This window comes from Ruegeria sp. BK1 (assembly GCF_056535645.1).
On the sequence record NZ_JBQFIS010000001.1, the window covers coordinates 113,790 to 340,932 of the forward strand.

The 227,143-nt window shown below is 58.4% G+C and carries 215 protein-coding genes and 2 tRNA genes (2 of these 217 only partly in view); 119 read left to right on the forward strand and 98 right to left on the reverse strand.

Annotation, left to right across the window (positions count from 1 at the left end):
* The 8 genes in view from ACR3E7_RS00570 to ACR3E7_RS00605 are tightly spaced (at most 17 nt apart) and all read left to right on the forward strand, a layout consistent with a single transcriptional unit that may run on beyond the window.
* Positions 1–391 carry the 3' end of an HAD family hydrolase gene (locus ACR3E7_RS00570; RefSeq protein WP_480505597.1) on the forward strand. The gene continues 581 nt to the left of window position 1, outside the view, so 391 of the gene's 972 nt are visible here — the last part of the coding sequence; its start codon lies off the left edge, out of view; it ends in the stop codon at positions 389–391.
* Positions 379–1,377, forward strand: a complete 999-nt coding sequence (locus ACR3E7_RS00575; protein WP_480505599.1) for an AAA family ATPase — start codon at positions 379–381, stop codon at positions 1,375–1,377. Before ACR3E7_RS00570 ends, ACR3E7_RS00575 begins: the two co-directional genes overlap by 13 nt.
* A gap of 10 nt (positions 1,378–1,387) precedes the next feature.
* Positions 1,388–2,362, forward strand: a complete 975-nt coding sequence (locus ACR3E7_RS00580) for a DUF58 domain-containing protein (RefSeq protein ID WP_480505601.1) — start codon at positions 1,388–1,390, stop codon at positions 2,360–2,362.
* Positions 2,359–2,838, forward strand: a complete 480-nt coding sequence (locus ACR3E7_RS00585; RefSeq protein ID WP_170787217.1) for a DUF4381 domain-containing protein — start codon at positions 2,359–2,361, stop codon at positions 2,836–2,838. The genes ACR3E7_RS00580 and ACR3E7_RS00585 overlap by 4 nt, the downstream gene beginning before the upstream one ends.
* Positions 2,835–3,821, forward strand: coding sequence for a VWA domain-containing protein (locus ACR3E7_RS00590; protein WP_480505603.1), 987 nt, complete (start codon positions 2,835–2,837; stop codon positions 3,819–3,821). Before ACR3E7_RS00585 ends, ACR3E7_RS00590 begins: the two co-directional genes overlap by 4 nt.
* Positions 3,818–5,347: a VWA domain-containing protein gene (locus tag ACR3E7_RS00595; protein WP_480505605.1), complete on the forward strand. Its 1,530-nt coding sequence runs from the start codon at positions 3,818–3,820 to the stop codon at positions 5,345–5,347. The genes ACR3E7_RS00590 and ACR3E7_RS00595 overlap by 4 nt, the downstream gene beginning before the upstream one ends.
* Entirely contained in the window at positions 5,344–6,672 is a 1,329-nt protein-coding gene (locus tag ACR3E7_RS00600) for a hypothetical protein (protein ID WP_480505606.1), read from the forward strand. Before ACR3E7_RS00595 ends, ACR3E7_RS00600 begins: the two co-directional genes overlap by 4 nt.
* A 17-nt stretch (positions 6,673–6,689) precedes the next feature.
* Positions 6,690–8,639, forward strand: a complete 1,950-nt coding sequence (locus tag ACR3E7_RS00605) for a multiheme c-type cytochrome (RefSeq protein ID WP_480505608.1) — start codon at positions 6,690–6,692, stop codon at positions 8,637–8,639.
* Between the two features lie 169 nt (positions 8,640–8,808).
* On the opposite strand, the gene ACR3E7_RS00610 is transcribed toward ACR3E7_RS00605, so the two are convergent.
* A complete protein-coding gene (locus tag ACR3E7_RS00610; RefSeq protein ID WP_480505610.1) occupies positions 8,809–9,789 on the reverse strand; it encodes a helix-turn-helix domain-containing protein in 981 nt (326 codons plus the stop codon).
* Between the two features lie 307 nt (positions 9,790–10,096).
* Here ACR3E7_RS00610 and ACR3E7_RS00615 point away from each other — a divergent pair, with 307 nt between their 5' ends.
* From ACR3E7_RS00615 to ACR3E7_RS00630, 4 genes are all read left to right on the forward strand, one after another.
* Entirely contained in the window at positions 10,097–11,713 is a 1,617-nt protein-coding gene (locus tag ACR3E7_RS00615; protein ID WP_480505612.1) for a sulfatase-like hydrolase/transferase, read from the forward strand.
* Positions 11,714–11,785: 72 nt separating this feature from the next.
* Positions 11,786–12,538 carry a porin family protein gene (locus tag ACR3E7_RS00620; RefSeq protein ID WP_480505614.1) on the forward strand — a complete coding sequence of 251 codons (753 nt, stop codon included), beginning with the start codon at positions 11,786–11,788 and terminating at the stop codon, positions 12,536–12,538.
* 88 nt (positions 12,539–12,626) lie between these two features.
* A complete protein-coding gene (locus ACR3E7_RS00625; protein ID WP_480505615.1) occupies positions 12,627–13,487 on the forward strand; it encodes a tyrosine-protein phosphatase in 861 nt (286 codons plus the stop codon).
* Between the two features lie 57 nt (positions 13,488–13,544).
* Entirely contained in the window at positions 13,545–14,219 is a 675-nt protein-coding gene (locus ACR3E7_RS00630; protein ID WP_480505617.1) for a lipid-binding SYLF domain-containing protein, read from the forward strand.
* Between the two features lie 250 nt (positions 14,220–14,469).
* Here ACR3E7_RS00630 and ACR3E7_RS00635 read toward each other — a convergent pair whose 3' ends face one another.
* Positions 14,470–15,768 carry a tetratricopeptide repeat protein gene (locus ACR3E7_RS00635; RefSeq protein ID WP_480505619.1) on the reverse strand — a complete coding sequence of 433 codons (1,299 nt, stop codon included), beginning with the start codon at positions 15,766–15,768 and terminating at the stop codon, positions 14,470–14,472.
* Between the two features lie 173 nt (positions 15,769–15,941).
* Between ACR3E7_RS00635 and ACR3E7_RS00640 the strand changes: the two genes are divergently transcribed.
* From ACR3E7_RS00640 to ACR3E7_RS00665, 6 genes are all read left to right on the forward strand, one after another.
* Positions 15,942–17,639 (forward strand): sulfatase-like hydrolase/transferase, encoded by a 1,698-nt coding sequence (locus ACR3E7_RS00640; RefSeq protein WP_170791502.1) that lies wholly within the window; start codon positions 15,942–15,944, stop codon positions 17,637–17,639.
* A 49-nt stretch (positions 17,640–17,688) separates the two neighbouring features.
* Entirely contained in the window at positions 17,689–18,171 is a 483-nt protein-coding gene (locus ACR3E7_RS00645; RefSeq protein ID WP_480505621.1) for a hypothetical protein, read from the forward strand.
* 63 nt (positions 18,172–18,234) lie between these two features.
* Entirely contained in the window at positions 18,235–19,335 is a 1,101-nt protein-coding gene (locus ACR3E7_RS00650) for an alpha/beta hydrolase (RefSeq protein WP_170775043.1), read from the forward strand.
* A 72-nt stretch (positions 19,336–19,407) separates the two neighbouring features.
* Positions 19,408–19,881, forward strand: a complete 474-nt coding sequence (locus tag ACR3E7_RS00655; RefSeq protein ID WP_480505623.1) for a DUF3300 domain-containing protein — start codon at positions 19,408–19,410, stop codon at positions 19,879–19,881.
* Positions 19,882–19,895: 14 nt separating this feature from the next.
* Positions 19,896–20,705 carry a hypothetical protein gene (locus tag ACR3E7_RS00660; protein ID WP_480505625.1) on the forward strand — a complete coding sequence of 270 codons (810 nt, stop codon included), beginning with the start codon at positions 19,896–19,898 and terminating at the stop codon, positions 20,703–20,705.
* A gap of 52 nt (positions 20,706–20,757) precedes the next feature.
* A complete protein-coding gene (locus ACR3E7_RS00665; protein ID WP_480505627.1) occupies positions 20,758–22,029 on the forward strand; it encodes an MFS transporter in 1,272 nt (423 codons plus the stop codon).
* A 146-nt stretch (positions 22,030–22,175) separates the two neighbouring features.
* Here ACR3E7_RS00665 and ACR3E7_RS00670 read toward each other — a convergent pair whose 3' ends face one another.
* The gene (locus ACR3E7_RS00670; RefSeq protein ID WP_170775035.1) at positions 22,176–22,970 is read right to left on the reverse strand and encodes an IclR family transcriptional regulator; all 795 of its coding nucleotides are present in this window, start codon (positions 22,968–22,970) and stop codon (positions 22,176–22,178) included.
* Between the two features lie 264 nt (positions 22,971–23,234).
* Between ACR3E7_RS00670 and ACR3E7_RS00675 the strand changes: the two genes are divergently transcribed.
* The 4 genes from ACR3E7_RS00675 (at position 23,235) to ACR3E7_RS00690 (ending at position 26,555) form a co-directional block, all read left to right on the forward strand.
* Positions 23,235–23,999 carry an SDR family oxidoreductase gene (locus ACR3E7_RS00675; protein ID WP_480505629.1) on the forward strand — a complete coding sequence of 255 codons (765 nt, stop codon included), beginning with the start codon at positions 23,235–23,237 and terminating at the stop codon, positions 23,997–23,999.
* Positions 24,000–24,015: 16 nt separating this feature from the next.
* Positions 24,016–24,861, forward strand: a complete 846-nt coding sequence (locus ACR3E7_RS00680) for a fumarylacetoacetate hydrolase family protein (protein WP_480719387.1) — start codon at positions 24,016–24,018, stop codon at positions 24,859–24,861.
* On the forward strand, positions 24,858–26,147 hold the full coding sequence (locus ACR3E7_RS00685) for an L-fuconate dehydratase (protein WP_480503360.1): 1,290 nt from the start codon (positions 24,858–24,860) through the stop codon (positions 26,145–26,147). Before ACR3E7_RS00680 ends, ACR3E7_RS00685 begins: the two co-directional genes overlap by 4 nt.
* Positions 26,148–26,297: 150 nt before the next feature.
* Entirely contained in the window at positions 26,298–26,555 is a 258-nt protein-coding gene (locus tag ACR3E7_RS00690; protein WP_480503368.1) for a hypothetical protein, read from the forward strand.
* 461 nt (positions 26,556–27,016) lie between these two features.
* Here the strand turns inward: ACR3E7_RS00690 and ACR3E7_RS00695 are convergent, their stop codons facing one another.
* Together ACR3E7_RS00695 and ACR3E7_RS00700 are read right to left on the reverse strand one after the other, a co-directional pair.
* Entirely contained in the window at positions 27,017–28,399 is a 1,383-nt protein-coding gene (locus ACR3E7_RS00695) for a sensor histidine kinase (RefSeq protein ID WP_480503359.1), read from the reverse strand.
* Positions 28,396–29,064: a response regulator transcription factor gene (locus ACR3E7_RS00700; RefSeq protein ID WP_480503358.1), complete on the reverse strand. Its 669-nt coding sequence runs from the start codon at positions 29,062–29,064 to the stop codon at positions 28,396–28,398. Before ACR3E7_RS00700 ends, ACR3E7_RS00695 begins: the two co-directional genes overlap by 4 nt.
* Positions 29,065–29,203: 139 nt before the next feature.
* Between ACR3E7_RS00700 and ACR3E7_RS00705 the strand changes: the two genes are divergently transcribed.
* The 5 genes from ACR3E7_RS00705 (at position 29,204) to ACR3E7_RS00725 (ending at position 34,844) form a co-directional block, all read left to right on the forward strand.
* Positions 29,204–30,292, forward strand: coding sequence for a tricarboxylate transporter (locus tag ACR3E7_RS00705; RefSeq protein ID WP_480503357.1), 1,089 nt, complete (start codon positions 29,204–29,206; stop codon positions 30,290–30,292).
* A 79-nt stretch (positions 30,293–30,371) separates the two neighbouring features.
* Positions 30,372–32,402, forward strand: coding sequence for a tripartite tricarboxylate transporter permease (locus ACR3E7_RS00710; RefSeq protein ID WP_170791706.1), 2,031 nt, complete (start codon positions 30,372–30,374; stop codon positions 32,400–32,402).
* Positions 32,403–32,490: 88 nt separating this feature from the next.
* Entirely contained in the window at positions 32,491–33,579 is a 1,089-nt protein-coding gene (locus tag ACR3E7_RS00715; RefSeq protein ID WP_480503356.1) for a 4-oxalomesaconate tautomerase, read from the forward strand.
* 51 nt (positions 33,580–33,630) lie between these two features.
* Positions 33,631–33,849 carry a hypothetical protein gene (locus tag ACR3E7_RS00720; protein WP_480503355.1) on the forward strand — a complete coding sequence of 73 codons (219 nt, stop codon included), beginning with the start codon at positions 33,631–33,633 and terminating at the stop codon, positions 33,847–33,849.
* A gap of 14 nt (positions 33,850–33,863) precedes the next feature.
* Positions 33,864–34,844: a D-2-hydroxyacid dehydrogenase family protein gene (locus tag ACR3E7_RS00725; protein WP_480503354.1), complete on the forward strand. Its 981-nt coding sequence runs from the start codon at positions 33,864–33,866 to the stop codon at positions 34,842–34,844.
* Here the strand turns inward: ACR3E7_RS00725 and ACR3E7_RS00730 are convergent.
* A complete protein-coding gene (locus ACR3E7_RS00730; RefSeq protein WP_331252783.1) occupies positions 34,813–35,832 on the reverse strand; it encodes an AbrB family transcriptional regulator in 1,020 nt (339 codons plus the stop codon). The two genes, ACR3E7_RS00725 and ACR3E7_RS00730, sit on opposite strands and share 32 nt — an antisense overlap.
* Before the next feature lie 123 nt (positions 35,833–35,955).
* On the opposite strand from ACR3E7_RS00730, the gene ACR3E7_RS00735 reads away from it, so the two are divergent.
* From ACR3E7_RS00735 to tcuB, 3 genes are read left to right on the forward strand one after another with little or no spacing between them, the layout of a single operon-like run.
* Entirely contained in the window at positions 35,956–36,636 is a 681-nt protein-coding gene (locus ACR3E7_RS00735) for a GntR family transcriptional regulator (RefSeq protein WP_170356258.1), read from the forward strand.
* Between the two features lie 11 nt (positions 36,637–36,647).
* A complete protein-coding gene (gene tcuA, locus ACR3E7_RS00740) occupies positions 36,648–38,042 on the forward strand; it encodes an FAD-dependent tricarballylate dehydrogenase TcuA (RefSeq protein WP_480503353.1) in 1,395 nt (464 codons plus the stop codon).
* Positions 38,032–39,111: a tricarballylate utilization 4Fe-4S protein TcuB gene (gene tcuB, locus ACR3E7_RS00745; RefSeq protein ID WP_480503352.1), complete on the forward strand. Its 1,080-nt coding sequence runs from the start codon at positions 38,032–38,034 to the stop codon at positions 39,109–39,111. The genes tcuA and tcuB overlap by 11 nt, the downstream gene beginning before the upstream one ends.
* Positions 39,112–39,181: 70 nt before the next feature.
* Here tcuB and ACR3E7_RS00750 read toward each other — a convergent pair whose 3' ends face one another.
* Complete coding sequence (locus ACR3E7_RS00750; protein ID WP_480503351.1) at positions 39,182–39,442, reverse strand: hypothetical protein; 261 nt, start codon at positions 39,440–39,442, stop codon at positions 39,182–39,184.
* Positions 39,443–40,125: 683 nt separating this feature from the next.
* Between ACR3E7_RS00750 and ACR3E7_RS00755 the strand changes: the two genes are divergently transcribed.
* Positions 40,126–40,467 (forward strand): 5-carboxymethyl-2-hydroxymuconate Delta-isomerase, encoded by a 342-nt coding sequence (locus ACR3E7_RS00755; RefSeq protein WP_480503350.1) that lies wholly within the window; start codon positions 40,126–40,128, stop codon positions 40,465–40,467.
* A gap of 156 nt (positions 40,468–40,623) precedes the next feature.
* Here ACR3E7_RS00755 and ACR3E7_RS00760 read toward each other — a convergent pair whose 3' ends face one another.
* The 3 genes from ACR3E7_RS00760 to gntH form a co-directional block, all read right to left on the reverse strand.
* A complete protein-coding gene (locus ACR3E7_RS00760; protein WP_480503349.1) occupies positions 40,624–41,883 on the reverse strand; it encodes a HupE/UreJ family protein in 1,260 nt (419 codons plus the stop codon).
* 4 nt (positions 41,884–41,887) lie between these two features.
* Positions 41,888–43,789 (reverse strand): hypothetical protein, encoded by a 1,902-nt coding sequence (locus ACR3E7_RS00765; RefSeq protein ID WP_480506586.1) that lies wholly within the window; start codon positions 43,787–43,789, stop codon positions 41,888–41,890.
* A gap of 692 nt (positions 43,790–44,481) precedes the next feature.
* Positions 44,482–45,813 carry a guanitoxin biosynthesis MBL fold metallo-hydrolase GntH gene (gntH, locus tag ACR3E7_RS00770; RefSeq protein WP_170791716.1) on the reverse strand — a complete coding sequence of 444 codons (1,332 nt, stop codon included), beginning with the start codon at positions 45,811–45,813 and terminating at the stop codon, positions 44,482–44,484.
* 165 nt (positions 45,814–45,978) lie between these two features.
* Here gntH and ACR3E7_RS00775 point away from each other — a divergent pair, with 165 nt between their 5' ends.
* From ACR3E7_RS00775 to ACR3E7_RS00800, 6 genes are all read left to right on the forward strand, one after another.
* A complete protein-coding gene (locus ACR3E7_RS00775; protein ID WP_480503345.1) occupies positions 45,979–47,313 on the forward strand; it encodes a tetratricopeptide repeat protein in 1,335 nt (444 codons plus the stop codon).
* Positions 47,314–48,516: 1,203 nt separating this feature from the next.
* A complete protein-coding gene (locus tag ACR3E7_RS00780) occupies positions 48,517–50,616 on the forward strand; it encodes a hydantoinase/oxoprolinase family protein (protein WP_480503344.1) in 2,100 nt (699 codons plus the stop codon).
* Positions 50,613–52,265 carry a hydantoinase B/oxoprolinase family protein gene (locus ACR3E7_RS00785; protein WP_480503343.1) on the forward strand — a complete coding sequence of 551 codons (1,653 nt, stop codon included), beginning with the start codon at positions 50,613–50,615 and terminating at the stop codon, positions 52,263–52,265. The genes ACR3E7_RS00780 and ACR3E7_RS00785 overlap by 4 nt, the downstream gene beginning before the upstream one ends.
* Positions 52,262–53,329 (forward strand): pyridoxal phosphate-dependent aminotransferase, encoded by a 1,068-nt coding sequence (locus ACR3E7_RS00790; protein ID WP_480503341.1) that lies wholly within the window; start codon positions 52,262–52,264, stop codon positions 53,327–53,329. The genes ACR3E7_RS00785 and ACR3E7_RS00790 overlap by 4 nt, the downstream gene beginning before the upstream one ends.
* On the forward strand, positions 53,326–54,066 hold the full coding sequence (locus ACR3E7_RS00795; protein WP_170775625.1) for a maleate cis-trans isomerase family protein: 741 nt from the start codon (positions 53,326–53,328) through the stop codon (positions 54,064–54,066). Before ACR3E7_RS00790 ends, ACR3E7_RS00795 begins: the two co-directional genes overlap by 4 nt.
* Positions 54,067–55,023: 957 nt before the next feature.
* The gene (locus ACR3E7_RS00800) at positions 55,024–55,983 is read left to right on the forward strand and encodes a tyrosine-type recombinase/integrase (protein ID WP_480503340.1); all 960 of its coding nucleotides are present in this window, start codon (positions 55,024–55,026) and stop codon (positions 55,981–55,983) included.
* Positions 55,984–56,395: 412 nt separating this feature from the next.
* Here ACR3E7_RS00800 and ACR3E7_RS00805 read toward each other — a convergent pair whose 3' ends face one another.
* Entirely contained in the window at positions 56,396–57,628 is a 1,233-nt protein-coding gene (locus ACR3E7_RS00805; protein ID WP_480503339.1) for a tetratricopeptide repeat protein, read from the reverse strand.
* A gap of 144 nt (positions 57,629–57,772) precedes the next feature.
* Positions 57,773–58,660: a transferrin-binding protein-like solute binding protein gene (locus ACR3E7_RS00810; protein WP_480503338.1), complete on the reverse strand. Its 888-nt coding sequence runs from the start codon at positions 58,658–58,660 to the stop codon at positions 57,773–57,775.
* 132 nt (positions 58,661–58,792) lie between these two features.
* Here ACR3E7_RS00810 and ACR3E7_RS00815 point away from each other — a divergent pair, with 132 nt between their 5' ends.
* The gene (locus tag ACR3E7_RS00815; RefSeq protein WP_480503337.1) at positions 58,793–59,182 is read left to right on the forward strand and encodes a hypothetical protein; all 390 of its coding nucleotides are present in this window, start codon (positions 58,793–58,795) and stop codon (positions 59,180–59,182) included.
* A 454-nt stretch (positions 59,183–59,636) separates the two neighbouring features.
* Here ACR3E7_RS00815 and ACR3E7_RS00820 read toward each other — a convergent pair whose 3' ends face one another.
* The gene (locus ACR3E7_RS00820) at positions 59,637–60,548 is read right to left on the reverse strand and encodes a hypothetical protein (protein ID WP_480503335.1); all 912 of its coding nucleotides are present in this window, start codon (positions 60,546–60,548) and stop codon (positions 59,637–59,639) included.
* Positions 60,549–60,936: 388 nt separating this feature from the next.
* Positions 60,937–61,011, reverse strand: a tRNA-Gln gene (locus ACR3E7_RS00825).
* 302 nt (positions 61,012–61,313) lie between these two features.
* On the opposite strand from ACR3E7_RS00825, the gene ACR3E7_RS00830 reads away from it, so the two are divergent.
* Positions 61,314–62,222 carry a haloalkane dehalogenase gene (locus ACR3E7_RS00830; protein ID WP_480503334.1) on the forward strand — a complete coding sequence of 303 codons (909 nt, stop codon included), beginning with the start codon at positions 61,314–61,316 and terminating at the stop codon, positions 62,220–62,222.
* Positions 62,223–62,224: 2 nt separating this feature from the next.
* Here the strand turns inward: ACR3E7_RS00830 and ACR3E7_RS00835 are convergent, their stop codons facing one another.
* On the reverse strand, positions 62,225–62,704 hold the full coding sequence (locus ACR3E7_RS00835; protein ID WP_237217912.1) for an SH3 domain-containing protein: 480 nt from the start codon (positions 62,702–62,704) through the stop codon (positions 62,225–62,227).
* Positions 62,705–62,883: 179 nt separating this feature from the next.
* Here ACR3E7_RS00835 and ACR3E7_RS00840 point away from each other — a divergent pair, with 179 nt between their 5' ends.
* From ACR3E7_RS00840 to ACR3E7_RS00855, 4 genes are all read left to right on the forward strand, one after another.
* Positions 62,884–63,870 carry a 2-hydroxyacid dehydrogenase gene (locus ACR3E7_RS00840; RefSeq protein WP_170787414.1) on the forward strand — a complete coding sequence of 329 codons (987 nt, stop codon included), beginning with the start codon at positions 62,884–62,886 and terminating at the stop codon, positions 63,868–63,870.
* Positions 63,871–63,915: 45 nt separating this feature from the next.
* A complete protein-coding gene (ggt, locus tag ACR3E7_RS00845) occupies positions 63,916–65,709 on the forward strand; it encodes a gamma-glutamyltransferase (protein WP_480503333.1) in 1,794 nt (597 codons plus the stop codon).
* 27 nt (positions 65,710–65,736) lie between these two features.
* Complete coding sequence (locus ACR3E7_RS00850) at positions 65,737–67,134, forward strand: FAD-binding oxidoreductase (RefSeq protein WP_170788135.1); 1,398 nt, start codon at positions 65,737–65,739, stop codon at positions 67,132–67,134.
* Positions 67,135–67,271: 137 nt separating this feature from the next.
* Positions 67,272–69,779, forward strand: a complete 2,508-nt coding sequence (locus tag ACR3E7_RS00855; protein WP_170768963.1) for a GcvT family protein — start codon at positions 67,272–67,274, stop codon at positions 69,777–69,779.
* A 351-nt stretch (positions 69,780–70,130) separates the two neighbouring features.
* Here ACR3E7_RS00855 and ACR3E7_RS00860 read toward each other — a convergent pair whose 3' ends face one another.
* Positions 70,131–70,784 carry a DUF938 domain-containing protein gene (locus ACR3E7_RS00860; RefSeq protein ID WP_480503332.1) on the reverse strand — a complete coding sequence of 218 codons (654 nt, stop codon included), beginning with the start codon at positions 70,782–70,784 and terminating at the stop codon, positions 70,131–70,133.
* Positions 70,781–71,854: an NAD(P)/FAD-dependent oxidoreductase gene (locus tag ACR3E7_RS00865; protein ID WP_480503331.1), complete on the reverse strand. Its 1,074-nt coding sequence runs from the start codon at positions 71,852–71,854 to the stop codon at positions 70,781–70,783. Before ACR3E7_RS00865 ends, ACR3E7_RS00860 begins: the two co-directional genes overlap by 4 nt.
* 142 nt (positions 71,855–71,996) lie before the next feature.
* Here ACR3E7_RS00865 and ACR3E7_RS00870 point away from each other — a divergent pair, with 142 nt between their 5' ends.
* Entirely contained in the window at positions 71,997–72,365 is a 369-nt protein-coding gene (locus ACR3E7_RS00870) for a hypothetical protein (protein ID WP_170769817.1), read from the forward strand.
* A gap of 3 nt (positions 72,366–72,368) precedes the next feature.
* The gene (locus tag ACR3E7_RS00875) at positions 72,369–73,601 is read left to right on the forward strand and encodes an HlyD family secretion protein (protein ID WP_480503329.1); all 1,233 of its coding nucleotides are present in this window, start codon (positions 72,369–72,371) and stop codon (positions 73,599–73,601) included.
* A gap of 27 nt (positions 73,602–73,628) precedes the next feature.
* Here ACR3E7_RS00875 and ACR3E7_RS00880 read toward each other — a convergent pair whose 3' ends face one another.
* From ACR3E7_RS00880 to xdhA, 8 genes are all read right to left on the reverse strand, one after another.
* Positions 73,629–75,383, reverse strand: a complete 1,755-nt coding sequence (locus ACR3E7_RS00880; protein ID WP_480503327.1) for an adenylate/guanylate cyclase domain-containing protein — start codon at positions 75,381–75,383, stop codon at positions 73,629–73,631.
* Positions 75,384–75,500: 117 nt separating this feature from the next.
* On the reverse strand, positions 75,501–76,574 hold the full coding sequence (locus ACR3E7_RS00885) for a BMP family ABC transporter substrate-binding protein (protein WP_170768968.1): 1,074 nt from the start codon (positions 76,572–76,574) through the stop codon (positions 75,501–75,503).
* 32 nt (positions 76,575–76,606) lie between these two features.
* On the reverse strand, positions 76,607–77,527 hold the full coding sequence (locus ACR3E7_RS00890; RefSeq protein WP_170788141.1) for an ABC transporter permease: 921 nt from the start codon (positions 77,525–77,527) through the stop codon (positions 76,607–76,609).
* A 1-nt stretch (position 77,528) separates the two neighbouring features.
* Positions 77,529–78,611 carry an ABC transporter permease gene (locus ACR3E7_RS00895; RefSeq protein ID WP_170768970.1) on the reverse strand — a complete coding sequence of 361 codons (1,083 nt, stop codon included), beginning with the start codon at positions 78,609–78,611 and terminating at the stop codon, positions 77,529–77,531.
* 62 nt (positions 78,612–78,673) lie between these two features.
* On the reverse strand, positions 78,674–80,191 hold the full coding sequence (locus tag ACR3E7_RS00900; RefSeq protein ID WP_170768971.1) for an ABC transporter ATP-binding protein: 1,518 nt from the start codon (positions 80,189–80,191) through the stop codon (positions 78,674–78,676).
* Complete coding sequence (gene xdhC, locus ACR3E7_RS00905) at positions 80,188–81,123, reverse strand: xanthine dehydrogenase accessory protein XdhC (RefSeq protein ID WP_480503326.1); 936 nt, start codon at positions 81,121–81,123, stop codon at positions 80,188–80,190. Before xdhC ends, ACR3E7_RS00900 begins: the two co-directional genes overlap by 4 nt.
* Positions 81,123–83,525, reverse strand: coding sequence for a xanthine dehydrogenase molybdopterin binding subunit (gene xdhB / locus ACR3E7_RS00910; protein ID WP_480503325.1), 2,403 nt, complete (start codon positions 83,523–83,525; stop codon positions 81,123–81,125). Before xdhB ends, xdhC begins: the two co-directional genes overlap by 1 nt.
* Complete coding sequence (xdhA, locus tag ACR3E7_RS00915; RefSeq protein WP_480503324.1) at positions 83,522–84,919, reverse strand: xanthine dehydrogenase small subunit; 1,398 nt, start codon at positions 84,917–84,919, stop codon at positions 83,522–83,524. Before xdhA ends, xdhB begins: the two co-directional genes overlap by 4 nt.
* 344 nt (positions 84,920–85,263) lie before the next feature.
* On the opposite strand from xdhA, the gene dnaE reads away from it, so the two are divergent.
* Positions 85,264–88,764 carry a DNA polymerase III subunit alpha gene (gene dnaE / locus ACR3E7_RS00920; protein WP_480503323.1) on the forward strand — a complete coding sequence of 1,167 codons (3,501 nt, stop codon included), beginning with the start codon at positions 85,264–85,266 and terminating at the stop codon, positions 88,762–88,764.
* Between the two features lie 210 nt (positions 88,765–88,974).
* Here the strand turns inward: dnaE and ACR3E7_RS00925 are convergent, their stop codons facing one another.
* Positions 88,975–89,169 (reverse strand): SlyX family protein, encoded by a 195-nt coding sequence (locus ACR3E7_RS00925; RefSeq protein WP_170352274.1) that lies wholly within the window; start codon positions 89,167–89,169, stop codon positions 88,975–88,977.
* Between the two features lie 124 nt (positions 89,170–89,293).
* Between ACR3E7_RS00925 and hisS the strand changes: the two genes are divergently transcribed.
* Genes hisS through hisG form a run of 3 tightly spaced genes read left to right on the forward strand, consistent with a single transcriptional unit; the run spans position 89,294 to position 92,559 of the window.
* The gene (gene hisS / locus ACR3E7_RS00930) at positions 89,294–90,781 is read left to right on the forward strand and encodes a histidine--tRNA ligase (RefSeq protein WP_480503321.1); all 1,488 of its coding nucleotides are present in this window, start codon (positions 89,294–89,296) and stop codon (positions 90,779–90,781) included.
* 3 nt (positions 90,782–90,784) lie between these two features.
* Positions 90,785–91,873 carry an ATP phosphoribosyltransferase regulatory subunit gene (locus ACR3E7_RS00935; protein WP_480503320.1) on the forward strand — a complete coding sequence of 363 codons (1,089 nt, stop codon included), beginning with the start codon at positions 90,785–90,787 and terminating at the stop codon, positions 91,871–91,873.
* A complete protein-coding gene (hisG, locus tag ACR3E7_RS00940; protein ID WP_480503318.1) occupies positions 91,870–92,559 on the forward strand; it encodes an ATP phosphoribosyltransferase in 690 nt (229 codons plus the stop codon). Before ACR3E7_RS00935 ends, hisG begins: the two co-directional genes overlap by 4 nt.
* Here hisG and ACR3E7_RS00945 read toward each other — a convergent pair.
* Entirely contained in the window at positions 92,556–92,987 is a 432-nt protein-coding gene (locus tag ACR3E7_RS00945; RefSeq protein ID WP_480503317.1) for a DUF1489 family protein, read from the reverse strand. The genes hisG and ACR3E7_RS00945 overlap by 4 nt on opposite strands.
* Before the next feature lie 129 nt (positions 92,988–93,116).
* Here ACR3E7_RS00945 and ACR3E7_RS00950 point away from each other — a divergent pair, with 129 nt between their 5' ends.
* From ACR3E7_RS00950 to ACR3E7_RS00965, 4 genes are all read left to right on the forward strand, one after another.
* Positions 93,117–95,399, forward strand: a complete 2,283-nt coding sequence (locus ACR3E7_RS00950) for an adenosylcobalamin-dependent ribonucleoside-diphosphate reductase (RefSeq protein WP_480503316.1) — start codon at positions 93,117–93,119, stop codon at positions 95,397–95,399.
* A 179-nt stretch (positions 95,400–95,578) separates the two neighbouring features.
* Positions 95,579–96,073, forward strand: coding sequence for a hypothetical protein (locus ACR3E7_RS00955; protein WP_480503315.1), 495 nt, complete (start codon positions 95,579–95,581; stop codon positions 96,071–96,073).
* A gap of 200 nt (positions 96,074–96,273) precedes the next feature.
* Entirely contained in the window at positions 96,274–96,894 is a 621-nt protein-coding gene (gene rpsD / locus ACR3E7_RS00960; RefSeq protein ID WP_170325974.1) for a 30S ribosomal protein S4, read from the forward strand.
* Positions 96,895–97,040: 146 nt separating this feature from the next.
* On the forward strand, positions 97,041–97,529 hold the full coding sequence (locus tag ACR3E7_RS00965) for a hypothetical protein (RefSeq protein WP_170768982.1): 489 nt from the start codon (positions 97,041–97,043) through the stop codon (positions 97,527–97,529).
* A gap of 5 nt (positions 97,530–97,534) precedes the next feature.
* On the opposite strand, the gene ACR3E7_RS00970 is transcribed toward ACR3E7_RS00965, so the two are convergent.
* Entirely contained in the window at positions 97,535–97,996 is a 462-nt protein-coding gene (locus ACR3E7_RS00970; protein ID WP_170788153.1) for an Lrp/AsnC family transcriptional regulator, read from the reverse strand.
* Positions 97,997–98,098: 102 nt separating this feature from the next.
* On the opposite strand from ACR3E7_RS00970, the gene ACR3E7_RS00975 reads away from it, so the two are divergent.
* The 4 genes from ACR3E7_RS00975 to ACR3E7_RS00990 all read left to right on the forward strand — a co-directional run bounded on the left by ACR3E7_RS00975 (position 98,099) and on the right by ACR3E7_RS00990 (position 102,388).
* Positions 98,099–99,514 carry an aminotransferase class V-fold PLP-dependent enzyme gene (locus tag ACR3E7_RS00975; RefSeq protein ID WP_480503313.1) on the forward strand — a complete coding sequence of 472 codons (1,416 nt, stop codon included), beginning with the start codon at positions 98,099–98,101 and terminating at the stop codon, positions 99,512–99,514.
* Between the two features lie 65 nt (positions 99,515–99,579).
* A complete protein-coding gene (gene hisC, locus ACR3E7_RS00980; RefSeq protein ID WP_170768985.1) occupies positions 99,580–100,665 on the forward strand; it encodes a histidinol-phosphate transaminase in 1,086 nt (361 codons plus the stop codon).
* A complete protein-coding gene (locus ACR3E7_RS00985) occupies positions 100,662–101,576 on the forward strand; it encodes a prephenate/arogenate dehydrogenase family protein (protein WP_170768986.1) in 915 nt (304 codons plus the stop codon). Before hisC ends, ACR3E7_RS00985 begins: the two co-directional genes overlap by 4 nt.
* Positions 101,577–101,578: 2 nt before the next feature.
* The gene (locus ACR3E7_RS00990) at positions 101,579–102,388 is read left to right on the forward strand and encodes an extensin-like domain-containing protein (protein WP_170768987.1); all 810 of its coding nucleotides are present in this window, start codon (positions 101,579–101,581) and stop codon (positions 102,386–102,388) included.
* Here ACR3E7_RS00990 and ACR3E7_RS00995 read toward each other — a convergent pair.
* Positions 102,385–103,386: a DUF2125 domain-containing protein gene (locus ACR3E7_RS00995; RefSeq protein ID WP_480503312.1), complete on the reverse strand. Its 1,002-nt coding sequence runs from the start codon at positions 103,384–103,386 to the stop codon at positions 102,385–102,387. The two genes, ACR3E7_RS00990 and ACR3E7_RS00995, sit on opposite strands and share 4 nt — an antisense overlap.
* 67 nt (positions 103,387–103,453) lie before the next feature.
* Between ACR3E7_RS00995 and ACR3E7_RS01000 the strand changes: the two genes are divergently transcribed.
* From ACR3E7_RS01000 to ACR3E7_RS01010, 3 genes are all read left to right on the forward strand, one after another.
* A complete protein-coding gene (locus ACR3E7_RS01000) occupies positions 103,454–103,984 on the forward strand; it encodes a gamma-glutamylcyclotransferase (RefSeq protein ID WP_170768989.1) in 531 nt (176 codons plus the stop codon).
* A gap of 70 nt (positions 103,985–104,054) precedes the next feature.
* Positions 104,055–105,236: a biopolymer transporter ExbB gene (locus ACR3E7_RS01005; RefSeq protein WP_170768990.1), complete on the forward strand. Its 1,182-nt coding sequence runs from the start codon at positions 104,055–104,057 to the stop codon at positions 105,234–105,236.
* A gap of 3 nt (positions 105,237–105,239) precedes the next feature.
* Positions 105,240–106,961 (forward strand): peptidoglycan -binding protein, encoded by a 1,722-nt coding sequence (locus ACR3E7_RS01010; protein WP_480503311.1) that lies wholly within the window; start codon positions 105,240–105,242, stop codon positions 106,959–106,961.
* A 19-nt stretch (positions 106,962–106,980) separates the two neighbouring features.
* Here the strand turns inward: ACR3E7_RS01010 and ACR3E7_RS01015 are convergent, their stop codons facing one another.
* The 3 genes from ACR3E7_RS01015 to gloB all read right to left on the reverse strand — a co-directional run bounded on the left by ACR3E7_RS01015 (position 106,981) and on the right by gloB (position 111,294).
* A complete protein-coding gene (locus ACR3E7_RS01015; protein ID WP_480503310.1) occupies positions 106,981–107,823 on the reverse strand; it encodes a YHYH protein in 843 nt (280 codons plus the stop codon).
* 203 nt (positions 107,824–108,026) lie between these two features.
* The gene (gene clpA, locus ACR3E7_RS01020) at positions 108,027–110,351 is read right to left on the reverse strand and encodes an ATP-dependent Clp protease ATP-binding subunit ClpA (RefSeq protein ID WP_170783775.1); all 2,325 of its coding nucleotides are present in this window, start codon (positions 110,349–110,351) and stop codon (positions 108,027–108,029) included.
* 175 nt (positions 110,352–110,526) lie between these two features.
* The gene (gene gloB, locus ACR3E7_RS01025) at positions 110,527–111,294 is read right to left on the reverse strand and encodes a hydroxyacylglutathione hydrolase (protein ID WP_170768994.1); all 768 of its coding nucleotides are present in this window, start codon (positions 111,292–111,294) and stop codon (positions 110,527–110,529) included.
* Positions 111,295–111,356: 62 nt separating this feature from the next.
* Here gloB and ACR3E7_RS01030 point away from each other — a divergent pair, with 62 nt between their 5' ends.
* The 7 genes from ACR3E7_RS01030 (at position 111,357) to ACR3E7_RS01060 (ending at position 117,729) form a co-directional block, all read left to right on the forward strand.
* Positions 111,357–112,091: a class I SAM-dependent methyltransferase gene (locus ACR3E7_RS01030; protein ID WP_170768995.1), complete on the forward strand. Its 735-nt coding sequence runs from the start codon at positions 111,357–111,359 to the stop codon at positions 112,089–112,091.
* Positions 112,092–112,402: 311 nt separating this feature from the next.
* Positions 112,403–112,963, forward strand: a complete 561-nt coding sequence (locus ACR3E7_RS01035) for a F0F1 ATP synthase subunit delta (protein ID WP_170352320.1) — start codon at positions 112,403–112,405, stop codon at positions 112,961–112,963.
* Positions 112,964–114,502 carry a F0F1 ATP synthase subunit alpha gene (gene atpA / locus ACR3E7_RS01040; protein WP_170788158.1) on the forward strand — a complete coding sequence of 513 codons (1,539 nt, stop codon included), beginning with the start codon at positions 112,964–112,966 and terminating at the stop codon, positions 114,500–114,502. It abuts the gene before it with no gap.
* 12 nt (positions 114,503–114,514) lie between these two features.
* Positions 114,515–115,393, forward strand: a complete 879-nt coding sequence (locus ACR3E7_RS01045; protein WP_480503308.1) for a F0F1 ATP synthase subunit gamma — start codon at positions 114,515–114,517, stop codon at positions 115,391–115,393.
* A gap of 20 nt (positions 115,394–115,413) precedes the next feature.
* A complete protein-coding gene (atpD, locus tag ACR3E7_RS01050) occupies positions 115,414–116,838 on the forward strand; it encodes a F0F1 ATP synthase subunit beta (protein ID WP_170783779.1) in 1,425 nt (474 codons plus the stop codon).
* 12 nt (positions 116,839–116,850) lie between these two features.
* Positions 116,851–117,261, forward strand: a complete 411-nt coding sequence (locus ACR3E7_RS01055; RefSeq protein ID WP_170768998.1) for a F0F1 ATP synthase subunit epsilon — start codon at positions 116,851–116,853, stop codon at positions 117,259–117,261.
* 117 nt (positions 117,262–117,378) lie between these two features.
* Positions 117,379–117,729, forward strand: a complete 351-nt coding sequence (locus ACR3E7_RS01060) for an H-type lectin domain-containing protein (protein ID WP_170768999.1) — start codon at positions 117,379–117,381, stop codon at positions 117,727–117,729.
* Between the two features lie 12 nt (positions 117,730–117,741).
* On the opposite strand, the gene rpiB is transcribed toward ACR3E7_RS01060, so the two are convergent.
* Both rpiB and ACR3E7_RS01070 read right to left on the reverse strand, forming a co-directional pair.
* Entirely contained in the window at positions 117,742–118,182 is a 441-nt protein-coding gene (rpiB, locus tag ACR3E7_RS01065) for a ribose 5-phosphate isomerase B (RefSeq protein ID WP_170769000.1), read from the reverse strand.
* Between the two features lie 60 nt (positions 118,183–118,242).
* Positions 118,243–119,262, reverse strand: coding sequence for a ribose-phosphate pyrophosphokinase (locus tag ACR3E7_RS01070; protein WP_170753405.1), 1,020 nt, complete (start codon positions 119,260–119,262; stop codon positions 118,243–118,245).
* 108 nt (positions 119,263–119,370) lie between these two features.
* Here ACR3E7_RS01070 and ACR3E7_RS01075 point away from each other — a divergent pair, with 108 nt between their 5' ends.
* Together ACR3E7_RS01075 and ACR3E7_RS01080 are read left to right on the forward strand one after the other, a co-directional pair.
* On the forward strand, positions 119,371–119,973 hold the full coding sequence (locus ACR3E7_RS01075) for a DsbA family protein (protein WP_480503307.1): 603 nt from the start codon (positions 119,371–119,373) through the stop codon (positions 119,971–119,973).
* A 59-nt stretch (positions 119,974–120,032) separates the two neighbouring features.
* A complete protein-coding gene (locus tag ACR3E7_RS01080; protein WP_480719455.1) occupies positions 120,033–120,794 on the forward strand; it encodes an alpha/beta fold hydrolase in 762 nt (253 codons plus the stop codon).
* A 40-nt stretch (positions 120,795–120,834) separates the two neighbouring features.
* Here ACR3E7_RS01080 and ACR3E7_RS01085 read toward each other — a convergent pair whose 3' ends face one another.
* The 8 genes from ACR3E7_RS01085 to ACR3E7_RS01120 form a co-directional block, all read right to left on the reverse strand.
* Complete coding sequence (locus tag ACR3E7_RS01085; RefSeq protein WP_170788163.1) at positions 120,835–121,869, reverse strand: threonine aldolase family protein; 1,035 nt, start codon at positions 121,867–121,869, stop codon at positions 120,835–120,837.
* Complete coding sequence (locus tag ACR3E7_RS01090) at positions 121,869–122,342, reverse strand: YcgN family cysteine cluster protein (RefSeq protein ID WP_170783791.1); 474 nt, start codon at positions 122,340–122,342, stop codon at positions 121,869–121,871. The genes ACR3E7_RS01085 and ACR3E7_RS01090 overlap by 1 nt, the downstream gene beginning before the upstream one ends.
* A complete protein-coding gene (locus tag ACR3E7_RS01095; RefSeq protein ID WP_480503304.1) occupies positions 122,339–123,271 on the reverse strand; it encodes a bifunctional riboflavin kinase/FAD synthetase in 933 nt (310 codons plus the stop codon). Before ACR3E7_RS01095 ends, ACR3E7_RS01090 begins: the two co-directional genes overlap by 4 nt.
* 47 nt (positions 123,272–123,318) lie before the next feature.
* Positions 123,319–123,762: a MaoC family dehydratase gene (locus ACR3E7_RS01100; RefSeq protein WP_170352332.1), complete on the reverse strand. Its 444-nt coding sequence runs from the start codon at positions 123,760–123,762 to the stop codon at positions 123,319–123,321.
* A gap of 100 nt (positions 123,763–123,862) precedes the next feature.
* Positions 123,863–124,738, reverse strand: a complete 876-nt coding sequence (locus ACR3E7_RS01105) for a TIGR01459 family HAD-type hydrolase (RefSeq protein WP_480503303.1) — start codon at positions 124,736–124,738, stop codon at positions 123,863–123,865.
* A 107-nt stretch (positions 124,739–124,845) separates the two neighbouring features.
* A complete protein-coding gene (locus tag ACR3E7_RS01110) occupies positions 124,846–125,922 on the reverse strand; it encodes a DUF389 domain-containing protein (protein WP_170788167.1) in 1,077 nt (358 codons plus the stop codon).
* A 130-nt stretch (positions 125,923–126,052) separates the two neighbouring features.
* Positions 126,053–126,973 carry a manganese-dependent inorganic pyrophosphatase gene (locus ACR3E7_RS01115; protein WP_170769022.1) on the reverse strand — a complete coding sequence of 307 codons (921 nt, stop codon included), beginning with the start codon at positions 126,971–126,973 and terminating at the stop codon, positions 126,053–126,055.
* Positions 126,974–127,072: 99 nt separating this feature from the next.
* Positions 127,073–128,053: a TraB/GumN family protein gene (locus ACR3E7_RS01120; protein ID WP_480503302.1), complete on the reverse strand. Its 981-nt coding sequence runs from the start codon at positions 128,051–128,053 to the stop codon at positions 127,073–127,075.
* Between the two features lie 139 nt (positions 128,054–128,192).
* On the opposite strand from ACR3E7_RS01120, the gene ACR3E7_RS01125 reads away from it, so the two are divergent.
* The 6 genes from ACR3E7_RS01125 (at position 128,193) to ACR3E7_RS01150 (ending at position 133,984) form a co-directional block, all read left to right on the forward strand.
* Entirely contained in the window at positions 128,193–128,867 is a 675-nt protein-coding gene (locus ACR3E7_RS01125) for a DUF2161 domain-containing phosphodiesterase (protein ID WP_480503300.1), read from the forward strand.
* Between the two features lie 152 nt (positions 128,868–129,019).
* A complete protein-coding gene (gene groES, locus ACR3E7_RS01130; protein WP_170352338.1) occupies positions 129,020–129,307 on the forward strand; it encodes a co-chaperone GroES in 288 nt (95 codons plus the stop codon).
* A gap of 55 nt (positions 129,308–129,362) precedes the next feature.
* Positions 129,363–131,003, forward strand: a complete 1,641-nt coding sequence (groL, locus tag ACR3E7_RS01135; protein WP_170440794.1) for a chaperonin GroEL — start codon at positions 129,363–129,365, stop codon at positions 131,001–131,003.
* Positions 131,004–131,181: 178 nt separating this feature from the next.
* On the forward strand, positions 131,182–132,024 hold the full coding sequence (locus ACR3E7_RS01140; RefSeq protein WP_480503299.1) for a DMT family transporter: 843 nt from the start codon (positions 131,182–131,184) through the stop codon (positions 132,022–132,024).
* 38 nt (positions 132,025–132,062) lie between these two features.
* Positions 132,063–132,836, forward strand: a complete 774-nt coding sequence (locus tag ACR3E7_RS01145) for an alpha/beta fold hydrolase (RefSeq protein ID WP_170769026.1) — start codon at positions 132,063–132,065, stop codon at positions 132,834–132,836.
* On the forward strand, positions 132,833–133,984 hold the full coding sequence (locus ACR3E7_RS01150; protein WP_480503297.1) for an alpha-D-ribose 1-methylphosphonate 5-triphosphate diphosphatase: 1,152 nt from the start codon (positions 132,833–132,835) through the stop codon (positions 133,982–133,984). The genes ACR3E7_RS01145 and ACR3E7_RS01150 overlap by 4 nt, the downstream gene beginning before the upstream one ends.
* 62 nt (positions 133,985–134,046) lie before the next feature.
* Here ACR3E7_RS01150 and ACR3E7_RS01155 read toward each other — a convergent pair whose 3' ends face one another.
* The 4 genes from ACR3E7_RS01155 to ACR3E7_RS01170 all read right to left on the reverse strand — a co-directional run bounded on the left by ACR3E7_RS01155 (position 134,047) and on the right by ACR3E7_RS01170 (position 136,646).
* Positions 134,047–135,114: a 5-(carboxyamino)imidazole ribonucleotide synthase gene (locus ACR3E7_RS01155; protein ID WP_480503296.1), complete on the reverse strand. Its 1,068-nt coding sequence runs from the start codon at positions 135,112–135,114 to the stop codon at positions 134,047–134,049.
* Positions 135,115–135,117: 3 nt separating this feature from the next.
* Complete coding sequence (locus ACR3E7_RS01160; protein ID WP_480503295.1) at positions 135,118–135,873, reverse strand: NAD(P)-binding domain-containing protein; 756 nt, start codon at positions 135,871–135,873, stop codon at positions 135,118–135,120.
* Positions 135,870–136,355: a 5-(carboxyamino)imidazole ribonucleotide mutase gene (gene purE / locus ACR3E7_RS01165; RefSeq protein ID WP_480503294.1), complete on the reverse strand. Its 486-nt coding sequence runs from the start codon at positions 136,353–136,355 to the stop codon at positions 135,870–135,872. Before purE ends, ACR3E7_RS01160 begins: the two co-directional genes overlap by 4 nt.
* Positions 136,356–136,421: 66 nt before the next feature.
* Positions 136,422–136,646: a YdcH family protein gene (locus ACR3E7_RS01170; protein WP_170736696.1), complete on the reverse strand. Its 225-nt coding sequence runs from the start codon at positions 136,644–136,646 to the stop codon at positions 136,422–136,424.
* Positions 136,647–136,809: 163 nt separating this feature from the next.
* On the opposite strand from ACR3E7_RS01170, the gene ACR3E7_RS01175 reads away from it, so the two are divergent.
* The 4 genes from ACR3E7_RS01175 (at position 136,810) to ACR3E7_RS01190 (ending at position 139,286) form a co-directional block, all read left to right on the forward strand.
* Entirely contained in the window at positions 136,810–137,223 is a 414-nt protein-coding gene (locus ACR3E7_RS01175) for an Hsp20 family protein (protein ID WP_170769031.1), read from the forward strand.
* Between the two features lie 5 nt (positions 137,224–137,228).
* The gene (locus tag ACR3E7_RS01180; protein WP_170769032.1) at positions 137,229–137,453 is read left to right on the forward strand and encodes a DUF1150 family protein; all 225 of its coding nucleotides are present in this window, start codon (positions 137,229–137,231) and stop codon (positions 137,451–137,453) included.
* An 82-nt stretch (positions 137,454–137,535) separates the two neighbouring features.
* Positions 137,536–138,420, forward strand: a complete 885-nt coding sequence (locus ACR3E7_RS01185) for a PhzF family phenazine biosynthesis protein (protein WP_480503293.1) — start codon at positions 137,536–137,538, stop codon at positions 138,418–138,420.
* The gene (locus ACR3E7_RS01190; protein WP_480503292.1) at positions 138,420–139,286 is read left to right on the forward strand and encodes a glycosyltransferase family 10 fucosyltransferase; all 867 of its coding nucleotides are present in this window, start codon (positions 138,420–138,422) and stop codon (positions 139,284–139,286) included. Before ACR3E7_RS01185 ends, ACR3E7_RS01190 begins: the two co-directional genes overlap by 1 nt.
* Before the next feature lie 46 nt (positions 139,287–139,332).
* Here the strand turns inward: ACR3E7_RS01190 and ACR3E7_RS01195 are convergent, their stop codons facing one another.
* The 4 genes from ACR3E7_RS01195 to trxB form a co-directional block, all read right to left on the reverse strand.
* A complete protein-coding gene (locus ACR3E7_RS01195) occupies positions 139,333–141,051 on the reverse strand; it encodes a bifunctional sulfate adenylyltransferase/adenylylsulfate kinase (protein WP_170788177.1) in 1,719 nt (572 codons plus the stop codon).
* A gap of 218 nt (positions 141,052–141,269) precedes the next feature.
* On the reverse strand, positions 141,270–142,940 hold the full coding sequence (locus ACR3E7_RS01200; RefSeq protein WP_480503291.1) for an adenylate/guanylate cyclase domain-containing protein: 1,671 nt from the start codon (positions 142,938–142,940) through the stop codon (positions 141,270–141,272).
* 58 nt (positions 142,941–142,998) lie between these two features.
* Positions 142,999–143,448: an RES family NAD+ phosphorylase gene (locus ACR3E7_RS01205; protein ID WP_480503290.1), complete on the reverse strand. Its 450-nt coding sequence runs from the start codon at positions 143,446–143,448 to the stop codon at positions 142,999–143,001.
* Between the two features lie 4 nt (positions 143,449–143,452).
* A complete protein-coding gene (gene trxB, locus ACR3E7_RS01210; RefSeq protein ID WP_170769038.1) occupies positions 143,453–144,394 on the reverse strand; it encodes a thioredoxin-disulfide reductase in 942 nt (313 codons plus the stop codon).
* Between the two features lie 214 nt (positions 144,395–144,608).
* Between trxB and ACR3E7_RS01215 the strand changes: the two genes are divergently transcribed.
* A complete protein-coding gene (locus ACR3E7_RS01215) occupies positions 144,609–145,109 on the forward strand; it encodes an Lrp/AsnC family transcriptional regulator (protein WP_170783827.1) in 501 nt (166 codons plus the stop codon).
* Between the two features lie 116 nt (positions 145,110–145,225).
* Here ACR3E7_RS01215 and ACR3E7_RS01220 read toward each other — a convergent pair whose 3' ends face one another.
* The 5 genes from ACR3E7_RS01220 to lgt all read right to left on the reverse strand — a co-directional run bounded on the left by ACR3E7_RS01220 (position 145,226) and on the right by lgt (position 149,446).
* Positions 145,226–146,008, reverse strand: coding sequence for a Hint domain-containing protein (locus ACR3E7_RS01220; RefSeq protein WP_170783829.1), 783 nt, complete (start codon positions 146,006–146,008; stop codon positions 145,226–145,228).
* A gap of 333 nt (positions 146,009–146,341) precedes the next feature.
* Positions 146,342–146,470: a hypothetical protein gene (locus ACR3E7_RS01225; protein WP_269149749.1), complete on the reverse strand. Its 129-nt coding sequence runs from the start codon at positions 146,468–146,470 to the stop codon at positions 146,342–146,344.
* A 263-nt stretch (positions 146,471–146,733) separates the two neighbouring features.
* On the reverse strand, positions 146,734–147,498 hold the full coding sequence (gene pgeF / locus ACR3E7_RS01230) for a peptidoglycan editing factor PgeF (RefSeq protein WP_480503289.1): 765 nt from the start codon (positions 147,496–147,498) through the stop codon (positions 146,734–146,736).
* Positions 147,495–148,562, reverse strand: a complete 1,068-nt coding sequence (locus tag ACR3E7_RS01235; protein WP_480503288.1) for a class I SAM-dependent methyltransferase — start codon at positions 148,560–148,562, stop codon at positions 147,495–147,497. Before ACR3E7_RS01235 ends, pgeF begins: the two co-directional genes overlap by 4 nt.
* Positions 148,559–149,446: a prolipoprotein diacylglyceryl transferase gene (gene lgt, locus ACR3E7_RS01240; RefSeq protein WP_480503287.1), complete on the reverse strand. Its 888-nt coding sequence runs from the start codon at positions 149,444–149,446 to the stop codon at positions 148,559–148,561. Before lgt ends, ACR3E7_RS01235 begins: the two co-directional genes overlap by 4 nt.
* Before the next feature lie 97 nt (positions 149,447–149,543).
* Here lgt and ACR3E7_RS01245 point away from each other — a divergent pair, with 97 nt between their 5' ends.
* The 5 genes from ACR3E7_RS01245 (at position 149,544) to ACR3E7_RS01265 (ending at position 152,738) form a co-directional block, all read left to right on the forward strand.
* Entirely contained in the window at positions 149,544–149,792 is a 249-nt protein-coding gene (locus ACR3E7_RS01245) for an accessory factor UbiK family protein (RefSeq protein WP_170352360.1), read from the forward strand.
* Between the two features lie 311 nt (positions 149,793–150,103).
* Positions 150,104–150,604 carry a type III secretion system chaperone family protein gene (locus ACR3E7_RS01250; RefSeq protein ID WP_170352361.1) on the forward strand — a complete coding sequence of 167 codons (501 nt, stop codon included), beginning with the start codon at positions 150,104–150,106 and terminating at the stop codon, positions 150,602–150,604.
* A 37-nt stretch (positions 150,605–150,641) separates the two neighbouring features.
* Complete coding sequence (gene proC / locus ACR3E7_RS01255; protein ID WP_170788184.1) at positions 150,642–151,457, forward strand: pyrroline-5-carboxylate reductase; 816 nt, start codon at positions 150,642–150,644, stop codon at positions 151,455–151,457.
* Positions 151,450–151,788 carry a tRNA-binding protein gene (locus ACR3E7_RS01260; RefSeq protein ID WP_170769045.1) on the forward strand — a complete coding sequence of 113 codons (339 nt, stop codon included), beginning with the start codon at positions 151,450–151,452 and terminating at the stop codon, positions 151,786–151,788. Before proC ends, ACR3E7_RS01260 begins: the two co-directional genes overlap by 8 nt.
* A complete protein-coding gene (locus ACR3E7_RS01265; RefSeq protein ID WP_480503286.1) occupies positions 151,788–152,738 on the forward strand; it encodes a 2-hydroxyacid dehydrogenase in 951 nt (316 codons plus the stop codon). The genes ACR3E7_RS01260 and ACR3E7_RS01265 overlap by 1 nt, the downstream gene beginning before the upstream one ends.
* Here the strand turns inward: ACR3E7_RS01265 and ACR3E7_RS01270 are convergent.
* Positions 152,735–153,313: a thymidine kinase gene (locus ACR3E7_RS01270; protein WP_170783844.1), complete on the reverse strand. Its 579-nt coding sequence runs from the start codon at positions 153,311–153,313 to the stop codon at positions 152,735–152,737. The genes ACR3E7_RS01265 and ACR3E7_RS01270 overlap by 4 nt on opposite strands.
* 357 nt (positions 153,314–153,670) lie before the next feature.
* Here ACR3E7_RS01270 and ACR3E7_RS01275 point away from each other — a divergent pair, with 357 nt between their 5' ends.
* Complete coding sequence (locus ACR3E7_RS01275) at positions 153,671–154,132, forward strand: hypothetical protein (RefSeq protein ID WP_170769047.1); 462 nt, start codon at positions 153,671–153,673, stop codon at positions 154,130–154,132.
* Positions 154,133–154,202: 70 nt separating this feature from the next.
* Here ACR3E7_RS01275 and ACR3E7_RS01280 read toward each other — a convergent pair whose 3' ends face one another.
* Together ACR3E7_RS01280 and ACR3E7_RS01285 are read right to left on the reverse strand one after the other, a co-directional pair.
* Positions 154,203–154,853: an immunity protein Imm33 domain-containing protein gene (locus tag ACR3E7_RS01280; RefSeq protein ID WP_480503285.1), complete on the reverse strand. Its 651-nt coding sequence runs from the start codon at positions 154,851–154,853 to the stop codon at positions 154,203–154,205.
* Between the two features lie 121 nt (positions 154,854–154,974).
* On the reverse strand, positions 154,975–156,099 hold the full coding sequence (locus ACR3E7_RS01285; RefSeq protein WP_480503284.1) for a beta-ketoacyl-ACP synthase III: 1,125 nt from the start codon (positions 156,097–156,099) through the stop codon (positions 154,975–154,977).
* A 169-nt stretch (positions 156,100–156,268) separates the two neighbouring features.
* Here ACR3E7_RS01285 and ACR3E7_RS01290 point away from each other — a divergent pair, with 169 nt between their 5' ends.
* From ACR3E7_RS01290 to ACR3E7_RS01300, 3 genes are read left to right on the forward strand one after another with little or no spacing between them, the layout of a single operon-like run.
* Complete coding sequence (locus ACR3E7_RS01290) at positions 156,269–156,736, forward strand: MarR family winged helix-turn-helix transcriptional regulator (RefSeq protein ID WP_480503283.1); 468 nt, start codon at positions 156,269–156,271, stop codon at positions 156,734–156,736.
* Entirely contained in the window at positions 156,733–157,770 is a 1,038-nt protein-coding gene (locus tag ACR3E7_RS01295; RefSeq protein WP_170783852.1) for an efflux RND transporter periplasmic adaptor subunit, read from the forward strand. The genes ACR3E7_RS01290 and ACR3E7_RS01295 overlap by 4 nt, the downstream gene beginning before the upstream one ends.
* A gap of 13 nt (positions 157,771–157,783) precedes the next feature.
* Positions 157,784–160,834 (forward strand): efflux RND transporter permease subunit, encoded by a 3,051-nt coding sequence (locus ACR3E7_RS01300; protein ID WP_480503282.1) that lies wholly within the window; start codon positions 157,784–157,786, stop codon positions 160,832–160,834.
* Between the two features lie 60 nt (positions 160,835–160,894).
* Here the strand turns inward: ACR3E7_RS01300 and carB are convergent, their stop codons facing one another.
* A complete protein-coding gene (carB, locus tag ACR3E7_RS01305; protein WP_480503281.1) occupies positions 160,895–164,239 on the reverse strand; it encodes a carbamoyl-phosphate synthase large subunit in 3,345 nt (1,114 codons plus the stop codon).
* Positions 164,240–164,415: 176 nt separating this feature from the next.
* On the opposite strand from carB, the gene ACR3E7_RS01310 reads away from it, so the two are divergent.
* The 4 genes from ACR3E7_RS01310 (at position 164,416) to aspS (ending at position 168,668) form a co-directional block, all read left to right on the forward strand.
* Positions 164,416–165,543: an aminodeoxychorismate synthase component I gene (locus ACR3E7_RS01310; protein ID WP_480503280.1), complete on the forward strand. Its 1,128-nt coding sequence runs from the start codon at positions 164,416–164,418 to the stop codon at positions 165,541–165,543.
* Positions 165,498–166,145, forward strand: a complete 648-nt coding sequence (locus ACR3E7_RS01315; RefSeq protein WP_480503279.1) for an aminotransferase class IV family protein — start codon at positions 165,498–165,500, stop codon at positions 166,143–166,145. The genes ACR3E7_RS01310 and ACR3E7_RS01315 overlap by 46 nt, the downstream gene beginning before the upstream one ends.
* Positions 166,142–166,813, forward strand: a complete 672-nt coding sequence (locus ACR3E7_RS01320) for a CPBP family intramembrane glutamic endopeptidase (protein WP_480503278.1) — start codon at positions 166,142–166,144, stop codon at positions 166,811–166,813. Before ACR3E7_RS01315 ends, ACR3E7_RS01320 begins: the two co-directional genes overlap by 4 nt.
* Before the next feature lie 79 nt (positions 166,814–166,892).
* Entirely contained in the window at positions 166,893–168,668 is a 1,776-nt protein-coding gene (gene aspS, locus ACR3E7_RS01325) for an aspartate--tRNA ligase (protein ID WP_170769056.1), read from the forward strand.
* Between the two features lie 63 nt (positions 168,669–168,731).
* Here aspS and ACR3E7_RS01330 read toward each other — a convergent pair whose 3' ends face one another.
* Complete coding sequence (locus ACR3E7_RS01330) at positions 168,732–168,866, reverse strand: hypothetical protein (protein ID WP_269149750.1); 135 nt, start codon at positions 168,864–168,866, stop codon at positions 168,732–168,734.
* A 1-nt stretch (position 168,867) separates the two neighbouring features.
* Positions 168,868–169,584 carry a response regulator gene (locus tag ACR3E7_RS01335; RefSeq protein WP_170769057.1) on the reverse strand — a complete coding sequence of 239 codons (717 nt, stop codon included), beginning with the start codon at positions 169,582–169,584 and terminating at the stop codon, positions 168,868–168,870.
* 134 nt (positions 169,585–169,718) lie between these two features.
* Here ACR3E7_RS01335 and mce point away from each other — a divergent pair, with 134 nt between their 5' ends.
* Both mce and ACR3E7_RS01345 read left to right on the forward strand, forming a co-directional pair.
* Positions 169,719–170,123, forward strand: a complete 405-nt coding sequence (gene mce, locus ACR3E7_RS01340) for a methylmalonyl-CoA epimerase (protein ID WP_170352375.1) — start codon at positions 169,719–169,721, stop codon at positions 170,121–170,123.
* A gap of 16 nt (positions 170,124–170,139) precedes the next feature.
* On the forward strand, positions 170,140–170,415 hold the full coding sequence (locus tag ACR3E7_RS01345) for a DUF1467 family protein (protein WP_170769058.1): 276 nt from the start codon (positions 170,140–170,142) through the stop codon (positions 170,413–170,415).
* Positions 170,416–170,418: 3 nt separating this feature from the next.
* Here ACR3E7_RS01345 and ACR3E7_RS01350 read toward each other — a convergent pair whose 3' ends face one another.
* Both ACR3E7_RS01350 and ACR3E7_RS01355 read right to left on the reverse strand, forming a co-directional pair.
* Complete coding sequence (locus tag ACR3E7_RS01350) at positions 170,419–171,108, reverse strand: EI24 domain-containing protein (protein WP_480503276.1); 690 nt, start codon at positions 171,106–171,108, stop codon at positions 170,419–170,421.
* Positions 171,105–171,683: a nitroreductase family protein gene (locus ACR3E7_RS01355; RefSeq protein WP_480503274.1), complete on the reverse strand. Its 579-nt coding sequence runs from the start codon at positions 171,681–171,683 to the stop codon at positions 171,105–171,107. Before ACR3E7_RS01355 ends, ACR3E7_RS01350 begins: the two co-directional genes overlap by 4 nt.
* Positions 171,684–171,819: 136 nt before the next feature.
* Between ACR3E7_RS01355 and ACR3E7_RS01360 the strand changes: the two genes are divergently transcribed.
* Positions 171,820–172,095, forward strand: a complete 276-nt coding sequence (locus ACR3E7_RS01360) for a DUF167 domain-containing protein (protein ID WP_480503273.1) — start codon at positions 171,820–171,822, stop codon at positions 172,093–172,095.
* On the opposite strand, the gene ACR3E7_RS01365 is transcribed toward ACR3E7_RS01360, so the two are convergent.
* Positions 172,092–172,331 (reverse strand): hypothetical protein, encoded by a 240-nt coding sequence (locus tag ACR3E7_RS01365; RefSeq protein WP_170769820.1) that lies wholly within the window; start codon positions 172,329–172,331, stop codon positions 172,092–172,094. The genes ACR3E7_RS01360 and ACR3E7_RS01365 overlap by 4 nt on opposite strands.
* A gap of 122 nt (positions 172,332–172,453) precedes the next feature.
* Here ACR3E7_RS01365 and ACR3E7_RS01370 point away from each other — a divergent pair, with 122 nt between their 5' ends.
* The 5 genes from ACR3E7_RS01370 (at position 172,454) to ACR3E7_RS01390 (ending at position 174,387) form a co-directional block, all read left to right on the forward strand.
* Positions 172,454–173,161, forward strand: coding sequence for a M48 family metallopeptidase (locus tag ACR3E7_RS01370; RefSeq protein ID WP_170788198.1), 708 nt, complete (start codon positions 172,454–172,456; stop codon positions 173,159–173,161).
* On the forward strand, positions 173,158–173,526 hold the full coding sequence (locus ACR3E7_RS01375) for a YigZ family protein (RefSeq protein ID WP_170783879.1): 369 nt from the start codon (positions 173,158–173,160) through the stop codon (positions 173,524–173,526). The genes ACR3E7_RS01370 and ACR3E7_RS01375 overlap by 4 nt, the downstream gene beginning before the upstream one ends.
* A gap of 68 nt (positions 173,527–173,594) precedes the next feature.
* A complete protein-coding gene (locus ACR3E7_RS01380) occupies positions 173,595–173,858 on the forward strand; it encodes a DUF6455 family protein (protein ID WP_480503272.1) in 264 nt (87 codons plus the stop codon).
* Positions 173,858–174,127, forward strand: a complete 270-nt coding sequence (locus tag ACR3E7_RS01385) for a DUF6455 family protein (RefSeq protein WP_269149751.1) — start codon at positions 173,858–173,860, stop codon at positions 174,125–174,127. Before ACR3E7_RS01380 ends, ACR3E7_RS01385 begins: the two co-directional genes overlap by 1 nt.
* A gap of 2 nt (positions 174,128–174,129) precedes the next feature.
* Positions 174,130–174,387 (forward strand): DUF6455 family protein, encoded by a 258-nt coding sequence (locus tag ACR3E7_RS01390; RefSeq protein WP_480503271.1) that lies wholly within the window; start codon positions 174,130–174,132, stop codon positions 174,385–174,387.
* Here ACR3E7_RS01390 and ACR3E7_RS01395 read toward each other — a convergent pair.
* Positions 174,384–174,626, reverse strand: coding sequence for a CDGSH iron-sulfur domain-containing protein (locus ACR3E7_RS01395; protein WP_170769066.1), 243 nt, complete (start codon positions 174,624–174,626; stop codon positions 174,384–174,386). The genes ACR3E7_RS01390 and ACR3E7_RS01395 overlap by 4 nt on opposite strands.
* Positions 174,627–174,824: 198 nt before the next feature.
* Between ACR3E7_RS01395 and ACR3E7_RS01400 the strand changes: the two genes are divergently transcribed.
* Positions 174,825–175,013 carry a hypothetical protein gene (locus tag ACR3E7_RS01400; RefSeq protein ID WP_170769067.1) on the forward strand — a complete coding sequence of 63 codons (189 nt, stop codon included), beginning with the start codon at positions 174,825–174,827 and terminating at the stop codon, positions 175,011–175,013.
* Positions 175,014–175,139: 126 nt separating this feature from the next.
* The gene (locus tag ACR3E7_RS01405) at positions 175,140–175,496 is read left to right on the forward strand and encodes a diacylglycerol kinase (RefSeq protein ID WP_170769068.1); all 357 of its coding nucleotides are present in this window, start codon (positions 175,140–175,142) and stop codon (positions 175,494–175,496) included.
* A 9-nt stretch (positions 175,497–175,505) separates the two neighbouring features.
* Here the strand turns inward: ACR3E7_RS01405 and ACR3E7_RS01410 are convergent, their stop codons facing one another.
* The gene (locus ACR3E7_RS01410; RefSeq protein ID WP_480503270.1) at positions 175,506–175,910 is read right to left on the reverse strand and encodes a hypothetical protein; all 405 of its coding nucleotides are present in this window, start codon (positions 175,908–175,910) and stop codon (positions 175,506–175,508) included.
* Between the two features lie 109 nt (positions 175,911–176,019).
* A complete protein-coding gene (rimO, locus tag ACR3E7_RS01415) occupies positions 176,020–177,408 on the reverse strand; it encodes a 30S ribosomal protein S12 methylthiotransferase RimO (protein ID WP_480503269.1) in 1,389 nt (462 codons plus the stop codon).
* A 95-nt stretch (positions 177,409–177,503) separates the two neighbouring features.
* Between rimO and ACR3E7_RS01420 the strand changes: the two genes are divergently transcribed.
* Positions 177,504–179,462, forward strand: coding sequence for an AsmA family protein (locus tag ACR3E7_RS01420; RefSeq protein WP_480503268.1), 1,959 nt, complete (start codon positions 177,504–177,506; stop codon positions 179,460–179,462).
* 31 nt (positions 179,463–179,493) lie between these two features.
* Here the strand turns inward: ACR3E7_RS01420 and ACR3E7_RS01425 are convergent, their stop codons facing one another.
* Genes ACR3E7_RS01425 through ACR3E7_RS01440 form a run of 4 tightly spaced genes read right to left on the reverse strand, consistent with a single transcriptional unit; the run spans position 179,494 to position 184,053 of the window.
* A complete protein-coding gene (locus ACR3E7_RS01425) occupies positions 179,494–180,990 on the reverse strand; it encodes a phosphomannomutase/phosphoglucomutase (protein ID WP_480503267.1) in 1,497 nt (498 codons plus the stop codon).
* 15 nt (positions 180,991–181,005) lie between these two features.
* Positions 181,006–181,839: a 3-deoxy-8-phosphooctulonate synthase gene (kdsA, locus tag ACR3E7_RS01430; RefSeq protein ID WP_170788204.1), complete on the reverse strand. Its 834-nt coding sequence runs from the start codon at positions 181,837–181,839 to the stop codon at positions 181,006–181,008.
* Positions 181,840–181,844: 5 nt separating this feature from the next.
* Entirely contained in the window at positions 181,845–183,416 is a 1,572-nt protein-coding gene (locus ACR3E7_RS01435) for a KpsE/RkpR family capsule polysaccharide export protein (protein ID WP_480503265.1), read from the reverse strand.
* Positions 183,394–184,053, reverse strand: coding sequence for an ABC transporter ATP-binding protein (locus tag ACR3E7_RS01440; RefSeq protein ID WP_480503264.1), 660 nt, complete (start codon positions 184,051–184,053; stop codon positions 183,394–183,396). Before ACR3E7_RS01440 ends, ACR3E7_RS01435 begins: the two co-directional genes overlap by 23 nt.
* A 223-nt stretch (positions 184,054–184,276) precedes the next feature.
* Here ACR3E7_RS01440 and ACR3E7_RS01445 point away from each other — a divergent pair, with 223 nt between their 5' ends.
* Entirely contained in the window at positions 184,277–184,864 is a 588-nt protein-coding gene (locus ACR3E7_RS01445) for a uracil-DNA glycosylase family protein (protein ID WP_480503263.1), read from the forward strand.
* On the forward strand, positions 184,857–185,645 hold the full coding sequence (locus ACR3E7_RS01450; protein ID WP_480503262.1) for an SseB family protein: 789 nt from the start codon (positions 184,857–184,859) through the stop codon (positions 185,643–185,645). Before ACR3E7_RS01445 ends, ACR3E7_RS01450 begins: the two co-directional genes overlap by 8 nt.
* 37 nt (positions 185,646–185,682) lie before the next feature.
* On the opposite strand, the gene yghU is transcribed toward ACR3E7_RS01450, so the two are convergent.
* Positions 185,683–186,561, reverse strand: a complete 879-nt coding sequence (yghU, locus tag ACR3E7_RS01455) for a glutathione-dependent disulfide-bond oxidoreductase (RefSeq protein ID WP_480503261.1) — start codon at positions 186,559–186,561, stop codon at positions 185,683–185,685.
* 247 nt (positions 186,562–186,808) lie between these two features.
* On the opposite strand from yghU, the gene ACR3E7_RS01460 reads away from it, so the two are divergent.
* A complete protein-coding gene (locus ACR3E7_RS01460; protein ID WP_170783904.1) occupies positions 186,809–187,327 on the forward strand; it encodes a YHS domain-containing (seleno)protein in 519 nt (172 codons plus the stop codon).
* Positions 187,328–187,381: 54 nt separating this feature from the next.
* Here the strand turns inward: ACR3E7_RS01460 and ACR3E7_RS01465 are convergent, their stop codons facing one another.
* Positions 187,382–188,035 carry a J domain-containing protein gene (locus ACR3E7_RS01465; RefSeq protein WP_480503259.1) on the reverse strand — a complete coding sequence of 218 codons (654 nt, stop codon included), beginning with the start codon at positions 188,033–188,035 and terminating at the stop codon, positions 187,382–187,384.
* Positions 188,036–188,192: 157 nt separating this feature from the next.
* Complete coding sequence (gene metF, locus ACR3E7_RS01470) at positions 188,193–189,059, reverse strand: methylenetetrahydrofolate reductase [NAD(P)H] (protein WP_170769821.1); 867 nt, start codon at positions 189,057–189,059, stop codon at positions 188,193–188,195.
* A 93-nt stretch (positions 189,060–189,152) separates the two neighbouring features.
* On the opposite strand from metF, the gene ACR3E7_RS01475 reads away from it, so the two are divergent.
* Together ACR3E7_RS01475 and ACR3E7_RS01480 are read left to right on the forward strand one after the other, a co-directional pair.
* Complete coding sequence (locus ACR3E7_RS01475; protein ID WP_480503258.1) at positions 189,153–190,058, forward strand: LysR family transcriptional regulator; 906 nt, start codon at positions 189,153–189,155, stop codon at positions 190,056–190,058.
* Between the two features lie 96 nt (positions 190,059–190,154).
* Positions 190,155–190,940 carry an inositol monophosphatase family protein gene (locus tag ACR3E7_RS01480; protein ID WP_170788212.1) on the forward strand — a complete coding sequence of 262 codons (786 nt, stop codon included), beginning with the start codon at positions 190,155–190,157 and terminating at the stop codon, positions 190,938–190,940.
* A 105-nt stretch (positions 190,941–191,045) separates the two neighbouring features.
* On the opposite strand, the gene ACR3E7_RS01485 is transcribed toward ACR3E7_RS01480, so the two are convergent.
* A complete protein-coding gene (locus ACR3E7_RS01485; RefSeq protein ID WP_480503257.1) occupies positions 191,046–191,789 on the reverse strand; it encodes a rhomboid family intramembrane serine protease in 744 nt (247 codons plus the stop codon).
* A gap of 135 nt (positions 191,790–191,924) precedes the next feature.
* Between ACR3E7_RS01485 and ACR3E7_RS01490 the strand changes: the two genes are divergently transcribed.
* The gene (locus tag ACR3E7_RS01490) at positions 191,925–192,491 is read left to right on the forward strand and encodes a tetratricopeptide repeat protein (protein WP_170783913.1); all 567 of its coding nucleotides are present in this window, start codon (positions 191,925–191,927) and stop codon (positions 192,489–192,491) included.
* Positions 192,492–192,539: 48 nt separating this feature from the next.
* On the opposite strand, the gene ACR3E7_RS01495 is transcribed toward ACR3E7_RS01490, so the two are convergent.
* The 7 genes from ACR3E7_RS01495 to ACR3E7_RS01525 all read right to left on the reverse strand — a co-directional run bounded on the left by ACR3E7_RS01495 (position 192,540) and on the right by ACR3E7_RS01525 (position 200,652).
* On the reverse strand, positions 192,540–194,429 hold the full coding sequence (locus ACR3E7_RS01495; protein ID WP_480503256.1) for a PhoX family protein: 1,890 nt from the start codon (positions 194,427–194,429) through the stop codon (positions 192,540–192,542).
* Between the two features lie 207 nt (positions 194,430–194,636).
* Positions 194,637–195,629, reverse strand: a complete 993-nt coding sequence (locus ACR3E7_RS01500; protein WP_480503255.1) for an ABC transporter ATP-binding protein — start codon at positions 195,627–195,629, stop codon at positions 194,637–194,639.
* Positions 195,626–196,660, reverse strand: a complete 1,035-nt coding sequence (locus ACR3E7_RS01505; RefSeq protein ID WP_480503254.1) for a Gfo/Idh/MocA family protein — start codon at positions 196,658–196,660, stop codon at positions 195,626–195,628. Before ACR3E7_RS01505 ends, ACR3E7_RS01500 begins: the two co-directional genes overlap by 4 nt.
* On the reverse strand, positions 196,657–197,496 hold the full coding sequence (locus ACR3E7_RS01510; RefSeq protein WP_170352414.1) for a carbohydrate ABC transporter permease: 840 nt from the start codon (positions 197,494–197,496) through the stop codon (positions 196,657–196,659). Before ACR3E7_RS01510 ends, ACR3E7_RS01505 begins: the two co-directional genes overlap by 4 nt.
* Before the next feature lie 10 nt (positions 197,497–197,506).
* Positions 197,507–198,421, reverse strand: a complete 915-nt coding sequence (locus tag ACR3E7_RS01515) for a carbohydrate ABC transporter permease (protein WP_170352415.1) — start codon at positions 198,419–198,421, stop codon at positions 197,507–197,509.
* 66 nt (positions 198,422–198,487) lie between these two features.
* On the reverse strand, positions 198,488–199,741 hold the full coding sequence (locus ACR3E7_RS01520; RefSeq protein ID WP_480503253.1) for an ABC transporter substrate-binding protein: 1,254 nt from the start codon (positions 199,739–199,741) through the stop codon (positions 198,488–198,490).
* A gap of 17 nt (positions 199,742–199,758) precedes the next feature.
* The gene (locus ACR3E7_RS01525; RefSeq protein WP_480503252.1) at positions 199,759–200,652 is read right to left on the reverse strand and encodes an N-acetylmuramic acid 6-phosphate etherase; all 894 of its coding nucleotides are present in this window, start codon (positions 200,650–200,652) and stop codon (positions 199,759–199,761) included.
* 167 nt (positions 200,653–200,819) lie between these two features.
* Between ACR3E7_RS01525 and ACR3E7_RS01530 the strand changes: the two genes are divergently transcribed.
* From ACR3E7_RS01530 to ACR3E7_RS01565, 8 genes are all read left to right on the forward strand, one after another.
* Positions 200,820–201,695 (forward strand): glucosamine kinase nucleotide-binding domain-containing protein, encoded by an 876-nt coding sequence (locus ACR3E7_RS01530; protein ID WP_480503251.1) that lies wholly within the window; start codon positions 200,820–200,822, stop codon positions 201,693–201,695.
* Positions 201,682–202,431 carry a GntR family transcriptional regulator gene (locus tag ACR3E7_RS01535; RefSeq protein ID WP_170769091.1) on the forward strand — a complete coding sequence of 250 codons (750 nt, stop codon included), beginning with the start codon at positions 201,682–201,684 and terminating at the stop codon, positions 202,429–202,431. The genes ACR3E7_RS01530 and ACR3E7_RS01535 overlap by 14 nt, the downstream gene beginning before the upstream one ends.
* Positions 202,432–202,450: 19 nt before the next feature.
* A complete protein-coding gene (locus ACR3E7_RS01540; RefSeq protein ID WP_170769092.1) occupies positions 202,451–203,479 on the forward strand; it encodes an SIS domain-containing protein in 1,029 nt (342 codons plus the stop codon).
* Positions 203,476–204,597 (forward strand): N-acetylglucosamine-6-phosphate deacetylase, encoded by a 1,122-nt coding sequence (nagA, locus tag ACR3E7_RS01545; RefSeq protein ID WP_480503250.1) that lies wholly within the window; start codon positions 203,476–203,478, stop codon positions 204,595–204,597. Before ACR3E7_RS01540 ends, nagA begins: the two co-directional genes overlap by 4 nt.
* A gap of 121 nt (positions 204,598–204,718) precedes the next feature.
* A tRNA-Gly gene (locus ACR3E7_RS01550) sits at positions 204,719–204,793 on the forward strand.
* Between the two features lie 127 nt (positions 204,794–204,920).
* Positions 204,921–206,741, forward strand: a complete 1,821-nt coding sequence (locus tag ACR3E7_RS01555) for an ABC transporter transmembrane domain-containing protein (RefSeq protein WP_170788223.1) — start codon at positions 204,921–204,923, stop codon at positions 206,739–206,741.
* Between the two features lie 151 nt (positions 206,742–206,892).
* On the forward strand, positions 206,893–208,782 hold the full coding sequence (locus tag ACR3E7_RS01560) for an acyl-CoA synthetase (protein ID WP_170769095.1): 1,890 nt from the start codon (positions 206,893–206,895) through the stop codon (positions 208,780–208,782).
* Positions 208,783–208,795: 13 nt separating this feature from the next.
* Entirely contained in the window at positions 208,796–209,719 is a 924-nt protein-coding gene (locus ACR3E7_RS01565) for an alpha/beta hydrolase (RefSeq protein WP_480503249.1), read from the forward strand.
* Here ACR3E7_RS01565 and ACR3E7_RS01570 read toward each other — a convergent pair whose 3' ends face one another.
* From ACR3E7_RS01570 to ACR3E7_RS01640, 15 genes are all read right to left on the reverse strand, one after another.
* On the reverse strand, positions 209,720–210,556 hold the full coding sequence (locus tag ACR3E7_RS01570) for an alkaline phosphatase family protein (protein WP_480503248.1): 837 nt from the start codon (positions 210,554–210,556) through the stop codon (positions 209,720–209,722).
* A 138-nt stretch (positions 210,557–210,694) separates the two neighbouring features.
* Complete coding sequence (locus tag ACR3E7_RS01575; RefSeq protein ID WP_170783936.1) at positions 210,695–212,332, reverse strand: ABC transporter ATP-binding protein; 1,638 nt, start codon at positions 212,330–212,332, stop codon at positions 210,695–210,697.
* On the reverse strand, positions 212,329–213,144 hold the full coding sequence (locus ACR3E7_RS01580; RefSeq protein ID WP_480503367.1) for an ABC transporter permease: 816 nt from the start codon (positions 213,142–213,144) through the stop codon (positions 212,329–212,331). Before ACR3E7_RS01580 ends, ACR3E7_RS01575 begins: the two co-directional genes overlap by 4 nt.
* Complete coding sequence (locus tag ACR3E7_RS01585) at positions 213,144–214,100, reverse strand: ABC transporter permease (RefSeq protein WP_480503247.1); 957 nt, start codon at positions 214,098–214,100, stop codon at positions 213,144–213,146. Before ACR3E7_RS01585 ends, ACR3E7_RS01580 begins: the two co-directional genes overlap by 1 nt.
* Positions 214,101–214,115: 15 nt before the next feature.
* Positions 214,116–215,702: an ABC transporter substrate-binding protein gene (locus tag ACR3E7_RS01590; protein WP_480503246.1), complete on the reverse strand. Its 1,587-nt coding sequence runs from the start codon at positions 215,700–215,702 to the stop codon at positions 214,116–214,118.
* Between the two features lie 118 nt (positions 215,703–215,820).
* Complete coding sequence (locus ACR3E7_RS01595; RefSeq protein WP_480503245.1) at positions 215,821–217,812, reverse strand: CocE/NonD family hydrolase; 1,992 nt, start codon at positions 217,810–217,812, stop codon at positions 215,821–215,823.
* Positions 217,813–217,863: 51 nt separating this feature from the next.
* Entirely contained in the window at positions 217,864–218,967 is a 1,104-nt protein-coding gene (locus tag ACR3E7_RS01600; protein ID WP_480503244.1) for a glycerate kinase type-2 family protein, read from the reverse strand.
* Positions 218,967–219,404: a D-aminoacyl-tRNA deacylase gene (gene dtd, locus ACR3E7_RS01605; protein ID WP_480503243.1), complete on the reverse strand. Its 438-nt coding sequence runs from the start codon at positions 219,402–219,404 to the stop codon at positions 218,967–218,969. The genes ACR3E7_RS01600 and dtd overlap by 1 nt, the downstream gene beginning before the upstream one ends.
* 30 nt (positions 219,405–219,434) lie before the next feature.
* Positions 219,435–220,103, reverse strand: coding sequence for a nitroreductase (locus ACR3E7_RS01610; RefSeq protein ID WP_480503241.1), 669 nt, complete (start codon positions 220,101–220,103; stop codon positions 219,435–219,437).
* Between the two features lie 88 nt (positions 220,104–220,191).
* Positions 220,192–221,280 carry a TFIIB-type zinc finger domain-containing protein gene (locus ACR3E7_RS01615; protein WP_480503240.1) on the reverse strand — a complete coding sequence of 363 codons (1,089 nt, stop codon included), beginning with the start codon at positions 221,278–221,280 and terminating at the stop codon, positions 220,192–220,194.
* Between the two features lie 20 nt (positions 221,281–221,300).
* Complete coding sequence (locus ACR3E7_RS01620) at positions 221,301–222,449, reverse strand: SPFH domain-containing protein (protein ID WP_480503239.1); 1,149 nt, start codon at positions 222,447–222,449, stop codon at positions 221,301–221,303.
* Between the two features lie 21 nt (positions 222,450–222,470).
* Complete coding sequence (locus ACR3E7_RS01625) at positions 222,471–223,433, reverse strand: DUF2927 domain-containing protein (protein ID WP_408015510.1); 963 nt, start codon at positions 223,431–223,433, stop codon at positions 222,471–222,473.
* Positions 223,433–224,623 carry a toxic anion resistance protein gene (locus tag ACR3E7_RS01630; RefSeq protein ID WP_480503238.1) on the reverse strand — a complete coding sequence of 397 codons (1,191 nt, stop codon included), beginning with the start codon at positions 224,621–224,623 and terminating at the stop codon, positions 223,433–223,435. The genes ACR3E7_RS01625 and ACR3E7_RS01630 overlap by 1 nt, the downstream gene beginning before the upstream one ends.
* A 30-nt stretch (positions 224,624–224,653) precedes the next feature.
* Positions 224,654–225,562 carry a 5-bromo-4-chloroindolyl phosphate hydrolysis family protein gene (locus tag ACR3E7_RS01635; protein WP_480503237.1) on the reverse strand — a complete coding sequence of 303 codons (909 nt, stop codon included), beginning with the start codon at positions 225,560–225,562 and terminating at the stop codon, positions 224,654–224,656.
* 174 nt (positions 225,563–225,736) lie between these two features.
* Positions 225,737–226,609 (reverse strand): pseudouridine synthase, encoded by an 873-nt coding sequence (locus ACR3E7_RS01640; protein WP_170783955.1) that lies wholly within the window; start codon positions 226,607–226,609, stop codon positions 225,737–225,739.
* Here ACR3E7_RS01640 and ACR3E7_RS01645 point away from each other — a divergent pair.
* The gene (locus ACR3E7_RS01645) at positions 226,608–227,066 is read left to right on the forward strand and encodes a nucleoside deaminase (protein WP_480503236.1); all 459 of its coding nucleotides are present in this window, start codon (positions 226,608–226,610) and stop codon (positions 227,064–227,066) included. The two genes, ACR3E7_RS01640 and ACR3E7_RS01645, sit on opposite strands and share 2 nt — an antisense overlap.
* On the opposite strand, the gene ACR3E7_RS01650 is transcribed toward ACR3E7_RS01645, so the two are convergent.
* Positions 227,056–227,143 carry the final stretch of a metal-dependent hydrolase gene (locus ACR3E7_RS01650; RefSeq protein ID WP_480503235.1) on the reverse strand. It continues 605 nt past the right edge of the window, so 88 of the gene's 693 nt are visible here — the last part of the coding sequence; the start codon falls outside the window, past its right edge; its stop codon occupies positions 227,056–227,058. The two genes, ACR3E7_RS01645 and ACR3E7_RS01650, sit on opposite strands and share 11 nt — an antisense overlap.

The window sequence follows — 227,143 nt, forward strand, 5'->3', positions numbered from 1 at the left end:
CTACGGAATCCCGATCAACCGGATCGTAGGCTCGGTCACGCCGACCAGCTATGAGGTAGTAGAAGGTGTGCCCAAAATTATCAAGGGCCCCGGAATTGCTTTTGTGGATGACAAGGAAGGCAAGCCTGTTGGGATCGACTCGCATATCGGGCAGCGTCCGATCTTTGTGGGTGGCAACTCGGACGGTGATTTCCAAATGCTGGAATATGCCACCGCTGGCGACAGACCTGCCCTAGGCGTGATCGTTCATCACACCGATGCCGACCGCGAATACGCCTACGACCGCGACAGCCACATCGGTAGGCTGGTCCGCGGATTGGATGAGGCCGACGCACGTGGATGGGTGATCATCGACATGAAAGAGGATTGGGCGAAGGTATGGCCGGAATGAGCGACACTCCCAACCCCCGCGCGCATATCGACGCCCTGCGCGAACGCATGGGTCAGGCCATAATTGGTCAGCGCGACGTCATCGAGCGCCTGTTGATTGGTTTGCTGGCCAATGGCAATCTGCTGGTCGAAGGTTTGCCGGGGCTTGCCAAGACCCGCGCGATCAAGGCGATGGCGAAGAACCTGGAAAGCGATTTCAGTCGCATCCAGTTCACACCCGATCTGTTGCCCTCGGACGTGACTGGCACGGATGTCTACTACCAGACCGAAAAGGGCGGCGAATTCCGGTTCGAGGCCGGGCCTATCTTTGCCAATATCGTGCTGGCCGACGAGATCAACCGTGCCCCTGCCAAGGTGCAGGCCGCCTTGCTTGAGGCAATGGAGGAACGGCAAGTCACGGTGGGCGGGACCACGCACAAGATGGCCCCATTGTTCATGGTCATGGCGACCCAGAACCCGGTGGAGCAGGAAGGCACCTATGCCCTGCCTGAGGCGCAATTGGACCGGTTTTTGATGCATGTGCTCATCACTTACCCTCCGGTCGAGGATGAGGTTGAGGTCGTGCGGCTGGTCCGCGCAGAAGAGATCGCCGCCCAGAGCAAAGCAAAAGGCGAAAAACCCGCCCCAATCCCGCAACAGGCGATCTTTGACGCCCGGTCCCAGATCGGCGGAATCCATGTCTCGGACGCTATCGACCGCTATTTCGCCGATCTGGTGCAGGCTACCCGCACGCCCGAGGCCTATAGCGACGATCTGCGCCGCTGGATCGAGGTGGGCGCTAGCCCGCGCGCTTCGATCGCGCTGGATAAATGCAGCCGCACCCATGCCTGGCTAAACGGGCGCGACTATGTCGACCCTGAGGATGTCCGCGCCATTTCCCCCGATGTGCTGCGGCACCGGTTGGGGTTGAGCTATGAGGCCCATGGCGAAGGCATCAGCGCAGATCAAGTGATCGCCGAAATCCTGATGCAGGTCGCCCTGCCGTGAGGCGTAGATGATGAACCGAAACGCCTCCCTTCGGCTGGGGCGCGTCAAGCCCCCGCCCGCCGCAACCGATGACCCGCGCGTGCGGGTTGATATCGCGCATTTGCGGGCGCTTGAGACACGTGCCAAGGCGCTGCGGTTTTTACCGCGCCAGCCTGTGCACTCGGTGCTGAATGGCCGCCATGCCTCGCGTCTGCGCGGGCGTGGGCTGAATTTCGAAGAGCTGCGCGGATACCTGCCTGGAGACGATATCCGCGTGATTGACTGGAAAGTAACCGCCCGCGCCGGTGAGCCCTATATCCGGGTCATGACCGAGGAACGCGACCGCCCGACACTGATCGTGGTGGATCAGCGCATGTCGATGTTCTTTGGCTCGGTCCTGAACATGAAATCGATCACTGCGGCCGAGGCGGCGGCCCTGTCCGCCTACCGGATTTTCGATCAGGGCGACCGTGTGGGCGGTATCGTCTTCACCGACGACAAAATCGCCGAGATTAAGCCGGCGCGCAGTCGGGCCACGCTGTCGCGCTTTGTCGCCATTCTGGCTGAGGCAAATGCACAACTGCACGCCGAGGCCCCTAAAACCAATCCAATCCGCCTGACCGATGTGTTGCGCGCTGTTGCCCGGATCGCCCCCCGCGATCATCTGATTGTGGTGCTTAGTGATTTCGATGTGATTGATGCAGAAACCGAACGGTTGGTCTCAGGCCTGTCACGGCGCAACGACCTGATCTTGGGACTGATTACGGATCCCTTCGCCAAGGACCTGCCTCGCGATCTGTCACTGATCATCTCGGACGGAGCGTTGCAGGCTGAAATCAAAACATCCGACTCAATACAACATGCGGCGCTGAGAGAATTCGCCAGCGCCCGCGTGGCGCAGGTTCTGGATTGGCAGCGCAGGTTCGGCGTGCCCGTTCTGCCGCTGACAGCGGCCGAGGAAACCCTGCCGCAGATCCGGCATCTGATGGGGCTGGGACCGAAATGAACGAAACGGAAATCCCCACCGGCACTTCGCTGGTCGACCTGCTGGATCAACTGGTTGTGCCAGATCCGCCGCCGCCCGTGTCGATGATGCCGCAAACGGTCGGCTGGGCCGTTGTGGGCGCGCTTCTAGCAGCGATGGCGGTACTTGTGCTGTGGCGCATGATTACCCGGTACCGCGTCAACGCCTATCGCCGCGCAGCGCTGGCAGAGCTGGCGCAGGCCGCGGATGACCCCGCGCAGGTCGCCGAAATCCTGCGTCGCACGGCGCTGGTGGCATATGACCGGCGCTTGGTAGCCGGATTACAGGGAATGGACTGGATCGCCTTTCTGGAACGCACCGAGGGTGCATCGTGGAATGACGCTCTGCGCCCGCTTTTGCTTGATGCACCCTATCACGGCAACACCGGAGCCTCGCCGGATCTGACCGCGCGCGTCGCCCGCTGGATCAAGGCACATAAGCGCGAGGTGGCCTCATGATCCAACTGGCGTTTCCATGGGCTATTCTGCTTCTGCCACTGCCCTGGTTGATCTGGCGTTTCGCGCCACCGCACAGAGAACGCGTGACGGCGCTGCGGGTGCCCTTCTTCCGTCAGGTCTCGCATGCGCTGGGGCAGGAACCACGCACCGGATCTGTGGTGTTGGCCCGAACGCGGATACAGATGATCACGGCAGCGTTCTGCTGGGGGTTGATCGTGATCGCACTGGCCGGGCCAGAACGGGTCGGTCGCCCCATCGAGATCGAAAAATCAGCCCGCGACATGATCCTTGCCATCGACGTGTCTGGCTCGATGGACACTGTGGATTTCACGGATGCACAAGGCGAGAAACGGCAGCGTTTCTCGGCTGTTCAGGATGTTGTACGCGCTTTTGTGCAGGGGCGAGAGGGCGACCGGGTGGCGCTGATCGTATTTGGGTCCAAGGCGTATTTGCAGGCGCCGCTGACCGAGGATTTGCAGACGATCACCGATCTTTTGGACCGCACGCAGGTTGGCATGGCCGGACCCCAAACGGCGCTTGGCGATGCTATCGGGCTGGCGATCCATACCTTCGAAGCCAGTGAGATTGACGAACGCGTCTTGATCCTGCTGTCCGACGGCAGCGACACCTCCAGCCGGATGGACCCGGTGAACGCAGCCGAGATTGCCAAAGACAACCGCGTGACCCTCATGACCATCGGCGTTGGCGATCCCGAAGCTTCGGGCGAGGACAAGGTGGATGTCAAAACGCTTGAAGACATCGCTCGCCGCACCGGTGGTCAGTACTTCTTTGCCGCCGACCAGTCCGCCCTGACCGCCATCTATGCCCGAATCGACGAACAAAGCCCGCGTCAGGTCGAAACCCTGTCCTATCGCCCGCGCCGGTCTTTGGCGTGGATACCACTGGGGTTGGCTGCGCTGCTGGGTTGCGCCGCGATGGGATGGTTGTCGTTGGGCCACCGTAGTGGGAGGGCGCAGGCATGAGCGATCTGCTACTGGCCATGTCGGTGTTCCATTTCCTACGGCCGCTCTGGCTGCTGCTGGTGCCAGTGATCGTCGGATTATGGTGGCTCACCCGACGACGTCGGTCCGGGCGTAACACCCTGTCTCAGGGCATCGCACCGCATCTGCAAGCTGCGATGGAAGTCGGACGCAATCAGGCGCACCGCATTCGGCCCATAGATGGGGTTGCGCTGACTTTGTTGTTGCTCGCCGCGGCGGCTGCAGGACCGACTTGGTCACGGCAACCCAACCCTCTGGTGGCGCAATCCGCGCCGGTGGCAGTGGTTCTGAAAGTCACCAAATCGATGGACGCCATCGATATTGCACCCAGCCGTCTGGAACGCGGCAAGCAAAAGATCCGCGATTTTCTAGACCTGAGGGCAGGGGGGCGATCGGGATTGGTGGCCTATGCAGGCAGCGCGCATGTGGTGGTTCCAATGACCGAGGATGCCTCGATCATCCTGCCTTATCTCGAAGGGCTTTCGCCAGACGTGATGCCCAAGGAGGGCGCGGATTTTGCACAAGCCCTGAGCCGCGCTCAAGCCCTGATCGAGGACGAAGGCGGTGGTGCGTTGTTGCTGGTTGCCGATGGTCTTGATCCGGCGGATGTGAGTGCGGTCGAAACCGCCCCGATGCCGGTTGCGGTTCTGTCCATGCTGCCCGAAGGCACGCGCGACCGAGGGCTTGATGCGCTCGGCAATCGGGTGATCGCTGTGCAGCCCGATGGCAGCGATATCCGGCGTCTGGACCGGACGCTGAATGCCTCATACCGGCAAAGTCTGCTGGAAAACTCTGATGACCCATGGCTGGATCGTGGGCCGCTGCTGGCGTGGCCTGCGGCACTGTTGCTGCTTTTGTGGTTTCGGCGGGGCTGGACTATGCATTGGGGTGCCGCGGTCTTTGCACTTATGCTGATGGCGCCCGGGCAGGCGCGCGCCGACGGCCTGGCTGACTGGTTCTGGACGCCTGACCAGCAGGGGCAGCGTGCCTATGATCGCAAGGATTATACGCGCGCCTCTGAACTGTTCGGTGACCCGCTGTGGCGCGGATGGGCCATGTACCGGGCGGGCCGCTATGCCGAAGCCGTGCAGGTGCTGGACCGTGTGGATACCGCACAGGCTGCCATGATCCAGGGTCTGTCAAACATCCGAAATCGGGCTTACCGTGACGGGGTTCGGTCGTTCGAAACCGCTCTGACGCGCGACCCGGACTATCCGGGTGCTGCTGAAAATCTGGAGATCGCAAAACAGATCGTCGCGTATGTCGAAGCCGCGCAAGAGGCGCAGGATACGCAGGACCAGACCGAGCTGCGCGCCGATGACGTGACCTATGACAACGAGGAAAACAAAGGTCAGGAGCTTCAGGTCGACCTGCCGCAAGAGGACGCCGCTGTCGGGCTGCAGAGCGCCGAACAATGGATGAACTCTGTTGATACCGAGACTGGGGATTTCCTGAAAAGTCGCTTCTTGCTGGAAGCGACGCAGGCGGCTACGGAGGGCGAGCAATGAAACTCTGGCCTGTCTTAGCAGCTCTTTGCACATCAATTGTACCCGATGTCGCGGCGGCGCAAGACCCGTTTCCAGGTTTCAAATCCAACGCCGAGATCAAGGCCGAAGAAGACGCCCGCGACGGCAGTGAAGCCGCCACGCCAACCGAGCCCGTCGCGCGGGTCGAAATGTCGGCCATGGACGTCGTGCCCGGTCAGGCGCTGGATATGCGGGTGACCGTTTTGGTGCCGACCTACATGCCCAGCCCTCCGGTGTTTCCGACCTTTGATCAGCCGAACCTGATGATCTCGTTGCCTGAAGGCGGGTCGGGCCCCGTGACTGAGCGTGTGGGCGCCAGCAACTGGTCGGGTGTTAGCAGACGCTACAAGGTGACGCCGATGGTGGCGGGAAATTTTGGGATTCCGTCGCTGGAGATCACGGTTACATGGGCCGACCCCGAGACCAACGCGCCTGTTGAAACGACGCTCTCCCTGGCTGCACAGAGCTTCACCGCCACGGTGCCGGACGGGTCCGAGTCGCTTGACCCTTTCATCGCCGCTGAAACGCTGAGCCTGACGCAAACCGTCGAGGGATCAGCCGAGGCTCTGGAACCCGGCGATACTCTGACCCGCAATATCACTGCTGAAATTACGGGAAGCAGCGCTATTCTGCTGCCCGCGCTTGCGCCCACGGGCGCTTTGCCCGGTTTGGCGGCCTATCCTGACAGCCCGACGGTGCAGGACCGGGAGAATCGGGGAAAGACCGTCGGTACTCGCTCAGAACGCACGGTTTATTTGGCGGAAAGCGGCGCTCAAAGCAGCCTGCCTGTCATCAAGCTGCGTTGGTTCAACACAAACACGGGACAGATCGAGACCACGTCGGTCGAGGCCATCCCCTATAACGTCGATGGCCCGATCCTGCCGCGCGTGGCCGATGCCGACCGGGCGACTCTGATCTATATGGGTTTCGCCGTGCTTCTGGGAACGCTGGCTGCCATCGGGTTGATCCGCCACAGAGCCCGCAAGCGCGACACGTCCCCACCACCCCCGACCGAGGCCAGCCTGTTCCGCGACCTGATGCACACCGTCAAGGCACGGGATCTTCACACCCTCTATGGCGCATTGGACCGATGGGCGGCGATGACACAGGGTGCCGACCCGCGTCGACACACAGACGTCCAGCTTGCCCTGACCAATATCGGTGCCGCCGCCTATGGCCCGCAAGACAGCGAGCCGGGGGCAGCCTGGGCTGCGCTTGCAAGGGCCTTGTCCGCCGCCCGGCACTCGGGCACTCTGACCCGCGCGGCACAGCCTTTGCCCGCGCTGAATCCCACGGGCTCTGCCTGACCGACCGAAGGACTCTGATGCGCCTGCTCATTTCTGCCCTGTTCATCCTTACTGGCCCTGCTGTGCCGGCTATCGCCCAAAGCGCAGATTATGTCGGCTCGGACGCCTGCACCGAATGCCACCGCGCCGAGGCTGATGCCTGGAAAGGCTCGCACCACGCGGGGGCCTGGACTGAGGCCGTACACGACAACATCCGCGCGGATTTCGACGGGACAACTTTCACGTTGGGCGACATGACCGCGCGGTTTCGTATTGAAGCAGACGGCACCCACCACGTTACGGTGACTGAGCGCGACGGTGTGCCAACCGACTACCCGGTGCATTCAGTTGTCGGTGTCGAACCTCTGCAGCAATACTTGCTGGAAACCGAGCCCGGCCGGTTGCAGAGCTTCGACGTGGTCTGGGATACGGAAAAGTCCGAATGGTTCCACCTTTACCCGGATCAGAACGTGCCACCCTCGGACGCACTGCACTGGACGGGGCCGTACAAAAGCTGGAACGCGCGCTGTGGTGTCTGCCATGCCACCGGGTACGACACCGGATACGACCCGGCCTCGGATACATATCAGACCACTCAGGCCGAGATTGGCGTCGGCTGTGAGGCCTGCCATGGCCCCGGTCGTGATCATGTGGGATGGGCCCAGGGCGCTGGCGAGCCCCCCTTGAACTTTGGATTCTCGGCTGACCTGTCGACACCGCAAGGGCTGATCCAACAATGCGCGGGATGTCATTCCCGACGCGAGGCGTTCTTTGACGGCAACCCTGAACCGGGCACCGCCTATCACGACGCCTACAACCTATCGCTGCTGCGGCCCGGCCTCTATTACCCCGATGGTCAGATCCGGGATGAGGTCTATGTATACGGGTCGTTCCTGCAATCGAAAATGCATGAAAAGGGCGTCACCTGTTCCAATTGCCACGATGCCCATAGCGCCGAAGTCATAGCTGATGGCAACGCCGTCTGCGCACAGTGTCATAACCCCGATGGCAACCCGCGCTTTCCCAGCCTGCCGCTGGCCGAATTCGACAGCCCCGCCCATCATCACCACCCGGAAGGCAGCGCCGGGGCGCAATGTAGGTCCTGTCACATGACAGAGCAGGTCTATATGGGCAATGACTGGCGGGCCGATCATTCCTTCCGCATCCCCCGCCCGGATCTGAGCGCCGAGACTGGCGCGCCGGATGCCTGCACCAGCTGCCACACCGATCAGACCCCGGACTGGGCCGCAGCACGGCTGCGCGACTGGTTCCCAGACAGTTCCAACCGCGGGCCGCATTTCGGGCAGGTATTGGCGCGGGCACAGATCAATCCCACATTGGCCTCGGACGATCTGGTGGACCTGGCCCTTAGTGCCCGCAGCCCGGCACTGATCCGGGCGACTGCCATCTGGCTGATCGGCCAGACCGGCGACCCCAAACAGATCGGGCGCATTTCGGATATGGTCAACGCGGCAGACCCCGTGATCCGATCTGCCGCTGTCGAAGCCATGCACAGCCTGCCCGGTCATGAGCGGGTACAGCGAGTGTTGCCCATGCTGGATGATCCCAGCCGCAATGTCCGGATCGCGGCGGCGCGTGGGCTCTATAATGCACCCATCGCGCATTTGCCTGACAAGATTGCGGCCGCGTTCCGTTCGGCGATAGGCGAGTGGCAAAGCGCGATGGCTGCGCGGCTGGACTTTCCCGAAACCCATTTGCAACTGGGTGGCTTTGCGTTGACCACCCGCAACCTTCCCGCCGCCGATCAGGCCTTTGCCCGCGCCGTTGAAATGGACCCCATGCTGGTCGACGCCTGGATCATGCGTATCCGCATCGCAGCGGTTTCCGGGCAGCAGGAAAAGGTCGAAGAACTCATCGCGGCTGCCAGTCGCGCCAATCCAGGCGACTTTGCTCTTGAAAGCCTGATCGCCCAACTGACCGGAACCGAGATGAACCTGTTGCCCCCACCCGCCGAGCCGGACGAATAAGTTGACAGGTTCAAAGCGCACAGAATTCCCCTGTTGGTGCTTGCCACCGGAAACATGTTCATGGTGTCCCTTTTAGGGCGTCGCGGGCTGGATGTCGGGTGGTGGGTATCGCCGGGCCCGTGTGTTCAAGCTCTAACCGCAAAATTTATGCCGAGGCGCTTGAAGACCGTCACGCACTGCGTCTCATCTGCGTCTCCGATGGCAATTCGCCAAAAAACAGCCGATAGTCTCGGGCGAATTGCCCCATGTGCCAAAACCCATGTTTGTTGGCTATATCGGCAATTGATTTCGCTCCAGCCCCGTTCAGTAGATCTTCGCGAACACCGTCCAATCGCAGTCGCATATAATATGCTTTTGGACCATACCCGAAGCGTTCGTTGAAAGCGCGGTTCAGGGTGCGCAATGACGCGCCGGTTGCTGCGCACAGGTCTTCGATGGAAACGGGCTCCAGCGCATTGTCGTTCATCATCTCCAAAGCCCGGTTAAGGGCGCGGCGTCTGGTTTGGGCTGAACTCTTGTCTTGATGAATTGCGCTGCTGGTCAGGATGGCTAACACTTTGATCATCAGAGCTTCTTCAACATCTTCGCTCCACGGCTTATCCGAGTGTTTCAACAGATTTGCGATTTCTCGTTCCAGCCAATCCATTCTGCGCGCATTAACATCGGAAATCTGTATTCGCAGCGCCGGGCCTTCGCTTGCGATAGAATATCCGCAACACTGAGCGAGATTCTGGAACCGCCGGGTGTTGAAAGAAACGACATTGCCAAAGAAACGTCCCGTAGACACGCCGTCGAAGCCATCTTTGTTTCCAAAAGTCAGAAAGGCGTCGTCGTCAAGCGCACATCCTTGCCAGGAGTCTATTGTACCTCTGCGGGAAATGCCGAATGTGCTCCACCCGTCGGGTGAGACGCCGCGTTGGTGAACCGCACCGCTGAGCGAGATGTTCAAAACAGAACATGCCGGGCTAGAGCGCACCGCGATTTGTGTGCACAAAGGGCCGGGGTCAAGCTGGCGAAAGTCCATTTCCCAGGGCGTCATCGCGGCAAGATCATTGGGATGCATCAGGTCAAGCATGATCGCAGAAGGGGCCGCTTCAGCGGCGCTGGCATCGAATTCCTGCGGATCTGGCCGATTTTTGATGTGGTCCATTTCAGCATCCTGACAGTTTACCGGTAAAGAAAACAAACTGGAGGGGGGCCAAGTCAAGTGTCGCGTCAAGCTTCCAAGTCGCGCATGGGCAGACCACGCTTGCCAAATGCCGACGCCCGTTCCAAAAGGGTTGTGACCTTTGTCACCCCGCCCGAGTACCGACGCCTAACAGAGCTGGCACATCAGTCCGATCAATCATTATCGGCCCAATGCCACGACCTTCTTGTGGCGGCGTTGCAAGACGTAACCACCAACTGGAGAGCCTGCAGTGACGATTAGTTTGAGATATATGGCGTTGGCCACAACCATGTTTACATTCCTAACCGGGGGGCAGGTTGTTGCGCAAAGCGACCCCATTGTACACGACGGCGAATTCAGCTTTTTGCGTGCTCAGTTTGGAGAGGAGTGGGACGCGCAGGATCTCGAGATCGACGCCAAACTTGCTGAAATTCGTGAGGCCAACGGGGGTAAGCCTCCGAATTTTTTGTATATTCTGATTGACGACATCAGCTTCGGCCAGATGGGCGAGCGAAAGATGAACTATGTGATGGGGATCGAGACACCCAATATCAACGGTTTTGCCCGCGAAGGCATGTCGCTGATGCGGATGTACACTGAACCGTCCTGCACACCGACACGTACAGCTATGTTGACCGGTCGGCATCCGATCCGGGCCGGGGTTGAAGAGGTCAAGGTCGCTCTGGTTGGTGAGGGTTTGCCTGCCAGCGAAGTGACGCTTCCCGAGATTCTGAAAGAGGTGGGGTATAACACATCTCACGTTGGCAAGTGGCATCAGGGCGATATCGAAGAGGCCTATCCCCACAATCAGGGTTTCGACTACGCAGCCTTTCCGCTGCACCAACAGGTGCAGCTAAGTCTGATGACCCGCGAGGCAATGCAGGCCAACAATATGTTGGGATACCATGCCTCGGGTCAGAACAACCAATTTTTGCTGGACGAGCGCTTTAAACCCTACGGCTTGGTGACAGGGGTTGAGGCCGAAGCAGGCGGGCCCGCGCGCGAGGTTGAAATGGCCCCGGGCGAAGAGTGGACACAGGCCAAATATGAAGAGATGAATGAGCGCTATCAGGTGCAAGCGATGGAGCAGCTTGAGCGCGTTGCGGCGCTGGATGAGCCATTCTTTCTGCAATACTGGCCTCTTTACCCGTTGAACTTTGTCTACCCAGATCAAGTCCTCTCGCGCAACGGCGGGTTTCATGCGGACAAGTTGCAGCTTTTGGACGAATGGATCGGAGACGTTCTGGCCAAGCTAGAGGAGACAGGTGAGGCCGACAATACCATCGTCATGATCATGGCCGACAATGGCCTGATGTATCACTACGAAGGAACCTCTGGCCTGAACCAATTGATCTATCGCGGCGGCAAAACTCAGCATCTGGAAGGCGGGGTGCGCACGGATGCGTTTATTCGCTGGCCCGGTGTGATCGAAGCTGACAGCGCTGCAGGGGACATTTTCCACGTCTCGGATATTTACACCACGATCGCGCGCATTGCCGGGGCGACAGAATTCATTCCGCGCGACCGAGTAATTGACGGGGTCGACCAAACAGCGTTGCTGCTGGAGGGTGAAGGTAATGGGCGGCGTGATTATGTTTACGTCTACGAAGGCCCCGTGCTGCGGTCGATCGTCAAACAGGAATTCAAGATGCATCTGCCTGCGCCGGGTGCTCCGGGGGCTGCTGCGCCGACCTACAATGTCTATAGGGACCCGCGCGAAGAACATCCGCTAGTTGGGTATTCTCTTTGGGCCGGCGCCTCGTTCCAGGACATGGTCAAGCGACATCAAAAGATGATGGCCAAATATCCCAACTCGGAAATTGGTAAAGACATTCCCTACGGCGGTATTGAGAACTTGCGTCCTGAAAGTGAGGAAACACGCGACGTGTTCATGAGCTGGCAATAAACCACTCAGCCGGGCGCAGAGCTTGCACCTCTGCGCCCCTCCGCACTTAGAAATTTCACAAAGGCCCTGAAAATGAACAGTACCTTTTTCGCCGGAAAGAGATGGCGCTTGTCTGCGATTGCCTGCGCGTTTTGGGCCGGATTTGCTCTGCCCGCGAAGGCAGATAACCCGACCTGGGATTTTACCGCCTACCTGTATCTCTGGGCGCCCGCATTAAGCGGTGAAACAACCACTGGGAACAGCATCGATGTAAGTTTCAGCGACATTCTGGACAATCTCGACTTCGGGTTGATGGGCGCTGTCGAAGCGCGACGCGCAAAGCTTTCGGTCTTTGTCGATGCCCTGTATCTCAACCTGAGCAACGATCAAAATAGTGCCGTCGGTCCGGGTATCCCTGCCTCTTCGGATGTCGATGTCGAAGGGACCGTATTTACGGGCTCGGTTGGATACGATTTGGTTGATGCGCCAGGCACCCTTTTCACAGTTTTAGGCGGGGTAAGAAGCCTGAACCTAGACAATACCGTTGACATCGAAGTCTCCGGCGGCTCGCAACGTGTGTCGGGTAAGATCAACAACTGGGACGTTGTGGTCGGTCTGCGTGGAACACGCCAGTTCAGTGATCGTTGGGGGATGTCCTACTATGCGGATATCGGTGCCGGAGAAAGTGACCTGACAACTCAGCTTAGCTTGGCTGCAAATTACAAGATCAACAATTGGGACCTGGTGCTGGGCTATCGGTATCTCGATTGGAACATCGGTAATTCGCAGGCGATTTCGGATTTGACCTTTGACGGTCCCTTCGTCGGCGCTCGGTTTGATTTCTAAGGTCGAAACGTGACCCAAACCTGAGGTTCACCAAACCCTTGACGGTCATTCCCATCATCACCCTAAGACCACCCGGAAGGAGAAACAAATGACCATTGTACGCGCGGCAATCGTAGCTCTCGCCTTATGCGGGTTGGGGGATGCTGAGCAAACGCAAGCCTCCGAGGATCGCGCCATCCCGATTGAAGGCGTGGCCAATACCAGGGACTTAGGCGGATTGCAGACCAAAGACGGGCGCAGCATTCGAACCGGGCAACTTATTCGTTCCGGTGAAATTGATCGTATGGGTGCCGACGGAATGGCTCTTGTCGAGGATCTGGGGGTTACTTCCATAGTGGATCTAAGAACCACGTTGGAATCGACCGCTGACCCTGTTTTGTGGCCGGATGGACAAGGGCCTGAACGCTACAATTTCCCGGTCATGGAACAAGAGGCTCAGATGATCGAAGACATGCGTGCAAGCATCAAGTCAGGGACGGCGACCGAGACGCAAACGGACACTCTCTTTTTCGAGGCCTTCGGATATATCGCCACTGACTACACAAAAGAATTTCGTGCTTTGTTTGACGTCCTGATCGAGCAACCGGAGGGGGAGGCTGTGCTGTATCACTGCTCGGGTGGAAAAGACAGAACCGGTGTTGCCACCGCCTTGGTGTTGAGCGCGTTGGGCGTCACACAAGAAGACATCGAGGCAGATTTCATGATGAGCAACGTTCTCAAGGATGCCCGCAACGCATCCGTGAAAATTGCTTATCAAGTGAACGCTGAACGCGGCACGAGCATGACCCCTGAAGCGGTCTGGCCCTCGTTGGGTGTTCGAATGGAGTATTTGAATAACTTCTATAGCAGTGTGAACGAGACTTACGGTTCGGTCGACAATTACCTGCATGAGGGCCTTGGGCTGACAGATCAGGATCTGGAAAAGCTGCGCAATAGATACTTGAACTAATCCGAAGTCAGCTGTGCTATCTGTGACAGCATGTGCTTTTTTGCCAAGTCACTTCGGATGAACATGGAGGATAAGATGTTGCGTTTCATATTTTTCGCCGCATTTTTGTTTGTTGGCATTTTAGGGTTTCCCACCGAGCAATCCGCATATGCGGAAAACCTTCTGGACAAGGTGACGAAAGGCGTTTCCGACGCGGCCAAAAAGGCAGGTGATGTCGCTGAAACTGCAAGCGAGGCTGTTTTGGACACGACCAGTGGTTTGACCGCGTCCGAAATCGACAATGGGGCAAGTGCCGCACTTGATCAATTGTACAGCAACTCATCCGAAGCCAGAGACTTGTCCGAAGAAGCGATAGCCATTTTGATTTTTCCGAAAGTCACTGCAGGTGGCTTGGTCGTCGGAGGTCAATTCGGTGAAGGCGCCATGCGAGAGAATGGGGTCACAACGGGCTACTACAATATTGCGGGTGCCTCATACGGGTTTCAGGCGGGTGTTCAGCAATTCTCATATGCAATGTTCTTCATGAACGACGCTGCCCTTGAATATTTTCGCAACAACAATGGCTGGGAGGCAGGCACCGGACCGACACTGGTTGGTGGTGATCAAGGCTGGTCTGCTTCCATGGGCACCAATGACCTTCAAGGAGATATCGTTCCAATAGTGTTCGGTCAGGAAGGTTTGATGGCGGGAACTAGTCTTAAGGGGACAAAGATCAGCAAGATCGATAAGTAAAGGCGGAGTTAAACCTTTGGGTTTGCAGCGGATGCTGGTTGTTCTACCGATCTCGGTCATCCCTTTTGTTCTTCGGCAAAAAAGTGTGCCCGCTGTTGCCTATGTGAAGCCCAAACCATGTTTGCGCGATCGACACAGCTCCGAAGCATGTAGGCGCAGTCCGAGTGATCGGAACTGAGCGCGACCCATCTCCGCTCGCTAGCTCAACCCACGCAATCAAAAAAGAAAACAATACTACAATCGAATGGACTTATCGCGAGACCGGATCGATCCATCCAGCAGCCGCCAATTGTCGCAAAACACGTTCGGCATCGGCTATGTCCTCGAACAAGGCTTTTAGGACCTGCGAAACACGGCTTTCCGGCCACGACGTTTGAAACGCAACAACCATTTCCCTAGCTTTTTCATGCTGTCCAGATGCCTGATAGGCAGCGATAAGATGGGCGGTGTTGATCTCGCTTATTGGACCTCCAGAACGGACCGCTTGCGTCAGGTGAGTGATCGACTTTTGGTATTCACCCGCGTGGAAATACGCATTCCCCAATGTGTTGCGCCAAGGCAGCCCCCGCCCGGGGCGATGTTGATGAAGTTTTGGGTTTGCGTTGGCTATCGCCCGTTCGAAATCGCCCGAAAACACCGAAATTATGGCATCGATTTCAAGCGCGTATAGGTCATCGGGCTCAAGCTCTAAGGCACGGCGACTGGAGGTTTGCGCTGAAGCAAAATCGCGACGTACCATTTGCGAAAAGGCCCTGGCGGAATGGCTCCATGATTTGGTCGAATCCAGTTCGAGCGCGCGTTCCGCCAATTCATTAGCTGATTGCATATAGGCCTGACGCATCTCCGCGTTGGGGGACAGCCCGGCAAGTATGGTCGACGCCTGCGAAGCCCCCGCGTAGCTGCCATAGTAGTTCGGGTCCAGTCGCATTGCCTCTTCGAACATGTCCAGCGCTGCTGAAACGCGTACCAGTTCGGGCGCAGGAAACAGCAAGCCCCGCGCCTCTTGGGTCATGTTTCTGGCCAAAAGGTTGGTGGGATTATTTTCGAACAACGCGGATCGTGCTTCAGGCGATAGCGCCTCAGGGGTTGTGTCCGTGCGCAAGAAGCTGAAATAGACCGCTGCCGCAAGCCCTGCAACAAGAGTGCCTCCCAGAACCCATTTTACCCGAAATGCGGGACGAGCCCGAGGGGCCGGCTCGGTCGTCTTAGACCTCAGTTCAAAACGAGGGGTGTAGCCCCCCTTGTCGATATAAATACGCACCGGGTCCTCTCGACCTTCGGTGCCATAGTAAAGATCCAACCTTTGGCGCAATCTGGTGGCATCGACCCTGACCACGTTTTCTGGCGCACCATCGGCACATGGGCCTTTGTGGTACACCTCTTCCAGGATCCTTTTTCCCAAAATCATGTCTGGTCGCCCGGCCAGTTCCTGTTCGACTACGTAGGTCAGGAAAGCCCTCAGGCGTTCGGCCCCGCCGAATTCGTCGCTTTCAACAACGCGACGCAGAGCGGCTTGCTTTTCCTCTCTGTCAATTTCGGTCTCAGCCATAGGCGGGTCGCCTCACAGACAATCTGTAACGGTTACACGCCCCAAGTTACATTGTTCGGTGGCGTTTTGCATCATCCAATTGTCTGCACAACCATCTGATGGTTCAGGCTGTTTCGGAAGTTTCCGACCCGCAGGGCGATCAGGGTTCTTGGATCAGAAAACGGGATGATAGCATGACAGAGCCGCGCAATAGCCACACCCTCGCAACCGCGCTGATCGCAGGTATTTCGGTGTTGACCGGCACGCAAGTCGGCGCGCAGAGCGGGCCGATCGTCAGGGACGCCGAATACTACATTCTCGAAGCGCAGAACGGCGAAGAATGGGCGCGCGAAGATCAGGAAATCGACGCAGCACTGGCCCAATTTCAGGACGCTAATGACGGCAAGCCACCGAATGTTCTGTATATCTTGATTGACGATATCGGCTTTGGCGATCTGGGCAGTGAAACCCTGAACATGATCCGTGGCTACAAGACCCCCGCGATCAATCAATTCGCCGCCGAAGGTATGCGGCTGGCGCGGATGTATACGGAACCTTCCTGCACACCAACCCGCGTGGCTTTTATGACCGGCCGACAGCCGCATCGGAATGGGATGGGCAACACGCAGGTCGAGTTAGCGGGCTTCGGCCTAGCTGAAGATGAGGTGACACTGGCCGAACTGCTGTCAGATGCCGGATACAACACCGCCCATATCGGAAAGTGGCACATGGGCGATATCCGCGAGTCCTGGCCAAATTACCAAGGTTTCGATTTTGCGGCTTTTCCGATCCATCAGCAGGGTCAGTTGACGATCTATCACGACGATGCAGCCGACGAGGAGGTCTCGATTGGGATCGGCGACAACAACTATGACGATCTCTATACGATGGATCGTTGGTTGCGCACTGACGCTTCGCGTTTGGCCACTGGAGTGGAAGGCGTGCGCAACGAGGACGTGCGCGAGGTCCATATGGAACCGGGCGAACGTTGGAACGAAGCCAAGTACCATGAAATGAACGTGCGATATCAAGAGCAGGCAATGGAACAGCTACGTAGCCTTGCCGCCAAGGACGAGCCGTTCTTCTTGCAATACTGGCCGCTTTATCCGTTAACCGGACCGCGCACGACAACCAGCGAATACACGACGCCCAATGGCGGTCACTATGTCGAGAAAATGAAGCTGGTGGACAGCTGGATCGGCGACCTTTTGGCCGAGATGGAGACGTTGGGCGTCGCCGACAACACCATCGTCATCATCATGGGCGATAACGGCCATTTCACAAAATACGCGCCTCAGTCAGGCTACACGCCCATGATCTTCCGGGGCGGCAAGGGTGCCACGACCGAGGGTGGCGTTCGCGTGGACGCCTTTGTTCGCTGGCCCGAGATGATCCAGGCCGGATCGGTTGTTGGCGATATGGTCCATGTCACCGATCTGTTCACAACGCTAGCGCGTGTGGCTGGGGCCACTGATGCCATCCCGCGCGATCGGGTCATCGACGGTATTGACCAGACATCTCTGCTGCTGAAGGGCGAGGCGCATGGCCGCCGGGACTATGTGTTCCTCTACAACATCGACAAGTTGGAGGCTGTGGTTAAAGAGCAATACAAGCTGGCGATCCCCGGCGGAAACATCGAAAACGCGATCCTCGCGGATTTCTACGACCTGTTTCGCGACCCACAGGAAAAATATCCCGTCTCGACCGAGATCGGTGCCTGGGGCAGCGCGAAATTCGTCAACATGATCCAGCGGCATTTCCTACGCAAACAGAAATACCCCGATACGCCTCCGGGCACCGGTGTCCCTTATGACGGGATCGTCAACCTACGTCCCGAAACCAAGGCTGTTGTCGAGGAGTTCTTCTTCATGCGGCAAACACCCGAACAATAAGTCCCCCGAGACACATCCTTTGAAACCCTAATCCGAGTAGGAGACCGCAATGATCCCGTTTATTTCTAAGAAAACAGCACTCAATACCGTTGCCATCCTGGCGCTTTCCTTTACTCAGATACCTGCGGCCACAGCGCAGACGGCCAATGCCCCCTGCGGAGAAAACCTGCCGCTTTCCGGAAAGATCACCTTTGACGGCCAAAGCTTCTCGATCCTTGTTGGGGTTCGATGGGGCAAAGGTGTTCTGACCTTGAATGACGGGCAAGAGATCCCCTTCTCGGCCAACGGCGTGAAGGCCTTGGAGTCGGGTGCTCGCGTGGGCGAGATTGAGGGTGAGGTATATGGTCTGACCGACCCGCTGGATTTTGTTGGGCAATATTTCGGAGTGGCCGGTGGTGTTGTCCCGGTTCAATCGGCTGGTGATATTACGCTGGTCAACGCTGCGTGCGTAGTGATCGTTGCGCGCCATAAATCCACGGGTGTAAAGCTGTCGGCCCCGGTCGAACAATCCATAAAGATTCAGTTCCAATGACGCCTCCGGGGGGCGCCCAATATAGCGGCCCCACTCGACAGACCTGTAACAGGACTGGTTTCAATGCGCTTTTTGATCGTCATGCTGCTAAGTGTTTGCGCGGGGTGCGGCGGGCCCCAAAACCTTGTGGGCGTCGAAACCGCAATACCGGTTTCCAGCGTTCCGGAACTCACCCGCCATAGGATCTACATTGCGACGCCGCGCGCTCTGTCTGACGACCCATCCGAGTTCTTTTCAGGCGACCGCGCCTCTGACATGAGCTTTGCTGCTGTCGACGTCACCATCCCCCCGGATCATCAGAAAGGGAATATTGAACGACCGTCATCCCTGCCTGCCGACCCACGCAAGCATTTCGTGATCACAGCACCGCAGTTGTTCAGTGACGGAACCCAATTCAGGCAAGAAGTCAGCCGTTCGGTGCGAGCTTTGCCCCGCAATGATCACGAAGTGCTGTTGTTCGTGCATGGCTATAACACGAACCTGACCAGCGCGGTTTTGCAAATGGCCCAATTCGTCGAAGATTCCGGATACAAGGGGGTCCCGATCTTGTTCACCTGGGCTTCAAGCGGGCAGACCGTCAAATATGTCTACGACATAAACAGCGCCCTGATCGCTCGAGATCACCTGGTCAGCATGTTTTCCGTCATGGAAAGCAGCAACATTGAAGGATACGATCTAGTGGCTCATTCGATGGGCACATTCCTGGTCATGGAGGCCGGGCGGCAGATTTCAATGACGACCGGGCTGAACCCGACGGGGAAGGCCCAAAACGTCGTTCTGGCCGCACCCGATATAGATATCGATCTGTTTCTGACGCAAATTCGCAGGTTTCCGGAACAGTATCGACGGTTCGTCGTGCTTGTGTCTCAGGATGACAAGGCGCTCAGGGCCAGCCAACGGGTCGCCGGCGGTGTCTCGCGTCTGGGGCAGATCCCAGCCGAGGATTTGGCCGAACTGGGCGTCAATGCAATCGACCTGAGCGCAGTCAAAAATACGGGCTCATTGGCACATTCGAAATTCAAGGACTCGCCCGAAATCGCGCAGTTGATCGGCACTGCCCTGAGTGAAAACTCAAGTTTTGAATCGGATGTCAGTTTCCCTGTGGGTCGCAAAATTGGCACCGGCATCGACGGGCTGCTGCAAGTTGTGAGGGTGGGCGGATGAATAGACCATCCAGTCGCGCCAGTAACTGCCTTGTCCTCGGCTTCAGCGAATTTCGGAAAAGGAATCCCTGAGATGCGCACAAGATCGACCGTTTTTTTGGCATTTCTATGGATCGCTGCCGTGTTGGTTGCACCCGTCGGAGCAACGGCGCAGAACACAACGACCGAGCAAGCGGCGGAAACAGCGGACGAGGCCCAGTTTACGGCGGAAGAGCTTCAGAAACTTACCACTCCGGTTGCGCTTTATCCGGGTACGCTGCTGATTCAGATGCTTGTCGCGGCGACCTACCCGCTTGAAGTGTCCAAGGCAGATCAGTTTGTTCAGGATAACGCGGGCCAACAGCCGGACGCCCGCAAGACGCTGATCGAAGAACAGGGTTGGGATGGCAACGTGACAGTGTTGGCCACCGCATTTCCGGAAACACTGAAGAAAATGGCCGCACATACCGAGTGGACCGAAACGATCGGGGCCACAACCCCGGCCAACGCGTGGTGCAGACGACCCGCGGCGCAGATAGTCCGTCACATGCAAAATGACGCTGGTTGAGGAGAAATTGAAACATGCATCGGAAAAATTTGTCCGAAACACACCGGAGTAGCCATCAGGGAAAACGTACCCAGATCGCAGCATGGAAACCTGCAGTCGCCTTGGCGCTGACTTTTGCACCTCTTTCCGGACAGGCTCAGGAGGCGGCATCCGAGTGGGATTTCGGACTGACCCCATATCTTTGGATGCCCAGTCTGAATGGCGACGTATCTCCGGGGCCGAGAGCGCCGACATTGGGTGTCGATGCGTCATTCAGTGACTTGCTGGACGAGCTGGAAATCGGTTTCATGATTGCTGGATCAGCAACAAAGGACAGGTTCGGTATTTTCGGTGATCTTCAATATTTCGATTTCGACTCGGACGCTTCAACACCTGGCCCGGCATTTAGCTCAGCCGTTATCGACACGGATATTCTGATCGCAACGCTTGGCACAGAATACGTGGCACTAGCAACTCAAACATCCGAATTGAAACTGGTTGTTGGCTTTCGGTATTATGACGTATCCATTGACGGCTCGCTAAGGGCTGGAACCGTTCCGGGCCGTGAGGTCAGCGGAGGGGACGAATGGCTTGACGGTATCTTTGGCCTTCGCGGTCGATCGAGTGTTTCAGAAGACTGGTATGTGACGGGTTGGGCATTCGTTGGTGGCGGGGGGTCGGATTTTACCTCGGATGTGTTCGGCGGTTTCGGCTATCGGGTGAGTGACACCGTGGATGTGGTCGGTGGCTACCGGTACTTCTCTGTCGATCGCGAGGATGGAGACGGGTTCGTCTATGACGTTGAACAGCACGGTTTGCTCATCGGCGTGAAATTCAAGCTGTAGACAACGATAACTGTCGTCGGGTCCGTAGCTTGCAAACCAATATGAGGCTGAAATGACGATATCCATTGTGTCTCTGCGTTCGTTGTTTGTGTCCATTGGAATGATCCACCTGTCGACGGCGGCTTTGGGCACCTTGGTGTCGTTGCGCATTGCGGATGCCGGTGGCAGCCAAGAGGCAGCGTCTTTCGTCGCTGCAAGCTATTCTCTGGGTTTCTTGCTTGGGTGTTTTTTTGTCTTTCGGCCTTTGGCCCGGATTGGTCACATACGGGCATTTGCAGCCTCGGCGGCATTGTGCTGCCTGTGTGCCCTGTTGTTGTCGATCTCAGAAAACACCTTTGTCCTGATTGCTGCGCGATTTGCGACCGGATTGGCTACGGCCAGTCTGTATTCCATTGGGGATGCGTGGATCAACGACTCTGCACCCGCAAATAGCAGAGGGCGCATCCTGTCCATCTACTACATCGTTTTGGGTGTGACGTCTGTCGCAAGCCAGGCCTTTATCATACTGTTCTCGGGCGATTTGTCCGAAGCGTTTGTGATGATGTCCGCACTTTATTCGATTGCGATCATCGTTCTGGTGCCGACTCGAACCTCTCCCCCCAGTGTACCTGCGCACGCGCAGTTGCGCCTTATCGCGTCCTTCCGGGAATCCCCAACCGCGTTCATCGGAGTGTTTGTGAACGGCTTCGTATTGGCGCTGCTGCTGACTGTTTTGCCTTATCAGGCTTCGGTCGCAGGGATGAGCGCAAATATGATCGCGTTTGTCGTGGCAGCCTTCTACTTGGGACGTATTCTGTTTCAGTTCCCAATCGGCCACGCATCAGATCGAATGGACCGCCGCTATATGATCGCAGCGATGTCACTGAGCGCCGCCTTGACCGTCATGATCCTGTCAATTGCCTCACGCAACGAGGGGTTTACAATCGCCGGGGAAAGCGGGCTCGTGCTGCAAGTTGTCATGATAATCGGCTCTGTGTTTCTGGGAGGCCTGATCATGCCGCTCTATTCGGTCCTTGTTGCGCATGCCATGGACCGTACAGTTCCTGTTTATGTAGGCGCCACAGCTGTCACCTTGTTGTTTGTTTACACCGTCGGCAGCGTGGTCGGGCCAATTTTTGGGGGTATCGGATCTCTTCTTGGCAGTGACAGAGCGGTCCAATGGATGTGTTGGGTGCTGATGCTGGTCGCTGGTATGTTCACCGTTGTCCGCCTCAAAATGCGCGAGAGCGTCCCCCACGCTGAAGCAGCCAGTGGGGTAGCCGCGTCTCCGACGTCGGTGTCCATATCCCCAGAAACAAAAAGGCCCGAGCATTCGCGTTTCTAAGCGATTTCTGAAGGAAACTTTGCGTCGGTTTAAGCCGGTAACAAGTCAACGGCAGTCGGCCGAGGGCTGCCGCAATTACTGCACCGGGTACCCTGCGTCCGTTGTTGGGTCAGCGGAGCTTCAATGGGGTCACATAACCTTTCCCGTCAATGCTCGGTCAGTAAACTGCTTTCGCCAGAGTAGAAATTGGTAAGCTCGTCGGCCAAAGACTGATACAACAGATGTACTTCATCCAACGATGGCACGTCTAACTTGTCGATACGCTCGACATAGGGGCAGTTCACGACACAAATTGGCACACGTTCACGGTCGAAGACGGGAAAGGCAAGGTTCGTGACGCCCACTGCTGTTGCAGATGGCATACGCTCGTAACCAACTTCCCTAATACGGCTCACATGCTCTAGGAACTCACTGCGGTCGATTTCCGGTTCTCCCTGTGCCAACCGATGCATATCCAGAAGTTCCTCGATCTGCTGGTCGCTTCGAAACGCAGCCAAAACGCGGCCAGTACCTGTGTTGCTTAGGCCAATGACAGTGCCTACGCGCAACGAAAACACCCAATTTCCTGGGGCCGAAACCGAAGCAACGACGACGATGTCTCCATTGCTTTCCATACCAAGGTGACAAGACTGCCAGGCAAGTCTGGTGACTGCGCGCATTTTGGGGGAGGCAACCTCCATCAGGCGTTCAATTGGTGGATGCCCCTGGGACACTGCGAACATTTTCAGGCTTAGGGAGTAAAGATCACCGTCCTTCGATCGAACGACATACCCCCGCCGCACCAATGTGGATAGCATTCGGTAAATTTCGCTTTGCGAACGTTGCAAGGCTCGCGCAATTTCACCTTGTGATATTCCGTCGCCGTGAAGGGCAAGAAGCTCAATAATATCAAGTCCTTTTTCTAACGCTGGAGCGCGGTATTTCTCGGACGAATTTGCCACTTTGCCCTCCTGGTCAGGCCGATGAGTCTGAGCGTTCGATCATCGCTTGGGTCGTAGTCAGAAGTCAATGTTGATTTATAAATGAAAGTATGATTTGCATTTAAATATAGTGGGGAGGAATCATGGTAGAAAAGACCGCCCAAGCCAAATTCCAGAGCGCTGACGCATTGCTGGTCTGAGCGAGGCTGAAGTCCAATGTAAAACTCAGGCTAAAGACGGCTGGCTTTGATCGCTCACATCGGCCAACACATAACATCTGAACCAATGATCGAGATCGATATGAACCCAACTCAGGGCCGAATGGCCGGAAAAAAAGCTTTGGTTACCGCTGCGGGGCAAGGCATCGGACGCGCCAGCGTCGAGAGGTACGTGGCCGAGGGCGCTCAGGTGATAGCTTGCGACATCAACGACGACACCTTGGCTGAACTGGCCGAACTCGAAGGTGTCACCGCGTTGAAGCTGGATGTCACAGACGCGGATGCAGTGACAGAAGCGGTGGAGCAAACCGGTCCTCTGGATGTTCTGTTCAACTGCGCAGGCTTTGTGGGCGCGGGCTCGATCTTGGATTGTGACGAGGGCCAGTGGGATTTCAGTTTTGATCTGAACGTCAAGGCAATGTACCGGCTGGCCAAGCTGGTGCTGCCGGGCATGTTGGAGGCCGGCGGGGGGTCGATCATCAACATGTCCTCGGTTGCGTCATCGATTAAGGGTGTGCCGAACCGGTTCTCTTATTGCACGTCCAAGGCTGCGGTGATCGGGCTGACAAAGTCAATTGCAGCGGATTTCGTAACACAGGGCATTCGCTGCAACGCAATTTGCCCCGGAACCGTAGACAGCCCCAGTTTGCATGACCGTTTGCGGGCAACTGGTGACTACGATCAGGCACTGAAAGACTTTATCGCGCGGCAACCGATGGGGCGGATTGGCCACACAGACGAGATTGCAGCGCTGGCGACCTATCTGGCCAGCGATGAAAGTGGATTTACCACTGGACAGACTTTCGCCATCGACGGCGGCTGGACCGTGTAAGCAAGGAGAGACTTAGATGAAACTGCTGCGTTATGGCCTGGCTGGTCAGGAAAAGCCGGGGCTGCTGGATGGAAACGGCGCGATCCGTGATTTGTCGGGCACGATTGGAGACATCTCGGGCGAGGTGTTGTCCGATGCCGGTCTTGATGCTTTGCGAGCTATCGACACGGCAACCTTGCCGTTAGTCGAGGGCAACCCGCGCATTGGGGCCTGTGTGGGCCAGGTGGGCAAGTTCATCTGCATCGGCCTGAACTATGCCGACCACGCCGCCGAAAGCGGCATGGAGCTGCCCGCCGAACCAGTCATCTTCTTCAAAGCCACATCCGCAATCATCGGTCCCAATGACACGGTCGAAATCCCCCGCAACTCGGTCAAAAGCGACTGGGAGGTCGAGCTGGGCGTGGTGATCGGGAAAGAGGCGAAATACGTCTCGGAAGAGGACGCGCTGGATCATGTCGCGGGCTATTGCGTAGTCAATGATCTGTCCGAGCGAGACTTTCAGCTGCACCGCTCGGGCCAGTGGGTCAAGGGCAAGTCTGCCGACACGTTTGGCCCAATCGGCCCCTGGCTGGTTACGCGCGATGAGGTGCCGGATCCACAAAACCTGCCGATGTATCTTGAGGTCAACGGGCATCGCTATCAGGACGGCTCGACCAAGACGATGCATTTCGGCGTTGCCACGGTGATCTCGCACCTGTCGCAATTCATGTCGCTGCAGCCGGGGGATGTGATCTCGACCGGGACGCCTCCGGGTGTTGGGATGGGACAGAACCCGCAAACCTATCTGAAGCCCGGCGACAAGATGGAGTTGGGGATCGAAGGACTGGGCGTGCAACGGCAGGATGTAAAGGCCAGCGCATGACCAGCATCACCGGCATTCGAACCGAAGACTTGCGCTTTCCGACCTCGGACAGTCTGGACGGATCGGATGCGATGAACCCCGATCCCGACTATTCCGCCGCGTATGTGGTGCTGGAAACCGATGGTGCGCATGAGGGCCACGGCCTCACGTTCACCATTGGGCGCGGCAATGAGATCTGCGTGGCCGCGATCAAAGCGCTTGGCGCTTTGGTCAAGGGTTTGGAATTAGAATGGATCACCGAAGATATGGGCCGCTTCTGGCGTTATATCACCGGAGACAGCCAGTTGCGCTGGATCGGGCCGGACAAGGGTGCGATCCATCTGGCTACGGGCGCGGTGGTGAATGCGGCGTGGGACTTGTGGGCGAAAGAGGCGGGGAAACCCGTCTGGCAATTGGTGGGTGACATGTCCCCCGAAGATATCGTGCGCCTGATCGACTTTCGCTATCTGACCGATGCGATCACCCCGGACGAAGCGCTGGCCATGCTGCGCGCCGCCGCGCCGGGCAAAGACAACCGCATCACCAAGCTGAAAGCCGAAGGCTACCCGTGTTACACAACCTCGGCCGGGTGGCTGGGCTATCCCGACGACAAGCTGCGCCGCCTGTGTCAGGAGGCCAAGGACGCAGGCTTTACCCACACCAAATTCAAGGTGGGCCGCGACCTTGACGATGACATCCGTCGTCTGACCATCGCCCGCGAGGTTCTAGGCGAAGACATAAACATCATGATCGACGCCAATCAGGTATGGGAAGTGGATCAGGCCATCGACTGGGTCAAGGCCCTGTCCTTTGCAAGCCCGTACTTCATCGAAGAACCCACCAGCCCCGATGACGTGTTTGGCCACAAGGAAATCCGCGAAGGGGTTGCGCCGGTCAAAGTGGCGACGGGTGAGATGTGCCAGAACCGGATCATGTTCAAACAATTCATCAAAGAAGGCGCGATCGACATCGTTCAGATCGACAGCTGTCGGATGGGAGGATTGAACGAGGTTCTGGCCGTCATGCTGATGGCCGCGAAATACAACTTGCCCGTCTGGCCCCATGCCGGGGGCGTGGGTCTGTGCGAATATGTCCAACATATGTCGATGATCGATTACATCGCGATCTCGGGCGAGAAAGACAGCAAGCGGATCGAATATGTCGATCACCTGCACGAGCACTTCGTCGATCCCTGTGTGGTGAGAAACGGGGCCTATATGGCGCCGGAAAAGCCAGGGTTCTCGATCGAAATAAAACCCGAAACCATCGAAGATTTCCGTTTTTCAGCGGAACTGGCGGCGGAATAAATGCAAAGGTCTGAACAATTTCGGTAGACCGGCGAAGGTCTTCAAGCAACCCGAAGGAATTGCTCCTAAGGATGAAATTTAAAAAAAACCGCCTTTGGGATCGCCCGTGTTCTTGCACTCGGAGAAAAGGCTGGTCTGGTAAAGTAGACTCTGCGTTTTGGCCGTGTCCACGGGGCTTCAACACCATATCTTACAGCGGCTGTGCGTGTCGCCGAGCTTTTGCAAGAAAAGACCATCGATCGTTTCATGTTGAAGGTCTGCCCGCCCTCGCAATTGAGCGAAGAGGCTGCGCTGAATGAGGCGCTGTCGCTGGGTACGGTTGACACGCCATTTGCCGGTGCTGCGTTCCTGGGTCAGTCTTTAGGCCCGGTTAGCATCTCGGGTTACCTGTCTACTCTGCGGCCTTAGGGTCGCTGGAAAGCCCATGTGAACTTGGATCTGTTCAATAAGATGGCGGCTGAATACAAAAACATATCGGTCGATTCCGTATCAACGATCTCTGAGGACGCACCCTAAACACCCGAAACCACTGTGGTATAAACCGGGGCATTTCTCGGAAGGTTCAACCCCAAGAGCTGAGTGTCGTTCCATGTTCCGATGAACTGGTCGGGGTGGTAGGATTCCTTGCCGACCAATGATTAGACTCAGCTTTTCAGCGAAGCCCGAGAAATTGGGGCGAATTCGGGGGTATTTTAACCGCTAGAGAGGTGGTTAATGGGCGCGGCCTAGACAGCCAGATCGACAGCCCACTGGTGCTGAAACGTCCGCTGACGCGTCGTTCCGGAGGGCTGATGTGGGTCGCTGATGCTGGCGGGTTGGGGGCGCGTTTGGGCCAAGTGCAGCGAAGGACTGGTTAGAGCCCGACGCGGTCAATCGAAAGAACGGTCCAGGACTATGGGGAGCTCAAGCGTAATGCTCGCTCCTCTTTCGACTAGGTTGATTTCGACCATTCCTCCGTGGCGCCGCGCCACTGCAGAGACGATTGACAACCCCAATCCGCTGCCCTCGGAGTACTCCAACTGAGAAAACCGATTGAATGCCGCTTCGCTTTGGTCTGGTGAAAGGCCAGCACCATCGTCGGTCACAGTTAGGTTGACGCATTTGCCGTCACACCGCAGCACAACTGAGATTTGGCTCAACTTTGGGCCACCATGTTTGACCGCGTTATCCAGCAGGTTCTTTAGAGCCTCAATCAGAAAGACACGGTCGCCGAACACCGTGACCGCCGTCTCAGGCATCGTGACATCGAACTCGATGCCCTTTGCAAGGATATTAACTCCCATCTCAGCGCAGGCTTCTTCCACGACCGAGCGAAAGTCAATTTCAACCATTTGATTTTCGTGCGTCGGCTGCCTGAGCCTTTCAAGCGATAACAGCTGTTCCGCCACCGTCGCTGAGTTTTTTGCAGCCGCAACAAGCTCTGAGATGCGTTTTTCTCGGTCGTCATCCGTTTTCGCGTCCTGTAGCGCTTCGGCCATTGACTGCACGGCTGCCGCCGGATTTCGCAGCTGATGTGCTGCTTCGGAAATAAACACTTGATGGGCGCTGATACTATTTTCCATCTGTTCAAAAAGCCGGTTCAGGGTTCTGACAACTCCTTGAACTTCGACTGGGACAGCGCGCTTGATCTCACTGAGGTCATCTGGTGAACGCAGGTCAATTGCGTCCTGCAAATCCAACAACGGCCTAAGGCCACGAGCGACGCCGAACCACACCACAATAGCGAGGGTGGCCAACAGAACGCCCATCAGAATTCCTGCGCGGATAGACAATTCATTCGCAAACGCATTGCGATCCGCCATGCGTTGCCAAACTGTAACTGTCGCATCTCCGATTAGATTGTCTATGGTCACGCGTTCCGTCATCTTAAGAACGCGCACTGGTTCTTGGCGGTAGAGCGCTTCGAAAAACTGCGGTTTGTACACCTCTTGAGCAGATGGGTTTGTGGCGGCCGGAGGGTACGCGTAGCCAGTCACATAGATGCCGCCGGGGCCTGTTACGTGGTAAAAAATCTCTCCGCCGGACGCGTCGCGGATCATGCTGCGTGTCGTTGGTGACAGCGCATCACCCCCCGAAATCGCAACATCTCGCGATATGGCTAGGCCAGCAGATAACAGGCTGTCGTCGAACAATTCCTGCGCCGTATTCTGTGCAATCATAAAGCGCCAAAGACCAAGCAAGGCTGCAATTAGTACCAAAGGGGTTAGGATAAGAATGAAAAGTCTTAACCTGAGCGAGCCGTGATTGATCACTTCTGCACCTCAAGCAGATATCCCAGACCACGGGCTGTCTTTATTCTAATACCGAGATCCTGAAGACGTTTTCTCAGCCGAGATACATGAGGCTCAACGGCAGAGGCCTCGACATCGGCACCTACGCCATAGACGTAGTCTGTTAGTTGGCTTTTGGGAACAATTCTGCCCCTGCGCTCCAACAGGCATTCAAGCACCGCGATTTCCCGCCGCGGTATATCCATAACTTCGCCTCGGACACTGACCTGACGTGCGGCACGGTCGAACTCTAGGCCTCCGATGCTCTCTTTAGCTCCGTAGTCGAGATCTTTGCGTCGAGAAAGCGCCCGGATGCGTGCTTCCAACTCGTCCATTTCGAACGGCTTAACCAGATAATCATCTGCACCCATATCCAAACCTGAAACCCGGTCGCTTGTTTCGGCACGGGCCGTAAGCAAGATCACCGGTACGCCGTCACCACGATTGCGAAGAGATTTCAGGATCTCCAGCCCAGATTGTCCGGGCAAATTGATATCCAGAACAACCAAGTCTGCGCCTTCTTGCGCAAGATACAAGTCAGCCTCGTTGCCGTCCGCAAGCACTTCTGCCGCATGACCGCGGTCACGCAGACGATAGGCAATAGCGTTGGCGAGGGTCTCGTTGTCTTCGACGATGACGATCCGCATCAGGGCTCCTGCAAGTTTCGCGCAAGGTTGGCGCTCCATGATTGCCAGATGGGAGGGGGAATCAACCCCACAGTTCTATTTGCGATCACGGTGGTGCAGAGGGCGCTGGCGTGGTTGTCTGGTCAACAGGGAGGAACCAATGACCATTTCCAACTTCACCCGTCGCGCCGTCGTTGGGCTGATCGCCGCCGCCGGTATCACCGCACCTGCCGCTGCCGAGGTCGATTTCTCCGGCAAGACCGTTGAATGGGTTATCCCGTTCTCGGAAACGGGCGGGTCTGCCAAATGGGCCAACTTCTTTGCGCCGCTCCTGTCCGAAGCTCTACCGGGTCAACCGACAGTTGTCGTGAAATTTATGCCGGGCGCTGGTTCGACCAAAGGCGCAAACTGGTTTCAGGAGCAGAGCCATGACGACGGGACGCTGCTGTTTGGCACCTCCGGTTCAACTCAATTCCCATATCTGCTGAGCGATCCTCGCGTGCGCTACGAGTACAACGATTGGATCCCGGTTATGGCGTCAGGAACCGGTGGTGTTGCCTATCTGAACGCCGAAGACGGAGCAAAGTTTGATGGCTCTGCGAACGCGCTGAAAGACACAAACTTTATTTACGGTTCGCAGGGCGCGACACGCCTTGACCTTGTACCGCTGCTGGCGTGGCAAATGCTGGGCATGAATGTTGAGCCTGTTTTTGGCATCAAAGGCCGTGGCGATGGTCGCCTGATGTTCGAGCGGGGTGAAGCCAACATCGATTATCAGACCTCGTCCGGCTATCTGGGTGGATCGGCACCTCTGGTTGAATCCGGTCAGGCTGTGCCGATGATGACTTGGGGTGCTCTGGATGCGGACGGCAACATCGTGCGCGACCCGACCTTCCCGGACATCCCGACATTCAAAGAAGTATGCGAAGCGACCGATGGCTGTGAAACCAGCGGTGAGGCATGGGATGCGTGGAAAGCGTTCTTTGTGGCCGGTTTCCCGGTTCAGAAGCTGGCCTTCCTGCCGGGTGACACGCCTCAGGAAGTGGTCGACGCCTACACCGCAGCGTTCCAAGCTGTGACCGAGCGAGGCGACTTTGCCGACATCTCCTCGAAGCGCGTGGGCAAATATCCTGTGTTTGTTGGTGACGGCTCCAAGTCGGCGCTGCAAACTGCGACAAACGTCGACGACAACGCCAAGGCCTATGTCCTGAACTGGCTCAAAGAAGCCTATGGTGTCGAGCTGAACTAAGCCCAAACACCACTGCGCGTGCCCCAATGTCGGGCGCGCGCTTTTCCAAACACAAGACAATTTATGAAAGGCGGCCGCTATGGAGGTTTTCGCCACCGCTCTTCCTGCGCTCAGTGATGCGTGGGGTCTGATCCTGCAACCAATTGTTCTGGGGTACCTTGTTCTCGGTGTCGTTATGGGACTGGCAGTAGGTGTTTTCCCGGGGCTTGGCGGTATTGCTGGTCTGTCCCTATTGCTTCCTTTCATGTTCGGCATGGACCCTATTCTTGGGTTGGCGCTGATGATCGGGATGGTCGCCGTTGTTCCGACCTCTGACACCTTTGCCTCGGTTCTTATGGGCATCCCCGGCAGTTCCGCCTCACAGGCGACAGTGTTGGACGGTTTCCCGATGGCGAAAAAGGGCGAGGCCGCGCGGGCATTGTCAGCGGCCTTTGCGTCATCGCTGTTTGGCGGTTTGGTCGGCGCAACATTTCTGACCATGTTTATCCTGATCGCGCGGCCCATCGTTCTGGCATTCGGTCTGCCCGAGATGCTGATGATCACCATTCTTGGCTTGTCGATGGTCGCTATCCTCGCCGGGCGTGTTCCGCTGAAGGGTGTCGCCGCCGCAGGGTTGGGCCTGATGGTCGGTACGATTGGCGAGGCGGACGCAGGCGGTTCGCTGCGTATGGCGACGTATGACATTCCTTACCTGACCGATGGTCTGAAGTTGGTCATCGTTGGCTTGGGTATCTTTGCGGTGCCCGAAATCGTCTCGCTGCTACGACAAGACCGATCCATTGCCAAGGGCGCTTCGCTAGGGGCCGGTTGGCTGGATGGCGTCAAAGACTGGGCCGCGAACATTTGGCTGTCGGTCCGCTGTTCGATCATTGGCGTGGTCGTTGGTGTTATTCCCGGCCTCGGAGGCTCGGTTGTTGACTGGATCGCTTATGGCCATTCGGTTCAATCGACAAAAGACAAAAGCAACTTCGGAAAGGGCGAAGTGCGAGGCGTCATCGGGCCGGAAAGCTCGAACAACGCCAAGGAGGGCGGGGGGCTGGTTCCAACGCTGCTGTTTGGTATCCCTGGTTCGGGTTCAATGGCGATTTTTATCGGCGCTGTCGCACTGTTGGGATCTGGCGATATCGAGGTCGGGCCTAGCATGCTCAAGGATAATCTCGACATCACTTATTCGATTGTCTGGTTGCTGGCTCTTGCCAACGTGGTGGGCACCATCCTGTGTATCGCGGCTTCGGGCGGGATCGCCAAACTGACAACAATTCGCTTCACTTATCTTGCGCCGTTTCTGTTCATGCTGATCAGCTTCGCGGCATTCCAGTCCGGTCAGAATTTCGAAGACCTGCTGGCTCTGTTCGTCATCGGTCTGATCGGCATTTTCCTGCGCCGTTTCGACTGGTCGCGCCCGGCCTTTCTGATTGGGTTCGTGTTGTCCAACCCGGTTGAGAAGTTCACCAACCAGGCGTTCCAGATCGCCTCTTTCCGCTTCCGCAAAAGCTTTGGTGAGGGGATGGAGTATGTCTTCAGCCCGATCGTTATTGTCCTGATCGTGGTCACCGTGGTTTCGGTCATTCTGGGCATTCGCCAAGCCAAGATGATCATGGCCGAAGGCGAGGTCAAATCCGGTAGTAAGCGCGCGCCGCTGATCTTCCTGCTGGTGATCATGGCTTACCTGATCGTGGCGTTGATCAATGCCAACATGATCCCTGACTATAACATGACCGATAAGATCATCCCGCTGGTGATCGGCAGCGTGTCGCTGTTTTGCTGCGTCATCCTGTTGATCCAAATGATGCGGCGTCCCGAGGGCGATTCGATCTTTGCTGACAAAGAACTCGCCGGTGAGGATGCGAGCGCGCCGCATGGACTTTGGTCGACCCTCGCATGGTTTGCAGGTCTGATCGCGGCCACATGGGTTGTAGGATTCATCCTCGCTCTGATCGGGTTTCTGATCGCATTCTTCCGCATTCGCGCCGGGTCCAGCTGGCAGATGACGCTGCTCCTGACGGCCTGCGGCATTGGTTTCATGTGCTTCATGGCCGGTGCTTTGAACCGCGATTTCCCGCCGGGTCTACTGCAAGACATGGTGAACCTGCCATGGCCGCTCAAGTAGGCACTCCACGGCTGCCCGGCCTGCCAATTTGGCGGGCCAGGCGGGGCTGAAATCAGAAACTTCAACGGTTTGTAAAGGAGGGTTCGCAATGACCCAGACAGCAATCCCATATGTTTTCATGCGCGGTGGCACGTCCCGAGGGCCATATTTTCGGCGCTCTGATCTGCCCGAAAATTTGGACACTTTGGCCGATGTTCTTGTCGCTGCCCTCGGGGCTGGACAAGCACTCAATATCGATGGGATCGGTGGTGGAAACGCAGTGACGACCAAAGTGGCGATGTTATCCGTCAGCGAAGACGACTGGGCGGATATCGACTATTTCTTCGCGCAGGTTTCTGTTGATGAGAAGCTGGTTGATTTCAAACCTACTTGCGGAAACATCCTCTCAGGAGTCGGTCCAGCTGCGATCGAAATGGGTTTGTTTCAGCCCACCGGCGACGTGACCGAGATCCGCATTCGCGCAGTTAATACAGGCGCCCGTGTCGTTGCCAAAGTGCAAACCCCGGGCGGTGAGTTGGTCTACGAGGGCGATGCGGAAATCGCCGGAGTTCCCGGTCATTCTGCACCGGTACAACTGAGTTTCATGGGCGTTGTGGGTTCGGCAACAGGTGCATTTCTGCCCACTGGAAATTTGCGCGACACAGTGCAGGGGATCGAGCTGACGTGCATGGATGTCGCTATGCCGATGGTGATAGCCCGGGCGGCCGATTTTGGACTGACAGGATATGAAAGCGCCGAAGAGCTGGATGCCAACCTTGCTTTCTTTGATCGGATGGAGGCCGTGCGGATCGAAGCCGGGGAACGGATGGGTATGGGGGACTTATCGAAATCGGTTACTCCGAAATTCGGCCTGATGGCACCCGCCAGAGAAGGTGGAACCCTTGCGGTTCGGTATTTCATGCCATGGAAAACTCACCCGACAATGGCCGTTACGGGCGCGCAATGCATGGCATCTTGCGCTTTGACGCCCGGAACCGTCGCCGACGGGTTGCTTGATCGCCCGGATTCAAGCCCGGCAGACGTTGTGTTGGAGCATGCCTCAGGCAAGATCGACGTTCTGGTGGACTTCTCGAATGATGGGGAGTTCAACGTAATTTCTGCCGGTTTGGTGAGGACTGCGCGTAAATTGGCGGATGGGCATGTTTATGTTCCGGAATCCGCGTGGAACGGTAGTTGAAGTGGGAGCCTCTAATTGGTATACAATAGTATACATAATGAGGATATCACGATGGACGACTATTCGGAATGCCTTGATATCGCGCGTCAGGAACTCAGGCTGGCGCAGTCGGCTTTGCGAAAGGATATCGCGGAATACCCAACGCCAATTGCCGGGTGCGATGAGCAATTCAACCATCTGCTGGATCAACGCGAACGCGTTCGCAATGCGCTTGAAGCACTCGACAAACTTAATTTTGTGCCGACGCCAAGAAAACTGAGCGCCGAGTAGGCTATAGGAAGTCGATGAAAGTTCATATTCTGGATGATTGGTTTGACACACTGCAGGGCCTTCCTTGCTTCGGAAAACTGTCCGACCATAATGTGAAGGTCTGGAAAGATCATGTCGAAGATACCAGCGAGTTGGCCACACGCTTGCAGGAGGCTGAGGCGCTGGTTTTGTTTCGCGAGCGCACCAAGATAACCCGCGATCTGATTGAAAATCTTCCAAACCTGAAAGTGATCAGCCAGCGCAGCGTGTATCCGCACGTCGATGTGCAGGCATGCTCGGATAACGGAGTGCTGCTGTGTTCGAACATGCATGGCGGGACGCCCTCATATGCCGCAGCCGAACTGACATGGGCACTAATCATGGCCGGGTTGCGAGACTTGCCTGCGCAGATGGCATCAGTCAAAGCGGGGCATTGGCAGGCCGGGGTTGGCAAGACCCTGAGAGGGCGGCAGTTGGGGCTGTATGGATATGGCCGTATCGCCCGCGCTGTTGCTGGCTATGCCGAGGCATTCGGGATGAATGTTGTCTGGTGGTCTTCGGATGAAGGCCGGGCACGCGCGCAGGCCGACGGCGTGCAGATTGCCACAAGCCGCGAAGCGTTCTTTGCCAACTGCGATGTTGTCTCAGTCCACGTCCGCCTGAAGCCCAACACGAACGGTATCATCACAGCGTCAGATTTTTCGCAGATGCAACCGGGCGCGATGTTTGTGAACACCTCCCGGGCCGGGCTGATCGCTCCGGGTGCTTTGTTGGATGCGCTGAACGCCGGTCGCCCGGGGAAGGCCGCAATTGATGTCTTCGATACCGAGCCGCTCACCGACCCGAATGACCCTTTGCTATCGCACCCGAACCTGATTGCGACACCGCATATAGGTTTTGTGACTGAGGACGAATTCGACCTGCAATTCGCAGATATTTTCGATCAGGTGAACGCCTATGCTGAAGGTGCCCCTATTCACATGATCAACCCCGAGGTTTGGAGCAGCGCAGGATAAGATTGGCCGCTATAGGCGCGCCGATGATAACCAGCACGATCCTTGTCAGATGGTGGGTGATCACAAAGCCCAGATCCGCACCCGAAACGATGGCCAGCACTGTCATCTCGGCCTGTCCGCCGGGGGCAAAGGCCAAGAAAGCCTCGACCGGTTGACCGAAGCCCAGCGTGGTGACAACAGCAGTGAAAGCGGCTGCGAGGATCGCAAGGACGATGACATAGGCGACGCCCGCTGCAACCACCCGGCGGAGTTCGACCCAAGTGACGCCCACGAACTTCACGCCTATCCCACAGCCAATAAAGAATTGCGCTGCAAGGATGGCCTCGCGCGGTGGTCGGGTATGAATGAAATCCCCCAGTGATAGGGCTGCTGTCAGGATCATTGGGCCGAGAATAGATGCACCGAACAGGCCGATCCGCTCACCGCCTTTCCAGCCTATAAGAGCGGCCAGTACCATCAGTGCCAGCTCATGTATTGGCAGGTCGCGCGCGGGCTCTCCGATTGGGTTGGTGAGCTGGGCATCGTAGAACACTGTCAGCAACAGGGGGGCCAGCGTTACAATGATCAGCACGCGCGTTCCGTGGATCAGGGAAAGTGTTCGCGGGTTGGCGCCTGCTTCGGCGCCAAAGATGATCATGTCCTGCAATCCGCCTGGCATGGCAGCGTAAAACGCGGTCGTGGAGTCAAACCCCCAGAACTTGCGAAAGAAAGGCACTCCGACCAACGCGATCAGCAGGATGAAGAACGGGACCAGTGCGATAGACGCTGCCATCTTTGGCAATTCAACAAACAGCGCAGGGGTTATCGAAGCCCCAACTGCAACGCCGAGTATGGTGCGCGCTGCAACCGAGACCTGACCAAAACCTTCCATTGGGGCATGCGCCAGGGCGGCTATGAGACACGCGCTCATTGGGCCGAACAGAAAGGGCAGCGGCAGATTCAACGCCCAAAATACTCCGGTGCCCAGTAGTGCAAGGGCCAGTGTCACGGCCCGCTTTGTCAGGAGAGAAGGTGTTTTGTTTTGGGTGGGCAAAGCGCGGTTTCCGACAATATTGACTCGGTGTGTATCCAAATGTATACAACTGGACGCAAGAAGACAAGTGAGCGTTCGATGACCATTCAAGACGACCCTTTACAGCCTGGTCCGCAAGGCAATTCAGCGTATCAACGCCTGCTGGATGAGATTCGCGAGGGCACACTGCTACCTGGCGAACGCTTGCGTGAGATTGAGCTGTCAGAACGATTAGGGGTCAGCCGCACACCGGTGCGGGAGGCTATCCGTCAGTTGGAGGCCGACGGGCTAGTCACTCATGTGCCCCGGCAGGGCGCAACCGTACGCAGCCTCGATTACGCCGAAGTAATGGAACTCTATGAGATGCGCGCGGTGCTCGAGGGAACTGCGGCCCGTTTAGCAGCGCGTGCTGCGTCGGATGTCGAATTGGACGAGTTGGGCGTTTTGAACGATCGCTTGGCCGAGGCAGGCACCGGCTCGGAGGCGGCTCGGATCAACCGGATTTTTCACGCCACACTTTTGGATGCGGCAAAGAATCGGTTTCTTGCCAAGTCTATGCTGTCTTTGCAAAAAGCGCTGTTGATCCTTGGGCCATCGCAATTGCTGGACGGTGATCGGGCCGAGACAGCAGTGGCAGAGCATAAGCGCGTCATGGCTGCCTTAAAGGCTCGCGATGGTGCAGCGGCTGAAACAGAAATGCGCGCGCATATTCAGGCCGCACAACGGATGCGTATTCGGGCGTTGCAAGAACGCGACCGGACAACCGACGAAAATCAATAGGTAGACAGGATATGGCCACCCAAAAGGAAGCTTATGATATCGCTGTGATCGGCGGTGGGAATGCTGCCCTTTGCGCGGCGATGACTGCTGCCGAGGCAGGCGCCCGTGTTCTGATCCTCGAAACGGCACCAAAACCCTATCGTGGGGGGAACTCACGCCATACGCGCAATTTTCGTTGTATGCATGGTGCTCCTCTGGGCCCTCTAATCGAAGAATATAGTGAAGATGAGTATCTTGAAGATCTGCTCAAGGTCACTGGCGGCAAAACCGACGAACATCTTGCTCGCCTCGCGATCCGAACCTCCGAGGAATGCCTGCCGTGGATGGAAGAACACGGCGTGCGGTTCCAACCCTCTCTGTCCGGGACATTGTCGCTGGCGCGGACCAACGCGTTTTTTATGGGGGGCGGGAAGTCTCTGGTGAACGCCTACTACCGCACAGCGGCAGCTTTGGGCGTGGATGTTCTTTACGAAGCTGCCGTGACGCATCTTGAGCTGAACGGCGACCAGATTGAATGGGTCGACTACACCTATGAAGGCCAATCTCATCACATCACGCCCAAGGCCGTCATCGTTGCCTCGGGCGGGTTTCAGGGCGACACGGATTGGCTCACCCGTGCATGGGGCGAGCCAGCAAAGAACTTCCTGATCCGGGGGACGCCCTATAACCGGGGGGTTGTGCTGGCTGATCTGTTGGATCAAGGCGTCGAGAGCGTTGGCGATCCAACCCAATGCCACGCCGTCGCCATTGACGGGCGGGCGCCGAAGTTCGACGGCGGCATCGTCACCCGTTTAGACTGCGTGCCGTTTTCAATCGTCGTGAACAAGAATGCCGAGCGGTTCTATGACGAGGGCGAAGACGTCTGGCCCAAACGCTATGCGATTTGGGGGCGTCTGGTTGCCGCGCAACCGGATCAGGTAGGCTATGTGATCATCGATGCGAAGTCGTTGAACCTGTTCATGCCCTCGGTGTTCCCTCCGCTAAAGGCGGACACCTTGGAAGAGCTGGCTGGAATGATGGACCTGCCCGCCGACAAGCTGAAGGCGACCGTTGCTGAATTCAACGATGCATGCGGCGACACCAGTGGATTTCACCCAACTGAGTTGGACGGGGTCACAACCTCGGGTCTGACGCCACCCAAGACCAACTGGGCTCGTCCGATCATCGAGCCTCCATTTTATGGCTACTCGCTACGCACCGGTGTGACCTTCACCTATCTGGGCCTGAAGGTCGACGATACGGCTCAGTGTTCGACTCCCAGCGGCAAGATCAAAAACCTATGGGCCGCGGGCGAGACGATGGCGGGTTCGATCCTGGGGCAGGGGTATCTGGCCGGCTTCGGCATGACCATCGGAACCGTTTTTGGACGTATCGCAGGACGTGAGGCTGCAGCCTATGCAAACTGATCTTATTCAAGAAGCCCGCCGTCAGGCAGAGATCTGCAACGCCTGTCGCTACTGCGAGGGTTATTGTTCGGTCTTCCCGTCGCTGCACGCGGAACGCGCGTTCTCGGATGGGGACATCACGCAACTGGCCAACCTGTGCCACAACTGCAGGGGGTGCTACTACGCCTGTCAGTACATAGCTCCGCACGAGTTTGACCTGAACCTGCCGAAAGCTCTGGCCGAAGTGCGGCGGGACAGCTGGGAAAGCTTCGCTTGGCCGCAGCCTCTGGCGCGCCGGTTTCACACACACAGCGGGGCCATAGCCTTGGCGCTTGTAATCGGATTTGCCCTGTTGTTCTGGGCAATTCGTGCCATCGGATCAAGCGGAGGAGAGGGGTTCTATACCGTCCTGTCCCACAATGCGATGGTCGCAATCTTTGCGCCCGCATTCCTTTTGCCACTCTTTAGCTTGGCTATCAGCCTGAGGCGCTATTGGACGGAGGTTGGTGGCAAACCTATCCAAATGTCTGATCTGATAGCTGCGTTCAAACGCGCTGGCAAGATGCAGGACTTGGCTGCAGGCCACGGCGAGGGTTGCAATTTCGAGGACGAAGACCGGTTCAGTCAGGCCCGACGCCACATTCACCAAGCCATCATGTACGGCTTCCTGCTGTGCTTTGCGTCGACCTCGGTGGCGACGATTATGCACTACGGGTTTGGGTTGCACGCGCCCTACGGGTTTTGGTCGTTGCCAAAACTGTTCGGGATTTCGGGCGGTGTGTTGCTGACAGTGGGTTGTGGAGCGATGGCTCTGCTTAAGCAAAAGTCGGATCGCGAGCTTGGCGACCCGTATGCATGGGGTGGGGACATCGGTTTTATCCTGTTACTCGGTTTTGTCGGCCTCAGCGGGCTGGTCCTCTACGCCCTTGGTTCGACTATTCTGATGCCCGCGCTGCTTGCGATCCACCTTGGATCGGTTCTGACATTCTTCCTGCTGACGCCCTACACTAAGATGGCTCATGGCTTCTATCGGCTCGCGGCTTTGGTCAGAGACGCGCAGCGGAAGAGAGAGTTGTCAGGTGTTTGCTAGTAAATTTCTAGCGCTAAAGGAGAAAAAGAAGTCGCAATTGAAGCGCATTTCGATGCGATCGCAGGTTGGCTCAACCCGTTTGGGCGATCAATTCTCTGATGGTGCTCATGACGTCGGCAACGTGATCTATGTCCAGTGCTGCGGCATGCGGGTTTACGAAAGCGCCACTGTCATTGTCGAAATAGGCCCCTGATGGGTCAGCAAGCCGCGCGCCCAGGGCGGCCTCGATCAGGATATCCGCACCGATGTTCATGCCATTCCCGGCAACGCCAAAGCCTTCTTGCACCATTTTCGAGGCCAAAAGTGATCCGGGATTTACCGCGACCATCACAGGCGCATCAGCTTGGGATTTGGCTCATTCCCGGGTCGCCAGCTTGCTCTGAGAATAGACTTCCATGTCCGCCAGCGGCACATTGCCCTGCATGACCCTGATGTTCACCGGTGCTTGTGCGGCAGATGAGAGGTTCACGACACGCCTGTTTGCCGGAATAATCGGCTGCAGAAAATCGGTCAGCAGGTACGGTGCAAGAGTGTTTACGACACAGCGGATGTGCAGTTCGACTTGATCGAGGGAAGCTATGATCCGGCACTCAGGAAGCCTCCTTGGGAAGCATAAGCTAAATTAGGGCTTGGGGAATTTAGATATCCCAACGCCAAGGTCGAAGACAGGCGCTAAGCGGTCACGCCTTGTGCAGTCGCGAAAGTCTAATGTGTCCCGCAACTTGATCTTTGGCCTCCAAATTTCTCAGCACCGCCTACGAACGGCGGATATCTTCGTCGCGTTGCAGTACCGAAGACAGCGCACTTGCAGCGATTTTCGTGCTGCGAACGCGCTCAGCGAGAAATTGGCAAGTCGGCTGGGGGCTCAGGGCGGTCGTTCGTCGAAACTTCGTGAGCAGCCACTTTGCGGACTTTGCGGACGTTTCTGATGTCATAGTGCAATCTGTCAGGGTAAACGTATTTCTGCGGTCAAGCTGACTCTACAGATGGTCGTTCATAGCAAAAGGACTCTTCATGCCTCACGTTTCGATGGAATTTTCTAAAGGTCTTGAAAAAAATTATGATATTCAGTCGGTGTGCGACCAATTGTATGACGTCCTCGCTGATCAGGATGTATTTGATCCACCAACAATAAAAATTCGAGCAACTTCAGTGGAGTTCTTCCGTATTGGGACCGAACCTCAGACGTTCGTTCATGCAACTCTCTTACTTATGGACGGTCGCGACGAATTGACCCGAGCACAACTCAACACAACAATTGCCGATTTACTGAGGAAGGTTCTCCCTGATGTTGGGAGCATAACGGTTCAAGACGTCGAAATGACTCTTGCCTCGTATGCTAAGCGCTTACTGTAAACCCTGGCTGATGCCGAAGCTTTGCAGCAATGGGCTCGGTGCAGACGTTCGGCAGAATTCAGTGAATGTCTGCTGCGCGAACGAAGTTGACGTTCAACAAATCTAAGTGAAGGTCCGCATACTGTTCAAAGCCGCACAACATACTCATACTAGTGGTCAGAGAAAAAACTCTGCCCGTTCTACTACCCAAACCATTGCGACCAGACTTGCGCAGGCGGCAACGGTGGCGCGAGAGCCAGCCCAAATTCGACCTGGTTGTTTGCGCAGCAACAACACCAATGGCCAGACCAATAGAACGATCATGACTTGTCCAGCCTCAACGCCAACATTGAAGGCCAGCAAGCTGTGCCAAACGTTCGGAGCATCAACACGTAGAATCTGGTGCAACATGAAGGAGAACCCAAACCCGTGCAGCAAACCAATACCTGAAGTGATGGCAAAAGCCTTCAGGTCGCCATGTCCTTTCTCAGGTGGCCAAACCGCCATTGCAGCTGCGTAGATTATTGAAAGAGCTATTGCCAATTCGACAGTTGGGATGAACCACGCTCCGCTCGGCGCGAAGCCAAAAAAACCCAAAATCAGTGTTACCGTGTGACCCAAGGTAAAGCCTGTGACTCGGGCGAGAAGGCTGTGCAAATTCAAGGCACCGATGATCATGCAAAGCACAAAGAGAACATGATCGGGGCCTTCCAAAATATGCCGAATTCCCTCAACAAAGAAGGTCGAAGCGGCTGCGGTTGCTGATCCGGAAACATCGACCGGGGTATGCATTAGGCCCCGCGCACGGTATGTCCGAACATCTTGCCCGTTATAATCGAGGATCAGGTTCGCCGTTTCTTCTTGTCCAGGAAGCCCCGGGTCTGACGTGTAGGATATACTGTATGCTTCAACCTCTCCCGTCAAAAAGCGCAGATGCACGTCCACCATCACCTCGCCAACATAAATCTCCTCGGTTGTTGGAAAAACATCTCTTGGTGCAAGTGCAGCGCGTGCCTCATTGAGCGTGGCAAATCCGGGCTCTTGCCCCAATGGATGCAGTCTTATCGAAACGATTTCTGCTTTTTGTCGGTGACCGTCGACAGATAGCACAAAGCCGTTTTCAGCAATACGAGCCAAGCCGGTTGGATCTTTGTGCAACGCGGCCTGATCCAAGTAGTGCATGAGCACGCCATCTTCGATCTGATTGTATGTGTACGGAGCCGGTACAGGCATACCGTCCGGGCCATTGGGACCGACGAGCTGCGCAACCAAATAGGGCATCGGAAGGCGTAAATAGACATCAAGGCCATCTTCCGAGTGGGACACATGGTGAATGCGAACATTCTGGTTTAGATTGAAATGCGCTTCTGCTCTGCCCGCGCACAAAAGGATCGTGGCAAACAAGAACGAGGCAAAAAACAACCTGGCGACAACCACTGAATTACCCTCCTGTTTTGGCGCTGATAATCGTCAGGTCGTCAAGCATCCATTGGTCGCCATGCCGCGAAACGTCGAGCAAGCCACGATAAGAAACCGCTTGCCTATGCAGGTGCCCCCAATGACCTCCGCTTACGCGAGCTGTCCAACTGGCCAGGGCCTGATGCCGATTTCTTTCTTCGCCGGGCGTGAAACTCTCGACATTCAGGTCTGAAATCGCTTCGACGCGAGCCATGGCGCCAGAGGGTAACGTAACTGACAAACCACGACGCATTTCTGCTTGAACCTTGACGCGATTAGTTGCTTCGACATATGTCTCCATCGCCGCTAAGGCACTATCATCCCGCGTCTCAAGCATCGTGGTTCCGATATTGGCCACCAGCCCTTCCACGATTTGACGCGATGCGATTTCATCCGACTCAGGCGCTGACGACGGGTTGTTCAGCGAGTATGTGACAATCGCGGCGGCACCGAATGCCCCGCTCAGGCCAAGCAAGATCAGACGCTGGCCGTTTGTGCGCTGCAACGAGAAATAGGCGCATATCAAACACAGAAAACTCAAGCCGAACGCAAGCGAGGGCACCTGTGTTGCAGCCGCGACTTTGACGACGACTGGGCTTGTCTTTGGGTTGGTCCAAGTTGTCAGGTAATTGTTCCAACTTACAACGGGATCGGATGCATAAATCTGCGAGGGGACCGCCCCTGCCGGATCTGAAAGGGTGATCGGAATAACATCCAAACCAACTGGGAAAAGCTCCCATGCCAGATCAACTCGGTTCGGCAAAGTCGAAACCGGATAGGAAAGGACGACGCCCAGTAACATCGTCTTTCGGTTTGCCTCGGCTTGATCCGGAAGAACACGCAAACCTTCGGCACCAACTTTGATTCGCGAGACCTGCACTGTTTCCGGTTTCATCGGCTTGCCGTCGACGGCGAGAGGGTTTCTAGTCTCAAAAAAGTCCGACACGCTAGACTTGATCCTGACGACATCATCTGTGGTCAGTCGGTCAGCATCGCCAAAGCCCAAGTCCACCCAAGTCTCAAGGTCTTTCAAACGCAATATGACCTCGTGCCGGACGACACGCGGTTCCATGGCAAGAAAAGACATCATCGGGGATTTGTGGTGGCGAGTGAGGTTTGGATTCTCAAACTTGCTGAACCAAGGGTCTTCCCAATCTGGCAGCATCGTCTCAGCCTGAGAAAGGTAACGATAGTCTGTCACTGGAACGCCCATATGCTCGGCCACGACGCCAAGTGAAGCCAAGGGAATCCCGTCTGGACTTAGGGGGGGAATGAACGTGATCTGTTCCGGCTTGCCGTTGAACGGAAACTCCATGTCCACGTAGACGACATTTTCGCTACGCGGTCGCGGTCGATACAGAGCGCTCGCTGCCGTTTGCCGAGAAATTCTGGGGCGCACATCAATCGTATTCGTTGTGCTGATCAGTTTCTCTTCGTCTGCCCAGATCTGAAGGTTTTGCCCCGTACGCCCAGCCAGTGACGTTCCCGAACCATCATCTGGAATGACGAATATGGGATAGTCGTTCAAATCGACCTCAAGGAGAACCCGCACATGATCAGGCTGCACCGAAAGCTCAACAAAGTTCGGCGCCGTTTCCCCGCCATAGGGGGACACGAGATCCGCAATCGATTGGCTTGCGCCAAACGCAATACTCGCAAGCGACGAGCCCACCCAAACCCATGTTTTGCTGCGTTCGCCAATCTTAGAAATGAAACGCGACGGCAGCATAGATACCATTCTGGTCCACATCATAGGCAAACTCCCCATCCGAACGGTCGGTGGAAAAGTCGATTCCATAGAACTGATAGCCAAACCGCAGGGACGTGTTTTCCCAGCCTTTCCAGTCAAACCCAGCCACAACCAGGTATTGCAGGTCATCGCCATTCACACCGAAACCACTCAGTTCAGCCCGGCTGGCGAAATTCCATTTGTCGTTGATTTCCGAGATATATCGAATTGCGATCATTGGCTCGAGCCATTCTTCTGTCCCACCCAACGTCATACCTGGGCCGGGGCCTGCTAAGTCGATTTCCTGTTTGATCCGGTTCCACTGAACACCAATTGCGGCATCCGCGGCATAGCGTTGGCCCGAGGCATTAACCCCGTTCGCAAACCGGTAAGCGCCCTGCACGTTGGCAAAGGTCTGCCGGACATCAACATCAACGTCCACCCTGCCACCGGGTAGAGTTCCATCTCCGCCAAGCTTTACGTAGTAAACTTCAGAAATGATCCCGAAGTCGCCGTTCCAGCCCTCGTAACGTACTGAAGCTGCGCCTTGCAACACATCCAGCACCTCGCTCAGGTTCAAGTCGAAATCGACGCTGGTTCCATCTATAGTTGATGTGCCCGTCGTGCTGAGCGGAAGAAACAAATAGGGCGTGATTGAGTGTCGCCAACCGCCGTCATCATCTTCAGAACGTGCAAGTGACTGGGCGTTTGCTGCGTTGGATATAGCGACAAGCGACCATCCAACGCAGACCAAATAGCGAGTAATCAATGAGGTATGTTGCATAGAGATTTCCGATCAGAATTAAAAGAACCGGCGCGTTATTAAGACGCGCCGGTCAAATTTGACTTTATTCATCGCCCGGATACAAGAACTCTTGGCCTAACGCTTCCGAAGCTTCTTCGTAGATGGGTCGCAAAACGTCGTCTACGTCGTCAAAACCACCCTTTGTGAACTCTGAGAACTCCATTACTTCTGGAGAAAGTCCAACCTTTTCCGCATAAGCGGTCTTGTCAGCAGGGTTTGGCGGCTCAGCTGGTGCAGCGAGAGGCGGTGCCCAAGTGTGCTCTTCCGTTGCTGCCATCCGAACCGTAATCGCGTCTTTCGTGACATTCCAAACCATGAAGTCATCTGCCAGACTTAGCGGACCATCATAAGTGCTGCGTATGCGCTCGAATACATTGTTAGAAGTGTCGAAGTCATTGAAGAAATGATAGGCGACCGCCATTCGTGGTTCGATATCGCTCATGACTTTTCCGAAGGCTTCGGGCGCCGTATGTACTTGAGTTCCAACCAATAAAGCGGACTCGGGTGTGAAACCCATCTTTGCTACAAGGTCGGGAACCGCTACGAAGCATTCATGGATGGCGAGGTCTGCGTTCTTAGCGTACTCCTTGAACCACTTGTTCGGATAAGTGTCTGAGCTAAAAACAAATTTTAAACCATTCCATTCCAGTGCGTAGCTGATTGCACCATCAATTGAATGGATGGCTGGAAAAGTACGAATTTGGACGCCATTTTCTTCGTAAATTACCTCGTTCTCTAACCTGTAATCGAACTCATTAACCTCCATTGAATAACCGCGGAAATCAGTGACTCCTGCACGGCCTGCTAGGTCCCATGTGAGCATCTTTTGCATATGATCTAGTGCATAAGCAGTGCCAAGTTCTTCTGATGGTCCACTTGGGCCCCAAACCCGTAGCGGAATATTCCGCCCCATCAATGCGCCACCGATGAACAGGTCATGCAACGCGCCGAAATGGTCGGTATGAAGATGGCCGATGAAGACCTTGTCCAAATAATTATACGGGATTTGCAGGGAAGAAATTCGCTCGGCCGATCCCGAGCCAATATCGAACAAGAACTTGTCTCCGTTGCCCAATTCCACAAGGAAACACGCAGCAGCCTGAGCAGCCCGCGTAGTAGGCATTCCGGTTCCACACGCGATGACCCGCATCTCGTCTTCAGCGAGATCTTCGGTATTGGGGTAGTACACATCGCGAGGGCGATCACGCACCATCGTAGGAGAAACTTCTTCTGTTTCCTGCGCGTATACAGCCGAAGGCGCAATTAACTCCATGACTGCTTCAGTGACAGCTTGTGGAGAAACAGCCCAAGCGCCAATTATCGCTCCACATACGAAGTGCTTGCCGAGACTTCTGTAGTTCATACGTTTGGCCATGTGTCATCCTCCAGTCGCTTAGTAGATTGGCAAGCTGGGAATGCGGAGTTTCGCGCTCCGGCTCGCTGTTTTGGTTAAAAGTTTAGGGTTTAGGGGACTTTCACGTAAGTGACTCACGGTGAATAACGGGGTGACTCACATGCCAATAAATGCAAAAATACGAATGTGGTACGGCAATCTGACAACATCTCGGACGGCGAGAAGCGCGCTGCCCTCGGCAGGTTGATTGCTGACGCTCATCTGGATGGATCCGATAGGCTTCAGGCGTTCCTGACGTACATCGTCGAAGAAGATCTCGCTGGTCGGGGAGATCAAATTCGCAGCAAGACTATCGCCCAAGATGTTTATGACCGCGATACCTCAGAGGGGACCGACCCGGAAAATATCGTTCGCGTCGATGCACGTCGACTTCGTCAGTTCTTGGAACTGCATTACGAGGGTATCGGTAGGGATGATCCGGTAAGACTGTGTGTAGACAGCGGCGGATATAGGCCGCGGTTCGAAACTGTCTCAGAAACCAGTTCAGTATCAATCTCAACAAAAACCAAACGCATTGGACTACCCTTAGGGGCGTTCGCCATAGGGGCCGTCGTTGGCGCGTTGGTCGCAGTTGGTCTTGCCCAAGATGGACAGGAAACTGCTTTTGCTGAAGTGAGTGGTTCATCAGAAACTGACACGGACGCATACTTGCAGCGCGCGGCAATTTACGAGAAATCCCCAGCCGCGTTACAAGCATTCAATTTGGCGCAACAAGCGCGGACAATGATATTTCCGATCTTCGACCGACAGCGGCAGCTACTTGTTCTGTCTGTGTTTGAGGGCGTGATCGAGATCGACCCAGAATATTTCGCTGGATATGCCGGTGCAGCGCAGGCACTCGCGTCACTTGCGGTGATAACTCCGCCATCCGATGCCAAGACCGAATACGCTGAAGCCGCTATGAAGCTGGCGAACCAGGCGGTAAGCCTTGCCCCAGATCAAGCCTGGAGCCAGTCTGCTAAAAGCTGGGCCAGTTTTGCCAATCGCGATTATGAGGCTGCGCTGCAACTCAGTAGACGCGCATCAAAACTTGATCCGAATGATGGAGCAGTCCTCGACTTTCTTGGCGCGGTGGCCATGTTTTCAGGCGAATTCGAAGAAGCTATTGAAACAGCAGACAGGCTATCTCTGCTGGATTCCAGCAACCAAAGATTTGCAAATCGAAACATTTCCGGCGCGACGTATTTTCATCTGGGTGAATATCAAACAACGGTAGAGCGCTTTGAAGAGGCAAAGCAACTTGGCGATCCACTCAGCGCTCCTTCACTAGCTTATGTAACGGCAGCGTTGTCAGCTATGGGGCAAGACTATGCGGCTAAAGCCAAACTGGCTGAACTTGAGCGCGCATGGCCGGAAGCACCGATAGATGCGATGCTCAAAAGTATCCACAAAGATGTCGAGAACGCAGAGGCCGTGCTACGCGAGTTACGAAAACAAGGCTGGGTTAGCCCAATGCGATAGAATCGCGCACAACAGCGGGGCGGAATACGAAGGTCGAAAAAATCTCCGCTGGCGCAGGTCCTCCGGTCAAAATTCCTAAAACCAGCGCGAAGTTGAGATCGATAGTGGGAAGCAAGGTAAGCGACGTCTTCTCAGATTGCGTAAAATTTGCTTTCTTGCGCAATGCCGTCGCCAGTGCGGACTGCAGAAACCGGTATCTTTGGGCTCTCAACAGCCATTCGCTGCACTAGGAATGAAAGATCGCTCCGCCTTAGCCTTTAAACAGCACCCCCGCCAGTACCAGCGACCACCCGTCAGAGCCCGGAACGACTAGTCGGTGACCGAGCCAGAGCCTGTGAACGGGTCTCTAGTGGTCTCGAAAGGTGTCCTACAACCCCAGCCAGTTCAATCATACATGGAACGGCGGCATGCCACAGGGGCTCAACTCTCCGAGAAATGCCCGTTTATGCCTCGGCTGTTCTGGCACCCTCTGACCTCTCGTCTTTAATGAATTTTTTAGCAGGGGTCCTATGGGGGCGGGGAATAGGTATTTGTAGTGAACAGAAACCGAAGAATAGAGAAGCCCGAGTATCCTCGTTTCTGATCCACATTGTATAGAGGGAGGAGGAGGTTGTAGGGGAGATTGAGGACCCATAGCACTCGCAGCCAACCGACGTTCACTGCTGGTTAAATCACGTAGCGGTGAATTCATGATTGGGTTTTCAATTGATCAAGACCTGAAGTCATTCACCGTTCAGCCACGAGACCGTCGACAATCAAAAGTTTGCGACAGAATCGAAGCTGAATTCCGAAGCGAAAAAAGCTGGTCAATGATGACGGCGGTGTGCTTGTCCCGATGATTGCCAACCACATCATGAGTGTCAGCAGCACTCTGACGCAGGGCAGTATCGCCGCAAATAGGGAAATGGATGTTGCCAAAGCTCACGAGCGTTGTTGGTTTGCCTAATAGCGTATTTCCCGTCCGACGGTCTGACACCGGTAGATTTCTTGGCCTGCAGCGATGATTCTTGTCGCTTGCAGGCCTTTTTGTCGCGAACGCGCTTGTCTCTTGTCGAAAGCTGGGCAAGCTCGAAAAATGAACCGGAATCGTACTACAAAACGTCTGGACCGCCGTGCCACCGGCTGTAACCTTGTGCCGCAACGGATGTGATCACCCGAAAGGGCGCTCTATCTGCACGAACTCAGGCGAATTTGGAATACCACGTGACCGCTCAACGCTTGCGCTTAGCCATTGATACTGGTGGCACATTTACGGATACGGTGCTTGTATCCGGCGACGAGACCATTGTTGCCTCGACCAAGACTTTGACCACCCACCAAAACCCCGCAGATGGGGCGATGGAAGGCGCGCAGCGCGTCATTACCCAGTCCGGGCGCGCGTTGAGCGATGTGACAGGCTTCATCCACGGCACAACGCTGGCAACCAATGCGTTGATTGAACGACGCGGCGCGGTTGTGGTGACAGTGACGACTGAAGGTTTCCGGGACATCCTGGAGATCGCGTACGAGCGGCGCTATTCGCAGTATGACATCAACTTGGAAAAGCCCGATCTGCTAGTACCACGCGAACGGGCACTGACCGTTCGGGAACGTATGGCGGCAGACGGCAGCGTCCTGATCCCTCTCGAAGACGACGCGATTGATGCGCTGATGGCTGATCTATACGTCAGCGGTGCCGAGGCGGTCGCGATCTGCCTGATGCATGCCTATGCCAATCCCGAGCACGAGCGCCGCCTGCGTGACATTCTGGCCGAAAGACGCCCGGACCTGACGGTCTCAATCTCGTCCGAAGTAAGTCCCGAGGCGCGCGAGTTCGACCGACTCTGCACCACTGTTGCCAATGCCTATATTCAGCCGCTGATGGAAAGCTATATTAACCGGTTCGTCACCCGGTTCGAAGCCGAGGGCGTGACATGCCCGATCCTGATGATGACCGCCGGAGGCGGCATGTGCACCGAGCGGACTGCCACCCGATTCCCGATCCGGCTGGTGGAAAGCGGTCCTGCAGGGGGTGCTATCCTTGCCGCGCGCATAGCGGCGCGGGCCGGGATTGGCGATGTGCTGTCCTTTGACATGGGCGGCACGACCGCCAAGCTGTGCCTGATCGACAATGCCCGGCCCCAGACCTCGCGCCAGTTCGAGATCGCGCGGGCGGAACGTTTCATCAAGGGATCAGGCATGCCGGTGCGCATCCCGGTGGTCGAGATGATCGAGATCGGCGCAGGCGGCGGATCCATCGCCGGTGTCGACCGTCTGGGCCGTCTGACTGTCGGCCCGAAATCCGCCGGATCGGAACCCGGCCCGGTCGCCTTTGGCCGGGGCGGCACTGAGCCGACCGTGACTGACAGCGACATTACGTTAGGCTATATCGCGCCAAATACATTCGCCGAAGGGCAAATCCAGCTTGATCCGGATGCCTCCAAGGCTGCCCTGACCCGAGTGATCGGTGAAAGGTTGGAGTTGGATGCCGTAGGCTCGGCAGATGGGGTCAGTCGCATCGTAGACGAAAGCATGGCTAGCGCCGGGCGCATGCATGCGGTGGAATCGGGCAAGGATCTGGGCCCGCGTACTATGATCGCATTCGGTGGCAACGGTCCGCTGCATGCCAGTCGCGTTGCACGCTCTGCCGGTGTGTCGCGCATCGTGATCCCGCCTAACCCGGGCGTTGGGTCCGCAGTTGGTTTCCTGTTCGCACCTGTGTCGTTTGAGATCGTCCGCTCACGCTACTCCCAGCTCAACAGCATGGATATAGATGGCGTGAACGACCTTTTCGAAACAATGATTGCCGAGGCAAAGGAGGTCGTGGCCCAGGGTGCCAGCGGTAGGGCGGCCGAAACCCGGCGGACCGCCTTCATGCGCTATAGTGGTCAGGGGCACGAGATAGAAATCACGCTCCCAGACCGTGCATTGGGGGCGGATGACATCATCCGCCTAACCGCCGCGTTCGAGGATGAATATCGCAAACAATTCTCGCGCCCTGTGCCGGGAATGGCGATCGAGATTCTCAACTGGGCCGTTCGGGTCGCAACCCCAAACAGCGATGTGCCTCCGATGCCGGAAACACCTGATCGCCGTGCCTTTAACGTGGCCGAATGGCGACTCATTACCTGCGATGTTGACGGTGTTTTGAAAGACGCAGCCTTTGTTGCGCGCGCGGATCTGAAACCTGGTGATTTCGTTCCCGGCCCCGCACTGATCTATGAACCGCAAACCACCACGCTGGTCTCGGCTGATTTCTCGGCGCATGTAGACGCAATTGGGAATCTTGTCCTGATCCATGACCAGACAGGAGGCGCTTTATGACTGCTGATCTTTCTCCGGCCCACCTGCAAGTGATGTGGAACCGACTGCTGGCGGTGGTCGAAGAACAGGGGCAGACCCTGATCCGAGCGGCGTTTTCGCCAATCGTACGCGAGTGCGGCGACATTTCTGCCGGGATTTTCGACGAGCAGGGCCGGATGCTGGCGCAGGCCGTCACCGGCACACCGGGACATATCAACACCATGGCTGCGGCGGTTATGCATCTGCGTGAGCATTTCCCGGAGCAGACCATGAGACCCGGCGACATCTACATGACCAATGATCCCTGGCTTGCCTCGGGGCATCTGAACGACTTTCTGCTGATGATGCCGGCGTTCAAGAACGGCAAGGTCGTGGGCTATACCTCGTGCACCTCGCATCTGGTCGATCTGGGTGGTCTTGGAATGGGGCCCGAAGGGTCGGATATCTATGACGAGGGGCTTCTGATCCCCCCTTGCAAACTGGTCGAAGAAGGCACTCCAAACGCCCTGCTGTTAAATATCATTCGCGCCAACAGCCGCGAGCCGATTGCAAACGAAGGCGACATCTATGCGCTGATCGCTTGTTGCGAGACCGGCGTGACCCGGCTGGTCGAGATGATGGACGAGTTTGGCATCGACGATCTGGACCGCTTGGGCAGCTATATCATCGACACGTCGCGCCATGGCACGCTTGAGGCAATCGCCGAGGTGCCGGAAGGCGTATACAAGAACGTCCTGAAGATGGACGGCTACGAAAATGAGCTGGTGATGCAAGCGACACTCACCGTCAGCAAGTCGGGCATGCATGTGGATTTCACCGGCACTTCAGGCTGTTCGCGCAAAGGCATAAACGTGCCGCTCAACTATGCCACCGCCTATACCGTATTCGCGCTGCGCTGCATCGTTGGTCCGGATATCCCCAATAATGCCGGGTCGCTGGAACCGTTTACCGTGGACGGCCCTAAGGGTTGCATTCTAAACGCCCAACGTCCGGTTCCAGTGGCGATGCGGCACACGCTGGGTCAGGTCACCCCCGATCTTGTGCTGGGTTGTCTGCATCAGGCCTTACCCGACGCGGTCCCGGCTGAGGGTGCAAGCTGCATGTTTGACCTGCCCATGCGTCACGCTCCCGAAGTTGCCCGCGACGGTGGACGCGAGTTTGCGATTGAGCCGGTTCATAATGGCGGCACCGGCGCGCGGCCTCATGCGGATGGGCTGTCAGCCACCGCCTACCCCTCGGGGGTGTTTGGCAGTCAAGTCGAGATTACCGAGAGTGTGGCACCGGTGACCATCTGGCGACGTGAACTGCGCCCCGATTCTGGCGGCGCGGGCAAGTATCGCGGCGGTCTCGGGCAGCGGATCGAGATGACCTCGTCCAATGACGCGCCGTTCATCGTATTCCTATCGGTTGAACGGCTGAAGTTTCCCGCCCTTGGCCGCATGGGCGGGCAGCCCGGCGCGCCAGGACGCATCCGTTTCCGCGACGGCGACAACGACCTCCCGGGCAAGGGAGAGCTACGCGTCGAAGGCGGCGATTACCTGATCTTCGACACCCCCGGCGGTGGCGGGTTCGGCGCCCCTACTGACCGTGACCCCGATGCGCTGGCGCTGGACCTCAAACGCGGTCTGGTCACCGCTGAGGGTGCCAAAGCCTATGGAGGTGACGCATGATCCGCCCGGTTCCCCATGTGGATGCGATGACGGCCTATGCGCTGGCTGATCTGGGTGGCGCGGGCGTCATCTCACTGGCCCAGAACGAAAGCGCCTTTGCCGCAAGCCCTAACGCAATCGCAGCTGGGCAAGCGGCAATGACCGATCTGCCGCTATATCCCGACCCGGAATGGCCCGATCTGCGTGCTGCAATTGCAGATGTGCACGGGCTGGACCCGGCACGGATACTGTGCGGCGCAGGCTCGATGGAGTTAATCGGTTGCCTGATCCGGGCCTATGTAGGCCTCGGTGACCAGGTACTGGGCACAGATTTCGGATACGCGTTTGTGTCCACGGCAGCGGCGCAGGTGCAGGCTGATTACGTCAAGGCCCGCGAGCTCGACTTGACCGTCTCCGTCGACGGCATCCTGGCCACGGTGATGCCCGAGACCCGGATCGTCTTTATTTGCAATCCCGGCAACCCGACCGGCACTTTGATCCCCAATTCCGAGGTTCTGCGACTGCGGGACGGATTGCCTAAAGATATTCTGCTGGTCGTGGATCAGGCCTATGCCGAGTTTTCCGATGATGCCCATGACCCCACCGAAATATTCGCCCTGACAAACCGCGGCGATACCGTGGTCATGCGTACATTCTCCAAGGCCTACGGTATGGCAGGCGCGCGCGTTGGATGGGGCTACTTCCCAACCGAAATCTCGGGTGTGATGCGCAAGCTTCTAAATCCCAACAACATCTCGATTGCCTCACAGACCGCCGCCGCCGCCGCCATGCGGGATCAGGCGCATATGCAAAATGTGGTCAAACGGACCGCCGAAATCCGCGACAAGTTTACTGAAGACTGCCGCGCAATGGGCCTGAACGTCCCGGAAAGTAACACCAACTTTGTTCTGCTGCGCTTTGCCTCGGATGAAGAGGCGCAACGTGCGGATGCGGCCCTGCGGGCCGAAAATCTGATGATGCGCGGCATGGGTGGCTATGGCCTCAACGACTGCCTACGCGCCACGATCTGTGAGGTATCGGTCATGGATCGCTGCCTGAAGGTGCTGAAAGGGGTGTTATCATGAGCTACGAAACCCGCCGGCGGGCCAAAATCGGCGTCCTGGTGCCTTTCACCAACACCAATCTGGAACCGGATATGGAGTTGATGCGGTCGCCGGATACTACCATCCATTTTCAACGCATAGGCGGCTATGACGTGGATCAGATCCCCGGCACGGAACAAATGGCTGGGCTGGGTGCTTCGGATATCAGCCATGATCTGCGAATGATCTCAGGCGTGCGCCCCGATGTTGTGCTTTATGGCTGCACCTCGGCCACTTTGACCCATGGACCATCCTTTGACGCCGACTTGGCACGCGAAATCAAAGAGGTATCGGGTGCCTTGTCCTTCACGGCGGCAGGGGCACTTGTGGCCGCGATTCAGGCGCTTGGTGTTACCAAGATCGGTTTCTCTTCGCCCTATCTGGGCGAGATCAACTTGCAGGCAGTGGAGTTTCTAGCGCAAAACCAGATCGCAACCGTCAAATGTGCCGATGTAGGTCGCGAGCTGGGCAACTATGGGCAAGGCGAGCTGACCCCGGACGAAGTGTTCGATCTGGCCTGTCAGGCCGATCACCCCGATGCGCGTGCAATCGTTCTCAGCTGCACCGACATGCGATCAGTCGAAGCTGTTGAACGCATCGAGGTTGCGCTGGATAAACCAGTAGTCACCTCAAATCAGGCGATGATATTTTCGGTGATGCGTGCGTTGAAACTGCCGCGTCGAGGCAACGAGCCGGGCCGGTTGTTTGATCTGCTGTAGGTTGGCATGGACACAGAGTTACGCTCGCTAGGTGGAGGCGCCACTTTGGCTCTGTTACAAGCCTTAGGCCATTGACCATTGCGGCGTCAGCGCCGGTGCGGCGAACGGAAAAATCCAGTTGCAAATTGGTTCGTGACTTCTTCCCGATCACGATAAGACACGTCGTAAGTCAATTTCCTACCTCCATAGAACCTCCGCTAGAGGAGAGATCGGAGTGCGTCCGAATACCCGAAACCACTGGGGCATTTCTTGGAGGGATTAGTCCTAAGTGCCTAGTCTCGTTCCATGTCCTGATGAACTGGCTGGGGTGTTAGGAATCCTTGCCGTCCGATGAAACCTAAGAGCTTTTCCAACCGGTGGCTGAAACTGGGGCGATTGCGGGGGCATTTTGTCTGCTAGAAAGGCAGTTCACGAGTGCCGACGAGTGCTGACGAGACCGCTAAAGAACCGTTCTGGACCGCTGACGACTGGTTTCGGGGGCTGAAGGCTGGTCGCTGGTGTTGGCGGTTTGGGGGGCTGGTGTGGGTGTCCTTGATAGGAACATCAGGTGTTCTATGCGTTGCTCATTGTAAGTCTTCTTGAGTGAAAATAGCCTTGCTGCGACTATTAGAATTCACGAGGGGAAATCGTGCCGTATATCTGAAGGGCCATACGTGGCTGTTCAGACGCAACTATCCCGTTGATGTGGCCCTCGCGCTAGGCGCTCAGGCGCTGAAGTAGAGCCTCAAGACCAGTGACCGCAACATTGCCCGCGTCCGAGTCGCTGAGGTTAATGCGCGGTTCGAGACGCTGATGGAACGAGTTCGGTCGCAGGCAGAAGTAGCCCTGTCTGCCCCGGTGAGCACCGCTGACGTTCCTGATTGGGTTGCCCAGCCAGAGTCGTCTCTCGTCCGTCTCCGGGCCACTCTCGAGGACTCTGGATGCAGTCTGGAGCGGTCCAGCTTTGCCGGACCATCCGTGCTGGTGAAAGTGCCGGTTCGTGACTTGAGCCGGGCCTATCTGAACAAGCGCAGTAACGAGCTTCGCCCCAGCGGGTTCAAATCGGTCCGATACTCTGTCGGGTTATTCACTAGTCGCTTTGCTGATCGTTCAGTTTGCAGTTTGACCAGAGCAGACGGGCGGGAGTTCCTGTCAGCAATAGCCCAACTGTCTCCAATGATCGGCAAGTCAGAGCGGACCCGTGGGTTAACCCTGGACCAACTGGTCGCGTTCTCGTCTCGGGGGTCGGTGACCATAACAGCCAGAACCCAGCGACGTATCTGGTCACAGGTCAATCACTTCCTCGACTGGGTGGTCTATGAGGGGCATCTGGAACAGAACCCGTTTCGGACTGTTCTCTTCGATCGCAAGGTGCGCCCAGCGCCTTATGCCGTCCCGACTGACAATGAAGTCGTGCGCTTGCTCCAAGCCAAGGACCGGGAGTTACATCCGGTTCTGCTGACCTGCCTGCTGTCAGGAATGCGAGCAGGAGAAGCTGTTGGGCTGCTCCGGGAAGACCTCGTGGCCAAGGGCAACCTTGGTTGCTTCGTTCATGTCCAACCCAATAAGTTAAGACTGTTGAAGACGGACGCGGCGGAGAGACTAGTTCCGGTCCACCCGGTGCTGGACGGGACGTTCCAACAACTGCCTAGCCATGGCCCTCTGTTTCCTGATCTGACCGTGGCGCATGTCACCAAGGGGTTTGCGAGACTGAGGCGGCGGTTGGGACTGGAGCGACCGAGGCTGGTGTTTCACTCGACCCGCAAGTGGTTTGTGACCCAGTGCGAGCGAACAGGTGTTCCTGAACACTTCACTGCTTCTCTGGTTGGTCACCAATCAGCACGGTCGGAGAACGGGATCACCTACGGGATTTACTCGGCGGGCATTAGTGATGAGCAGCGTCGGTCCATCGTTGACCAGATAAGACTTCCGGCATGAGCTTCCCGGACATAGACGCGTACGAGGAACGAGCTGCTATCGCTGAATACGATGGCGGTTGCACCCGTAAAGCGGCGGAAGATCTGGCTGCTCGAGCTCAAGGGTTTCGTGATGCGGAATCCTACTGGCAATGGCTGGCTGACTACGTCGTCAACCGAAGACCACCCTGACAACTATCCCTCGGCGACCCTTAGCGGGTTGCCGGGGGATCTGCGCTTTGCTTTCTCTTTGCTTAAATGGGCATTTTTCGGAGCTGTCGGAACAACCACGTTAGGTGACGGAATAGAATGCCGAAAAAAATATCAGTTCAGTAGGCACTTAAAGGGCTAAATTAGGTGATCGGCATGGTCTCTGCTTACAGAGCTTCTTATGAAACACAATATTATTGATTTAGTTCAGTAAATCTCCCTAACTAGAATTCGTTGGTCAACCCTACTTCAATCGTAGTTTCATCATAACTGAATGCGTCAATTCCACTTTTCACCCGATTGTAACTGCCCTCAACGTACGGGATCAGCCCGTTCCCTAATATTGTGTCACGCTTTTCAATTCTGAGACGCAGGCCATACTGATCTTCGTCAGGATTGCCGAAGAAAAGTGGGTTGGTCTCAGAGAACGATTTGACCGCAAAATAGACCTGAGGTTCAATGACAAATCCAGCACCGGCGTCAAACGAGCCAAAAGCCTCCAGACCTGCGATGTCAAAAGTATCAATGTCGCGATCGGTTGATTTGGTTTCAGCAAAGATTGCAATTCCAACAGTGTTTCGCCCCAAAAATGAACGCCGTACCCCAAATCTCGCATTCACTGTGTGCCCACTGAAGGTATCATCGAATTTATTGTTCAATTTAAACCCTGAAATCGAACCAAACACCGAAACGGCTTGCGAGTTTCTGGTCTCGAACGCAGTCTCTAAACCCAACCTGTCCTCAAAGTGTTCATCGGCAATGAAGCGTGTCGAGACTACTGGGCTAAAAACAACTGTTGTACGTGGAAAAACCAAGCGGGCTCCGCCTCGCGCACCCAAAGTCACGTCGCGAAACGATTTCTCATTTGAAATATCTCCAAATGAGAACACCTCTGCGAAGCCAATTACCCGACGATCTTTTGTTGAAAGCCTGTTCAGACTTTTGCGCCACAACGCTGATACAGAATATCCGACACCATATGTAGTCTTGCTGGAGCGATCTAAAGTTGCTGGTATAGGTATCCCGAAGAAGTCTAATTCAATCTGGTCTGTGTCGTAGTTTCGCGTAGAACCCAATTTTTTTAACCCAAACTCAAAATCCAACTCAAACCCTCGCCGCGCATCAATTTCTGCAATAAAATTTAGAACTTTTTGTCGAACAGGCTCCGGAATATCACCCGACAGCACCTTAAAAAACTCGGACCGCGAACGGTTCCATTGTTCGCTTAGGAAATAAGCCAGCGCCAACTCCAAGCGCACACGTGTAAGGTTAGGATCTTCCGCAAGAATGCTAAGGTATATTGCAATTGCTGTACTGTAGTCACCGCGGCTAGTGGCGGCGAGCCCCGATTTGAACCTGGCATCGGTGGCGGCCGGATCGGTGGTTGATGCATTCGCTCCACTGGGAACCACGCAAAAGGTTAGAAAAAAGACTACGATCAACCGCAAAAAAGTCATCGCGACCCCACTGGATTATTGTTTTCTTCTGCGATCTGAATGACTCTGTGCACGCCTTTTGGGAACGGTGCGTGAAGTGTCACATATGCCTAATGACTATTCGCAACGGAGTAGTATTGCGTTGGCCGCAATTCAGCTCTTTGCTCAATTTCCGCCGAACGCTCCCATATGCCAGACTCCACCCGGACCGGAAGTTGAATACGTGCCTCCAACTTCGTTGGCAGACGGACCATAAAACTGCCCTTGTGCAGAGCCAGATGTACCCGTTCCCGTCACAATTGCCGTGAACCCTGAGCCGCTAACCGTGCCTGAACCGCTAAAATCCAGTTCCGGTGCACTGCTCGTTGCGGCTGTGTTGAGATTTACAGCTGCCGTATTCGCACTATCGATGCTTGCAGTGTTGAAATCCGTGGATACTGTGACCGTGGATACTGTTTGGTATGGCTGGCCATCTGCACGACGAGCCACTCCCAATCCGACGCCCTGATATGTTGCGCTGACTCCAACAGGAACGTCAGTAGCTTCTGTTTTAAGCCCATAACTTCCTGCACCAACGGTTCCTGCGCCTGTGCCGGCCCCTGTCACCCATGCACCATAGGTCTGGTATTCATAACCAGCTTGTCCGGGATTGATAAACGTCGCGGAATCTTGACCATCAGCTGTTACATAGCCTGTAACAAATGGAGCATCGATCCTGGTGTCGCCGTTTCTCGTATCAAATGATACGGACGATCCAGGTGCGCTAGCTGTCAATGCAACTGGCGTTCCGTTTCTGGTGACTACGCGGGTGGTGCTTTGTGACGGTCCAGATGGGTTAGTTATTACCACTTCCCCAGTAGTGGGGTCGGCAACGTAGTTCGCCGTAACAGCCTGACCGTCTATGTCAGTCGTTCCATTATCGGGAATGTTTGAAAAACCGTTAAACGGCTTAACGGTTGCCCCTGAGTCAATGCTTTCGCTGCCCAAACAAGCCGTCAAGGCCGTGCAAGCCAATGCTCCAGAAATAGTGCGAAATATGAATAGATCAGCCATCTCTTCCTCCCAAAAGAAATTCCGAAAGTACCTCAATATATATTTTTATTCGAATGTATCGTTGACATAGATCAAGGGGGGTAGCTGCATCTCACGGTGCGATGAGAAAAGAACTTGGTGGGGGGAAAGCAAATGAAGACAACTACTTTGAAGTTGATTGCAGCGTTGAGTTTAGCTGCGTTGCTTGGCGCTTGCTCAAGCACGTGGGAAGAAGATGGGATCAACAACTCTGGAATCACGGCGGCAGCGGGTGCGACTAGAACAGCGGACCAGATAGAGTTGTTTAGCGGCAAAACGGCCTCTCAGGAATATACCGTGATCCAAGAAATAAAAGTGGCAGTAAATAAAACTACAGTGTTCAATGAAGATCCGACCGTCACGCAAGTTGAGGCTCGGCTGCGACAGAGCGCGGCTGAGTTGGGCGGGGATGCAGTTGTCAATGTAGTCATATCTCAAGTCAAAGTACGTGCAATGAGTTGGGGAGGTCGCATCGGCGAAGGTACTGTTGTTAAGTACAAATAACTTTGTGTTGTGTCGGTTCACCTATCATGGGGTTGTGCTTATACCGCAGTCAGAAACGCCCTGTACTCACCCTCGAAATGCCCCCGAAACCGCCCCAATTCTGGTCATCGCTTGGAAAAGCCTATTGGTTTCATCGGACGGCAAGGATTCCTACCACCCCAGCCAGTTCATCAAGACATTGAACGACAGCAGATACTTGGGGCTAAACCCTCCGAGAAATGCCCCCGTTTATGCCCCAGTGGTTACGGGGGTTGAGGGTGGGCCCTCATAGGCCGTTGAAGGCCCATGCCACAGGTCATGGCAGGTCGCGATCGACCCCGTTCGCCCAGAAGTCCCAGTCGTCGCGCTTGTTATCCGCCGCCGACCCCTCAATCAGACGAATCCGCAAATCCTCGGATGCACGTAAGTTTCCAATTGCGCTCTGAACGCTCGAGACGATGTCAATCCAAACATATCATTCGGCGCACCTCAGTCTTGTCCAACTTGATTCACCCCAATCAGCTTCCGCAGATCTAAGAAATAGAGGCAATTCCACGGCAAAATCATACAGCGTTGACTGAAGAGACGTTGTCATGGGCTGACCGTTGTTTTCTGCTAACTCAAACAAGTTACCAGCGAAATTCGTATATCTGAGCGAAATACACTCCGGCTGCAGGACACCCTTAGGTTCGGCAGTCAAAAGCGTCTGAACAATAAAGTCCAAATTTCCAGAACCTGCACCAGAGTCGGCCGGAACTAGGTTAAACGAGGTGCGAATAACAAGATTGGAAGTTTGTGCACCTTGTGGGCAGCTTGATCTGCTTGAACTGGTTGTGAAACACGGCGGCACGCCATCGAAAAGTCCAGTACTCAAAGAATTGGAAAGTGTCGCTTCGAATGCTCGTTCAAACTTTGATGGTTGGTATGCCCGGTTCAGTGTATCTAATGCACGTACAATTTCCTCACGCGATCGCGACGTTCCACTCGCGGCACCATAGATTCCTCCTGCAGTGGCAAACACAGGAACTAATGCGACACCGAGAGCCAGTCCGAATGGGTCTGCTGAGGAAAGCCCCGCCTCCAAAGCACCTCCGGCGCCTGCGCCAATACCAGAAACAGCACCTTCGCCTCGCGTATAAGCGGTGCTACGGACATCTCCGTCTACGATCCGCACGGACAAGTTTATCGTTGAACGCGATGCTAAATTGGCAGTGTTTATGTCAGGAAGGGAGGGCGCGCACGCAGAGAGAAGCGAGCAAGTAGCTACGCACAGCGCTTTAAGTCTTTTTCTGTCGCTTCTCTTCATCTCAACTGGTGTATCGATCTGCAAGTTTCCGTGGGCCTCATGGGCAGCAGACAACGGTCCAATTTCACCAATGCGGAGCATTGAAACTTCAGCCCCTTCCTTTTTGCAGAACTCCGAAAGTGCTTAAATATATCTCAAAATCAGAATGTAACTTTTGATTTGCATCAAGAGGAAGTGCATAATTGAACTCATTCGGAGTAAATTCTCCAGCGCTCGCGGGATGGAGTACACCGTATGCGCCCGGATAGTCTGATTGAGGGGTCAGCGGCGGATAACAAGCGCGACGACTGGGACTTCTGGGCGAACGGGGTCGATCGCGACCTGCTATGACCTGTGGCATGGGCCTTCAACGACCTATGAGGGCCCACCCTCAACACCCGTAACACCTGAAACCACTGGGGCATAAACGGGGGCATTTCTCGGAGGGTTTAGCCCCAAGCGCCTGCTGTCGTTCCATGTTCTGATGATCTGGCTGGGGTGGTAGGATTCGAACCTACGATACACGGTACCAAAAACCGCTGCCTTACCACTTGGCTACACCCCAACGGTGAGGCGCTATCTACGATTGTTGTTTGGGGGGTTCAAGCCCTTTCCCGCAAAAATATGAACGCAGTCAAAAAAAAATTTGCCAAGATATGTAACCGCTGGAAACATAGCTTTGAGTTGCTTTTCCGTGCCGGTCATTTCGCGGTTTACCAAGAAAACGTCGGCGGCGCAGGTTGCTTGTTTCAAGTAGATGTCGTCGGTTCGATTCTGCGGTAAGTTTCCCAGGGGGTATTGGCGCGCCGGGATCGCGAAGACTGGCACTCGGCCAGGCCAGTGAAATTGCAAAAGGATAGACCGGAAATGAAGTTTCTACGCACGCCGGACGAGCGGTTCCAATCTCTGGAAGGTTACGATTTCGAACCGCATTATTCGATGGTCGATGATACCGAAGGCGGAGAACTTCGGGTCCACCATGTGGACGAAGGTCCAGCGGACGCCAACCCTGTTCTGATGATGCATGGCGAACCAAGCTGGTCTTTCCTCTATCGTCACATGATCAAGGGCTTTGTCGCGCGCGGACATCGGGCGATTGCGCCGGATTTGGTCGGGTTTGGTCGGTCTGACAAACCGACCGAGCGCTCGGATTACACCTATGCGCGCCACGTGTCGTGGATGGGGGACTGGCTGCGCGGGGTGGATCTGACGAATATCACTCTGGTCTGTCAGGATTGGGGCGGGTTGATCGGATTGCGCCTTTGGGCCGAGATGCCGGACCGCTTTGCCCGTATCGTGGTTGCCAACACGGCCCTGCCTACCGGCGATCAGCCGATGGGAGAGGCATTCGAAAACTGGCGTATATTCAGCCAGGAGGTTCCCGTGTTCCCGGCGGGGGGGATCTTGAAAGGCGGTACGCAAAAGCCGATGTCAGACGACACGATTGCCGCCTATGACGCGCCATTCCCGGACGAAAGCTATAAGGCCGGGGCGCGGCAGTTCCCGATGTTGGTGCCAGCATCGCAGGACGATCCTGAGGCTGAGCCAAACAGAAAAGCCTGGGCTCTTATCCGCACTTTGCAGACCCCGGTGTTGACGGCTTTTGGGGCGGATGACAAGGTCATGGCTGGGATAGATACGGTGTTTCAGCGGCTCTGTCCGGGGGCCAAGGGGCAGCCCCACACAATCCTGCCGGACGCCGGTCATTTTCTGCAGGAAGATGTCGGGGCGGAACTGGTCGATCTGACCTGCGATTTCATCGCCCGAACGTCCTGACGCTATTCCCGAACTTCTTCGGGGTCGACGCCCCAGAGGTTGGATTTCTGCGTCCAGCCACGGTGTCCTCCGGCCGAGACATGGCACCAGTCCAATGTGCAGCTGCCCAGGCGCGCAACTACGCCGGATTCGAATTGCGCGCTGATCTGAGCGCTGGAACTGGGGTTGGCATAGACCGGCAACATATCCGTTTCGATCAGAACGGTGCGCGCACCGGACAACAGGGCGTAGTGCACCCAGCCTCCAGCGCCGTCACGGTCCTGGACCCTGCGCCAGTTGCCATATTCGGCGGTGATTTGCAGCGGCATGCCGCGCCGCTTGAACACCCAGTCGATTCGATGAGTCAGGGAGGGCCCGCGCCGCACATTGCCCTCGGCCGCCTTCATCGAGACATAGCGTGGCAGCGGCAGATTCGTGACCGGACCGCGCTTGTCCTGCGCGCTGGCGGCCAGACCTCCGGTCCAGATCAGAAAAACGCTCAACACCGACGCTAAACGGCGCTTTTGGGGTAGAAAACCTCTCACGGACTGCCTGCTCTTGTGCCTGTTGATCTTGTTGCGAAAAAAGCTTGGTTCAATGCCATGGGGTTCTTGTGCCCCGCCTTTTCCTGCGCCACGATGACATGGCGCGCGCAGGTTTGCAAAGCAGTGGGAGTGCACAGGTGCCAAGAGAACGTCTGAGTGTTGTCGTAACGCGACGGTTGCCCGAGGCGGTGGAAACGCGGTTGAGCGAATTGTTCGATGTAAAGCTGCGCGACGATGACGCCCCAATGACGCGAGATGAGCTGGTCGCAGCGGTCAAAACGGCGGATGTGCTGGTTCCCACCGTTACCGATACGATTGATGGCGGGGTGCTGGGGCAGGCGGGTGAAAACCTGCGGCTGATCGCGAACTATGGCGCTGGCGTCGATAATATTGATGTGGCCACCGCGCGTCAGCGGGGCATTCTTGTCTCCAACACGCCCGGTGTGCTGACCGATGACACGGCGGATATGACGATGGCGCTGATCCTCGCCGTGACCCGTCGTATCCCCGAAGGCCTGACAACCATGCAAAAGGGCGAGTGGGAAGGCTGGGCTCCGACCGCCTTACTGGGTGGCCGGATCGGCGGACGTCGGCTGGGTATTCTTGGCATGGGCCGGATCGGTCAGGCCGTGGCGCGTCGCGCCAGCGCTTTTGGAATGCAGGTGCATTATCACAATCGCCGCAGGCTGCGCGCTGAGACGGAACAGGCGCTTGAGGCGACCTATTGGGAAAGCCTGGACCAGATGGTTGCGCGTATGGACGTGATTTCGATCAACTGTCCGTCCACGCCCTCGACTTTTCACCTGATGAACGCGCGGCGGCTGAAGTTGATGAAACCCTCGGCCGTGATCGTGAATACCTCGCGGGGCGAGGTGATAGACGAAAACGCGCTGACCCGGCAGATCCGCGCTGGTGAGATCGCAGGGGCAGGTCTGGACGTCTACGAACACGGCACCGACGTGAACCCGCGATTGCGACAGTTGCCCAACGTGGTTCTGTTGCCCCATATGGGGTCCGCCACGCTGGAGGGTCGGATCGAGATGGGCGAAAAAGTTATCATTAATATCAAAACATTCGAAGATGGGCACCGCCCACCGGATCAGGTGGTTCCTGCCATGCTTTAATCGGCACGGCCGACTGGCCGGGTATCAATTTTTCAGGAGGATACTATGAAACGACGTCTGATTTCCGGCTTGTTCCTGTCGGCTTTGGCCTTTGCGTCACCGGCTTTCGCGCAGGAGGCTGCCGACGCGGTTTCGCCCGAAGGCGGGGCCGAAGGCCAGGTTCAAGGTCTGACCGCCGAGGTCATTGCCGCGCTTGAGGCGAAGATGGAGGGCAAGCCGGTCACTGCGCAGAACTGGATGGTTGCAGCGGCCAACCCGTTGGCGGTTGAGGCCGGGGCCAAGGTGCTGCGGGCAGGGGGGTCGGCTGCGGATGCGATGGTCGCGGTTCAGGTGGTGCTAGGCCTGGTCGAGCCGCAATCCTCTGGTCTGGGCGGTGGCGCGTTTTTGGTCTGGTATGATGCCGCGACTGGCAAGATGACCACGCTGGACGGGCGCGAGACAGCCCCGCTTGAGGCCACTCACCGGCTGTTCCACGACGAAAATGGCGAACCCCTGAAATTCTTCGATGCTGTAGTCGGGGGACTGTCCGTTGGAACACCGGGAACGCCAGCCCTGTTAGAAGAGGCGCATCGCCGCTGGGGTCGAAGCCCGTGGCCCAGCCTGTTTGCGGATGGGATTGCGCTGGCCGAGGACGGATTTCTGGTTTCTCCACGACTGGCGGGGCTGGTCGAAAAGGACGCCGAACGGTTGTCACGCTTCCCTGTGACGGCGGAATATTTCCTGCCGGATGGCAAGCCGATAGAGCAGGGTCAGCGCCTGATGAACCCCGACTATGCGGAAACACTGCGCACTTTGGCCAGCGAAGGCGCGGCAGGGTTCTACGGTGGCGAGATCGCAGCGGGGATCGTCAGCACGGTGCGTGGGGCGGAAGGAAACCCCGGTGTGCTATCGGGCATTGACCTGGCCCTGTATCAGGTGATCGAGCGCGAGCCGGTCTGTGCCGCCTATCGTGCCTACGAGATCTGCGGCATGGGGCCGCCCTCTTCGGGCGCGCTGACAGTTGGGCAGATTTTGGGCATGCTGGATGGTTATGATCTGGCGGCCATGGGACCGGAAGATGTTCAAAGCTGGCGGCTGATCGGCGATGCCTCGCGCTTGGCTTTTGCCGACCGGGGGCGGTACATGGCTGATCACGACTTTGTCCCGATGCCGACCAACGGGCTTGTTGACCCGTCTTATCTGTCCGAGCGTGGCGGTCTGTTGAATGAGAGCGAAGCCTTGATCGACGTGGCGCCGGGCAACCCGGCCTTCGATCATGCATCAAACTGGGCGGATGATGAATCTTTGGAATTGCCGTCGACCTCGCATATCTCGATTGTCGATCAATTTGGCAACGTCCTTTCCATGACGACCACGATCGAGAACGGCTTTGGCTCTCGATTGATGACCAACGGGTTTCTGCTGAACAACGAATTGACCGATTTCTCGTTCAAGACGCATCGCGATGGCGTGCCAATTGCCAACCGGTTGGAACCCGGCAAGCGCCCGCGTTCGTCGATGAGCCCGACAATCGTGATGCAGGACGGCGCGCCTGTTCTGGCTATTGGCTCTCCGGGCGGCAGCCGGATCATTGGCTATGTGGCCAAGTCGATCATCGCGTGGGCGGATTGGGATATGGACGTGCAGCAGGCCCTGTCCCTGCCGCATCTGGTCAACCGGTTCGGGACTTATGATGTTGAGCTGGGAACAGCGGCCGAAGGGTATGCAGATCAGTTGACTGCGCTTGGGTATGAGGTCAATCCACGGGATCTGACCTCGGGCCTGCACGCGATTGAGATCGGGGATGTCCTGATCGGCGGCGCAGATCCACGTCGCGAAGGAATTGCGCTGGGCGAATAGCCCGGCGATCAGGGGGGGAGGAACAGTATGGTGCAGGCAGTCGCTTTGCCTCGGAACGAGGCTGGGATCGAAACGGTCATAGGCGTTCTAAAGCAGAAATTCGGCGACCGCCTGCAAACCGGCCAGGCCATTCGGGAACAGCATGGGCACACGACGACCTGGATTGAAAACCAGTCCCCGGATGCTGTGGTGTTTCCTCAGACCACTGCAGAAGTATCCGAGATTGTCAAAACCTGCGCCACGCATAAAGTGCCGGTGATCGCTTTTGGCACCGGCACCTCGCTCGAGGGGCATGTCAATGCGCCAGCCGGAGGTATCTCGGTCGACCTGACCCAGATGAACAAGGTTCTGACCGTGAATGCCAGTGATCTGGACTGTGTCGTGCAGCCCGGCGTCACGCGTGAGGATCTGAACACGCATCTTCGCGATCAGGGGTTGTTCTTCCCCATCGACCCCGGCGCCAATGCCTCATTGGGGGGGATGGCGTCAACGCGGGCTTCAGGGACGAATGCAGTGCGCTATGGCACGATGAAGGACAATGTCCTCAGCCTCGAGGCGGTGATGCCGGACGGGCGGATCATTCGCACCGGGCAACGGGCCAAGAAATCCTCGGCCGGGTACGACCTAACGCGGTTGTTGATTGGGGCCGAGGGGACGCTAGGGGTCATCACGGAAATCACTTTGCGGCTGCAAGGCATCCCCGAGGCGATTTCTTCGGCGCGCTGTTCCTTTCCAACCGTGGATGCGGCTTGCCAGGCGGTGATGATGACCATCCAATACGGCGTTCCCGTGGCCCGGATCGAGTTGCTGGACGAAATGTCGGTAAAGGCGGCCAATGCCTATTCCAATCTGACATTGCCCGAAACGCCACTTCTTTTGCTCGAATTCCACGGCTCGGAAAACGGCGCGATCGAGCAGGCAGAAACCTTCGGTCAGATTGCCGAAGAATTCGGCGGTACCGATTTTGCGGCAACCTCGACCACTGAGGAACGCAGTAAGCTGTGGCAGGCGCGGCACGACATCTATTGGGCTTGTCTGCAGCTGCGTCCGGGTGCACGCGGAATTTCAACCGATGTTTGCGTGCCCATTTCGCGTTTGGCCGAATGTGTCACCGCCACACAAAACAAGGCAGAGGAACTTGGGTTGATCGCGCCTATGGTCGGCCATGTCGGGGACGGGAATTTCCATACCTTGTTGCTGATCGATATGGAAAACGCCGACGAGGTGGCCAATGCCGATCAGTTTGTCGGCTGGTTGAATGAATTGGCCATTTCGATGGACGGCACCTGCACCGGCGAGCATGGAATAGGGCAGGGCAAACGCCCCTATCTGATCAAGGAGCTGGGGGACGCAACCCGCTATATGGCGGCGATCAAGGTGGCGCTCGACCCGGACAATATCATGAACCCCGGCAAGATCCTGTAGCGGCTTTCACTGCCATTTGAGCGATTGCTGACGCCAAAAGTCGGTTTTGCACTTTTTTGCGTCGGCTGGACTTGGCGCTTAGGCCTCGGGCTTGGGCATAAACCTTGCAAATTAGACTCAATCCGGAGAACGGGCGAATGAAAACCCAAGTCAAAGCACTGGTCGTTGGCGGTGGTGCCGTCGGGACCTCGATTGCATACCACCTTGCCAAGGCAGGCTGGGACGATGTGATGCTGATCGAACGTGACGAGCTGACCTCGGGCTCCACTTGGCACGCGGCTGGCCTGCTGCCACTGTTCAACATGTCCTACGCGACAACCCACATCCACAAATACTCGGTCGATTTCTACAAGACACTTGAGGAAGAGACTGGCTTGAATGCTGGCTTTGCCGTAGTTGGCAACCTGCGCATGGCGCAGACGCAAGAGCGTATGGACGAATACATGCTTTATGCCTCGACCGCCGAGACCTGCGATGTGGCCTATGAGTGGCTCACACCCGAGCAGATCAAGGAACGCTGGCCGCTGATCGAAACCGGCGATCTGAAAGGTGCGATTTATCACACCGAAGATGGCTACATTAACCCGGCCGACGTGACACAAGCGATGGCCAAAGGTGCCCGTCAGCGCGGTGTTGATATTGTGCGCAAGATGCAGGCTGACGCGTTCCACTGGAACGGCACTCATTGGGAAGTCACCTGCACCAAGATGGTCGAAAAGGGCGGCAACCTGGTGCCGTCGGACGAGCAGGTTGTCATCACAGCCGAGCATGTCGTGACCGCCTCGGGCAACCACGCACAGCGCACCGCCAAAATGCTGGGTATCAAGATGCCCGCCATCCCGGTCGAGCACACCTTCATCGTCATGGACAAAGATCCCGAACTGGTCAAATGGCGCGAAGCAGGCAACCCCGAGCATCCCGTCGTCCGTGACGCCGACAACGAGTCTTATGCGCGCGAGGAACGTGGCGGCTGGATTCTGGGCATCTACGAACACGGCGCGCCCGCACAGTTCGAATATGGTGTGCCGGACAGCTTCCGCGCGGACCTGTTCCCGCTGGATATCGACCGGATTGCCGACCAGTACATGGCGATGGCCGAGCGTGTACCCTCTTGCGCCGAATCCGGCCTGAAAGACGATTTCAACGGCCCGATCTGCTATACGCCTGATGGCAACCCGCTGGTTGGCCCCGCTCCGGGCCTGCGCAACATGTGGCTGGCCGAGGGCTTCTCGTTCGGGATCACTGCCGCAGGCGGCACCGGCTATTATCTGGCGCAGATGATGGTTGACGGTGAAGCCGAGATCGACATGGCCTCGCTGGACCCCAAACGGTATTCGTCGAACTGGATGACCACCGAATTCGCGGCGCGCAAGAACGAAGAATGCTACGAGCACGTCTACATCCTGCACCACCCCGACGAAGAGCGCGAAGCCTGCCGTCCGCTGCGTACTGTTCCGGCCTATGACCGCCAGAAAGCGCGTGGCGCACAATTCGGCTGGGTGAACGGCTGGGAACGTCCGAACTATTTTGGGCCCGTCGATGCGCCGGATAATTTCGACAAGGAAAGCCGCAGCTTCCGTCGCGGTGGTTGGTGGAAACACGCTGTGGAAGAGGCCAAAGCGATCCGCGAAGGCGTTGGCCTGATCGACGCGTCGGCCTTCACCAAGCATGTCGTCAAAGGCCCCGGCGCGACCCAGTTTCTGGATTGGTTCACCTGTAACAAGCTGCCCAAGGTCGGTCGCATCAACCTGACCTACGCGCTGACCTCGCATGGGACCACCCGCACTGAATACACCATCGTCCGCAATGGCGAGAATCACTACTACATCGTCTCCGCAGGTGCCTGGACCGAGTATGACGCGGACTATCTGCGAAAAGCGGCCGAGGACAAGATGGAGGAGTTTGGGTATATCGAGATACAGGATGTGACCACTCAGTGGGGTGTCTTCGCCATCGCCGGACCCAAGTCGCGTGATGTCCTGAAAGCGGTCATCAAAGACGCCGATCCGGAAACCGCACTGTCCAACAAGCGCTTCCCATGGCTGTCGGCCCGTCAGATCGAACTGGGCATGTGCCCCGTGAACGCCATCCGTGTGGCCTATACCGGTGAGCTGGGTTGGGAACTGCACCACCCGATCGAAATGCAGAACTATTTGTTCGATCTGTTGGAAAAGGCTGGTGAGAAACACGGTATGAAGCTGGTTGGTGCCCGCGCGCAGAACTGGCTGCGTCAGGAGAAATCCTATCGCGCCTTCGGCACCGAACTGGGCCGCGACGCGACCCCCCTCGAGGCCGATCTGCCGCGCTTTGTTGACCTGTCGAAAGACTTCTACGGCAAAACCAAGCTGGAAGAGACCGGTGTGCGCGTAAAGTGCTGCACACTGCTGATCGATGGACCAGACGATGCTGACCCGTGGGGTCGCGAAGCGCTCTATACACCGGAAGGCGCGCGCGTGGGTCGTTTGACCTCGGGCGGGTATTCGGTGGCCTTCGAGAAATCGATCGGCATGGGCTATGTGCCCCCCGAGCTGGCAGTTGAAGGCACCAAGCTACAAGTCAAAATTCAGGACAAGCTTTGGGATGCGGTTGTGACTTGTGACAGCCCCTATGATCCTAAGAACGAAACGATCCGTAAAGACGGTTGATTCTGAGCTTAGCTTTAGGCGGGGCTCCAAAATGGGCCGCCTAAGGCGGCCCATGCCTCCGGCGGAGGTATTTTCAAACAGAAGAAGCGGGGGCTGGTGACATGATCCAGCCCCCCTGCTTTTGGCTAGGGGGGCCTTCTCCTGTTACGGCCAACGGCGCCTCCGCCTGTACCGCAAAATCACTATTGCTCATCAGAGTTAACGACCCGTTACTTCTTCTGTTCAAAAATACCTCCGCCGGAGGCAAACCTGCTTAAGCAGGTTTTCGTGGCGCATCTCCGGGGAGAAATATTACGTGGTTTCCGAAGATGGATTGGATAGGGCCCATCCTTGGCAGAGAACTTATTCTCATCAAGTGCCCGAGTTTTCCGCAATGAAAGCGATATTGTTTGCGGGCATCTCTGATATTTTGAGAATCGTTAGACCTCGGGCCTGCAAATACGCGGCAATTTCGGAGTCATTCTTATAGCCGATCTCGGGGTCTTGTTGGACCAGGGCCTGGTGAAACCGTTGATCACCATCGCTGGTCAATTTGCCCGCGCGCATGAAAGGACCGTATAGGATAAATCGCCCTTTAGGCTCCAGCGCCTTTGAAACCTCAGTTAGAATCGTGCAGGTTTCAACCCAGCTGATAAGATGGGTCAGATTAATCAGGACGATAAGATCCTTGCCGCCAAATTCTCGATGCCATCCCTCCGCCGTGGCGTCCAGAGTGGCGGCGACTTTGATGTTCTCTTGCTCGACCGTGTATGTATTGATGCTGGCGCGGCGGTCGGGGTCGATCTCAGTCGGGTGCCAGGTCAGGCCGGGCAGGCGCTGGGCAAAGGCGCTCACATGCTGGCCTGTCCCGCTGGCAATTTCCAATGCGTTCCCGCTGTCAGGGGCCCATTGCGCCAGCAGATCGCAGAGCACATCTGCATTGCGGGTCGCAGCAGGCGCGACCATTCGGGCGCCCTCGACCTGAGTTGCAACGCTGGCGTTAGGAGGAAGGGTTCGTTTGCTCATTGTCGCAGCCTGTCGGGTTTAAGGGCGTTCACAATTTCCGCGTCCAGTTCCGGCGGTGCGCCGATTGCCAAGTCGGCAACTAATTTAGACGCGGCCGCCGCCGTTTGAAACCCGTAGCCACCCTGGCCAGCCGACCAGATAAAATTGGGTTCGATCGGGTCCGGTCCCAGAACCAGCGTCCCATCAGGCGCAAAACTGCGTAGCCCCGCCCAGTTTGTCTCGACCCGCGTGACGGCTTCGGTCACCATTTCTTCATAGCGCGCAAGCCCTTCCGCCAAGACCAAGTCGTCGGCATAAGCGTCTTGCGGTGGTACCGGGTCAGCCTCGGATGGCGAGACGATCAATTTCCCAGCATCGGGCTTTGCGTACCAGCTTTCCCCAGCACCCAGCAGCATTGGCCAATCTCGCAAATCATGACCGCCCGGCGCGGGAAGACGCGCCATCGATCGACGTAGTGGAGATATCCCGATCGGTTCGATCCCTGCCAATGCCGCGACCTGGTCCACCCACGGCCCGGCTGCGTTGACAATTACGCGAGCTTCAAAGCTGCCGTTGGCCTCGACAATCCAGTTTCGATCCCGGCGCAGCGCGGTGACGCGGGATTTCGTCAGAATGTCTCCGCCATTGCGTCGGATCGCTTGTGCAAAGCTCTGCATAAGACCGTCGGTATCGATGTCGAACGCGGCGTCGCTGATCGCTGCAAAGCGAACGGCGTCAGCGTTGAGGATTGGGATTCGATTCACAGCTTCGGCAATTGATATGGGATGCATGTTCAAGGATGCGGTATCATTGGACATTTGCAGGGCTTGATCTGCTCGACCGACCAGCATTAGGCCACGCGGTGTCAGATAACCACCCTTGTCGGTCTTCAGAAAGTTGGCGCTGGCCCGGTTCAAGGCAACGACAGTCTCTGGGCCGTAATTTTCTTCAAATAGTGCAGCTGAACGCCCCGACGCGTGATAGCCCAGGGCGTCTTCGGCCTCCAAAACCACAACCCGTCCATGGGCTGACAGGCGCGCGCCAGCGCTGAGCCCGGCGATACCGCCACCGATGACTAGGAAATCTATCATATCCCTCTCTTCGCAGAGTGCGGGGCGAAGTACACAAGGTTTGCTGCCGATCTACAAGCAGGGTTGAAATTGCACCTCAACCCATACAAAGAATGCCCCATTGATATAGGAGGATAGGGTGACTGGCGATAACTTACACCCGATGGCCACGGGACATATACCGTCCTACGTGACCCAGGCCGATGGCAGCGACTTTCTTTTAACGTTTATGTTCATTTTCACGGTTGGAGTGATCATTTTGATTGGCGTGGGATATTTCACCCTGCATTCGATCCCAGAAAAAATCGCACATGAATCCAACCACCCCCAGTTCCAACTGGTTGGTATTCTAGCGCTTCTTGCGCTGTTTACTCATAATGGTCTGTTTTGGATTGCTGCCATTCTGGTTGCCGGATTCCAGTTCCCTGACATTGGTGCCCCTTTGCGGGCCATCGCAGATGCGATCCGATCGTTGGGTCCGCAAGCGCAAGACCCAGCCACGCCTCCTCGGGCGGAACATCAGGAGCAATAAGGCATGCTTGAAACACTGATGTGTGCACTGATCACGGTGCTGCCTGATTTTCTGTTCCGTCGTTACGTGCAGGGCAAACGGATAGGCCATGAAATTACGCTGTTCACCATGTGGTACGAGCTGCGCTGGGGGCTGACGACCTGTGCCATTCTGGCACTGACGGTGATCACGACGCTGTTTTACTTTCACCCGGCCAGCCGGACGGCAGCGTCCTATTTCCGCACCGTGACGATCCTGCCGCAGCTGGGAGGGCGCGTGTCCGAGGTCTATGTGTCCAACAACCAGCAGGTGGTCGCAGGTCAGCCGATCTTCCGAATGGAGGATTTTACCCAAACGGCGATGGTCGAGGCTGCTCATGCGCAGATCGCACAGGTTCAGGCCTCGTTGAAGGTGGCCGAGACAGACCTGGCCGAAGCAACCGCCGGGATTGCGGGTGCCAAAGCCTCATTGGATCAGGCGATTGAAGACCTTGAGCGCAACACCACGCTTCGCGACGAGGGATCCAGCGCCGTGCGTCTGGCCGAGATCGACCGGCTGGAAAACATCGTCGCCGAACGCGAAGCCAAGCTGGTGGCGGCCGAGGCGCAACGGGCTGCGGTTGTGCAACAGATCGAAGAGCTGATCCCGGCGCAGCTGGCCAGTGCAAATGCGCAACTGGACGCCGCCCTGACCGAGCTGGACAAGACAGTGGTTGCCGCGGGCGTGACGGGCCGGATCGAACAATTCGGCCTGCAAGTTGGCGATTTTGTCAGCCCTTTGCTGCGGCCTGCGGGAATTCTGGTGCCGTCGCATTCGGGGCATGACCGGTTTCAGGCGGCGTTCAACCAGATGGCGGCCCAGGTAATCAAGCCGGGCATGGTAGGCGAACTGGGCTGCATGACCAAGCCTTTTACGGTCATTCCTATGGTTGTGGTCGATGTGCAGGACGTGATCCCATCAGGGCAACTCCGCCCTTCGGATGAACTGCGCGATGTGCAGACCAATACAAATCCGGGGTCCATTCTGGTCTATATGGAGCCGTTGTATAAAGGGATGGCTGACGACATTCCTCCGGGCAGCAACTGTTTGGCGAATGTCTATACCAGCAATCATGAACTGCTGGAACATGAGGATCTCGGCTTCTGGCACGCGGCGTTCTTGCACGTGGTTGATACAATTGGAGTGGTTCATGCGGCGGGCTTGCGCCTGCGGTTGATCCTGATGCCGGTGAATACGTTGGTGCTGAGCGGGCACTGATTTCAACTTGGTCTGGCCGGGTGCACGTTATCCGGCCAGACCGTTGCGGTGCAGCCCCGCAAAAACCTTGTCGTTACGGGCGTCGTCGTAGGGCCGCCAGTCCCGCATCCGGTCGACATAGCCCTCGGACAGGCCTTCGCAAGCGGCCAGAGCCTCCTGTGCTTCATCCACGCGGTCCAAGGCGGCAAGGCAGATGGCGCGGCGATACAGCATGTTGGGATCGTTGGGGCGCACATTGACGGCGCGATCTGCCCAGTCCAACGCTTCGATATTTTCACCCGCAACCAAATACATCCGGGCAATTGCCCAGAAATAGAACCCCCGGTCCGGTTCCCGCGGAGACAAGGCCAAAGCCTTGCGGATTTCCTCGGCTGCCTGGGGGCCGATACTGGGATCGGCAAGTTCGGACCGGTTGAAATAGGCCAGTTTAGCGCGTGTAAAAAAGGGGTTCAGGCGGATCGCGTATTCCAATTCCTTCAGGCTTAACGCCTTCTCTCCCTGCCAGACATAGGCTGTCGACATCACATAGTGCGCAAATGGAGATTTATTGGCTAGCTCCAACCCCTTTTGCGCAGCGGCCACACCCTTGGCCAACACGTCCTTTGAACGCTCGGACGCTCCAAACCCATATTCCTTTAGATAGGCCCATCCCATCCCCGCCCAGGCATCACCATAGTCTTCATCCAGTGCCACGGCGGCCTGAAACTCAACCTGTGCCGCTTGCAAATCTTCCAGCCCCGGCTTTCTAAGTCCCGACATCCCCCGCAGGTACCTTTCCCACGCCCCCAGATGGTCGGGGCGTTTACGGCGAATGCGGTCGATCTCTCCCTCGACTAGCTCGGTGTCCAATGCGGTGACGACACGCAAGGTGATGTCGTCCTGAATCTCGAACACATCTTCGAACGGCCGGTCGTATTTCTCGGACCAGAGGGCAAGCCCGGTTGTTCCCTCGATATATTCCACCGTCACCCGCACCCGAGGGCCCGACCGGCGCAATGTTCCAGTCACAAGATACTGCGCCCCCAAAACCCGTGCGGCGTCTTCGACGCTCAGTTCTGGGTTCAGGGACAGGCTGGACGCGCCCGAGACAACCGGCACCCGGCCCATCTGTTGCAGGCCTGAGATGATGTCTTCGGCCAGCCCTTCGGCGAAAAAGGCATGTTCAGGATCGGGGGAGTGGTTCTGGAAAGGCAAGACCGCAAGGGTCGGTGGACCTGTTCGGATTACGGGTTGGGACAGCGCGGGCGACGTCCCCTCGGCCTGCCAGCGAAACACGGTCAGAGGGCGCGAAATGTTCTTGAGCTGATGTTGGCCATCATGTGTCAGGTCTTTTGTTTTGCCCTGCGGCAGCGCATCGACAAATGCCTGCGAGGCGGCCAGCCCCCCGGCGTGGCAAAGGCCTTCCAATCGGGCGGCAATATTGACGCCGTCGCCCAGAATGTCCTGATCGTCAACGAACACATCCCCAAGATGCGCCCCAATGCGCAGCAGGATGCGCGCGTCTGGCGGCTGCTGCCGAGCCTGCGCTGCGGCCTCGGTCTGAATCCGCATCGCAGCGGTCAGCGCGGTGTCAGGCTCCGGGAATTCGGCCAGAAATCCGTCGCCCATCGTTTTGACCAATCGTCCCTGATTTTGTTCCAGCGCGGGCGAGATGATCGTGTTCCGCAGATGGCGTACAGCGCGCAGGGTTCCGACCTCATCGGTTTCGGTCAGATGGGCGTAGCCCAGCACATCCATGGCCAGAATGGCGGCACGTCGTTTGCCGTCCAGAAAATCCTCCATCGCGGTCCCTCGCAAGCCGTGCCTTGGGCAATCTTACGCGGTTTGCGCCATGAATGCATGACAAGAAAAAAGCCCGCCAAACGAGGCGGGCTTTGTCTAATGCTATTCACGCGTGGCTTACTGCGGGATCTCGCCGTCCAGCCCTTCGACGTAGAAGTTCATGCCCGCCAGCGTACCGTCATCAGCGGTTTCGCCATCCGCCAGCCAGTCGCTGCCGTCCTGCTTCTTTAGCGGGCCGGTGAAGGGGTGGTATTCGCCTGCGGCCATCGCGGCTTTCAAGGCCAGCGCCTCTTCCTTTACGTCGGCAGGTACGGCGTCGGAAATCTCACCGATCTCAACCATGCCTTCTTTGATGCCGTCCCAAGTGCTTACGGTCTCCCACGAGCCATCCATGACGGCCTGCGTGCGGGCGATATAGTAAGGTGCCCAGTTGTCGATGATCGACGAAACACGCGGGAAGGGGGCGTATTCGCTCATGTCCGAGGCTTGGCCAAAAGTGACAACATTACCTGCCTCTTGCGCGGCCGCCTGCGGCGCGGTCGAGTCGGTGTGTTGCAGGATCACGTCGGCACCCTGTTCGATCAGAACGGTGGCGGCATCAGCCTCTTTCGCCGGGTCGAACCAAGTGTAGGCCCAGACGATCTTGAATTCGACATCCGGGTTCACCTTCTTGGCGTGGATATAGGCCGAGTTGATGCCACGGATCACTTCGGGGATTGGGTAGGACCCGATATAGCCGATGATGTTCGACTTGGTCATTTTGCCCGCGATGTGACCCTGCACCGCGCGGCCCTCATAGAAACGTGCCGAATATGCCGAGACGTTCGGGGCGGTCTTATAACCGGTCGCGTGTTCGAACTTCACGTTCGGGAATTTCTTGGCCACGTTGATGGTGGGGTCCATGTAGCCGAACGAGGTGGTAAAGATCAGATCTGCGCCTTCCAGCGCCATCTGGGTCATCACACGTTCAGCATCCGGGCCTTCGGGGACGGATTCAACGAACACGGTCTCGACCTTGTCGCCAAAGTGCTTTTCGACCGCCTGACGGCCTTTGTCATGCTCATATGTCCAGCCGCCATCGCCGACGGGGCCGACATAGACAAAGCCGACCTTGGTTTTGTCTTCGGCCATGGCCCCCGTGGCCAGACCCAGCGCCACGGCGGCGCTTGTCAGTAGAGTGGTGAATTTCATGTGTTACTCTCCAAGTTGGTTTTAGTTGGCCCCTAGTGCGAGGCATGGAAGGTTCGGCCCAATGCGGCAGGTGCGCTGCTCTTGTCGGCCGAAAGGATCACAAGCACAAGGATCGTGATGATGTAGGGCGACATTGCCAGATACTCGACCGGAATGGCAACGCCCGCTGCCTGCAAATTCAGCTGCAACACGGTGATACCGCCAAACAAATAGGCGCCCATCAAGGCGCGCCATGGCTTCCAACTGGCGAAGACCACCAGCGCAAGCGCAATCCAGCCGACACCGGCAGTCATGCCCTCGGTCCATTGCGGCACGCGGATCAGGCTGATGTAGGCTCCGCCCAGCCCGGCACAGGCCCCGCCGAACAGGATCGCCATAATGCGGATCTTGATGACTTTGTAGCCAAGCGCATGCGCCGCATCGTGGTTCTCGCCCACGGCGCGCAGAATTAGGCCGACGCGCGTGTATTTCAGCGTGGCCCAGACGGCGGCCGTGAGTGCGATGCCTACATAAAGGATCGGGTCATGCTGGAACAGGATCGGGCCGATCACCGGAATATCGCTGATCACCGGGATATGAATGTCGCCCATGCTGGGGGGCTTGATCCCCACATAGCTTTGTCCCAACAGGGCGCTGAAGCCCAGACCAAACAGCGTCAGAGCCAAGCCGCTGGCCACCTGATTGGCCAGTGCTACCTGCGTCAGCAGAACGAATAGCAGCGACAGCACCGCGCCGCCGATAGCGGATGCGATGAACCCCAGCCAAGGTGAGCCGGTCTCGACCGAAATCGCAAAGCCGCTGATCGCGCCGACGATCATCATGCCCTCGACGCCAAGGTTCAGAACTCCTGCTTTTTCAACGACCAGTTCTCCGATCGCGGCCAGCAGCAGGGGGGTTGCGGCCACCATTAGCGAGGCGACCAAAAGGACGGGATTGATTTCACCAAGGTCCATATCACGCTACCTCGCTACGGGCCGCACGGATGCGGAAGTTTGTTAGAAGATCAAAGGCCAGCAGGAAGAACAAAAGCATCCCCTGAAACACCTGGATGGCAGCGGCAGGCAAGCCCAGTTGGGATTGCGCGATTTCACCACCGATATAGGTCAGCGCCATCAGGAAGCCGGCCAGCAGAATGCCCACGGGATGCAGGCGGCCAAGGAAGGCCACGATGATGGCGGTAAAGCCATAGCCCACGTTAAAGTCGATGCTGACCTGACCGGCAGGGCCGGACACCTCGAACATACCCGCCAACCCGGCCAACATGCCCGACAGACCCAGGCAGAACAGGATCAGCCGTGCCGGATTGACGCCTGCGAATTTAGCTGCACGCGGGGCCTCGCCCGTCAGGCGGATATGAAAGCCCAGCATGTGTCGGTTCAACAGAACATAGGCAAAGATCACTGCAATCAGCGCCGTCACCACGCCCCAATGCATCCCCGATCCGGCAATCAGCTCGGCATTGTGGGCGCTGTCATAGGACTGCAGGTTGCGCGAGCCGGGAAAGCCGAATCCTTCGGGGTTCTTTAGCAATCCAAGCGAGACCGAGGCCAGCATCTGTTCGGCCACATAGACCAGCATCAGCGACACGAGGATTTCATTGGTGCCAAAACGTACCTTCAGAAAGGCCGGGATCATCGCCCACAGCCAGCCCCCGAACGCGCCCGCAATCACCATGATAGGAAAGATGTAGAACGCCTCCAGCGGGTAAAAGGCCAAACCCGCACCGGCGCCAAAGATGGCGCCCATGATGTACTGACCCTCGGCCCCAATGTTCCAGATCCCTGCCCGAAACCCCAGCGACAAACCGATGGCGATCAACACCAAAGGCGCGCCCTTCACCAGCAATTGCGGGCGGTAGTAGAATGCGAACTCTCCGAACAGAGGCTCCCAGAATATGGTGCCGATGGCTTCGACCGGGTTCTTGCCCAGCAGGGCGAACAGCAAACCGCCAAACACCATCGTTGCCACCACCGCGACCAGAGGGGTCGCATATGACCACGCTTTCGACGGCTGAGGCCGTTTCTCCAACACAATCATCTGCTCAAACCCCCAGGTCTTCTTCTCGTTCCAAATACGGCCGCCGGAGACGGTTCCACGGCTTACACATGCGCCACCTCCATGCCATGAGCACCGCCCATCATCAGGCCGATCTCATCGACCGTCAGACCGGTGGTTTTTCGCGGCGCACTCAGGCGGCCTTCGTTCAGCGCCGCAAAGCTGTCGGAGATCTCCATCAACTCGTCCAGATCCTGCGAAATGCAGATCACCGCTGTCCCCTTTGCCGCCAAATCCAGAATGGCCTGCCGGATGGAGGCTGCGGCGGCGGCATCCACGCCCCATGTGGGCTGGTTCACCACCAGCACATCGGGGTTTTGCAACACCTCACGCCCAATTACGAATTTCTGCAGGTTCCCACCCGACAAAGACCGCGCCGCGTTCTCGGGGCCAGGCGTGCGGACGTCAAAGGCGCTGATGATTTTCTCGGCAAAGCTTTTGGTCTCGGCCCATTTCAGGAAGCCATTATTTTCCAACCCTTCGCGGACGGATCCTGTCAGCAAGGCGTTTTCCGTCAGGCTCATATCAGGCGCTGCGGCGTGGCCCAGCCGCTCCTCGGGCGCGGTCAGCACACCGAGCTTGCGCCGCGCGGTGGGGCCCAGCTTGCCAATCGGCTGGCCGTTGAACTTGATCGCATCGGCGGCAGTCGGGATTTCGCCCGACAGCACCCCCAGCAATTCATCCTGCCCGTTGCCTGCGACGCCGCCGATGCCCAGAACCTCGCCCTTGCGGACGGTCATGTGAACATTGCGCAGCGCGGTACCGAATTCCGACGGAGACGGTACCGACAGCCCGCTGACATCCAGAGCAACTTCGCCAAAATCCCGCCCTGACCGTTCCGGTGTTTGCAGGGTCGAACCCACCATCATCTCGGCCATGTCCCGCGCCGAGGTCTCAGAGGGAACACACTCGCCCACGTTCTTGCCCAGACGCAGGATTGTCGCGTGGTCGCACAGCGTGCGGATCTCTTCCAGCTTATGCGAGATATACAGGATCGAGGTACCTTCGGCGCGTAATTTGTTCAGTGTTTCAAACAAGATATCGACCTCTTGTGGGGTCAAAACCGATGTTGGCTCGTCCATGATCAGCAGTTTGGGGTCCTGCAGCAGGCAACGGATGATCTCGACCCGCTGGCGTTCGCCTGCGGACAGGTCGCCCACCGTGCGATACGGGTCCAGCGGCAGGCCATAGGTTTCGGACACTTCGCGGATACGTGCGGCCAGATCGCCCATGGGCGGCGGGTTCTCCATTCCCAATGCGATATTCTCGGCCACGTTCAACGCGTCAAACAACGAGAAATGCTGGAACACCATCGCGATCCCATCGGCGCGGGCCGCGCGCGGTTCGGGCGGGGCGAACGGCTGGCCGCGCAGCAGCATCGTGCCGCTATCGGGTTTCACCAGCCCATAGATCATTTTTACCAGTGTGGACTTGCCTGCGCCGTTTTCGCCCAGCAGGGCGTGTACTTCGCCTTCGCCGATATCGAAGGACACCTGATCATTGGCCACGACGCCAGGATAAGCCTTGGTTAGCCCTTGCAGACTTAATAGTGGAGTGGTCACGCGCTCAGGTCCTTCTTCAACTCGGTTTGTCGGGCAGGGCGCAGAAGCTGCGCGGCGACGCCGACGGCGATCATCTGCGGGTGTTTGCCCAAGGCGGGGTCGCCGATTGGGCAAGTGATCCGACTGATCCGTTCGGGGGAATGTCCGAGGGCCGCCAGCCGCGACCGGAATCGCGCCCATTTCGTAGCGGAGCCAATCAAGCCAGCAAACCCAAAACCACGCGTCAACAGTCGATTGCACAGCTCAAGGTCCAGATTGTGCGAATATGTCAGCACAAGATGTTCAGCGTCCTGCGGGGCGTGGCGGACAAGCTCGGCAGGTTTGGCTGCTGGAACTGGTGTGACGCTCGCAGGAATATTGTCGGGAAATCGCTCAGGCCCCGTATCGACCCATGTGATCGCCAGATCGGGCAGGGGGGCCAAAACGTCGACCAGCGCCCGCCCGACATGACCCGCACCCCAAATCCAGAAGTTGCGGGTTGGTTGATGAACCGGCTCGACCATCCAGCCGTCCAGCAGTTGTGGCTCGGGCGCAATGCCCTGACCGCGCGCCTCGGCCAGCAGCCGTTTGACCGACAACGGCATGTCGCTGCCGGTCGGAGATCGCGCGATGACGGTATCGTCCAGTGCATTTACCGCTTTGTGATCATAGACTTCACTGAGCAGCGAAACCGCGCCGCCACAGCATTGACCCATGTCAGGACCCAGCGCGTGATGGGTCAGCCGCGCCGGCGTGGCCTGCGACCTTGCCGCCTCCGCAGCCTGATATTCCAACGTGCCGCCACCGATTGTGCCGCTTTGTCCGCCTTCCCAGACCAGCATGGCGGCACCGACCTCACGCGGGGACGAGCCCTTGATCACGGTGATGACCACCCGGACCACGCGTCCGTGGGTATTGACCGCCTCCCTCAAAGCCTCAAGATCAAATCCCATTAGATGCCCCCTTTCATCCGCTGGACGCCGTGCCAGACCTCTTCGGCAGTGGCGGGCGCATCCAAAGCGGGGTAAGCGTCACCGCAGGCTGCCACCGCATTCGACAGGGCCAGCCAAGCCGAGATACCCAGCATGAAGGGCGGCTCTCCCACCGCTTTCGAGCGATAGATCGTGTCCTCGCGGTTCTCGCCATCCCAGAGCGCGACATTGAAGATATCGGGCCGGTCTGAGCAGGCTGGGATTTTGTAGGTCGAGGGCGCATGCGTGCGCAGGTTACCATTTCCGTCCCAGACCAGTTCCTCGGTCGTCAGCCAGCCCGCGCCCTGGACATAGCCACCTTCTACCTGCCCGATATCCAGCGCCGGGTTCAGAGAGGCCCCCGCATCATGCAGTATATCGGTACGCAGAATACGGTTTTCGCCGGTCAGCGTGTCCACCGCGACTTCAGTGACGGACGCGCCATAGGCGAAGTAGAAGAACGGCCGCCCCCGGCCTGCGATCCGGTCCCACTCGATCTTGGGCGTTTTATAGAAGCCAGTCGCCGACAGGCTTATGCGGCCCTGATAGGCCAGAGCAGCGGCTTCGGCGAAGGTATAGCGTTCCTTGCTCACACTCACGTGGCCGTCCGCGAAGGATACGGTTGTGGGATCAGCCTGGTGCCGTTCGGCCAGATAATCGGCCATGCGGTCACGGATCGTGTCGCAGGCGGCCTTTACAGCCATCCCGTTTAGATCGCTGCCCGAGGACGCAGCTGTGGCTGACGTGTTCGGCACTTTGGCCGTGTCAGTGGCGGTGATCTTGACCATCTCAAGGGGAATACCGAACCGCGACGCGGCCACCTGCGCGACTTTCTGGAACAGGCCCTGTCCCATCTCGGTGCCGCCATGGTTCAGGTGAACCGAGCCGTCCTGATACACATGCACCAGCGCGCCCGCCTGATTGAGGTGGGTCAGCGTGAAGGAAATCCCGAATTTGACCGGCGAGAAGGCGATACCCTTCTTTATCACGCCGTTCTTCGCGTTCCACTCGGCGATGGCGGCCTTACGGGCGGCATAGTCGCTGGATGTCAGAAGTGCTTCGGTCATGCCGTGCAGTTCGAAATCGCTGACCTCCATACCGTAAGGTGTGGTGTTGCCGTCGGCGGGTAGGGGGCGAACGGGGGCATTCCCGGTTTCCACAGCACCTCGGCTGGTCAGGTCTTCGTGTGGGTCGGGGTGGCCCAGCAGTTTCGCGTGCAGCGGTTGATCGGCCACCTTATGCGCAGGCTCATAATAGTTACGGCGACGCAGTTCGACCGGGTCCAGCCCAAGCACGTGCGCGGCGTGATCCATCACGCGTTCGATCCCGACCATGCCCTGAGGGCCGCCGAACCCGCGATAGGCTGTGGCGGATTGGGTGTTGGTTTTCAGTCGATGGCTTTCAATCCGGGCATTCGGCAGCAGATAGGCATTGTCGGAATGCAGCATCGCGCGGTCAGCGACGGGCAGCGACAGGTCCTGCGCCCAGCCACAGATGACGTAATGGTGGAAGGAGACACCCTGAACATGGCCGTTCTCATCAAACCCAGCCTTGTAGGCAATGCGGAAGGCGTGGCGCTTGCCGGTGATGATCATGTCATCATCGCGGTCATAACGCATCTTGCAGGCTTTGCCGGTGGCGCGGGCGGCGATGGCGCAGGCGACGGCCAGAGCGTTGCCCTGACTTTCCTTGCCGCCGAACCCTCCGCCCATGCGGCGAGTTTCAACCCGTACGGCGTGCATGGGCACACCCAAGGCATCGGCTACTTTATGCTGAATCTCGGTCGGGTGTTGGGTCGAGCTGTGGACCAGCATGTCCGCGCCTTCATTCGGCAAGGCCAGAGCGGCCTGGCCTTCCAAATAGAAATGTTCCTGCCCGCCGAGTTCAAAGGAACCTTCGATCACGTGGGGGGCCGACGCGATCGCCACGTCCGCATCGCCCTTGGCATAGATGCGGGGGCCGTCCTCGAACCGGCTGTCAGCGGCCAGAGCCTGTTCGATGGTCAGGATCGGGGTGTCTTCGGCATAGTCAATCTTGCCCAGCCGTGCAGCCTTGCGAGCGGCCAGATGGCTGGTCGCCACCACCAGAAACACGGGCTGGCCGATATAATGAACCGTGCCGTCCGACAGCAGCGGCTCATCATGGATCGAGGGCGAGACATCATTGGCAAAAGGCAGATCATCCGCCGTCATCACTTGCACCACACCCTTGGCGGCTTTTACTGCCGACAGGTCCATCGTGGTGATCGTGCCTTTGGCAATCGGGCTGAGGCCAAAGGCCAGATGCAGCGTGCCCCTGGGCGTTGGGATGTCATCCACATAGCGCGCGGCACCTGCGACATGCAGTGGGGCTGCGTCATGGGGGAGGGGTTTAGTCACGCTCATGCCGTCACCTTGAGTACGTCGGTCACTTCGCCCTGATCTTCAAGGAAATACCGCTCCAGCATCGCTTTGGCGGTTTCCAGACGATAGGTGGCCGAGGCGCGCATATCCGTGAGTGGTTGGTAATCGTCAGCAAAGGCGGGCAGCGCGGCCTGAATGGTCGCAGCGGTCCAGGGTTTGCCGATCAATGCGGCCTCGACATGGGTGGCCCGCTTCGGAGTGCCCGCCATGCCGCCAAACGCGATCCGCGCCTGGGTGACGGTGTCGTCTGTGACGGTGATGTTGAAACAGCCGCAGACGGCTGAAATGTCCTGATCGAACCGTTTGCTGAGTTTGTAGGTTTTCAGCCGGTCCGGTTGGCGGGGGAAGCTGACGGCTTCGACGAATTCTCCGGGCGCGCGGTCTTGTTTGCCGTAGTCGATGAAGAAATCTTCCAACGGGATCTGACGGCGAGTGTCGCCTTTGCGCAGATGCAGGGTTGCACCCAATGCGATCAGGGCGGGCGGGTTGTCTCCGATCGGTGAGCCATTGGCGATATTGCCGCCCACGGTTGCGGCGTGGCGGACCTGAACGCTGGCATAACGCCGGATCATCTCGGTGTAAGAGGGATGGAGGTCTGTCAACGTGTCGCACATGCGGTTCATGTCGACCATGGCGCCGATGTGGACTTCGTCATTGGTGATGGCGATGTTTTTCAGGTCGTCGCAGCGGCTCAGGAAGATGACCGGATCCAGGTCGCGCAGTTGTTTTGTGACCCAGAGGCCCACATCGGTTGCGCCCGCGATGAGCGTGGCGTTGGGATTTTGTGCATAGATCGCGGCCAGTTCGTCGGATGAGGTGGGGAGCAAGGGGGGCTCCGCCCCCCGGCCTGCGGCCTCCCCCCGAGGTATTTTTGAACAAGAGAAGGATTGGTCGTCATTAACCCATGCTGGGACTGGCTGGGATTCGGCGGCTTGGGCCGCGCGGATGATGGGGGCGTAGCCAGTGCAACGGCAGAGATTACCCGCAAGCTGGGTGTCGTGGTCGGTGATGCCATTGGTGTGGCCCGCGACCATCGACATGACAAAGCCGGGGGTGCAAAAGCCACATTGTGAACCGTGTAGGTCGATCATGGCCTGTTGCACGGGGTGAGCCTGCTGGTCGGGGCCGTTTGCGCCCTCGATGGTGCGGATGGCTTTGCCGTGTAGTTGTGGCAGGAATAGGATGCAGGCATTCAGTGCTTTGCTGGAACCTTCATCCGTGACCATGACGGTGCAGGCCCCGCAGTCACCTTCGTTGCAGCCTTCCTTAGTGCCGGTCAGGCCGCGATCCTCGCGCAGCCAGTCCAGCAGAGTTGCCGTCGGATTGACGTCCGCCAGCTCCACTGTCTCTCCGTTCAGAAGAAACGTGATGTTCATTCGAGAAACCCGTCGCCTTACCCGGTTGCGCCCTTCGGTGCCCTTCTTCGATGCGACGTAGAAAAAGGGGCGGGCAGAGTGCTTGCCGTCAGATGTTAGAAACAGCGCGCCTTATCTGGCAAGAAAAACTGATTATGTGATGCACCATTGGACCTGAACGATCTGCGATTTTCGCCGTTGTCTAGACATCAGTTGTCTGTAAATAAAGCGCTTTTTGCAGATCGGGTCCAATTGCGGCCGAAGCACCTTCTGAAAAATCCGAATAATAGGTGTTGATTTTTTAGGCATCTCAAAGCGGCGGTTCCTGCTTTTGCCGCGTCGCTGGCTGGGATAGCGTAGCGGGTATGAGCAGTATTCCTCGATTCATTCACCTACGTGTTCACACCGAATATTCTCTGCTGGAAGGCGCTGTGCGGCTGAAGAAGCTGCCCGCTTTGTGCGAGAATATGGACATGCCCGCTGTTGCGGTGACGGACACCAATTCTATGTTCTCGGCTTTGGAGTTTTCCGTGACTGCCAGCGGCGCTGGGGTGCAGCCGATCATGGGGTGTCAGGTTGATCTGACCTATGTGCAGCCGCAGCCAGGCGAGAAGCCCAAAGCTCCTGCGCCGCTGGTGCTGCTGGCGCAGTCCGAGGCGGGGTATGAGAACCTGATGAAGCTGAGTTCCTGCCTCTATGTGGACAAGGGCGGACAGTTGCCGCAGGTCACGTTGGACGAATTGGCCGAGCGCTCGGACGGGTTGATCTGTCTGACCGGCGGGCCGGATGGGCCCGTGGGGATGCTGTTGCAGCAAGGCCAGCGTCCGTCGGCGGAGGCTCTGGTGGATCGCCTGGCTGGGATGTTCCCGGACCGCCTGTATATCGAATTGCAGCGCCATCCGGGCGAAGGGGGCCAGCCCGAGGCAGAGCGTCTAACCGAACGTGGGCATGTCGAGATGGCCTATGCCAAGAATCTGCCTCTGGTCGCCACCAATGATGTCTATTTCCCGACCACCGACATGTATGAGGCGCATGATGCGCTGATCTGTATCGCCGAGGGCGCGTATGTCGACCAACAGGACGGCCGCCGCCGCCTGACCGCGCAGCATTATTTCAAGTCGCAGCAGGAAATGGTGACGCTGTTTGCCGACTTGCCTGAAGCGATTGAGAATACCGTCGAGATCGCGCGCCGGTGCGCTTTCATGGCGTATCGCCGAGATCCGATCCTGCCGAAATTTGCCGATGATGAGGTCGCCGAGCTGCGGCGTATCGCCAATGAGGGCTTGCAGAAACGTCTGACGGTGATCCCGCATGCGGTGACGCCCGAGGAATACCAGGAACGGCTGGATTTCGAACTCGGCATCATCGAGGGCATGGGCTTTCCCGGCTATTTCCTGATCGTTGCCGACTTTATCCAATGGGCCAAGGATCACGACATTCCGGTGGGGCCGGGGCGGGGGTCTGGTGCGGGCTCGCTCGTGGCCTATGCGCTGACGATCACCGACCTTGACCCGCTGCGCTATTCGCTGCTGTTTGAGCGGTTCCTGAACCCCGAGCGGGTCTCGATGCCGGACTTTGATATCGACTTCTGCATGGATCGTCGGGAAGAGGTGATCCGTTACGTTCAGCAGAAATACGGGCGCGACAAGGTGGGGCAGATCATCACCTTTGGTGCTCTGTTGTCGAAGGCCGCCGTGCGCGATATTGGGCGGGTGTTGCAGATGCCCTATGGGCAGGTGGACCGCCTGTCCAAGATGATCCCGGTGGAGGGGGTCAAGCCTGTCTCCATCGAAAAGGCCCTGAAAGACGAACCCCGCCTTCGCGAAGAGGCACGCAGCGAAGAGGTTGTGGACCGGCTTCTGACCTATGGCCAGCAGGTTGAGGGGCTGTTGCGGAATGCCTCGACCCACGCGGCGGGGGTGGTGATCGGTGATCGACCTCTGGATGCGCTGGTGCCGATCTATCAGGACCCTCGGTCCGATATGCCCGCGACCCAGTTCAACATGAAATGGGTGGAACAGGCCGGGCTGGTCAAGTTCGACTTTCTAGGTCTGAAGACTTTGACTGTGATCCAGAACGCGATGGATTTGATCTTCAAATCCGGGCGCGAACTTCATATCGCACCCGATGGCACCGAGTTGTATGAACCCGCCGAAGGCGCGGTGAATGAGATCAACGCCATCCCGCTGGATGATGAGGCGACGTACAAGCTTTATTCGGCGGCCAAAACGGTTGCGGTGTTTCAGGTGGAATCCTCGGGCATGATGGATGCGCTCAAGCGCATGAAGCCGGACTGTATCGAGGATATTATTGCCCTTGTGGCGCTCTACCGTCCGGGTCCGATGGAGAACATTCCCAAGTTCTGCGAGGTTAAGAACGGGCTCAGTAAGCGGGACAAGCTGCACCCGTCCATCGACCACATCCTGGACGAGACGCAGGGCATCATCGTCTATCAGGAACAGGTGATGCAGATCGCGCAGGAAATGGCCGGTTACAGCCTTGGCGGCGCGGACCTGTTGCGCCGCGCGATGGGTAAGAAGATTCAGGAGGCGATGGACGCTGAGCGGCCCAAGTTCCTCAAAGGGGCTGCCGAAAATGATGTCGATGAGACCAAAGCGACCGAGGTCTGGAACCTGTTGGACAAGTTTGCCAACTACGGCTTCAACAAATCCCACGCTGCGGCTTATGCGGTGGTCAGCTACCAGACCGGCTGGCTGAAGGCGAACCACCCGGTAGAGTTCATGGCGGGTGTCATGAATTGCGATATCCACCTGACCGACAAACTAGCCGTTTACTTCGAAGAGGTCCGCAAAGGGCTTGAGTTGCCCTATGTGCCCCCTTGCGTGAACCGATCTCAAGCTACCTTCGATGTGGTGAACGGAGAGCTTGTCTATGCGCTGGGCGCCTTGAAAAACGTGGGCGTTGAGGCGATGAACCTGGTGGTCGATGGTCGCGCGGAAAAGCCCTTTGTGAACCTGTTCGATTTGGCCCGCCGGGTTGATCTGAAGAAGGTCGGTAAACGCCCGCTGGAGATGATGGCGCGGGCGGGTGCGTTTGATCAGTTGGATAAGAACCGCCGCCGCGTGTTCGAAAGCCTTGATCCGCTTGTGCAGTATTCGGCGGCTATCCACGAACAAAAGAACTCGAACCAGGTGTCGCTCTTTGGTGAGGCGGGTGACGACCTGCCGGAACCGCGCCTGTCGCCCACGTCCGATTGGCTGCCTGCCGAGCGGTTGAGCGAGGAATTCAAGGCCATCGGGTTTTACCTGTCAGGCCATCCGCTGGACGACTATATGCCCGCGCTGAAACGTAAACAGGTAATGACGCTGGATGAGGTGACGGAAAAGGCGCGCTCGGGGCCCTTCATCGCGAAGATGGCCGGTGTTGTTGCTGGTCGGCAGGAACGGAAATCGGCGCGCGGCAACCGGTTTGCCTTTGCGCAGCTTTCGGACCCCAGCGGCGCGTATGAGGTCACGCTGTTTTCGGAAACGCTGGAGAAATCGCGCGAATATCTTGAAACCGGTGCGCAAGTTGTACTAACCGCCGAGGCGACGATGGAAGCTGATCAGCTGAAGCTGCTTGGCCGGTCTGTCGGCCCGGTGGATACGGTCGTGGCCGAGGCGGGTGCAACCGGCCTGCGCATCTTTGTGGATGAGGAACAGGCGCTGCCTACTGTGGCTAAAGTGCTGGAGGATGCCGCCAGCGCAGCCAAGAACGCCGCGCGCGGGCCTATCCAATTGTTGCTGATGGCCCCCGGATTGCCGGGTGAGGTCGAGATGGACTTGGGTCAGAATTTCCCGATCAACCCCCAGATCAAGGGCGCGATCAAATCGCTGGAAGGCGTGATGTCGGTCGAGGAGTTTTGAGCCCAACCCGATGGTGCCACACAGCTGTGTTGAATGCGCTTAGCTTCATGCGGTTGGAAAGCCTTTTTGCGACCATATCCTCTCTTGGACACGGATGGGCCGCGATCTCGGGGGTGACAATGCTGGCACCAGTTGCTGCCTAACCGCTGACAAAGTTACTCCGCCGGCGTAGCAGATCTTGCGGTGAAACGAGCGCTAAGGTTTCAGCCCTTAATAATGCGGTGGGCGTTCGTCGCCGAACACAACCCCGCCGGAACCTTCCTGCGCCCGTTCAGCCTCGCGCTGCAACAGCATCTCGACGCGCCGGGTCAGGCGGTCGATCTCGCTCTGTTGGGTTGTAACGACTGTGTTCAACTCTTCGACCGTGCGGGTCAGGTGGGCGATCTGCTCTTCCAGATGCTGCATGGGGCTCTCCTTTGGGCGTGGTCATAGCGGCGCTTTGACCACAACACCAGCGAAAGCGCGCCTTGCCCCGATGCGGGCCATGGGATAGACCGCGCGCGGAACATGAACCGCAAGGACGCCCCACATGGCTAAGCCCAAGAAACAGCCCCGCCCCAAGGCCGTCACGCCGAAAGGGTTCCGCGACTATTTCGGCCAGGAAGTCTCGCAGCGCACCGAGATGCTGCGGACGATTGCGGATGTCTATCATCGGTACGGGTTTGACGCTCTGGAAAGCAGCGCGGTTGAGACGGTCGAGGCGCTGGGCAAGTTCCTGCCCGACGTGGACCGCCCGAATGAGGGCGTGTTTGCGTGGCAGGAATTCGACGAAGGCGGTAATGGCGACTGGATGGCTCTGCGCTATGACCTGACCGCGCCTCTGGCCCGCGTCTACGCGCAGCACCGCAATGATCTGCCGACGCCTTATCGCCGCTATGCGATGGGTCCGGTCTGGCGCAATGAAAAGCCGGGGCCGGGGCGGTATCGTCAGTTTTATCAATGCGATGCGGATACGGTGGGCACGGCCTCGATGGCGGCAGATGCCGAGATTTGTGCGATGCTGTCGGATACGCTGGAGACCGTCGGCATTCCGCGCGGCGACTATCTGGTGCGGGTGAATAACCGCAAGGTTTTGAACGGTGTGCTGGAGGCGATGGGTCTGGGCGAAGACGCCGCCGCCCGCGACAATGTCCTGCGCACCATCGACAAGTTCGACAAGGTGGGCGAGGCCGGCGTGCGCGAGCTGCTGACCAAGGGCCGTCTGGATGCCTCGGGCGCGTTTATCGACGGTGTGGGGCTGAGCGACGATCAGGCCGAGCCGGTAATTGCCTTCCTGACCTCGAAGGCTGCGGATACCGCAGGAACACTGGCCAACCTGCGTGCTGCCGTGGGCGACAGCAAGATCGGCGCGGATGGGATTGCCGAATTGGAACATATCGGCGCTCTGCTCGATGCGGGCGGCTATGGCTCGGACCGGATCGAGATTGACCCGTCGGTCGTACGAGGCCTCGGGTACTATACCGGACCGGTTTATGAGGCCGAGTTGACCTTTGAGATTTTCGACGAGAAAGGCCGTAAGCGGCAGTTCGGTTCGGTCTCGGGCGGTGGGCGTTATGACGACCTGGTCAAGCGGTTCACAGGGCAGGAAGTGCCTGCGACCGGCGTGTCTATCGGTGTCGACCGGCTGCTGGCCGCCCTGCGCGAAAAGGGCCGGATCGCGGCGCAAGCCACAGGCCCCGTGGTTGTGACCGTGATGGACCGCGACCGTATGGCCGACTATCAGGCGATGGTGGCCGAGCTGCGTAATGCAGGTATCCGGGCCGAGGTCTATCTGGGTAACCCCAAGAACTTTGGCAATCAGCTGAAATACGCAGACAAGCGGAACTCTCCCATCGCAGTGATCGAGGGGGGCGATGAAAAAGTAAATGGGATCGTGCAGATCAAAGACCTGATCCTTGGGGCCAAGATCGCCGAAAGCGCCACGCTTGAGGAATGGAAAGAACGCCCCAGCCAGTTCGAAGTGCCGCGTGGCGATCTGGTCGCCAAGGTGCGTGAAATTCTGGACAGTCAGGACTGACCCATGCCGAACCGTTCCCAGATAAAAGCCCGCGCTGCCATGATGCGCGTGAGGTTCGAGGCCGCAGGCGCACAGGTCGTGGACCCTCCGCTGCTGCAACCGGCCGACACGCTGCTGGACCTTTATGGCGAGGATATTCGCGCGCGCGCCTACGTGACCTCGGACGCGCTGCGGGGCGAGCAGATGCTGCGCCCGGATTTCACCCTGCCCGTGGTGCAGATGCATATGTCCGACGGGGCCGAGCCCGCGCGCTATACCTATTCCGGCGAGGTCTTCCGTCGGCAAGAACATGACCCGGATCGCTCGAATGAATACATTCAGGTCGGATACGAAGTATTCGACCGCAATGATCCCGCAGGCGCGGATGCAGAAGTCTTCTCGCTGCTCGCGTTGCAATTGCGAGGGCTGCCTTTGCGCGCGGCGACCGGGGATATCGGCATCCTGACTGCCGCTGTCGAGGGCCTTAAGACCACAGACCGGCGCAAGGCGGCGCTGATGCGGCACTTGTGGCGGCCTCGTCGATTCCGGGTGCTGCTGGACCGCTTTGCCGGTCGCAAACCGGGACCTGAAGGGCGCGACAGCCTGTTGGATGCAGAAAATCCGCTGGATACGGACATCCCGATGATCAGCAAGCGCCGTGCCTCCGAGATCGAAGCGCGGATCGCTGCCTTGCGCGAAGATCGCGACACACCGCCTATCTCCGACAACGAACTGGTTGGGCTGGAAACCCTGCTGAACGTGCGTGAGACCATGCCCTTTGCGTTGGAACAGCTGCGCGACGTGGCGGTGGATCTGCCGCAGATCACTCCGGCGCTGGACCGGCTTGAGGCGCGGATTGCCTCGCTACAGGCGCGTGGCGTGGATGTGGAACGTCTGGACTTCGAGGCCGCCTATGGCCGCACCTCGATGGAATATTATGACGGGTTTGTCTTTGGCTTCTACGCTGAGGGTCGCCCCGATCTACCCCCCATCGCCACTGGCGGGCGCTATGACGCGCTGACGCGGCAGTTGGGGAACGGGGCCGAAATTCCGGCGGTGGGCGGTGTCATCCGCCCCGACCTGATGCTGGAGATCGAGGAGGACGCGCAATGAGCCTGAAACTGGGCGTGCCCTCGAAGGGCCGTTTGATGGACAAGACCTTTGGTTGGTTCGAAAAGCGCGGCATCACCCTGTCGCGTAGCGGATCGGATCGGGAATATGCTGGCAAGGTCGAGGGCATCGACGGGGTCTCTCTGATCCTGCTGTCTGCCGGGGAAATCCCGCGCGAACTGGTCGCCGGGCGCATTCATCTGGGCGTCACCGGCATTGATCTGGTGCATGAGAAACTGCCCCGCTGGGAACAACAGGTCGAGGAGATCTCGCAGCTTGGGTTTGGCAAGGCCGACCTGATCATCGCGACACCTGCTTGCTGGGTTGATGTAGACACGCTGGATGATCTGGACGCGGCTGCAGCAGCGTTTCGCAAGACCCACGGGCATCGGCTACGGATTGCCACCAAATACCACCGGTTGGTGCGCGAGTTCCTGACCGATGCGGGAGTTGCCGATTACACTCTGGTCGATAGCCAGGGCGCGACCGAGGGCACGGTGATGAATGAGACCGCCGAGGCGATTGCCGATATCACGTCTACCGGCGAGACGCTGCGGGCGAACCACCTCAAAATCCTGACCGACGGGCTGATCCTGCAATCGCAGGCGACCCTGTGGCGTAGTCGGGTGGCGAAATGTGACCCCGAGACAAAGGCCACACTGAACGCATTGCTGGATCGCCTGCGTTAAAGCACGCCGATCTCGGCAAGCGCGCGATTCAGATCGTCGGGCAAGGCATCGTCCTGTTCTCGCCCTTCCGGCAGGTCGGCAGGGGTGTCCTCGGTTTTGAGATAGCGCCAGCCTTGGAATGGGCGTTTGAGCGCGGTCTGGGTGCGATGGACCTGCGGGTCCAGAACGATGGCGCAGCGGCGAATGCCGTCTTCGCCCCGCACCTCATCCAGACGCAGGATGCGCTGACGGCATTGGATTACGCCCTTGATCACCCAATAGATTGATCCGCCATTCAAAATCTCAGCCTCGCGCTTGGGCCACATGCGGGTGACATGGCGCGGGCAGCCGTCCGCGTAAAGCGGTCTGCGACTGTCCTGCCACGCCATCAGCGTATCAACGCTTTCCGATCCGACGGACAGTTTGATGAGGTTTACGTACTTATCCACAGCTTTCCCACAGAGTCGTCCCAAGGCCCACCTTTATATTGTAGCTCGCAATGCGACGTCATCAAGGTGTTGTGGTTTGGATGTGAATTGCGGTAATCTGGATACCTCTTTCAAAACAGGGAATCACCAATGAGCCGCTTTGCCGCCCCCATCGCCGAGCAGATCTGGGACATGAAATACCGCTTTAAAGAAGCGGATGGCACGCCCATCGACCAGACGGTCGAGGACAGCTGGCGGCGCATCGCCCGTGATCTGGCGCGGGTCGAGGATGACGCGGCCCATTGGGAAGATAAGTTCTATGAGGCGTTGGAAGATTTCAAATATCTGCCCGCTGGTCGCATCACTGCGGGTGCAGGTACGGCGCGTCAGGTGACCCTGTTCAACTGTTTCGTCATGGGCACCGTGCCCGACAGCATGGGCGGTATCTTCGACATGCTGAAAGAAGCCGCGCTGACCATGCAGCAGGGTGGCGGGATCGGGTATGATTTCTCGACCATCCGTCCACGTGGGGCCGATGTGAAAGGCGTGGCTGCGGATGCTTCTGGCCCGCTTTCCTTCATGGATGTGTGGGACGCGATGTGCCGCACGATCATGTCTGCGGGCTCGCGCCGTGGGGCGATGATGGCGACCATGCGCTGCGATCACCCTGATATCGAACAGTTCATCACCGCGAAATCTGACCCGGCCCGCCTGCGCATGTTCAACATGTCGGTCCTGGTGACGGATCCGTTCATGGAGGCCGTCAAGGCCGATGGTCCGTGGGAGTTGCAGTTCGACGGCAAGGTCTATCATACCGTTCAGGCGCGTGATCTGTGGAACAAGATCATGCAGGCCACCTATGATTACGCCGAGCCTGGAGTAATCTTCATTGACCGCATCAATGAGGCCAACAACCTCAGATATGTGGAAACCATCGCCGCGACCAACCCCTGCGGCGAGCAACCCTTGCCACCCTATGGTGCGTGCCTTTTGGGCTCGATCAACTTGGCGCGGTTGGTGACAGATCCGTTCGAGGACGCGGCGCGCCTGGATGAGGCCGCTTTGCAAGAATTGGTCGCGACCGCTGTGCGCATGATGGACAACGTAGTAGACGCGTCGAAATTCCCGCTGGCGGAGCAGGAAGCCGAAGCACAAGACAAGCGCCGGATTGGGCTGGGCGTGACCGGGTTGGCCGATGCGCTTTTGATGTTGGGTTTGCGCTATGGGTCCGACGAAGCGGCGCGTCAAACCGAACGCTGGTTGCACGCGATCGCCCGCGCCGCCTATCTGGCCTCGGTCGATTTGGCGAAGGAGAAGGGCGCTTTCCCATTGTTTGACGCCGAGAAATACTTGGCCAGCGGCAACATGCAGCAAATGGATGATGACGTGCGTGACGCGATCCGCGAACATGGTATCCGCAACGCCCTGCTGACCTCGATCGCGCCGACTGGGACGATTTCGCTCTATGCAGGGAACGTGTCGTCGGGGATCGAGCCGGTCTTTGCCTACGCCTACACGCGCAAAGTGCTGCAGAAGGATGGCTCGCGCACCGAGGAAGAAGTCGTGGACTATGCCGTGCAGATGTGGCGCGACAAGTTCGGCGATGTTGCCTTGCCAGACTATTTCGTGAACGCGCAGACGCTTTCCCCGTCTGATCACGTCAAGATGCAGGCCGCCGCGCAGAAATGGATCGACAGTTCGATTTCCAAGACGATCAACTGTCCCGAAGATATCAGCTTTGACGCCTTCAAGGACGTTTACATGCAGGCTTGGGATCAGGGCTGCAAAGGCTGCACGACCTATCGCCCGAATGACGTGACCGGCTCGGTCCTGACAGTGTCCGAAAGCGCCGACAAAGCCCCCGGCGAAAGCGCGGATGCCCCGCATCAGGTGGATGGCGGTGAGGTTGTCTATATGTCCGAACCGCTGGACCGTCCGCAATCGCTGGAGGGGTCGACCTACAAGTTGAAATGGCCCGACAGTGAACACGCGATTTATCTGACCATCAACGATATCGTCATTGGTGGCCGCCGTCGTCCGTTCGAGGTGTTCATCAATTCAAAGAACATGGAGCACTACGCCTGGACGCTGGCGCTGACCCGCATGATTTCTGCCGTATTTCGACGGGGCGGGGATGTGTCCTTTGTCGTTGAAGAACTAAAGGCCGTGTTCGATCCGCGTGGCGGGGCCTGGGTGCAGGGGAAATACATCCCATCGATCCTGGCCGCGATTGGCGGCGTGATCGAGCAGCATATGGTCAATATCGGCTTTCTTGAAGGCGAAGGAATGGGTCTGAAATCCGACCCGCAGGCGCAGGTGGTCAATATGGACGCACCCCGCGGCAAAGCCTGCCCATCCTGTGGTCAGTTCGATATGGCGATGATCGAGGGCTGCATGACCTGCCGAAGCTGCGGTCATTCTAAGTGCGGCTGACGCAGATCGCAGACAATTGCTGTGGCGCTGGCGGGATCGTTTCCCGCCAGAAGCCAGAAGCTGAATCTCTTTAGCAACATTTTTATGAACGATATGTTAACGTCTCTTTTCTGCCAGAATTTGCCCTGATAAGAACGCCTGCGTAAGCAGTGATACGTTGAAAGGTGCGGGCGGGTATAATGAGAGCCGGGCAAAACGGTCGTATAGCCATTTTATGGAAACAGACGGAACTGGATGGGCTTGAGGCGGCGCCTCTGTCCTTTTTGAATGTTGGGGCTGCGTGGTCCTGGCGCGGGCATGCCGCCTTTGTGGACGGTTCTTTGACGCACGGCCGAGAGGTCCCGCTGAATGTTCTGCATCATTTCATCTCGGAAGACGAATTGGGCAACGGTGCGCAGGGTGTTGTTATCCTGACCAACGGGGCACAGCAATTCTCGGCCCTGTTATATGTTTCGGCGACGCAGGCTGAACCTCTTTTGGTATTCGAAGAAGGATGTCCTGCACGCGAACAGGACTTTTGGGTCGATGAGTTTGTCGAAATCCGTCAGGCTGGCGGCGAATCGGCCAGCCACGCGAATACGGTGGTCTCGTTCCCGACTCGTCCACGCATGGACCCTAATCTTCACGCAGTGCCGCGCCTGCCTGCGGCGAATGCGGGACCGTTGGTGGATTGATCCGTTTCAACGGACCGGATTTTTTCAGGACCTGTTGACTCTGACGGAACTGCAGATATAAGCGCGGCTTCATTGGTGTTGGTGGCCCCCGCAAGGGGATGCCTGTCATGGGGGAAACCCCAAGAGGACAACGCCCTTCATAGTAGGCGCCTACTCTTGTAGCAGAGCAGCGCCTTCGAACATAAAGAAGGAGATCAGCCGTGACGAAACGCACGTCTGCCAAGTACAAAATCGACCGCCGGATGGGCGAAAACATCTGGGGTCGTCCGAAATCCCCGATCAACCGTCGTGAATACGGCCCAGGCCAGCACGGTCAACGCCGCAAGGGCAAACTGTCGGATTTCGGTCTGCAACTGCGCGCCAAGCAGAAGCTGAAAGGCTACTATGGCGACCTGACCGAGAAGCAGTTCCGCCGCATCTACGCCGAAGCCGAGCGTGTCAAAGGCGACACCGGTGAAAACCTGATCGGTCTGCTGGAGCGTCGTCTGGACGCTGTTGTTTACCGCGCCAAGTTCGTGCCAACCGTGTTTGCTGCACGTCAGTTCGTGAACCACGGCCACGTCAAAGTGAACGGAAAGCGAGTGAACATCCCCAGCTACCGCGTCAAAGAAGGCGACGTGATCGAAGTACGCGACAAGTCCAAGCAACTGGCCGTTGTTCTGGAAGCTGTTGCGCTGGCCGAGCGTGATGTGCCTGACTATATCGACGCCGACCACTCGAAAATGACCGCAACCTTCGTGCGCGCACCGGGCCTGAGCGATGTGCCTTACCCGGTCATGATGGAGCCGAACTTGGTCGTCGAATTCTACGCGAAGAACTAATCTTCGCCGATCTGGAAAGTTTCGAAGACCGCGCCATCCGGCGCGGTTTTTTCGTTTACACAGTTCTGTTGCCATCGCGCTGAAATTCCAACATTTTGGTCCGTGACCAAGCGCATATGAGACAACACAGTGAATTTGAGACCGCTATGACAGCACGTTTTCAGAAAATCCTGACCGCAGCAGGGCTGGCTGTTCTACTTGTCGGTTGCTCCGACGCCACCAGACCGCTGACATCAAGTGGGCTGCGGTCCGAGGACCCGCTTTTGACTGGCATCCTGCAAAGTTTTCAACATGGATGTATCGAGACCGCCCCGACATTCGAAGAATCGCGGGTTCGTGCCGGGTTCAATGCCAATGAGCCGAGACTTGAGCGGGGGATGGAATTCCTTGGGGGCAGTACCAGAGATCGGTCCTGTGAGGTTATCGTGCGTGGATATGGCACGACCCGGCCGGTGCCGACGGTTGGCGATATCAACCGGTTGGCGCGTGCCTTCGCGTCGAACACGCGGTTGGCCTATACCCCTGCGATCCCGGGTGAATCTACGCGGGCTTGGGTTTCGTCCGGAAATCGCAATTTCTTCGTGACCGGTTTTGTGACCGGAGACGGGGATTTGCAGCTGATTGTTGGTGAGTGATCCAGTCAGATCGGCAGCGGTCGCCCCTCGGCGATCGCTTCCATAGCGAAATAGGACGTGACGCTGTCCAGTTCGACCTTTTCGATCAGGCGTTGGTACACCTTGTCATAGGATGCCATGTCCTGCGTCACGACCTTGAGCTGATAGTCATAATCGCCCCCGATCCGGTGAAAATCCACAACCTCGGGGATGGTCAGTACATGGCGGCGAAACGCCTGCAGCCACTCGGCCGAGTGATGCCGGGTTCGTAGCATCACAAATACCACAAGGCTGAGGCCCAGTTTCTCGCGCGCGATCTTGGCGGTCGACCCGGTGACGACGCCGCTTTCGTTCAGCGCCTTCAGCCTACGCCAGCACGCGTTCTGAGACAGGCCGACCCGATCCGCCAGTTCTCGCTGTGACAGGGTCGCGTCTTTTTGCAGTTCACGCAGTATGCCTTGATCAATTTGATCTATTCTTTCGGTCATATCAGATCATATGACACAAAAAATGAAAAAACTACTCAAACAAATGTGAAGTTTATCCAAAAAATAACAATCATATTGTCAGGGTAATACGGAGCCTGAGCCATGACCCTGAACCAATTCCGCGCGTCCATCCAATCCGCCGATTGCATAACCCCCTTTCGTGATGGGCTGATCGGAGAAGGCGTAATGATTCCGGGTCTGCGCTGGGACGTGCCGCTTGTGTATGCGGATTACGTTGCCTCGGGCCGCGCGTTGCGGCAGGTCGAGGATTTTGTGGCTGCGCATGTGTTGCCGTTTTATGCCAACAGCCACACCGAGGCTTCGTATTGCGGCGCGTATATGACGCGCCTGCGCGGAGAGGCTCGCGCAGAGATTGCCCGCATCGTTGGCGCCCAGGAAGAGGATTCGGTGATCTTCACCGGCTCTGGCGCCACTGCGGGTCTCAACCGGCTGGTCAGCCTGATGGGTGTTAACGAGGCGGACCGGCCGGTTGTTTTGTTGGGGCCGTATGAGCATCACTCGAACATTTTGCCGTGGCGCGAAAGCAAGGCGCGGGTGATCGAAATCCCCGAAGCATCGGACGGGGGTGTCGATCTGCAAGTGCTCGAACGTATATTGGTCGATCATTCTGCGTCCGATCTTATCATCGGGTCGTTTTCAGCGGCCTCGAACGTGACCGGCATCATCACCGACCCCGATCCGGTGACACGCTTGCTGAAAGCGCATGGTGCGCTGGCAGTTTGGGATTATGCCGGGGGTGGGCCTTACCTGCCGATGGATATAGGGGAAGGCGATACACGTAAGGACGCAATAGTTGTCTCTCCGCATAAATTTCCAGGCGGTCCGGGGGCTTCGGGCGTGTTGGTTGTCAACACGGAGGCCGTGCGTCGGACCTGTCCCAGTTGGCCCGGTGGCGGGACAGTCAGCTTTGTGTCGCCATGGCGGCATGACTACAGCGCTAACCTGTCCGCGCGCGAAGAAGCCGGAACACCCAACGTTATCGGCGATATCCGCGCGGCGCTGGCTTTTATCGTCAAGGATGTAGTTGGCGTAAAGGCGATCGCCAAACGCGAGGTACAGTATAACCAAATGGCGTTGAAAGGATGGGGGGACAACCCGAACCTCACGCTGCTGGGCGTGGATAATCCACATCGCCTGCCGATTTTCTCCTTCCTCGTGCGCGACAACGCGGGGCACCCGGTGCATCAGCAACTGTTCACCCGTATGCTCAGCGATATCTACGGCATTCAGGCGCGGGGCGGCTGTGCCTGTGCTGGGCCCTATGCGCATCGCCTGTTGGGCATCGACAGGGACACGTCCGAGGCGTTGCACGCCGCGCTGTCTGCCGGAGAAGAGATGAAGAAGCCCGGTTGGGTGCGGTTGAACTTCTCATATTTGATGAGCGAACAGACGGTGCAGTTCGTGATCGACAGCGTCAATGACTTGTCGCGCCGCACCGCTGAATTCGCACCATTCTACACGGCCGACCCGGCGACCGCCCGCTTCAAAGCGGCGTGACGGAATTGCCGCTTTTCTCAACGCCTTGAGACAGGTATGAGAGGCTCCAATCAACGGAGCCTCTTATGACCAAGATCACCCCGCAACCCGGCATTATGGACATCGCGCTGTATCAGGGCGGCCAGTCGCATGTGGCCGGGGTTTCGCATGTGATCAAGCTGAGTTCCAACGAAAACCCGTTTGGTCCCAGCCCCAAGGCGATCGAGGCTGTGCGCGACAGTGCCGCCAACCTGCATCGCTATCCCAGTACCGACCACGCGCCCCTGCGCGACGCAATCGGTGTACGGCACGGGCTGGACCCAGCGCGGATCATCTGTGGTGTCGGCAGCGATGAGGTGCTGCAATTCGTGGCGCAAGCCTATGCCGGGCCGGGGGACGAGGTCATCTATACCGAGCACGGCTTTTCCATGTACCCGATCATCGCGCGGATGGCGGGGGCAACGCCGGTGATGGTGCCTGAAAAGGACCGCCGCGTGGATGTTGACAACATCCTTGCCGCTGTGACTGATCAGACGCGGATCGTGTTTGTGACCAATCCGGGTAACCCGACCTCGACCATGATCCCTGAAAGTGAGCTTGTGCGCCTAGCCGAGGCTCTGCCCGACAGTTGCCTGATGGTGATCGACGGGGCCTATGCCGAGTTCGTCGATGATTTTGATGGTGGGGCATCCATCGTGGGTCGGTTCGACAACGTGATCATGACCCGGACGTTCTCGAAAGTGTACGGCCTGGGTGGGATGCGCGTGGGCTGGGGCTATGCCGTGCAGTCGATCATTGATGTGCTCAACCGAGTGCGTCAGCCGTTTAACTTATCACTGACAGCTTTGGCGGCGGCCGAAGCTGCGGTTAAGGACGAAGAGTTCTTGTCTCATTGTCAGGCCGAAAACACGCGGCTGCGGGTGTGGTTGTCCGACGAACTGGCCAAGATCGGGGTGCCTTCGGATGCGTCCTGTACCAATTTCATTCTCGCCCGGTTCACCGATCAGGCCGAGGCTGAGGCTTGCGACGACTATTTGAAAACCCAAGGTTTGATCGTGCGGCGTGTGGCGGGATACAACTTGCCAAATGCGCTGCGCATCACCGTGGGCGATGAAGACGCCTGCCGCCGGGTCGTTGCGGCAATCTCCGCATTCAAAGAGGGCGCAGCATGAGCCAGATCTACGACCGTGTTGCACTGATCGGGCTGGGGCTGATCGCCTCGTCCATGTTCTGGGCCATCAAACGCGCCGGGCTAGCGGGTGAAGTGACGGGATACGCGCGGTCCAAGGCGACGCGCGACACCGCGCGCAAGATCGGTCTTTGCGACCGGGTGTGCGATACCGCCCAAGATGCGGCGGAGGGCGCCGATCTTGTCGTTCTCTGTGTTCCGGTCGGCGCGATGGGTGCGGTGGCCGCAGATATCGCACCAATGCTGAAACCGGGCGCGACGGTGTCTGACGTGGGTTCGGTCAAACGTCATGTGATCGAGGCGGTGTCGCCACATATCCCCGAGGGCGTGCATTTCATCCCCGCGCACCCGCTGGCCGGGACGGAACACTCGGGCCCAGAATCCGGTTTTGCCGAATTGTTCGACAATCGTTGGAGTCTTTTGGTGCCGGTTGAAGGCACCGACCCCGCCGCCGTCGCGCGCTTGCGTGCGCTTTGGGAGGGGATGGGATCGAACGTTGATGAGATGGACGCCGACCACCACGATCTGGTGCTAGCCGTTACTTCCCACGCACCGCATCTGATCGCTTACACGATGGTCGGTGTGGCCGATGACCTGCGCCGGGTGACGGATAGCGAGGTTATCAAATATTCGGCTGCCGGGTTCCGGGATTTCACGCGGATCGCGGCCTCGGACCCGACCATGTGGCGCGACGTGTTTCTGACTAACAAGGACGCGACTTTGGAAATTCTTGGCCGGTTCACAGAGGAACTGTTCGCCTTACAGCGTGCCATCCGAACCGGAGATGGTGAGCAGCTGTTCGACTATTTCACACGCACCCGTGCGATCCGGCGTGGGATCATCGACGCAGGCCAGGATACGGATGCGCCGGATTTCGGCCGGGGGAAATCCTAGCCATGAGGGCGATCCGGCGGACCATTGCTTTTGCGCTTGTTGGGGCCTTGGCTTCAACAGCGCAGGCAGCGCCGGAACAGTCATTGATTCCCGTGGCGCGGCCATCGGTCGAGCAGGTTGTTGGCCCCACAAAGCTTCGCCCCGTGTTGCGTCCTGTTTCAGCACAGGTTCTGGCCGTCGCTGCGCGCCCGACAGCGCTGCCGTTCCTGGGGCCGGACACATCCTTGATGCCTTATCTGCGCCCGAAAGCTCTGGAACAGGAGGCGCTGTTCAAGAAACGCAAGCTGCGCAAGGGTTCGGTCTGCGGGGATATCGACATTCAAGGCAAACCGGTGGGGCAGGTTCCGGGCAAGATCAAGGCCTGCGGGATCCAGGACGCGGTGCAGATTACTTCGGTCGCCGGTGTCAAACTCAGCCGCCCGTCTACGATGGATTGCGGAACTGCCATTGCGCTAAACAAATGGGTCGATAAATCGGTCAAGCCAACCTTCAAACGCCGCGGTCCGGTGGTCGAACTACAAGTCGCCGCCCACTATGCCTGCAGAACACGAAACAATCAGAAAGGCGCGCGGATATCCGAGCATGGCAAGGGGCGCGCGATAGATATCTCGGGTTTTCGAATGGCGGACGGAGAGCTGGTGACGGTTCTAAACGGCTGGCGCAAGAACCCGTCGAAGAAACAACTGACCAAAATCTGGCGCGGCGCGTGCGGGCCGTTTGGTACGGTGTTGGGGCCAAACTCGGACCGCTATCACCGTGATCATTTCCATCTGGATACGGCACGCCACAGACGGGGTCCGTATTGCCGTTAACGTAGAATTAGCCGCGGGGCTGGGCCAAGGGGCAGGGGGCCGACCGCAACGAAGCCGTCTCGGAAATTCAACTGCAAATCCAACGCATTGGGGTTTCCGCCTAGTCCGGCCATGAAGTTCAGCGCGCGCGTCACCGGGTCGACGGCTTGATCAGGCAATGCGCCAGCCGCGTTGGCCATGGCGATCATATCGCGCCAGTTCTCGGCTTTGATCGCGATCTCTCCGTTGGGGATGCCTTGCGCGTCCACGTCTAGTTCTCCGGCCGCAAAAAGACGAAGGGCCCCCCATTTCATCTCGGCCAGCCGCAGATCAATTCTGGTGGGTTGCGGGCGACCCTGTTCCAGCGCGGACCGGTCCCATGGCTTGTCGAACACGGTCGTCATGTCCAGTTCGAGCGTCTCAAAGGATTGCGGCAGAGTGGTGGCCGAGCGCATGAGCTCGCGCAAGTCGTCACCGGGGGTGAAACCGTCAATCCGGGCGCTGATGGCATAGGTCTCAGGGCTTGCTGTCTGCGCCATGATCAGCTGCAGCGTCTCGCCCGCCGCTTGCGCTTCTCCGTCGTCAGCGATTGACCACGACCCGGAAGTCAGCGCCATCTTCTCAAGCACCAGCGCAATACCGGGTTGCAGTTGCAACTCTGCCACCAAATCCGCCGCCGTGATGGTCGAGGTTTGGTCGAAATACGATAACCGCTGCGGCGTGTCGGCAAATCGCAGCATTTGCTGGCCGGGCCAGATGGCGGGGCTTTGGAATTCGATCCAATCCGCGCTCCAGGCGGTGCCGTTAACCGGATCGGCCAGCGCGGGATTGTCCAGACGGGTGACATGGTTGAACGGATACCCTGCGGTGGCGACCTGCGAATACTCAGCCTGCCAACCCCGGTCCTGTTGTCCGTCGAACCACGCAGTGATGGCATTGCGCAAGCCAAAACCGGCGACAAACCAATATGCGCTCCAGATCACAGTTATGACAATGACTAGCCGTATCAGCCCGCGCATGGCAGTTCGCCCTTTTTCCCGCACCTGAATTGATGTTTATAGGCGCAAACGGGCAAGGACCAGTGCTATGACGATGTGGGTATTCGGATATGGATCGCTGTTGTGGAATCCGGGGTTTCCCGTGGCCCGCAGCGCGCGTGCGACGTTGCACGGATATGCCCGATCCTTCTGCATGAGCTCGATCCACCATCGCGGGACCGAGGATCATCCCGGCCTTGTGCTGGCTTTGGACGAACAGGACAGCGCCCAATGCAAGGGTCTGGCCCTGTCGGTCGAGCCCGGTCACGAAGACCGCACCCTGCACGAGTTGCGCGAGCGTGAGCTCATTTCGTCAGCCTACGTTGAGAAGATGCTGGACGTGCATCTGGAAAGCGGCGAAACGGTCGAGGCTGTCACCTATGTGATCGAAAAAGACCACGTGCAATATTGCGGTGGAATGCCGCTTGAGGAACAGGCTCAGATCATCGCCCACGCCGTGGGCGGGCGCGGGCCGAACACCGAATACCTCTATAACACCGCCGAACATCTGGCCGAGATTGGCCTGCGCGACCCTGATCTTGAGTGGTTGGCGCAACGGGTGCGTAGCATTACCGCATAAACCCTTGGCGTCACCGGCGGATTTTCGCTAGATTCACTGTCAGAGCAGGTAAGAACCGGGAACCACGCGCATGGCGCAGGCACATCAGGGCGCGAGACCGCATTTCTCGCAACCCATTCGTCAGATCGTAACGATGCTGATCGCTATAGGTCTGGCGGGGGCGGGCGTGTTTATGGCGCTGCCCTATGTCTTGCCGGTCTTCTATGCCAACCCGTATCTCAATGGGTTTATCCTGCTGGTCTTTGCGATCGGTGTTCTGGCCTGTTTTCTTCAGGTAACACAGTTAATCGGCTCGGTCCGCTGGATCGAAGCTTTTGTCGGTGGCGTCGTCCGCGAAGATGCGCGCACCCCGCAATTGCTGGCGCCGCTGGCCTCGTTGCTGCGTGAACGTGGCGCGCGGTCTCAGATCAGTTCCAGTTCAACCAGGTCCATTCTGGACTCGGTGGCCGAGCGGATCGAGGAAGAACGTGAGATCACGCGATATATCACCAACGTCCTGATTTACTTAGGCCTTCTGGGTACATTCTTCGGCCTCGCCACCACGGTCCCGGCCATTGTCGACACGATCCGCAGCCTTAACCCGCAAGAGGGCGAAGAGGGGCTGGCCGTGTTCAATCGCTTGATGGTTGGGCTTGAGGCGCAGTTGCAGGGCATGGGCGTGGCCTTTGGGTCCTCGTTGCTGGGTCTGGCCGGGTCGTTGATAGTCGGCTTGCTGGAGCTGTTTGCGGGCCATGGTCAGAACCGGTTCTACCGCGAGATGGAGGAATGGCTGTCCTCGATCACACGGGTCGGCTTTGCGCTGGGTGATGAAGGCAGCAGCGCAGAACTGGCCGTACTGTCCCCGGTGTTGGATACGATGTCAGAACAGATGGACGCCTTGCAGGACCTGTTCTCGGCACAGGAGGGGGATCGGGCCGAGCTGTCCGCCAAGCTGGGTCAGTTGGTGGACGTGATCACCGATATGAACCTGCGCCAATCCGACAACGAAGGCGTCACCGCCGCGCTGGAACGCGTGGCGCTGGGACAGGATGCCCTGCTGGATCATATGCGCGAACAGGGCACCGGCGACGGGATCGACGCCGAAAGCCGGATGCGCCTGCGGTCGATGGATGTGCAACTGTTGCGCATCCTCGAAGAAATCTCGGCCGGTCGCCAGGAAAGCATGAGCGAGATGCGCAAGGATATCGAGCTGCTGGTCAAGGCCCTGACATTGCCGCGCGGTGCTGTACGCACGACGCCGGGCGGAGAATAAAAGATGGCCCTGTCCCGTCGCACAGGTCAACGGTTTCAGGGCTCGGTCTGGCCCGGCTTCGTGGATGCGATCACCGGGCTTTTGATGGTTTTGACCTTCGTTCTGACGATCTTCATGGTGGTTCAGTTCGTCCTGCGGGAAACGATTTCGGGGCAGGAAGACGAGCTGACAGCGCTGTCTGACGAAGTTGCCGCGTTGGCCGGCGCGCTGGGGTTGGAAGAACGCGAAAACAGCCGACTTGAAGCTCGGCTTGGGGCGCTGAACGCGACATTGTCTGAAACCGAAGATGAGTTGGCTCAGGCCGAAGATAGCCTTTCGGAGGCGCAATCGCGGATCACGGGTTTTGAGGCGCAGGTTGCGGCATTGCTGGCCGATCAGGATCGCGCGCAAGATGTCATAGCCTCGCTTGAAGCGGAACGGCAGGGGTTACAGGACCAACAGGAACAGTTGCTATCGGATCAGGATGCGTTGAATCTTGCGCTTGCTCAAAGTCGCGCGGAGATTGACGCGCAAGCCGAGGCTGCACGGTTGGCTGCGGCCCGCCGCGAAGCACTGGAAGCTCTGGTTGCCGATTTGGAGCAAAGCGAAACTGCCCAGGCGGCGCTGATCACGGAACTTGAAGATCAACTTAACGCTGAAGAGGCCGCGCGACTGGCTGAGGCGGCGGCGGCTGAAAACCTGCGCGACCGATTGCAGAACGCCGATGCCGAACTGACTGCGATGACACTGGCGTTGGAAGCGCAGCGCAAAGAGGCCGAGGAAACGCTGACCCTTTTGGCTGCCGCCCAAGCCGCTCGTGCCGAGCTTGAGCGTCAATTTGGAGAGCTGAATACCGAAGAGCTTGAGGCGCAGTTGCAGGCTGCCCTTGCCGCACAAACTCAGGCGCAGACGGATGCACAGGAACAACGCACATTGGCCGAGGAGCGCGCTGCCCTGCTGGCCGTGGCCCGCGAAGCGATTTCGACTGAAAAAGAAGTATCTGAGCAGGCGCAGCGTCAAACCGCTTTGTTGAACCAGCAACTCGCTGCGCTGCGTCAACAATTGGGCGGGTTGCAGGCGCTGCTGGACGATTATGAAGAACGCAACGCCGCCGCCGATATCCGCATCCAAACGCTGGGGCAGGATCTTAACGCGGCTTTGGCCCGCGCGGCCTCGGAAGAACGTCGCCGCCGCCTGCTGGAAGAGGCCGAACGCGCCCGTCTGGAAGCTGAAGCCGAAGCTCTGTCAGGCCAGAATGAGGAACTGGCTGCGCAGGCCGAGGACTTGCAGCGTTACCGCTCGGAATTCTTCGGCAGATTACGCGATGTTCTGGGGGATCAAGACGGGGTGCGGATCGAAGGGGATCGGTTCGTCTTTTCGTCCGAGGTTCTGTTTGACACCGGCTCGGCCGTGCTGTCGCCCGAAGGCCAACTCGAGGTCGCCAAAGTGGCCAACATCCTACGCACCGTGGCCGCTGAAATCCCCGAAGGGCTGAACTGGGTCATTCGTGTCGACGGCCACACGGACAATGTCCCCCTCGCGGGGTCGGGGCGCTATCGCGACAACTGGGAACTGAGCCAGGGTCGCGCCCTGTCGGTGGTTCTGTATATGGTTGAGGCGCTGGGTATTCCGCCCAGCCGGCTTGCGGCAAACGGCTTTGGAGAGTTCCAGCCCGTCAATCCGGCCGACACACCCGAAGCACGGGCCCAGAACCGGCGCATCGAGCTGAAGCTGACGGAACGATAACTAGCGCTTTGCCTTGTGCTCAGCGACGCCCAAAGCGAAAGCTGTCGTCTGGCGTACCAGTGAAACACCGTGGGATGACCGGGTAGTTTTCAGTTAGGAAATAGGCGTATGTTCCAGACGGATATTCGGGTGAGACCGTGATGCCTCCGTTGCATTCGTCCAGATTTCCGGTTCCTGCGCGGTAAACATAGTCCTCATTGAAGGTGCCATCAAAGTTTCCGTCTGGTGCGCTGCCTCCGGGTCGATTGCCGTTCTTCAGTTGGTAGGATGAGGACATTTGCGTCACGTTCCCATCCACAATACCAGTCATCGCATAGATCGGGAAACCATCTGCGGCATATCCGACCAGAGGCGAATGTCGGGTCGGCGTGTATTCCAATAGTTCGATCAAGCCGGTCGGGATACCGTGATAGTGGTACTTTCCTCCGGGGAGAACATGGGCGTGGTTTTCATCAAGACCCAGCGAAATTGCACCGCCAAGTGCGTTGTAAGACCAACCCGATCTTGGATCTCCATTCCAGTATTCTGCCGCCAGCGGATCAAACACCACACCGTCTATCGACACGCCGAAATTCCAACCCAGCTCCAGAGGCTTAGGCATGCGACTTGGTTTTGGGCGCGCGGGTACGCTGAGATTGACTCGTTGCTCGGAAAGGCCGTGCGGGTTGCCTCGGTTTGGAAAGCGACCGACCAGATGGTCCGGTATTCCATTTGCGGAAACGCTTACGCGATTTTTGGCTTCGGTGAGATCAACGTAACTGACCCCCGGATCAATCGTGGCCGGTTGCAGAATTAGTGGCCGCGTTGTCGTTTCATCTTGATAGCGAAACCTGTGTCGTGCGGTCGTTATTGTGGCGATCACGGCAAAGGTTAAGGAAGAGCCCCAAAGGACGGCGGGTTTAAGCAGTCGACTCTCCAATTCGCTTCAACGGTGATTGTGAAACGTGCGCGAGAAGTCGTTCCGTCGAAAAACGCGCCCACGGGCGCGCAATCGTCTGGCGTTGATGCAAAATCGCCCGGATGCAGGTGCAACCGGGCGATCAATGTTTCTAAACGCTTGTGCAATCAGTCTGCTGTTAGCAGCGGCGGCTTGTCGCCCGGAATGCGGGGCTGATCGGGGCCCAGAATTTCCAGGTTCAGATCGCCCTTCTTAACCGAAACGCGAACCACACCACCCTTGGCCAACTTACCGAACAATAGCTCTTCAGCCAGAGGCTTCTTGATGTGTTCCTGGATCACCCGGCCCAGAGGGCGTGCGCCCATCTTGTCGTCATACCCTTTGTCCGCCAGCCATTCGGCGGCCTTGGGTGTCAGGTCAAAGGTCACATTGCGGTCCATCAACTGTGCTTCCAGTTGCAGGACGAATTTCTCTACCACTTGCAGGATGACCTCTTTCGGCAGCGGTGCGAAGGAAATCACCGCGTCCAGACGGTTGCGGAATTCAGGTGTAAAGGTCCGCTCAATCGCAGCCGTATCTTCACCTTCGCGGCGATCACGGCCAAAGCCGATCGCGGCCTTGGCCTGTTCCTGTGCACCCGCGTTCGAAGTCATGATCAGCACCACGTTGCGGAAATTCACCGTGCGACCGTTGTGATCGGTCAGCTCACCATGGTCCATCACCTGCAACAGGATGTTAAACACATCCGGGTGCGCCTTCTCGATCTCGTCCAGCAGCAGCACGCAATGCGGATGCTGGTCAACGCCGTCGGTCAACAGACCACCCTGATCGAACCCAACATAACCCGGAGGCGCACCGATCAGGCGAGAGACCGCGTGCTTCTCCATGTATTCCGACATGTCAAAGCGCAGCAGTTCAACACCCAGCGTATCGGCCAGCTGTTTCGCCACTTCGGTTTTGCCCACACCGGTCGGACCTGCGAACAGGTAATTGCCGATGGGCTTTTCAGGCTCACGCAGGCCAGCCCGCGCCAGTTTGATCGCGCTGGAAAGCGCGACAATGGCGTCGTCCTGACCGAAAACCACCCGTTTTAGCGAGGTCTCAAGGTCTTTGAGAACCTCGGCATCGTCCTTGGTGACGTTCTTGGGCGGGATGCGGGCGATCTTGGCAACCACGGCCTCGATCTCTTTCACGCCAATGGTTTTTCGGCGCTTGCTTTCCGCAACCAGATGCTGAGCTGCTCCAGCTTCGTCAATCACGTCGATGGCCTTGTCAGGCAGCTTGCGGTCATTGATATAGCGTGCCGACAGTTCCACCGCCGTTTTGATCGCGTCCGCGGTATATTTGATCGCGTGATGTTCTTCGAAATAAGGTTTGAGGCCGCGCAGGATTTTCACGCTGTCTTCCACCGAAGGCTCATTCACATCAATTTTCTGGAACCTGCGGCTGAGCGCGCGGTCTTTTTCGAAGTGCTGACGGAACTCCTTGTATGTGGTCGAACCCATGGTGCGTAGCTTGCCACCCTGCAGTGCAGGTTTCAGCAAGTTCGACGCATCCATCGCGCCTCCCGATGTGGCGCCTGCGCCGATGACCGTGTGAATTTCGTCAATGAAAAGCACCGCATCGGGATGCTCTTCCAACTCGGTCACAACCGCCTTCAGCCGTTCCTCGAAATCACCGCGATAGCGCGTACCGGCCAGCAGCGCGCCCATATCCAGCGAATAAATCGTTGTCTCGGACAGCACATCGGGGGCTTCGCCCGCGACGATTTTGTGCGCAAGTCCTTCGGCAATAGCCGTTTTGCCCACGCCCGGATCGCCAACCAGCAACGGATTGTTTTTGCGGCGGCGGCAAAGCACCTGGATACAGCGTTCAACCTCGTCCGAGCGCCCAATCAGCGGATCAACGTCACCCGCGCGGGATTTGGTGTTCAGATCGACACAGTACTTTCCAAGAGCGCTTTCTTTTTGTTCGCCTTCGCCCGTGCCAGACTGCGGTTCCTCTTCAACCTGATCCGCGCCCGAAACTGAGCGGTTTTCGCCGTAGGCAGGGTCTTTAGCGACGCCGTGAGCGATGAAATTCACCGCGTCATAGCGTGTCATATCCTGTTCTTGCAGGAAATAGGCCGCATTGCTTTCGCGTTCGGCGAAGATGGCGACCAGAACATTGGCGCCCGTCACCTCAGTCCGGCCAGAGCTTTGCACGTGGATCGCGGCGCGTTGGATCACGCGCTGGAAGGCGGCTGTTGGCACGGCTTCTGACCCGTCAATGTCGGTGACGAGGTTGGATAAATCTTCGTCAATGAATTCGACCAGAGTACTACGCAAGTCCTCAAGATCAACGCTGCAGGCTTTCATGACACGGATCGCATCCGGTTCTTCCAGCAGCGCCAGAAGCAGATGCTCCAGCGTGGCGAATTCGTGTCGCCGTTCGTTCGCTGCCGCAAGGGCCGCGTGAATGGCTTGTTCTAAAGTGCTCGAGAATGAAGGCACGCGGGTGCTCCTCTGTCTTGGGTCGGAAGGGGCGCGGGCTTTCGGCCGGATCCCCATCCCAACCATGTCCTCATACTATTAGAGTTTGGTTGATCATGGCCCGGCTTCAAGGGTTTTCTTTCACTTGACAGTCACATTTATTGTGACCGTGGCTGTGAAGTTGGGGAAATAGGCATCAAAAGCGGTCTTTTCTAGCCCGGATTTCCGCAAATACAGCCGCCGGATCCGCGCCCGCCATGCCCAGATGCGCTTGAATCGCCGGATCTGCGGCGCGCAGGAAAGGATTTGTTGCGTTTTCCAAAGCCAATGTCGAGGGCACCGTTGGTTCATTCGCTGCCCGCGCGCGGTCGATATCGGCAGCGCGGTCTTGCAGCGCAGCATTGTCCGGATCGACCGTCAGGGCAAACTTGGCGTTCGATTGTGTATATTCGTGACCTGAACACACTATAGTATCATCGGGCAGGGCGGCCAATTTCGACAGGGAGGCCCACATTTGAGGCGCTGTCCCTTCGAACAGACGCCCGCAGCCGAGGGCCATCAGGCTGTCTGCGGTAAAAACGGCAGCACTTTGGGGCATGTAAAACGCGATATGTCCGACCGTATGGCCTGAGACATCCAACACCTGAACTTGCTCTCCGCCCAGTTCAAACGTATCGCCATCGCTGACTTGTTGATCCAATGGTGGCAAGCGGTGCGCGTCGGCAGCGGCCCCGATCACTTTGGCGGTGTGCTTTTCCAGAATGGCCGGCAAGCCGTCCACATGGTCATAGTGGTGATGAGTCAACAACACGTGGCTGAGCGTCCAGCCGCGCCGGTCCAGCTCGGCCAGAATGGGTCCTGCTTCGGGCGCGTCGATCAAAGCGGTGTTGCCGCTTGCGGCGTCATGCGCCAGAAAAGCGTAGTTATCGCTGAGACATGGAATGGTGACGATTTCAAGAGGCATGGCCTTTTGCCCTTTCGTTGCTAGACTGCGCCGAAGCTAAGCCGATTGACCGGGTGTCCGCAATGCATCTTGATGTGCAGGATCTGAGGAATTTCTACTACCGCAGCACATTGGGGCGTGCGGCGCAGGCGGCGATCCGGGGCCGGTTGATCGAACAATGGCCCGAAGCCAAGGGCCAGACAGTCGCCGGGTTTGGCTTTGCCGTACCCTTGCTGCGCCCTTACCTGGCAGATGCCCGGCGGGTGATTGGGCTGATGCCTGGGCCGCAAGGCGTTATGCCGTGGCCCGCGGGGATGCCCAATGTCTCGGTCCTGACGGAAGAGACGATGTGGCCGATAGAGACCGGGCACGTGGACAAGCTGGTGGTGATGCACGGGCTTGAGACCTCGCAGCGGCCAAGCGAACTGTTAAATGAATGCTGGCGGGTTCTGGGTCCTGGTGGGCGCGCGTTCTTTATTGTGCCCAACCGCGCGGGATTGTGGTCACGGACGGATCGGACGCCGTTTGGCTTTGGACGTCCGTATTCAGCATCGCAGCTAGAAAACCAGCTCCGGGCGCATCATTTTGAACCGGAAAGCCATTGCTCAGCATTGTATTTGCCTCCCTCGTTCCGGCGGTTCTGGCTCAAGTCGGGCAATCTGATTGAAAAGACGGGCCAGCGGATACCCACCGTCATGGCTGGAGGTGTTCTGATGGTCGAAGCAACAAAGCATATTCGACCCCCAAGCGGCAGCGTCACCAAGGATCCTGTCCGTCGTCCGATCAAGGCACTAGACGGTCTGTTGAAGCCCGCCTAGCTCTTGCTTGCTTTTACGCCACGTCAAAGCGGGAAAACGCGGCAAAAACGCCTCAGGAATCGCAAAAACCTACACTTTCGTAACATTTTTCGCCCCTTGCAGCCGGACAAAAGGGTCGCACCCTCTGTAATTATTTGAAATCAAACACTTTGTGGATAAAGTCACCCCCGTGATAATATGTTGCTAGCTGGGTTCGGCTCTGCTACATCCCCGGTGATTTTGATCCCCGCCCCAAAAGGACGGGGTTTCCTCACGCCCCAAGGTAGCGGCCGCTACCCGAAATCGGGGCCTCAAATATCGGAAGGGTGGACGTGTCCGAACCAGCTTCGATTTCCACAGGCATCGCCGAGCGCTATGCCACCGCGATCTTCGAGATCGCGAAAGAGAATAAAGACCTCGCAGGTCTGGAGACCGGAATTAACGATCTGGCAGCAGCATTGGGCGACAGCGCCGAACTGCGTAACCTGATCGCTTCGCCTCTGGTTTCGCGCGCCGAACAGGAAGGCGCCATTACCGCAATCGCCGACAAAATGGGCCTGAACGCCATCCTGCGCAACACGCTGGGCCTGATGGCACAAAAACGCCGCCTGTTTGTCGTACCGCAGCTGGTGCAGGTTCTGCGCGACATGCTGGCCGAAGAGCGTGGCGAAGTGACTGCCGATGTTGCCTCGGCCAAAGCGCTGACCAAGACACAGATGGAAAAACTGTCCAAGACGCTGTCCGAGCGTGTGGGCAAGACCGTGACAATCAATGCGACCGTTGATGAAAGCCTCATCGGCGGTCTTGTCGTTAAAGTGGGCTCGAAGATGATCGACAGTTCGATCCGTTCGAAGCTGAACTCCCTACAGAATGCAATGAAAGAGGTCGGATAAATGGGAATCCAAGCTGCAGAGATTTCTGCAATCCTGAAGGACCAGATCAAGAATTTTGGTCAGGAAGCCGAAGTGGCCGAGATCGGCCGCGTGCTGAGCGTCGGTGACGGGATTGCCCGTGTATACGGCCTGGACAACGTGCAAGCGGGTGAAATGGTCGAATTCCCCGGTGGCATCATGGGCATGGCCCTGAACCTGGAAAGCGACAACGTTGGTGTCGTTATCTTCGGTTCTGACCGTGACATCAAAGAAGGTGACACAGTCAAGCGCACCAACTCGATCGTGGACGTTCCGATCGGTGACGAGCTGCTGGGCCGTGTTGTTGACGGTCTGGGCAACCCGCTGGACGGCAAAGGCCCGATCAATGCCTCCAAGCGTGGCGTTGCTGACGTCAAAGCCCCCGGCATCATCCCGCGTAAATCGGTGCACGAGCCGATGGCAACCGGCCTGAAATCGGTTGACGCGATGATTCCGATCGGCCGTGGCCAGCGTGAGCTGATCATTGGCGACCGTCAGACCGGTAAAACCGCCGTTGCTCTGGACACCATCCTGAACCAGAAAGTCTACAACGACGCAGCAGGCGACGACGAGTCGAAGAAACTGTACTGCATCTACGTGGCTGTTGGTCAGAAGCGTTCGACCGTTGCACAGCTGGTGAAGAAACTGGAAGAATCCGGCGCGATTGAATACTCGATCGTTGTGGCCGCAACCGCGTCCGACCCGGCGCCGATGCAGTTCCTGGCGCCTTACTCGGCGACTGCGATGGCCGAATACTTCCGCGACAACGGCCGCCACGCGCTGATTATCTATGATGACCTGTCGAAACAGGCTGTGTCCTATCGTCAGATGTCCCTGCTGCTGCGTCGTCCGCCCGGACGTGAAGCCTATCCTGGCGACGTTTTCTACCTCCACTCGCGTCTGCTGGAGCGTTCGGCGAAGCTGAACGAAGACTTTGGTGCAGGCTCGCTGACCGCTCTGCCGGTTATCGAAACGCAAGGTGGTGACGTTTCGGCGTTTATTCCGACCAACGTGATCTCGATCACCGACGGTCAGATCTTTCTGGAAACCGAACTGTTCTATCAGGGTATCCGCCCTGCTGTGAACACCGGTCTGTCGGTTTCGCGCGTGGGCTCCTCGGCTCAGACTGACGCGATGAAATCGGTTGCCGGTCCGGTGAAACTGGAGCTGGCTCAGTACCGCGAAATGGCTGCGTTTGCGCAGTTCGGTTCCGACCTTGATGCCGCAACTCAGCAGCTGCTGAACCGTGGTGCGCGCCTGACCGAGCTGATGAAACAACCGCAGTACTCGCCGCTGACAAACGCGGAAATCGTCTGCGTTATCTTTGCAGGCACCAACGGCTACCTCGACAAGATCGACGTATCTGATGTTGGCCGCTACGAGGCCGGTCTGCTGTCGCACCTGCGCGGCAAGCATGCTGACCTGCTGAAGTGGATCACCGACGAAGATCCGAAGATCAAAGGTGACGCAGCAGACAAACTCAAGGCAGCGATCGACGAATACGCCGCGACCTTCGCTTGATAGGGGGTTCCGATGCCTAGTCTGAAGGACCTTAAAAACAGGATCGAGTCGGTCAAGTCGACCCGCAAGATCACCAAGGCCATGCAGATGGTCGCGGCTGCAAAACTGCGCCGCGCCCAGGAATCTGCTGAAGCCTCACGCCCTTATGCCGAGCGGTTCAATGCCGTTATGGCGGGGCTGGCGGCTTCGGTCGGGGGCAGCGACAGCGCCCCCAAGCTGCTCCGTGGTACGGGCAGTGATGATGTGCATCTGCTGGTCGTGATGACAGCTGAACGCGGCCTGTGTGGCGGCTTCAACTCGAACATCGCCAAGCTGGCCCGCCAAAAGGCGGAAGAGCTGCGCGGCAAAGGCAAGACGGTCAAGATCCTGACTGTCGGCAAAAAAGGCCGCGACGCGCTCAAGCGCGATTTGGGCGATCTGTTCGTTGGACATGTCGACCTGAGCGAGGTCAAGCGCATTGGCTACACCAACGCGCAAGACATCGCCAAGGACGTACTGTCACGCTTTGATGGGGCTGAGTTCGATGTTGCCACGATCTTCTACTCGAAGTTCGTCAACGTTGTGACCCAGATCCCGACGGCACAGCAAATCATCCCCGCCTCGTTCGAGGACGACGCGGCAGGTGACGACAGCGGTGCCATCTTCGACTACGAGCCCAGCGAAGAGGCTATCCTGGCCGACCTGCTGCCCAAGGGGGTTGCAACCGCGATCTTCTCGGCTCTGCTCGAAAACGGAGCGTCTGAACAGGGTGCACGGATGTCCGCGATGGACAACGCGACACGCAACGCGGGCGAGATGATCGACAAGCTGACGATCCAGTTCAACCGCTCGCGTCAGGCCGTGATCACCAACGAGCTGATTGAAATTATTTCCGGCGCCGAAGCGCTGTAGAGACATACCGGAGACGAAACATGGCGAATGCAAAAGGCAAAGTCACACAGATCATCGGGGCCGTCGTCGACGTGCAGTTCGATGACGCACTGCCTGAAATTCTGAACGCGCTGGAAACCACCAACAACGGCAAACGCCTGGTGTTGGAAGTTGCTCAGCACCTGGGTGAAAACACCGTCCGTACCATCGCGATGGATGCGACCGAAGGTCTGGTCCGTGGCGAAGTTGTGACCGACACCGGCGCACCGATCTCGGTTCCGGTTGGCAACGCCACCCTTGGCCGCATCCTGAACGTGGTCGGCGAGCCGATCGACGAAAAAGGCGACGTTGTTGCGTCGGAAACCCGCGCAATCCACCAGCCCGCACCTGAGTTCGCGGAACAGTCGACCGAGTCGGAAATCCTTGTGACCGGCATCAAGGTTGTTGACCTGCTGGCTCCTTACGCCAAAGGCGGTAAAATTGGCCTCTTCGGTGGCGCGGGCGTTGGAAAAACCGTTCTGATCATGGAACTGATCAACAACATCGCCAAAGTGCACTCGGGCTTCTCGGTGTTCGCGGGTGTTGGTGAACGGACCCGTGAAGGGAACGACCTGTACCACGAGATGATCGAATCGAACGTTATTAAGCCCGACAACCTGTCGGAATCGCAGGTTGCGCTGGTTTACGGTCAGATGAACGAACCTCCGGGAGCGCGTGCACGTGTTGCTTTGACCGGTCTGACCCTGGCCGAGCAGTTCCGCGACCAGTCCGGTACCGACGTTCTTTTCTTCGTCGACAACATCTTCCGCTTCACGCAAGCGGGCTCCGAGGTTTCGGCTCTGCTGGGTCGTATTCCTTCGGCGGTGGGCTACCAGCCGACGCTGGCCACCGACATGGGCGCCCTGCAGGAACGCATCACCTCGACCAAGTCGGGCTCGATCACCTCGGTGCAGGCGATCTACGTGCCTGCGGACGACCTTACCGACCCTGCGCCGGCAACCTCGTTTGCTCACTTGGATGCGACTACCGTTCTTAACCGTGCGATCTCGGAAAAGGGTATCTATCCGGCTGTTGACCCGCTCGACTCGTCGTCGCGTCTGCTGGACCCGGCCATCGTTGGTGAAGAGCACTACGCGGTTGCAACCGACGTTCAGCAGATCCTCCAGCGCTATAAGTCGCTTCAGGACATCATCGCCATCCTCGGTATGGACGAACTGTCGGAAGAAGACAAACTGACCGTTGCCCGTGCCCGTAAGATCGAGCGCTTCCTGTCGCAGCCGTTCGACGTGGCCGAGGTTTTCACTGGTTCGCCGGGCGTTCAGGTTCCTCTGGATGTCACCATCTCGTCGTTCAAAGCCGTTGTGGCTGGCGAATATGATCACCTGCCCGAAGCGGCCTTCCTGATGGTTGGTGGCATCGACGAAGTGATCGCCAAAGCGGAAAAGATGGCCGCAGAAGCCGCCTAAGGAGTATCCCTGATGGCAAACACGATGCAATTCGACCTCGTCAGCCCAGAGCGGAGCCTTGCTTCGCTTGAGGCCACCGCGGTCCAGCTACCCGGCGCGGACGGGGACATGACGGCAATGCCCGATCATGCCCCCACCATCACCACGCTACGCCCCGGTCTGCTGAAGGTTGAGGCACCTGCCGGAGCCAGCGAATACCTGGTCACTGGCGGGTTTGCCCAGATCAACGGCGACGGCCTGTCGGTTCTGGCTGAAAAAGCCATACCGGTTGCCGAAGTGACCCGGTCGCATCTGGATGACCTGATCGCTGAAGCCCGCGCCTCGCACGAGGCCGCAAAGGCCGGGGACGATCAGTCCATCGTTGACGATGCAGCCAAACTGCTGGCCGACATGGAAGCGCTTGGGACGCATATGAGCCTGTAACGGCTTGTTGCAAATGGATCATTCGAAACGGCCTCGCAATGCGGGGCCGTTTTTTTGTCGTGATTTGCTTGAAGTCTCAGATTAAGTTTTCAGTGTAAATGGTTATAGACGATAAAGATGAAGACATTTCGCACCCACCCGATTGGTATCGACCAAGGCGAGACTGTACTGTTTTCCGAATTTTCCAATGGCGGGGACATGTGGACAGGCAACGGAACCCGAGAACGGCGCGCGGCTGTTACGTTCAGCCAGCCGTTCAGGACCACGCCAGTGGTTCAGGTTGGCATATCCCTATGGGATGTGGACACAACCACCGCCCTGCGCGCCGAGGTCAAGGCCGAGGATATCTCAGCCGAAGGCTTCAGCGCCGTTTTCCGCACTTGGTCAGACACCCGCATCGCGCGGATCAGGATGTCCTGGACAGCGATCGGAGAGGTGGCGCATGAGGATGACTGGGACATCTCCTAGCCATCCGACGTTTCAGGATTCGATCATGTCCACCCGTGTTGCGTGACGGCCGCCTTCGAAATCGGCTCCAAGGAAAGCATCCACGATATCCAGCGCCTGACCTTCACCTACGACGCGTGCACCGATGGACAGCATGTTGGCGTCGTTATGCTGGCGGATCATCCGGGCTGAGAACGCGTCGGAACACACACCGCAGCGAATGCCGGGGACCTTGTTCGCCGCCATCATGATGCCCTGTCCCGTGCCGCAAAGGATGATACCCAGTGCGCAATCACCCGAGGCAACGGCGTCAGCGGCGGCTTTGCCGTGGATCGGATAATGCGTGCTCTCAGGTGTTTGAGGGCCGATATCCATGACCTCCCATCCTTGGTCCGCGATATGTTTGGCAACCGCTTGGCGCAGCTCGATGGCGGCGTGGTCGCTGGAAAGAACGATGCGTTTGGGGGCTGTCACGGAAAGCTCCTGCCTTAGAGGGGTCACGAAAAAGGGCGGCTGCAAGGCCGCCCGTTCAGATCAGTCCATGTGGTACATGGATTCGTAGATCGGGGTCAGGGTCTTGTCCTCGAACAGCGACGAGACCGAGGTGCCGTTCCAAATGTTCAGGATCGCCTGCGTAAAGATGGGCGCTGTCGGAACAATGCGGATATTTTTGGCTTTGGCGACTTCTTTGGTGGGTTGGATTGTGTCGGTCAGAACCAGTGATTTCATCACCGAGTTTGTCACACGCTCAACCGCCGGGCCGCTCATGACACCGTGGGTGATATAGGAATGCACCTCTTTCGCGCCGTTATCCAGCAGCACTTGCGCGGCCTTGCAGAGAGTACCCGCTGTGTCGCACATGTCGTCCACGATCAGGCAGATCTTGTCTTTGACGTCGCCGATGACAGTCATCTCGGCCACTTCGCCGGCCTTTTCGCGCCGCTTATCCACGATCGACAGCGGCGCTTCGATCCGCTTGGCCAATTCACGCGCGCGGGCCACACCGCCCACATCGGGTGAGACCACCATGATCTCATCCATCTGGTCCTTGAACTGGTTTTTCACATCCAGCGCGAAGATCGGTGAGGCATAAAGGTTGTCCACCGGGATATCAAAGAACCCCTGAATCTGGGCTGCGTGCAGGTCCATCGTCAGAACCCGCTCGATCCCGGCGCCGGTCAGCATGTTGGCAACCAGCTTGGCGGAAATCGGCGTGCGCGCCTTGGTGCGACGGTCCTGACGGGCATAGCCGAAATAAGGGATCACGGCAGTGATCCGCTGCGCGGATGAGCGGCGCAGCGCGTCGGCGATGATCAGCAGTTCCATCAGGTTATCGTTTGCCGGGTTCGAAGTCGGCTGGACGATGAACATATCCTCGCCGCGTACATTCTCGAACACTTCGACGAAAATCTCGCCGTCGTTAAAACGTTCGACCCGTGCGTCAACCAACCCCTGGTCAACGCCGCGATACAGGCTCATGCGGCGTGCAATGGTCTGGGCAAGCGGAAGATTGGCGTTCCCAGCGATCAGCTTGGGTTCGTTGAGTGTCGGCATCGGCTGAGGTCCCCGGGCAGCAAAGGCTAATGTGACAGATTCGTGATGTTGACACCGCTTAGCATGGCCTTACCGTCTCGCAAAGATAACGCAGCGGAGAAAGTGAACATGGCCACCATAGACTACTATTTTGCGACAATTTCGCCCTTCACCTATCTGGCCGGAACCCGGTTGGAAGAGGTGGCCGCGAAACATGGCGCGACAATTAACTACAAACCACTGGATATCATGGCCCTGTTTGGCCGGACCGGAGGCACCCCACCCAAGGACCGGCATATTTCGCGCACCGAATACCGAGCACAGGAATTGCAGCGTCAGGCCAAAAATCTGGGGATGGAATTCAACATTCAACCCGCACATTGGCCGACGAACATGGCGCCATCGTCCTATGCCGTGATCGCGGCGGCCAAGGATGGCTCAGGCGATGTGGGCAAGCTGGTCCATTCCTTCCTGCGCGCCTGCTGGGCCGAGGAAAAGGACATCGCGCAGGATGACGTGATCCGCGATTGCCTGTCGGCAGCCGGGTTCGACCCGAACCTCGCGGATAGCGGGTTGCTGGACGGTGCCGAAACCTATGCCGCCAATCTGGAACAGGCCGTGGACAGCGGTGCCTTTGGCGCGCCGTTCTATATTACCGAGGATGGACAACGGTTCTGGGGTCAGGATCGGCTCGAAGATCTGGACCGCCACCTGTCCGAGATGAAAGGGTGAAGGACGGGGTGGCCTCTTCCTCCATCTATGTCCGCAATCTAGGGAAAGGCGAGCGCAGTGTGCTCGCCTTGCATTGCACGATTGCGCATTCAGGGGCGTGGGCTGGTCTTGCGTCTTGTATCGGCACACAGGCTACATTCGTTGCACCCGATATGCTGTCACATGGCATGAGCCCTGATTGGGACGGGCAGTCAGATTTCTTCGACCTGACTACGGCGCTGTCTGCTGCTCAACTAACCCAGCCGATGGATCTGATCGGGCATTCCTTTGGCGCAATGATTGCCCTACGGCTTGCTGTAGAACACCCAAATCTGGTGCGCAGTGTTGTCTTGATCGAGCCCGTGTTTTTCGCCGTTGCCGCCCAGGACGCACCTGATTTGTTGGCTCAGCATGACATGGCAGCCCAGCCATATGTGGAGGCGTTGAAAGCCGGAGACATGCCGTTGGCAGCCCGTCTGTTCAACCGTATGTGGAGCACAGATGACAGCCTGCGTTGGCCGGACATGCCCGAGAAAACGCGCGCGGCGATGATCCGGGGGATCCGGGTTGTTCCAGATGTGGAGCAGTCTCTGTTCCAGGACACAAAAGGCCTCCTGAGACCAGAAGCGCTGCTCGGGGCCAAAGCACCTGTATTGCTCATGGCGGGCGGCAACTCTCATCCGGTCATGCCTGCGATTGCCCGGGGATTGCAAAGACGCCTGCCCAATGCGTCCAAGGTTACTGTAGAAAGCGCAGGCCACATGCTGCCGATCTCGCACCCCAGAGAAACCGCTGCGCAGATCACATCATTTTGGCAAAGCCTACAGTCTTCTTCTGTTTGAAAATACCTCGGGGGTTTGGGGGCAGAGCCCCCAACCAGCTTCAGATCAAACCCAAAAACCGGTCGATCTCTTCGGACGGCAGTGACCAGTCACACACCAGCCGACAGGCCAGCGGCTCTGCATCATCCGCACCTTCCAATTCGGCCCCCCACAGATGATAGACCGCTCCGGCCTCGTGCAGCTGTTTGTGCTGGGCGCGCGAGAATTCTGCGAAGATCATGTTCGCCTGCGGTTCATGCAAGAATGAGGCCCCCTTGGCCCGCAGCCCATCCGCCAGACGTGCGCAGTTGTCATTGGCCTGCCGCGCCATCCTCAACCACAGATCATCCTGCAGATACGCGGCCATCTGAGCCGACAAATAACGGTGTTTCGAAAACAGATGCGCGCCGCGCTTGCGGCGCAGCTCGAATTCCCAGGCTTTGGCCTCGTCGAAAAAGACCACCGCCTCGACCCCCATCAGCCCGTTCTTTGTGCCGCCAAAGCTGACCGCATCAACCCCCGACTTCCACGTCATCTCGGCGGGGGAACAGTTCAGCGCGACCAGCGCATTGGTGAACCGCGCACCGTCCAGATGCACTGGCAGGCCGTATTCCTTGGCAACACCGCACAGCGCCTGCAACTCTTCCAGCGAATAAACCGAACCTCGCTCGGTCACCTGCGTGATCGAGACTGGCCCGCGTTGCGGCCCATGCACACCGCGAGTTTCTTCGGCCAGAATGGTGCTGCGCAATGCGTCTGCCGTCATCTTGTCACCACCGGGCACCAGCGTCAGCTTGGCGCCGCTGTAGAATTCCGGGGCGTTGCACTCGTCCTCGTGAATATGCGCAACGGGGGAACAAAACACGGTGTCCCACGGGTTCGCCAGCGTCGACAGAGCCAAAGAATTCGCCGCCGTCCCGGTCGCCACCAGATAGACAGCTGCCCCTGGCGCTTCAAAGATACCACGGATTCGGTCGCGCACCTCGTTCATCAGCGTGTCGGCCCCGTAGGCCATCTGATAGCCCTCATTCGCGGCGCTCAACGCGGCCATCACTTGCGGGTGAACCGGCCCGGAATTGTCAGAGGCGAAATACATCAGTTGGGCTCCTCGATGATATAGTCTTCCCACTCTTCCATGGGGGTTTCGAACTCGGACACCGTGCGCCCCTGAACCGAGACCCCGGCGGCGTGTACGCTGTCGGGCGTACCAGATATCAAAGGGTGCCAGTCGTAAAGGGGTTTGCCCTCCCACAGCAGCCGATAGGCGCAGGTCTGGGGCAGCCAATAGGCGTGTTCATCGATATTATCGGGCGTCATCACGATGCATTCCGGCACGAATTGGTGGCGGATGTCGTATTGGGTGCAACGGCAGGTCTCATCATCCAGCAGACGGCAGGCAACGCAGGTCAGGGCGACCTCGCCCGTATCTTCGTCTTCCAGCTTGTTGAGGCAGCACTTGCCGCAGCCGTCGCACAGCGCCTCCCACTCGCGCTGGTTCATCTTGGTCAACGGTTTGCGTTCCCAGAACCGGGCGGACAGGCCGTTGCGGTCAATCGGGTCGGTGGTCATAGCGCCGCCAGTAGCGCACGGGCCTTTTCGCAATCGGCATCCATCTGGGTGATCAGTCCGTCCAACCCGTCAAAGGTCATCTCGGGGCGCAGGTATTCGACCAGTCCGACCGAGAGCGTCGCGCCATAAAGATCGCCCGAGAAATCGAACAGGAACGTCTCGATATTGGGCACTTCGCCGTCGAACATGGGGCGCGTGCCCACCGAGGCCGCGCCGTGATAGCTGCCTTGATGCGGGCCATCCAGCACATCAACCAGCACCGCATATACGCCGAATTTCGGCGGGTGCAGTCCCTCGATCGACATATTCGCGGTGGGATAGCCCAACTCGCGCCCGCGCTGTTCGCCGCCAATCACCTCGCCCTCGATCCGGTGCCAGTGGCCCAGCATCGCGGCGGCATCCCGGGGGCGACCTTCCGACAGCGCAGTACGGATCGCGGTCGAAGACACGACGTTTTCCGACCGCTCCATCAAGGGGGCGATGGTGGCACCGAAACCCATCTGGGCCCCAAACCGCACCAGATCATCGGCGGTGCCGCTGCGGCCTTTGCCAAAACAGAAGTCGGCCCCGACCACCACATGCGACAGCCCCAGCCCGTCACAGATCACATTGCGTGCGAATTCTTCGGGCGTCAGCCCGGCCAGCGCCGCGTTAAAGGGTAATTCATAGAGCTTCTGAACTCCCAGCTTCTGCAAACGGTGCGCACGGGCATTGCCGCGCATCAGGCGAAAAGGGGGGCTGTCGGGTGCAAAATACTCCCGCGGATGTGGCTCGAACGTCATCACACCCAGTGGCGCGTCTGGCGCGGCGTTGCGGGCCAGTTCGATCACAGAGCGGTGGCCGATATGCACGCCGTCAAAATTACCGATGGCGACACTGGCACCACGGTCCTGCGGCTCAACAAACTGGAAATCCCGGATAATGCGCATAGCGCCTGCCTAGCGGGACTGCGAGGCAGGTTCAAGGGTCTGAGACGTCAGTCGAACTTGCGCGATGGCGCCAGCACCATAGCCTCGCCCATCAACACCTTTTTGCCGTCTACCGCACAGTGGCAATCCAGCTTGACCCGGCGCTTGGCAAAGTCGATGTCGATCACCTTTACCTCGGCATAGACCATGTCACCGGGGCGGACCGGGGCCAGGAATTTCAGCGACTGCCCCATATAAACTGTGCCGTGGCCCGGCAGTTGTTCCCCTATCACAGCCGAGATCAGCCCCGCCGTCAGCATCCCGTGGGCAATGCGCCCCTCAAAGATCGTGTCGCGGGCATAATCGTCATCAAGATGCACCGGGTTGCGGTCGGTTGAGACCTGCGCGAACATTTCGATATCTTCGTCCGTCACCACTTTGCGCAGGTGGCGGGTCATGCCCATTTCGATGTCTTCAATACAGATCGTGCCGCGCGGAAGATTGTCCAACATGTCACCCTCACTCGATTTCAATGGGCAACAAAAAAACCAAAGTCACCCAAGTTGGGTAACTTTATTACTTCGCAGCTGCAGAAAATCAAGTCTTTTCTGACTAGCGCAAGCGGCCGATTGTGAAGGTGGGGTTGATGTTTTCCCTTGCGATATAATCAGTTAGGGATTCGTGATGCGGATGGTGCGACGTTTTAGTTTCCGCCGCCGCCAAGCCGCCCGAGATGAACAGAGAATCAATCCCCTCACCCATACCGCCCAGAATGTCGGTATGCGGTCCGTCGCCGATTACCAGAATGTCGCCATCGGGGATATCGTGACCCAACTCCTGCAGCCGCCGCCGCGCCAGATCATAGATCGGCGGATGCGGCTTGCCGAAGTAAAGGCTCTCGCCCCCCATCTCGGTGTAAAGCTTGGCCAGAGCGCCCGCGCACCATTCCCGAACCTCGCCCCGGTCGACCACGATATCTGGATTGGCGCAGAGAAGTTTCATGCCCTTCTGCTTAGCGTAAAGTAAATCCGCGCGGTTGACGTCAGGGTCGGCCATCGGATCGAATGGTCCACAGCAGACAATCCCTTCGGCCTGATCCAGTGGCACACGCTCGATCTGAATTGGGTGGTGCAAAATCTTCAGCGGCTCGAAAAAGCCAGCATCGCGCGCCCATTCTCCCATGAAGTAAACTTTTTCGCCTACAGCGCCTCGAAACATAGCTGAGCGCGCCGAGTCTCCGCTTGTGGCGATCGTATCATAGGCGTCGTTGGGAACGTTGAATTGTTCCAGTTGCTCGGCCACCCCCGCGCGGGGCTTGGGCGAATTGGTGACCAGCACAACAATGCCCCCTTTGGCGCGATAACCTTGAAGCGCTGCCACGGCTTCGGGATAGGCGGTTATGCCGTTATGCACACAGCCCCAGAGGTCGACAAACAGCGCTTTGTAGCGATCGGAGATTTCATCAAGTTTGTGAATAATCTGAGTCATTGAGCTGCCCCCCGGGGCTCTGGAGTCGAAGTTGTGCCAGCTATGTCAAAGCTTCGGTCTTTTGACCATCCCAGCTGCAACTTTTCTGAATGAATAGCCGTATACGTTCAGTTGTCTTCACTGATTTCCTCGACATCCGGTGCCAGTTGAACGTTTTCAGTACCTAGAATGATCTGGGCGCCGATCCTGTTCTGAAAGCGAACGACAACCAGATAACCCGGCCCCAACTCGTTGCGCAGTACGTCGACCAGGGGTTTCTCGCGCAGGCTTTCCGGCAGGAGGCCTGCGATTGAAGACACCTTGAACGCGGCTTCAATTGGCAGGTCAACGATCAGCCAGATATCGGCTTGCTTGCGTTGAGCGTTGACGTCGACGCGAACAATCTCGACCGAGACTGGATCAGCCCAATCGCGAATTGTCTGTGCCAATTGCGCTTCGGTCCGGGTTTCCAGATAGCGGTTATATGTCGACTTGCCCAATTGAATGACAACGAAGGTCAAGAACGCCAAGGTCACAACGACGCTGGCAGTAAAGTTCAGCTTGCGACGCCCCTTGCTGAAAACCACCGAACGAGCAGCGTACACGATGTAAACCGCGCAAGCCGATAGGATGATCGCCCCAAGGTTTGTTGCGAACAGCAAGCCGGCCTCATAAGCTTCAGCCGCTTCTTCAAAATACATCAATACCCCCGAGGCGGATAACGGGGGCACCAAAGACACACCGATCGCAGCACCTGGCAGCAGGCTAACTTCTGATCGATTTATCTGCACATACGCTCCGGCGACGCCGGCCGCCAAGGCAACGATCAGATCTTCAGTCCCGGGATCTGTACGCGCCAGAACCTGATCAGGGATTAGAATTCCGCGGGGAACATCGGCGATATAGACAAGAAACCAGGCCAGAAAGACGCAGATAACTGCCGCCCCGCTCACAATCAAGGCAAGCTTGAACGCACGTCCCAGCCACCCCATGACCATCGAGGCAGCTATGCCCAGTATCGGTGTCATCAACGGTGCGACCAACATGGCGGCAATCACCACTGCGCCTGAATCGCGAAGCATCCCCATGGTCGCGATCACAACCGACAGTGTCAAAAGCATCGCAAATCTGCGCCAATACGCCGCTCGGTCATGCCCTTCGAACCGAAGGATGTCCCTGGTGGTGCTGAATTTTCGTTTACTCATTCCTGCGACCAAGACCCAAGCAAGACTATCCGCACCAGACTATCAACGGATACGCTCTATGCAAAATCTTGTGTCTTAACGAAAAAAGGCGCCCCGATACTGGCGCCTTTTGTTTGTGGTGCAACGAAGATCACACTTTGAGGTTGGGGATGATCTGCTTTTTCCGGCTCATGATTCCGGGCAGAACCACAGCGTCGCCGTTTACTGACGCACCAAAGCTCTTCTCGGCCACGCCTTTCACAAGGTCATTGGGCACAAGCAGGGTGGCTTCTTCGTTGAGGATGTCGACGACAAACAGCAATACCTGATCAACGCCGTCTTCCTTGGCAACATCCACCATCGACGCGGCCAGGCTGTCTTTGCGGTCCAGAACGACGCCCGGAGCGGTGGTTTCCAGAACTGAAACGCGGAACTTGGTGCCGTCGACTTCGTATTCCTTGCTATCCATGCGGATCAGTTCTGCGTCCGAGAACGAGGATACGTCCGACTTCGCGGCAAACATGTCAGCCGCATAGGCCGAAACGTCCAGACCCAGTTCAGCCGCCAGTTTTTCAGCCACTGCGCGGTCATGGGCGGTGGTGGTGGGCGAGCGGAATTCCAGCGTGTCCGACAGGATGCAGGTCAACGCCGCGCCTTTGACGGCGTCAGGCATTTTGGCAGCGTCGTCGCCCATCAGGTCAACCATGATCGTCGCGGTGCAGGCCAGTGGGCGCACGGTGATGTCGATTGGGCCTTTGGTTTCCAGTCCGCCGACCAGCTTGTGGTGGTCGATGATGGCGCGGATGTCTGCGCTGTTGACGTTGGCGGGCAGTTCGGCGGGGTTGTTGGTGTCAACGATTACAACTGGCACGTCCGCGTCCACGTCGGCGATAATACGCGGCTTGGGCAGGTCCCAGCGCTGCAGCATAAAGGCGGCCTCGGTGTTGGGTTCACCCAGCAGTACGGGTTCAGCCTGTTCACCTTTGACTTCGTTCAGATACCACGACCACAGGATCGGGGAGCCGGTGGAATCGGTGTCGGGGGATTTATGTCCAAATACGAGGGTTGTCATGTCAGCGTCCTGAGGATGGTAAATTTGCGCGCCTTATAGGGTGGTCAGGCGCGCTTGTCACCCGGTCTCGGTTGCACTGCGACGATAGGTAAAACCGGCTTAGAACGGCCCGCGCTCCAGAGTGTAGCCAGCCTGTTCCAACAGGTTCAGAAGGCCATGTTCTCCACCAAGGTGTCCAGCGCCGACCGCGATCACGGCAGTCTGGTCCTGAATGTCCAGAATATGCGCCATCCAGTTATTGTTGCGCCCGATCAGAAGCTGTTCTTCGAACCCGTCCCATTCCTCGTCGAAAATCTCTTCCGTCAGGCCCGAGGTCTCAAGCCCCTGCAACCGCGCGAATTGTAGGATTTCGCCGTGTTTCTCTTCGAGATAGGCGTTCAGCATCGTGGCCAGCTGGTCTTCGCTGCTTTCGAAGGCGTCTGCCATTCGGACGAGGGATTGCACCTGCTGCTCCATCGGGAATTCGTTGAACATCGCCATCAATTCCGCCGTTGTCTCAAGCGAGAACTGAGGGATGTCGTATTCGGCCGCCAAATCGGTTAGACGGGCATCCATTCCGTAACTGGCGTTCGGTTCGTGCACCATGCAGGGCGGCACGCCCAAAGTCATGCTGAGAAACCAGGGGCGCATTTTGGCCCCCATCCAGCTTGGGATGCCGCGATCGGCTAGACCTTGTGACAGGGTCTCCCACTGCTCGGCGGGGATCATGTCAATCAGCGTCGGGCCCGAGGTGATCAGAACCGGGCTCAGATCTTTAGCTAAACCTTGCTGAAAGGCGTCCATCTCGGCCTTGGTCACTTCGAAAAAAAACGAATCCGCCTGGCTGAGCGTTGGCTCTAGCCGCTCGACCACCGCGTCCATGCGGGCGTCATTGGTGTGAACGGTGCCAATCAGATGCAGGGTTGCACCGTCCTTGGTGGCGATCCAGTGATTGCCTTCGGGGTAGGGGAAATCAACGAGCGCCTGTTGAATCTGATCCTGCATTTCAGCCGATAATTCCGGGCGCAGGTCGCGCCCCTCGCAGGCAGCATAAGCGCTCAGCGGTAGAAATAGACAAATGAAGACGAACAGAAAACGCATTGGAGCCACCCTTCAAACCTCGGACTTTTTTATATGTGCCGCGACCTTGCATTGCGCAAGGCATGGGATCAAGCGGTGCAAAGCGCCGCCGGTCCGATCTGTGTCTGGCATTCCACAGCAAATCCCCTAGCATGGCCGTATGGAGCGTGAGCAGGATCTTTACCCCCCCATCAAAGCGTTGTTGGAGCGTCAAGGTTACACCGTCAAGGGTGAGGTGGGTGCTGCCGATATAGTCGCCGTGCGCGCTGGGGAAGATCCGGTGATTGTCGAGTTGAAGTTGCGGTTCTCGCTGACCTTGTTTCATCAGGCGATCGCGCGGCTGAAGGTGACGGATCAGGTTTATATCGGGGTGCTCAAACCCAAAGGTCGCAGCGCTCGGCGGGCTCTGAAGGACAATCTGGCCTTGTGCCGACGTCTGGGGCTGGGTCTGATTACCGTACGCGCTGATGGCGCGGTTGAAGTGCAATGCGATCCGGGACCCTATGCTCCCCGTATGAGCAAGACGCGAAAGGGGCGGCTGCTGCGCGAGTTTGACCGCCTGGAGGGCGACCCCAATGCGGGCGGGGCCACGCGTCATGGGATTGTTACTGCCTATCGACAGGATGCGCTGAAATGTGCGGCGCATTTGGCCGAGTGTGGGGCGACAAAGGGATCTGACGTAGCCAAGGCGACGGGCGTGACCGAGGCGACAAGGCTGATGCGTACCAATCACTACGGGTGGTTCGACAAAGTTGAAAAGGGCGTTTATGCCTTGTCAGACGCAGGGCAGGACGGTCTGAAACACTGGGCCTACAGTTGGGATCACCCCGAATAGGGGCAGAGGTCCAAAAAATCCTTCACAGCTTGTTGACTCGGGGAATTGCACCCCCTAGCTATGCGTCGTTATCACTCGACAAGCATGAGTGCTAACGCCCCGCCATCCGGCGAGGGGAGGATTAACAACTTTGAGCCCAAGGAGCTGCAAAGATGGCATTGAAACCGCTTCATGACCGCGTGCTGGTTCGCCGTACCGAAAGCGAAGAAAAAACCGCAGGCGGCCTGATCATTCCTGACAGCGCAAAAGAAAAGCCCAGCGAAGGCGAAGTCGTCGCAACCGGCGAAGGCGCACGCAAGGACAGCGGCGAGCTGATCGCAATGGCTGTGAAAGCTGGCGACAAGATCCTGTTCGGCAAATGGTCGGGCACCGAGGTTCAGGTCGACGGCGAAGAGCTGCTGATGATGAAAGAAAGCGACATCATGGGGATCATCGAGTAAGCCGCGCGCTTCACTCTGATCTTCATTTACAACTTATTTCTCAAGGAGAAACGACATGGCTGCAAAGGACGTCAAGTTCGACACCGATGCCCGTAACCGCATGCTGGCAGGCGTAAACATCCTGGCCGATGCTGTTAAAGTGACCCTGGGCCCCAAAGGCCGTAACGTGGTTCTGGACAAATCCTTCGGCGCACCGCGCATCACCAAAGACGGTGTTTCGGTTGCCAAGGAAATCGAACTGGAAGACAAGTTCGAAAATATGGGCGCGCAGATGGTGAAAGAAGTCGCCAGCCGCACCAATGACGAAGCCGGTGACGGCACCACCACTGCAACTGTTCTGGCTCAAGCAATCGTTCGCGAAGGTCTGAAGCAGGTTGCTGCTGGCCTGAACCCGATGGACTTGAAGCGCGGCATCGACCTGGCAACTGCCAAGGTTGTCGAAGGCATCAAGTCGGCCTCGCGTGAAGTCAAAGACTCGGCAGAAGTTGCTCAGGTTGGCACCATCTCGGCCAACGGCGAAGCCGAAATCGGCCAGCAGATCGCAGACGCGATGCAGAAAGTTGGCAACGAAGGCGTTATCACCGTCGAAGAAAACAAAGGTCTGGAAACCGAGACCGATGTTGTCGAAGGTATGCAGTTCGACCGCGGCTACCTGTCGCCTTACTTCGTCACCAACGCAGACAAGATGATCGCAGAGCTCGACGACTGCATGATCCTACTGCACGAAAAGAAACTGTCCTCGCTGCAGCCGATGGTTCCGCTGCTGGAGCAGGTTATCCAATCGCAGAAGCCGCTGCTGATCATTGCCGAAGACGTTGAAGGCGAAGCGCTGGCAACTCTGGTTGTCAACAAACTGCGCGGCGGCCTGAAAATTGCTGCTGTCAAAGCACCGGGTTTCGGCGATCGCCGCAAAGCCATGCTGCAGGACATCGCGATCCTGACCGGCGGTCAGGTCATCAGCGAAGATCTGGGCATGAAGCTCGAGTCCGTCACCATGGACATGCTGGGCACCGCCAAGAAGATCGAAATCACCAAAGACGAAACCACCATCGTCGACGGTGCAGGCGAGAAAGCCGAGATCGAAGCACGTGTTGCTCAGATCCGCACTCAGATCGAAGAAACCTCGTCGGACTACGACCGTGAGAAGCTGCAAGAGCGCGTTGCCAAACTGGCAGGCGGTGTTGCTGTTATCCGCGTCGGCGGCATGACCGAAGTTGAAGTGAAAGAGCGTAAGGACCGTGTGGACGATGCTCTGAACGCGACCCGCGCTGCTGTGCAGGAAGGCGTTGTCGTGGGCGGCGGTGTTGCTCTGGTTCAGGCCGGTAAAGCACTGGAAGCTCTGGAAGGTGCAAACGCTGACCAGAACGCAGGAATCAACATCGTTCGTAAGGCAATCGAAGCGCCGCTACGCCAGATCGCTGAAAACGCAGGCGTTGACGGTGCAGTTGTTGCTGGCAAAGTCCGCGAAAGCGGCGACGCAGCGTTCGGCTTCAACGCGCAGACCGAAGAATATGGCGACATGTTCTCGTTCGGCGTGATTGACCCGGCCAAAGTTGTCCGTACTGCACTGGAAGATGCAGCATCGGTTGCTGGCCTGCTGGTCACTACCGAAGCAATGGTTGCCGACAAGCCCCAGAAAGACGCACCCGCTGCTGGCGGCATGCCCGACATGGGCGGCATGGGCGGCATGATGTAAGCTGCTTAAGCTAAGCACTTAGGAACGGGGTCGCCTTCGGGCGGCCCCGTTTCGTTTGGAATGCCCGCTGCGCGGACATGCCTCCGGCGGAGGTATTTTTGAACAGAAGAAGGGCGGACACGGTTTGTCGCCGGGAATGTGAGTGTGCAAATGCGTCCGAACACGCTATGCGGTGGAAATGCGACTGTTTTTGCTGACTGCCCTGACTATGTGTGCCTTTGCGGCGAATTCGATCCTCAACCGTTTGGCCATTGAGAGCGGCGCGAGCGACCCTGCCGGGTTTGCCATCGTGCGTGTGTTGGCCGGGGCAGTGGTGTTGGCTGGGCTTGTTTTTTTGCGGGGCGGGGCGCTGCCTTTGCGCAATGTCCGACGCATTGCAGGGGCGGGGTCTTTGTCGCTGTATATGATTGGGTTTTCGCTGGCCTATCTGACTTTAGATGCCGGGCTGGGCGCTTTGATCCTGTTCGGTGTCGTTCAGATCACCATGTTCGCGGTGACATCCGTCACGGGGTCGGCGCCTAGCGCACGGCAGATCGCAGGAGCTGGTATCGCTTTGGCTGGTCTGGCATGGGTTCTGTGGCCGAGCGGAGAGATTCAGGTGAACCCGGTGGGAGCGGCATTGATGATTGCGGCAGGGGTCGGATGGGCAATCTATTCGCTGGTTGGCCGGTCCGAACCAGATGCGCTGGCCGGAACAGCTGCCAATTTCGTCGTTGCTCTGCCTATCACAGGGCTAGCGTTGTTGCTGGTTGGAGGAGAGTGGAACATGACAGCCACCGGGTATGTACTCGCCGCTTTGTCTGGCGGTGTGACATCTGGGATGGGCTATGCCCTGTGGTATAGGGTTCTGCCGCAGCTGGCCCCGACGACTGCCGCCGTTGTGCAGTTGAGCGTGCCGATCATTGCCATTGTAGGGGGCGTTGCCTTGTTGGGTGAAACCGCCAGCCTACGTCTGATCCTTGGTGCCGCGCTGGTTCTGGGTGGCATTGCGTTGGCCGTTCTGCGCCTGTCGCGGCGCTAGGGGTTTCATCGCGCCCGCTTTGCCCTTATCTGGCCGCTATGAGATATGTGTTGGCCATTATTCTGTTTTTGTTGCCCGCCGCGGCCCATGCGAAATGTGTGGTGCTGCTGCACGGGCTTGCCCGGACCGAGGCGTCCTTTACGGTGATGGAGCAACTCTTTCAGGCGCATGGCTACACTGTTGTGCGGCCCGGATATCCCTCGACCGATCTGCCGATTGCCGAATTGGCGGCTCAGACCCTGCCAGATGCCTTTGCGGCTTGTGGTGACGATACCGTCAACGTGGTGGCGCATTCCATGGGGGGTATCCTGTTGCGTTTCTGGTTGCAGGACAACATGCCCGAAAACCTGGGCCGCGTGGTCATGCTTGGCCCGCCCAATCAGGGTAGCCAACTGGTGGATGAGTTAAGCGCCTACGAGGTCTTTGGTATCCTGAACGGCCCTGCCGGGCTGGCGTTGGGCACAGGTCCCGAAGGTATCCCGCGCAAGTTGCCGCCGGTGGACTTCGAACTTGGGGTGATCGCCGGTGAAAATTCGCTGAACCCGCTGTTTTCATCGCTGATCGAGGGCAAAGATGACGGTAAGGTCTCGGTCGAGACGACCAAGGTCGAGGGCATGAAGGACCATATCGTTCTGCCCGTGACCCATACTTTTATGATGAACAATCCTCGCGTGATGGCGCAAGCACTGCATTTCATCGAATTCGGCCAGTTTGACCCTCAGATTACATGGCTGGATGGCGTGCAAGCCATCATAGATGAGATCTGCCTCGGTTGGGATTGCTCAGAACCAGAATCGGAACCCTCGGAATGAGCGATCTGGCCCTGACGTTCACCGGCGCCGAGGTTCTGTTGCCAGGGGACGGTCTGGCCTTAGCTAATTTGTCGCTTGCAAAAGGAGTCATTCAACCCGATCGCGCTGGCCGCGCCGTTGACCTAAACGGATTTCTCGTTTTACCTGGCATTATCGACCTGCACGGGGATGGGTTCGAACGTCACATCGCGCCGCGCCGTGGGGCGATGAAACAGATGGATGAGGGTATTCTGGCGGTCGAGGCCGAACTGGCGGCCAATGGCATTACCACCGCCGTGCTGGCGCAGTTTTACAGTTGGGAGGGCGGCGTGCGCGGTCCCGAATTTGCAGGGCAGGTCTTTGATGCAATTGCGTCCGTCAGAGACAGCGTTGTGACCGATCTGTTGCCCCAGCTACGGTTCGAGACGCATATGCTGGACGACTATGTTGATTTGCCGGAGCGAATTGCGGCGTGGCAGGTGCCCTATGTCGTGTTCAACGACCATCTGCCGCATGATCGCCTTGCCGAAGGGCGCAAACCACCGCGTCTGACCGGGCAGGCGTTGAAGGCTGGGCGTAACCCTGAAATGCATTTCGAAATGCTGCTGTCCATGCACGCGCGGGGATCAGAGGTTCCAATGGCATTGGATAGCTTGTGCACGGTGTTGGAAAAGCAAAACGTGCGCATGGGCAGCCATGACGATGCCACTGCCCAAACCCGCGCAGATTGGCGCGCGCGTGGGGCGAAGATATCGGAATTCCCCGAAACGCTCGAAGCTGCCGAAACCGCTCGCGCCGCAGGGGACCATATCATTCTCGGCTCGCCCAATGTGGTGCGCGGGGGCTCGCATAAAGGCAATGTCAGCGCGTTGGACCTGATCACGATGGGGCTCTGTGATGCGTTGGCCTCTGACTATCATTACCCAAGCCCCCGCCGCGCCGCACTGATGCTGGCTAAGTCTGGTTTGTTGGGTTTTGCCGAGGCTTGGGCGCTTGTGTCCTCGGGCCCTGCGCGCGTTCTGGGTCTGAATGACCGGGGTACGCTGGCCCCCGGAAAACGCGCGGATCTGACCATTTTGGACAAACAAACCCGCCGCGTTGCCGCGACCATGGCAGAGGGGCGCTTCAGCTATATGGCCGGGGATATCGCGGCCCGGTTCCTTGTCTGATCCGCAAACTTCATCTGGCTAAAAATATCCCCGCCGGAGGCATCGCGCACCAGCGCGATTTCCTAGCGCGAAATGCGGTTGAAATGCCCCATCTTGCGGCCTGCCTTGACCTCGGCCTTACCGTAAAGATGCAAGGCTACATCGCGCTCTCTCGCCAAATCAAGCACCCGATCCATGTCATCGCCGATCAGGTTCTCCATCACCACATCACTATGGCGCTGACCGTCGCCCAAGGGCCACCCGGCGACCGCGCGGATATGCTGTTCGAACTGATCCACAGCACAACCGTTCTGCGTCCAGTGGCCCGAGTTATGCACCCGCGGCGCAATCTCATTCACGATCAATCCGCGCGCGGTCACGAACAGCTCGACCCCCATGACGCCCACATAATCCAGCGCGTTCAGGATATTGGCTGCCAACAGCACCGCATCGGTGCGCTGCGCCGGAGGCAGTCGGGCCGGGACAGTCGTAGTATGCAAGATACCATCGCGGTGGACATTCTCGCCGGGATCGAAACAGGCGACCTGACCATCCAGCCCGCGTGCGGCGATGATCGAGACTTCGTGGCTAAACTCTACAAACCCTTCAAGGATCGCTGGTGCACCCGCCATATCGGCCAGAGCAGCCTCGGCATCTTCGGGCGCGCGCAACCGGGCTTGCCCCTTGCCATCATAACCAAAGCGGCGGGTTTTCAGGATCGCGGGCGTGCCGATTTCCTCAATCGCGGATTTCAGGCTGCCCAGACCGGTGATATCGGCAAAAGGCGCAGTTTGTAGGCCCAGCCCTTGCAGAAAGTTCTTCTCGGTCAGCCGATCCTGACTGACTCGCAACGCCTCGCGGCCCGGGCGAATGGGCCGGTGTGCCTCCAGCAGGTCCAGAGCCTCGGTCGGGATGTTCTCGAACTCATAGGTGATAATATCGACCGACTCGGCAAAGGCGCGCAGGGCGTCGGCATCGTCATAGGCGGCTGTGGTCACGCGGTCTGCGACCTGACCAGCGGGCGGGTTCGCGCCAGGCTCGAATATATGCGTCACAAAGCCCAGTCGCGCTGCGGCAACGGACAGCATCCGGCCCAGTTGTCCACCGCCAAGCATGCCAATCGTGGCTCCGGGTGCAAGCATGTCCGTCATTCTTCAGGTCTCCAGCCGTTTGCCGATTGCAGTCAGGGCGTCGCGCAGGGCCGCATGGGCCTTGCCCGCTTGCAGGGTTCGCGTCATTTGCAAGCTCAGTGTTCCGTCGGTTGCCAGCGCATCGCGTTCGGCGGCAAGCCGACCAGCCTGACCCTTTTCCATGCTGGCCAGGAAACCAGCCATCAATTGGGTCGTGTAGAATTCCGCACCATCCGCATCGCCGGTCTGTTCGGTTAGCCAATCCAAGCCGGTGGTCAGCAGATCCAGAACACCCGGAACCATCGCGCAGATAGCAAAATGAGCATTAAGCGAGGCCTCATTGGCTACTTTCACAACCGGGTTTTCAGGGCCCATCAGACCCGCCAACAGATCATCGTTCCCATAAGCCGCCAAGGGGCAACCGCCCTGTTCCAAAAAGCCCAGAGGGATCGTCTGCACGAAATCCCCCGCAGGGGCGCAGAGCGACCTGAGATCCGCCTCGGACACTGCCGCCATCACCGAAACGATCCGATGGTCGGCCCGAAAGGACAGGGGGGCCAGCACATCCGTTGCAACATGCGGACGCAGACACAGGAACACGATCTCGGACTGGTCGATCACCGATTGCGGATCGCCGACCGTTGCGTTGATGTCGACCTTCAGTGCTGCCGACACGGTGGCGTTACGCTCGGTCACATAAATCTCATGCCCTTTACGGGCCAGCAGCCGGGCAATTGGCGCTGCGATGTGGCCGGTGCCGATGAACCCGACACGGCTCATCCTTGTGGCTCTTCCGGGATCGAGGCCGACAGAGCTGCGCGCCACGCATCCAGCCGCTGCGCCAGAGCGTCATCCTGCAAAGCCAGAATGCCAGCTGCCATCAGGCCTGCATTGGCCCCACCGGCGGCGCCAATCGCCATGGTCGCCACAGGAAACCCCTTGGGCATCTGAACGATGGAATAGAGGGAATCGACACCCGACAAGGCGCGCGTCTGTACCGGCACGCCAATCACTGGCACGCGGGTTTTTGAGGCCATCATACCCGGTAGGTGCGCCGCCCCTCCGGCTCCTGCGATGATCACATGCAGGCCACGCGACACTGCGGTCTTGCCATAGTCCCATAGACGGTCAGGGGTACGGTGGGCGGACACGATACGCTTTTCATAGGCAATGCCCAACTCGTCCAGAATATCGGCGGCCTCTTTCATCGTGGGCCAGTCCGATTGGCTGCCCATGATGATCCCCACTTTCACATCGCTCATCCGCTTTACGCCCCTGCCTGATGAAAGAGCGCGCACTATAGCCAAATCCGCATTCGTGGCAATGCGTCAGGCGATGATGTCAGGGGTCAGACGGTCTTCGATCAGACGAATAATGTCCTTGAGCCGCAGTTTCTGCTTTTTCAAGCGCTTGACGGTCAGTTGATCGGCCGTTCCGGTGGATTGCAGCGCCTCGATCGCTTCGTCCAGATCGCGGTGCTGGCGGCGAAAAACCTCCAGCTCGACCCGCAAAACGTCATCGGTTTTCATCGAAAGATCGGTGGGCGCGTTCATGAGCGACTCAGTGACTATTGTGGTGCTTGTCGCACAAGATAGTGTGTCAGGGTTTATCCTGCCAGACCTTGTGGACATCCAGGTACATTCCCATATTCTATTGTACGCTGTTGCCGGAACGGGGCCGCACAACACGTCGCTTTGGCAATAAAGGACGAAATACGTGTCTAAACTTACCTTGGGCTCATACCCGCATCTTTTGGGGTTCGAGCAACTGGAACGCCTTCTGGAACGGTCTGCAAAGGCCGGAAATGAGGGGTATCCGCCCTACAATATCGAACAAACCTCGGATTATTCCTACCGCATCACGCTGGCCGTAGCCGGATTTGCCGAGCAAGATCTGTCGATCACCATCGAGGATCGCCAACTGGTGATCCGGGGCCGTCAACGCGACGACAGCGAGGGGCGCATCTTCCTGCATCGCGGCATCGCGGCACGTCAGTTCCAGCGAATGTTCGTGCTGGCCGACGGAGTCGAGGTGGGCGAGGCGATCATGGAAAACGGTCTGCTGCATGTGGATCTGACCCGCGCCGTGCCGGAAACCGTGGTGCAAACGATCAACATAAGAAAGGGGTAAGAGCAATGAATACACCGGTACAAATAGACGCTAATGGCGACCGTATCGTCTATGTGAAGAAGGTCGAGATTACCGACCTGCCGCGCGAGGTGCGTGAACAGGCGGGTGATCTGGATACGCTCTATGCGGTACATGATTCCGATGGCCAACGCCTGGCTCTGGTCGCCGACCGCAAGCTGGCGTTCAACCTCGCGCGCGAGCATGACTTTTCGCCGGTGGCCGTGCACTGACACGGCCCCTGAGGCGTTTTCCTCGTGACATCCGCCGCTCGCCGGGCCAGATATGCCGTGCAATGGCATGGGATGCGCGGGAATGAGCTGGTTCGATTTTGACTGGGTGGATGCTTTTACCGACCGGGCGTTTGGCGGCAATGGATGTGCTGTGGTGCATAACGCAGCCCATCTGTCGGACGCAACCTGCATGGCCTATGTGCAAGAGACGTCTTTGGTCGAATGCACCTTTACCGGCCCCTCTGACGTGGCCGACATCCGGGTTCGGTATTTCCTGGCCAGCCGTGAAATTCCCTTTGCCGGACATCCCACCATTGCCACCGTCGCGGCCATGCGGTCGCGTGGTCTGTTTCAGGGCGATGCCCTGACGCTTGAGACCGGTGCCGGGATCGTCGATATCCGCCTGAATGGTGATGAGATCGAGATGACGCAGATCGCGCCCCAATTCGGCGCGCAGGTCCCAGTTGAACTGGTGGCCGAAACGATCGGCCTGCCGACCGATGCCATCATTTCCCCGCCGCAATTCGTGTCTACCGGTCTGCCGTTCTGCATCACGGTTCTGCGCGATCACGCGGCGTTGCGCGCCGCAAAACTGGTGGAAGGTCCATTGCGAGAGGTTGCGGCCAAAGCAGGCTTTTCCGGATCGGACATGGCCGAGCCATTTCTTGTGACGCTGCAAGGCGCGACCGGGGCGGGTGACACGTTCTCGCGCTTGCTGCTGGCCCCACCCAGCCCACCCGAGGATCCGTTCACAGGTTCTGCCACCGGTGCGATGGCGGCTTATCTGTGGAAATACCGGCTGATGGACAAGGACAGCTTCATCGCCGAACAGGGCCATGATATGGGCCGTCCGGGTCAGGCCACCGTCACGCGCGTTGGCCCACCAGAGGCAATGACCGGTATCAAGGTCGCCGGACGCGGCCATGTGCTGATGCGTGGGCAGGTCGACCTGCCCGAGGGGGTCTGATGTCCGAGCCCGCGATTGCCATTCTGCCCTATGGGCACCGGTTGGGGCCGAAACTGGCCGCGGTTCCCCTCAGCGATCTGATCTGGCCCGAGGGTTGCCCGGATCGCCTGATCGGTAAAACCGTCAGAGATCTTGAATCTACCGATCACCTGATCATGTATCCCAATTCTACCGTGCATCTGCGGTTGCGCCGGGGTACCCGCGCGCAGATTTCGCTGATGATGGGGGAACCCTCGGCCATCCACGCAAAACACGACCGGATGCTGCGCTGGACATGGCGGCGGTTCTTTCGCGTGCTGACCTTCCATGACGTCCTGCTGCAAGGCATCCCGAACGCGGTTTTTCTGCCCTATGGCGTCACCATGGTGCCGGAGTGGCAGGCGTTGTCCGTCGAAAAGACCAAATCCTGTTCGCTGATCGCCTCGGCCAAGCGCGATCTGGAAGGTCACCAGCTGCGCCATGCGGTGATCGACTGGGTGCGCGAAACGGGCGCGGATGTCGATATCATGGGCCGTGGTTATATGCCGTTTGACCAGAAATCCGACGGGTTGGCGCCTTATCGCTATTCCGTGGTGATCGAGAATGTGCGGGAGCGGAATTATTTCTCGGAAAAACTGACCGATGCAATCCTCTGCGCCACCGTTCCGATCTATTGGGGCTGCCCGAATATCGAGGATTTCTTCGACACATCGGGCATGATCCTGTGCGAATCCGAGGCCGATATTCACCGTGCCATTCAAGACGCCTCGCCCGAGGACTACGCTGCGCGCCTGCCACATCTTCAGGCGATCCAGCCTAAAGCGACCGAGTTCGGAGATTTCGAATCCCGCGCCGTTGCGGCCATCCGCGCCGCGCTTCGAACATGAAAAAAGGCCCCCGCGGTGCGAGGGCCTTTGACTGTTTGGATGCAGCTTAGGACGCGGCGATCAGGCCCATGCTCTCCAGTTTTAGCAGCACCTGATGGGCGCAGTTGTCGACATCGACGTTCTCGGTCTCGACGCTCAGTTCAGGGTTCTGCGGCACATCATAAGGGTCCGAGATACCGGTGAATTCCTTGATCTTGCCTTCGCGCGCGAGCTTATACAGGCCCTTGCGGTCGCGGCGCTCGCATTCCTCGATACTGGTGGCGACGTGGACCTCGCAGAAGGCACCGAATTGCTCGACCTCTTCGCGCACGGCGCGGCGGGTGGTGGCATAGGGCGCAATGGGCGCACAGATGGCGATGCCACCGTTCTTGGTGATCTCGGAAGCAACGTACCCGATACGACGGATGTTCAGGTCGCGGTGTTCCTTCGAGAAGCCCAGTTCCGACGACAGGTTTTTGCGCACGATGTCACCGTCCAGAAGGGTCACAGGACGGCCGCCCATCTCCATCAGCTTGACCATAAGCGCGTTGGCGATGGTGGATTTGCCCGAGCCCGAGAAGCCGGTGAAGAACACGGTAAAACCTTGCTGGCTGCGCGGCGGTTTGGTTTTGCGCAGCTCGGCCACAACCTCGGGGAAGCTGAACCATTCGGGGATTTCCAAACCTTCCGCCAGACGGCGGCGCAGCTCGGTACCCGAGATGTTCAGGATGGTGACGTCATCCTTGTCCAGAATCTCGTCATTCGGTTCGTATTGGGCGCGTTCCTGCACATAGACCATGTGTTTGAAATCAACCATCTCAACGCCGATTTCATCCTGATGCTGGCGGAACAGGTCTTGCGCGTCATAGGGGCCATAGAAATCTTCTCCGGCCGAGTTCTTGCCGGGGCCCGCATGGTCGCGACCCACGATGAAGTGGGTACAGCCGTGGTTGGCACGGATCAGGCCATGCCAGACCGCTTCGCGCGGGCCAGCCATACGCATCGCCAGGTTCAACAGGCTCATTGAGGTGGTCGAGGCTGGATACTTGTCCAGAACCGCCTCATAGCAGCGCACGCGGGTAAAGTGGTCGACGTCGCCGGGCTTGGTCATGCCGACAACCGGGTGGATCAGCAGGTTGGCCTGCGCCTCTTTGGCGGCGCGGAAGGTCAGTTCCTGGTGGGCGCGGTGCAGCGGGTTGCGGGTTTGGAATGCAACGATGCGACGCCAGCCCAGCTTGCGGAAGAACGCGCGCAACTCGTTCGGAGTGTCACGCCGGGCGCGGAAATCATAGTGGACAGGCTGCTGGATGCCGGTGACAGGGCCGCCCAGATAGACCTTGCCCGCCACATTGTGCAGATAGTTCACCGCAGGGTGCGCATCGTCATCCGCGCCGAACACCTTTCCGGCCTCGCGCGCTTTGTCCGGGGTCCAGCGGTCGGTCACAGTCATGGTGCCCAGAATGACACCTTCCTGGTCGCGCAGGGCGATGTCCTGACCCAGTTCGATGCTTTCGGCAAAGTCTTCGCTGACATCCAGAGTGATCGGCATCGGCCACAGCGTGCCATCAGCCAGACGCATATTCTCGACCACATTGTCGTAATCGGCCTCGGACAGGAAACCTTTGAGCGGGTTGAACCCGCCGTTCATCAGCAGTTCCAGGTCGCAGATCTGGCGCGGGCTCAGGTCCCAGCTGGTCAGGTCGGCAGCTTCTACTTTCAGTTTCTGCGCCGACTCGTAGGAAACATAAAGTTCAGGGATCGGAGCCAGATTGCTCAACATCGTCATGGGAATACTCTTGTCGAAGTTCGGTTTTTTTTACCGGTGGTTCAGTGTCTTTGCGGGGCGTTTGCCCCGACTGTGGTGCGAAGTCCATATACATTCAGGTAATTAAGGACGATATGCGCAGTTTTTACTGCGTTTGGAAGGATTTTTTGACCGGTAGAAGTTTTGAGGACGAAATTCCCGACGATTTACGGTTCGCAGGTGAATTCAGTACGTATGTTCTATTCTGCGGCGGTGGCTGCAAGATCGGTAGCGCTGGTCACAGGCAAGGCGGGAATCGGTCGCGTGACCCCGCGCAAATCAAACGACTTCAAGCCGCTTTGATCTCCGCCGAATCCGGCGGCCTGAAGCAATTCGGACGACACCAGCAGCTCGACCCCAAGGTCCTTGGTTTGCCCTTCTAGCCTGCTGGCAACGTTAACAGCATCGCCGATGATCGTGCGCGTTGCGGTGCCTGCTGCGCCAATTTCACCCAAAACCAGATCTCCCAGATGCAGACCCATTCCGATGCGGATAAGTGGGCTGCCTTCCGCTTCTAGCCGCTGATTGAATTGAACGAGGGCGCGACTGACATTTATGGCTGCCTGCAACCCTGCGCGGGCCGAACTTTCTGTATCGGGTGTTTCAAACACCGCCAGCAGACCATCCCCCATGTATTTATCGACCACCCCGCGCTCGGCGGTGATGGCGGGCACGATGGCGTCAAAGAACCGGTTCAGCAGGAATACGATGTCATAGGGCAACTGACCCGTCGTCCGAGAGGTAAAACCACGCATGTCCAGAAAAAGAACGGCCAGTTTTCGCTCTTGTCCCTGGCTGGAATGTGCGCGTTGCCGACCGCCGTCGGGGCGGAACATGCGAAACGCGGTCAACGGTTCTGTTGGTCGAATCTGACAGGCCAGGCGCGCTTTTCTTGGAGCACCCACGGCTGCAAGGCTGCGCGCCTCGACCTCGCTAGGCGAGGGGAGGGCGTCTGCCCCATCCTCGACAATCACCCGACAGGTTGTGCAGCGTCCTTTACCCCCGCACAATGCAGTGTGCGGGATGCCATTGGCTTGCGAAATCTCCAGCAATGTCATGCCTTTTTCGGCGACGACTTCGGGGCCTTCCACGTATTTCACCCGGACCGAGTGCCTGCGCCGCAGCAATTTGCGCACTGCGAAAACAGTTAATGAGGCCCCCAGCGCGATCCAGAAAGCCGTGACAGCATTGCTCTTGATGCTGAACAGTGCCTGAAAATCCTGTTGAGACGGCCAGTTATAGTGGTCGATATACTGGTCACGCAGAAACGGATCGGCGAAATCCAACCAGAGGCGCCGTCCCTCGGTCAGCAATCCGGCCAGCGCGAACGACGGGACAAACACCGCCAACCCGATCAGGTAGGGCGCAGTTTTTGACCACCAATCGGTCAGGCGCAGCCACATGTGAAGGCCAATGCAGCTGTGAATCCAGACAATCAGCAGCAATGCGCTTTGCAGCCAGATCGCGCTGCTGTTCCACATCAGGATGATGATATAGCCCATCTCGTCATTGACGTCATAGACCTCGTGCGCGTAGCGCGTATAGACGATATGAGTGATCAGCTGCAGCGGGATCAGCAGGCCCAGAACCACCTGCAGCGCCGTGCTGACCGGCATTCTGAGCGTCCTGCGCTGGCTGATCGAATACAGCGCCAAGCCTGTGTGCACAAACAACGCCAAATACAGAAACGCACTGCCGATGTCATGGCGCGTCACCGCGTGGCGGCCATCCTGCATCCCGTGCAGGTAATCGGTATGAAACAACCCCAACCCGATGTTGATGAAGTGAAAAAAGGCGAAGGCAAACAGGACCAGGCCGCTGCCGATCCTCAGCCGGGTTGCCCACCCGCCTTGCCATAGAACGCTACTCAATCAAATCACCTGCACGCGCTTTGTCTGAAGCCGAGTCTGGTACGGGGGAGGCGACGGGTCAAGAATAAGGCGGAACCCAAGCGGTCGCAGGCGCATCGACATGGATCACGTCAGCCGAAATTTTGAACAGCACGAGATGGCTGAGGTCTGGCCGGGACCGAGAGCTGTAGATCAGCCCGTCCGCCCCTTGCGCACGGGCCGCTTCCGAGAACTGCCAGGTGGGCGAGGGACGGTCCATCTCCTGCCACAAGACCGAGGCTGTGCGTTGTCCGCGCAGGTCGACAAGCCGTGCTTTGGTGATCCGGGCCTGTTGCAAAACGCGCGGGGGATCATCCTTGCCGACATAGCGCCGGATCGCGACCGCAGCCCCATCGGCGCTGAGTGACGCGTAAAGCGCTGCCTGCCCTGCAAAATGAAAACGCCCCTCGGGCGCCTTTGCAGGGGCCAGAGGGGCGTCGCATTGGGACAAAAACAGAATTCTCCAGACCGGGCCGGAGAATTCCAACACCGTGTTACTCCTGCTCTGCCAGGAAGCGTTCGGCGTCCAGCGCGGCCATACAGCCCATACCGGCGCTGGTGACAGCCTGACGATAGATGTGGTCGGTCAGGTCCCCGGCGGCGAAAACACCGGGGATCGAGGTTTCGGTCGAGCCCGGCTTGGTTACGACATAGCCGCCCATATGGGTTTCCAGCGTGTCCTTGACCAGCTCATTGGCTGGGGCATGACCGATGGCGACAAAGACACCTTTACACGGGATCTCGGTGATCTCGCCGGTTTTGACGTTCTTGACACGTACACCTTCGACGCCCAGCGGGGCATCAGTGCCGACGACCTCGTCCAGTTCATGAAACCAAAGCGGTTCGATCTTTTCGTTTTTGAACAGACGGTCCTGCAGGATTTTCTCGGCTCGCAACTCGTCGCGGCGGTGGATCAGAGTGACCTTGCTGGCGAAGTTGGTCAGAAACAGCGCCTCTTCCACGGCGGTGTTGCCACCGCCGATGACCACGATCTCTTGCCCGCGATAGAAGAACCCGTCGCAGGTGGCGCAGGCCGAGACGCCAAAGCCCTTGAACTTGTCCTCGGACGGCAGGCCCAGCCATTTGGCGCGCGCGCCGGTCGCCAGAATAACGGCGTCGGCCGTATAGGTCGTGCCGCTGTCGCCCGTGGCGGTGAAGGGGCGTTTGCTGACATCCAGATCGCTGATGATGTCGCCGATGATCTCACACCCCATAGCTGCAGCATGTTCCTGCATCTTGATCATCAGATCGGGGCCCTGCACCTCGGTAAAGCCGGGGTAGTTTTCGACTTCGGTCGTGGTGGTCAGCTGACCGCCGGGCTCGATGCCCTGAACCAGAATCGGGTTCAGCATCGCGCGGCTGGCATAGACGCCCGCCGTGTATCCGGCAGGTCCCGACCCGATGATCAGAACCTTGGTGTGTTTCGTTTCGGCCATGGTACCCCCAACTCGATATGCCTGACTTGGGCGCTTGGCCCCTTGGCGATTGGATATAGCGACCCAGTGGCGGCGCTTAAAGCCCCTTCCTGATGGGTATCGGCCTTGCGGCTATGGAATGGCAATGAAACAAAGAATGTTGCGCAGAGGCGAAATATTATTGCGCATCAAGTGGGTGCTGATATAACAACTGAAAAAAATTCAGGAGCATTTTATGGTCACGACCCGGCTGGATGAGATTGACCGCAAGATTTTGGCGGAATTGCAGGCAGACGGTCGCATGACCAATGTCGAATTGGCGAAACGTGTCGGGATATCAGCCCCTCCTTGCCTGCGTCGGGTTCGCACGCTTGAGGAATCGGGTTTTATTCGCGGGTACCATGCCGAGGTAAACGCGCGCGAATTGGGGTTCGAGGTTCAGGTCTTTGCCAGCGTCGGTCTGGAAAGTCAGGCCGAAACGGAACTGACCGCCTTTGAGGAACGCTGCCGCGAATGGCCCTTGGTCCGGGAGTGTCACATGCTGAACGGTGAGGTGGATTTCATCCTGAAATGCGTCGCCCCCGACCTCAGCAGTTTTCAACAGTTCCTGACCGGAGAGCTGCTGACGACGCCGAACGTGGCCAGTGTTAAAACATCACTGGTCATTCGTGGCGCTAAGGACGAGCCCGGCGTGCCTTTTGACGTGCTGGAAGAACGAATGAACCGGACGGCGTAAAGCGCGTCCGTTTATGTGCGGCACAACACCTTGGTAAGATGGCCGTCACGTACAAAAACAATACCCAACCTAATAGAATCTGCATAAAGCCCCCACTTTGCAGTATCTGGTAATTTTCAAGCTGTGATCGCGTCGACCTCACCATCGCCAGCGCGCGGCATCAGCAGCGGTCCGAAATCGTTCAGCGAGTCGGCATGCGCGAACAGGTTCAGAAAGATCGACCGCAAGGAGTGGCTGATCATGCGCACCGCGTTCACGCCGGGATGATAGGTTTCAAACTGCAACCCATCGACTTTGATAACCGCGTGACGTTTCAGGCAGATGTGAAACAGTTCAACTGGCGTCGGCGGCAATGTCTCGATCACGTTCATTCCGTCCTGGAATTCGTGAACCGGGGTAAGGATCGTCTCATTCCCGTGTAGATGCCGAAGATGCGCCGGAGTGCCCACGATCCGGGCTGATGGCCCCGCGATCACGCCTGAAAGAGGTTTTTGCATGCCGAATGTGTCGGCCATGATGCGGGTCAGCGGACGGGTGCGGCCACGCGAATCTTCGCGCCCCGGTACCAGCGTGACCGAGCCTTTCCACAACACGATTTGTGAGGTGCCATCCTGTGTCAAAACAGTGTCTCCGGGCAGTAGGTCTTCGATGGCGACCGGCCCGGTTTCAGTGTCGACCAGTGATCCGCGGGTAAAGGCGCAAAAGGCATCCTCGAACATCGGCAGGGCTGGTGCGATATGGCGGGTTTGCGCAATGTCACCATTGGGCAGAAGCGCACTGACCTCATAGCGCCGCAGCTGCGCCTTGGGTTTGTTCGGTGCACGTGACGCGTCGCGCAGCATCGCTGACGTATCAACCGCATTTCTGGCCGCCCGCGAGAGCGAATGTGGAATAGGCATTGTTATTCCGTCCCTTCTAAAGTCCGCTCAGACAGGTTGACCCCTCCGTCCATGCCCGTCTGACCAGTTTTCTTCTTTGTTTTGAATGAAAGGGCGACCTTGGGGCGATCGTCGCACTGACGTCGCATCGCAGCAGTATCGCGTATCCCTTTGGTCAACATCTTGACCCCCCAGACAAACTCACAACAACGCGGGCGGAAATTGCCTGCGCACACATGCCCCTCACCCGCGCCGCGTAAAATACCTGCGGCAGGGTACGCGTCAGGCCGGAGCACCCCTCTGACGCCGGTCTTGGCCCAGGGAACCGGCAGCTTGGTACCCTGAACATCGCGATCAACGCCGTGCCGCCAAGCGGCGGGCAACCCTGATCGAGTGGCTGGAAACGCCCTTCCACGGCATGTCCAGACCTTTCTCTCTGCTCGCCGCGATGACGGCGCTTAGAAAGCGAGATTTTCCCTTCATTCCTGTAGTCCTGCTCTTGTCGAGGTCGTGGCCTCAATTCCCTTTGGACCTAATCTGACGCCATATTGCGGCAGCGATAAGGCTGATCCGGGATCAATTCAGGACAAAATGAAGGATGGCAGCTCCTCTTTCTTTATGCTGTCCTGCACTGCTGGAGCATCGGCAGATAAGCACCTGAGACCGGACAATAAAACTTGGTTTCTTCCGACTCAGGTAGACACAAAGAATGTGGCGAAAAGGTGGCGATATCGCCACAATTCGGTCTAGGTTAATAATTTGATTGCAGAAATCAGGCGGCCATAATCTGCTTCTTTGGCGTGGGTGGCCCGGCGGTAGGAATAAAACCGGTCCGGGTCCGAATAGGTGCAATGGCGCGTCCATTCCGCTTGGCCGATTCCCGCCTGTCGCAGACGGTGCAGGCCAAAAGCGGGCAGGTCGAATTGCAGTCGGTCGCCTTCTCCATTGGCAAAGAAACGCAGGTTATCGGGTGATTCGGCGACAAAACTGTCCAGAAAATCCGGACCGACCTCATAGGCCCGCTGCGAGATCGTCGGCCCGATGACAGCGACTGTATTCGCGCGGTCCGCGCCAAGCGCCTCCATCGCGTCCAGTGTTGCCTCAAGCACACCGTCCAAGGCCCCGCGCCACCCGGCATGGGCGGCACCGATCACATTGGCTTGAGCATCCGCAAACAGAACCGGCTGACAGTCTGCGGTCAGAATCGAAAGCGCCAGACCCGGTGTCGCCGTCACAATCGCATCCGCTTTTGGCCGGTCGCCGGTTTGCGGGCCATCAACGGTCACCACGGTCGGCGAATGCACCTGATGCACGCCGACCAGCGCGTCGGGGTCGACCTCCATCGCGTCGGCCACGCGGCCCCGGTTGATCGACACGACCTCGGTTTGATCCGAGGACCCGTAGCCGCAATTAAGTCCGGTAAAAATCCCCGAGGAGGCACCACCCCGGCGGCTGAAGAAACCGTGGCGCACGCCTGACAACATGTCCGAGGTCAGTATTTCCAGTGTCATGGTTCCAATCCCGGTGGAGGTGCCGCGTAGGAGGGGTAGAGACCCAGTAATTTGAACAGGTTTCCCATTTCATCGGGATGCGTCAACCTGCGATGTGCAGCCACCAGCATTTCAAGCTTCGCCCCGCCGAGCGGTTTGGCCAAAGCTTGCGCACGGGCGGTAATGCCCAGCCGTTCCAGAAACACGCCCTGAGGGGTCAGACGGGAATGGGCGCAACCCGCGGCACGCGCTGCCAATGCGAGCGGTTCGAAATCTACATGGGCGGTCAGATCGGCCTGACCGGGTGTATCTAGCGGATCCACACGCTCATGCCCGCGCAGGGCCTGAAACGTGTCGCCCAGTGAATGCCAGTCGCCATAATCCACGATCAGACCGGCACCGCCGTGGCTTGCGATTCGACCCGCGATGACGGTCAGGATGGGGATTGCCGCCGCGCAAAGCTCAACCAGATCGCCATCTTTCGTGTCTTGCAATCGGTCCGTCAGCGCAACCTGATCCGCCTGGGTCCCCAACCCGAAGGTCAGCGATTCGCCCTCGGCCCCGATCAGGCGCTCGCGCCACGCAGGGCCATCGCGCAGGAACTGGCGGATGGGCAGGGCGTCAAAGAACTCGTTGGCGACCAGAAACAAGGGCGCGTCGGGCAGGTCGGCAACCGTTGTGACCCAGCGCGGTGCAAATTCGTTTAACGTTTCTGCCTGAATGTCGCGCAGGGTCGGTGAGGCTTCGAACAGCACGATCTCAGCCGCGTCATGGAAGCCACGGACCCCGCGTGTGGCCCGGAGGATGTCCACCATCAGTGTTCCGCGCCCCGGCCCAAGCTCGGCCAGAACGAAGTGATCGGGGTGGCCCTGATCCATCCAGCTTTGCGCCAGACTTAGGCCGATTAACTCACCGAACATCTGACTGATCTCGGGCGCGGTCACGAAATCGCCCTGCGCGCCGAAAGGATCGCGGGTGGTATAATAGCCATAGGTCGGGTGCAGCAGGCATTCGGTCATGTAGTCGGCCACGGTCATCGGACCGTCCTGCGCGATGCGCTCCAGCAGATGGTCGGTTAGGCTCATCGCGCGTGTCGCGCCCGCAGGGCGAACCACAGGCCAAGCGCAATCATGGGCAGCGACAAGAGCTGCCCCATGGTCAGGCCATACCCGCCAATATGCCACGCAAGACCCAGAGGGTTCCCGACCGAGACAAACTGTGCGTCCGGCTGCCGAAAGAACTCAACGATAAAGCGAGACGCGCCATACCCGGCCAGAAACACGCCCATAACCAGTCCGGGTTTGCGCAGCGCGCCCTTGCGGTAGACCAGCCACAGCAGCATGGCCCCCAGCAGCAACCCCTCCAGCGCGGCCTCGTAAAGCTGCGAGGGGTGGCGTGCGCACATTCCCACCAGCACGCCAGGGCAGTCTTGCGCGGCAGGGCCGGGGAAGATTATCGCCCATGGCACCTCGCTGGGGCGGCCCCAAAGCTCGGCGTTGATGAAGTTGGCCAATCGTCCCAGCAGCAGCCCGGGCGGAACAGTGTGGGCAATGAGATCAGCCAGCGGCAGAACCGTTATCTGGTGACGGCGGGCATAGATGTAAGAGGCGACAATCACGCCCAGCAGACCGCCGTGAAAGGCCATGCCGCCTTGCCAGACTTTCAAAATGTCCTCCGGGTTCGCAAGGTAATAGGCGGGCTGGTAAAATAGCACGAACCCAAGTCGACCACCCAGAATCACCCCAAGGATGATCCAGGTGATCAGATCCTCAAGCTGCTGGGGTTTCATTGGCGGCGTGTTATCTGCCCAAAGTGCGGGGCGTTTCAGCGCCGCTGCCCCCAGCCTCCACGCGATCAGGATGCCCGCGATATAGGCCAGCGCGTACCAACGCAGCGCGAACTCCATCCCGAAGAGTGAGATCGAGAACAGTTCGGGCGACAGATCGGGGAAATTCAGAACAGCCTGCATGTGCGTCTCATTGCCCGTGCTTTGCAGGGCAAGTCAACCTTGAGCCTGACGCAAAGTTTACCCATATAGAGAACAACCGCGATTTCGGAGAAAAACTATGCAGACCCGCAACAAGATCCTCGACGATGTATCCCAACTGATGACCAACGCCATGGGCGTGGCGCAAGGTGCACGGGAAGAGGCCGAGAACGCGATGAAGTCGATGATCGATCGCTGGCTGGCCGACCGCGATTTTGTCACCCGCGAAGAATTCGATGCCGTCCGCGCCATGGCGCAAAAGGCGCGCGAGGAAAACGCAGCCCTGGAACAGCGTATCGCCGCGCTTGAGGCAAAGCTGGACAAGTAACGTCCGCTGCAAATTCATCGAAAACAGGAAAAGCACCGCGCAATCCTTAGTCGGGTTGTGCGGTGTTGTGCATCATGCCGCCTTGCGGAATTTAATCAAGACAAAGCTGTACCCGGCGCCAATATTTTGATCGCCGTGGCCATTCGTCCACAACTTATTGCTGTTATCCCCAAGAAATAGGGTTGCCAGACGGGTGCGCGCGGCGCACCATATTTAGTACAGGCACATGGGGGAAGCCCGGCTTGTAGAGCAGGCAACTAGCGCTGGGGCGCTGCCAGCCCCAAATTGCTAGAGATAAGTGAGGTGGCATTATGGCCCTATCCGAGCAGTTTCTCGAAGAAGACCTTCATCCGATTGATATTGTTGAACACCTGGCCGAACATCACGACTGGGATTTTGATCGTATCGGCGACGATCAGATCGCCATGGCTGTCGAAGGACAGTGGCGCACCTATTCCATCACTCTGGCCTGGTCGAACTATGACGAAACCCTGCGCATGGTGTGCTCGTTCGAAATGGACCCGCCATCCGAGCGGGAAAGCGAGCTTTATGAGCTTCTGAACAAGATGAATGATCAGTGCTGGGCCGGGGCGTTTACCTATTGGGCCAACCAGAAGCTGATGGTCTATCGCTATGGTCTGGTTCTGGCGGGTGGTCAGACGGCCAGCCCTGAACAGATTGACACGATGATCACCGCAGCGGTTCTGAGTGCCGAGCGGTATTACCCGGCGATCCAACTGGTCACATGGGGCAATCGTGATCCCGAAGATGCGATGCAAGTCGCCATTGCAGAGGCTTACGGCCGCGCGTAAAGCTTTGCCCCAAGCCAGATAATGGGGAGGGGCAATCATGGATATGTCGCGTGTCGCGGATCAGGGGCTGGTGCTTCTGGGATGCGGTAAGATGGGATCGGCCATGCTGGCGGGCTGGCTGGAACACGGCCTTCCTGCCTCTTCGGTCTGGGTCGTTGATCCGTACCCCTCGGACTGGCTGAAAGCACAAGGCGTCAATATAAACACAGCATTGCCCGAAGCGCCCGCCGTGGTGCTTGTGGCCGTCAAACCGCAGATGATGGGCGAAGCATTGCCCGCGATCAAAGCGCTGGGCGGGGGCGGAAGCCTGTTCGTCTCGGTCGCTGCGGGGACGTCGATTTCCACATTCGAATCCGTGTTGGGCGCGGGCACGCCGATCGTTCGGGCGATGCCAAATACGCCTGCGGCCATTCGGCAGGGCATCACGGCTTTGATCGGCAACGCACAGGCCTCCGAGGCCGATGTGACCCTGGCCGAAAACCTGCTGTCCGCGATTGGTGAAACTGTCCGGTTGGCGGAAGAGACGCAGATGGACGCAGTGACTGGTCTCAGCGGATCGGGCCCGGCCTATGTGTTCCACCTGATCGAAACGCTGGCCGCCGCGGGGCAGGCGCAGGGCTTGCCGCATGAACTGGCAATGAAGCTGGCCAAATCTACTGTTGCAGGGGCAGGCGCGCTAGCGATGGCCGCCGACGAAGACCCCGCGCAGCTGCGGGTCAACGTGACCTCGCCTAATGGCACCACGCAGGCCGCGCTAGAGGTGCTTATGCACGAAGAACAGGGTTTCCCCGATCTGCTGCACCGTGCCGTCAAAGCCGCCACCGACCGATCCAAGGAGCTGTCCCGTGAGTGAGATTACCTTCGACGATTTTCTCAAGGTCGATATCCGCGTAGGTGAAGTGATCCGCGCCGAGCCGTATCCCGAGGCCCGCAAACCCGCGATCAAGATGTGGATCGACTTCGGCGATGAGATCGGCGAGCGCAAGACCTCGGCCCAGATCACCGCGCATTACGACCCGGCCACTCTGGTCGGCAAGCAGGTGATGGCTGTGGTGAATTTCCCGCCGCGCCAGATCGGCAAGTTCATGTCCGAAGTCCTGGTGCTGGGCCTGCCCGACGAAAACGGTGAGATCGTTCTGATCGGACCGGATGGCAACGTTCCCATCGGCGGAAGGATGCACTGATGAAGGTATTTATTGCCCGGCCGATGACGCCAGCGGTCGAAGCGCGCGCAAGGGCTGAATTCGACGTTGAATTCCGGCCCGAGACTGCGCCGATGTCTGAGGAAGAAATGATCAACGCGCTAAACACGTTCGACATTGTCGTTCCGACGCTGGGGGATCAGTTCTCGGCGGATATCTTTGCGCAAGTGCCTGACCCGCGTTGCAAGCTGCTGGCCAATTTCGGCGTTGGGTATAACCATATCGACGTAAGCGCCGCGCAAGCTGCCGGAATCACCGTCACCAACACCCCCGGCGCAGTCACTGATGCGACCGCCGATATCGCCATGGCGCTGTTGTTGTCCACGGCCCGTCGCGCGGGCGAGGGTGAGCGCCTGGTTCGCGCCGGTGCTTGGGAAGGCTGGCATCCGACCCAGATGTTGGGCCACCACGTCACCGGCAAACGGGTTGGTATCGTGGGCATGGGTCGCATCGGTCAGGCCATCGCGCGGCGTTGCCACTATGGGTTCTCGATGCAGGTGGCCTATCAATCGCGAAGCGCGAAGGATCTGGATTTTGCGGCAGAGTTCATTCCCGATCTGTCTGCTTTGGCGGCTTCGGTCGATTTCCTTGTGCTGGCGGTTCCTGGTGGCGCCGAAACCCGGCATCTGATCAATGCGCAGGTGCTGGAGGCGATGAACCCCAACGCCCTGCTGGTCAACATCGCGCGCGGAGAGGTCGTGGATGAAGCTGCCCTGATCGCAGCCCTTCAGGCGGGGCAGATCGCCGGGGCTGGGCTGGATGTCTATGAATTCGAGCCCAAGGTCCCACAAGCCCTGATCGACATGGACAACGTGACCCTGTTCCCGCATCTGGGTACCGCGACCGAGGAAGTGCGCACGGATATGGGCAATATGGCGCTGGATAATGTCGCCGCCTTTGTCACGGGGCGCGCGCTGCCGAACCCGGTTTAGTCGCCCATCGCCTCGCGCCAATGCTTGCGGCAGAGCGAGACATAGGTCTCGTTCCCGCCGATCTGAACCTGTGCGCCTTCGGTAATGGTGTTGCCGTTCTCGTCCTGCCGAATGACCATCGTAGCCTTGCGGCCGCATTCGCAGATCGTGCGCACCTCGCGCATTTCATCGGCCAGCGCCAGCAGCGCCGCAGAGCCCGGAAACAGACGCCCCTGAAAGTCCACGCGCAACCCGTAGGCCAGAACCGGTATTTTCAGATCATCCACGGCACGCGCCAGTTGCCAGACCTGATCCTCGGTAAGAAACTGCGCCTCATCAATGAACACGCAGGCCACCTTGCCCTGTTTCAGGCGCGCGTTGATCATGGCAAAAACATCGTCCTGCGCCCCGAATGTTTCGGCATCCGCCGCAATCCCGATGCGCGAGGCGATCTTGCCCACCCCTGCACGTCCATCCAGCCGGGCCGTCATCAGATAGGTATCCATGCCGCGCTCACGGTAGTTGTGCGAGGCTTGCAGTAACACGGTCGATTTGCCCGCGTTCATGGTCGAATAATTGAAGTATAGCTTTGCCATACGCCCGGGTCTAAAACGCCTGAACGGCGCGGGCAAGGGACCAATATAAACCAAGAAAGCGTCGTCGCCGTTGTCGTTGCAAGGGTCGAGCGCAAGCTCATTGGGGATGGATACCCCCGCTTCAACAACAGCGACGCCGTCGGCCGTCATACGGCCTAACCATTGCAGGACCAGAAAAACGCCCCGCGGATACTCATAACCGGCTGGAAACGCCGCCACTCACTCACAAAATCCCTTCAATTCTGAGGGATAGTCAATTTATGCCATTTCAATTATGACTCGAGTATGGGAAATTTCCGCACCGTTTCCCCCACACTGGCAGATGTGGTGGTGAAGCCAGGCAGCAAAGGTTGAAACATGGCAGATATCGGGGCCTACCTGAAAAAGCATACCGAGGCATTGGTCAAAGACGTGGGCATCGAATCCGCCTGCGAGATTACCGGGAAATCCAAGGCGACCCTGGGCCGGTATTATTCCGACAATGCCGAGCACGCCGACCGGTTCATGCCGGTGGACGCGGTTGCCCGGCTTGAGGCCGTGTCCAACTTTCCGCATGTGACCTCGGCTTTGGCGGACCTAAAGAACATCACGCTGTCCTATGATGGTCGCAACTCGGACGCGCCCCGAACCGGAGGGGTGAATGCAGACGTTATCGCGCTAAGCCAGCGCTTTGCCATGCTGATGACCGAATACCAGGCCGCCATCGAAGACGGCATCATCACAGTGAACGAAGCCAAGCGTTTGTTGAAAGAGACCAGCCAGTTGCAGCAGGTTTTGATCGAGATGAAGCTGCATCTGGAAGAGGAAAGCGTGAGCTGAGCGCTTCTCATATCTTCGAGCAAAAAAACTTGAGCGGCGCGTTCTACGAACGGCTATGCCTGCATTTGAGCTATTCCTCTTCCTGACAGCGTTCGTAGCTATCGCCCTGCGTTCTCAAAAAACGGCTTCCAACGGGTTCTGACAGGAGATGAACAAAACTGTCATCACGGTTTAACACCGCACCAATAGCGACATAGCTGCATGGCGTGTCATCGTATTCTTCTTGCGACAGTTGTTCTACATCCGCGCGGATGCGCCAGCCGGTATCGGGATACTTGTCTTCTTCGTCATGTTCGGAATCTTCACGATAAACATATCCCACGCGGGCGCGCCGTTCCAAAACTGCATCATCAACAAAACAGCGGCCAAACCACTTGTTGAAGTCGTTTGAAAAACGCATTTGCAATTCCGGGTCATCCCAATCTATTCCAACTATGTGGTGGATTTTGAACTCGACCGGATCGCCGAGTGTCAATGCGGGTATGTCTTCTGGGGTGTTGTCGAGCCTACCTAGCAAATTTGAGCCGTCGCGGCGTTCTACGATAATCCACATTCTCTCCGCATCGTATTGTTCGGATTCAGGAACAGCGCTGAAAATCAGCTTTACGATTGTTCCAATACCGACTTCAGCAAGCTCTTCTTCGCTTGGTAAATGGAACGTGTATGGGTTTTCTTTTTGCGTTGGGCGCGGGTCGTGAAGGCGAAAACTAGGGCTTGTCACAAATGCAACCTTGATCTGCTTTACAGTTCATCTTCTTGTTTGTTTTCAACGCTAAAGTGGTCAAGCTGCGGGTTGGAGGCAAGAATACCCTGCTGTGAAAGTCGCCTGTTACAGATGATGTTTAACCGCATCGCTTCACGATCACCGAACCCACGGAATACCCCGCCCCGAATGAGCAGATCAGACCGATTTCTCCATCTGCGAAATCGTCCGAGTATTTGGAGAACGCGATGATCGACCCGGCCGAAGACGTGTTGGCATAGTCTTGCAGGATGTTGGGTTGTTCGCCCGGTTCTGGCTCGCGGCCCAAAACCTTTTTGCCGATGAAATCGTTCATCGTCTTGTTGGCCTGGTGCAACCACAGGCGTTTCAGGTCCGAACTGCTCAGCCCTTCGGAGTCCATATGGTCGGCGATGTGCTTGCTGACCATCGGTAGCACTTCCTTGAAGACTTTTCGGCCGTTCTGCATGAACTGCATGTCACGCCGATCGACCACGCCATCAGGGCGCGAGCGGCGCAAGTAACCATTATTGTTGCGGATATTGTTGGAAAATTCGGTGGCGCAGCGGGTGGAGAGGATTTCGAAATAGGGGCCGGTTGCGTCCTCGACGCGTTCGATCAGGGTGGCGGTGGCGACGTCTCCGAAAATGAAATGGCAATCGCGGTCGCGCCACTCCAGATGGCCAGAGCAGATCTCGGGGTTCACCACCAGCGCGGATTTCACCGATCCCGATCGGATCATATCCGCCGCCGCCTGAATGCCAAACGTGGCCGAGGAACAGGCAACATTCATATCAAAGCCAAAGCCCTTGATCCCCAGCGCCTGCTGAATTTCGATCGCAATCGCCGGATAGGCACGTTCGTGGTTCGAGGCGGCGCAGATTACCAGATCCACGTCCTCGGGTGCGCGCCCGGCTTGCGCCATTGCCTTTTTGCAAGCATCCACGGCCATCTCGGTCATGATGCCGGGTTCATCGTCACTGCGCTGACGCAGCAACGGGTGCATCACGTCGGGGTCAAGTACGCCGGTCTTGTCCATCACATAGCGGTTGTGGATGCCCGAGGCCTTGACGATGAATTCTTCCGAGGAATGTTGCAGCGGTTCCATGTCACCTGCGGCAATCGCGTCGGCATGCTCGGCATTGACCTTGTCGGCATAGGCGTTGAAGGCGGTGACGAGTTCTGCGTTGGTGATGTTGTTCTCTGGCGTGAATACACCGGTGCCGGTGATTGCTGGCGTGTGCATATGTGAACCTGCGTTTTTCGGATTTGCTCAAAATGCCGCCAATACCCGGTCAGTTCAAGAGAGATTGACCCAAGGGAATGCCAAAGTTGGGGCCCAAATGCGCTTCAATTCTTGAATAGTTCATTTTTTGAAGTATACGCGGTCGCGAGGTCTCTAAGGGATTCGGTCCATGACATTCGATGACAGTGCGCTGGTAAAACGGCTCAGTCCTGAAATGCAGGCCATGATGGGCGTGTATGCCTTGTACTGGAAGCTTGAAGAAAGCTTTGACTCGTTGGAAATCGAGCTGACCCATCAGGAATGCCACATGTTGATCAAGTTAGACCAGCCCAAGCGCATGGGGGTTCTGGCGTCGGATATGTTGACAGTGCCCTCCACGATCACCTCTACGGCGGACGCGTTGGAAGCATCGGGGTATCTATCCCGACAACGCGACCCTGAAGATCGCCGCGCCTGGTTGTTGGTGCTGACCGACAAGGGGCTTGAAATGCGTCGGGCCCTGGTGGCTGAAGCGGGTGCTTTGTTTCACCGCGCGTCGGGGTTGGATGCTGATGAGACGGCAGAATTTGCGCGTCTGGCCCGGAAAATCCGGGAAAACATATTGAAAACGGGAATACCCGAGGGGTTGAAGAAATGAAATTGATCTCTGTTTTGGGCATTGCCCTTGCCCTGCTGGCCACCTCTGCCACGGCGCAAGAGACGGCCAAACCAGTCAAGCTGATGGTTGTGCAGGAAACTACACCGGGGTTTTCGCGTCAGTTCTTTGGTCGTGTGGCTGCGCGCCAAACGGTCGATCTGGCGTTTCAGGTGGCTGGGCAGATCATGGACATGCCCGTGACCGAGGGGTTCGTGATCCCCAAGGACGAGTTGATTGCCGAGCTAGACCGTGAGCCGTTCCAGCGCCGCTATGACCGGGCTGTGTTGCAAAAAGAACAAGCCGATCGAACGCTGGCACGCTTGTCCCGTTTGCGCGGTACGGCGGCCAGTCAGGTTGCTGTGGATGACGCCGAAACAGCGGCACAACTAGCCGATATCGCTGTGCGCGATGCCCTTTATGATCTGGAACAGGCGACGCTGACCGCGCCCTTTGACGCGCTGGTCTCAAGCCGCGCGGTGGAATCCTTTACAACCGTATCGGCCGGAACCCCCATCGTTCGTATCCACGACATGTCCGAGCTGCGGATCGAAGTGGATGTGCCCGAAATTCTGTTTCAACGCTCGGGCCAGCAGGATGACATCACCATCACCGCCAAATTCCCTGTCAGCGATGAGGTGTTCCCGCTGCAAATCCGCGAGTTTGATGCTGAATCTTCGAGCGTTGGTCAAACCTTCCGCATTCAGTTCGGCCTGACCCCGCCGGAAGGGCTGCAGATTCTGCCGGGGTCTTCAGTGACGGTGAACGTGCAGGTACAGGATCAACGCACAGGCATCGTGGTCCCGGCGACCGCGATTGTGGCGGATGCCGAAGGAACGCTTGGCATTTTCGTCTTCACGCCGACAGGGGCCGATGAAGGCACGATCACGCGAGTACCGGTGACGATCGAACCCACGGAAAGTGGGGATGTGCGCGTTCTGAGCGGGCTTAACAATGGCGATGAGGTCGTGGTCGCAGGCGGTGGAGCATTGACCGACGGGCAGACGGTGCGCCGTTTTGCCGGTTTTGCGAATTAAAGAGGGCAGGGTCATGAACATCGCGCGCGCATCCATTGATCGGCCGATCTATACGTGGCTGATCATTCTGATCGCTCTGTTTGGCGGCATCTGGGGGTTCCTGTCGCTGGGTCGGCTGGAAGACCCGGCCTTTACGATCAAGAACGCGGTCATCGCCACGCAATATCCCGGTGCCACTGCCGAACAAGTGGCGCTTGAGGTCTCGGAACCTCTGGAATCGGCGATCCAGCAGATGGGAGAGGTCAAAACCATTACTTCGGTCAACCAACCGGGGTTCTCGCTGATCGAAGTTGAGGTGAAGTCTACCTATGACGGAACCGAATTGCCCGAAATCTGGACCAAGTTGCGCGCCAAGGTCCGCGATGCGGCTCGCGCGTTGCCGTCAGGTGTCAGCCAGCCGCTTGTAAATGATGGATTTGGCGATGTTTTCGGGCTGTTCTATGCGGTCACCGCGGATGGATTCTCGGATGCTGAAAAGCACGAGTTGTCGACCTTTCTGAGGCGCGAATTGCTGACCGTCGAGGGCGTAGCGGATGTCGAGGTGATGGGCCTGCCGGAAGAAGCTATTTTCGTGGAGCCCGACCTAGCCATCTCGGTCAATCAGAATGTGCCGTTGCAGGCGATCAACGATGCCATCGTCAATGCGGATTCGGTGAATGCATCGGGTTCGCTGCGGTCAGACAATGACCGTACCACGGTCCTGACTGCCGAAGGGTCCGATACGGTTTCGGCCATCGCGGGGCTGTCGGTTGGCTCGCAAGGGCAGGTGATCAACCTGTTTGATATGTCCAATGTCTATCGCGGGCGCCAAACCGACCCCGAGGTCATCATCCGCTTTAACGGCGCCGAGGCGTTCACGCTGGGCATCGCGGGCCTGTCGACCGAGAACATTGTCGAGGTCGGCAAGCGCGCCGATGCGAAATTTGCCGAACTGGACGGGCAGATTCCCTATGGTGTCGAAATCCTGCCGATCTATCAGCAACATGTTGTGGTCGAGCAGGCCTCGAACGATTTTCTGGTGAACCTGGCTTTGTCGGTGGCGATTGTAGTGACGGTTCTGGCCATCTTCATGGGCTGGCGCGCCGCGATTGTGGTGGGCTCGACCCTGCTGCTGACCGTGGTGGGAACGCTGCTGTTCATGGCCATCTTCTCGATCGAGATGGAGCGGATTTCGCTAGGCGCGTTGATCATCGCCATGGGGATGCTGGTCGACAATGCCATCGTCGTGGCCGAGGGGATGCAGATCGCCATGCTGCGCGGCAAAAACTCGCGCGATGCGGCGGATGAGGCTGCGTCCAAAACACAAATCCCGCTGTTGGGCGCGACGATCATCGGTATCATGGCGTTTGCTGGTATCGGTCTCAGCCCGGACGCATCGGGTGAGTTCCTGTTCTCGCTGTTTGCGGTCATCGCGATCTCATTGCTGCTGAGTTGGATTCTGGCACTGACGGTGACGCCCATGCTGGGGCACTATTTCTTCAAACAGGGTAAAGAAGGCGCGGTGGATGCTTATGGCGGACTGATGTTCCGTATCTACGGGACCGTCCTGCGCTGGGCTTTGCGGTTCCGCTGGCTGGTGATCGCCGCCTTGGTGGGGGTGACGGTGGCCTGTTTCGCCGGGTTCGGTCTGGTCAAGCAGCAATTCTTTCCGGATTCGAACACGCCACTGTTCCTTGTGCACTATAAATTGCCGCAAGGTACTCCAATTTCCCGCACCGCTGATGATATGGCCGTGTTTGAGGAATGGCTGACCAACAGGGATGAAGTCGTGTCGGTCGCAACTTTTGTCGGACAGGGCGCGACCCGGTTTTTGCTGACCTATTCGGCCGAAAAGCCGAACCCCAGCTATGGTCACCTGATCATCCGAACCGAAACCCTTGAAGACATCCCGCAACTGCGCGCGGATCTGGAAGAATTCGGCTCGGCCCAGTTCCCTGAGGGTGAGTTTCGCACCCGCCGTTTGATCTTTGGTCCGGGTGGCGGCGATCCGATCCAGGCGCGGTTCTCGGGCAGCGATCCGGTAGTTTTACGGCAACTGGCAGAGGAGGCGGTCCTGCGGATGCGCGCCGCGTCCGATAATGCCCTGCACGTGCATCACAACTGGCGTGAAAAAGAGCTGGCGGTTCAACCGATCTACGCGACTGAGCGCGCCCAAACTGCAGGTGTCAGCCGCGAAGACATCGCAGCCACGTTGCAGTTTTCAACCGATGGCATCACCGGCGGGGTGTTTCGTGAACGCGATCGCCTGATCCCAATCATCCTGCGCCGCGCTGCGAATGGCGATTACTCGATCGTGGATCAGGTGGTGTATTCCGATCAGTCCGAACGCTTTGTTCCGATCGAGCAGATGGTGGACGGGTTCGAATACAAGGCCCTGAACACGCTGGTACATCGGCGGGATCGGGTCCTGACCATCACTGTTGGTGCAGATATCCCGGCAGGGTTCACGGCGGCTCAGGTTCATTCCGAAGTCCGGGCGGCCATCGAAGACATGGATTTGCCCGCCGGATACCGGATGGAATGGGGTGGTGAATTTGAAAATGCCGGTGAGGCCAATGAAAGCCTTGGACGGCAACTGCCCTTAAGCCTGCTGATCATGGTCTTGATCTCGGTGCTGATCTTCAACGCGATCCGGCAGCCAATCATCATCTGGCTGCTGGTGCCGATGTCGGTAAATGGGGTAGTCATCGGGTTGCTGGGCACCGGGTTACCATTTACCTTTACGGCGCTGCTTGGGCTGCTGAGCTTGTCGGGGATGCTGATCAAAAACGGCATCGTTCTGGTGGAAGAGATCGACCTGGTTCGCGCAACCGGTAAGGGACTGCACGAGTCGATCGTCGAAGCCTCGGTCTCGCGTTTGCGCCCGGTGATGCTGGCGGCGATTACGACCATTCTGGGGATGGCACCGCTGTTGACGGATGCGTTCTTCAAATCGATGGCGGTGACGATCATGGGGGGGTTGGCCTTTGCCACGATCCTGACCATGGTGGCCGCGCCCGTGTTCTACATGGTGTTCTTCCTGCCGGAATACCGGCGCAAATCAGCGCCGCAACCTGTTGTTTAAATGAAAAACCCCCGGTCAGAGACCGGGGGTTTTGCTTTTTTCTGTAACCGGGCGGTGGGGTTAACCCTGCAGGGATTTGACCTCGACATCGCCCTCGGCCTGCGCCTTGATCGCCAAAGCTGCGGCATGGCTAGCGGCCGCAGTGGTGAAATAGGGGATCTTGTCATACAGCGCGATGGAGCGGATGGACTTGCTGTCTTCGACCGCCTGCGCGCCTTCGGTGGTGTTCATTAGCAGCTGCACCTGACCGTCCTTGAGCATATCGGCCACGTCGGGTCGGCCTTCATAGACCTTGTTTACCACGTCGCAGTCGACGCCTTGCTCTGCCAGCCAGGCTTGCGTGCCGCGCGTTGCAACCAGTGAGAAACCCTGTTCGGTCAGCACCTGCGCCGCCTCAAGCATTGCGGGTGTCTTGTCGGCATCCTTGATCGAGATAAATGCGCGGCCCTCGGACGGCAGCACCATACCAGCGCCCATCTGCGCCTTGAGGAAGGCGCGCGGGAAGTCGCGGTCCCAGCCCATGACCTCGCCGGTCGAGCGCATTTCGGGGCCCAGAATGGTATCAACGCCGGGGAAGCGGGCGAAGGGCAGCACGGCCTCTTTCACCGAGAACCACGGCATGTCCGGGTCGGCCAACGTCATCTGGTCGGCAATCTTGGTGTCCTGACCTTCCTTGTACGCGGGGCGCATCGGGAAGGTTGAGAGCTTCTCACCAGCCATGATACGCGCTGCGATGGACGCAATCGCGCTGTCGGTCGCCTTGGCGACGAAGGGCACGGTGCGTGAGGCGCGCGGGTTCACTTCGATCAGGTAGATCTCATCGTCTTTGATCGCGAACTGAACATTCATCAGACCGACCACGTTCAGAGCCTTAGCCAATTTGAACGCCTGATCCTTGATCTGATCGAGGATCTCCTTGGACAGCGAGTAGGGCGGCAGAGAACAGGCCGAGTCGCCCGAATGCACGCCGGCCTCTTCGATATGCTGCATGATACCTGCCACATGCACATCGGTGCCATCGCACAGCGCGTCCACGTCCAACTCAACCGCGCCCGCCAGATAGCTGTCCAGAAGTACGGGGCTGTCGCCCGAGACGACGACGGCCTCGTTGATATAGCGCCGCAGCTGATCCATATCGCGCACGATTTCCATGGCGCGCCCGCCCAGAACGTATGAGGGGCGGATGACCAGCGGGAAGCCGATCTCGTCTGCAATCTCAAGCGCCTGTTCGTCGGTCGAGGCGATGCCGTTCTTGGGCTGTTTCAGGCCTAGTTCGTTGACCAGCGCCTGGAAGCGTTCGCGGTCTTCGGCAAGGTCGATGGCGTCGGGCGTGGTGCCGAGGATCGGAATGCCTTCGGCCTCAAGCGCGTTGGCTAGTTTCAGCGGGGTCTGACCGCCGAACTGAACGATCACACCGTGCAGCGTGCCGTTTTCCTGCTCTTTCGTCAGGATCTCCATGACGTGTTCGAAGGTCAGCGGCTCAAAGTACAGGCGGTCCGAGGTGTCATAGTCGGTGCTGACGGTCTCGGGGTTGCAGTTGACCATAATGGTCTCATAGCCCTGTTCGGTCAGCGCGAAACAAGCGTGGCAGCAGCAATAGTCGAACTCGATCCCCTGACCGATCCGGTTGGGGCCACCGCCGAGGATGACTACCTTTTTACGGTCGCTCGGGCGCGCCTCACACTCGACCTCACCCATCATCGGGGCTTCGTAGGTCGAGTACATGTAGGGTGTCTGCGCTTCGAACTCGGCGGCGCAGGTGTCGATACGCTTAAACACGGCGGTGACGCCTAAGTTGAGACGGGCACGGCGGACATTGCTCTCATCTCGGCCGGTCAGGCTGCCCAGACGGGCATCGGTGAAGCCCAGCATTTTCAGCTTGCGAATACCGTCCTCGGTGACGGGCAGGCCATCTTTGCGCACCTGACGCTCGGCTTCGATGATCTCGCGGATGCGGGCCAGGAACCACGGGTCGAACTTGGTGACGCCGAAAATCTCGTCGTCGGTCAGACCATGGCGCATGGCCTGCGCGATGGTGCGCAGGCGATCCGGTGTCTGCTGGCTGATGGCCTTGATCACAGCGGCCTTGTCGTCGGCTTCATCCCATAGAGCAACGTTCAGACCGGGGATTTCTATCTCATCAAAGCCGGTCAGGCCCGATTCCATCGAGGCCAGCGCCTTTTGCATCGATTCGTGGATCGTGCGGCCGATGGACATGGCCTCACCCACCGACTTCATCGCGGTGGTCAGGTAGGGTTCCGAGCCGGGGAATTTCTCGAAGGCGAATTTCGGGATTTTAGTGACCACATAGTCGATGGTCGGCTCGAAAGACGCAGGCGTGACCTTGGTGATGTCGTTGTCCAGCTCGTCCAGCGTATAACCCACGGCCAGTTTCGCGGCGATTTTCGCAATCGGGAAACCGGTCGCCTTGGAAGCCAGCGCAGACGAGCGCGACACGCGCGGGTTCATCTCGATCACGACCATGCGGCCATCGACGGGGTTGATCGCCCATTGCACGTTCGATCCGCCGGTCTCGACCCCGATCTCGCGCAGCACGGCAATCGAGTGGTTGCGCATGATCTGGTATTCTTTGTCGGTCAGCGTCAGGGCCGGGGCCACGGTGATCGAGTCGCCCGTGTGCACGCCCATGGGATCGACGTTTTCGATGGAACAGACGATGATGGCATTGTCGGCGGTGTCGCGCACCACCTCCATCTCATATTCTTTCCAGCCCAGCAGGCTTTCGTCGATCAGGATCTGACCCACGGGGGACGCATCCATGCCTGTGCGGCAGATATGAATGTAATCCTCGCGGTTATAGGCCACGCCGCCGCCGGTGCCGCCCAATGTAAAGGCGGGGCGGATGATGGCGGGCAGACCGACGGTCTCCAGTGTCTCAAGCGCCAGCGCTACGCCCGCGTCCAGATCTTTTTTGCCGTCCGCGTCCTTGGGGGCGGTTACAATCTCGGCTTTGGGGTTTTCGATGCCCAGCCTGTCCATCGCCTCGCGGAACAGTGCGCGGTCTTCGGCCATTTCGATGGCGTCACGCTTGGCACCGATCATCTCGACGCCGAACTTGTCCAGCACGCCCATCTCTTCCAGCGCCAGCGAAGTGTTCAGCCCGGTCTGTCCGCCCATGGTGGGCAGCAGCGCGTCGGGGCGCTCTTTCTCGATGATCTTGGCGACAACTTCGGGGGTGATCGGCTCGATATAGGTGGCGTCGGCCAGACCTGGGTCGGTCATGATCGTGGCGGGGTTCGAGTTCACCAGAATGACCCGGTAGCCTTCTTCGCGCAGCGCTTTACATGCCTGAGCGCCGGAATAGTCGAACTCGCATGCCTGACCGATGACAATGGGCCCCGCCCCGATGATCATGATCGACTTGATGTCGGTTCTTCTCGGCATGGCCACGTTCCTTCAATTGTTCGCGAGTCAGGGCACCCCCAAGCGCCCAAATTGTCCTGCGTTATAGGGACAGCGCGAAAAGGTTCAAGGGGTATCGGAAACAGGGGTGAAATTGCCGCTTTCCCCTCTTTCCCTCAGCCCCGTATTCTCTATACCGCGCAGCACGGCAAATGAGGATGCAGGTGCGTATTCGTTTCGATCAGGGCCCGGCCGGGCAGGGGACCACTTTTGACCGGCCCACGCAGGTGATCCGCGCCGACCGCGCGGAAGATGTGCCCCACGCGTTGGAGGCGCTGGATTCCGCGCGCGCGGATGGTGCGTGGTTGGCCGGTTATGCCAGCTATGAGCTTGGTTATGCGCTGGAGCCGAGGTTGTCCGCGCGGATGCCCGAGGGCCGCCGCCTGCCATTGCTGTGCTTTGGCGTCTTTGACACGCCGGCCCAAAGCGACCTGCCTGCGCCTGCGGGTGGAGTGACCGGTTACGCGCCTCGTTGGGACGAGGCGCGCTATACCCAAGCCTTCGCCCGCGTGCATGAGGCGATCGGCGCGGGCGATATCTATCAGGCCAACCTGACCTTTCCGATTGATCTGACGGTCGAAGGTACCAGCGCCGCTTTGTATGCCGCGTTGGCGGCAGGTCAGCCCGTGGGCCACGGCGCGCTTATGCAGCAGGACGGTTTGCCTGACTTGCTCAGCCGCTCGCCCGAGCTGTTTTTCCGTACCGATGCCGACCGTTTGATCGAAACGCGCCCGATGAAAGGCACCCAACCGCGCAGCGAGGATTTGGCCGAAGACGCCCGCCGCCGCGATTTCCTGTCGAGTGACGCAAAGAACCGGGCCGAGAACCTGATGATCGTCGACCTGCTGCGCAACGATATCAGCCGTGTGGCGCTGCCCGGTTCGGTCAACGTGCCCGAACTGTTCAAGGTCGAAACTTATGCGACCGTGCATCAGATGATCTCGCTGGTGCAGGCGCAGCTGCATCTGGGGGCCGAGCTTTCGGACATTCTGATGGCGCTTTTCCCCTGCGGCTCGATCACGGGTGCGCCCAAAATCCGCGCGATGGAGATTCTATCCGATCTGGAACCCTGGCCGCGCGATATCTATTGTGGCGCGATTGGCTGGGCCGCACCGGATGGGCGGTCGGAATTCAACGTGGCCATCCGCACGCTGATGGTCGAGGGCGGCAAAGCCACCCTGAATGTGGGCGGCGGCGTGGTCTGGGACAGCACTGCCCCATCCGAATATGAGGAGGCGCTATGGAAAGCCCGCTTCGCCCGCCAGATGACCCTGACTTTCGCTTGATCGAAACGCTGGCCTTCCGGCCGGGGCAGGGGTTTGTGCGCCGTGATCGCCATCTGGCGCGCATGGCGCGATCGGCTGAGGCGTTGGGAGTGCCGTTTGATCGGGCCCGCGCCGTGGCCGCTTTGGAAGATGTCGCGGGTCCATCCGCTCTGCGTTGCCGGCTGACGCTAGATATGGCAGGCGCTGTGGAGGTGACGACCGGTGCGCTGCTCGAGAACCCGCCGTTCTGGCGTGTGGCAATCGCGGATCAGCGTTTGCGGGCCTCGGATGTGTGGTTGCAGCACAAGACCACACAACGCGCGCTTTATGATGACGCCCGCGCATCGCTGCCACCGGGAATTGACGAACTGCTGTTCCTGAATGAACGCGACGAACTGTGCGAGGGCACGATCAGCAATCTGTTTCTGCACATGCCTGATGGACGCGGCCTGACGCCCGCACTGTCCTGCGGCGTGCTGCCCGGCATACTGCGCGAAGAGGCGCTGAAAAATAAACAGGTTACTGACGCCGTGTTATCCTTGACCGACCTGAAGGATGCGACAGAAATATATGTCGGAAATTCCTTACGCGGCCTGATCCGGGCGGAGTTGGTAGAACTGTGAGCAAACAATTCGAGTGGGCCGAGAGCGCGCCTCAAACGCTGCGGCTGCGTGTCGAGTTCGGACTGTTCTTCATCGCTGTCCCGGTGCTGATCGCGGTATTCTTTCCGCCCAGTTGGATGTTCCCGTCGCTGTTCAGTTTCACCGCACTTGGCATCTTACTGCTGCACTATACACCGGGCTTTGAATGGGCCGAACTGCGATACAACCATGGCAACTGGTCCTGGACCGAGGTTGCCCTGTTTGCCGTTGCGATGACTCTGTTTTGCGTGGCGGTCGTGATGATCGCCCGCCCCGAGGCCGCCTTTTTTCTGCTGCGCGAACGGCCCGAGATCCTGCTGATGATCTGGGTCTTCTACCCCTGCATCTCGGCCCTACCGCAAGAGCTTCTGTTTCGGTCGCTGTTCTTCCGCCGCTATCATGCAATCCTGCCGGGCGAGCGCGCGGCCTATCTGCTGAACGCCGCGCTGTTTTCGTTGGCGCATCTGATGTACTGGAGCTGGATCGTCGCTGTCATGACATTTGCGGGTGGGCTACTGTTCACTTGGGCCTATCGCAAACGCGGCTCATTTTTCTATGCGGTGCTGTTGCATGCGATTGCGGGCAATATCATCTTTGCGGTCGGTCTGGGCATCTATTTCTACTCGGGCAACGTGCAAAGGCCGTTTTGAGCGGGATACCTGCCTTGACTTTCGCGGCCCGACGGGGTGTATCGGCGCGACGAATTCTGCGCCCGAAGGGATATGATCCATGCACGCCTATCGCAGCCACACCTGCGCCGCTCTGACCGCCGCCAATGTCGGTGAAACCGTCCGCCTGTCTGGCTGGGTGCATCGGGTCCGCGACCACGGTGGCGTGCTGTTCATCGACCTGCGCGATCACTTTGGTGTGACGCAAGTTCTGTGCGACGGCGACAGCGCCGCCTTTGCCGAGCTGGAAAAAGTACGCTCCGAATGGTGTATCCGCATCGACGGTACCGTCAAAGCGCGCGACCCGGAACTGGTGAATCCGAAACTGCCCACCGGTGAGGTCGAGGTTTACGTGCGCGAGCTAGAAGTGCTGGGCGCAGCCGACGAACTTCCGTTGATGGTGTTCGGTGATCAGGAATATCCTGAGGAAACCCGCCTGCGCTATCGCTATCTGGACCTGCGCCGCGAGGCGATGCAGCAGAACATGACCCTGCGCTCGGACGTTGTCGCCTCGATGCGCCGCCGCATGTGGGATCAGGGCTTCCGCGAATACCAGACGCCGATCATCACGGCGTCCTCTCCCGAAGGCGCGCGCGACTTTTTGGTGCCCTCGCGCCTGCATCCGGGCAAGTTCTATGCTCTGCCGCAGGCCCCGCAGCAGTTCAAACAGCTGATCATGGTGTCGGGCTTTGACAAGTATTTCCAGATCGCGCCGTGCTTCCGCGACGAAGACCCGCGCGCCGACCGCTCGCCCACCGATTTCTACCAGCTTGACCTTGAGATGTCCTTTGTCGAGCAGCAGGACGTGTTTGACACGATCCAACCGGTTCTGACTGGTGTGTTCGAAGAATTCGGCGGTGGCCGCAAAGTGGATCAGGAATGGCCGCAGATATCCTACAAGGACGCGGCCCTGTGGTACGGCAGCGACAAGCCCGACCTGCGGAACCCTATTAAAATGCAAGTGGTCTCCGACCACTTCCGCGGGTCTGGCTTTGCGATTTTCGCAAAGCTGTTGGAGCAGGAGGGTACCGAAATTCGCGCTATCCCGGCGCCGACCGGCGGCAGCCGCAAGTTCTGTGACCGTATGAATGCGTTTGCGCAGAAAGAGGGTCTGCCGGGAATGGGCTACATCTTCTGGCGCGATCAGGGCGATGGGATGGAAGCCGCAGGTCCACTGGCCAAAAACATAGGCCCCGAGCGCACCGAGGCGATCCGTCAGCAACTGGGCCTGGGTGTCGGGGACGCGGCGTTCTTCCTGGGTGGCAAGCCGAAGGCCTTTGAAAAGGTGGCTGGTAAAGCTCGTGACGTGATCGGTGATGAGCTGGGTCTTACCGAAAAAGACCGCTTTGCCTTTGCCTGGATCGTCGATTTCCCGATCTATGAGCAGGACGAAGAAACCGGCGCGATCGACTTTGAACATAACCCGTTCTCGATGCCGCAGGGCGGTATGGAGGCGCTAAACGGCAACCCTCTGGACGTGCGCGGCTATCAGTACGATCTGGCCTGTAACGGGTATGAGTTGGTCTCGGGCGCGATCCGGAATCATAAGCCCGAGATCATGCTGAAAGCTTTTGAGCTGGCAGGCTATGGCGCGGATGAGGTGAAATCTCGCTTTGGTGCTTTGTTCAATGCGTTCCACTATGGCGCGCCGCCGCACGGTGGCTGTGCCGCGGGTATCGACCGGATCGTGATGCTGTTGGCTGATGAGGCCAACATCCGCGAGGTCATGATGTTCCCGATGAACCAGCGCGCCGAAGATCTGATGATGGACGCACCGTCCGACCCTAGCTCGGATCAGTTGATGGAGCTGGGATTGCGGATCATCCCGCAGGAATGACAAGAAAACCCGTCGCAACGCTTGCGGCGGGTTTTTTCTTTGGTCGGATGTTTCGCGAAGAGGTCAAAGCTGTCCGGTTTGCTCCAGTGGATCGTTGACCAAGGCTCGGGCGGCGCGAATGTTGCGGGCCGCCGCGCGGGTCTGGCAATAGATCCAAAGGCTCAGCAGCGTAGCCGTCGCGAAATAGGCTGTTGCCATCTCAGATCGCCTCACGCTGTTCCAGGCGAGCTTGAACGATCCCGGCGACCTGAGCGGCCAATGCGGTGACGGGCGTCCCTTCGGCGCGGGACGCGGCCAAGCGTTTGGCCGCGTCTGCCAGCACTTTGTCATCGGCATCGCGGGCAACCCCCCGCAGGAACTGGGCGGCATAGTCCAGCGTGCGGTGATCATTCGGGCCAGCCAGCACATCGGCGATATGGGCCATGTCATCCTGATAGGCCAGCGGATCGGGGTTAATGACCTGATCCCGGACAGCGTTCAAGCTGCTGGGGCGGCGATCCTCGGGTAGGTGCTGCAGCACCATGGATTGAAAGTAAGAAAGCGATTTCAGCGGCTTGGCCAGAAAACCGTCAGCCCCGGCCTGCGTGGCTGCGTTTTCGGTATAGGTGTCGCCGGACATCGCCAGAATGGCCCCGATACGCGGCGATGCTTCGGTCAATTCGGCAATCAGCTCGGCCCCTGAGCCATCCGGCAGCCCCATATCGACCAAGATGACCGAGGGACGGTAGATCTGCAAATGCCGCCTTGCCGATTTCAGGCAATCCGCGCGTCGGATCCGGGCACCGGAATGCAGGCACATCAGTCGGATCGCGTCGCAAGCATAGCGGCTGTCTTCGACAACCAGAATGGTTTGTCCCAGCAAAGGCCGCATCGCCGTTGGCTGTGCGGCTGAGGTGAAGGGGCTCGAATCGTCCATGGCAGAACTCCTAGTCAGCAGATGCCTCACGCTAGGAACTTCTGGCTAACACGACGTTAACGGCAATTTGGCGCACTTGTTCTTTGATTGAACTGCCCCCATAACCGCTGCAACGCAGAATAGAGGAGAGTTCTATGATCGGTCGCCTGAACCATGTTGCCATCGCCGTGCCTGACCTTGAGGCCGCGTCCGCGCAATATCGCAATGCATTGGGAGCCAAGGTCGGCGCGCCTCAGGACGAACCCGATCACGGCGTAACCGTGGTGTTCATCGAACTGCCAAACACCAAGATCGAACTGTTGTACCCATTGGGCGATGATAGCCCGATCAACGGGTTTCTGGAAAAGAACCCGGCTGGTGGCATTCACCATGTCTGCTATGAGGTCGAAGATATCATCGCGGCCCGTGACCATCTGAAGGAAACCGGTGCGCGCGTGCTGGGCTCGGGTGAACCCAAGATTGGGGCTCATGGCAAGCCAGTGCTGTTTTTGCACCCCAAAGACTTTAACGGCTGTCTGGTCGAGCTAGAACAGGTCTAACCCAAGCGAGGCTGCCATGACGATCACCGCTGCATTGGTTCTGTTTGCCGTTATCTGGTTTCTGACATTGCTGGTCGTATTGCCGATCCGCATTAAGACGCAGGGCGATCTGGGCGAGATCGTTCCGGGCACCCATGCGGGTGCGCCGGAAGTGCATCATATGAAGAAAAAGCTGTGGATCACCACCGGGTTGACGGTGGTGCTTTGGGCGATCATCGCGGGGATCATCATTTCGGGCGTCATCTCAGTGCGGGATTTCGACTGGTTGAACCAGCTTGAGCCGCGCGGTTGAGCCTCAGACGGACAGCCTGTGGTAGATATGGGTGAACGTGGCCACTCCGACAATCGGGATGACAAGGTTCACCAGCGGCACGGTCAGAGGAATGGCCATCAAAGCGCCCGCCAGCCAGATCGTGACCATATGTTTGCCCCGTAGCTTGCGCGCGCCTTCGCGCCCGATCCGCCGCATCGCGACCAAAGTGAAATATTCCCGACCCAGTAGAAAACCGTTCATGCCCCAAAAGATGAACGGGGCCAGCGGCGTGAAGATTACATAGAGGATCAGTGCCAGCAAGTTGGCGACGATCAACACCCCCATAAAGCTGAGCGCATCGCGCAACCCGTCACTGATGGCAATTCCGTGCACCTTTGGCAGGGTGGGATAGTGTTTGTCCTCGACCGCCTGCGCGACCTCTTCCAGAAACAGAGAGATGATGGCCGAGGCGACCGGCATCATCAGGAAGACCGGCAGAATCACCACCGCAAAAATACCGGAATAATTCAACACGTCGTTCAGCCACGGAACGGCTCCGACGAAGGGCAAGGTGATTTCATCGCTGGACAGCCAGTTGATCAACCAGATCGCGCCTGCGCAGGCCGCGATCAGCAACACGATCGTCAGGCCCACGCCCCGGAACAGAACCGAACGGAATCTGGGATCTCCGATCTGTCCGATTGCCGCAAAAAATGCGTTGAGGATGATCATTCAGGAACCCATTCGGTCAGTGCGGCCACGTCCGGGCGGGGACGTTCTGGCGGGGCTGCGGATTCGGTAGCAATGTGGATCAGACCAGCGATCCGTTCATTGTCTTTCAGTCCAAAGGCGGTGCGGCAAAACTCGGCGTCATGTGACTGCCAACCCGACAGCCAGTTCGCGCCCCAGCCCGCCACTAAGGCTGCGTTCAGCAACGCCAGACACACCGCACCGGCGGAATAGGTCTGTTCAATCGCGGGGACTTTTTCGGATGGTTTTTGAACCTCGACCACTGCTACGGCCAGATGACCCATGTCGAACTGGCTGCATGCTTTGGCGATCTCTTCAGGCGACTTACCCAGCCGTTCGCCGCATTCCTGCGTCAGCGCTGACAAACGGGGCATCGCGCCGCTTTCCAGCACTATGAATCGCCACGGCTCCAGCTTGCCGTGATCGGGACTGCGGGCGGCGGCGGTCAGCAATGGGGTCAGTTCATCCCGCGTCGGGGCAGGAGCGATCAGTGTTTTCGCAGGGCGGGACCGGCGGGACAGCAGAAACTCAAATGCGGCCGGATTCTTCAAGGACATATGTTAACTTCCTTTACATGGGCTTTCTGTATCTGGTTGAGCCTCTGGCGGGTTTCAAGTGCAAAGGGCTGGGCTTGGTGGATCAATTCCATCCCGGGGCCAGCCGTGCAACAGTGTTTTGGGATCGGAGGATGAGATGGCTAAACCTAAACTGCGCAATCTGCCGGATCTGAGCGATCTGACCGACGCGGGGGCCGAGATTGCGGTTAAGGTGACGCCTAAGGCAGCTTCGGACCGGATCGCGCGGGATGGGAGCGTAGTGCGCATCCATGTGACCACTGCGCCCGAAGACGGCAAGGCGAACGAGGCTGTGCGCCACATCCTTGCTGCGGCCATGGGGGTGGCCACGTCTTCGCTGACCCTGAAGCGCGGACATACGGCGCGGGACAAGGTCTTTGTCTACGATCCTTAATCCGGTGTTTCGTGGATTTGGTACACCCCCTCGGGCAAATCCAGCGCAGCGGCCAGATCGCGGACCTGTTCCGGCGACAGCGTGATTTTCTGGACCTGATCGGTTCGAGGATCAAACTGCTCTAGCGTCACGCATTCTGCGAAATTGTTGATCACCACATCCTCTTGCAAAGGCTTTTCGCCTTCGTCCACCAGCGTAATGACCGTCGAGTCGAATTCATGCTCAATCGAAAACATGATGGCAGAGTGCAGGGCGATGTTCCGCTTGGCAACCCGTACTATCGCATTCAACCGGTGGCAGTCCCAAGGGGTCTGCGCTATGGTCAGCCAAACGGCGTGACCGTTTCAAAGGATGATCCATGCACCGTTTGATGTACCTGTTATTTCCCGTGTTTCTGGCCGCCTGCGACGCCAATGCGCTGCGGGTTCAACCTGCCGAGGACTGGATACAGGGCGAGGGGGATTTCAGGGTCGAAGCCGCCACTTTCCAGCAGATCAGCCAAAGGGTCGGCGAACAGGCCAGGGTCGAATGTTTGCGACGTGCCAATGTCAAGAATTGCGACTTTACCACATTGGTCGATCTGGACCCGAAAGCCCCTGCCAACGCATTTCAAACACTGGATAAAAACGACCAGCCGGTGATCATTTTTACCCGCGCGATGATCGAATCCGCTCAGAACGCGGATGAGTTGGCCTTTGTGATGGGGCACGAAGCCTCCCATCACATCCTGCGTCATATTCCGCGCCAATCGGTGAATGCACGCGAAAGTGCCGAGATTTTCGGCGATCTGGCGCGATTGGCCGGTGCCGAAGGGGCCGCCGTGGAAGAGGCGCAGAAACTGGGCGCGCGGGTGGGGACGCAGGTCTATGTGCGTGACTTTGAACTTGAAGCTGATGAGCTTGGAACGATCATAACCTTTCGCGCCGGGTATAACCCTTTGATCGGTGCGAAATATTTCGACCGCCTGCCGGATCCCGAAGACAGTTTCCTCAGCACCCATCCCCCCAACGCCAAACGGGTCGAGGTGGTGAAGCAGACCGCCCGCGGGCTTGGGTTGACGCAATGACCGCAGTGAAAAAGCTGGGGGTGATCCTGACGGATCGGGGCTCGAAATACGCAGTATCCGGTGCGCCCGTGTCATCGCGGACCGAGGTCGACGCTGTGCTGCATGCGCTTAAGGCGGATAAATCATATGCCAAGGCCACACATAATACATGGGCGGCGGTACTGCCCACTGGGGCGCTCAAGGCGGATGATGGGGAAAGTGGCGCGGGGATGGTGATCCTTCGGATGATGGAACGGGCCGACGTGCAGAACCACGTCGTAATAGTCACCCGCTGGTATGGGGGCAAAAAGCTGGGCGGGGACCGCTTTCGGCGGGTGCAGGACGCAACGCGAACCTATCTGGATCAGATCGACACCGGGGCTTGACCTGTATCAAGGGCCTGCGCCGCCGCATCCGCTAACCTGATCGAAACGCATCAGGGAAAGGGTGCCATATGTCCAACAGAGAGACCCTGAAGCATCACGCGGGCCTCGTCGATCAGATGGCAACGCGAGTAGGCATCGACCTGGAAGACGCAGCGCTTCGGGGTGATGTCTCGATCGATGAGATATCCGAAGCGGTTCTGCGCTGCACAGGATGCGCCAATCCCGAACATTGCGAAGCGCTGCTGGCGCAAGTGGCGGTATCGCAGGACACGCCGGAATATTGCCGCAACAAAGGCCTGTTCGCCCAGATCAAGCCACGTAAGGGGCGGTGATGCAAACGCTTGGGGCTGTCATGACGCACCTACGGCTTGTCCTGCGCATGGGGCAGGCAACAGGCGCGGACGTGGTTTCAGCGCATCGGCAGGGCCGCTTGAGCCAGGAGGACTGGGCCAGCATGGTACGGGCCTGTCAGGGATGCGCTTGGGCCAGATGCTGCCCCGATTGGTTGGATCAAAACAAGGGCGCGACCCAGGCACCTCGAACCTGCCCGAACCGGGCCAGATTTGCCACGCTTAGGTCCGGGAAAACTCGAGAGGGTTGAGAATGAAAGATATTCTTGGGGACGTCGAAAAACACTTCTGGCTGACGCGGTCCGTCGCGCGCTGCATGAATCTGTCCCTGACCGATGCGATGACCGAAGGGCGTCTTAGCGCCGAACGCTACGCGGAAATGGTCACGAAATGTCGCGCTGCCGATTGCAGCGAGACATGTGCGATATGGTTGGCCGAACAGCAGGCCAAGGCGGACAAAGCGCCTGAGTTTTGCGTGAACGCGCAGGCTTTGAATGCGCTGAAACCCTAAATTTTGGAATGCGAGCCGTCACATAGCGGCGGGTTGGCGCTGTGTTTGCATCCGCAAAAGAACACTTTCTTGTCTGCCTCTGCGGTGTATTTGACCGGCTCAATCCCCGTTCCCTTATGTGAACCGTCACAAAAAGGCTGACGCGAGGATTTACCACAGGCGCACCAGAAATAGTTTTTCCCCTCGGTCACTTCGACGGGATAGGGGGCTTTCTGAGAAATGATCGGTGCGTCTGACACGAGGCTTCTCCGGAGTTTGCTGATGTCTGCTGGTCAGACAGTTTAGCGTCCGATTTCCGTTCTGCCATGGCAGCATGGATTTGCCGTTTTCACATTCACGTGATCAGATTTGTTGCAAAAATGCCAGCGAAGTCGTATTTTGAGACTGGCCCCGAATTTCTGGGCAAAATCAGAAAATTATTAGAAGGAATGACGGACATGAAACTTAGATTTGCCGCCGTTGGTGCGTTTGCTTTGGTCGTTGCAGCCTGTTCTCAGCAGGAAGAACCAGCTCCGGTTTATATTACACCCGAATATGACAAGTTTGGTACGCCAAGCTGTCCGGCCGGAACCGCATTGGCCACGACTGAGGCAGGCCAGACTGTCTGTAACCCGGTCGCGCAATAACAAACCTTCAGGCGGCTCGCGCGCGGGCCGCCTGCTTTCAGATAGATGCCGCCCACTGGGCGGTTTTTTCTTGCCTGTAATTGCCGGTTTGGGCTTTTGTCTGCGAGAGCGCTGTGCAGGGAACACATGAAAAACTTTCTAATCCGTCTAAAACATCGCACAGTCTGGAGCTGGCAAGGGCTGGCCGCGACGTGGCGCGATGAGTACTCGTTTCGCGTATGGGGATGGGCCAACCTGATCTCGGTGGGGCTGGCAATTGGACTACCCCTCAGCGGCGGTATGCGCGCGTTGATTGTCATCATGGGAATTTTGGTTCTGGTCGCCGAACTTTTCAACACGGCGATAGAACGGGCCGTGGATCACACATCTACAGACCACAACACTTTGGCCGGCCAAGCCAAAGACGCCGCCAGCGCAGCGGTTGCGCTGACGGCCATTGCCGCTGCGGTGGCATGGATGGCGGGTCTTGTGGCTATGCTCTGACGGTCGTCATTACTTGATTCGATACCGCCCGTACCCGCGATGAGATCTGTGATACCGGACTCCTCGATAAGATCTTTGGTGCCGGAACGCGTGTTTCTTCGGCACATAGTACCGATGGTAACGTTTCTTGCTGTGTTTGAACTTCGACCGGTGGTGCTTTTTGACCGGCTTGGCATGATGCACCTTGGCTTTTGCGACCGGCTTGTGGACCTTTTTCTCATACACTTTGGGCGCAACGAAGTGTTTGTGAACACGATGTTTGCCGCGATAGTGGATGCCAAGGGATTTCCCTCCGACCAGCGTAAACTGAGCCGTGCTGCCCGAGCGCACTTCTGCAAAAGCAGGCGCTGCAAATAGTTGTACCGCCAGGAGCGCGACGGCGCATTTCGTTGCGAAAGGACGCAATTTAGACATGGTAACCCTCCTTTTTAGACGTGTTTGGGTTCTGTCCAAATCTGGGGCCTGATGCGGGGGATCGCCAATAAACTTGGCTCACGCTTGCCCTATCGGTGGTTACATTGCCTCAGCGCAGCGTGCCCCACAGGTCATATTCCCCAGCCTCGTCCACCTCGACCGAGACGATGTCGCCGGGTTTGAGGTCTTCGAACCCTTCGTCGACGAACAGGTTGCCGTCAATTTCGGGGGCGTCGGCCTTGGTGCGGCAGATGGCAGCCTCGTCATCGACCTCATCCACGATCACGTCTAGCCTTTGTCCGACCTTTGCGGCCAGCTTCGCCTCGGATATCGCCTGCGCTTTTTCCATGAACCGTTCCCAGCGGTCCTGTTTGACTTCGGACGGGACATGATCGGGCAGGTCGTTCGAGCGCGCCCCGGCCACGTTTTCGTATTGAAAACAGCCGACACGATCCAATTGAGCCTCGTCCATCCAATCCAGCAGGGTCTGGAACTCGGACTCGGTCTCGCCGGGATAGCCGACGATAAAGGTCGAGCGTAGGGTGATATCGGGGCAGGTCGCGCGCCATGCGGCGATCTCGTCCAGCGTTTTGGCGGCCGCCGCCGGGCGGGCCATGCGTTTCAGAACGTCTGGGTGGGCGTGCTGGAACGGAATATCCAGATAGGGCAGCACGTTGCAGCCCGCATCGGCCATCAGCGGAATCAACTCGCGCACATGCGGGTAGGGATAGACATAGTGCAGGCGCACCCACGCATCGAACTGACCCAACTCGCGCGCCAGATCGGTGATGTGGCTGCGGACCTCGCGATCTTTCCACGGGTTCACGTCATATTTGCGATCCAGCCCATAGGCAGAGGTGTCCTGAGAAATCACCAGCAGCTCACGCACGCCATTGTCGACCAGCTTTTCGGCCTCACGCAGCACGGCGTGGGCGGGGCGGCTGGCCAGTTTGCCGCGCATGTCAGGGATGATGCAGAACTTGCACTTGTGGTTACAGCCCTCGGATATTTTCAGATAGCTGTAGTGGCGCGGGGTCAGTTGCACGCTAGCGGCGGGCAGCAGGTCTACAAACGGGTCGGGATCGGGTGGAACGGCTTGATGTACGGCGTCCAGCACTTGTTCATATTGATGCGGCCCGGTGACGGCCATGATGCGGGGGTGATGCTCGCGGATGCAATCCGGTTCGGCACCCAGACAGCCGGTGACAATGACCTTGCCGTTTTCCACTAGTGCCTCACCAATCGCGTCCAGCGACTCGGCCTTGGCGCTATCCAGAAACCCGCAGGTGTTCACGATCACGGCATCTGCGCCTGAATAATCGGGCGAAATCCCGTATCCTTCGGCCCGCAGGCGCGTCAGAATACGCTCACTATCCACCAAAGCCTTGGGGCAGCCCAAAGACACCATACCAATGGTGGGCTGGTTCGGACGGGGCGTGTCGGTGATCCGGGCGGCAGGCGCCAGGTCGGGGCGGAGGTTCGGCGGGTTCGTGGTCATGGCGCGGCATATAGTGGGGAACGCTTCCCCTTGCAAATGGCCGCTGGGCTTAGAATGATAATTTCAACGCATAACAAAAAGCAAAGAGCGGTAAAATGAAGTGGCTGGTGCGCATTCTCTTTCTCATCGTGGCCGTGATCGGGCTGGTTATCGGGGCTTTGCTGATGATGCCCGGCGACAAGCTGGCGCGTATCCTGGCCGAGCAGGTCAAGGCCGAAACGGGCCGGGATCTGACCCTGACAGGAGATGTGAAACTGTCATTCTGGCCAGTGCTAGGGATGGAGACCGGGCCTGTGACGTTCAGCAATGCCCCTTGGGCCGGGTCCGAGCCGATGCTCAGCGCGGATCATCTGGCCGTTGGTGTGGATGCGGCGGCGTTGATGTCAGGGGATTTGCGTATCCGGCGGGTGATTGCGGAAAACCCGACGCTGCGGTTGGAACTGTCTGACGGGCGCGGCAATTGGGAGTTTGGCGCGTCAGCGCCTGCGGCGGCGTCCTCGGGATCTGGCACCTCTGCCGCCCCGCAGGGGCAACCGGGTGTCGTAACGCTGGATAGGCTGGAATTAACAAATGCGCGTCTGCTCTATCTGGAAAACGGGGCGGTGACGTTCGATTTCTCGCAAGTCGACCTGTCGGCAAGCTGGCCCGAGGTCACAGCACCGTTGTTGCTGGAGGCGAAAATGGCGGTGCCAGGGGGCGCGGTTGAGGTGGATATGAAAATCCCAGATCTGCCCGCTTATGCAACCGGCGCGGCCACCCAGTTGGATCTGTTGCTGCGCGCGCCCGGGGGTGAAGTCGACTTTGACGGTCGCGTGAATCTTGCCGGAGAGATGGACGGCGACCTGCACCTTAAAACCCAAAATACCGAGACATTGCTGGCCGCTTTCGGACAGCCCGGTACAGCCGTGCCTTTGGGTCTGGGTCGCCGCGCGGAACTGGTCGGTCGTATGACCTATACGCAGGACGGGCGTCTGTCGGTGCGTGAATTGGTGGCGCAACTGGACGACAACCGCCTGACCGGCGAGGCGGATATCGTGATCTCGGACCCACCACAGATCACCGCGCGGTTTGACGCGGGCGATTTGGATCTGTCCCGATTCAACGAGTCTAATGGAGGCTCGGGCGGTGATGGCGGCGCTGCGCCAAGCCAATCCGATGGCTGGTCGACCACACCGATTGACGCCTCGGCGCTGGCTTTGGCGAATGGGCAAATCCGGCTGAAGGCGAATTCGATAGCAGTGCCCGACCTGACCCTTGGTCCCAGCGATCTGACCTTGAATCTGGACCGGTCACGCGCGGTGTTGCAGATGAACCCGGCCACCTTGTTCTCGGGTCAGTTGACCGGTCAGGTCGTCGCGAATAACCGCAACGGGCTGTCTGTCGGTGGCAACATGAAGGCAGACGGGATCGACATCCAACAGGCCCTGATGACGCTGGCCGATATTGACCGATTGTCCGGCACGGGCACCGGTTCGTTCGAGTTTCTGGGCGTTGGGCAAAGCGAGGATCAGATCATGCGTTCACTCAGCGGCAAGGGTCGCGTGGATGTGGGGCAGGGGGTGATCAACGGGTTCGACCTGGACCGCCTGATGGGGCGGGGCGAAGGGTCAGGCGGCACTACTGTGTTCAACAGTCTTGCCGCTAGTTTCACCATTGATCAGGGTGTTCTCAGGAATGATGACCTGCTGATGTCACTGGATAATTTCCGTGCCGATGGCGCCGGTCGCGTCGGCTTGGGCGAGCGCAATATCGACTATCTGTTCACCCCTACAGCGTTGCGGGCAAATTCTGGTCAGGGCCTGTCGGTGCCGGTGCGCATTGTTGGACCGTGGAGTAATCCGTCGATCAAACCCGACCTCAGTAAAGTGATCGAAGCGGCCGCCGAAGGCAAAATCAAAGAACTTGAGGACGACGCCAAACAACAGGTGCTGGACAAGGTCAGCGACGAGCTTGGGACTGCCGTGACAGACACCGAAAGCATCGAGGATGCGGTGAAGAACAAATTGCAGGAAGAGGCCACGAAAGGGCTATTGAAATTGCTGGGCGCGGATTGAGCGGCGGGGCGCAAGACGCGCCCCAAAGGCTCTAGATTGTCTGGTCGTAGTCGCCAACGCCGGGTTCTGTTCGGATGACAGCGTCGATATCGGCAAATATCGCGCGCATCTCATTCTCGCTTTCGCTGCTTTCGCAGACCACGACCAGATTTGGCGTGTTCGAGGACGCCCGCACCAGACCCCAGCTACCATTGTCCAGAATGACCCGAGCGCCATTGACGGTGACGACCTCTTTGATCGCGCGCCCGCCAAAGGGTTCACCCGCCTCGGATTTGGCCACCAGCTTGTCGACCAGACGGGCAAGGATGTCATATTTCTCGGTATCTGCCGCATAGGGCGACATGGTGGGAGTCGACCATGTCTTGGGCAGGGCCTTGCGCAGATCAGACATGCTCTGATCGGGGTTGCGGTCCATCAGTTTGCAGATCTCAACCGCCACGCGCATGCCGCAGTCATAGCCGCGTCCGATCGGTTCAGCCAGAAAGTAGTGGCCCGACTTCTCGAACCCGGCCAGCGCGTTGATTTCCTTGACGCGACGCTTCATGTGGCTGTGGCCAGTTTTCCAGTAGTCGGCCTTGACCCCATGGGCCTGCAACTGCGGATCACTGGCGAACAGACCGGTTGATTTCACATCAGCCACAAAGGTCGCGTTCGGGTACAGTTTGGCCAGATCGCGGGCCATGATCACACCGACCTTGTCGGCGAAAATCTCTTCGCCCTCGTCATCGACAACACCACACCGGTCGCCGTCGCCGTCAAACCCCAGCGCCAGATCGGCACCGCTGGATTTCACGCTGTCGGACATGTCGTGCAGCATCTCCATCGCTTCGGGGTTCGGGTTGTAGTTGGGGAACGTGTAGTCCAGCCGGTTGTGGCTGGGCACAACCTCGACCCCCATTCGTTCGAATATCTTGGGTGCAAAGGCCGAGGCGGTGCCGTTCCCGGTGGCGCAGACCACTTTCAGCGGGCGAGACATTTTGAAATCGCCGACCAGATCGTCGATATAAGCCTCTTTCACGCCGTCCACGAACTCATACGAGCCACCCTCATGGGGTTGTCCTTCGCCATTCAGGACGATATCGCGCAACTCGGACATCTCATCAGGGCCATGGGTCAGAGGACGCTCAAACCCCATCTTGACCCCGGTCCAGCCGTTGGGATTGTGGCTGGCAGTGACCATAGCAACCGCCGGCACGTCCAGATGAAATTGCGCGAAATAGGCCATGGGGCTGAGCGCTGGGCCGATATCCTTGACCTGAATGCCGGCCTGCATCAGCCCCAGGATCAGTGCGTTCTTGATGGCCAGCGAATAGTCGCGGTAGTCGTTTCCCACCGCGATCACCGGTGCAATCCCGCGCCTGCGCATCTGCGTCCCAAGCCCCAGACCCAGCGCGGTCATGCCGGGCAGGTTGATTTCCTCGGGGTATTTCCACCTGGCGTCATATTCACGGAAACCCGTGGGTTTGATCATGGCATCGCGCAGAAAGCTCCAGGTGTTCGGGGTCACCTCGGGGATTGGTTTGGTCATAGAAAATCTCAATCGTTAAATCTGAATGGGGTTTGCCTTGGCCAGCGCATCAAAGCGCATCAAAGTGTCAATAAGTTGCGGCATCTGGTCAAGATAGATCATATTGGGGCCGTCAGATGGCGCATTGTCAGGGTCCTGATGGGTTTCAATGAACACAGCTCCGACACCCAATGACACTGCCGCACGCGCCATGACCGGCGCAAACTCCCGCTGACCGCCAGAGGACCCACCTTTGCCACCTGGTTGCTGTACCGAATGCGTTGCGTCCATCACGACCGGGTAGCCCGTTTTCGCCATTTGCGGCAGGCCGCGCATATCAGCAACCAGTGTGTTGTATCCAAAAGATGTGCCGCGTTCCGTCAGGAGGATATTCGTGTTTCCCGTGCTTTCGATCTTGTCAACGATGTTGCCCATTTCCCAAGGCGCAAGAAACTGACCTTTCTTGACGTTAACGGCTTTCCCGGTTTCACCAGCAGCCAGCAACATATCCGTCTGGCGGCAGAGGAAGGCGGGAATCTGCAAGACGTCTACGGCCTCGGCCGCTAGGGCACATTGGGATTCAGTATGAACATCAGTCAGAACAGGAATACCCATCGAGTTGCGAATATCGCTCAGAACTTTCAATCCAGCGTCAATACCCAGGCCACGGACACCGGACAAGGAAGTACGGTTAGCTTTGTCATATGACGCCTTGAAAACGTACTGTGCTCCGGCCGCATCGCAGGCCTCTTTCATTTTGCCGGCGATCATCTGGGCATGATCGGCGCTTTCAAGCTGACATGGACCGGCAATGATTGTCAGAGGCAGATCATTGCCGACCGTGAGATCGGAGATTTTTACATGTTTCATGTGTCTTACGAGGATACCTGTTCACGAAGGACCGACGCGGTAAGCGAGATCAACAGGTAGATACCAGCAAACAACAGGAATGCCAAAATCGTATTTTCGAATTTCCTCGGATAGGTCGGATCCTGGCTGGGAACCGGGTTCACTGAGACGGTCAGATACCGCACCTTGCGGTTGGCCTCGGTCCGGGTGGTTTCCATTTGCTGCATGGCTGCTTGCAGCATCATGTCCCGTGCGGCCAGATCAGCCTGCGCAGTCTGGATTCGCAAGGTCAGACGCACCAGCGAGTTTTCGCCAGCCGAGACATCCAACATCTCGGCGTTCAGCTCCTCCAGCACTTCTTCGAAGCGCGCAATTTCGGCGCGTACACCGTCCACTTTGGCCTGATTGGGCCGCAGATTGTCTAAAAGCGAAGCCAGTTGCAGTTCTTTATCCTGCAATTGCGCCTCAAGCGTGTTTATTCGGCCGCGTAGGCCGGCAAGCACGTTTTCTGGGTCTAGCAGAGCGCCTTGCAGCTGCGCTTCGATCAGGGCTTCCTGCGCTTTGTTGCGTGCCTCCTGCGCCAGTTCGAAACTGGCCACGGCGTCGCGCATCTGGTCTTCGCGTTTCAGTTCGGACAGTCCGTTGATGGTGTCTTCGGCATAGGACAGCAACCTGTCCGAGATCGCGACTGCGATATCAGGTGTGGGCGCGGCGACCTCCATGCGGATGATGCCGTCGCTGGGGTCATAGCCGATGGTGATCATCCGCATGTACAGCTTGTGGGTCTCTTCCAGACTTGCGTCGGGCGACAGACGCTGGATCGGATCAATCCAGTCCTGTTTGAATATCTCGGAAAACCCCATATCGCGCTCAAGCCGTAGCAGAGCGTCCTTGGATTCCAGAAATTCCTGCGTGGCAACCGAATCCTGCGCGGTTGCGTATTGGGTGCCCGCCAAGAAACCTCCGAATGAGGCTCCGCCGCCATCCGCTTGAAGTATGGAGAAGGCCGAATCGCTGGCATACATCGGCGTTGCAAAGCGATAGAAATAAGTCCCGACCACAAGCGTCGGCAGCAATACAAACACTGCCAAACGCGCAAACAGAGCAAACAGTTTGCGTCTGCGGCGGCGCGCGATGTCCTTCTGAATTTGCCCGATCTCATAGTTGCGCCGTTCCGCGGGGCTCATCTCGGGGCCGGGCAGAGTTTCGGGCGATTGCAGAATGGGCTGAGGCAGTTGGATCGTCACCTTGTCTTTGGTTTCATCTTCGACACGCTTTTTCTCGGCGGCAAGGTCCAGCAGACTGCTGCGTTCGAATGGGTCGATACCCTTTTTGTGCAACAAGCGCACAGCATCATAATCCGAGTCCGCCTCGACCCCGTTTTTCTGCGCCAGCTTTCGCGCAATGCGAAGCTGCCGACCGGTTAGCCCCTCAGCCTTGATCTTTTCCAGCTCAGAGGTCTGTGCATCATTGGCCGCCTCGGGTGGTTGCGTCGCTTTGCGAATGCGTGAGATCGCGTCGGCGCGGGCCTCGGCATCTGCCGGACCCTGACGTTTGCGTCGCCAGTTGTATATTCTAGCCTTGGGTTTGGTAGTCATACAGTTGTTTTGCCTCTTCCAAGGAGTCGAACACATGCAGTTGCCCATCGACAAGGACAGCGGCCTGCTGTGCAAATTTTTCTAACACGGTCGGGTTGTGCGACACGATCACCAATGTCGTCGTCCGAAGCCTTTCTTGCAGGATATCCCCTGCTTTCCTGTTAAATTCGATATCCGTCGTGGCGGGCATGCCCTCGTCAATCAGGTACATGTCGAAGTCCAGCGCCAGCATCAGCGCAAAAGTAAACCGCCCCCGCATCCCCGAGGAATAGGTCGCCATCGGTTGATCGAAATACTCGCCCAGACCACATAGCCACTTGCAATAGGCTTCGACATAGTCGGGGTCCATACCATAGATCTTGGCGATATAACGCGCGTTTTCCAGTGCCGACAGTTTGTTGGCCACGCCACCCGTAAACCCCATTGGAAAGGACACCCGGCAGGATTTGCGGATGACGCCTTCGTCCGGCTTTTCCAACCCCGCCATCATGTTGATCAACGTGGTTTTGCCCGTCCCGTTCGGGGCGAGAATGCCGATTGAGGTGCCAAGTTCGACCCGGAACGAGACCCGGTCCAGGATTACCTTACGGCGTGTCCCGGTCCAAAAGGACTTACTGACATTCTCGAACTCAAGCATTTTGGGCCTGTCTGCTTATTCTTGCCGCAGCCGGACGGCGTGATCTCATGACTCATGTCCGGCCATGTTGGCGGCATTATGTCCAGTTTTGCACATGATGATCAATCCGCGCTGCCGCAGGCTGTTGTTATTGTGACTTTTCCATCTGTTGGTTCTCGCCACTGCGGTGACTATCTTTGTTGCCAGGTGTCAACCACTGTGCTTCAGGAAACCTTGCGATCTGATGAATTCCCTCGAAAAAGACATCGCCGCCTGCCGAATCTGCGCCGACAGGTTTGCCGCAACCGAAACGGCGCATGAACCACGCCCGGTCGTCTGGTTTAGACAAGGTACCCCGATCCTGATCGCAGGGCAGGCGCCGGGCGCGCGGGTTCATGCCTCGGGCCGTCCGTTTACGGACCCCTCGGGGGATCGTCTGCGCGACTGGTTGGGGATCGGGGAAGACGTGTTTTATGACCGCGCCCGTGTCTCGATCGTGCCGATGGCCTTTTGCTTTCCGGGCTATGACGCGCGCAAGGCCGATCTGCCGCCGCCACCGATCTGCGGGCAGACGTGGCATGACAAGGTGATGCAGACGCTGGGTGATGTGCCGCTGACTGTGTTGGTCGGGGGGCATGCGCATAAATACCACCTCAAGGCGCGCGGGTCCGTGACCGAGACGGTACGCAACTGGCAGGACCATGCGCCGCGCGTCTTTTCCTTGCCTCATCCGTCGTGGCGGAATACGGCATGGATGAAGAAAAACCCGTGGTTCGAGGCCGACCTTCTGCCGGTCCTGCGCGCGCGGGTGCACGAGGTTCTGAATGACTGACATGACCGCTCTGGACTCGGCCCATTCCGGGATGGAGGCCGCGCCGCAGGACGATGCCGCCCGGTTGCGGTTCTTTGAGCGGCTGGCCGATAGCGAACTGTTCCTGCTTCTGACCGAAGAGGCAAAGGGCGAAAACATCTCGCCCGAGTTGTTTGACGTGGCCGATGGCCGCTTTGTTCTGGCGTTCGACCGCGAGGATCGTTTGGCGCGCTTTGCTGAACGTCCTGTTCCCTACGTCGCCCTGTCAGGGCGGGTGTTGTCGAATATGTTGGCCGGGCAGGGCATCGGATTGGGCCTGAATCTTGAGGTCGCACCGTCCTCGATGCTGATCCCGTCCGAGGCGCTGGGCTGGTTGGCGACCACCTTGCAGCACGCGCCGGAAGAGGTGCAGCAGCACTTGTCGGAATTCCTGCCCCCAGTCGGTTTGCCCGACGATCTACTGACGGCTTTGGATGCCAAACTGGCAACGGCCGTTGGTCTGGCGCAATCCGCCTATCTGGTTGGCACCAAGACATCTGAGGGGGGGACCGGCCACCTTCTGGGTTTTGTCGGCGCGGTTGAAGGGGCGGAAGCGGACTTGGCCAAGGCCGCGTCCGAAGCGCTGACTTTTTCAGGGATCGAGGCGGGCGCAATGGATGTGGGTTTTTTTGCAGCCCACGACGCTGCCGCGTCCGCTCTGGCGCGGGTGGGGCTACGGTTCGATTTACCGCAGCCGAAAACCTCTAAGTTCCAGCGGATCGCGCCGGGCAGTGACCCGGAAAAGCCACCGATCCTCAGATAAATAGGGCCTCACCAGATCCCGGCGAGGCCCGACAGGTTTATTCCGCAGCAGCTTCCAGCTTGTCCTGCGTACGGGTTTCAAAGTCGCTGGCTTCGTGGCGCTCATGAAGCTGCAAGTGCTTTTCGCCAAAGGGGCGGTTCACCATGCGTCCGCGCAGAACGGCTGGGCGTGCGTCGATCGCTTTGGCCCAACGCATGACATTCTTGTAGGATTCGACGTCCAGGAATTCGGCCGCATCGTAAAGGCGACCCAGAACCAGTTGCCCATACCAGGGCCAGATGGCCATGTCGGCAATGGTATAGTCTTCACCAGCAATATAGGTGTTCTCCGCCAGTTGCTTATCCAGAACATCAAGCTGACGCTTGGTTTCCATTGTAAAGCGGTCGATCGGGTATTCGAATTTCTCGGGCGCATAGGCGTAGAAATGGCCAAATCCGCCGCCCAGATAGGGCGCGCTGCCCATCTGCCAGAACACCCAGTTCATTACCTCGGTCCGCTCGGGTCCTGACTTGGGCAGGAAGGCGTCAAACTTTTCGGCCAGATGGAACAGGATCGAGGCGCTTTCGAACACGCGTACCGGCTTGTCGCCCGATCGGTCCCACAACGCAGGGATTTTCGAGTTTGGGTTGGCTTCGACAAAGCCCGACCCGAACTGATCGCCTTCGCCGATATTGATCAGCCACGCATTATACTCGGCTTCTTCATGACCCAGGGCCAGCAATTCTTCCAGCAGTACCGAGACCTTCACGCCGTTTGGCGTGGCCAGTGAATACAGCTGCAGGGGGTGGCGTCCGACAGGCAAATCCTTATCGTGGGTTGCACCGGCGATGGGGCGGTTGATATTGGCAAACTGCCCGCCATTCTGACTGTCCCATGTCCAGACCTTCGGGGGGGTATAGGTCGATTGCTCGCTCATCTCTTGCCTTTCTCAGCAAATCTGGGGTGAATTGTCCGTCCGTCACAACAGCTAATATTGCAAAGCGCCGAGTCCAACCCCGGTTGTTTGCTTCTTTCTGTAACATTCGGCAGGAATAGTCTCACGTTTCTTCATTCGACGTCACAGGCCCGCGAGCAGGACTGCTCTGTCGGCTGGAATCACCTATTGTCTGAGCAGGCCCGGAACACGGGTGCCCCTTAAACCTGAGGACAAAAGGACGACCTATATGAAACGTTTTGCCCTAACCGTTGCAGCGACCCTGGCTTTCGCTGTTCCCGCTTTTGCCGGTGATCAGTATGTAGACGGTACCGGATTCGCTGTATCGGGTTACGATGTTGTAGCCTACCGCAGCCTGGATCAGGCCCCGGTTGGTCAGTCCCAGCCAGAAGGTGTGCGTGGCCGTTCCGACATCACCGCAGAATATAACGGTGCGACATGGGCGTTCTCGACTGAAGAGAACCGCGACAAGTTTCTGGAAAACCCCGCCTATTACGCACCGGAATATGACGGGCACTGTGCCTATGGTGTTTCGCGCGGCGGTAAGGTTCCGGCAAACCCGAACCTGTGGCGCATCGTTGATGACAAGCTTTACCTGAACATCACCGATGTAGTTGTTGGGTTCTTTGAAGAAGACATTCCGGGCAACATCAACCTGGCCGAAGGCAACTGGCCGGGGATCGAGCCTGCGAAAGCATCGACCGCAGTCATTCCGAAATTCACTTCGAAAGGCCCGATCTCGAACTAAGGGTCCACTCACAGAAAAGCCCGGCTGTTACTCGCCGGGCTTTTTTCGTTTTGATCAGCTTGCCAGGCAGAATTCGTCTCGCATCTGCTGGTCAGCATCGAAACGGATACGCACGCTTTTGGCGCCGGGGAATTTACGATCGCGGATCGTATCCGGAACGACAACCTCTCCACCGCCGGTTTCCTTGGCCTGAAAGCTCAGCACTTCGGTTTCGGTACGGCGTGCACCAGCCAGAACCGAAGTGGGCAAAGCCACCCGGTTTTGCCCCTGCCGAACGGGCGAGGACACGAAATAGGTCAGGTTACGGCCATGAAAGCCGACCGCCTCGGGGATGTGATCGGAATCGGCAATCGGGTCAGCGGTGCAAGTCTTGTCTGCGCCGCCGGCACCTTGCGGAAGCGCTTTGTTCAAAAGTATCCGGCAGGCATCGATATCGGTAATATCCAGCGAGATGACCCGCTTGCGCAATTTCGGACGTCGTGGTTTGCCGGGCTGCGCGCCCTTGCTGACCAAGCCTTCCAGCCGCAACAGGTCATAGGCTTCTTTCGCACGGGTAAATTCCGAGCTGTCGCCCCTGGTTCGATCAGAATGCACATTGAACGCAATGTTGCGCCACGCTTGTCTGATATCCTCAGAACCGGCGGTCTGATCTAGGCCAAGGGCGGCCATCGCAGCAGCGCGGGCCTTCATCTTTTCAACAGCTTCCATACCCAAAACACTCGTTAAAACAACAACGTGCTCTTAGTGTTGGGATGGCCGCATTTTTGTCAAATTTGATGGTTTTTTTGAGGCTAAACGTAGAACAATCCCGCCATGCACTGCAGGATTGTTCTGGTGAATGTGCTTGTGAGAGCCGACTTTTCGCTCAGGCCACGTTTTGCAGATCGGCTTTAGGCGTAATGCCCAAGGCGAAACAAACGTCGCGGGTCAATTCGGGGCGATTCAGCGTGTAGAAATGCAGCTTGTCCACACCGCCCTCGATCAAATCCGAGCAGAGCTCGGTGCACAGTGCGGTTGCCAGCAAGTCTTCGCGGTCGTCGCGGATCGCCTTATCAAAAGCCTGTTCAACCCACGCGGGGATACGTGTGCCGCAGCGTTTGGCAAAACTGCGCGCGCCCTTCCAGTTTTCGATGGGCAGGATGCCCGGCACGATTGGCTTGTCGATGCCCGCCTTGGCGCACGCATCGCGGAAGCGAAAGAACGTCTCGGCTTCGAAAAAGAACTGTGTCAGCGCCTCGTCAGCTCCCGCGTCCAGCTTGGCTTTCAGCCAGTCAATGTCCGTACGGGCGCATTGGGCCTCGGGGTGGATGTCGGGATAGGCACCCACGCGGATGTTGAAGTTTCCAGTGTCAGCCAGTGCCTTGATCAGCTCAACCGAATTGGCAAAACCTTCCGGGTGAGGCACGAACTTTTCCTGTCCTTTGGGGGGATCGCCGCGCAAGGCCACGATGTCCCGCACGCCTGCTTTTGCAAAGGAATCGGCGATTTTCAGGGTTTCTTCGCGCGTGGCATCCACACAGGTCAGGTGCGCGGCAACCGGCAGGCCGGATGATTTGTGCAAGGTGGCGACCGCGTCGCGAGTCAGCTCACGTGTTGTGCCGCCTGCGCCGTAGGTGACCGAGACGAATCGGGGCTCAAGCGGGGCGAGCGTTTGAACCGTATCCCAAAGGCGGAACGAAGCTTCGAGCGTTTGGGGCGGGAAGAACTCGAATGAAATCTCAGGTTGGGTCATCATGGCCTCGCATATTCCAGTTGTGGGTCTTGTGCCATGTGACGCATTGTGAGACAAACTCATATTCCTCAAGAACAACATGAGTTCCATTGAATGCATATCGAATTTCGGCACCTGCGCACAATCAAGGCGATTCATGAGTGCGGCGGGTTGGCCCGCGCGGCGGATCAGTTGAATATCACTCAGTCGGCGCTGAGCCATCAGATCAAAGGTCTTGAGGATCAGGCCGGCGTGGAATTGTTCCTGCGCCGCTCCAAACCGATGAAACTGTCTGCGGCGGGGCTGCGCCTGTTGCGGCTGGCCGAACAGATTCTGCCGCAGGTCGAAGCGACGCAGCAGGAGTTCTCCTCGCTGCGCGATGGGCGCACTGGTCGAATGCATATCGCCATCGAGTGCCATGCCTGCTTCGAATGGCTTTTTCCGGTGCTGGAATCCTTTCGCAAATCCTGGGGCGATGTGGATGTAGATATCCGCCCCGGTCTGGCCTTTGACGCTTTGCCCGCGCTGCAAAAGGAAGAGGTCGATCTGGTCGTCTCGTCCGACCCTGAGGACCTGCCGGGGGTCGAGTTCATCAAACTGTTCGACTATGACGCGGTGTTTGTTGCGGCCTCGGCACACCCATTGGCGCAGAAGAATTTCATCGAGGCCGAGGATTTTCGCGGCCAGACCCTAATCACGTACCCGGTCGAGCGCACCCGGTTGGATGTATTCAGCCAATTGCTGATCCCGGCGCGGGTAGAACCAGCCGCTATTCGGCAGGTGGAACTGACGGCGGTGATCTTATTGCTGGTCGCATCAAATCGCGGAATTTCGGTGTTGCCAGACTGGGTGGTGAGGGAAGTGAAGTACAATTCAGACTATGTGACCCGCCCGCTGACCAAGGATGGGATCACCCGTAGCTTGTATGCGGCAGTGCGGGCTGAGGACCTTGAAAAACCCTATGTGCAGGAATTGATCGACCTTGCCGGAACCGAGGCGCGCAAGCTGCAATCGCAATAGGCGGGAAACGCGGGTCTGCTATGCGCATCAAGCCTCTTGGCAAGGGCGCATTGCATCAGTATACGCGCGGTTTGACCGAACAGGAGCCGTGGGACAATGGTAGGCAGTGCAAACCTCAACATCATGATCAAAGCCGCGCGCAAGGCGGGGCGGTCTCTGGTCAAGGACTTTCGTGAAGTCGAGAACCTGCAAGTCTCGATGAAAGGCGCGGGCGATTTTGTCTCCAAGGCCGATATTGCTGCTGAAAACATCCTGAAAGAGGAACTGCTGGGTGCCCGCCCGACCTATGGCTGGCTGGGTGAAGAAGGCGGCGGGCAGGCCGGTGAAGACCCGACACGCCGCTGGATCGTTGACCCGCTGGACGGCACCACCAATTTCCTGCACGGGCTGCCGCATTGGGCGATTTCTATCGCTTTGGAACACAAGGGCAAGATCGTTGCCGGCGTGATCTATGACCCCGCCAAGGATGAGATGTTCTTTGCCGAAAAAGGTGAGGGCGCGTGGATGAACGACACCCGCATCCGCGTTTCGGGCCGCCACCGCATGATCGAGTCCATTTTCTCGACCGGTTTGCCCTTTGGCGGACGTTCTGATTTGCCTGCGACCCTTCAGGATCTGGCGCGGATCATGCCCACTTGCGCAGGCGTGCGCCGCTGGGGCGCTGCGGCGCTGGATATGGCCTATGTGGCTGCAGGCCGTTACGAGGGCTTCTGGGAACGCCGCCTGAACGCGTGGGACGTGGCTGCTGGTATCATCATCGTGAAAGAAGCCGGTGGCTTTGTGCAGGCTCTGAACCCCGAAGGTAGCGTCTTGGAAGATGGCGAGGTTATCTGTTCGAATGAACCGATCTTCGACCAGTTCTCGAAGGTGATCCGGGGCTGACTTGCAGAACCCTGAGACGAACAAGCGCGCCCTGTCCGAGGCGCGCTTTTTTGTTGTCGGCAGCACAGGCGATCAAGGCCGCCAATGTCGTGCAAGGATATGCATCTACCGGCGCGGGATTCGGGGGATGCGGGATTGTGACAGTTTGTATGTATGCTCGGGGTGCGGCGGGTGGCCATGTGTTCGGTTCCAATACCGCGTACCGCCCCGCCGCGCCCAAAGCGGGATGCACAAAAGCAGACCGACAAAGAACCCGCCGGTATGAGCCCAATAGGCAACGCCGCCTTCGTCCGGGTTGCTGGCAAGGCTGCCCAGGAATTGCATCCCCAGCCAGACCCCCAGCATGACGAAGGCCGGGATGGTGAAAACCCGCACATAGACGATCAGGATCAGCAGAATATCCACGAGGGCCTTAGGGAACATCAACAGGTATCCCCCCATGACCCCGGCGATTGCACCAGAGGCCCCGATGGTCGGCACCACTGATCCCGGGGCCGTCAGGACGTGGATCAGGCCTGCTCCGATACCGGCCATCGTATAGAAAAGCAAAAAGGGCAGGTGGCCCATCTCGTCTTCCAGATTGTCGCCGAATATCCAAAGGAACAGCATGTTCCCTGCCAGATGCATCCAGCCGCCGTGAAGGAACATTGAGGTGAACAGCGTCTCATACGCGACCCCGTCTTCGATCCGGGCCGGGATGACCGCGTAGTCGAAATAAAGCCGGTTGAGCAACCGCGCGTCATTCACGATGCCCACATAACTGAGGAAAATCAGAATGTTCGCGGCCATCAGCAGATAGACGACGTATGGGGTGCGCCCCGAGGGGTTATGGTCACGGATCGGAAACATGGCGCGACGCTGGGCTTTCGGGCGGGCAAGGTCAAGGTACGTTTACGCAGCATACGGCATGGTGGCGAGGTGTATGACGAAGACTTGAACGAGCCCAAGGGTTGACGCAGCCTGTCTGCGCGTCACCATAGACACATGAAACACATCGCCTCAGCCTTTGTCGTGCTGGTCGCAGGCACCATCGCTGCCCATTCACAGGACTGTCCCGCCGCTCCGGATCACTCGGACGGGGTGGCCGGGATTATCTCTCAAATTCAACAGGCCGAGACCGAGCGCGCCGCGCAGGTTTTGTCGGGCAAGCTTTGGGAGTTTTGGACAGATGCACCGGATAGCAAGGCACAAGTCGCGCTGGACAGGGGGATGACACGTCGTAGTCAAAGCGATCTGCTGGGCGCAATCGAAGACTTCAACTCGCTGATAGATTACTGCCCATCTTATGCCGAAGGGTATAACCAGCGCGCCTTCGCCTATTTTCTGGGCCGGGATTATCAGGCCGCTCTGCCGGATCTGGATCGGGCAATCGAACTGTCGCCCAATCATGTGGCAGCAATCAGTGGGCGTGCACTGACTTTGTTAGGGCTTGGGCGGATCGACGAAGCTCGCGAGGCTTTGGAACAGGCGCTGGAGCTGAACCCGTGGCTCTCTGAACGCCACTTGATGGACCCCGGAGGGCCGTTGGCACCACAAGGCCAAGACATCTGAAATACAAAACCCCCGACCAAACAGGCCGGGGGTTTTCGATCTTGGGACTTAGCCGACAAGACCGTTATCGGCGCGTTTGATCGCAATGACCGACGAGCGCGGCGTGCCGCTGTCGGGCCAGTTGCTGCCGGGGTGCTGGATGCCGACAAACATGGTCCGCAGGTCTGTGGACCACGCCAGACCGGTCACCTCACAGCCGTTCGGGCCAGTCATGAAGCGTGCAATCTCACCGGTCACGGGATCACCAACCAGCATCTGGTTGTTGCCGTTGCCTGCGAAATCTTCCTCGTTGTCGTCATTCCCGTCTGTCTGGATCCAGATCAGACCGGTCGAATCGATCACCATACCGTCGGGCGAGTTGAACAGGTTGCCCTCGTTCACGTTGGGCGAACCGGCGCGGTCATCGGAATGCACGGTGGGGTTGCCTGCCATGACGTACAGGTCCCAATCGAACGCTTGGGCGGCGTGGTCGTCATTGGCCGGACGCCAGCGAACGATCTGACCATACTTGTTGGCTTCACGCGGGTTGGCCGCGTTGACCGAGGTATCATCACCACCGGCGTTTGGCTTGACGCCGCGGTTCTTGTTGTTGGTCAGGCAGCAATAGGCCTCGACCGCGACCGGGCTGGAGGCGACCCATTCGGGGCGGTCCATGGTGGTGCCGCCCGCTTTGGAGGCGGCCATGCGGGTAAAGATGCGAATCTCGGCATCGTCCATTCCGGTGGTTTCCGGGGTCAGAGCCAGCCATTCACCCTTCATGTCGTCGTTGAACTTGGCGACATAAAGCGTGCCGTCGTTCAGCAGGCTCTCGGTTTCACCACCGGGCTGATAGGTGCCGTTCGAGACGAACTTGTACAGGTATTCACCACGTTCATCGTCGCCCATGTAGACAACCACGCGACCGTCGGCAGCCAGGGTGACTTCGGCGTTTTCGTGCTTGAAACGACCCAGACCAGTGTGTTTGACAGGGATGCTGTCAGGCTTGGTTGGGTCAATCTCGACGATCCAGCCTGCGCGATGCGGCTCGTTGGGGTTCTTCGAGGTGTCAAAGCGCGGGTCAAAGAACTCGTAACCGTTCCAGCTTTCGGCCTTGATACCGTAGCGCGCCATACCGTCCGAGACCTTCTGGTCATAGGCGGCATTTTCATCCGACGAGCCGAAGTAGCCATTGAAGTTCTCTTCGCAGGTCAGATAGGTGCCCCAGGGCGTCTTGCCCGCACCACAGTTGTTCATGGTGCCCAACGAGGTGGTGCCGGTCGGATCAGCCTCGGTTTTCAGCAGGTCATGACCGGCTGCGGGGCCAACGATTTTCATCGGAGTGTTATGATGAATACGGCGGTTGAAGGGGCTGTCTTTGACAACAGACCAGCCCTCAGGGCCTTCGGTGATTTCCATGACTGTCACGCCTTGGATGTTCTGCAGCTTTAGAACATCACCTGCGTTTGCCGGAACACCTTCCGCAGCGGCCGGCAGGTTGATCTTGCGGTTGGGGTATTCGTGGTTGATCGCGATCAGTTCGTGACCCTGGAACGAAAAGGTTTCCATCCCGTCAGTGTTCTCACCAAAGATACGGTCGGATTTTTCGACCGAACCACCATCGGCGATGTCATAGCCGTCGGCATCCGAGAACAGCGGATCGCCCCAGCGCATCATGACTTTCCATTCGTACCCTTCGGGGACGTGAACGGTGCCGTCGGTCTGGGCTGCGATCGGGGTAAAGGCAAAGCGCGACGCGTCAGCGGCCTGTGCCGAGGTCGAGCTGAGCAGACCTGTGCCCATTGCGGCAGCGCCCGATCCAAAGGCCACCACACCGGCCAGAAAACCACGGCGGGAAATGGCGCTTTCGACCACGCGGTCAAAGTCGTTTTCCTCGGGGCGGGGGAAGTGCAGCTCGTCCCAGTCGTCTGCGGAAAGTGTGGTGTTGTCGACGTCTTTCATGGATGGCTCCTGGCTAAAATGAAAGTTGATGAACGGCATTTAGGAGGTCTTTGTGACAGGTTCTTAACAGCGCCATTAAAGCCGCTGTATTTCGACCTGAAAATAGATTCATTTTTGATGCGCTGAAACGCGCTAAAGCCCTGCCTGCGCGATGCAGACAGGGTGTTACAATCATCCGAACAGATTGATCACATCGTCGTGATTGGGTTAGCGCAGCCGCTGCCCATCAGCATTGAACCGATACGCTTTTTCGGGCGCGAACCCAAGACGCAGGTCTTGGCCTTCGGAAATTGCGTGTTGCCCGAACAAGCGCGCCGTCACCGAATGGTTCTGAACGGTCGCAATGACGTTGGTATCACCGCCCAGCTTTTCGACATGGCTGACCTGCGCTGACAGGGGGCCGTCGTCAGACAGGAACAGATCCTCTGGCCGAATACCAAGGGTGTCTGACCCCTGATCCAGCAGGCTTTCGGGCAGGAAGTTCATCGAAGGAGATCCAAGGAATCCCGCAACAAACTGGTTGGCAGGGTTGTTATACAGCTCCATCGGTGAGCCAATCTGTTCCACGCGTCCGTCACGCAGAACGACGATCTTGTCGGCCAGTGTCATCGCCTCGGTCTGGTCGTGTGTGACATAGATCATCGAGGCATCCAGCGCCCGGTGCAGGTTTGCAATCTCTATCCGCGTGTTCATCCGCAGCGCCGCGTCGAGGTTCGACAGCGGCTCGTCAAACAGGAACAGTTTCGGCTCGCGTACGATGGCCCGCCCGATGGCGACACGTTGGCGCTGACCGCCGGACAGCTCAGATGGATAGCGGTCCAGATATTCCTCAAGGTTCAGCATCCGGCTGGCGGTGGCGACGCGCTCTTCGATCACCGCCTTGGATTGCTTTTCTTGCTTCAAAGCCAACGTCATGTTTCCGCGTACGTTCAGGTGCGGATAAAGCGCATAGCTTTGGAACACCATCGCGATGCCGCGTTTCGACGGCGGCACCAGATTGACGGTCTGGCCGTCGATATTGATCTCACCCGAGGACGCATCCTCTAACCCCGCGATCACGCGCAGCAGGGTGGATTTGCCACAGCCCGATGGGCCGACGAAAACAACGAACTCGCCTTCTTCCACCTCAAGCGAGATGTCTTTCAGGACATGCACCTCGCCAAAGGATTTGTTCACATTGGTCAAGGTCAGAGCAGTCATGTTGCGGACTCCTTAAGCGAAACGGGCTGGCCGGTGCGGATGCTTTCATCTGCGGCCAGACAAATGGCGAGGGATTGGACGGCGTCATTCATGTGGCGCGTCAGGTCGATATCGTTTGCGATGGCGCGCAGCATATACGCCTGCTCGGCGTCACAAAGCTCCTGATGGCCGGGCTCATCGGGCATCTCAACCGTACGGTCACCGCCCGGCGTGTGGATCAGTAGACCACCAACCTTGGTGTGGCCGTCGATATCCGCCGACGCGCCCTTGTTGCCATCGGTGATCGAGACCGAGCCATTGGGCGAGACGATGTCTTTCACGAAGAACGCGGTTTCGGACATCATCGGGCCCCACCCGGCCTCATACCAGCCGACCGAGCCGTCCTCAAAAATCACCTGAAATTGGCCGTAATTGTACATGTCCTCGGCGATTTCGTCGGACAGGCGCAGGCCCATGCCATGCACGCGGACGGGCTGCGCATCGGTGATCTGGCACATCACATCCACATAATGCACACCACAATCCACGATGGGGGATGTGGTCTGCATCAGCGCCTTATGCGTCTCCCATTCAGCGCCTGAGGATTGCTGGTTCAGGTTCAGGCGGAACACATACGGTCCGCCCAGATCGCGCGCCTCGGCAATCAGGCGCATCCACGAGGGGTGATGGCGCAGGATATATCCGACGACCAGTTTGCGGTTCAGGCGAGTGGCGGTTTCGACCACGCGCCGTGCATCGGCCACGTTGGTGGCCAGCGGCTTTTCGACAAACACATGCGCGCCAGCCTCCATTGCGGCGCAGGCGAAATCGGCGTGGCTGTCGGAATAGGTGGCGATGATCACCAGATCGGGATTGGTCTCGGCCAGCGCGGTGTGGAAATCCGAATAGGCGGGGTATTGGCCCAGCTCGGGGTGATCCACGTGGCCCGAGCGGTTCACCAGCCCCACGATCTGCGCGTCCGCGTGGTTGTGATGAGCCAGCGCGTGGCTGAGACCCATATTGCCAAGGCCAGCGATCAGAACTTTGGTCATTTGACAGCTCCCGAAGTGATGCCGCGGATCAGTTGGCGCGAGAAGATGACATACAGAACCAGCACTGGCAGGATCGCCATCGACAGGGCCGACAGAACCGCGTTCCAGTCGGTGACGAACTGTCCGATAAAGACCTGACTGCCCAGCGTGAGCGTCTTGGTTTCTTCAGCCGGGGCGAGGATCAGCGGGAACCACAGGTCATTCCAGATCGGGATCATGTTGAACACGGCCACGGTCGCCATCGCGGGCCTGACCAGAGGCAGAACCAGCCGGAAAAAGATCGTATATTCCGACAGCCCGTCGATACGGCCCGCGTTTTTCAGATCATCACTGACCTGTCGCATGAACTCCGACAGGATGAACACGGCCAACGGCAGCCCTTGCGCGGTGTAAACCAGGATCAGCGCCCAAAGCGTGTTCACCAGCCCGGTGGCCACCATCATCTCAAGGATCGCCACAGTGCCGATGCGTATCGGGATCATGATCCCCAGCGCCAGATACAGCCCCATCAGCAGGTTGCCCTTGAACTGATATTCCGACAGCGCATAGGCCGCCATGGCCCCGAACAGCAAGATGAAAAACAGCGATGCGACGGTGACGATCATAGAGTTCTGGAAGTAGAGGAAGAAATCCCCCTGCTTCATTACCGTCTCATATCCGATCATGGAAAAACTGTCGGCATTCGGCAGCGCCAGTGGCTCGCGGAAGATCGCGCGGCGGGATTTGAAGCTGTTGATGATGATCACAAAAACCGGGAACAGGGCGATCAGCGTGTAAAGGATCAGCGCCCCGTGCATCGCGGCGGTATTCAGCGGGTTATGACGTGCTTTGTTCATCGCTGGCCCCTCACAGTTGATACCGGCGCATCCGGGTCTGGATGCCGAACAGGTAAATGCAGACGCCCACAAGGATGATCGCGAACATGGCCCCGGCGATGGCGGAACCCATATGCGGGTCGCCCAATTGCAGTTGGAACCCAAAGAAGGTGCGGTACATGAAGGTGCCTAAGATATCGGTCGAGAAATCCGGCCCCGCCAGCGCGCCTTGGGCGGCATAGATCAGGTCGAACGCGTTGAAATTGCCCACGAAAGTCAGGATCGAGATGATCCCGATCGAGGGCAGGATCAGCGGTAGTTTGATCTTCCAGAAGGCCGAGGCCCCGGTGATGCCGTCGATCTCTCCGGCTTCAAGGATTTCCTCGGGGATGGTCAGCAGGGCGGCATAGATCAGCATCATCGGGATGCCCACAAATTGCCAGACCGAGATCAGCGCCAGCGTGGTGAGCGCATATTCCTCTTTCCCCAGCCACGGCGCAAACAGGGATTTCAGGCCCACGGCATCCAGCATCGACGGCGCGATGCCCCAGATGGGCGACAGGATCAGTTTCCATGCAAAGCCAACGATCACAAAGCTCAGGATCGTTGGGATGAATATCGCCGACCGATAGAGCGCCGAGAACCGCAGGCGCGGGTGGCTGAGCAGGGCTGCCAGTGCGATCCCGATGGGGTTTTGAACAAGCATATGGATCAGGAAGAACCAGAAGTTGTTGCCCAAAGCGTTCCAGAACTGCTCGGACCAGATGGGATCGAAAAACAGCGTTTGAAAGTTCTGCAAGCCCACGAACACGCGGCTCTGATCCACTTCGGAATAGAGCGCCAGCCGCAGCGTGTTGAACAGCGGGAAGATCATCACCGCCGTATAGACCAGCACAGCAGGGGCCAGAAACACGACGATATGCCAGCGGAAGCGGGGGCGGTTCATGGGTCAGCTTTCAAAGGGGTGTCAGGGGGTACTCGGGCGGGATGAGCCGCCCGAGTAGGGGTCAGTTTACTGGTGCGGCGCGTACCAGGAGGCGAGGCCTTCCTGCAACTCGGCGCCCAGTTCTTCGGGCGATTTGGCGCCCTTGATGGCGGCGACCGATGCGCCCCAGGTCTCATTCTCGAGGTTCGGCGTGCCGCGCGACAGGATTTGGTAGGTCGAGCGGATGGTCGATTCACACTCATCACGCCAGCCGACGATTTCCTTGGCTAGCGGGTCTTGCAGCTCGACCGGGGTGCTGGACAGCGGGAAAAAGCCGGGCAGGGCGTTGCCGAAGATTTCCGCGAACTCGGGGCTTGCGACCCAGGCCAGGAACGTCTCAGCCGCTTCGGGGTTCTCGGTGGCGGCGTTCATGCCGATGCCGATATCGGTGTGATCCGAGATATAGCAAGTATCGCCCGCGTTGCGGACCGGCGGCTTGAATGCGCCCATCTCGAAATCGGCCTGCGTGTTAAAACCCGAAATCTCCCACGAACCGGCGGGATAAATCGCCGCGCGGCCTAGCGTGAAAATGTTCTGGCTGTCGGGATAGGTCTGTGCCTCATACCCGTCGCCCATATACTCGCCCCAACGGGCCAGTGTTGCGTAAGGTGCGGTCCAGGCCTCATCCGTCAGCTTCTGCTCACCTTTGATAAGCGCTTGACGGCCTTCTTCACCTTTCCAGTAGTTCGGGCCGATGTTGTTGTAACCCATTGTGGCGGCTTCCCACTGGTCATTGGTGCCCATCGCGATCGGGATATAGGTGCCGTCTTCCTTGATCTTATCCAGCGCGGCAAAGAACTCATCCTCGGTGGTGGGCACGTCTATGCCTAGCTCGTTGAAGGCGTCCTTGTTGTAGATGAAGCCGTGGATCACCGAGGCCATCGGAACGCAGAAGCTGACCGCGCCGTCATCGGTCTGCCACGCGGATTTGGCGACGTCCGAGAAATTGCTCATGGCTTCAACGCCCGAAAGGTCCGTCAGGTGTCCTGCCTCATACAACGCCAGCGAAGCATCGAAGGGGCGACAAGTGATCAGATCACCGGCCGAGCCCGCATCCAGTTTCGAGTTCAGAACAGCGTTGTATTCGGCGGGCGCCGATGGGGTGAACTGGACCTTGATGCCGGGGTTGGCGGCCTCGAATGCGGGGATGATCTGGTCTTGCCACAGGGTCAGGTCATCGTTGCGCCAGCTTTCGATGGTGATCGTCACGTCTTCGGCCAAGGCCGATGTTGCCACCAAGGTTGTGCCCAGCAGGGCCAGTTTCAGGCTTTTGTGTTTCATTTCAGTCTCCAAGTTGGTTAGCGGTTGTTATCTGTTGTAAGAACGGTGCTGAGGTTTCCGCCCGAGTTGCCCAGTTGGGTCATGGCCTCGGGCAATGACAGGCCGAGCGCCGCAATTAGGATCGCTGGTTTGACCTCACCCTTGGCTGTGTCCAGCGCGGATTGCGCGACAGCGGTGTCCACATTTGCAATACGCGCTACGATTCCTGCGGCGCGGGCGCGCAACTTGTCATTGTCGGCGCGCAGGTTGACCATCATGCCGCCATGCACATGCCCCAACTCTAGCGCCATAAGGGATGACAGCATGTTCAGGGCTATCTTCTGCGCCGTACCAGCCCCCATGCGGGTCGAGCCCGAGATCAACTCCGGCGGCGTGGCCAGCAGGATCGGGATGTCCGCATTCAGCAGCAGGGGGCTGCCTGCATTGTTGGCAATGCCGATCACCTTGGCACCTTTGGACTGTGCGATGGTGCTGGCGATTAGGGTGTAGGGTGTCGATCCACTGGCCGACACAGCGATGACAGTGTCATGCGGGCGCAAGTCTTGCAACGCGTCGGCAAGGCCCGCATCCGCGTCTTCTGCTGCTCCGGGCATTTCAACCCCGGTGGGCAGGCCTCCTGCCATATGAATGCGCAGCCGCGCGGGTGAGATCGAAAACGTGCCGCCCAGCTCTTGGGCATCTGCGGCGGCCATCAATCCTGACGAGCCCGCCGCCACATAGTGCAGCACCCCGTCCGTACGCAAAGTCTCTGCCATTGCCAGTGCAGCCTGCGCGATGCTGTCGACGACCCCCTCAACCGCCTGCGCCGCAGCGATTTGACCGGCGGCCAAGGCGCGGGCGGAGCCTGCCAGATCGCTCGGGTCAAGTCGTGCGGCATCAGTGTGCAGTTGTTCAGTCGACGGCAGCGTCAAGAGAATCCCCCTTACAGTTCCTTTACAATACCTATCTAATACCACCTGTCCATAACTTTCTTATTGCGACCGAGATGAAGGATTTTTTCGCATAAATCTCTCTAAAATCCCTGATCATCGCAGGTTTGATCTTTTCTGATGGCAAAAGGTATTATAATGGTATTGTCATGAGTGAGTCTGAAAACCACGCAGTTTTGGCCGTTGATGGCGGTGGAACCCGATGCCGGGTTGCCTGCGATGTGGATGGTGAAGTCCATGCGGTCGAAACAGGTGCGGCCAATGTCTCAACCGATTTTGAGGGTGGTGCCGACCAGATCAGGACGGGCGTCGCGCGTTTGGCCGAACGTCTCGGACGGCCCGCCGCCGACCTGTTCGATTGGCCCGCTTTCGTAGGCTTGGCCGGAGTGACTGGGGATGCGGTAGCTGGGCGCTTGCAGGCTGTTCTGAATTTGACGAATGCCCGGGTGGAAGATGATCGGCCGGCCGCCGTCCGAGGGGCCTTGGGCGCGACAGACGGCCTTGTCGCGCATTGCGGCACGGGCTCATTCCTTGCGCTCCAGACTCGTGGTCGCATGCGGTTTGCTGGGGGATGGGGGTCAGTCCTTGGAGATGAGGCCTCGGCCCAATGGGTCGGACGTCGCGCCTTGGCCGAAGCGTTGAATGTTGCAGATGGGGTTCAGGAAAGCTCGGGCCTGACCCGGGCCCTGTCTGATCGGTTGGGTGGTACCGCAGGCATTGTTGCATTTGCAGGCCAAGCGTCGCCGGGAGAGTTTGGCACGTTGGCGCCGCAGGTTACGTCGGCCGCGGTCGATGGAGATATCGTTGCCCGGAAAGTCCTGCAAACAGGAGCGGATTACCTTACGGATATGGTCGTCCGTTTGGGTTGGAAACCCGGTCTGACGCTATGTCTGACCGGGGGAATTGCGCCGCACTACGCCGACTACCTGCCCGGCGAAATGCAAGAGGCAATCCGTCCGCCGCAGGGGGAACCGCTGGCAGGTGCGTTGGCTTTGGCAAAGGAGGTGGCAGATGAGCATCGCTGAATTCCTGCGCGCCGATGCATGGCTAAGCCCCGAAAACGGCCCTCGATACGTACAGCTGCGCCGCCGGTTGCAAGAGGGGATCGACACCGGTGTGCTGGCCCCCAATGCGTCGCTGCCGTCAGAACGGGAATTGGTGGAAATCACTGACCTGTCCCGCGTCACCGTACGCAAAGCGATCCAGGAGCTGGTGCAAGAAGGCGTGATCGAACAGCGTCAGGGGTCGGGCTCATTCATCCGCGAGCGCGTGCCTCGGGTCGAGCAATCGCTGACCCATCTGACATCATTCACCGAAGATATGTCGAGCCGGGGGATGCAGACCACCTCTAAATGGCTGGAACGTGGCGTGTTCGCCGCAACACCACACGAGGTGGCCGCGCTGAACCTGTCGGACGGCGCGCAAATCGCCCGTATCTATCGTCTGCGCGAGGCGGATGGCCGCCCGCTGGCGCTGGAAAAAGCGGCCTTGCCCTTGGACATCCTGCCGAACCCGATCGAGGTGACGACCTCGCTCTACGAGGTGCTGGATGGGTTGGGTCATCGTCCGGTGCGGGCGGTTCAGAAGATCTCGGCGCTTAATCTGGCAGCGCGCGAGGCCGAGTTGCTGGACGTGCCTGAAGGGGCGGCGGGGCTGAATATCGAACGTCTCTCATTTCTCAAAAACGGTCGGGTCGCAGAGCTGACCCGTTCGCTCTATCGCGGTGACGCCTATGATTTCGTCGCCGAGCTACGGCTATAACCGGAAGGATCAAAGGCCGATGTCCGAACATACATCCAAGATGCGTCAGGAAATTCTGGAAATTCCCGATGCGGTCGACCGGCTGCTGGGCAGTGGCGCGGCCAATATTCAAAACGCCGCAGGGCTGGTCCGCGACGCCGATCCGCGGTTTATGATCACTGTGGCGCGCGGGTCGTCGGACCATGCGTGCAGCTATCTGAAATATGCCAGTGAGTTGCTCCTTGGTCTGCCTGTGGCCTCGGTCGGGCCGTCAGTCAGTTCAATCTACGGGGCCGATCTGATGGCGCGGAGGGCGGTCTGTGTGTCTGTGTCGCAGTCCGGCCAAAGCCCCGACATCGTGGGGTTGACGCGGTCGTTGCGGTCTTCGGGCGCGGTGGCACTGGCGATCACAAACAATTCAACCTCGCGTCTGGCAGAAACCGCTGATGCGGTGCTGCCGCTGCACGCCGGTCCTGAACTGAGCGTTGCGGCGACCAAGACCTTCGTAACCTCGCTTGTCGCGGGTCTGTGGATGCTGGCCGAGGTCAAAGGGGATGCCGACTTGCTGGCGGCTATCCGGGCTCTGCCCGCCCAATTGGACCGCGCAGCCCGATGCGACTGGTCCGCAGCGGCGTCTGCGATCACGGGGCGGTCGCTGTTCACGCTGGGCCGGGGGCCGTCCTTTGCGGTGTCGGGCGAGGCGGCGTTAAAGATCAAGGAGACCTGCCAGATTCACGCTGAAAGCTATTCTGCTGCCGAAGTGCTGCACGGCCCCGTCTCGATCGTTGAAGAGGGGTTCCCTGCAATCATTTTCGCTGCTCAGGATGCGGCGGAGGAGACAACCGCGCAGGCTGCTGATGCTTTGGCTGAAAAAGGCGCGGTGGTTTTTGCGACGACGGATCGGGTCACGCGAGCGCAGTCTTTGCCGGTCGAGCGCACGGATCACTGGATCACCGATCCGATCACGGCGATCACCGCCTTCTACAGCATGGTCGAATCGGTTGCCAGTATGCGAGGAATCGACCCTGATGCGCCACGCCACCTCAAGAAAGTGACCGAGACGGTATGACAACGAACAGGGTGATCTTTCGAAACGGGGAAATCTTTGATGGTAAGCGGTTGCTGTATGATCATGCGTTGGTCTTTGACGGCGATGCGACCGGGAGGATTGTGTCCGATGCGGATATAGCGACCGGTGACTATGTCGATCTGAACGGAGACATCGTCAGCCCCGGTTATGTGGACTTGCAGGTGAATGGTGGCGATGGGGTCATGCTGAATGACGTCCCCTCGGTCGAAACGATCCGGCGCATCGCGCAGGCTCATCGCCGGTTGGGGGTCGCCGCGCTGCTGCCGACTTTGATCACGGATACGGCCGATAAGACCCGTGCCGCGATTGATGCTGCCATTCACGCCGTCAATGAGGGCGTGCCGGGCGTCGCCGGGTTACATCTGGAGGGGCCCCACCTGTCGGTTGCGCGCAAAGGGGCGCATGATGGCGATCTGATCTGTCCGATGTCTGATGCAGACCTCGCTGCCTTGATAGAGGCGGCGGGTCATCTGCCCTGTCTCAAAGTGACTGTGGCGCCCGAATCGGTCTCAGAGCAGCAGGTTCGCGCGCTAAGCGATGCGGGTGTACTGGTATCGTTGGGGCACACTGATGCGGATTTCGCCACCTGCCAGCGCTATGCCGCCGCTGGTGCGCGATGTGTGACCCATCTGTTCAACGCCATGAGCCAGTTGGGCAACCGCGAACCCGGATTGGTCGGCGCGGCGCTGTCGAATGGTGGGTTTTCGGCCGGGCTGATTGCTGATGGCATCCATGTCCACCCGCAGGTCATGCGGGCGGCGTGGGCGGCTAAAACCGGACCGGGGCAAATCTATCTGGTCAGCGACGCGATGGCGGTTGCAGGAACGGATCAATCCGAGTTTCGTCTGGAAGGGCGCAGGATCACCCGCACTGACGGGCGGCTGACGCTGGAAGACGGGACGCTGGCTGGCGCGGATCTGGATTTGACGACTGCCATCCGGGTGCTGGTCACGCAAGTGGGCGTGCCTTTGCCTGCGGCGCTGGTCGCTGCCACCACCTATCCTGCACAGTTGATCGGGCGAATGCCGGGCGCTGCCATCACCCGAGACAGCATGATCCGCATCAGCGGAACGCTCGACAAGTGCGCGTGGCTGTAGGCAGTCGCGCCCTTTTTCTGCCGCACCGGGCGGGAGATTATTTTCCAGGAATGATTTTGAAATCCGGCACCGAACGGCGCTTGACGCCATCTGACGCATCGCTTAAACCGACCTCCGCTGAGCGGGCGTCGTATACTGGCTATTACCTCAGCCTTCCAAGCTGATGAAGCGGGTTCGATTCCCGCCGCCCGCTCCAGATCAGCCCTTACATTCTGCGTCAAAAGGCCCGTTTGAGGCTGCATTTCTGCCGTGCAGCTTGACCCCACCTGCACTGACCGCCAAGAAGCGCATTAGTAAGTTTGAACACGACGTAGGGCCCAGTCATGGCAAGAAACGCCTCAGCCAGTCCATCCGCAAAAGCTGCGCCCGGCGCTAGCGAAGAGCGCGCGCGATCCCGGAAAATAGGCGTTCTGGCCTCACTTTGGCCCTTCATGAAGCCGTACCGCCTGTTGATGATCGGGGCGACGCTGGCATTGATCCTCACGGCCAGTATGACGCTGACCCTGCCACTGGCCGTGCGCCGAGTGGTCGACAATTTCCGCATCGAAGATGGCGAGCTGCTGGATTGGTATTTTCTGGCCGCGCTGGGCATTGCTGGAATTTTGGCCATCGGTACAGGCATCCGCTATTCGCTGGTGACGCGGCTGGGTGAACGCGTGGTGGCCGATATTCGCAAGGCCGTCTTCGATCGCGTCATCGGGATGAGCCCCGAATTCTACGAACGGATTATGACCGGAGAAGTTCTAAGCCGGATCACCACAGACACCACGTTGATCCAGTCGGTGCTGGGTTCATCCGTGTCGATTGCACTGCGCAACATGTTGATGTTTGTCGGCGGATTGGTGCTGATGTTGCTGACCTCGGCCAAGCTAACAGCGATGGTCCTTCTGCTGATCCCGCTGGTCGTAGTACCGATTCTGGTTCTGGGTCGCCGTCTGCGGGTCATCAGCCGCGAAAATCAGGACTGGATCGCCGCCTCATCCGGCAATGCAGGCGAGGCACTGAGTGCGGTTCAGACCGTTCAGGCGTTTACCCACGAACAGGCAAGCCGCGCTCAGTTCGGTGAGATGACAGAAACTTCGTACGAAGTTTCTCTGCGCCGAATCCAGACTCGTGCGGTGCTGACGGTGATCGTGATTTTTCTGGTCTTCTCCGGCATCGTGGGCGTTTTGTGGATGGGGGCGAATGACGTCCGTAACGGCGTGATGACCGAGGGCGTTTTGATCCAGTTCGTGATCTATTCGATCATCATGGCAGGCTCGGTCGCTGCCCTGTCCGAGATCTGGAGCGAACTTCAGCGCGCCGCGGGGGCGACCGAACGCCTGGTTGAATTGCTGAATTCACAAGACACGGTGAACGATCCAACGGCGGCCAAAGCGCTGCCTGCACCCGTGCGTGGCGAAATCAGGTTTGAAAACGTAACCTTCCGTTATCCCGCGCGCCCCGATGTTGTTGCGCTGGACCAGATGTCGTTGACCGTAAGTCCTGGCGAAACAGTTGCCTTTGTTGGTCCTTCTGGTGCAGGCAAAACGACTGTCATTCAGATGATCCAGCGGTTTTATGACCCAGACGCTGGTGGCGTTAGTCTGGACGGTGTCGACCTGCGCAACCTGAACCGGGCTGAATTCCGCCGCCACATGGCGCTGGTGCCGCAGGACCCGACGATCTTTGCCGCATCGGCCCGCGAGAACATTCGCTTTGGTCGTCTGGACGCAACAGATGCCGAGGTCGAGGCCGCCGCCCGCGCCGCTGCCGCGCATGATTTCATCTCGGTGTTGCCAGAAGGCTATGACAGTTTTGTCGGCGAGCGCGGGGTGATGCTGTCGGGCGGTCAGAAACAGCGCATCGCCATCGCGCGCGCCATCCTGCGCGATGCACCGGTTCTGCTGCTGGACGAGGCGACCTCGGCGCTGGATGCAGAAAGTGAGCGCGCGGTGCAGGGGGCCGTGGATCAGATGCGCGCCGGACGAACCACTCTGATCGTGGCGCACCGTCTGGCCACCGTCAAAAAGGCCGACCGTATCGTGGTGATGGAGGCAGGCCAAATTGTGGCACAGGGCACCCATGACGACCTGGTAGCACAAGATGGGCTATATGCACGTCTGGCACGACTTCAGTTCACAGACGGGGTCGCGGCTGAATAGGCTGACGCGAGGGAAAGGCCTAACCGCCGCAGCGTCATTTTGTTTTTCTGACTCTGTGCCACTAAGCCCTTGCTTGAACCAGCGCGGTTTTGCACCCATCCTAATGTGGAATAATCCGCGCGAAGCGTGCGGCACAATAGGGAGGAGACGCATGGCCTTTGAGGGGATCGACGACAAGGTAAAACTTGAACAAGAAATGCCGTGGGAGGATCGGGATATCCCGGTCACGTTCCACCAGATGCTGTCTCGTACAGCGGCCCGGTATCCGAATAGCAGCGCGGTCAGTTTCCAACTGTTTTCCGGCCCTACGGACAAGGCCGAGACGCTGACATGGTCGGACTTGCTGGGCAAGGTCAATCAGGCCGCCAACCTGTTTCGGTCGCTGGGCGTCGGGGAAAAGGATGTGGTCGCTTATATCCTGCCCAACTGCAACGAAACGCTGATCACCATGATGGGTGGCGCAGTTGCGGGGATCGTCAACCCGATCAATCCGCTGCTGGAGCCTGAACAGATTGCGGCCATTTTACGGGAAACGGGTGCCAAGGTGGTTGTGACGCTCAAGTCCTTCCCCAAGACCGATGTGGCGCAAAAAGTGGAAGAGGCCGTGCGCCATGCACCCAAGGTCAACACCATCCTTGAGATTGACCTGAATCGCTATCTGACGCCGCCCAAGTCATGGATCGTTCCTTTCCTGCGTCCCAAAATGGGCGACAAGGAACATCTGGCTCACGCGGATTACAAAAGCTTCAACGCCGAATTGGCCAAGCAACCAACCACGCTGACATTCGAAGACAGCAAGGAAGACCGCGTTGCCTGCTATTTCCATACCGGCGGCACAACGGGCATGCCCAAAGTGGCGCAGCACAAGTACTCGGGCCTGATCTATAACGGTTGGCTGGGCGATACGCTGCTGTTCTCGGAAGAGGACGTGGTCATGTGCCCGCTGCCGATGTTCCATGTATTTGCAGTGCATGTGATCATGATGGCAGCCGTATCTTCGGGCGCGCATGTGATCTTCCCAACGCCGCAGGGCTATCGTGGTGATGGTGTCTTTGACAATTTCTGGAAGCTGATCGAACGCTGGAAAGTGACGTTCATCATCACCGTGCCTACCGCGATTGCCGCCAAGATGCAGCGCCCCGTGGATGCCGATATCTCAACCGTCAAAACCGCGTTCTCGGGCTCAGCCCCCTTGCCCGTGGAGCTGTTCCGTAGATTTGAAGAGGCCACAGGTGTCACCATTGTCGAAGGGTACGGCCTGACCGAAGCGACATGCCTTGTGTCTTGCAACCCGGTGGATGGTGAGAAAAAGATCGGCTCGATCGGGATTCCGTTCCCCTATACGGACGTCAAAATATTGACCGACGGACCGGATGGACCAGTGGAATCTGCGGCCAACGAAATCGGTGAAATTTGCGTTTCCAATCCCGGCGTTTATGCGGGCAATACCTATACCGAATCGGAAAAGAACGTCGACCTCTACCACTTTGACTCATATCTGCGCACGGGCGATCTGGGGCGGTTCGATGAGGATGGCTATCTGTGGATCACCGGACGTGCCAAGGATCTGATCATCCGGGGTGGACACAACATCGATCCCGCTGAAATTGAAGAGGCCCTTCTGGGCCACGACGCGGTCGCCTTCGCTGGGGCCATCGGTCAGCCCGATGCCTACGCAGGTGAGGTGCCTTGCGCCTTTGTCGAGCTGGTTGACGGTGCCTCGGTCACCGAGCAGGAGTTGATGGAATACTGCGACGTTCACGTCCACGAACGTGCCGCGCAGCCCAAGCATATGACCATTCTCGATGAATTGCCGAAAACCGCGGTGGGCAAAGTGTTCAAGCCAGAACTGCGGAAACAGGCGATCACCCGTATCTACAATGGCGCGCTGGAAAAGGCGGGCGTGGATGCGCGGGTCGTCTCGGTGCTCGATGATAAAAAGCGTGGTCTTGTTGCACAGCTTGACGCGAACGGCTCCTCAGAGGACGATGTCAGCAAAGTGCTGGGCGCATTCACCCGGCCATGGGAATGGGCTGCCTGATCGCGGAGGGGACATGGATTATGAACGCCTGATTGATGAAGAAACTTGGGCGTTCATAAGCAGGACAGCCGAAAGCTATCCCGATGATGCGGTCGATCTTTCGATCCAAGATCAGCGCGGGGTCTATGACGCGATGTGTCGTGACTTTCGGCAGCCGCGCCCGATGGGGGTCGAGGCTGAGGACAAGCACGCCGACGGCGTGCTTGTTCGCGTCTATACTGCCGGTGATCCGACGCGGACGGTGGTTTATCTGCATGGCGGTGGTTTTGTTGTCGGTGGGCTGGACAGCCATGACGACGTTTGCGCCGAGATTTGTGCGCAGACGGGATATCGGGTGGTGGCGGTAGACTATCGTCTTTGCCCTGAACATGTGCACCCCGCGCAGTTTCAGGACGCATGGACGGCAGTGAACTGGGCCGCGAAGGAATATGGCGACGCGCTGGTATTGGCGGGGGACAGTGCAGGAGGCAATCTGGCTGCTGCCGTCACCCATCATGCACGGCGTCGGCTGGATACGATTTTGGGGCAGGTTCTGATCTATCCCGGTTTGGGTGGTGATCGGACCAAGGGATCGTATCTGGAACATGCCCACGCGCCGCTTTTGACGCTGGATGATATCGTTTTCTACGAAAAGGTGCGGTGCAGCGGAGAACCTCCGCAGGGCGATCCGACCTACGCGCCGTTGCAGGACAGCGATTTCTCGAACCTGCCTCCGACCGTGGTTGTGACTGCTGATTGCGACCCGCTGCGCGATGACGGGCCCGACTATTGCGCCCAGATCACGCTGGCCGGAGGGCTTGCCCATTGCATCAACGAACCAGGCCTTGTGCATGGCTATCTGCGGGCGCGCACCTCGGTTAAACGCGCCGCAGACAGTTTTGAGCGGATATCCGTCGCTATTGAGGCATTGGGCCAACAGATCTGGCCCTACGACTGATTACTTCAAGAACGGCTTGGCTTTCATCGTCTCGGCGATTGGTGCGCCCATCCGGTTCAGGATCGTGGGTGCCAGTTGCAACTGGTCGATCACCGTATCAGCCTCGGGGCCTTTGGCATCGCCGAAATAATACAGTGCTGTTTCCTGTTGCAGTGGTCCGCGCCCGCCGTGATGACCTCGTTCATCCTGCCCGTGGTCGGCGGTGACGATCACTTCATAGCCCAACTGCCGCCAGCGGTGGATGAATGGGGCCAGCATCTCGTCTGCGACGAAACAGGCGTGGTCCATTTCCTCGCAATCATGGAAGAACCGGTGCCCCATGCTGTCCAGGGTACAGGCGTGTAGAATGCCGTAATCCAGTCCGAAGCGCAGGCACAGGTTGGTCAGGGTGGCATAGAGATCGACATCGGACGGCGTCATCTGGTTCGCCTTGCCGTAGCCGGTCATTGTGTGGAACCGACCGTGATTGATTGTGGTGCTGTCCGGCTCGTCATATTCCACGTCCCGCACATAGTCGAAGGGATGGCGGTTGAAGAACTGCGACCAATAGCTGTGGGTGACAGCTCCGGTGACGCCTCCGGCCTCGCGAACCTGGCTGAACACGTCCTTGTGGCTCAGGCGGAAGACATTGCCGTTACCGGTGCAGCCATGTTCCTGTGGCGTCACCCCGGTGTGGATCGAGGCATAGCAACTGGCCGAGGTTGATGGCAGCACCGAGCGCAACTTCCACACGCGCGCCTCGCCGCTGTCAACCCAGCCTTCAAGGTTGCCGAACAGACGGCGGAAATTGCGCCAGGGAACACCGTCGAGGATGATGAGAAGAAGTTTGCGGTCCATGGTTCGGCCTTTTCATGGGATCTTTCGGCGACCCTACGAGATTCGCAGGGCAGGGGCAGCTTGTTCACGCCCCAAATAGCAAAATCCCGACACCTGTTTATGACAAGCGCCGGGATTTTTTGATTGTTTTGCGCGGGATCAGTTCCCGGCGCTTTCCATCTTGCGGTGGGCGACCACCTCTTCCAGCCAGCCCAGATGCATTTCGGGCACCGAGCTGAGCAGAAGGTCGGTGTAGTCGTCGAACGGTGGGCTCAGCACTTGTGATTTCGGGCCATAGCGGACCACGCGACCCTGATACATCACCGCGATACTGTCGCTGATCGCACGGACTGTCGCCAGATCGTGGGTAATGAACAGATAGGCCACGTCCTCGATCTTTTGCAGGTCCAGAAGCAGTTTCAGGATGCCGTCCGCCACCAGCGGATCCAGTGCCGAGGTGACCTCGTCGCAGATGATCATCTTGGGCTTGGCCGCCAGTGACCGCGCGATGCAGACACGCTGTTTCTGCCCACCAGACAGTTCTGCTGGATAGCGGTCGATGAACTTCTCGCCCAGCTCAATTTCATCCAGCAGTTCCACGATCCGCTTGCGTTTTTCAGCACCGCGCATATTGAAGTAGAACTCCAGCGGCCGGCCGATGATGGTGCCCACGGTTTGACGCGGGTTCATCGCAACGTCGGCCATCTGGTAGATCATCTGCAACTCGCGCAGGTCCTCGCGGGTGCGTCCCTTGAGGTCAGGCGACAACTTACGCCCGTTGAACGTGATCTCACCTTCACGAGGAGGCAGCAAGCCAGTAATCACCCGCGCCAACGTGGACTTGCCCGAGCCGGATTCGCCCACAACTGCCAGTGTCTGCCCAGGATGGAGGTCAACATTGACGTTGTGCAGCACGTCGAAATTCAGCCCCTTGTAGCGCGCAGTGATGCCGGCAATGCTCAGCACCGGTTCCGCTGTGGGCTGTTTCTCCTCATGCTCGATGGACCGGACCGAGACAAGCGCCTTGGTATAGTCTTCCTGCGGGTTGTTGATGATCTGGTCGGTATTGCCGTATTCGACCGTGTTGCCCATGCGCAAAACCATGATGTCATCGCTCACCTGCGCAACGACGGCAAGGTCATGGGTGATATAGAGCGCGGCAACGCCAGTATCCGCGATGGCTTCCTTGATAGCCATCAGAACGTCGATCTGCGTGGTCACATCCAACGCCGTGGTGGGTTCGTCGAACACCACCAGATCAGGCTCGGGGCACAGGGCCAGTGCCGTCATGCAACGCTGCAACTGCCCGCCTGAGACCTGGTGCGGGTAGCGGTTACCAATATTGTCCGGGTCCGGCAGACCCAGCTTAGCGAACAGCTCACGCGCGCGGGCTTCGGCTTCTTTCCGGCTGAACTTTTTCTGCTCAACTGCGGCCTCAACCACCTGATCCATGATCTTCTTGGCTGGGTTGAAGGACGCCGCGGCAGATTGGGACACATATGTGACCTCACCCCCGCGCAACTTGCGGATATCGCCGTGCGACGACTTGAGGATATCACGCCCGTTAACCCAGACCTCGCCCCCGGTGATCTTTACACCGCCCCGGCCATAGGCCATCGAGGCAAGACCGATGGTAGACTTGCCGGCCCCGGATTCACCGATCAACCCCAGCACCTTGCCGCGTTCGAGGTCAAAATCGACTCCGTGCACGATTTCGATGTCATGGGGCTTTTCGCCTGGCGGATAGACTGTCGCGCCAATCTTGAGGCCACGGACTTTGAGAAGCGGTTCACTCATCCCCGGCCTCCTTTCAGTGATGTGGTGCGGTTCAAGATCCAGTCAGCCACAAGGTTGACCGAGATCGCCAACGTAGCGATGGCCACAGCCGGATACAGTGCCGCGCCGATGCCGTAGACGATGCCGTCCTTGTTTTCCTTCACGATCCCGCCCCAATCGGCCAGCGGCGGCTGAACACCCAGGCCCAGGAACGACAGGGTCGAGATGAACAGAACCATGAAGATGAACCGTAGCCCGAACTCGGCCACCAATGGCGACAGGGCGTTGGGCAGGATCTCGCGGAAGATGACCCAAGAGCGTCCTTCTCCGCGCAGCTTGGCGGCCTCGACATAGTCCATGACGTTGATGTCCACCGCGACCGAGCGCGACAGGCGGTAGGGGCGCGTTGCATCCAGCAGGCCCATCACCAGGATCAGGATCGGAACGGTTACGGGCACGATGGCCAGAATGACCAAGGCCAGGATCAGCGTCGGGATCGACATAATCAGGTCAACCGTCCGGCTGAGAACCTGATCCGCCCAGCCACCAAGAACCGCAGCCAGCAGGCCCAGGGAGGTGCCGGTGAGAAAGCTGAGGATCGTAGCGGCCGCGGCGATAAAGATCGTCGTGCGCCCACCATAGATCATGCGGGTCAGCAGGTCGCGACCGATGTTGTCGGTACCCAGCAGATGCGCGGAGCTTGAAGGCTCCCACACATCGCCGACGACCTCGGCCATGCCATAGGGGGCGATCAGCGGGGCGGCGAAGGCGACGAAGAAATACAGGCCCGTAAAAAACAGACCGATCATCGCCGAAATAGGGATATTCTTCATCATTTCGGGTGCCTCAGTCTTGGGTTGGCAAGGATCGAGACGATGTCAGCCACCATATTCAGCCCGATATAGACGGCGGCAAAGACAACGCCGCAGGCCAGAACAACAGGCACGTCACGTTTTGTCACCGAGTCGACCAGATACTGGCCCATGCCGGGATAAACGAACACCACCTCAACCACGACGACGCCCACGACCAGATAGGCCAGGTTCAGCATCACGACGTTGACGATTGGTGAAATTGCATTGGGAAACGCATGCCGGGCAATGACCTGAAAGTTCGACAGGCCCTTCAACTCGGCCGTTTCGATATAGGCCGATTGCATCAGGTTCAGGATCGCGGCGCGGGTCATGCGCATCATCTGCGCCAGAACCACCAGAGTCAGCACGAAGGCGGGCAGGGCGATGGCGTTCAGTTTTTGACCGAATGACATCGACTCGTTAATCATCGCCAGCGATGAGAACCATCCCAGTTTCACCGAGACGAAGTAGATCACCACGTAGCCGATCAGGAATTCCGGTATCGAAACCGTGGTCAGGGTGATCGCAGAAATCAGTTTATCCGGCCAGCGATTGCGGAACCGGACGGCCAGAAGACCCAAAAAGATCGCAAGCGGAACCGACACGACTGCGGCGGCACAGGCCAAAAACAGGGTATTGCCCAAACGTTTGCCGATGCTTTCAGCGATATCCAGCTTGTTGGTCAGTGATTGTCCCAGATCGCCCTGTAAAATACCCCCCAGCCACTCGAAATAGCGGGTCAGGGCAGGGCGGTTGAGGCCCATTTCCTCGCGCAGGTTTGCCAGAGATTCAGGGGTTGCGGACTGCCCCAGGACGGCTTGCGCGGCGTCTCCGGGAAGGGCTTCGGTCAGGCCAAAAATCAGGGCCGAAGCGCCGAGCAGCAAGAGGAGTCCCAGCGCAACGCGCTGGGAAACCAATTTGACAATAGGATGCATGATCCGTGGTCCCTATCAGGCGAACCACATCTTACGCGACATCTGGCCGTTCATCAGCTCTTGGGTCGGGTCGGTCTCCCACCCTTCCAGCTGGTTGCTGACGCCTTCGACAAAGTCGTTGAACATCGGACAGATCAGACCGCCTTCGTCGCGGACCATCTGGCCCATCTGACTGTAGATGTCTTTGCGCTTGTCAGTATCCAGTTCGGCACGGGCCTGGAACAACATCTCATCAAAGGCCGGAACCTTGAAGCGCGTGTCGTTCCAGTCGGCGCTGGACAGATACGCGGTCGAGTACATCTGATCCTGCACCGGACGGCCACCCCAATAGGACGCGCAGAAGGGCTGAACGTTCCAAACCTCGGACCAGTAGCCATCGTTGGGTTCACGCTTGATCTCCAGCGGGATACCGGCCTGAGTGGCGGTTTGCTGGAACAACGCGGCGGCGTCCACGGCACCTGGGAAGGCGCCATCGGCCACGCGCAGAATGATGGGCGAGCCGTCATGACCGGATTTCTTATAGTGCTCGGCCGCTTTTTCGACACTGAACTCACGCTGCGGGATCGATCCGTCGAACAGAGGGTAAGCTGCGTTGATCGGCATGTCATTCCCGATCGAGCCATAGCCACGCAGAACCTTGTCGACCAGTTCCTGCCGGTTGATCGCATATTTCAGCGCCAGACGCAGCTCGTTGTTGTCGAACGGTGCGGTGTCGCAATGCATGATGAACACGTAATGCCCGCGACCGGCGGTCGAATGCACGGTCAGATTGGGCGCGCGGCCCAACAAGCCAGCGACTTTGGGTTCGACCCGGTTGATCGCGTGAACCTGGCCCGATTGCAGAGCGGCAGTACGGGCAGTTGCGTCGTTGATCACGACCACTTCGACACTGTCGAAATTACCGAAATCGCTGTTCCAGTGGTTGGCGAATTTCTTGAAGACGTGGCGCACGCCCGGCTCATCTACCTCAAGCTGGTAGGGGCCTGTGCCGATACCGGCGGCCGGGTTGTCCATGCCGCCATCGGGCTGGATGATCAGGTGATAATCGGCCAGAAGATAAGGCAGGTCGGCATTCGCTTCGGACAACGTGACCTGGAAATACTCGCCATCGGCCTTCATCGACTCGATGCCCTTCATGATGCCCAAAGCACCAGACTTGGAATCTTCGTTCGAGTGGCGCTCCATGGTTTTCAGCACGTCTTCGCTGGTCATGGTCTTGCCGTTGTGGAACTCAACCCCCTGACGCAGTTTGAACGTCCAGACCTTGGCGTCCGCGCTGCCTTCGACGCTTTCGGCTACGCGCGGCTCAATCGAGCCATCGGGGGCAACTTCGATCAGTGTGTCGCCGAACTGTTTGCCGTTCGCAAACGGAACCGAGCTGGCATATGTGGCCGGGTCTAGCGAGTTGGTGGATTCGCCGCCCTGAAGGCCCAGCTTCAGATCACCGCCCTTTTTCGGGCCCGCCGCGCGCGCCGCGTCGGCAAAAATGGTGCTGGCCATGGCTGCCGAAACACCCAGAGCCGCTGCTTTCCCCATGAATTCGCGGCGGGTCAGCTTGCCCGCGGTGACCTGTTTGGTCATGTGAGTGAGTTGTTCGTTCATTATGGTCTCCCGGTTGATTGGATTCTGCCCTTGAGGGCTTTTTATTGACGCATGAGTCAAAATAGGCGGAATTCGTCCTGACGGGCAAGGGTTAATCTTGGCCCCGGCAGGTGCCGCGTCACATGTGATTGCGCGGAATTTCATCCTCCAGCTCTTTCGAAAAGATCAGGTCTTGCCCTTCGTAGGCCTTTAGCTCGGCACGGAGGTAGAAGTTTTCCGCGTCCGACCACATCGTACAGGATGTCTCTGTCCGCAGGAGGATGTCATCACGCTGCATTTCTTGCGTCCAAAGGCAATGGCCGCGTGCTGACAGCGGGTCGTCGGGATGGATCGACCACCGTTCTGTGGCCGTGCTACCATGGGTCAGGTCGTGATGGTTGTCGGTGATCAGGCCGAAATCATCTTCGATGATCAGATGGGTTTCGCCGGTGTTCATGTCCACCTCGACCCGTCGCGCATTTTTGTCGGGACGTAAAGTGGTGACATCGCGCGGAGTTTCGGATTCGGGCGGTTGAAACACCCATTCGTCAACGGTTGAGGGGCGGACGGGGATGTCAATCGTACCTTGAGTCAAATGCAACTCGGCGGCTTCGGGCGTGGGCCAAATCAAGGGCCAATAGGCGCTGGAGATCGCAACCCGCAACCGGTGCCCCTTGGGCACGCGGTACGCAATGTGATCCAAATCCAGCTTGACCTCATAGGTTTCACCGGAGGTCAACGGCGACGGCGTTGCGTGGCTATCTCGATGGGACAGGTTCAGCACCCCATAGGTGATGCGCGTCGAGGCACCGTCGGGGTGGATATGGTTCAGTCGCACAGCCAACTGGGCGTGTGGCCGGTCTGCGCTTATCTGTAGCCGCAGGTGGGGGGCACCCACGACATCCATATCGTCGGCCAGCGGGGCACTGTCGAAACACGCGGACAGCGCGTCGTCCGCGCGTTGATCGCCGGGCATGTCGGGGCCCAGCCAGATCGCGCAGTATTCGCCGCTTTCCATCCCGCAAGTTTGTGGAGACCGGATGCGTGCGTCCAATGTGCCTGCGGTGCCAAGCCCGTTATCCGCCAAGTCCAGCGTCTGAATTGGCAGATGCGTGGTTGCGCCTTTGTCTTCGGTAATCCAGCGGCCGGGGCGCTCGGTGTACCAACGTTGCGGTCGCACCCCATCCATCAGATAGGCGCGATAGTCGGGGTCCTGATCCACGCCGGTATCCGCACCTTTCAGCCAGTGGTCCCACCACCGCAGTGCCTCTTGCAGGAACCCGATCCGGGGTTCGGGCACCGCGAAATGAGGGTATTTATGCACCCAGGGGCCGACGATGCCTTTGACCGGGGCGGCAAGCTGTTCGACCAGCAGAGGTACCGTATTTTTGTAGGCATCCCCCCAGCCACCGACGGCTAAGGTTGCCGCACGGATGTCGCTGAAATCTTCGCAAACCGATCCGTGCTGCCAATAGCTATCCCGCGTCTGATGGCGCAGCCAAACCGAGGGCAAGAAGGGTTCATTCTCAAGCCGTTCAAGCCATAGCTCGCGCCAGTTCGAGCGCAGCGCCGGGTCGGGCGCGCGCGAGGAATAGGACCACATGGTGGCCCCCCAGCCCAAGTTTTCATTCAGCAGGCAACCGCCCTTATAGTGAATGTCATCCGCATATCGGTCGGCAGTCGAGCAGAGGGTTATGATCGCCTTCAGCGCCTCGGGCTGCATGGCGGCCACTTGCAACGAATTGAAACCGCCCCAGCTGATCCCCATCATTCCCACATGGCCGGTGCACCAAGGTTGTTCGGTCAGCCATTGGATGGTCGAAACCGCGTCGTCCAGCTCTTGCTGGGTGTATTCGTCCTCCATCAACCCTTCGCTGTCGCCATTGCCGCGCATGTCCACGCGGATGCAGGCATAGCCGCGCTTGGCAAACCACGGATGGGTCAGCGCATCGCGCGTCGCGGTGCTGTCGCGTTTGCGGTAGGGAAGGAATTCCAGAATGGCCGGGACCGGTGCATCATGGGCATCCACCGGACACCAGACCCGCGCCGAGAGGCGGCAGCCATCAGGCATTTGAATGCCAACATCGGGAAGGTCTTCGATCTCGCGCAACGTGTTTGAAGGGCTGGTCATGGTCTGAGTGTCAGGGCCTTGGGTTTTGGGTGTGTCATGAAAATCGTCAATTCAATCGCGGATTGCGACAAGCAGGTCCATAACATTCGTCCCGGTCGGACCTGTCACCAACAGCGCCCTGGCCTTTTCCAGAAAGCTGCCGCTGTCGGCATCGCGCAGCGCGTGTTCCGCGTCATCGCCCCATGTGGTTCCGTCGACGATGCCCCCAGCGGCCTGTGTCGGGCCATCGGTGCCATCGGTACCGCCAACGATTACCGTCAGCCCCTTGGCCCCCGCGATCTCCTTGGCCAAAGCCAGCGCAAGCGCCTGATTGCGCCCACCGCGCCCGGGGGTTTCGGGCAGGACGACGGTCGGTTCGCCCCCTAACACCATCACGCCTGTCGGCATATCGCGCAGGCGAGGGCCAAGAGCTGTCGCAACCGCCTGATAGTCGTCATGCAGCGCTTCTTCATTGGCGATGACACGCGCGCCCTCGGCCTTGGCCTGCCTGGCCGCCGCCGCGCGGGCATGGGCGTTGGAGGCCACGATCTGCGCCGTTGCTTCAAAATCGCGGGTCACGGGCAAGACGCCGATCCCCGAGCCGATCACATTCAGATCGTCGCCGGGCACGTCCGAGATCGCCAATACAGTCGCCTTGCGACCCGTGAAATGGGACAACAACCCGCCCCCCTTGATCCGCGAAAGCTTGCGGCGCTGGGCGTTCATCGCGGTGATGTCTAGCCCCTGCGACAGCAGTTGTTTGTTGAGCTGAGCCAGATCGTCCAGCGTTTTGCCCGGCACCAGATCCTCAGCCAATGAGGACGCACCGCCCGAGACCAGCAGCAGCAGATGCGCATCAGTCGACAGACCCTCGACCGATTCGCGTAGCGCCCGCCCGCCTTCCAGACTGCGCGCGTCGGGCACTGGGTGCGAGGCTTCGATGACCTGCACGTGGTCGGGCAGGTCGCCTGCATGGTCATCCTTGGTTACGACCAGCGTCGGGACTGTGCCAAAATGCTCCAGCGCAGCAAGCGCCATCGACGCCGCAGGTTTGCCCACGGCTAGTATCTGATCAGGCTTTTCGATATCGCCCAGAACCGCCTTCGTCGCGGCATAGCCACCCACGGCCTCCACTCCGGCGTTCCAGATCCGCAGGGCTTTTTCTGTTCGCTCCATCAGTTTTCCATCCAAATCGTGACCGGCCCGTCATTGACCAGCTCAACGGCCATATCCGCGCCGAACTGACCGGATTCAACGGGGATGCCGTGATCGCTCAGTTGTTGCGCGAAGGTTTCATACAGGTGCTTTCCAACCTCGGGCGGGGCAGCCTCGGAAAAGCCGGGCCGGTTCCCGCGGGACGCATCAGCGGCCAGCGTGAACTGGCTGATCACAAGTGCCGAGCCACCGATATCCAACAACGACCGGTTCATTTTACCCGCGTCATCCTTGAATATCCGCAGTTTCGAGATTTTGGCGGCAAGCTGGCCGGCCTGCGCCTCGTCATCGCCCTGCATGGCGCAAACCAGTATCATCATCCCTTGACCGCACTGCCCGATGACAGTGCCATCGACTGAAACGCTGGCATGGCTGACCCGTTGTAGAACTGCGCGCAAAATTTTTCTCCGTAGGTATTAGTATCGCGATTACCCGACCCAGTTCACAAATGCCTCGGGGGCGGCGCGGGCGGTTCGGAAGCAATTTGCGGGGTGATCGGTGTCGGCATAGCCAAACGAGATCGCACACAGGATCAAGCGGTCGTCGGCAATATCGAAATAACGGTGCAGGAACGGGCTATAGCTGGCCAGTGCCGCCTGTGGAATGGTCGCCACCCCCAAGGCCTGCGCCGCAAGGGTGAATGCGGTAACGAACCCGCCACAATCCAGCGCGCCGTAAGATCCAAGCTCGAGCGGGCTTGAAATGATCGCGCAATGCGGCGCACCAAACAGCGCGAAATTCTGCATCATCTGTTCGGCAGATGCGGCGCGGTCGCCGCGCTGTACCCCGACTGCCTCGTACAGCGCCCAGCCACATTCGCGTCGGCGGTCCCGATAGACGCCGGAATAAGAGGTCGGGAACGGCAGGTCGGGTTCGTGTGAGGCAGTTTGAACCTCGTCTTGCAACGCCTTGCGGAAGGCGTCGGTTTCAGCCCCGCTGGTGACAGTGACCTGCCAGGGTTGCGCATTGCACCAGCTGGGCACGCGGGCTGCGCTGGTCAGGATCTGTTCGATCTGCTCTTTCGGAACGGGATCGGAGCGAAACGCACGGCAGGAATGGCGCTGGTCCAGCAATCTGTTCAGATCGGATAGCGTCACACTGACCTCCCCTTCGGTGTTGACGACGCGCAAGATGACGCCTGCGCTTGGGATGTTCAAGCGATTAAAACACCGACCCGGTTGTTTGCTATTGCTGGCCCGTTGCCACCAAGTAACCGACCCCGGCCGCAACCAGCAGGCCCAGTGTAACAGCAATCGTGACCTTAATCGCAGACCAGGGGCGTTCGCCTTGAACGCGCCCAGTGCGGCCGTTCACGACAAACCGATAGGTCTTGCCCCGGAACTTATACGCGGCCATCCAGACCGGCAGCAGGATATGTTTGAAGGTGACATCGCGCACATCGGTGTCGACCGCATGGATGCGCTGACGGTCGCCGCCGATATCAAACCGCACGTCGCGTTCGATCACGCGGGCCATATGCGCGCGGGCCTGCCCATAGCCTTCACGCAGCTCGACCGTGTAGGCCTCTGCCCGAAATCCAGCCAGATACTCAGGCTGGTAAGGTTCAAGCGCGGGCAGATCCCATGGTTCCAGGGCGTCGGTATATGATTTGGGCAAGGATTGAGACGCCAAAACCAGCACATCGTCAAAGAACCGCGCGACACGGCCGGATTTCGGCGACCACCGCACCTTGGCCACCCGCTGCTGCACGCGCTTGCCGTCGCGCATGACCGTTCGGGTTTCATAATAAACCGTGCCCCGCTCACCCCGATAAGAGGATTTGGTGTCCGCGTCAAAGGTCCAGTAGGGTACATAAATTCCCTGCATCTTACGCCCCTTGCGGGCATAGTCTTTCAACCCGTTGGGCGCAAACCACAGCCGGCCCAACCATTCGGTCATGGCAGCATGGGCGGCGCGTTCCTCCAGTGCAAAGGGCAGAACGCCGCGCGGCTTGATATGTCGGTTCACGCCGGTATCCGTCACCACCGGCGTCGCACAGAACGGGCATTCCGCCGCGTGGGTGTCTGGATCAAACTCGACCTGAGCGGCGCAGTTCGGGCAGGACAGAACGCGGGTTTCCTCGATCTCGCTGTCAGGCAAGCGGTCGGCGATGGCGGCGTCGAAATCCAGTTCTTTCAGACTGGCCCCGCCCCACGGTCCTGCGCCGATGGCCTCGGAATGGCCGCAATGGTCGCAGGTCAGGGATCCGTCGGTCGGGTTGAAACGGTAATCCGCGCCGCATTGGTCACAGGGGAAACGGTGTTCTTCTGTCATTTAACAGCCCTACGAAAAATTCACGCCCCCGGCGGTGGGGGCGGCAGGATCGTGAACAGCTGCGCCAGCTCCTGCACGTCACCGGCCTTTTTCCAGCCATCCTGACCGGCGGTCCAGACGTAGGTGTCGCGCGTTAGCTCTCCGTCAGCGGCCATGCGACCCATCTTGGCTTTGGAAAACGGTCCGCTGGTTTGACCATCCACGGCGATATGCCAGACATGCTCGACCGGCGGCGGAGGCGGGGGTGTCACATGCGCCGAGGGTTGCGGGGCAGCGGGGGCGGAACTGCCCCACGGGCCGCCCGGCTGACCCGCTGCCATGTTTGACATCTGCTGCGCCATGGCCATTCCCATTCCCATGCCAAGACCCGCGCCCATGCCGCCGCTCTGACTAGGGTTGTTGGCAGCTGCCGTCATAGCCTCGGCTGCGGAATACTGGGTGAACTTGCCCAGATCGCCCGCCAACCCCATTGAGGTTCGCTTATCCAGCGCCGCCTCGACCGCCGGCGGCAATGAGATGTTCTCGATGTAAAACTCTGGCATCTCCAGCCCATAGCCATCCAGCACGGGCGAGACTTCGGCGGCGATCAGTTTACCCAGATCGGCGGTGTTGGCGGCCATGTCCAGAACCGGAATGCCCGAGCCCGCAATCACGCGGCTGAATTCCTGCACGATGATGTTGCGGATCTGAAAGCTGATCTCATCCATGGTGAATTCGCCATCTGTGCCCACAATCTCGACCATGAACTTTGCGGGGTCCTTGATCCGAACCGTATAGGTACCGAAAGCCCGAATGCGCGTGGGTCCGAACTCGGGGTCACGCAGCATGATCGGGTTCTTGGTGCCCCATTTCAGGTCGTTGAACCGGGTCGTGTTGACGAAATAGACCTCGGACTTGAACGGAGATTGAAAGCCGTGATCCCAATGCTGCAAGGTCGTCAGGATCGGCATGTTGTTGGTCTCAAGCATATAAAGACCCGGGGTGAACACATCTGCCAGCTGCCCCTCATGCACGAAAACGGCGGCCTGACCTTCGCGCACTGTCAGCTTGGCGCCGTATTTGATCTCGTGGCCTTCACGCTCGAACCGCCAGACCATGGTGTCGCGGGTGTCGTCGACCCAGTGAATGACGTCAATGAATTCTCCGGTCAGAAAATCGAAAATGCCCATTGGGGTCTCCTTTTCTTGGGCCTAAAGCGGCTGGCCCATCAATTCACGCGCAATGATCCGCACCACGGGGCGCGCGTCTTCGGCGGACACGCCGGGTTTCAGGCGCGGATCATAAAGCATGGTCAAAAGTTTCTCGTCATGGCTGGTCAACAGCGCGAATTCGTCGTCGTCGTTGAAAATCGACGGTCGCGCCGCTGGGCTGTCATTAGACAGACCCAAACCTTGCGCGATCTCTTCATGAATGCAGCTAAGCCGGGTCAGATCCGGCAGCTCGGCCCGGATCAGCGTGACCGCGCGCACGAATTTGAAAGGCGCACTCGGGGTTTGCGAGGCAAAAACCAGACAGTCGATATTCGAACGCGGATTGGCCACCAGATCCAGCAGCGGCGCGCTGATCCCCGGCACCAGCTCTTTCAGGCGTTTGACCACATAGGCACTGTCATCCTTACCCGCAAAGAAGACATGGAAGTTGGGTTTGCGCGTCACGACCGAAATTGGATGCCCCGTCACCCGCGCCAGCCGTGTGGCAAAAGCATCGACCAGTGCCGCATCAGCCACGCGTGTGTCTGGGGCCACCGAAGGGGCAAATTCAGACTGTATGCGCACCGGGCCTGCCCAACGGCTGAGACGCCCGTCCGTTTGCGGGCTGCGGATCGTCACCGTGTGGTCGGGATATTCGCTGTAAAAGGCAATAGCCTCGAAATTGCGCGCCAGATCGTCCGCGTCATAGGGCGTATCGGGCCCGCCGCCGTCAATGCGCAGCATCCCTCGGGTCAGCAGATCGCCCTCAACCCGCTGATAGAACCGGGCCAGATCCTGACTGGCCGCTGAGGGCGGCACATAGGCATTGGCCGCGGGGAGCGCCGGTGCCGCAGGGGCTTGCGGTGCCACAGACGTGGTTAGGGCCTCGTCACAATTGGCCAGGGCCAGCAACGCAGCCAGCCCAAGAGCAGGTTTGACCAGGGCGCGTAGGGTCACGCGAATCAGCCCGGTACGGCGGTACCGGCATTGTCGCCGATCCCATCCTTGCGGGCCTTAGCGGCGGCCAGCGTGTCGCGCAACTCGGTCTCCATCTTCTGCAATTCCTGCTCGGCGGTAGCGCGTTTCGCCTTGCCCTCATCCGCGATGGCGAGGCTTTCGTTGATGGTGCCGATGAGATCGGCATTGGCCTGTTTCACAGCTTCGATGTCGAACACGCCGCGTTCCATCTCTTCGCGGATCATCTTGTTCGACTGGCGCAGATTGGCGGCGTTCGAAGTAAGCAATTCATTGGTCAGGTCGTTGGCCTCACGCACGGCCGAGGCCGCCTCGGCGCTGCGTTGGATCGTGACAGCTTGCGCCAACTGCGTTTCCCACAGCGGTACGGTGTTCACCAAGGTCGAATTGATCTTAGTCACCAAGGACTTGTCGTTTTCTTGCACCAACCGGATCGAAGGCAGGGACTGCATCGTTACCTGCCGGGTCAGTTTCAGGTCATGCACGCGGCGTTCCAGATCATCCCGTGCGGCGCGCAGGTCGCGCAGTTCTTGCGCGCGCATGACTTGTTCGTCTTCCGGCGCGTCCTGGACGGCGGCCTCTTTTTCGGGGATGTCATGGCTGTCCAGCTCGGTCAGCTTTTCCTCGCCTGCCGCAATGTAAAGCGCCAGCTCGTCGTAAAAGCCCAGTGTCTTTTCATAGAGCAGATCGAGGGATTTGATGTCTTTCAGCAGCGTATGTTCGTGCGCCAAAAGGTCATCGGTGATGCGGTCGATCTGACCCTGAACCTCTTCATACTGGGCGGTGAACTTGGCGAACGGAGCAGCTTTGCCCATCAGCTTTTCCCACCAGCTGCGTTCGCGGCGCACGTCCAACTCGCTGACGGAAAAACCTCGGATCGTGGTAACGATGTTGCGCAAACTGTCACCAGCGGGGCCCACATCCTTGTTGCGCACGTCGGCCAGCATCGCCTGGCTGATCTCTTGCAATTCCGCCTGCGCCGACGATCCGAAGGACACGATCGAGTTCGTGTTGTCCATGTCGATCTCATCCATTCGGGTGCGGATTTCGGCCTTGATCGGATCGTCCGCTTCTTCCAGCGGGACAACTTCGGACTGGGGTTCGGGTAGGGTCACAGCGGTGACCTCTTGTACCAGTGTTTCGGCTTCAACCGCCTTGTTCTTAATGTCGTCGGACATGGGAAATCCTTTCTCAAAAAATCCGGCTGATCATTTCAACCGGACGCCTTCGCGCTGCAACCGTTCGCGCAGCACGTCAATTTCAACCGTCAGATCGCTGCGGTCATCCAAAAGCATCTTGCGGGTTCGGGCCGCGAAATTCTGCTCCAGATCGTCCAGCAGGGCCGTGAAATCGGCCAGCGCCTGCGCATCCCGCGTGCGGGCATAGACATCGGCAAATTTGACGGTCGCATCCCGTGCGCCTTGCAAATAGACGGTCAGATATTTGCGCGCGCCCGACAGGTCACGCGGGTCATCCTCGACCGTACGAAACAGATCGCGGGCGGTGTCCTGAAATTGCTCGACCCGCGCCTCGATCCGGCGGTCGCCTGCGCGCTTGATGGCGTCGGTCATCTCGGTCAGGTGCTTTTCAGCATCTTCCACAACCCGCGCCACGCGATCTTGCTGGAAGGTATCGACCCCCTCCATCCCCTTGTCTTTCAGCGGGTCAAGTCCAAAGGACACCGCGTGCAGTGCTGTCGCGGCTGCTCCGAAAAGAACGGGGGCGAGCAAGCTCGCCTGAGCCGCTGCATCCACCAGTTCCGAGCGGTAGGCGGCCAGCGCTGTGCCAAGCCCAGTCAGGACGCTGGCAAAGATCTTTCGCGGAATCGCCGGACGCCGCGCTGTGCGGCGCGCGTTATAGGCGGCCTCGGCCCGCAGCCCTTCGCGCAGTAAGAAGGCAGCTCCGGTCAGGGTTGCGGCGGCGATCAACCCGACGGTCATGCCGATGGCACCATCGTTCAGGGACAAAAACACCAATGGGATGGCGGGTAGAAACAACAGATTGGCGCGCGCACCGGCAGGTTCGACCCGTGCGCCGTCGAACTGCCCGCGCGACCCGCTCTCGGACGTGGATGCGTCACCTGACGGGCTGTATTTTCCGCCAAATCTTTTGGCCATGGTCTACAGCCCCCCTAGAAGGCCGGTGCAAACACCAAATAACAGTGCCAAAAGGGCGGCATAGGCCAGTTTCTGTACTCCGGTGCCGGACATGAGAGCCCCCAATGACAATGCTCACGGAAAATTTAGGGCATGAGGGGCCTTGGCGCTAGGGGGAAGGTTGCCTAACCCGCGTCACTTGCGTGATTTCTTGCCGACCGGTGGCCTGTTTCGCTGAGGTCTGGTCGGGCGTTTGACCGGGGCTTCGGGTGCGGGGTCCAGTCCAAGCTGGTCACGCATGACGCGGCGGCGAATTTCCTCGACCTCGCCCGGCTTTAGATTACCCAGCTGAAACGGGCCGTAAGACACACGCAGCAAGCGGTTCACGGCATAGCCGATATCTTCCATCGCGCGGCGGATTTCGCGGTTCTTGCCTTCGCGCAGCCCGATGGTGAGCCAGGCATTGGCGCCCTGCTGGCGGTCCAGCGAGACATCCATGGGCAGGAAGCGCTCACCGTCGATCACCAAGCCCTTGCGCAAAGGGGCAAAATCTTCGTCCTTGGGGCGACCGTTCACCCGCACGCGGTATTTGCGCAGCCAGCCAGTTGAGGGCAGTTCCAGCTTGCGCTTGATGCCGCCATCATTGGTCAACAGCAGCAAGCCTTCGGAATTCAAGTCCAGCCGCCCGACACTCATGACGCGGGGCATGTCCTCGGGCAGGTTGTCGAAGATCGTCGCGCGACCCTTTTCATCGCGCGTTGTCGTCACCAATCCGGAGGGCTTGTGATACAGCCACAGGCGCGAGGGTTCCGGTTCGGACACCGGCTTGCCATCCACAGTGATCCGGTCCTTGCTGGTGACATTCAAGGCGGGGCTGGTGATGGCCTTGCCATTCACGGTCACACGACCGGCTTCGATCATGCGTTCAGCTTCACGGCGCGAGGCGACGCCCGCGCGGGCAAGCACTTTGGCGATCCGGTCGCCGGGAGGAGGGGTTTTGGTCATCCGCAGCCCATAGCGCATCCCGCCGGCTTGCGAAAGACAGGTTTCTGATGCAGTCAGAGGCATGACTTTCAAGTCCTTTATGAACATCGCGCTGGAACAGGCCCGCGCAGCTGCCGATCGTGGAGAGGTTCCGGTGGGCGCTGTCATCGTGCAGGGCGACCAAGTGGTGGCTGCGGCGGGCAACCGCACGCGCGAACTAAACGACCCAACGGCGCATGCCGAGATTCTGGCTCTGCGTGCGGCTTGTGCTGAGGTGGGGTCCGAGAGGCTACCCGATCATGACCTCTATGTGACGCTGGAGCCTTGCGCGATGTGCGCTGCCGCTTTGTCTGCGGCGCGTATCCGGCGCATTTACTATGGTGCGGCCGATCCGAAATCGGGCGGGGTGGCGCATGGGGCGCGTGTGTTCACGCATCCTCAGGCGCATCACGCGCCCGAGGTTTACGATGGTATCGCGGGGCAAGAGGCCGCCGACTTGCTGAAGACCTTCTTTGCCACGCGACGTGATCCTAAAGCGTGATAGGTTTCATCACCTCGGGTTCAATTACATCGACACCGGGCAGTCCTTCGATCAGCGTCTGGGCAGATTGTTCCAGG

What these genes read in the sequence shown, in the direction of transcription:
- ACR3E7_RS01485 (WP_480503257.1), bottom strand. Translation starts at nt 191,789, where the DNA reads ATGTTTCCGATCCGTGACCATAACCCCTCGGGGCGCACCCCATACGTC.
- metF (WP_170769821.1), bottom strand. Translation starts at nt 189,059, where the DNA reads ATGACCCAACCTGAGATTTCATTCGAGTTCTTCCCGCCCCAAACGCTC.
- ACR3E7_RS01355 (WP_480503274.1), bottom strand. Translation starts at nt 171,683, where the DNA reads ATGTCCTTGAAGAATCCGGCCGCATTTGAGTTTCTGCTGTCCCGCCGG.
- hisG (WP_480503318.1), top strand. Translation starts at nt 91,870, where the DNA reads ATGAGCCTGAAACTGGGCGTGCCCTCGAAGGGCCGTTTGATGGACAAG.
- ACR3E7_RS01115 (WP_170769022.1), bottom strand. Translation starts at nt 126,973, where the DNA reads ATGACAACCCTCGTATTTGGACATAAATCCCCCGACACCGATTCCACC.
- xdhA (WP_480503324.1), bottom strand. Translation starts at nt 84,919, where the DNA reads ATGAACATCACGTTTCTTCTGAACGGAGAGACAGTGGAGCTGGCGGAC.
- ACR3E7_RS01380 (WP_480503272.1), top strand. Translation starts at nt 173,595, where the DNA reads ATGTCCAACAGAGAGACCCTGAAGCATCACGCGGGCCTCGTCGATCAG.
- hisC (WP_170768985.1), top strand. Translation starts at nt 99,580, where the DNA reads ATGACCAAGATCACCCCGCAACCCGGCATTATGGACATCGCGCTGTAT.
- ACR3E7_RS01160 (WP_480503295.1), bottom strand. Translation starts at nt 135,873, where the DNA reads ATGAGCCGTGTCGGGTTCATCGGCACCGGCCACATCGCAGCGCCAATT.
- ACR3E7_RS00685 (WP_480503360.1), top strand. Translation starts at nt 24,858, where the DNA reads ATGACCAGCATCACCGGCATTCGAACCGAAGACTTGCGCTTTCCGACC.
- ACR3E7_RS01290 (WP_480503283.1), top strand. Translation starts at nt 156,269, where the DNA reads ATGACATTCGATGACAGTGCGCTGGTAAAACGGCTCAGTCCTGAAATG.
- ACR3E7_RS01055 (WP_170768998.1), top strand. Translation starts at nt 116,851, where the DNA reads ATGGCAAACACGATGCAATTCGACCTCGTCAGCCCAGAGCGGAGCCTT.
- gntH (WP_170791716.1), bottom strand. Translation starts at nt 45,813, where the DNA reads ATGGCCAAACGTATGAACTACAGAAGTCTCGGCAAGCACTTCGTATGT.
- ACR3E7_RS01630 (WP_480503238.1), bottom strand. Translation starts at nt 224,623, where the DNA reads ATGTCCGACGACATTAAGAACAAGGCGGTTGAAGCCGAAACACTGGTA.
- ACR3E7_RS01635 (WP_480503237.1), bottom strand. Translation starts at nt 225,562, where the DNA reads ATGGCCAAAAGATTTGGCGGAAAATACAGCCCGTCAGGTGACGCATCC.
- ACR3E7_RS00610 (WP_480505610.1), bottom strand. Translation starts at nt 9,789, where the DNA reads ATGGACCACATCAAAAATCGGCCAGATCCGCAGGAATTCGATGCCAGC.
- ACR3E7_RS00855 (WP_170768963.1), top strand. Translation starts at nt 67,272, where the DNA reads ATGAAAACCCAAGTCAAAGCACTGGTCGTTGGCGGTGGTGCCGTCGGG.
- tcuA (WP_480503353.1), top strand. Translation starts at nt 36,648, where the DNA reads ATGGCCACCCAAAAGGAAGCTTATGATATCGCTGTGATCGGCGGTGGG.
- aspS (WP_170769056.1), top strand. Translation starts at nt 166,893, where the DNA reads ATGCACGCCTATCGCAGCCACACCTGCGCCGCTCTGACCGCCGCCAAT.
- ACR3E7_RS00790 (WP_480503341.1), top strand. Translation starts at nt 52,262, where the DNA reads ATGATCCGCCCGGTTCCCCATGTGGATGCGATGACGGCCTATGCGCTG.
- ACR3E7_RS01005 (WP_170768990.1), top strand. Translation starts at nt 104,055, where the DNA reads ATGGCGCAGGCACATCAGGGCGCGAGACCGCATTTCTCGCAACCCATT.
- ACR3E7_RS01190 (WP_480503292.1), top strand. Translation starts at nt 138,420, where the DNA reads ATGTCCGAGCCCGCGATTGCCATTCTGCCCTATGGGCACCGGTTGGGG.
- ACR3E7_RS00585 (WP_170787217.1), top strand. Translation starts at nt 2,359, where the DNA reads ATGAACGAAACGGAAATCCCCACCGGCACTTCGCTGGTCGACCTGCTG.
- ACR3E7_RS00645 (WP_480505621.1), top strand. Translation starts at nt 17,689, where the DNA reads ATGATCCCGTTTATTTCTAAGAAAACAGCACTCAATACCGTTGCCATC.
- ACR3E7_RS01385 (WP_269149751.1), top strand. Translation starts at nt 173,858, where the DNA reads ATGCAAACGCTTGGGGCTGTCATGACGCACCTACGGCTTGTCCTGCGC.
- ACR3E7_RS01375 (WP_170783879.1), top strand. Translation starts at nt 173,158, where the DNA reads ATGACCGCAGTGAAAAAGCTGGGGGTGATCCTGACGGATCGGGGCTCG.
- ACR3E7_RS00880 (WP_480503327.1), bottom strand. Translation starts at nt 75,383, where the DNA reads ATGGAGGATTTTCTGGACGGCAAACGACGTGCCGCCATTCTGGCCATG.
- ACR3E7_RS01480 (WP_170788212.1), top strand. Translation starts at nt 190,155, where the DNA reads ATGGTAGGCAGTGCAAACCTCAACATCATGATCAAAGCCGCGCGCAAG.
- ACR3E7_RS00630 (WP_480505617.1), top strand. Translation starts at nt 13,545, where the DNA reads ATGAACATGGAGGATAAGATGTTGCGTTTCATATTTTTCGCCGCATTT.
- ACR3E7_RS00600 (WP_480505606.1), top strand. Translation starts at nt 5,344, where the DNA reads ATGAAACTCTGGCCTGTCTTAGCAGCTCTTTGCACATCAATTGTACCC.
- ACR3E7_RS01335 (WP_170769057.1), bottom strand. Translation starts at nt 169,584, where the DNA reads ATGGACGATTCGAGCCCCTTCACCTCAGCCGCACAGCCAACGGCGATG.
- ACR3E7_RS01010 (WP_480503311.1), top strand. Translation starts at nt 105,240, where the DNA reads ATGGCCCTGTCCCGTCGCACAGGTCAACGGTTTCAGGGCTCGGTCTGG.
- ACR3E7_RS01500 (WP_480503255.1), bottom strand. Translation starts at nt 195,629, where the DNA reads ATGACTGCTCTGACCTTGACCAATGTGAACAAATCCTTTGGCGAGGTG.
- nagA (WP_480503250.1), top strand. Translation starts at nt 203,476, where the DNA reads ATGACAACGAACAGGGTGATCTTTCGAAACGGGGAAATCTTTGATGGT.
- ACR3E7_RS01520 (WP_480503253.1), bottom strand. Translation starts at nt 199,741, where the DNA reads ATGAAACACAAAAGCCTGAAACTGGCCCTGCTGGGCACAACCTTGGTG.
- ACR3E7_RS01360 (WP_480503273.1), top strand. Translation starts at nt 171,820, where the DNA reads ATGGCTAAACCTAAACTGCGCAATCTGCCGGATCTGAGCGATCTGACC.
- ACR3E7_RS01225 (WP_269149749.1), bottom strand. Translation starts at nt 146,470, where the DNA reads ATGAAGGGAAAATCTCGCTTTCTAAGCGCCGTCATCGCGGCGAGCAGA.
- ACR3E7_RS00705 (WP_480503357.1), top strand. Translation starts at nt 29,204, where the DNA reads ATGACCATTTCCAACTTCACCCGTCGCGCCGTCGTTGGGCTGATCGCC.
- ACR3E7_RS01460 (WP_170783904.1), top strand. Translation starts at nt 186,809, where the DNA reads ATGAAACGTTTTGCCCTAACCGTTGCAGCGACCCTGGCTTTCGCTGTT.
- ACR3E7_RS00805 (WP_480503339.1), bottom strand. Translation starts at nt 57,628, where the DNA reads ATGACTTTTTTGCGGTTGATCGTAGTCTTTTTTCTAACCTTTTGCGTG.
- ACR3E7_RS00970 (WP_170788153.1), bottom strand. Translation starts at nt 97,996, where the DNA reads ATGACCGAAAGAATAGATCAAATTGATCAAGGCATACTGCGTGAACTG.
- ACR3E7_RS01060 (WP_170768999.1), top strand. Translation starts at nt 117,379, where the DNA reads ATGAAGACATTTCGCACCCACCCGATTGGTATCGACCAAGGCGAGACT.
- ACR3E7_RS01565 (WP_480503249.1), top strand. Translation starts at nt 208,796, where the DNA reads ATGGATTATGAACGCCTGATTGATGAAGAAACTTGGGCGTTCATAAGC.
- ACR3E7_RS01400 (WP_170769067.1), top strand. Translation starts at nt 174,825, where the DNA reads ATGAAACTTAGATTTGCCGCCGTTGGTGCGTTTGCTTTGGTCGTTGCA.
- ACR3E7_RS00615 (WP_480505612.1), top strand. Translation starts at nt 10,097, where the DNA reads ATGTTTACATTCCTAACCGGGGGGCAGGTTGTTGCGCAAAGCGACCCC.
- ACR3E7_RS00860 (WP_480503332.1), bottom strand. Translation starts at nt 70,784, where the DNA reads ATGAGCAAACGAACCCTTCCTCCTAACGCCAGCGTTGCAACTCAGGTC.
- ACR3E7_RS01220 (WP_170783829.1), bottom strand. Translation starts at nt 146,008, where the DNA reads ATGCCTATTCCACATTCGCTCTCGCGGGCGGCCAGAAATGCGGTTGAT.
- ACR3E7_RS00950 (WP_480503316.1), top strand. Translation starts at nt 93,117, where the DNA reads ATGAGCCGCTTTGCCGCCCCCATCGCCGAGCAGATCTGGGACATGAAA.
- ACR3E7_RS00620 (WP_480505614.1), top strand. Translation starts at nt 11,786, where the DNA reads ATGAACAGTACCTTTTTCGCCGGAAAGAGATGGCGCTTGTCTGCGATT.
- ACR3E7_RS01145 (WP_170769026.1), top strand. Translation starts at nt 132,063, where the DNA reads ATGAGATATGTGTTGGCCATTATTCTGTTTTTGTTGCCCGCCGCGGCC.
- ACR3E7_RS01595 (WP_480503245.1), bottom strand. Translation starts at nt 217,812, where the DNA reads ATGACCAGCCCTTCAAACACGTTGCGCGAGATCGAAGACCTTCCCGAT.
- ACR3E7_RS01180 (WP_170769032.1), top strand. Translation starts at nt 137,229, where the DNA reads ATGAATACACCGGTACAAATAGACGCTAATGGCGACCGTATCGTCTAT.
- ACR3E7_RS00885 (WP_170768968.1), bottom strand. Translation starts at nt 76,574, where the DNA reads ATGAAATTCACCACTCTACTGACAAGCGCCGCCGTGGCGCTGGGTCTG.
- ACR3E7_RS00635 (WP_480505619.1), bottom strand. Translation starts at nt 15,768, where the DNA reads ATGGCTGAGACCGAAATTGACAGAGAGGAAAAGCAAGCCGCTCTGCGT.
- ACR3E7_RS01585 (WP_480503247.1), bottom strand. Translation starts at nt 214,100, where the DNA reads ATGCATCCTATTGTCAAATTGGTTTCCCAGCGCGTTGCGCTGGGACTC.
- purE (WP_480503294.1), bottom strand. Translation starts at nt 136,355, where the DNA reads ATGAGCGATGTGAAAGTGGGGATCATCATGGGCAGCCAATCGGACTGG.
- ACR3E7_RS00665 (WP_480505627.1), top strand. Translation starts at nt 20,758, where the DNA reads ATGACGATATCCATTGTGTCTCTGCGTTCGTTGTTTGTGTCCATTGGA.
- ACR3E7_RS01275 (WP_170769047.1), top strand. Translation starts at nt 153,671, where the DNA reads ATGGCAGATATCGGGGCCTACCTGAAAAAGCATACCGAGGCATTGGTC.
- ACR3E7_RS01475 (WP_480503258.1), top strand. Translation starts at nt 189,153, where the DNA reads ATGCATATCGAATTTCGGCACCTGCGCACAATCAAGGCGATTCATGAG.
- ACR3E7_RS01270 (WP_170783844.1), bottom strand. Translation starts at nt 153,313, where the DNA reads ATGGCAAAGCTATACTTCAATTATTCGACCATGAACGCGGGCAAATCG.
- ACR3E7_RS00710 (WP_170791706.1), top strand. Translation starts at nt 30,372, where the DNA reads ATGGAGGTTTTCGCCACCGCTCTTCCTGCGCTCAGTGATGCGTGGGGT.
- ACR3E7_RS01330 (WP_269149750.1), bottom strand. Translation starts at nt 168,866, where the DNA reads ATGGCAACAGCCTATTTCGCGACGGCTACGCTGCTGAGCCTTTGGATC.
- ACR3E7_RS01140 (WP_480503299.1), top strand. Translation starts at nt 131,182, where the DNA reads ATGCGACTGTTTTTGCTGACTGCCCTGACTATGTGTGCCTTTGCGGCG.
- ACR3E7_RS01495 (WP_480503256.1), bottom strand. Translation starts at nt 194,429, where the DNA reads ATGAAAGACGTCGACAACACCACACTTTCCGCAGACGACTGGGACGAG.
- ACR3E7_RS01110 (WP_170788167.1), bottom strand. Translation starts at nt 125,922, where the DNA reads ATGAGTAAACGAAAATTCAGCACCACCAGGGACATCCTTCGGTTCGAA.
- yghU (WP_480503261.1), bottom strand. Translation starts at nt 186,561, where the DNA reads ATGAGCGAGCAATCGACCTATACCCCCCCGAAGGTCTGGACATGGGAC.
- ACR3E7_RS01345 (WP_170769058.1), top strand. Translation starts at nt 170,140, where the DNA reads ATGACGATCACCGCTGCATTGGTTCTGTTTGCCGTTATCTGGTTTCTG.
- ACR3E7_RS01450 (WP_480503262.1), top strand. Translation starts at nt 184,857, where the DNA reads ATGACTGACATGACCGCTCTGGACTCGGCCCATTCCGGGATGGAGGCC.
- pgeF (WP_480503289.1), bottom strand. Translation starts at nt 147,498, where the DNA reads ATGACACTGGAAATACTGACCTCGGACATGTTGTCAGGCGTGCGCCAC.
- ACR3E7_RS00720 (WP_480503355.1), top strand. Translation starts at nt 33,631, where the DNA reads ATGGACGACTATTCGGAATGCCTTGATATCGCGCGTCAGGAACTCAGG.
- ACR3E7_RS01000 (WP_170768989.1), top strand. Translation starts at nt 103,454, where the DNA reads ATGACGATGTGGGTATTCGGATATGGATCGCTGTTGTGGAATCCGGGG.
- ACR3E7_RS00715 (WP_480503356.1), top strand. Translation starts at nt 32,491, where the DNA reads ATGACCCAGACAGCAATCCCATATGTTTTCATGCGCGGTGGCACGTCC.
- ACR3E7_RS01640 (WP_170783955.1), bottom strand. Translation starts at nt 226,609, where the DNA reads ATGCCTCTGACTGCATCAGAAACCTGTCTTTCGCAAGCCGGCGGGATG.
- ACR3E7_RS00895 (WP_170768970.1), bottom strand. Translation starts at nt 78,611, where the DNA reads ATGATTGTGTTGGAGAAACGGCCTCAGCCGTCGAAAGCGTGGTCATAT.
- ACR3E7_RS01105 (WP_480503303.1), bottom strand. Translation starts at nt 124,738, where the DNA reads ATGACTCAGATTATTCACAAACTTGATGAAATCTCCGATCGCTACAAA.
- ACR3E7_RS00625 (WP_480505615.1), top strand. Translation starts at nt 12,627, where the DNA reads ATGACCATTGTACGCGCGGCAATCGTAGCTCTCGCCTTATGCGGGTTG.
- ACR3E7_RS01365 (WP_170769820.1), bottom strand. Translation starts at nt 172,331, where the DNA reads ATGTTTTCGATTGAGCATGAATTCGACTCGACGGTCATTACGCTGGTG.
- ACR3E7_RS00650 (WP_170775043.1), top strand. Translation starts at nt 18,235, where the DNA reads ATGCGCTTTTTGATCGTCATGCTGCTAAGTGTTTGCGCGGGGTGCGGC.
- ACR3E7_RS01125 (WP_480503300.1), top strand. Translation starts at nt 128,193, where the DNA reads ATGGAGCGTGAGCAGGATCTTTACCCCCCCATCAAAGCGTTGTTGGAG.
- ACR3E7_RS01150 (WP_480503297.1), top strand. Translation starts at nt 132,833, where the DNA reads ATGAGCGATCTGGCCCTGACGTTCACCGGCGCCGAGGTTCTGTTGCCA.
- ACR3E7_RS01555 (WP_170788223.1), top strand. Translation starts at nt 204,921, where the DNA reads ATGGCAAGAAACGCCTCAGCCAGTCCATCCGCAAAAGCTGCGCCCGGC.
- ACR3E7_RS01120 (WP_480503302.1), bottom strand. Translation starts at nt 128,053, where the DNA reads ATGCGTTTTCTGTTCGTCTTCATTTGTCTATTTCTACCGCTGAGCGCT.
- ACR3E7_RS01590 (WP_480503246.1), bottom strand. Translation starts at nt 215,702, where the DNA reads ATGAACGAACAACTCACTCACATGACCAAACAGGTCACCGCGGGCAAG.
- ACR3E7_RS01285 (WP_480503284.1), bottom strand. Translation starts at nt 156,099, where the DNA reads ATGCACACGCCAGCAATCACCGGCACCGGTGTATTCACGCCAGAGAAC.
- ACR3E7_RS01420 (WP_480503268.1), top strand. Translation starts at nt 177,504, where the DNA reads ATGAAGTGGCTGGTGCGCATTCTCTTTCTCATCGTGGCCGTGATCGGG.
- ACR3E7_RS00785 (WP_480503343.1), top strand. Translation starts at nt 50,613, where the DNA reads ATGACTGCTGATCTTTCTCCGGCCCACCTGCAAGTGATGTGGAACCGA.
- ACR3E7_RS01405 (WP_170769068.1), top strand. Translation starts at nt 175,140, where the DNA reads ATGAAAAACTTTCTAATCCGTCTAAAACATCGCACAGTCTGGAGCTGG.
- ACR3E7_RS01250 (WP_170352361.1), top strand. Translation starts at nt 150,104, where the DNA reads ATGGCCCTATCCGAGCAGTTTCTCGAAGAAGACCTTCATCCGATTGAT.
- ACR3E7_RS01215 (WP_170783827.1), top strand. Translation starts at nt 144,609, where the DNA reads ATGGTCACGACCCGGCTGGATGAGATTGACCGCAAGATTTTGGCGGAA.
- ACR3E7_RS01170 (WP_170736696.1), bottom strand. Translation starts at nt 136,646, where the DNA reads ATGAACGCGCCCACCGATCTTTCGATGAAAACCGATGACGTTTTGCGG.
- rimO (WP_480503269.1), bottom strand. Translation starts at nt 177,408, where the DNA reads ATGACCACGAACCCGCCGAACCTCCGCCCCGACCTGGCGCCTGCCGCC.
- ACR3E7_RS00755 (WP_480503350.1), top strand. Translation starts at nt 40,126, where the DNA reads ATGCCTCACGTTTCGATGGAATTTTCTAAAGGTCTTGAAAAAAATTAT.
- tcuB (WP_480503352.1), top strand. Translation starts at nt 38,032, where the DNA reads ATGCAAACTGATCTTATTCAAGAAGCCCGCCGTCAGGCAGAGATCTGC.
- ACR3E7_RS00865 (WP_480503331.1), bottom strand. Translation starts at nt 71,854, where the DNA reads ATGATAGATTTCCTAGTCATCGGTGGCGGTATCGCCGGGCTCAGCGCT.
- ACR3E7_RS00830 (WP_480503334.1), top strand. Translation starts at nt 61,314, where the DNA reads ATGAAGTTTCTACGCACGCCGGACGAGCGGTTCCAATCTCTGGAAGGT.
- ACR3E7_RS01245 (WP_170352360.1), top strand. Translation starts at nt 149,544, where the DNA reads ATGCAGACCCGCAACAAGATCCTCGACGATGTATCCCAACTGATGACC.
- ACR3E7_RS01090 (WP_170783791.1), bottom strand. Translation starts at nt 122,342, where the DNA reads ATGACCACCGACCCGATTGACCGCAACGGCCTGTCCGCCCGGTTCTGG.
- ACR3E7_RS00925 (WP_170352274.1), bottom strand. Translation starts at nt 89,169, where the DNA reads ATGCAGCATCTGGAAGAGCAGATCGCCCACCTGACCCGCACGGTCGAA.
- ACR3E7_RS01185 (WP_480503293.1), top strand. Translation starts at nt 137,536, where the DNA reads ATGAGCTGGTTCGATTTTGACTGGGTGGATGCTTTTACCGACCGGGCG.
- ACR3E7_RS00875 (WP_480503329.1), top strand. Translation starts at nt 72,369, where the DNA reads ATGCTTGAAACACTGATGTGTGCACTGATCACGGTGCTGCCTGATTTT.
- ACR3E7_RS01070 (WP_170753405.1), bottom strand. Translation starts at nt 119,262, where the DNA reads ATGCCGACACTCAACGAACCCAAGCTGATCGCTGGGAACGCCAATCTT.
- ACR3E7_RS01390 (WP_480503271.1), top strand. Translation starts at nt 174,130, where the DNA reads ATGAAAGATATTCTTGGGGACGTCGAAAAACACTTCTGGCTGACGCGG.
- ACR3E7_RS01300 (WP_480503282.1), top strand. Translation starts at nt 157,784, where the DNA reads ATGAACATCGCGCGCGCATCCATTGATCGGCCGATCTATACGTGGCTG.
- ACR3E7_RS00640 (WP_170791502.1), top strand. Translation starts at nt 15,942, where the DNA reads ATGACAGAGCCGCGCAATAGCCACACCCTCGCAACCGCGCTGATCGCA.
- ACR3E7_RS00580 (WP_480505601.1), top strand. Translation starts at nt 1,388, where the DNA reads ATGAACCGAAACGCCTCCCTTCGGCTGGGGCGCGTCAAGCCCCCGCCC.
- ACR3E7_RS01615 (WP_480503240.1), bottom strand. Translation starts at nt 221,280, where the DNA reads ATGACAGAAGAACACCGTTTCCCCTGTGACCAATGCGGCGCGGATTAC.
- ACR3E7_RS01510 (WP_170352414.1), bottom strand. Translation starts at nt 197,496, where the DNA reads ATGAACAAAGCACGTCATAACCCGCTGAATACCGCCGCGATGCACGGG.
- ACR3E7_RS01350 (WP_480503276.1), bottom strand. Translation starts at nt 171,108, where the DNA reads ATGATCATCCTCAACGCATTTTTTGCGGCAATCGGACAGATCGGAGAT.
- ACR3E7_RS01570 (WP_480503248.1), bottom strand. Translation starts at nt 210,556, where the DNA reads ATGGACCGCAAACTTCTTCTCATCATCCTCGACGGTGTTCCCTGGCGC.
- ACR3E7_RS01410 (WP_480503270.1), bottom strand. Translation starts at nt 175,910, where the DNA reads ATGTCTAAATTGCGTCCTTTCGCAACGAAATGCGCCGTCGCGCTCCTG.
- ACR3E7_RS01515 (WP_170352415.1), bottom strand. Translation starts at nt 198,421, where the DNA reads ATGAACCGCCCCCGCTTCCGCTGGCATATCGTCGTGTTTCTGGCCCCT.
- groL (WP_170440794.1), top strand. Translation starts at nt 129,363, where the DNA reads ATGGCTGCAAAGGACGTCAAGTTCGACACCGATGCCCGTAACCGCATG.
- ACR3E7_RS01030 (WP_170768995.1), top strand. Translation starts at nt 111,357, where the DNA reads ATGCATCTTGATGTGCAGGATCTGAGGAATTTCTACTACCGCAGCACA.
- ACR3E7_RS01530 (WP_480503251.1), top strand. Translation starts at nt 200,820, where the DNA reads ATGAGTGAGTCTGAAAACCACGCAGTTTTGGCCGTTGATGGCGGTGGA.
- ACR3E7_RS00725 (WP_480503354.1), top strand. Translation starts at nt 33,864, where the DNA reads ATGAAAGTTCATATTCTGGATGATTGGTTTGACACACTGCAGGGCCTT.
- atpD (WP_170783779.1), top strand. Translation starts at nt 115,414, where the DNA reads ATGGCGAATGCAAAAGGCAAAGTCACACAGATCATCGGGGCCGTCGTC.
- ggt (WP_480503333.1), top strand. Translation starts at nt 63,916, where the DNA reads ATGAAACGACGTCTGATTTCCGGCTTGTTCCTGTCGGCTTTGGCCTTT.
- ACR3E7_RS00590 (WP_480505603.1), top strand. Translation starts at nt 2,835, where the DNA reads ATGATCCAACTGGCGTTTCCATGGGCTATTCTGCTTCTGCCACTGCCC.
- ACR3E7_RS00735 (WP_170356258.1), top strand. Translation starts at nt 35,956, where the DNA reads ATGACCATTCAAGACGACCCTTTACAGCCTGGTCCGCAAGGCAATTCA.
- ACR3E7_RS00810 (WP_480503338.1), bottom strand. Translation starts at nt 58,660, where the DNA reads ATGGCTGATCTATTCATATTTCGCACTATTTCTGGAGCATTGGCTTGC.
- ACR3E7_RS01100 (WP_170352332.1), bottom strand. Translation starts at nt 123,762, where the DNA reads ATGTTGGACAATCTTCCGCGCGGCACGATCTGTATTGAAGACATCGAA.
- ACR3E7_RS00990 (WP_170768987.1), top strand. Translation starts at nt 101,579, where the DNA reads ATGAGGGCGATCCGGCGGACCATTGCTTTTGCGCTTGTTGGGGCCTTG.
- lgt (WP_480503287.1), bottom strand. Translation starts at nt 149,446, where the DNA reads ATGCAGGCTGTTCTGAATTTCCCCGATCTGTCGCCCGAACTGTTCTCG.
- ACR3E7_RS00995 (WP_480503312.1), bottom strand. Translation starts at nt 103,386, where the DNA reads ATGCGCGGGCTGATACGGCTAGTCATTGTCATAACTGTGATCTGGAGC.
- ACR3E7_RS01575 (WP_170783936.1), bottom strand. Translation starts at nt 212,332, where the DNA reads ATGAGTGAACCGCTTCTCAAAGTCCGTGGCCTCAAGATTGGCGCGACA.
- ACR3E7_RS00975 (WP_480503313.1), top strand. Translation starts at nt 98,099, where the DNA reads ATGACCCTGAACCAATTCCGCGCGTCCATCCAATCCGCCGATTGCATA.
- ACR3E7_RS01505 (WP_480503254.1), bottom strand. Translation starts at nt 196,660, where the DNA reads ATGACCAAAGTTCTGATCGCTGGCCTTGGCAATATGGGTCTCAGCCAC.
- ACR3E7_RS00820 (WP_480503335.1), bottom strand. Translation starts at nt 60,548, where the DNA reads ATGCTCCGCATTGGTGAAATTGGACCGTTGTCTGCTGCCCATGAGGCC.
- ACR3E7_RS01540 (WP_170769092.1), top strand. Translation starts at nt 202,451, where the DNA reads ATGTCCGAACATACATCCAAGATGCGTCAGGAAATTCTGGAAATTCCC.
- dnaE (WP_480503323.1), top strand. Translation starts at nt 85,264, where the DNA reads ATGAGCAGTATTCCTCGATTCATTCACCTACGTGTTCACACCGAATAT.
- ACR3E7_RS00595 (WP_480505605.1), top strand. Translation starts at nt 3,818, where the DNA reads ATGAGCGATCTGCTACTGGCCATGTCGGTGTTCCATTTCCTACGGCCG.
- ACR3E7_RS00575 (WP_480505599.1), top strand. Translation starts at nt 379, where the DNA reads ATGGCCGGAATGAGCGACACTCCCAACCCCCGCGCGCATATCGACGCC.
- ACR3E7_RS01195 (WP_170788177.1), bottom strand. Translation starts at nt 141,051, where the DNA reads ATGACGATGTTGAGCAATCTGGCTCCGATCCCTGAACTTTATGTTTCC.
- ACR3E7_RS01435 (WP_480503265.1), bottom strand. Translation starts at nt 183,416, where the DNA reads ATGACTACCAAACCCAAGGCTAGAATATACAACTGGCGACGCAAACGT.
- carB (WP_480503281.1), bottom strand. Translation starts at nt 164,239, where the DNA reads ATGCCGAGAAGAACCGACATCAAGTCGATCATGATCATCGGGGCGGGG.
- ACR3E7_RS00965 (WP_170768982.1), top strand. Translation starts at nt 97,041, where the DNA reads ATGACAGCACGTTTTCAGAAAATCCTGACCGCAGCAGGGCTGGCTGTT.
- ACR3E7_RS01600 (WP_480503244.1), bottom strand. Translation starts at nt 218,967, where the DNA reads ATGGAGCGAACAGAAAAAGCCCTGCGGATCTGGAACGCCGGAGTGGAG.
- ACR3E7_RS01045 (WP_480503308.1), top strand. Translation starts at nt 114,515, where the DNA reads ATGCCTAGTCTGAAGGACCTTAAAAACAGGATCGAGTCGGTCAAGTCG.
- ACR3E7_RS01315 (WP_480503279.1), top strand. Translation starts at nt 165,498, where the DNA reads ATGGAAAGCCCGCTTCGCCCGCCAGATGACCCTGACTTTCGCTTGATC.
- ACR3E7_RS00655 (WP_480505623.1), top strand. Translation starts at nt 19,408, where the DNA reads ATGCGCACAAGATCGACCGTTTTTTTGGCATTTCTATGGATCGCTGCC.
- ACR3E7_RS01580 (WP_480503367.1), bottom strand. Translation starts at nt 213,144, where the DNA reads ATGAAGAATATCCCTATTTCGGCGATGATCGGTCTGTTTTTTACGGGC.
- ACR3E7_RS01490 (WP_170783913.1), top strand. Translation starts at nt 191,925, where the DNA reads ATGAAACACATCGCCTCAGCCTTTGTCGTGCTGGTCGCAGGCACCATC.
- xdhB (WP_480503325.1), bottom strand. Translation starts at nt 83,525, where the DNA reads ATGAGCGTGACTAAACCCCTCCCCCATGACGCAGCCCCACTGCATGTC.
- ACR3E7_RS01440 (WP_480503264.1), bottom strand. Translation starts at nt 184,053, where the DNA reads ATGCTTGAGTTCGAGAATGTCAGTAAGTCCTTTTGGACCGGGACACGC.
- ACR3E7_RS00850 (WP_170788135.1), top strand. Translation starts at nt 65,737, where the DNA reads ATGGTGCAGGCAGTCGCTTTGCCTCGGAACGAGGCTGGGATCGAAACG.
- ACR3E7_RS00935 (WP_480503320.1), top strand. Translation starts at nt 90,785, where the DNA reads ATGCCGAACCGTTCCCAGATAAAAGCCCGCGCTGCCATGATGCGCGTG.
- ACR3E7_RS00680 (WP_480719387.1), top strand. Translation starts at nt 24,016, where the DNA reads ATGAAACTGCTGCGTTATGGCCTGGCTGGTCAGGAAAAGCCGGGGCTG.
- ACR3E7_RS00795 (WP_170775625.1), top strand. Translation starts at nt 53,326, where the DNA reads ATGAGCTACGAAACCCGCCGGCGGGCCAAAATCGGCGTCCTGGTGCCT.
- gloB (WP_170768994.1), bottom strand. Translation starts at nt 111,294, where the DNA reads ATGCCTCTTGAAATCGTCACCATTCCATGTCTCAGCGATAACTACGCT.
- ACR3E7_RS01425 (WP_480503267.1), bottom strand. Translation starts at nt 180,990, where the DNA reads ATGACCAAACCAATCCCCGAGGTGACCCCGAACACCTGGAGCTTTCTG.
- proC (WP_170788184.1), top strand. Translation starts at nt 150,642, where the DNA reads ATGGATATGTCGCGTGTCGCGGATCAGGGGCTGGTGCTTCTGGGATGC.
- ACR3E7_RS01620 (WP_480503239.1), bottom strand. Translation starts at nt 222,449, where the DNA reads ATGGGCATTTTCGATTTTCTGACCGGAGAATTCATTGACGTCATTCAC.
- ACR3E7_RS00605 (WP_480505608.1), top strand. Translation starts at nt 6,690, where the DNA reads ATGCGCCTGCTCATTTCTGCCCTGTTCATCCTTACTGGCCCTGCTGTG.
- hisS (WP_480503321.1), top strand. Translation starts at nt 89,294, where the DNA reads ATGGCTAAGCCCAAGAAACAGCCCCGCCCCAAGGCCGTCACGCCGAAA.
- ACR3E7_RS01370 (WP_170788198.1), top strand. Translation starts at nt 172,454, where the DNA reads ATGCACCGTTTGATGTACCTGTTATTTCCCGTGTTTCTGGCCGCCTGC.
- ACR3E7_RS01535 (WP_170769091.1), top strand. Translation starts at nt 201,682, where the DNA reads ATGAGCATCGCTGAATTCCTGCGCGCCGATGCATGGCTAAGCCCCGAA.
- ACR3E7_RS00955 (WP_480503315.1), top strand. Translation starts at nt 95,579, where the DNA reads ATGAGAGCCGGGCAAAACGGTCGTATAGCCATTTTATGGAAACAGACG.
- ACR3E7_RS01295 (WP_170783852.1), top strand. Translation starts at nt 156,733, where the DNA reads ATGAAATTGATCTCTGTTTTGGGCATTGCCCTTGCCCTGCTGGCCACC.
- ACR3E7_RS00700 (WP_480503358.1), bottom strand. Translation starts at nt 29,064, where the DNA reads ATGCGGATCGTCATCGTCGAAGACAACGAGACCCTCGCCAACGCTATT.
- ACR3E7_RS00765 (WP_480506586.1), bottom strand. Translation starts at nt 43,789, where the DNA reads ATGGCGATGACCTGCAATACCTGGTTGTGGCTGGGTTTGACTGGAAAG.
- ACR3E7_RS01465 (WP_480503259.1), bottom strand. Translation starts at nt 188,035, where the DNA reads ATGGAAGCTGTTGAAAAGATGAAGGCCCGCGCTGCTGCGATGGCCGCC.
- ACR3E7_RS00660 (WP_480505625.1), top strand. Translation starts at nt 19,896, where the DNA reads ATGCATCGGAAAAATTTGTCCGAAACACACCGGAGTAGCCATCAGGGA.
- groES (WP_170352338.1), top strand. Translation starts at nt 129,020, where the DNA reads ATGGCATTGAAACCGCTTCATGACCGCGTGCTGGTTCGCCGTACCGAA.
- ACR3E7_RS01445 (WP_480503263.1), top strand. Translation starts at nt 184,277, where the DNA reads ATGAATTCCCTCGAAAAAGACATCGCCGCCTGCCGAATCTGCGCCGAC.
- ACR3E7_RS01265 (WP_480503286.1), top strand. Translation starts at nt 151,788, where the DNA reads ATGAAGGTATTTATTGCCCGGCCGATGACGCCAGCGGTCGAAGCGCGC.
- ACR3E7_RS00675 (WP_480505629.1), top strand. Translation starts at nt 23,235, where the DNA reads ATGATCGAGATCGATATGAACCCAACTCAGGGCCGAATGGCCGGAAAA.
- ACR3E7_RS01310 (WP_480503280.1), top strand. Translation starts at nt 164,416, where the DNA reads ATGCAGGTGCGTATTCGTTTCGATCAGGGCCCGGCCGGGCAGGGGACC.
- ACR3E7_RS01560 (WP_170769095.1), top strand. Translation starts at nt 206,893, where the DNA reads ATGGCCTTTGAGGGGATCGACGACAAGGTAAAACTTGAACAAGAAATG.
- ACR3E7_RS00815 (WP_480503337.1), top strand. Translation starts at nt 58,793, where the DNA reads ATGAAGACAACTACTTTGAAGTTGATTGCAGCGTTGAGTTTAGCTGCG.
- atpA (WP_170788158.1), top strand. Translation starts at nt 112,964, where the DNA reads ATGGGAATCCAAGCTGCAGAGATTTCTGCAATCCTGAAGGACCAGATC.
- ACR3E7_RS00985 (WP_170768986.1), top strand. Translation starts at nt 100,662, where the DNA reads ATGAGCCAGATCTACGACCGTGTTGCACTGATCGGGCTGGGGCTGATC.
- kdsA (WP_170788204.1), bottom strand. Translation starts at nt 181,839, where the DNA reads ATGAAACATGTAAAAATCTCCGATCTCACGGTCGGCAATGATCTGCCT.
- xdhC (WP_480503326.1), bottom strand. Translation starts at nt 81,123, where the DNA reads ATGGGATTTGATCTTGAGGCTTTGAGGGAGGCGGTCAATACCCACGGA.
- ACR3E7_RS01085 (WP_170788163.1), bottom strand. Translation starts at nt 121,869, where the DNA reads ATGTATTTCGCCTCTGACAATTCCGGGCCGGTTCACCCGCAAGTGATG.
- trxB (WP_170769038.1), bottom strand. Translation starts at nt 144,394, where the DNA reads ATGGCCGAAACGAAACACACCAAGGTTCTGATCATCGGGTCGGGACCT.
- ACR3E7_RS01155 (WP_480503296.1), bottom strand. Translation starts at nt 135,114, where the DNA reads ATGACGGACATGCTTGCACCCGGAGCCACGATTGGCATGCTTGGCGGT.
- ACR3E7_RS01645 (WP_480503236.1), top strand. Translation starts at nt 226,608, where the DNA reads ATGACTTTCAAGTCCTTTATGAACATCGCGCTGGAACAGGCCCGCGCA.
- ACR3E7_RS01075 (WP_480503307.1), top strand. Translation starts at nt 119,371, where the DNA reads ATGGCCACCATAGACTACTATTTTGCGACAATTTCGCCCTTCACCTAT.
- mce (WP_170352375.1), top strand. Translation starts at nt 169,719, where the DNA reads ATGATCGGTCGCCTGAACCATGTTGCCATCGCCGTGCCTGACCTTGAG.
- ACR3E7_RS01235 (WP_480503288.1), bottom strand. Translation starts at nt 148,562, where the DNA reads ATGAGCCTAACCGACCATCTGCTGGAGCGCATCGCGCAGGACGGTCCG.
- ACR3E7_RS00870 (WP_170769817.1), top strand. Translation starts at nt 71,997, where the DNA reads ATGGCCACGGGACATATACCGTCCTACGTGACCCAGGCCGATGGCAGC.
- ACR3E7_RS01095 (WP_480503304.1), bottom strand. Translation starts at nt 123,271, where the DNA reads ATGCGCATTATCCGGGATTTCCAGTTTGTTGAGCCGCAGGACCGTGGT.
- ACR3E7_RS00890 (WP_170788141.1), bottom strand. Translation starts at nt 77,527, where the DNA reads ATGGACCTTGGTGAAATCAATCCCGTCCTTTTGGTCGCCTCGCTAATG.